The sequence below is a fragment of the Nocardia sp. NPDC057668 genome, from assembly GCF_042799795.1.
Taxonomy (GTDB): domain Bacteria; phylum Actinomycetota; class Actinomycetes; order Mycobacteriales; family Mycobacteriaceae; genus Nocardia.
In genome coordinates this window covers 115,343-346,028 of the sequence record NZ_JBHVIC010000009.1, presented here as the reverse complement: position 1 = coordinate 346,028, position 230,686 = coordinate 115,343, and the positions used below count along the sequence as shown (strand labels likewise).

Here is a 230,686-nt window from a genome sequence, read left to right as displayed (position 1 = left end):
AGCGTGGATCCGGTGACCCGCGAGGCGTATTCGCGCGAGGAGATCAGCGCCGGGTTCTGGTTCGGCGACGACAAGGTCCCCGAGCCCACCTTCTACTCCTACACCGCGCCCGAACCGGCCGGGCTGACCGACTTCCCGCTGTCCCCGGCCGCGGCCCGCTGGGTGCCCTCGGGCTCGGCGCACGCGGCCTACTACGCCTACGACGCGGCCCGGGCGAGCGACGATCCGGCCGGGGCGGCCCTCGAGTTCCTGCGCTCGGCCTATGCCGCGGGCTCGAAACTCGCGGGCTGGGACGCGCCCGCCCTGGCCTGCCCGGGCGGCATCACCGACCCGGTGCTGCAGGAGGTCTGGCGCGGCTGGCCGGAATAACACCCGGCGACGGCGGGAGTTCGCCGCCGCTCCCGTGAAAAGCGGTGTGGCTCAGCGTGACAGCCCGGCGTTGGTCAGGCCAGGAACTCGACCAGCGCGCCCGCGAAGCCCGGGTCGATTGTGGCGGCGAAGTGATCACCCGGCAGCACGACCAGGGTCGCGTCCGGGATGGCCGCGGCCAGGCGCTCGGGTTCGGCGGCGAGCGGGTCGGCGTCGCCGGCCAGCACCAGTGTCGGCACGGCGATGTCGGCGACGGTCTTGATCGGAGCCTCGTTCAGGCCGGCGACCAGCGCGGCGATGGCTTCGCGGTCCGCGCCCAGGGCATCGGCCAGCATGCGGAACATCTTGGCGCGCGGGACGGCATCGGAGCCGTCCCCGGCCATGGCCGCCACGATCTCGTCGGGGTCGATGGCCCGCCAGTCGATGCCGCCGCAGTCGACGACGCCGGAACCGATGCCGCCGATCGCGAGTCGGCGCACCCGGTCATCGGCCTGGGTCACCAGCAGCGAGATGATGCCGCCCATCGAATAGCCGACCAGCGCGACCTCGTTCAGATCCAGTTCGTCGAACAGCGCGCGCATGTCGTCGGCCATCGCCTGCCACGAGTAACGCGCCGGGTCGTGCGGCTTCTCCGAGCGTCCGTGCCCGCGGGCGTCGAGTGAGATCACGCGATGTCCCGCGGCCTGCAGGGCCGCGACCACGCCGACGCTCATCCAATTCGCATTGGTGTCGGCGACCACGCCGTGCTGCAGCACGACGGTCGAGCCCTCGCCCTCCCACACGCGGTAGTTGAGCTGCAAGCCGTCCCAGGTCGTGAACTTCGCCATCGGGCCGATGTTAGCGGCGGTTCGCGGTACCGGGAAGGGCGCGGCGCGGTTTTGGCGGGCCGCGCGGGCGCCCCCGCGAACTACATGCGCGCCATCACCGCGCGCGGCAGTAGCGGGATGACCGAAGCCAGTACGCGCCACGGCCATTCGGGCACCGAGGTGCGCACCGACTCCCGTTCGATGGCCGTGACCATGGAGTTCACCCCTTTGTCCAGGGGTGCGAGGAGCTTGGTGTCGCCGGCCTTGTCGGCCATGTCGGTGGCGATGTAGCCCGGCTGCAGGGTGGTCACCTTCAGGGGCGTGCCGCGCAGTTCGATGGCCAGGCCCTCGCCCAGCGCGGTGAGCGCGGCTTTGCTCGCCGAGTACGCGGCCTTCTTGCCCGGCAGTCCGCGCACGGCGCTCACCGAGGAGATGAGCACCAGGTGCCCGGCGTTCTGCTCGCGGAACACGCTCATGGCGGCCTCGGCCTGAGCCAGGGCGCTCACGAAGTTGGTGGTCGCGGTGGCCAGATTGGCGTCCGCGCGGCCGGTGCCGATGCGCGCGCCCTTGCCGATGCCGGCGTTGACGATGACCCGGTCCAGGCCACCGAGTTCCTCCCGCAGTTCGGCGAAGACCTTGGGAATCGCGGCGTGATCGTCCACGTCCAGCGCCCGCACGGCCACCGTGATGCCGGGGTTGGCGGCCAGGAGTTCGGCGCGCAGTTCCTCGAGATTCTCGATCCGCCGGGCGCACAGCGCCAGATCGCGCCCGCGCCGGGCGAATTCGCGGGCCATGCCCGCACCCAGCCCGGAGCTCGCGCCGGTAATGAGAATCTTGCGCCTCGTCATGACCGCCACCCTAACCGTCGTTACCCGAAGGAACCGGTGGACGGCGGGTTGGGGTCCAGCCGCCAGACCCCGCAGCTGTCGGTGCGGAAGGCCACATCGCTGGGTTTGATCACGATGCGCAGGTTGCGCACGCGGGTGAAATCGCTGGCGATGATGTAGTAGTTCGGATCGTTGTAATCGGTCTCGGTCTGCACTTTCCACAGCCGTTTCCAGAAGCAGGCGACCGCCGGGTCGGGGGTGCCCTCGGTGATATAGGTACCGGGCTGGATGTCGACGTTCACCAGGTACAGGCCGTCGGCCGGGATCTCGGTGGCCGGTTGCGCCGCCGCTGTTCCGGACATGGTCATCGTCAGCGCGGAAGCCACGGCCCCCGCGGTCATGAGCACACGTGCACGCACGGTGTTTCCTCCCTCGAAAACTCACTGCACCGCACGTCGCGCCGGTGCGGGTGCGGTCTGGGCGATCCCCGAATCTCCCGGGTGGGGTTTATCAGAGATTACGGTCGGTTTTGGGTGATTTCGGGGAATTCATTGTGTTAACGAGACTTTCGTCGGGAGCTATGGCGCAATAGCTTTTTGAAGCAAAAACGTTTCACCTAGTGGCGTGTTCGGCATATCCATTCCGATGGTTCGGTTCGTGTCTGAATTGGGTAGGAATCACCGATGCTCTTTGTGGCCTCGGCAACGATATTCAGGGCATGAGAAGACTCCGACCCCTCGCGGACAGCGCTCCTACCAGCACCTCTGCCCCCTGTGCCCCCCGCTGCGCCGGGCTGTGCACCGATTCCGGCCTCTCGGCCATTCTGACCGCCGACAAGGCGCTGCTGCACTGGCGCGCCATGCGTCGACTGGGTGATACCGGTCTGGCCGAGCACGCGGTTCAGGAAACCCTGCTGCGCGCGTGGAAAGCGTGCGCCAGCTACAACCCCGACCGCGGCAGCGTGCGCACCTGGCTGCTCACCATCGAGCGCAATATTCTGACCGATATCGCCCGGGTGCGCGCCGCCCGGCCGGGCGACACCCACTGGGACGAACTCGGTGACGTCGTGGAGGGCCGCAGCGCCGGGCCCGACTTCGCCGACGGTCTCGCCGACGGCATGCTCGTCGCCGAACTGCTGGCCCATTTGCCCGACGCCCAGCGGGACGCGGTGGTGCAGGTGATCCTGCGAGATCGGGCCTACCAGGACGTGGCCGCCGATTTCGGCGTGCCGGTCGGCACCGTGAAGACCCGCGTGCACTACGCCCTGCGCTCGCTGCGCCGACTTCCGCTCAGCGCGTGATGCGCATCGGGTGAGGAGAACACCATGAAACGGGTGGGCCCGATCATGACCCTGGCCGCCGCCGTCGCCCTCGGCGCCGGGCTGCTGATCACGAATACCGTCACCGGGCGTGCACCGGAGAGCACGATGGCTGCCCCGAGTTCGACCACCATCGCCGGGGTGACCGCGTCACCGGATGCCCCGAGTTCGGTGGTTGCCTCGAGTACGGCGGTCTTTCCCGCGCAGGCCGATTACATCGCGGTGATCGCCACCCCGCGTACGCCCATCACCCTGTCCGTGACCGTGTCCGGCGACAAGTCCGTCGCCTACGCCTGTGACGGGGTGAGCGTGGAGACCTGGCTGCGCGGCACCGCCGATAAGGGGCGGACCAGCTTGGCGGGCAAGGAAACTCGTGTCGAGGCGGAGCTGATCGGTGCGACACTGCGTGGCACGCTGACCCTGGGCGGCCGCGACTACGACTTCACCGCCGCGCCCGTGAAACCCCCGGCCGGACTGTACATCTCCCGCACCGACGCGGGTCGCGACAGCTGGATCCGCGCGGCCGACGGCACCGTGACCGGCGTGCGCCGCACACCCGACGGTTCGACCGTCCCCGCTCCCGAACTGCCCGCCACCGCCCGAAAGGTGCAGGGTAGTGACACCGACTTCTGATCCGGCGCAGTCTGTTTCGTCTCCCGTGCGAAGTACTCCGCGCGGCGCGTTGATCATCCTTCTGATCGTGCTCGTCGGCGCGGCCACGGCGCTGCTGCTCGGGGTGTACGGCACCGTGCACGAACCGCGCGGCTACGCGGTGAGCCTGGCCGGATTCTCCAGCCCCGGCGCGGTGAAATCCTGGCTCGCGACCGCCGTGGTGTTGCTCGCGGCCGGTCAGGACATCAGCGCCCTGGCCATCTACGGCCTGCTGCCGAGGGTGCGCCCGGGAAACTGGGCCGCGCGCTGGCACGTGTGGTCGGGCCGGCTCGCGGTGCTGATCAGCCTGCCCGTCGCGGTGCACTGCCTGTACGCGTTCGGATTCGCCGACTACAGCGACCGGGTGCTGGTGCACTCGCTCCTGGGGTGCGCGGTCTACGGCGTGTTCGTGGCGAAAATGCTGCTTCTCTCGCGGAAAGGCTTGCCCGGCTGGATGATTCCTGTGGCGGGCGGTCTGCTGTTCACCGGCTTCGTCGGGCTCTGGTTCACCTCCGCCGTCTGGTTCTTCCGGTACCGGGGCTTCGCGCTCTGATCACCGGCGTACCGGCCCCCGACTCCGGGCGCACTTCGTCCTCGAAGTGAACCCCCGGCCCCGCTGTCCCGTCGAACAAGTGTGGCGACCCAGCCCGGTCCGCCCCGAACCAGGAGTTCCCCATGACCGAACACATCCCCGCGTCCGGCCTTCGCATGGACCGCCGCACCGCCCTGGCCGCCACCGGCGCGGCCGCCACGGCCCTGACCGTGGCCGCCTGCTCGGGCTACGGCGATCCCGGCACCGCGGCCCCCGACACCGAGGCGGAAAAGGGCAGGCCCCCCACCGAGCTGGCCCGCACCGCCGACGTCCCCGTGGGCAGCGCCCTGATAGCCGGCGACACGGTGATAACCCAGCCCACCGCGGGCACGTTCCAGGGTTTCTCCTCCACCTGCACGCACCTGGGCTGCAAGGTAACCGAGGTCAAGTCCGCCACGATCCGCTGCGCCTGCCACAACAGCACGTTCAACCTCGACGGGAGCGTGGCGAGCGGCCCGGCTCCCCGGCCGTTGGACACCCGTGCGATCCGGGTGGACGGAGATCGTATTGTCAGCGGCTGAATCGGCCGGAAGCCCGCGATAGAACAGTGAATCATGCTGCTGGACAACATGTCCGGCAGCATTGATCGCGTGGGGCAGCCCGGTCGGTCACCGTCGTCAGGGTTGTTCAGACCGGGGATGTCGCCGGCGTGATCTCCAGGCAGCGTCGCAGCTGCCCGTCTGGTGTGTCCGAAGCGCTTGTGGTCTCGATGACGAGATCAGAGGGTTTGGCGACCCCGAAGAAATCTCGCAACACGGTGACAGCGGACTCCGCGGCATTGACGTACTCGTCGTAGGCGGAGCCGAAGGAGACGCTGCTGGTCCGGTCGTGATCGTGAAACTCGTACCAACCACGTCGGATCAACCAGGCGTGCTGGTTGGCATCGAGGTGGTATTCCGCGGGCACGCTGCGGTTTCCGGCGATCGCGCATTCGAGCGCGTGGTTTCGAACAGCAAAGCTCGCGTACCGGTGTCCGTGGGCCGCCAGGTCGATCCGCTCGCCCTTACCGAGTCGGGTCAGTGCCCGCGCCAGGCCCGCTACGAAGTCCGACCATCGGTCCGCCACGGTCACGGGTTCGTCGTCGCCGATTGGAACGAGTGAGTTGAGGATCGCGCTGTAGCAATCGCAGGTGCACTCGTAGCAGCCGCAGCCGCATTCCTCGGTGCTGTAGAAGTCGCAGCCGCAGTTCTTCCAGCAGGCGCAGCAGTGGCACTCACCGCAGCGCTGCGGATCGCAGTCTTCGTGGTCGCACTCTTCTGCTTCGCAGTCGTGTTCTTCGGCGCAGTCGCACTCGTCTTCGTCGAAGTCGCCGCAGTCGTACAGCTCGTTGCAGTAGTCGAGGCCCTGTGCCTCACAATGACAATGGCACTCGCAAGCCACCTCTGGTCCGTGCTCCCGCTCGCCGACGTCGACGTTCTCGGATCGAGGTTCGCTCGCCTGCTTGATCAGCCCGATGTGGTGCGATGTCAGCGTGATCAGCAGACGCGGCCGCACCCAGACAGCGGACCGACCTCGCCCGGGCGCCAGCCGGATCGCCGTCTCGAACCATTCTTCGAACCGTTTGTACGCCGCGGCGAAGATGTCGGTGCCGATCTCGTCGCCCTCCGCGGAGTTGAACGTATAGCGCAGTTCGTCGTCACCGATCCGGTTCCACCCGGCGGCAATGAGCGCCCCGACCTCATCCTCGGCCCACGTCCACCGGTAGTACTGCTGGCGCACCGCGTCGAACGCGGCCCCGAATGTAGTGTCCCTCAGAGGATCCGCCCTCTCCGAAGAGCCCTCATTCGGTACGGACGTGTGCCCCATCGATTCCCATCCTGTTCCAGGCAGTCGCCTCCCGCGCTGCCGGATACATCGAATCACCCGTCACCGACAGGCTCGGCGTATGGTGCGGCTCGGTCGGCGCGTTTGGCTCCCAGCCGATACCGGCCGCAGGAGTGTTATTCGACCGTCATGGGGGCGCGTATCGTCGAATGGTCGAACGCTGTCCGGAACCTTGAATCTCTGGCGCGAATCGGATTCAGGGCGTTGAAGGAGGATCTGTGCCCTGGTTGCCAATTCTCACGGCGCGAGCCAATGCCGCGTATTCCAGTGGGTTCTATTCCGACGCCGACTTCGATTACACCGTTCGCATACTTCTCGGGAGGTGCGCGTACGGGGCGGCGGACGCCGGGGAAGTCATGGCCACCATCGCTTCGGTAGCAGACAAGGACCACGATCACTGGTTCCACGCCTGGAACGATCTCAGCGTTCGATTGCGCGAAATCGCCGATTCCGCGGCAGCCGCCGGTCACGCGGAAAGCGCCGCGCAGACGTATCTGCGCGCGGCGACCTACTCGGCGGTGGCGGTCGACGCGGCCAGCGCACTGGGTTCGGATGAGTTGCTGCTGAACACTTTTCGCGCCCATCGTGCCGACTGGGAACGCTTCGTCGATACCGTCGCCCGGCCCGTCGAGCGTGTTGCCATTCCCTACGAGGGCACGACGATGCCGGGGTATTTCTTCCGTGCGCGTTCGGACGCGGCGCAGTGCCCGACCTTCGTGATGGTGAACGGGAGCGACGGCGCGATCAGCGGTCTGTGGGCCTCGGGTGCGGCGGCCGCGCTCGACCGCGGCTACCACGTGCTCGTCTTCGACGGCCCCGGCCAGCAGTCGATGCTGTTCGAGCGCGGAATCGGGTTCCGCCCGGACTGGGACGCGGTGCTCACTCCCATTGTCGATTTCCTCCTCGAACGTCCCCACGTGGACGGCGACCGCCTGGCGCTTTACGGAGTGAGCCAGGGCGGCTACTGGATCGCGCAGGCGTTGACGAAGGAACATCGCTTCGCCGCCGCGATCGCCGATCCGGGCGTGGTGGACGTGGCCTCGTCCTGGCGCGGCAACATCCCCGGCAGCCTGCTCGAGACCTTCGAGGCCGGCAAGAAGCGCCGGTTCGACCGCTACATGTCGTGGGGTATGAAGGCGTCCGGCCAAACGAACAGAACCTGGACGTTCCGCGCTCGCCCCTACCAACAGTCGAGCTACTTCGACACGCTGACCGAGGTACATCGCTACACGCTCGCCGCAACCGACGCAGCCCACATCACGACCCCGCTGTTCATCACCGACCCCGAGCGCGAACAGTTCTGGCCCGGCCAATCCGAACGCCTCGCCACGATCACCGCCGGCCACTCCCACCTGTGCAAGTTCACCGCCGCCGAGGGCGCGAGTTTCCACTGCCAGCCGATGGCCCTCCGCCTGACCCACCAGCGAATGTTCGACTGGCTGGACGACCGATTGTCTACGCGGTGAGTAGTGCAATTCCCGCGATCAATTGACGTACCTTGCTGCACCGCAACGATTTCTGCGGAGTTCAGCCGGTCAGATGATGCGCATCTTCCACCCTTCGCGACGTGCTTCCTGCTCTTCGGCAGCGCGACAGCGACCACGATGCGAGTGCGGCCGGGCCGAGGCCGGCAAGAACTCCGTTCGGCGCGATGTCGACATCGTGACACCGGCTCCGACGTCTCAGGTGAGGATGGGTCGGTCGGGCGCATCCGTGGACGCGAAGGAGCCGTGATGAAGTACGTCATCTTGATTCACTCCAACCCGCAGCCGTGGGGGCATCCCACCGGCGACTACCTGCCCGAGTACCGGGAGATGTCACAGGAGCAACGGGACCGGGTCAACTCCGACTTCGAGAAGCTGTTGGGGGAGATGCAGGAGAAGGGCGAGCTGGTGACGGGGGAGGCGCTCGGTGCGCCCGAATCGGCGCGGCTGTACCGGTGGGGCGACGGCAAGCCGCTGGCGACCGACGGGCCGTACTCCGAATCCAAGGAGCATCTGGCGGGGTTGTTCCTGATCGACGTCGAGAACCACGCCCGCGCGGAGGAGATCGCCGCGCAGTTCGCGGGTCCCGGCGAGACCGTCGAATTGCGGCCCGCGATGTGGCCGGGCGGCGACGACCAGTGAGCGAGGGGGTGGTGCGGGACGTGTGGCGGCGCGAGTCGCCGCATGTCCTGGCCGCCCTGCTGCGCAGGCACGGCGACCTCGGGCACTGCGAGGACGCGGCCCAGGAAGCCGCCGAGGCGGCGACGGTGCAGTGGGATCGCGACGGGGTTCCCACGGACCCGCGAGGCTGGCTGATCACCGTGGCATCGCGGCGGCTCATCGACCGGGTGCGAGCCGATCGCTCGCGAGCGGGACGGGAGGAGGCCGTGGCCGCCGCCCAGCCGCGGGACGCGCACACCGCGCCCGCCGCGGACCGGGCGCCAATCGGCGACAGCGATGACACGCTGCGCATGCTCGTGCTGTGCTGTCACCCGAGTCTCAGCCGCCCGTCGCAGGTGGCCCTGACCCTGCACGCCGTATGCGGTTTGGGCACCGCCGAAATCGCCGCCGCCTACCTGGTTCCCACACGCACCATGACCCAGCGACTCACCCGGGCCCGCTCGACCCTGCGATCGGCGGGCGCGGTATTCGAGCTGCCGAGCCGCGCGGACCTGCCCGCGCGCATCGCGGCCGTTCTCGACGTGTGCCATCTCCTGTTCACCGAGGGCCACACGCGGTCGACCGGTAGCGCGCTGGTGGACTGGAGCCTGACCGCGGAGGCGATGCGGCTCACCCGCCAATTGCACTGCGCGATACCCGATCACGACGAGATCGCGGGCGCCCTGGCCCTCATGCTCCTCACCGACGCCCGCACCGCGACCCGGACCGAGGCCGGCGAACTCGTGCCGCTCGCCGACCAGGATCGATCCCGATGGGACCGCGACCTGATCGCGGAAGGCGTCGCCATCCTGGAGCGTGTACTGCCGCGCGGCCACATCGGCCGGTTCCAGTTGCAGGCGGCGATCGCCGCGGTCCACGCCGAGTCGCCGACCTGGCAGGACACGGACTGGCCGCAGATCAGCATCCTCTACGCGATGCTGGATCGAGTCGCCCCCGGCCCGTTCGTGACGCTCAATCGCGCTGTCGCGGTGGGCATGGAGCGCGGTCCCGCCCACGGTCTGGCCCTGCTCGCCCCCTTGCTCGACAACCCGTCGATGCGCCGCCACCACCGCACCCACGCGGTCCGCGCCCACCTCCTGGAGATGCTGGGCGACCGCGCCGCCGCGATCGAAAGCTACCGCAGGGCAGCACAACTCGCGACGAGCGTACCGGAGCAGCGGTATCTCAACGATCGTGCCCGCCGCCTCGCCGACGGGGAGCCCGGCGGGTGATGAATGCGCACACCGACCGGCACGGGCCGCCCGGATTCGGGATCGCGCATGGCACGGAACAGTTCCGGGGTCCCGGAAGACTCGTCCCGAGAGCCGTGATCACGGTGATAGCGTGGCCGGCTGGAAACGGGGGTACGTGGTGAAGAACATCGTCGGAACGCTGCGCAGGTACTGGTTCTTCTACGCGGTCTGGGCGGCCCTAGCGTGCGGTCTGGTGTTCTGGGGCGTCGCCGGCCTGCTCGATTCGACGGTGACCTGCCACAACTGGAACATCTTCGTACTCGACTTCTCCGAGTACGACATGTCACCGGACCAGCCGAGCGCGATATGCAATCCCGGCACGAAGAACGGTGGCGGGCTGGCGAAGACGAAGATGGGCAATGACGTCTTCGACGGGATCAAGCTCGGCGCCGGAGCGTTCATGCTCTACATCGGCGGCAGCAGCCTGAACAGCCTGGCCCGCAAACGCGCGGAGGCGTCGCCCGATTGATCACAGCCGGACCGGAATCGACCTCGGCTCGCACATGACTGTCGGAGCGCTCGGGTTCAAGGTCAACTGGACGCCGACCGTGCGGGGGGACCGGACGATCGTCGCCACCTTCAACAAGGGGCTGGACGAGCCTGTCGTCGACTTCGTTCGCGTCATCGTGCGCTGAGCCTCCCCGATCACCGGGCCTGTGGAGCGCCCGTGTCGGAGAGGATCTGTTCGCGGAGGATGTCGGCGTGGCCGGTGTGCTGGGCCAGCTCGCGCAGGACCTGGAGGTAGACCCAGTGCAGGGTTCGGGGGCCGGAGCGGTGACCGGTGACCACCTTGTCGAGGGGGAGACCGGCCACCGTCGCCCGGGCCGTCGCGCAGGCCGCGCGGTGGGCGGCCGTGACGGTGGCGATCGTGTCTTCGGGAGTCAGGTGGAAGGACTCGTCGGGGGATTGGACCAGGCCGAGGGACTTGCGCGAATTGCCGGCCACGCACTCCTCGAACCACACGCGTTGCATCCAGGTCACGTGTTTCAGGAGACCGAGAAGCGTTGTCGCGGAAGGGACCAGGTGGGCTCGAGCCTGTTCCTCGGTGACGCCGTCGAGGGACTGTTCTATCGAAGTGCGGTAGTCCTCGATGAACGCCTCGAACTGTGTGCGGTCGTCATCCAGTGGCACATCGAACGAGCCCATCTGTCTCCAATCATCGTGCGGCGTAAGGCCGCAGGTTGCGGCGGCGAGTCAGCGGAGTTCCTCGACCAGGCCGATGATCACCCCGGCCGGACCGTACACGTACGCGTAGCGGTACAGATCCTCGTACTGCGCCACCTTGCCGACGAGTTCGGCCCCGTGCGGGCGCAGGCGCACCAGCAGATCATCCACATCGTCCACCGAGAACGTCAGGCGCGGAATGCCCGGCGTATTCACCGGAGACGGCGGAAAGCCGGGGCGATTCGCGGGCGTGCGAAACGTCGAGAGTTCCACGCGCGCTTGGCCATCCGGCGTGCGCACGACCGCGATATCCGCGCTGACCCCGTCCAAGCCGAGCAATTCGTCGGCCCACGGCCCGCCGACCGTCGCCTCGCCTTCGAGCTCCAGACCCAATTCGAGGAAGAACGCGACAGCAGCCGCGAGATCGTCGACGATGAACCCGGCGTGATCCAGGCGGCGGACAGTCATGACGCACTCCTTGCGATCGTGGTGGCGTAATCGGGCAGTTCTACACCGTTGATCGCGCGCTCGATCAACTCCATGTCGAATTCCGGTACCGCATCGGGATCGGCATCCAGCGCGGGAGCTTGCAGGCTCTGCACGTGCAGCCGCCCGATCTCCTGATTGGCCTCGACCCACGAGCGCATGCGCCGCTCGTACGCGGGGAACGCGACAGCGGGATCCCAGTCATTCGCGGCCAGCTCCCCGGCGAGCAGATACGCGCCGACCAGCGCGAGTCCGGTGCCCTGCCCGGACATCGGCGACGCGCTGTACGCCGCATCCCCGAGCAGCACCACGCGACCGGTCGACCAGCTGTCCATCACCACCTGGGCGACCTGATCGAGATAGAAATCGGGAGTGCTCTCCAGATGCGCGAGAATGCGCGGAGTCAGCCAGCCCATATCGGCCATGCGCTCGCGCAGCAGCTGCTTCTGCGCCGCGACATCGCGGAAATCGACATCGAGCTCGGCCGCGGGAAACGAGAACATGGCCATCGCCTGCGTCGCATCCGGCACCGGCCGCAACCCGGCCGTGCGCCCGGCATCGTGGAAGTCCAGCAGCCAGCGACCCAGCTCGAATTCATTGGGCACGCTGAAGAAGGCCAGCACGAGCCCGAGGTGGTGAATGTATTTCTCGCGCGGGCCGAAGACCATGGCGCGCAATGCCGAATGCAGCCCATCGGCTCCGACGACCAGATCGAAACGCCGCCGATCACCGCTCTCGAAGGCAACATCCACGCCATCGGAATCCTGAGTGAGTTCAGCGATCCGATCCCCGAAGATGTACTCGACCCCATCGCGAGTGTCGTCGTACAGCACCCGCGACAGATCCCCGCGCAGAATCTCGATCTCGGAGATATAGCCGTCCCCGCCATCGTCCTCGGCGCTGAAGGTCTCGAGCACCTTCCCATCCGCATCCACCGTGTACGCGCCCGCGGTCTCGGTGCGCGCGGCCCGCACAGCCGCATCCAAACCCATGAGCGCGATGACATCCTTGGTCACCCCGCGCGCATCCACCGCCTGCCCGCCGGGCCGCAACTCGGGCGCCCGTTCCACCACGGTCACCTCCGCTCCCCACCGCAGCAGCCAGTGGGCCAGCGCGGGCCCAGCGATACTCGCTCCCGCCACCAGCACTTTGGTCCCGCTCATACCGCGCCTCCGCTCACATCCGGGTCATCGCCCGAATCGACTGCTCCACGCGCCGATGCCGGCGCGTCCAGAGATGACGACGAGTGTCGGACCCGAAACTAATCGGTATTCGCTCAGCGGATATTCGTGCCCGTTTCGAGCGGCGGAACCGATCTACGCGGCTTGGGGGCGGGGGAGCAGCAGCGCGCGGCCGCGTGACAGCACGCGCGACAGATCCTGGTAGTCGGACAGATCCACATAGCGCGGGCGGACCCGCCGCAGGCGTGAGCGTTCGGGTTGCTCGCACATCAGGACGAGATTCCCATTCGTGGTCACCACGAGTTCGCAGCCGGGACCGCAGCCGCGCAATAGACCACGGCAGCCGCCGATGCCCCAGCCGATCACGGTGATGGAAGGCCGTGTGCCCGCGCTTGCGGAGCGGGAATGCAGAGTCGGGCGAATGCCCGCGGCTGCGAGTTCGGCTATGAACGCGTGGATCTCGGACCTGGGGTGTGAGCGCGAGTCGAAGTCTTGTGGCATGGCTTGCCTTTCGGCCTGTCCCCACTGACAGGGGTTTCTGAACTGAGATTTGCCCCACTGGAGGGGGCTGAAACGCTTGGGGTGCAGGTTGTCCGAATTGGTGATCGGGGTGTGGGGTGGGGTTTGGAGGGATCGGAGCGTTGGGAGATTGGCTGGGTTTGCGAACGACTGGATATCGAGAACCAGCGGGGTGCGGTGGGGAGGGTCGGGCTGCGGTTCCAGCCTCCTCGGGGAGAGCAGCCTGGACAACGAGAACCAGCGGGGACCGGTCGGGGGTGGGGCTGCGGTCCCAGCCTCCTTGGGGAGAGCAGCCTGGATAACGAGAACCAGCGGGGTGCGGTGGGGCGATCGGCTGCGGTTCCGGCCCTCCCGGGGCAAAGCAGCCTGGATAACGGAATACCAGCGGGGACCGGTTCGGAGCCTCGACGGCAGTACCAGCACTACCGGGCCGAAAAACGGAATCGACCACCCGTGGGGGTACGAGCAAGCCTCGAATCGACTACCGCTCACCACAATCACCCTCTAAGGCAGTACCAGCATTCAGCGATGACGGATCTTTGTCTGTAGATCTCGAGAAGGTTCCCACGGCCATCCAGCCATGCTGGAAGGGCGAACGCGTTCCCAGCTGGGGAGCCGAAGTCGGGTACGGCAGGCGAGGTAACCAGCACTGCCGCGTTGTACTTGCTTGTTCTCCCGGACCCCGCTGGAAGGCGAAGGGTGCGTGTGGGTTCGGGGCTACGTCGGCCACTGGAGTGAACACCGATGCCGCTCTCAGCTCTTGGGGTTTGGGTTTCGGCTGTAGGGCGGCGCTCTAGCAGAGTCGCCGAGCCGGGATCCTTGGGATCCCCGAGGGACCTCGCACACGCGGGTGATGACTGAAATTCACGCGTGGTCTGCGAGCGGGGTCGATATGCGGTGGTGGAATCCACCCGGTCTTGCCCGGATGCTCCGAATCATCGGGCATGACGATCGTTTTCCAGCCGTTCGGGCCGGTATTGATCTGTGCGTGGCAGGCATCGCACGCGAAGGTCAGGTTCTCGATGTCGGTTTCGCCGCCATCAGCCCACTCTGTGATGTGGTGGACTGCGGAGCGGGTGGCGGGTGCGTCGCATCCGGGGCGGGTGCAGCCGCGTTCGACCGCGGTGAGGGCGAGGCGCTGTTCTACCGAGGCGAGGCGTTGACCACGGGAGAGGTGCAGTGGGCGGCCGTTGGCGTCCACGATCACCAGGTACGGGGTGGACCGCGCGGCCAGTTTGATCGCTTCGGTGATCGAGAGCGTGCCACCGGTGTTCGTGGTAGCGAGCCCGGTGCGCTGCTCGAGATCGGTCAACCGCATGGTGACCACGGTCGAGACCGGCAGCCCCCGGTGATACCCGAGTTTGGTCGGTCCCATATCGGGGTGCAGGAACCGCAGCAACGCATCATGATTGCGTTGCGCTTCACTGCGGTGATCACGCTTGGCAGCAGCCCGCAGCACCGCACGCGCAGCGACGGTGGCAGCATCCAAGTCGCCGTCGTCGGCGTCGATTTCGGTGTCGATCCCGAGTTCGGCTGTGGTGTGCGGGCTCTCCGGGTCGTCGGGGTTGCACATGCCGGGGCGCGCGAACTTGGCGAACATGGGCAGGAACACCGCACCCAACTCCGGAGTGAGCAGACCGGTGATCGGGAACATGCCGTCAGCGCGTTGGCGCCCGATGGAAATCCCACGCATCCGCTGACGGTCCTTGTCCGCGGTCAACACCCCGTCCGGGTCGGCATAGGCCAACACCCGGACACCGAGGGCGGTCACACCTTTGGGGTCATCGGTGCGCGCGAAATCAGTCAAGGTCCGTTCGGCGAGTTCCTTGAGTTCCGTTTCCACACTGGCGGGGATCCGATCGAGGACCTTCACGATCGCTTGCACGTGCTCGGCGGAGATCGCTCCCGCGCGCTGCGCGGCAGCGATGTGGGGAAACACGGGCGGCCGCTGGAAACTGCCTTCGGACACCGTGGAGAGCCGGTCCGCGTTGCGCACTCTGGCCGCTGCGTCGAAATGCGAGATCCGCAGCGTTTGCTGCAGGAACACGATCGGACTCTTGATCCCGGCCCGCGCGGGCAATCCCCGCGCCGCGCATTCGAGAGCGAAACGCTGCTTCACCGCTTCGAGCTTGCGGTAATCCGCTTCCAGCTTCTGCATCATCGCGATGACCTCGTCATCGGACGACGAAAACAAGGGTGATTCGAGCAGACCCTCCACTGCGACGCCATGTCCTTCAACATGGTGCGCGATGGTGGATTCCCCTCCCGAATTCATACCCCTATTCTACTCCTCGATAGCCATCCGCAATAGCCCAATTCTATTGTGATACAACCGTATTCAGAATTATTGACAGTTCAGAACGACGCGAAATCCGGACCCACGATTCATGGCATTCGCTCGTCGCCCGCGCCCACTCGTTAACTCGCACGTGCCCGGCCTCCAGTCGTTCTCCGTCCGCCGTGGCAGCGGGCGCGCCGGCCACCCCCCAATCCTGGTCAATAGCCCAATTCCGCGGCTGCAACGCGACGCGCCGGGGGTCGGATCTTGGCGATTGCCGAATCGGTTTCTGTGCTGCGGATCTCTCGAGGAAATCACGGGGAACTGCGGAAAAGGGCTAACTACTACGCTTGCTAGTAGGTGACTGGCGTTGCCAAAGTGAATGGCTGGGTTTGGTGTTACTAGTGGGAAGGGAGGGGCGCTCCCGCCCGGGAGTGCCGTCCGTTATGAAGCCGAGCATGGTCAAGGCCGGTCTCTACACCGCCGTCACGGCCGCGGCATTCTCGACGGTGGCAGGGCTCGCGCCCGCCGTCGCCCAGGGTTCACCCGTTACGCCCGAGCTGCCGCAGCGGCTGGCTGGGAAGACCGTTTTTCTGGATCCCGGTCATCAGGGCCCCAACCACAATCAGGACGTCGCCCGTCAGGTCGACGACGGTCGCGGTGGCACAAAGGAGTGCCAAACCAGCGGCATGACCACCGTGAACGGCATTCCGGAGCACACCGTGAACTGGAATGTCGCGCAACTGGTGCGTACTTCACTCGAGGGTCTCGGCGCGCGTGTCGTGCTGAGCCGTCCCGACGACACGGGCTGGGGCGGGTGCGTGGACGACCGCGCCAAGGCCGCCAACCAGTCCGGCGCGGATGTGGCGATCAGCATCCACGCCGACAGCGCGCCCGCCACCGCTCGCGGCTTCCACCTCATCGTGCCGCAGCTTCCGGTGCCGGACGCCAAGGTCACCCAGGTCCAGTCGGGTGCGGGTCTGGCCGCCAGCCGGGCCATGCGTGACGCCTACGTGCAGGCCGGGTTCCCGGTCGCGGCCTACAACGGCGCGGACCAGGGGCTGCAGACGCGTGCCGATATCGCCGGTCCGGCGCTGACCACCGTGCCGGATGTCTTCCTGGAGATGGGCAATGGCGCCAATCTCGAGGACGCGGCGCTGCTCGAGTCCCCGGAAGGTCAGCTGCGGCACGCGGTCACCATCACCACCGGTGTGGTGTCGTACCTGCTGAACATGCCGGTTCCGGCGACGGCAACCGATCAGGTCGTGGGTGATTCGGCCGCACCGCCCGCGCAGCCCGCGCTGCGGGTGCCGCCGGAACTCCCGAACATCCCGGGCCTGTCCGAGCTGCTCGGAATGGTGCCCGGGGCGCAGCCGAATGCGGACGAGCGCAAGGTGGACCCGCAGGCCCCGGGGCAGGCGGACAAGCCGGGCGCGCAGGCCGACAAGCCCGCGGCTCCGGCGGACAAGCCCGCCGAACAGCCCGCCGCCCCGGCTCCGGCCGACAAGGCGGCTCCGGCCGAACAGCCGGCCGCGCCCGCTCCGAGCCAGGAGTCGGGAACGGTTGACCCGCAGTCGGTTCCGGCCCCCGGGGCGGATTCGAAGGCCGGTCAGGGCGCCACCCCCGAGGCGTCGGTGGCGCCGCAGGCGGCGGTTCCGGGTCCGGTCGCTCCGGCGGCTCCGCAGGCGGCTCCGGCGGAACCCGCCGCACCGCAGGCGGCTCCGGCCGAACCGGCTCCCGCGCCGCAGATCGAGAAGGTGCTGCCGGTTCCGGACAAGCAGGTCCCCGCGGTGCGTCCCATCGCGGCCCCGCTGAAGGCGAACCCGCCCGCGCCGGTGCATCCCGACGCGATCAAGCCGGGTATCGCGGCTCCGGCCGCGGTGAACCCGCTCATCCCGAACGTGGCGGCTCCCGGGGCGGCGATCCCGAACGCCGCGGCTCCGGGTGCGGCGGTTCCGGGTGCGGCAAGCCCTGGCGCGCAGAGCAATCCGGGTGCCAAGACGCCCGGTGAGAAGTCCACCGACGTGCTGGATATCGAGTCGATGGGCTCGCTCATGCAGACCGCGGTGAAGCTGCTCGGCCCGCTCGCCAAGATGATCATGGGTCAGGACGGCGTCGCGTCCGATCTCATCAACGTGGCCTACAGCCTGGTCTCGGTGCTGAGCTCGTCGCTGCTGTCCGCGCCCGCCAAGTAACACAGTCGGTCGCTGGTACGACCTGCCCCCGCCTCGAAACCATCGAGGCGGGGGCGTTTTTCATGCGTCCGTGTCTCCGGCGCGCTGCCGCCTGAGCCTGCACAGGTGCGCGCGCAACGCACACCCCTGCCGCTCACATTCGGCCCCGTGGGCTTCCAGGAGCCGTTCGATATCGCGATCGGAGAAGGCGGCGTACGGCGACGGTTCTCCGTGCCCACCCGCGCTCTTGTCCCGGGTCGGGTACTCACCCGAGCCAACGTGGAAATACGGATTGGTCATCACTCGCCCTCCATCGGAAAGTCCTCGGCCCGAACCCATCCCGCCGCGCGGGCGATGTCGAGCAACTGCTGCCTGGCACTGCACGAACAGGCCGAGACACCTTCGCCCGCAACACAGTTGCGATGAGCCCACATCGCGATCCGGAACCCGTTGAGCGTCTGCAACCCCGTGGATTCGACCATCCGACAGTGCTTGACGCGCGAATAGGTGGCGGTCATCCGCGTCCCCGATCACGCCGCGAACGGTGGTGGGCCCGGTGCGCACCTCGACGGCGGCTGCGGTGTCCCCGGGCGACCATGGGTCCCCCGGTGGTGCGGAGGTCGAGGTATCCGCCTTGCGCGGAGGCGAATCGTAGAGCGGTGGCATCACCGCCCGGCCGGCGATCGAGCAGGTCGCCGGTGAACCCCCACACCGTGACGGCGGCGCACAATGTGATGAGGGCTATGAGCATCCAGATATCCCAAGACATTTCGGTTCCCCTGGTAGTCGGATCTTGGTGTGACGCCCACTCGGCACTGCGCGCCGGTGCCGAATGGTGCTGTCTGTCAGAGCAAGCCAACTATCTCGCGGAAACAGTATTTCTGCGCATTACTGCGCAATTAGACTGGTTGTGTCCACGCTGAACACTTGCCATCGTGGACTTGTCCACGGTGGGCACCCCGATCGTGGACAATCCAAATAGATAGCGAGGCTTACAAAATGGTGGGTTTGGCTGCTTCTCGCATTGCATTTGGTACGTACATCCGGGGTATTCGGACTGATTGCCGCAAGAGTCCGCTCGCGGCGGCAGTGCACATCGAGACATCTCGGCAAACGATCATGCGATTGGAGAACGGTCTTCCCACGAAGCTCAGCACCGCTGATCTCGAGCGCCTTCTAGCGTTCTACAACGTGGAACCCGAGTCTCGTGACGAGGCGCTGAGGCTTTGGCGTGACGTCAGGCTCGAGCAGAAAGATGCCCAACGCCAAGGCAATTCCGGAGGGTTCTGGCAGCCCTATACCGACCAGCTGCTCGCCAACTTCCCGCGCTATCTTCGGCTCGAGCGGGCGGCCGGTTGGGTAACCACGCACCAACTCGTTCTCGTGCACGGTCTGCTCCAGACACGCGACTATCGGCGTTCGGTTGTTCGAATCAACAGCGCGCCGGAGTTGTCCGAGGTCGATGTAGAACGTCGTGTCGAACTGGCGATTCACCGTCAAGCGAAGCTGGCCGACAACGAGTTTCGGCTGAACTTTCTGATGTCGGAAGCGGTCTTGCGGCACCAGCCGGGCAGTCCCGCAGTCATGGCTGCGCAATTGAGGCACCTGGCCGAGTTGGGGTGTCGTGACAACATCAGCATCCGTGTGATTCCGTTCGCTGCGGGTCCTCACCGTGGCTTGACCGACCAGTCGTTCACCCTGCTCGAGTTCCCCCGGCAAAGCAGCAAGGTGATGGAGCCGCCGGTGGTCTACATCGAAGGAAAGGTGGGCGCGCTCTATCACGCCCGGAACGACGTTGTGCAGGACTATCGCACCGCGATCTCGGCGCTCGAAGATGTAGCGTTGGGCGAAAGCGCCACGGCAGAGTTCATTCTGCGGATAGCGAAGGAGTACGAGGCGTGATCGAACCGCCAGTCAACAAGTGGTACAAGTCAACTCGCTCCGAAACCGGTCAGGCTTGTGTCGAGGTCTACCACAGCGCGGGTGCCGTCGGCGTGCGTGATTCGAAGAGCCCCGGTGGTCCCGAGTTGTGGTTCGCGCCCGAAGCTTGGGATGCCTTCCTCGGCAGCGACTTCTGGATGCACTGAGTCGCCACAGCCTTCGCGCCGCCCCATCTCGTTCATTCGAGGTGGGGCGGTTGCCGTTTGCCAGGGGTCCGAGCATCCCGGCCGGTATGGATAGCCTGCATTTTGCCCCGGGCAAACGTTTCGCGACCGGAACGTCCGGTTGCCATTCGGACACTTACGGCGCTGGCGGGCGCGGGTGCGGACATTCGCGGGTGCACGTGCGGACAACCCCGTGTCCGGTGGTTGGCAAGCATCCGGCTCAGGGGGTTGCATGAATGCCGGGTCGGGTCACGACGGCTGACGACGGAGCCCCCGCGTGCACGACCTCGTCGATCGAGGTGATGTGATGGCGTTCGGTGTGGGCTTGAGTATCGGCACGGTCAATACGGTCTGCGTGACGGCCGCCGACAGGGCGGGCAGGAAGACACCCGGCCGCCGGGCCGCGCCGCCCACGACCTGGCGCACCACTCTCACTTTCGACAGTTCCGGAACCGCCCGGGTCGGCCGTATTCCACGACACGGGCGGGTCATCACCGAGTTCGCCGATCTATCCCAGCGCGGACCGGTCGCGCGGGTCGGTCACCGGGCGCTCTCGGCCGCGGATCTTGTTGCCACCGTGGTCGGCAGCGTGCTCGAGGAGGTGCTGGGGAAGGCGCCGGCGGGGCAGGACGGCAGGCCCGACACGGGCATCACCGTCACTCACCCGGCCGGGTACTCCGAGAACCTGGTGGCCGACCTGCGGTCCGCACTGGACAGTTTCGGGCTCGAACACGTCGCGCTCATGGCCGAGCCGATCGCGGCGGCCACCTGGCTGGGCGCCCAGCGCGGCCCGCTCATGCCGGGCCTGGCGCTCGTCTACGACCTGGGCGGCTCGGGGCTGGACGTGACCCTGGTCCGGGTCGGCGCGGGCGCGCCCGCCAATCCGATCGTCGGATTGCCGCTGCACTCGGCCGATTTCGGCGGCCGGGCCTTCGGCGGGCTGGTGGCCGAGCGGCTGCGGCACGGCAAGGACGCGCCGGTGATCTCGCGCGTGCGGGGCGACGACGACACCGGCGCGCTGCGCGCCGAGCACATCGAGCAGTCCCTGCGCCTGGTCTACAAGTGCCTGCGCATCGCCGATGTCACCATGGCCGATGTCGACAGGGTGCTGGTGGTCGGCGGCGCGGCCCGCCCGCACGAGGTTGCCGAGGTGCTCTCCACCCGGCTGGCCCGCCCGATCGTGGTGGCTCCCGACCCGGAGCGAACGATCGCCGACGGCGCTGCCATAGCTGCCCGCCAAGCGGTCCTGGCCCAGGATTCGGGCGCGCACGGACACGGTCCGATCACCGGTTTCTTCCGGCGGATCACCCGGGTCGCCGCACTCTGAAACATCTCATTTCCACGGGCCGACCGGCTGGTTACCGGCCGGTTTGCCCGTAATGAGCCCGCTCATGGGACAAACTCGTGCAAGCATCTTGCTAGCACGTGTTGACGCTACTCCGGTTTGGTGTAACCATTAGAAACAGATAAACGCCAACCGGAGAGGTGACGATGATGTCCCCGACTACGACTCACGTCGACGACCCCGTAGTTGCCGAGGCTATCGAATACGCGGCGAAACTTCTGCTGCTGTCCGAGGGCTCGGTCAACAAGAGCTTCGACCCGTACGAGGACATCGACTGGGAAAACCCGGACTTCGACGTCGACGCCAAGCCCGAGCGCTGGGTGCTGCCGGCTTCCGCGGACCCGATCGGCCGCCACCCGTGGTACCTCGCCCTGAGCGAGGAAGACAAGATCGCGGTCGGCAAGTACCGGCAGGCCAACGTCGCCAAGGTCGGCCTGCAGTTCGAGTCGATCCTGATCAGCGGCATGATCAACCACACCTTCGGCCTCGCCAACGGTGACCCGGAGTTCCGGTACTGCAGCCACGAGATGTCCGAAGAGATCAACCACACCCTGATGTTCCAGGAGATGGTGAATCGCATCGGCATCGACGTGCCCGGCATGGGCCCGCTGGTGCGCCAGTTCCGCCAGGTGGCCGTGCCCGTCGCCGTGATGTTCCCGAACCTGTTCTTCATGGCCGTGCTCGCCGGCGAGGAGCCGATCGACCACATCCAGAAGCAGATCCTGCGCTCCGGCGAGGACGTGCACCCGATCATGCGCGGCGTCATGGCGATTCACGTCGCCGAGGAAGCCCGCCACATCTCCTTCGCGCACGAGTTCCTCAAGAAGCACGTGCCCGAGCAGAACCTGCCGAGCCGCTTCGTGCTCTCCATCGCCATGCCGATCGTCATGTTCATCCTGGGCCGGTCCATCGTGACCCCGCCCAAGGCGTTCTTCGACGAGTTCGACGTGCCGGACAAGGTGCGCAAGGAGCTGTTCTACGACTCGAAGGACTCCAAGCAGGCCTTCAGCGACTACTTCATCGACGTCCGCGCGCTCGCGCACGAGATCGGCCTGATGAACCCCGTCGCCAAGCGCGTGTGGAAGCTCTTCGGAATCGCCGGCTCGGCCTCCCGTTACCGCTCGGAGCCCATCCGCTCCGGCAAGGCCGCCTGAGTAGACAAGGGACCGTACAGTGCCGTACGTCGTCACCCAATCCTGTTGCAGCGACGCCTCCTGCGTCTACGCCTGCCCGGTCAACTGCATCCATCCCACGCCCGATGAGCCGGATTTCCGGACGGCGGAGATGCTGTACGTGGACCCCAAGGCGTGCGTGGACTGCGGGGCGTGCGCGACCGCGTGCCCGGTGGACGCGATCGTCTCCTCGAAGAAGCTGACCGATGAGCAGCTGCCCTTCATCGAGATCAATCGCGACTTCTATCGCGAGGAACGCCCGCGGCCCCTGCTGGCGCGGCCGATTCCGGCGGCGGAGGTCAAGCCCGGCCGGGAACCGCTGCGGGTGGCGATCGTCGGCTCGGGGCCCTCGGCCATGTACGCGGCCGATGAGCTGTTGACCCAGACCGGAGTTCAGGTCACGGTCATCGACAAGCTCAGCACCCCTTATGGTTTGGCGCGCTTCGGTGTCGCGCCGGACCACACCAAGACTCGCAAGGTCGCCGAGCTGTTCGATGTCATCTCGGCACAGCCCGGTTTCGGTTCGTACCTGAACCTGACTGTCGGCGAGCATGTTTCGCACTCCGATCTGATCGCGCACCATCACGCGGTGCTCTACGCGGTGGGCGCGTCCAGCGATCGCAAGCTCGGCGTGCCCGGCGAGGGGCTGCCCGGCAGCGTCTCGGCCACCGAGTTCGTCGCCTGGTACAACGGGCATCCCGATCAGGCCGGCCGCTACTTCGAGCTGTCGCAGCAGCGCGCCGTGATCGTCGGCAACGGCAATGTCGCCCTGGACGTGGCGCGACTGCTGACCACCGATCCGGAGCTGCTGGCCGACACCGATGTCGCCCCGCGGGCGCTGGCGGCGTTGCGGCGTAGCAAGATCGAAGAGGTGGTCGTGCTCGGCCGCCGCGGCCCGGCCGAATCGGCGTTCACCGTGCCGGAATTCGTCGGACTGCTCGGCGCGGACGTGGACATCGTGGTCGAGGGCGAGATCCCGGAGATCACCCCGGACATGCCGCAGAAGGTCGAACAGAAGCTGAAACTGCTGCGCGGACTGGCCGATCGGCCGGTGGGCGGGCGCAAGCGCATCGTGTTCCGGTACCTGTCCGCGCCCACGGCCATCACCGGCGTCGACCGGGTGACCGGGGTCGAGGTGGCGCGCAACGAGCTCGTGGCGGACGCCGACGGCGTGCTGCGGGCGCAGGCCATCGGCGAGGTCGAGACGCTCGAGACCGGGCTGGTGCTCACCTCGGTCGGGTACCGCGGCGTTCCGCTGCCGGGGCTGCCGTTCGACGAGCGCGGCGGGATCATTCCGAACCTGGACGGGCGGGTGCTCGAGGCCGCGGGTGGATCCGTGGTTCCGGGGGCCTACGTGACCGGCTGGATCAAGCGCGGGCCGAACGGGTTCATCGGTACCAACAAGTCCTGTGCGCAGCAGACCGTGCGGCAGCTGGTGGATGACTTCAACGCGGGCCGGCTGGGGCAGCCGCTCGGTGGGACGCGGGAATTCGACCGACTGGTCGGTGCGCGTCAGCCGCACGTGGTGCGGGGCGGCGCGGTGAATCGGCCGGCGCGACTGCGGTTGCCGCTGCTGGTGCGGAACCGCTAGGGGATAGTTCGGAACGCTCTGTTGAATCGGGCGTTTAGTAAATAACAAACCGACCGCCCCTCGTGAATTGTTCACGAGGGGCGGTCGGTTTTCTTTTGTGTACGGATTGTGTTGTGCGAGTTGTAATGCTGTGTTGGTTCTCGGCGACATCTTCGTAGGTATGCGCGAAACACTGTCGAATCGCGGTCGGACAACCTGCGAGCGTGGGGATCCGGCAGACAGCAACCGCCCAGTGATCGGGTTCTCACCGGCGCAAACTGACACTGCGGTTTTGTTTTTCGGGCTCTTGTTGCCTACCGGTTGGTATGAATTCTAGGTTCGCTGAGGTGTAACCACGCGGGGGTGTTTCCGCAACTGCGCTGTCGTCCAGTCTGATTCGATCTTGGTCTGTTACCGATCTGACCAGTAGATTCGCCAACTTCGCTACTGGACGCGAAATCTTTTCTCCGGATTCGATATTCACATCCGGTATGCGCCAGCTAACCTGAACGCGCTGTTTGGAAAACGACCGCGACCACATGGTTGGTACGCCTGTGGGGCCGTGGTCACGGTGCGTTGACGGGATGGCGATGACTGTTGGCTTTGGTATGAGCATCGGCACAGTGAACTCCGTATGGGCGACCGCGACCGGTGATCGCAGCCGGCCGGCCGTACGCGTACGGCGCACGGCCGTCACTTTCGATAGCGCGGGCGGGCCGCGTATCGGCGGGATTCCGCAATTCGCGCCGGTGGTAACCGATTTCGCCGATCTCACCTCGGATCCGGATCCGGTGGTGGTGGGCGGGCGCATCTGGTCGCCCGCGGATCTGGTGGCCGCGGTGGTCAACGGGCTGATCGAAACCAATGCTCCCGAAGCCCCGGCGGTCAGCACCTACCCCGCCTCCTACACCGAGAAGCACGTGACGCGTTTGCGGCGGGCGCTGGACTGGTCCGGCGCCGCCGACGTGCAGCTCATGCCCGAGCCGGTCGCGGCCGTGGAGTGGCTCGACCACGAGTTCGGCACCGCCGGAGCGGGTTTGACGCTCGTCTACGACCTGGGCGGCAACTGCCTCGACGTCGCGGTGGTGCGCACCGAGGCCGAGTTCGGCGAGCGCGGGGTGCTCGGGCGGTCCGAGCGCTCCTACGACTACGGCGGGCGGCCGCTGGGCGCGCTGATCGCCCGGTACGCGCGCAGCATCGCGCCCGGTGCGGCACAGCCGGTTTCGGCCGTGGTGCCCGCCACCGACACCACGAGATTGCGCAGCTGGCATATTCGCAACTCGCTAAAACTGGTGCGCGCCACCGTGCACCGAGCCGGACTCGCCATCGATGACATCGACCGCATCCTCATCATCGGCGGCGCGGCGCGGCCCGCCGAGGTCGCCACGGTGCTGGCCGACCTCGGCCGGCCCGTGTTCATGTCACCCGATCCCGCCCACACCGTGGCGGTCGGCGCGGCCCTGGCCGCCTTCCGCAGTGCCGACACGGGCTCGGCCATCGGCCGCTACGCCCCGCGCGCCGCCGTATTCTCCGGCGCGGCAGTCGCTTCCGCGCTCGCCATGTCCGCGGCCACCGTCCTGGGCGGCCCCGTGGCGAGCCCGCCCGGACTGCAGGCCGCGCCCGGCGGGGTCACCACCCCCGGTATTCCGCTGAGCCTGGGCGATGTCCTGGTCTACGACGACGTGACCGTCCCCGGCGGCAGCCCGCACGCCATCTCGCCGGCCGCCGCGGTCCGCAACTACGGCCGCCCCGTGGCCGCCACCGTCACCCCGAACTGGTTCGCCGGACGCCCCATCGTGGAGGTCGACCGCACCAGCCCCGGGACGCGCTGCGAAACGCGCACGGCGGAGGCCCTGGCCACCTACGCGAATCCCGCGGAGTTCGTGAATCCGGTTCCGTTCGCCGCCGGCAGCATGAAGCTGCCCATCTCGATCGGGACGATGCCGAACATCAGTCTTCCGGGGCTCCCGAATGTTCCCGGCCAGCCCGGCAATCCCCAGCCCGGGCACCCGCAGCCTGGGAATCCCCAGGGCCCCGGCGACATCAGCGCGCCCGGACCGGTCACCGAGCCGGGGACGGTGCCCGGCACGACGCCGGGTGCGCCCTCGAACCCGGGCACGACACCCGGCGCTCCGTCCGACCCCGGCACGACGCCGGGTGCTCCGTCGAACCCGGGTACGACCCCGGGGGCTCCGTCGGATCCGGGAACCGTTCCGGCCCCGGGGCATCCGGCCGATCCCGGTCCGGTGACCGGGGAACCCGCTTCGGGCGGGGGTACGGGGGGCGGCGCGGGTGCGGGCGGCGGGACCGGTGGCGGTACGACCGGCGGTGAAACCGGGGGCGGAGGCGGCACTTCCGGTGGCGGCGGCGGTGCCAGTGGTGGCGGCGGTGCCGGAGACGGCGGCGCGGGTGGTGGGGCCGGTGACGGTGGCTCCGGAGCGGGTGCCGGTGGAGGCACGAACCCGGGCGGCGGCGCGGGCGGAGGAGACGCGGGCGCCGGTGGCGGTGCCGGCGGTGGCGCGAATTCCGGCGGTGGCGCGAACTCGGGCGGCGGTGCGAATTCCGGTGGCGGCGCGAACTCGGGCGGTGGCGCGGGCGGCGGTGGCGCGAGTTCTGGTGGTGGTGGCGCGAGTTCGGGCGGCGGAGCCAACTCGGGTGGCGGAGCCGGTGGCGGCACCACTTCCGGTGGTGGCGGAACCGGCGGCGGCGGAGCATCTTCCGGCGGCGGCGCAGGCGGCGGTACCAAGCCCGGCGGCTCCGGTGCGGGAGGCGGCGCGAGTTCAGGCGGCGGTGCCACCTCGGGTGGTGGCGCGAGTTCTGGCGGTGGCGCGAGCGGTGGCGGCTCCCGAGGCGGCGGCGGGACCTCCGCAGGCGGCGGTGGCGGCATGGGCGGCGGTGGCGGCGCGTCGACGGGCGGCGGCAGCCGAGGCGGCGGCATGGGCGGTGGCGGCATGGGTGGTGGCGGCATGGGTGGCGGAGGAATGGGTGGCGGAGGCGGTGCGTCCGGCGGTGGTGCGGGCGGCGGAGGCCACAAGTAATGACCACCCCGCTCCCCAGCATCCCGCGCTGCTCCGGCAGGCGCGCAACGCAATACGGCGGCAGCCCGGGCGCGACACAGGTGCTGGCGGCATGGGCGGGGACAGCGGCGCGTCCGCGCGCGGCGGTAGCCCAGGCGGCGGCGCGTCCGGCGGAGGCTACAAGTCATGACAACTCGCTTCCTGGCGGCCCGCGCTGCTCTAGCCAGCGCGCAAGGCAATTCGGCGGTAGCCGAGGCGATCACTCCGGTGTGGGGGCGGTTCGCCAGCCTCGGCGTTGCGGTCGGGGGTATCGGGGCGTGCGCGGTCCGTGGGGGACACGTGTTGTGAGCACGTCGCCTTCCAACACGCCACGTCACCCTGCCTCGCGCACAATGCGCCGCAGCGCCAATACCCTTCCATCAGCATCGTTCGCGGCCGGGCCGCGTTCGGCCGCAGCACCTTCCGGCGACACCACGAACTTGCCGAGCAGCCCCCGCCGGTCAGTCTTTCGTCCCGTCACGTGCGTGATCTCCGGTACCCGGGAGCGGGCGGTGGATGACTCGATCGGGGCGTGGCGTTCGGTGTCGGTCGCGGGTGTTTCCACCGCCGCCGGCTGCTCGACTTCGGTGACAGGGATGCGCGGCCGTGCCTTCTCGCCGCGGCGTGTGCCCGTGAAAACCACCGAACTTCCCACCGGCGAAAAGGGATTCCACCGACTATGACTTTGGCAGCGAACCGTCCCGAGTGGCAATCCGATTGGCCGCGACCGCAGCTGCGCGTCGTGCCGGGACGGTCGGCGCTGTCGGTGAGTCGGCCTCGGCCGTCCGGCGGGGGATTCGTTTCGGGTGATGGCGGGGAGGCGCGGGGCCGGGAGCCTGCGGGGTTCGTGCGCGCCGGTCGATCGGATTCCGCATCACCGGCTGGTGCGGCCGCCTCGGCGGAGTCTGTGACGCGGGTGTCGTATGCGCCCTCGCCCGTGCGCTTGTGTCCTCCGGTCGATCTCACGGAGCCGGGTGCAGGCGCGGGGCAGGTCGGTGCCGTCGCCGGGGCCATGGTCGCGCCCATGAACCGCGAAGCCAAACCTGTTGTATATGACAACGTTTCGAGCCCTGGCGGAACCGCTCGTACTGCCGAGGGAGACCTCGGCCGGCGGTACCGGGATCAGCTGGTCGACCGGCTCGCCGTACGCGGGGAGAGCGGCGACGACGGCGCGGCCACCGAGTTGAACCAGTTCTTTTTGTGGCATCGGAGCGCGCAGGCCGCGCCGGAGGCGCCGTGGGAGGCGCGCGGGGGCGGGCTGCGGCCCGCACGCGGTGCGGAACCGCGCGGGGTGGGGTCCGCCGTGCCGACCGAGCTTCCGAAACCGTTGGTGGTCTTGCGATTCGACCGCCGCACCGGACCCGCGGGAGCCGTGGCGATCGAGTAGCTCTCGCCACCCAGGAACGGCGACGTGCTGGGCGGTGATCCCGGAAGCTTCCCGCCCGCCGCGTCGTCGATGAAGCGACCGGCCCACCCTCGCGCCCAATGTGCCCAGCGCGCGGGTGGGCCCGGTTGCATTCTGCCCCAGCGTGATTCGTGGTTCGACTATCGGCGGTAGCACGGGAACCGGGCGCCACGGCCGACCGGCCGATCAGCGGGCGGTGAAGCCGCCGTCGACCGCCAGGGCTGCTCCGGTGATGAAGGAAGCCTCGTCGCTGAGCAGGAAGGTGCAGAAAGCGGCGATCTCCTCCGGGCGGGAGATGCGGCCCAGGGGGTGCAGGGCGGCGATGGCTGCCTCGCCCTCGGGGGTGGCGCCCATGGAGTTCCGGAAGGCGGGCGTGTCCACCGCACCGGAGACGATCGCGTTCACGCGCAGGCCGTGCTCGGCGTTCTCCAGCGCGACCGCCCGGGTCAGGCCGACGACCCCGTGCTTGGCCGCCACATACGGTGCGACCGAAGCCATTCCGACCACACCAAGGTTGGAGGCGTTGTTGAGGATCGCGCCGCCACCCGAGGCCAGCAGCGCCGGAACCTGATGCCGCAGCCCGTAGTACACGGCGGTCAGGTTCAACTCCAGGTCCGCGCGCCAGCCACTCTCCTCGATGTCCTGCACCGGGCCGAAGGCGTTGACCGCGCCCGCGTTGTTGAAAGCCCCGTCCAGCCGCCCGAATTCGCTCACGGCCGCCGCGGTCAGCCGCTCGACGTCGGCCTCGACCGTCACGTCGGTGGGCACGAACAGCGCGCGCCCGCCCCGCTCGCGGATCTCCCCGCCAAGCCGTTCCCCGGCCTCCTTGCCCCGCGCCCCGAGCACGACCGCGCCGCCTTCGGCGGCGATCCGCCGCGCGACGGCCTCACCGATTCCGGAGGTCGCGCCGGTGATCAGAACAACCTTGCCCTCGAAACGTGCGTTCATGCTCGTGTTCCCCTTGCGTGAGAGATTTACTTGACGTGTCATATTCAACGTCGGGCGCGAGGGTTGCGCTGGCGGGAATCGGACGCCGAGGTTGACGTGTCATGTAAATCGTGCGGACGCCCGCGAAGTGCCTGGTCCCACTGTTACAGAGGACAAATCGGGTTGAGTGGGTGATGATGCGTCGGTTGATATTGGCTAGTTATTCACAGGGGTTTTCTGTTGAAGAAGTTCTCGGGTAGGGCACTTTTCGTTGTCGCGGCGGCGGGAATCGCGGCTGGCACCGTGGTCGGTACAGGTAGCGCCAACGCGCAATGGGGTTTGTACGGGGCCATCGCGTTCAGCGCTTCGGACTGGAGTTACGGATCCATCGTCGACGCCTACAGCCGGGAGGACGCCGACGCTCAGGCGTTGGAGTTGTGTTCCCTCGGCGGGATCACCGACTGCAAGCTGCTGGTGGATTGGGTGGACGGTTGCGGCGCACTCGTTTTCACCAAGGGTGCGGTGGGGACGGGCGCCGGATTGAACAGTTCTCTCGCGTTGTTCGCCGCGAATACCAGCCTGGCGCAATACCGTCCGCAGGCGATGCTGGCGAATACCGGGTCCGCGGAACAGTCGGGCACGAAGGTGGTCGAGGTGGCCTGCACCACCAACGCGGCCTGAGAGCGGCGTCGAACCGGCAACTCCCGGAGGGTAACTCGTCCGAATCGAGCCTTTTCGGGGTCGAGCACTGCCATCCCGTCGAAATGCGGACGGCTGGAATCGATCTCGAAATCTCACTCAAGCCGATCGTTGACGCGCCCGAAGTCGACGGCTCGGTCGCGGTCGGCCAGTAGTGCGGTGAACGACGCGTACTCGCCGGGAGGTACGCAGATTTGGCGTCGCGGCCACCAGCCTCGGCCGGGCGGTCTGTCATTCGGAATCACGACGGCGCGGTCGAGATTGCGCCCGATCCACGCCCGGAGGTCGGGCGAGTCGATGCTGGGCATGGTGGCCACGGCATGCTCCCAGTCCAGACCCGCCACCGCGGCGGAGACGATCACGACCGAATTGGTGGTATGCCAGCTGTCGCACATGGTTTCGTCCCGTCCGGGTGGTGAACCACTGGGGAAACGGTCCGAAGTGCCTGGATCAGGTTCGGCAGCAGCGAGGTGTGCCACCGACGGTAGTCGCCCGGTGGCGCCCGGTCGATGGGACCGCTTGCCCGCACGTTCGGTAAGACCCGGCGGGGTGCGGTGGCGCGTCGCCGGGATCGCGGCAACTCGCGGACTTGTCCAACACCGCGGCTAATTTCGAGCTGCGAGCGGGGAACGCCCGGCGTCGCCGGTTCGGCGGGCCGGCCGCGGCGCGAGCGGCGGCGGGTCGTGCGCGGGCCCCGAGTGCTTGCCCGGCGCGACGGGCCGAAACGCGAGCGGCCGGCTGCGGCTATCCCGAAGCGTCGCTGAACCCGCACCCCCCGAACTGTCGGCGGGCCCTGTCCGCACGGTGCGTCAACCCCGGTGGCACATAACGGTCGAACACGTGAGTTCACGGGCGCGGCGCGTAGCTGGATGCGGAGGGACTAGCGTGGCAGAGCGGAGGATTTCGTGCATCGCCGGTCGGGCGGTGTCGTCGCCGTGCGAGTCCATCGGTCCCAGGACCAGACGGGAGCGTCGTCGTGACGCTGTGCCAGAAAACTCCGAACTTCGCGCCGTCCCGAGGATGTGGGATGTGACGGCCCCGGACGAGCCGGCCGGTCAGCGCCGCGAGCACGAGGCAGTTCAGGCGGGCGATCTGACCGATGACGACGCCGGCGTGAACTCCTTCCTCACGCTCGGCGACGACATGGTACGCAATCTCATGGATGTGCTGCAGCGGCTCGACCGGCTGCGCGGTGTGCTCGACGATGCGAAATCGACACTGCTGCAAATCGATTCGGCCACCATCGATGTGCGGGATCTGGTCGCTCGGCTCGAAACGGACCTGCGCAGCGCCAACGCGAGCATGCTGGCGATCACCAGCGATTGGCTGATGGCGTCGCCGGTCCGCAGCGGCCCGCTCACTCTCCGATCGGCGCCGTTCTGGCACCAGCCGTGACAGTGGGCACCGTGTAGGGAGCGTGCCCGGTGGCACGCGGGGCGCGCAACGACTCCGGCCCCTCCGAGCTTCGGGTTCGGTCGGGCCGGATCAGAAGGACCCGGTGCTGGTAGGCGGGTTGGCGGTGCGGGGGTCATCGCAGCCCTCGTAGGTGGGCGCGGGCGGTGGGGTGCCGTCGGGGGAGGGGAGCACGGTGACGGTCACCGACTTGGTGGCCTTGCCCTGGACGACTTTCAGTACGTGAGTGCCGGGGGTTTGGGGGCTCCAGCTCGAATACCGGCCGACCGACGGTACGCCGGTGCTGAAGGACCCGGTGCCCTCGACCGCGATCACCGACCTGGCTCGGAAGCAGGTGTCGTTGTCGGTGAAGACGATCCAGCCTTCCTTCGGTCCGTAATTCGGCTCGTACACCACCGCGTACCACTCTCCGACCACGAAGTTTCCGGCGGAGTTCGGCTGCGGGTCGATCATGAGCGCGGCGGACGCCTGGGGCGCTGCCACGGCGACCGCCGCGCTGGCGGCCGCCAGCGCCGAAGTGCCCCACGCAATCCGATGGCCGCGGCGGGTCCGGGTACTCATATGTCGCTCCTGTTCGTCGACCCGGGAAATCGGGTCGAGGAACGGTAGCGTCCGCATAGAGTGAAACGCATCGATTTCAAGAAGCTGCCGTGCCCGCAGTTTTCGGGGCATGACCAGGCAACATGGCGGAACCCGAGCGTCCCGGGACCGCCGGCTATCGAGGCGCGAGAACGTCCGGCAGCTGCGCCAGAGTGTCTATGACGATGCCGTAGGAGGTTTGAGGCAGTTCCGAATGCAGGTAGCCCCAGGGGCCGCGGCGGATCAGCGTCGGAACCATTCCGGCGGCGGCCGCCGGCAGCACGTCGTTGTCGACCCGGTCGCCGACGTAGCAGATCTCGCGGAACTTCACCCCGGCCACCTCGGCGACCTTGGCGAAGAACTCCGGATCCGGCTTCTCCAGCTCCCACTCGGCCGAGGTGTAGATCCCGTCGACGGGCAACTCCATCTTCTCCAGCGCCGACTTCGCCTGCGGCGGCTGATTTCCCGCGATGATCACCTGCAACCCCCGGCTCCGCAGCTCGCCGAGCGCGGGCACCACGTCCGGGTACAGGTCGTCCGCGTCGAAGTTGTTGCGCAGGCTGTCCGGCTCCGCGAGCGCCCACGCCTCCTGCTCGGCGTCGAGATCGATACCGGGCCGCAGCAATTCGAACGCGTCGGTCAGCGGCCGCCCGGTCGCCGCCATCCCGCCGATGGCCCCCATCAAAGCGAATCTGGGCACCCCGAGCCGATCCGCCCACCGACTCCAGATCCGGGTCTCGTCGATCAGCGTCTCACCCACGTCGAACACCACAGCTTTGATCACCGCCCCACCCTATCCGCCACCTGTCGCGCGCCGATCAGGGATCACGCCACCCGCTGTCGGCCCGGGCGGTTCACCCGATCGACCCACGCCGCGCCGTCTGCGCGAGCCCACGAGTCGGAGCCGACCGGCCCACGGCGATCCGGCGGGCGGTCGGGCCGAGTGGGCGCGCGGGTTCGGCGCCGAATCAGGCCGAGCGGGTGAGGGTGGCGTGCGCCGCCGCGTGATAGCGGTCCCAGACCAGCTCCGGCAGCGCCGAGTGCGCGCCGATCACGGACGCGTGAGTGACGTCCGGGGCCGCGTCCAGGAGGCGGTCGGTCAGCAGGCCGGGGGCCAGGAACCAGGGGGCCACCAGGACCTCGGACGCGCCTCGGGCGCGGAGGGCGGCCACCGCCTCGGTCACCGTGGGTTCGGTTGTGGCGAAGCAGATCTCGGTATCCCAGCCGGTGAGCGCGCCGAGGCGACGAGCCACCTCGGCGGTGCGGGCGTTGGCCGCGGCCGAGGACGAGCCGACCGCCGCCACCGCGATGCCGATGCGGGAAGCCGGCCGGTCGTGGCGGGGGAGAGCACTGGCGATCGACGCGGGATGGGCCGCGTCCGTGCCGAATTCGTGGGACAGCCCGTATTCGGTGGCGGTTGCGCCGGAGTGCCGGTACCCGCGGGGCGTCGCGCGGTGGATGGCGCTCGCCGAATCGTGCCGGCCGGTGATCCGCTCGAGCACGCGGTCGCGCAGGGCGGCGATCAGGCGCTGAGCCGGGCCGAGCACCTCCGCCTGCGTGAGGGCCAACCGGGGATGCCGGGTACCGGCCCGGTCCAGCAGTTCCGGGAGATCCACGCGCGCGTGGAAGGCGCTGCCCAGCAGCAGCGGGACCACGATCGCGTGGGAATGACCCGCGGCGGCGATGTCGTCCACGACCTCGTCGACCGACGGCGTGCTCAGATCGAGAAAGGCCAGGCGCACATCGAGATCCGGGCGAGCGGCGGCCACGCGTTCCACCACCGCGCGCATCGTCGCGGCCGAACGGGGGTCGCGGCTGCCGTGCGCGACCGCGATCAGCGCCGGGCGGGAGCCGCCGATCGGAAGCACCGAGCGGGGCGGGCAGCCGACCGTCCCGGCATTCACGCCGATCGCGAAAGCGTTGCGGCGCAGGGCGACCGGCAGCGAGGCGGTCGACAACGCTCCGCTGCCGGGGGAACTCATGTCAGAGTCCGACTTCCGTGCCGACCTCGACCGCGGTCAGGGCGTCGCCGACCAGGCCCGCGGCCAGGGTGTTGCCGCCCGCCGGATCGATCAGCAGGAAGCTGCCGGTGTAGCGGTTGACGCTGTAGTCGTCGGCCGCGATCGGCTCGGCCACGCGGACCGAGATCCGGCCGATGTCGTTGAGCGCCAGCGACTCCGGGTTCGGATCCGCCGCCAGGTTCTGCTCGTCGAAACGCTCGATGAGCGCGCCGACGATCGCCTGCGTGGTGCGTGCGCCGTGCTTGAGCAGCAGGCGGGCGCCCGGGCGCAGCGGCTTGTCGCCCAGCCAGCACACCGTCGCGTCGAAGGAATCGACCGGTTCGGGGGCGTCGGCGGCGGCCACGATGGTGTCACCGCGCGAGACGTCCACGTAATTGGCCAGGATCAGCGTGACGCTGCGTCCGGGCTGCGCGGAAGCCAATTCCCCATTGGGGGTGTCGATCCGCTCGACGGTGGTGCGGGTGCCCGAGGGCAGCACGATGACCTCGTCGCCCGTGCGCACGGTGCCCGCCGCCACCTGACCGGCATAGCCGCGGTAGTCCGGGTACTCGGCGGTGCGCGGGCGGATCACGTACTGCACGGGGAAACGCAGGCCGACCTCGTGCCGGGTGCTGTCCGCGTCCACCGGCACCGACTCCAGGTGCTCGATGAGCGAGGGCCCGTCGTAGTACGGGGTGTTCGCCGAGCGCGAGGCGACATTGTCGCCGTGCAGCGCGGACACCGGAATCTCCACCACATCCTCGGCGTCCCAGCCGAGTTTGGCCGTCAGCTCCGAGAATTCGGCGACGATCTGCTTGTACACGCCGGCCGGATCATCGACCAGGTCGATCTTGTTCACCGCGAGGACCAGCTTCGGCACACCCAGCAGCGCCATCACCGCGGCGTGGCGGCGGGTCTGCTCGATGACGCCCTTGCGAGCGTCGACCAGCAGGATGACCAGCTGCGCGGTGGACGCGCCGGACACCGTGTTCCGGGTGTACTGCACGTGCCCCGGGGTGTCGGCGAGCACGAAAGACCGTGCGGGCGTGGCGAAGTAGCGGTACGCCACGTCGATGGTGATGCCCTGCTCACGCTCGGCGCGCAGACCGTCGACCAGCAGCGACAGGTCCGGGGTCGACAGACCCTTGTCGACCGAGGCGCGGGTGACCGCGTCGATCTGGTCCGCGAGAACGGATTTCGTGTCGTAGAGCAGGCGTCCGACCAGGGTGGACTTCCCGTCGTCGACCGATCCGGCAGTCGCCAGTCGCAATAGGTCGGACATCAGAAGTAACCCTCTCGCTTGCGGTCTTCCATGGCGGCCTCGGAGACACGATCGTCTCCACGGGTCGCGCCACGCTCGGTGAGCCGGGAGGCCGCCACCTCGGCGAGAATCGCCTCGTTGTCGGCCGCGTCGGAAATGATTGCGCCGGTGGTGGATCCGTCGCCGACGGTGCGGTAGCGCACCGACTTGACCGACAGCTCCTCACCCTCGGCCGGACCGCCCCACACGCCGGGGGTCATCCACATGCCGTCGCGCTGGTACACCGGGCGCTCGTGGGCGTAGTAGATCGAGGCCAGCTCGATGTCCTCGCGGGCGATGTAGCGCCAGATGTCCAGCTCGGTCCAGTTGGAGATCGGGAACACGCGCACGTGCTCGCCCGGCGCGTGCCGGCCGTTGTACAGGTTCCACAGTTCGGGCCGCTGCCGCTTGGGATCCCAGCGACCGAACGCGTCACGCAGGGAGAAGATCCGCTCCTTGGCGCGCGAGCGCTCCTCGTCGCGGCGGCCGCCACCGAACACCGCGTCGAAGCGGTGCTCGTTGATGGCGTCCAGCAGCGGCACGGTCTGCAGCGGATTGCGGATGCCGTCCGGGCGCTCGGTGAGCCGCCCGTCGGCCAGGTAGTCCTCCACGGACGCGACATGCAGTCGCAGGCCGTACTTCTCGACCACGTGGTCGCGGAACGCCAGCACCTCGGGCAGGTTGTGCCCGGTGTCGACGTGTAGCAGCGCGAACGGCAGCGGCGCGGGCCAGAAGGCCTTGAGCGCCAGGTGCAGCAGGACGGTCGAGTCCTTGCCACCGGAGAACAGGATCACCGGTCGCTCGAACTCACCCGCCACCTCGCGGAAGATATGGATCGATTCGCTCTCGAGCGCGGCGAGAGTATCGAATTCGGTCACGGTAGAAGTCATGAGGCGTGCAACCCGCATTCGGTCTTGGCGAGGCCGGCCCAGCGGCCGCTTCGCGGATCGGATCCCGGTTCCGGCTTCCGTGTGCACGGGGCGCAACCGATGGACGGATATCCCTCCTCCACAAGGGGATTGACGAGGATGCCGTTGGCTTCGATGTACTCGGCCATCTCTTCGTCGGACCAGGCGGCGATCGGGTTGATCTTCACCAGCCCGAAGCCCTCGTCATAGGAGATCAGTGGCGCGTTGGCGCGCGTCGGGGCCTCCACACGGCGGATGCCGGTGACCCAGGCGTTGTAGGGCGCCAGCGAACGAGTCAGCGGCACCACCTTGCGCAGCCGGCAGCATTCGGCGGCGTCACGGGCGAACAGATCCTTGCCCAGCAGCTGATCCTGTTCGGCCACGGTCTGTTCGGGTTCGACGTTCACCACGTTCACCCCGTAGACCATCTCGACCGCGTCGCGGGTGCCGATGGTCTCGGCGAAGTGGTAACCGGTCTCCAGGAACAGCACGTCCACACCCGGATGCACCTGCGCGGCAAGCTGAACCAGCACCGCGTCCTGCATGTTGGAGGCCACGATGTAGTTGGATCCGAAGTTCTCCTCGGTCCACTGCAGCAGCTGCTCGGCGGTCGCGTTCGGCCCGAGATCGGCCGCGCCCTTCTCCGCCAGTGCGCGCAGGTCGGTTTCGGCGAGTTTGGTCGTCGTCATTGCTGTCTCCTCCAACTACCGCAGATCCGCTTCGTCGGCGCGGACCGCCCACACCGCGAAACGCTCACCCTCGTCCCGGTTCTTGACGAAGTTGCGCGTCACACGCTCGATGTAGTCACCGAGCTCGACGCTGGTCACCTTGTGCTGGCGCAGCTTTCGGCCGAAGCCGGAATCGAGCCCGAGACTGCCTCCGAGGTGAACCTGGAAGCCCTCGATCTGATTCCCCTCGCCGTCGTCGACGAGCATGCCCTTGAAGCCGATATCGGCGATCTGCGAGCGGCCGCAGGAGTTGGGGCAGCCGTTGATGTTCACGGTGATGGGCACGTCGATGCTGGCGTTGATGTCGGCCATGCGCTGCTCCAGCTCGGGAGCCAGCACCTGGGACCGCTTGCGCGTCTCGGTGAAGGACAGCTTGCAGAACTCGATACCGCTGCACGCCAGCAGGTTCCGGCGCCACTGCGACGGACGCCCGTGCAGGCCCAGCGGCTTCAGCTCGTCGATGAGCCAGTCGACCTTGTCGTCCGGCACGTCCAGCACGATGAGCTTCTGGTACGGGGTGAACCGGATGCGGTCCGAGCCGATCGATTCCACGATGTCGGCGACCTTGCTCAGGATGGTGCCCGAGACGCGGCCGGCGATGGGGGAGAAGCCGATGGCGTTCAAGCCGTTACGCAGCTTCTGCACGCCGATGTGGTCGATGGGGCGATCCGGCTTGGCGGGCGCGGGACCGTCGATCAGCTTGCGCTTCAGGTACTCGGTCTCGAGAACCTCGCGGAACTTCTCGACGCCCCAGTCCTTGACCAGGAACTTGATGCGCGCCTTGGTGCGCAGGCGGCGGTACCCGTAGTCGCGGTACAGCGAGACCACGGCCTCCCACACATCCGGCACCTCGGCCAGCGGCACCCATGCGCCGAGTCGCTGGGCGAGCATCGGATTGGTGGACAGGCCGCCGCCGACCCAGAGATCCAGGCCCGGACCGTGTTCCGGATGCTCGACGCCGACGAAGGCGACGTCGTTGATCTCGTGCACCACGTCCTGCTGACCGGAGATGGCGGTCTTGAACTTGCGCGGCAGGTTGGAGTACTCCTTCTTGCCGATGTAGCGCTTGACGATCTCGTCGATGGCCGGGGTCGGGTCCAGGATCTCGCCGAAGGACTCACCCGCGAGCGGGGAGCCCAGCACCACGCGCGGGCAGTCGCCGCACGCCTCGGTGGTCTGCAGGCCGACCTCTTCCAGGCGTCGCCAGATCTCCGGCACGTCCTCGATGCGGATCCAGTGGTACTGCACGTTCTCGCGGTCCGAGAGGTCGGCGGTGTCGCGGCCGAACTCGGTGGAGATCTGCCCGAGGGTGCGCAGCTGGCGCACGTTCAGCGCGCCGGCGTCGCAGCGCACGCGCATCATGAAGTACTCGGCCTCGAGCAGGTCGATGTTCTCGTCACCGGTGAAGGTGCCGTCGTAGCCCTGCTCGCGCTGGGTGTACAGACCCCACCAGCGCATGCGGCCGCGCAGGTCGCTCTTGTCGATCGAGGCGAAACCCTGCTTCGAGTAGATGTTCTCGATGCGCGCGCGCACGTTGAGCGGGTTGTCGTCCTTCTTGGACTGCTCGTTCGCGTTGAGCGGCTCGCGGTAGCCCAGGGCCCACTGGCCTTCGGACTTGCGGCGCACCGGCTTTCCCGTGCGTTCACGCGGCGCGACGGGAGCGTCACCGGCCGCGGCGCGGGGACGGTCCGGGCGAACACGACGTTCGGCGGCGGGCCGCTCGGGTCGTGGCGGGCGCGCGGGAGTGACGGAATCGGAACTGTCGGCGTCGGTGCTCGACGTCATAGGGGTCGCTCCTGAAGATCTTGCGGGCAGGCGAGAGGGGCTGACTCACGCCTCCGATATCAGCGAACCGGGGAGTTCGACGCTGTAAACCTGGCGTCGGATCCGGGGAGAGGGGAGCTGATCTACCGGAGGCTTCCGGCCAGACAGCTCGCGCTGCAGACACGCTTGAAGTCGACATGGCGACGTGCCACGAGTCGTACCCCAAGTCCGGTCATGGAGCTTATTGTGCCATGTCAGATGGGTTGTTCCGACCGACGGCCGATATTTTCCGGACTTTCGAGGGAAATCCCCTGGATAGCGGACCCCATTTGTGACAGGTGTCATAGATCGACGCTGAAACGATCTTGGACAGTTGACCTTAACCCTACTCGAGGTTCCACGATGGACACATGACCACGTCAGAACTCGATACCGCGGCCGAACTCGAAGCCATCCACGCCGTCGTCGCGGTGGTCGATGCCGCACAGCGCGCGGAGGACACCGACGCCTTCCTGAACCTGTTCCATCCCGATGCCATCTGGACCACCGGCGCGGGCAAATTCCTGAACGGGCGCGAGGAGATCTCCACGTTCACGCGCGCGGTGCTGCCGGGCTCGACCAAGGCCGGCTACGCGACCTACGAGGTGTTCTTCGTGCGCTTCATCCGGCCCGACGTGGCGGCGGTCAAGGTGCGCCAGCGGTACTTCAACCTCGACGGCGAGGTCGAGGCCGAGGGCACCCCGCTCTACGGGATGACCAAAGAAGACGGGCGCTGGCTACTCACCTTCTGCCAGAACACCCCGATCGCCGACCACTGACCGGGTCTGCGAGGCCGTCGCGGCGAAGGTCGCGACGGCCGTGGACAGTTCGCCCAGCCAGTGTGGCCGGTGCACGAAACCGGTTGGCAGGTACTCGGATTCGACTTCGACGCGCAGGCCCCGGTCGTGGGCCCAGCAGGCCAGGCCGAGCAGCGGCAGGGCGATCACGCCCTCCGGGTCCGTAGACCACGGTTCCTGCTCGAAGAACGTCCTGTGCAGGCGCAGCGCGTTGGCCAGTGACCACGTGAAACCGTCCTGATCCCCGCTCGCGAGGCGGGCGAAGACCTCGATGCTCGGGCGCAGCAGCAGATCCACCGGGCGCTGTGCGCCGACCCGGCTCGTCGCCTCGAGGGCGAAGGCGCGGTCGGCGACATATTCCGGGCCGTGCACCCTGGCGGTCTGGAGCAGTTCGGCCCAGTCGTACTGGAAGTCGTCGAAGTCGGTCCCGCCTGTGGCGCGCAGCCGCTCGACCGGGTACGCGGTCAACTCGCGCAGAACCTGCTCGTCGCGGGCGATCAGCGCCCACCAGAACGCGGCCCGCCAGCCCGGCACCCGGTCGAATCTGTCGAAGCCCGCGGTGATGCCCTGCTCCCGGAAACGCGAGGTCAGTGTGGTCATCGTGAGCCGGGCGAGATCCAGCGTCGGCAGCTGCGCCGCGGCCGGATCCCACACCAGCGCCCGCGCGAACATCACCCCGCAGAAGGTGCGCGGGAAATTCGGCCCGTCCGGCCGGACCTTCGGCATCGGGATCTCGTAGACGATCGGCGCCACCGATCCCGCGTCCACCACCGCGATGGCGTCGCCGTCGATCGCGTGCCTGGGCACCGCCTCGAAGCCCGTCGCGTCCGAGTCATCCCGCATTCGATCCCCCTGTAGCCCAGCCCATCCGGAGCATGACCCGCGTACTGTACGACCGCCCCGCCACCCGCCGCGACTCGTGCAACCGTGCCAGCGCCGCTCCGATCCCCGCGCCCGCCGCGTTCATCAGCACGTCGTCCACCGACGAGTACCGGCCCAGATCCAGTGCATACTGGGCGATTTCCAGCCCGAGCGACAGCGCGGCCCCCGTCGCGAACATCCGCCCCACCCCCGAGAACCACGGAAACCGCAGCGGCAACAGCAATCCCAGCGGAACGAAGACCGCGAGGTTGGCGCTGACCTGCACGAAGCTGTTGAACGATCCCTCCGAGACGGTCTGCGCCAGGTCCACCAACGGCACCCAGTTCACGCCCCGCTCACCCCCGTCCAGCGGGGTGAGAATCATCCACACCCACGGCAGGGTCCCCACCACGATCCCCACCTCGGCCCACCCCCACCGCCGCGCCCGCTCGCGCGCCACTCCCCGCCGCGTGCGCCACTGAAAAACTCCCCACCCGATCCCGCCCGCCACCGGCGCCAGAATGGCCCACCCGATCAGGACCCCGCCCCATAATTCCCACACGCGCTGCACCCGGCCGACGCTATTGCCTACCGGCCCGCGGTTTCCACCACGGAACGGGGGAGATCCCGTGGAGAGATTGTGTGGCTGTGAACCGTGGCCGCCGCGCCGCCATTACGAACGCGGCGCTGCGGCGCTCTCGTCGGCTCGTCTCGCGGCCGTTCGGCGCCGCGTGCTTGGTGCTCCGGTTGCGCCGTATACAAATTCGATTCGCGGGGGAAGGAGGTGCACGACCACCTTGTCTCCAGGCCGTGCGCTGTGCTTAGTGATAGCCGGCCACACCAAGGCGTAAACGAAGGTCAGGACCGCGATCAGGAATACCAGGAGTGCCCACGCCGAGACGCCGGACAGGACTGTCCACACGATGAACCCGTTCCGCAGCCGGTCCGGGACCGGTGCCGAGTCGAATCAACATCGAGTGGAACGAGCAAGCTCGCGAGCCGGTCGTTCCGGAGCAGTGCGTTGCGGCACCCCACCGACCGGGCTGACTGGGCGTCCAGTTGAAGGTGCTTGGTGACCACTCCTCAGCAAGAAGCCAGGCGTTGGCCAGTGTCGTGGCCGACCTGGCTTCCGGACAGGGCTTCCAACCGGTGGTCTGTCGGCTGTCGGTCCGCGTGCGGTGTGATGTGGGCCTCCGGTCACACTGGTGGGGTGACGTCTTCCGTGAGTTCGAGCAGCGTGGCGGGGCCGGCCGTGGGGGAGCGGGCCGAGCCGGTGCTCGGGGACTTCGGGGGCGGGGCGTTCGGGATCTACATCCATGTGCCGTTCTGTGCCACGCGGTGCGGGTACTGCGACTTCAACACCTATACGGCGGGGGAGTTGGGGACCTCGGCCTCGCCGGAGTCGTGGTTCGAGGCGTTGCGGGGGGAATTGGCCGTTGCCGCAGCGCGATTCGACGCGCTGCCGAGTGATACGCCGGAAGTCGAGACCATCTTCGTCGGCGGGGGGACGCCGTCGCTGCTGGGCGGGGACGGGCTCGCGAACGTGCTCACCGCCGTGCGGGCCAACTTCACCCTGGCCGCCGACGCCGAGGTGACCACCGAATCGAACCCGGAATCCACCTCGCCGGAATTCTTCGAGCGGCTGCTGGCGGGTGGATTCACGCGGATCTCGCTCGGCATGCAGTCCGCGGCCGCGCACGTGCTGAAGGTGCTCGACCGCACCCACACCCCGGGCCGCGCCGTGGCCGCCGCGCGGGAAGCTCGCGCCGCCGGGTTCGAGCACGTGAACCTGGACCTCATCTACGGCACGCCGGGCGAGCGCGACAGCGACCTCGACGCCAGCCTCGACGCCGTCCTGGCCGCCGGCGTCGACCACGTCTCGGCCTATTCGCTCATCGTCGAGGACGGCACCGCGCTGGCCCGCCGAGTCCGCCGCGGCGAACTCCCCGCGCCCGACGACGACATCCTCGCCGCCCGCTACGAACGCATCGACTCCCGCCTCGAAGCCGCGGGCCTGGGCTGGTACGAGGTCTCCAACTGGGCCGCCAACGACCGCGCCCGCTGCCGCCACAACCTCGGCTACTGGGACGGCGGCGACTGGCTCGGCGCGGGCCCGGGCGCGCACAGTCACGTCGGCGGCGTGCGCTGGTGGAACGTCAAACACCCTGCGCGCTACGCGGATCGGGTCGCCACCGGCGGCCTGCCCGCCGCGGGCTGGGAGGCGCTGACCGGCGAAGAGCAATACACCGAACGCGTGATGCTCACCGCCCGCCTGCGCACCGGGCTGCCGCTGGCGGACCTGGACGACGACGGCCGCCGCGCGGCCCAGCGCGTCATCGCCGACGGCCTGGCCGTCACCATCAACGACAACCTGGTCCTCACCGACCGCGGCCGCCTCCTCGCCGACGCCGTGGTCCGCACCCTCCTGACCTGATAGGTCCGCTGCACTCCCTTCGTCCGATCCACGGCGGCGCAAGCTCGCGGGCACGGTCATCCACGACCGCGCACCGAGTGCGGGCAGACCGGCCGCTGCTCCCGCCGCGGTGTGTGGCGCGGGCCCGCCCACGCGCCTCGATACGGTGCGTTCTGGCATCGCCCCCGTGTGCCGCGTCGGCTGTGCGGTATTCGGCCACAGCGGCGTGGGCGCGGGTCTACGCTGACGCCATCGCCATGTTCGACGAGGACTTAGTTCCTTTCCAGGTCGAGATCCCGCCGGCGCAGCTGCGGGATCTGCGGCGGCGACTCGAGGAAACCCGCTGGCCCGCACAGGTTCCCGGGGTCGGGTGGGCGCGCGGGGCGCCGGTGGAGTACCTGCGGGAGTTGGCCGGGTACTGGGCCGGCCGGTTCGACTGGCGGGCCTGGGAGCGGCGGATCAACGCGTACACCCAGTACGTCACCGTCGTGGACGGTGCCCGAATTCACTTCCTGCACATACACTCTCGGCACCCCGGCGCGATTCCGCTGCTGCTGTTGCACGGCTGGCCCGGCACGGTCCTGGAATTCCTCGAGGTCATCGAACCGCTCAGCGATCCACCGGACGGCGAACCGGCCTTCGACCTCGTCATCCCCTCGCACCCGAACTTCGGCTTCTCCGGTCCCGCACCCGACGCGGGCTGGGACAGCCACCGCATCGCCTGCGCCTACGCCGAACTCATGCGCCGCCTGGGCTATCCGCGATACGCCGTGCACGGCGGCGACTTCGGCGCTTTCATCGCACCCGACCTCGGCCGCGTGGACGCCGCCCGCGTGATCGGGGTTCACGTGAACGCCGCCACCCTGGGCTTCATCCCGCACGGCCCGGTCCCCGGCGACATCGTCCCCGCCCTCACCCCCGCGGAACGAAAACGCCTGGCGCACTTGGCCGAATTCCTCTCCGACGGCAGCGGCTACTTCCAGATCCAAGGCACCAGACCACACACCCTCGGCTTCGCCCTCGCCGATTCCCCGGCGGGCCAACTGGCCTGGATGGTCGAGAAGTTCCACGCCTGGACCGGCGGCCCCGGCCCCCTCGAGGTCCGCGTCGACCGCGACCACATGCTCGCCACCGTGGCCACCTACTGGTTCACCAACACCGGCGGCTCCTCGGCTCAGCTCTACTACGAATCCCTGCACTCACCCCACCTGCCGACCCGCTCCACGACCCCCACCGCGGTCGCCAACTTCGCCGGCGACCTGGCGATCCGCCGCTACGCCGAACAGCTCAACACCATCGCCCGCTGGACCGATTACGAGGTGGGCGGCCACTTTCCGGCCATGCAGACCCCCGGCCTACTCGTCACCGACCTGCGCGAGTTCTTCGGCGAGCTGAGCTAGCCGACACCGAGCCGGGCCGGCCGACACCGGACCGGGCTCGCCGGAGCTGCCGGAGCGCGAGCCGCCGGGAGCCCGAGCTAGCGCACAGCCATCCACCCTGACCGGCGGCAGGAGTGAAATCCCGGAGATCGGGCACACTGGCACCATGGCGCTCGAATCGAACATGGACCCGATCGGCACTCCCGCACCGGATTTCGAACTGTCGGCGGTGGACGGCACCAAATACTCGCTGGCCGCCTTCGATGATCATCCGGCGCTGCTCGTGCTGTTCCTGTCGAATCACTGCCCGTACGTGCGGCGTATCGAATACGCGCTCGGCGCGCTCACCGCGGAGTTCCGGGCGCGGGGGCTGGTGACCGTCGGCATCTGTTCGAACGACACCGAGAACTATCCGGACGACGACGCCGCGCATCTGCGCGAGCAGGTGCTGCGGGCCGGATTCGACTTCCCGTACCTGGTGGACGAATCGCAGGAGGTGGCAAAGGCTTTCCGTGCCGCCTGCACGCCGGACCTGTTCCTGTACGACGCGGACCGCAAGCTCGCCTACCGCGGCCGGTTCGACGCGGCCACCCCCGGCAACACCGAGCCCGCCGACGGCGTGGAACTGCGCGCGGCGGTCGAGCTCGTGCTCGCGGGCCAGGCGGTCCCCGAGCCGCACACCCCGAGCCTGGGCTGCGGCATCAAGTGGAAGCCGGGCTCGGGTCCCGAAGCCACCGGCTGGCTGAATCGTTAGGGCAGCCGCCACCGCTGACACCCGGCCGCTGACACCGCGGCCACTGCCACTCGGCCGTCGACACTTCGGCCACCGGCCGGGCTCGCAGCCGCTCATGTCCGGCCCCGGCAAACCGCGTGGACGCGCTCACACGCTCACGCCGTCACCCGGGCCGGGGATCGGCTGCGGGCATCCGGTCGCACGCGCTCGCTGCCGCCCGTACACGGCCCACACCGGGCCTACAGGCAATGTGCCAACGGGCAACTAAACTGAACTGGATTGATCCGGGACGCTCGTGCGTACGGGCAAACCGAACGCGAGCGAGGAGGTGGGCCTTATGTCGACCACGGAACAGCGGCGGCTCGAGGTCCTGCGGGCCATAGTCGCGGACTACATCTCGACCAAGGAACCCATCGGTTCCAAAACCCTGGTCGAACGCCACAATCTCGGTGTCTCCAGCGCGACCGTGCGCAACGACATGGCGGTGCTCGAGGCCGAGGGCTACATCACCCAGCCGCACACCAGCTCCGGGCGCATCCCCACCGACAAGGGCTACCGGCAGTTCGTCGACCACATCTCCGAGGTCAAGCCGCTCTCGAACGCCGAACGCCGGGCCATCATGGAATTCCTGGAGAGTGGCGTCGACCTCGACGACGTGCTGCGCCGGGGCGTGCGCCTGCTGGCCCAGCTCACCCGCCAGGTCGCCATGGTGCAGTACCCGACCGTGTCCGCCTCGACCGTGCGGCACATCGAGGTCGTCGCCTTGAACCCCGCGCGCCTGCTGCTGGTCGTGATCACCGACTCCGGGCGGGTCGATCAGCGCCTGGTCGATCTCGGCAACGTCATCGGCGACGACGACCTGGCCGCCCTGCGCGGCATGCTCGGCAAGGCCATGGAGGGCAAACGCCTCGCGTCGGCCTCGGCCTCGGTGGCCGAATTGCCCGAACACTCCCCGGCTCGCCTGCGCGATGTCCTGATTCGCGTCTCCACCGTCATGGTCGAGACCCTCGTCGAACATCCCGAGGAGCGACTCGTGCTCGGCGGTACCGCGAATCTCACCCGCAATGCGGGAGACTTCGCCGGGAATGGATTCCCGGGTTCGCTGCGTTCGGTTCTGGAGGCCCTCGAAGAGCAGGTGATCGTGCTGAAGCTGCTGGCCGCGTCGCAGCAGCCGGGTACCGTGACCGTGCAGATCGGGGAGGAAACCAAGGTCGAACAGATGCGTGGGACGGCGGTGGTGTCCACCGGCTACGGCATGCCCGGTACCGTTCTGGGAGGTATGGGGGTACTGGGCCCGACGCGCATGGACTACCCGGGGACTATCGCCTCGGTGGCGGCCGTCGCCCGATACATCGGTGAGGTGCTCGCCGAACGGTGAGCTAGCGGATCCCAACGGTGAGCTAGCGGAGACGAAACAGGACTAGAGAGCGCAAGTGGCACGGGACTATTACGCACTGCTCGGCGTCGCACGGAACGCGACCGACCAGGAGATCAAGCGCGCCTACCGCAAGCTGGCACGCGAACTGCATCCCGATATCAATCCGGATCCGGAGGCGCAGGAGAAGTTCCGCGAGGTGTCGACCGCCTACGAGGTGCTGACCGACTCCGAGAAGCGGCGCATCGTCGATCTCGGCGGTGACCCGCTCGACTCCGGCGGCGGCATGGGCGGCGGCTTCTCCGGCGCGGGCTTCGGCGGTCTCGGCGATGTCTTCGAAGCCTTCTTCGGCGGCATGAACCAGGGCGGCAACCCGCGCAAGCCGCGCGGTCGCGTGCAGCCCGGTGCGGATTCGCTGCTGCGCACCCGGCTCTCGCTACAGGAGTGCGCGGTCGGGGTCACCAAGCACCTGACCGTGGACACCGCCATCACCTGCGACCTGTGCCACGGCGCGGGCACCAACGGCAACTCCGCGCCCGTGCGCTGTGAGACCTGCGGCGGCGCCGGCGAGGTGCAGACCGTGCAGCGCTCGTTCCTCGGCCAGGTCATGACCTCGCGGCCGTGCCCCACCTGCCGCGGCGCGGGCGAGACCATCCCGGACCCCTGCCGCAAGTGCGGTGGCGACGGCCGCGTGCGTTCGCGCCGCGAGATCGCCGCCCCGATCCCGGCCGGCGTGGCCAGCGGCATGCGCGTGCGCCTGGCTGCGCAGGGCGAGGTCGGCCCCGGCGGCGGTCCCGCCGGCGACCTCTACATCGAGATCGTGGAACAGCCGCACGACACCTTCGTGCGCGACGGCGACGATCTGCACTGCACCATCCGCGTGCCGATCGTGGACGCGGCGCTGGGCACCACGGTCGTGGTCGACACCATCCTGGACGGCCCGGTAGAGCTGACCATCCCCGCGGGCACCCAGCCCGGCGAGGTGTCGGTGCTGCGCGGGCACGGCATGCCCAAGCTGCGGGCCAACTCGCGCGGCGACCTGATCTCGCACCTGGACATCGTGATCCCGACCAAGCTGGACGCCAAGCAGACCGACCTGCTGCGCAAGTACAAGGGCCTGCGACCCAACGAGCGCACCGAGGTGCTCTCCACGCAGTCCGAGCACAACAGCGGCCTGTTCGCCCGCCTGCGCGCGTCCTTCAGCGGACGCTGATCCCTTGGCCGCCACCGTCTTCTACCTCGACGAGGTGCCGGAGCCCGGCGCGACCGCCGTCCTGGACGGTCCGGAAGGTCGTCACGCGGCGACCGTCCGGCGCATCCGGGTGGGTGAGCCCATCACCCTCTCGGACGGGCACGGCGTCCTCGCCGACTCCGAAGTGGTTGCGGCACAGAAGGACCGGCTCGAGCTGAAGGTCCTCGACCGCCGGGTCGCGGCCCCCGCGACCCCGCAGGTCACGGTCGTGCAGGCGCTGCCCAAGTCCGATCGCTCCGAACTCGCGATCGAGCTCATGACCGAGGCAGGCGCGGACGCGATCGTGCCGTGGCAGGCCGCGCGCTGCGTCTCCAACTGGGAGAACAAGGCGCACAAGGCCGTCGAGAAATGGCGCACCGCCGCCAAACAGGCCGCCCGCCAGTCCCGCCGCGCCTACATCCCCGACGTGGCCGAACTGCACTCGACGCGGCAACTCGTGGAACTGGTGCGCTCGGCCGTCGAACGCGGAGCGGTCGTGGCCGCCCTGCACGAGTCCGGTGCGGGCCGCTTCACCGAACTGCCGTTCGAGGGCGCGGCCGAGGTCGTGCTCATCGTCGGGCCCGAAGGCGGCCTGGACGACTCCGAGATCGCGCAGTTGTCCGAGGCGGGCGCGCGGGCCGTGCTGCTCGGGCCCACGGTGCTGCGGACCTCCACGGCCGCCGCGGTGGCCCTGGGCGCGCTCGGCGCACTCACCCCGCGCTGGTAGCCGCCGCCGGAAACGGCCCGTCGCGGCGATCGCGATCGGCCCGGATCGGAAATCATACTTTCGATGGGGTTTGGGATTTCGCCCTCGGGGAACTACCCGGAAACGGATAACGCCCAGGCCGCAGCGTTGCGGCGGTTGTGCCGCACCCTACGGGTAGCCCCTTATTCACTGGGCGCTGTCGGTTCACGGCGGTAAACTTCCATCAACGAAGTGAGGCTCGAGACCGGGAAGCAGGCTATAGCCACTTTTGAGTACACCAGGCAAAATCGGCGACCAGAACACCCCCGTGTCCAGCGGCGGCGCCGGCGACAACGCATCCGAGCCGGCGAGCCGGACAGTTCGCTCCAGCATTGAATTGGCACCCGAGTCGGTATTCGGTTTCCTGGGTTCGGCCGATGAGAACCTGCGTGAACTCGAACGACTCCTCGACGCCGACATCCATGTGCGCGGCAACACCGTCACCCTCACCGGCCAGCCCGCCGACGTGGCCCTGGCCGAGCGGGTCATCGCGCAGTTGGTGGCGCTCACCGCGCGCAATCGCGGGGTCACCCCGGAAGCCGTGCGGCACACCCACTCCATGCTCACCGAGGGTTCGTCGGACTCGCCGGCGGAGGTGCTGAGCCTGGACATCCTGTCCCGGCGCGGCAAGACCATCCGCCCGAAGACGTTGAACCAGAAGCGCTACGTCGACGCCATCGACGCGAACACCATCGTGTTCGGCGTCGGCCCGGCCGGTACCGGCAAGACGTACCTGGCGATGGCCAAGGCCGTGCAGGCGTTGCAGACCAAGCAGGTCACCCGCATCATCCTGACCCGCCCTGCGGTCGAAGCCGGTGAGCGACTGGGCTTTCTGCCCGGCACGCTCAACGAGAAGATCGATCCGTATCTGCGCCCGCTCTACGACGCGCTGCACGACATGATGGATCCCGAGGCCATTCCCAAGCTGATGGCCGCGGGCGTGATCGAGGTCGCGCCGCTGGCGTACATGCGCGGTCGCAGCCTCAACGACGCGTTCATCATCCTGGACGAGGCGCAGAACACCACCGCCGAGCAGATGAAGATGTTCCTGACCCGGCTCGGGTTCGGATCCAAGATGGTGGTGACCGGCGACGTCAGCCAGGTCGATCTGCCGACCGGCGCGCGCTCGGGTCTGCGGGCCGCGGTGGAGATCCTCACCGATGTCGACGACATCCACGTCGCCACGCTGACCAGCAGCGATGTGGTGCGTCACCGGCTGGTCGCGGAGATCGTCGACGCCTACGACCGGTACGAGAACGACAACCGCCCGCAGGTCGCCCACTACCCGGGCAACCGTGCGCAGCGGCGTGCCGCGAGCCGGGAGGGGCGACACTGAGCTCGGCCGATAGGCTGAGCGGGTGAGTATCGAGATCGCCAACGAATCGGGTATCGAGGTATCCGAAGAAGAACTGATCAGTGTCGCGCGCTTCGCGATCGGTCAGATGGACGTGCACTCGGCAGCCGAGCTGTCGATGGTGCTGGTCGATCTCGACACCATGGCGGACCTGCACATGCGCTGGATGGATCTACCCGGTCCGACCGACGTCATGTCCTTCCCCATGGACGAGCTGGAGCCGGGCGGGCGGCCCGATGCCGCCGAGCCCGGCCCTTCCATGCTCGGCGACATCGTGCTCTGCCCCGAGTTCGCCGCGCAGCAGGCCGAGAAGGCCGGGCACTCCATGGATCACGAACTCGCGCTGCTGACCGTGCACGGCGTGCTCCACCTCCTCGGCTACGACCACGCCGAGCCGGAGGAGGAGAAGGAGATGTTCGCCCTGCAGGGCTCACTCCTCGAGGGCTGGTACGAGAGCGTGCGCGAGGCGCGGATTCGCGAGGAACTCGCCGAGCGGGATCGGCGACTGCTGGGCAAGACCGGGTTCACCGATTCCGGTGATCCGCTGGATCCCGCGTGAATTCTCTCGTTCTACTGCTGCTGGCCGTAGTGCTCGTACCGGCCGGCGGTGTGTTCGCGGCGCTGGATTCGGCGCTGAATACCATTTCCCCGGCGCGCGTGGACGATCTGGTGCGCGCCGATCGCTCCGGCGCGGTCCGGCTGACACGCATCATCGCCGACCGCCCGCGCTATGTGAATCTCATGGTGCTGCTGCGCGTGCTGTGCGAGATCAGCGCCACGGTGCTGCTCGCGGCGGTGCTCATGGACTGGCTGCCCGAGGTGACCGCGCTCGTGGTGACCGCGGCCGTCATGGTGCTGGTCGACTACCTGGTGATCGGGGTCGGGCCGCGCACCCTCGGCCGCCAGCACGCCTATTCGCTGGCGCTGGGCGCTTCGCTGCCGTTGCAGGCCATCGGCACGCTGCTGGGACCGATCGGCCGACTGCTGATTCTGCTCGGCAACGCCATCACCCCCGGTAAGGGATTTCGCAACGGGCCCTTCGCTTCCGAGATCGAGCTGCGCGAAGTGGTCGATCTCGCCGGTGAGCGCGGTGTGGTGGACGACGAAGAGCGCCGGATGATCCAGTCGGTGTTCGAACTCGGCGAGACCCCCGCCCGCGCGGTCATGGTGCCGCGCACCGAGATGGTGTGGATCGAGTCGGATAAGACCGCCGCGCAAGCGATGTCGCTCGCCGTGCGGTCGGGGCACTCGCGAATTCCGGTGGTGGGGGAGAACGTCGACGACATTCTCGGCGTCGTCTACCTCAAAGACCTGGTGCTGTACGCGGATCGGGCCAAGAAGGTGAAGGTCGCGGAGGTCATGCGGCCCGCGGTCTTCATGCCGGATTCCAAGCCGCTGGACGCCCTGCTCGACGAGATGCAGCGCCGCCGCAACCATATGGCGGTGCTGGTGGACGAATACGGCGGCATCGCCGGGCTGGTCACGATCGAGGACGTGCTCGAGGAGATCGTCGGGGAGATCGCCGACGAGTACGACACCGACGAGACCGCGCCGGTGGAGGAGATCGGGCCCGGCAAATACCGTGTCTCGGCGCGACTTCCGGTCGAGGACCTGGGCGACCTGTTCGGCATGGAGATCGAGGACGAGGACGTCGACACCGTCGGCGGCCTGCTCGGTCACGCGCTGGGCAGGGTGCCGCTGCCCGGTTCCAAGGCCGTCATGTACGGATTGCAGTTGCGCGGCGAGGGCGGGGCCGACGCGCGCGGGCGGGTGCGGGTGCACACCGTGGTGGTGCGCCGCGCCGCCGAGCCCGGCGAGAAGTCGCCGGAGTCCGCGGGCGAGAAATCGCCGAACCCGACCGGCGACAAGAGCGCCAAAGCCAAGACCGAAGCGGCCGAACGCAACTCGGACGGTGCGCACGAGGACGGAGTAACCCGATGACGGAACTCGATGCCGAGGACGGCAAACTGCTGACCCTGGCCCGCGGCGCGATGGGACGCACCGGCGGCAGCGGCGGCGCGGCCGTTCGCGATACCGATGGCCGCACCTACGCGGCCGGTGAGGTAGCGCTCGAGAACCTGCGCCTGACCGCTTTGCAGGCCGCGGTGGCGGCCGCGATCTCCAGTGGCGCGGAGGGATTCGAGACGGCCGTGGTGGTGGCGGGGCGGTTCTCCGACGCCGGCGTCGCCGCGCTGCGCGAGGTCTCGCCCGCCACGCGGGTGGTGTTCACCGATGCCAAGGGCGCGGTGTACGAGATCATCGAATCCCCGGTCGAGGGCGACCCGGCCACCCGGCCCGGCATTCCGGCGGGCTTCGATCTGGAAACCGAGTCGGAGGTGTTCGAGTGAGTAGCGACAAGAAGGGCGAATTCCGTTCGGGCTTCGTCTGTTTCGTAGGGCGGCCCAACACCGGCAAGTCCACGCTCACCAATGCCCTGGTGGGGCAGAAGATCGCGATCACGTCCTCGCGGCCGCAGACCACCCGGCACACCATCCGCGGCATCGTGCATCGCGAGCACACGCAGCTGATCCTGGTGGACACCCCAGGGCTGCACCGGCCGCGCACGCTGCTGGGCCAGCGGCTCAACGACCTGGTGCGCGACACCTATTCCGAGGTCGACGTCATCGCCATCTGCATTCCGGCGGACGAGAAGATCGGGCCCGGTGATCGCTGGATCGTCGAGCAGATCAAGACCATGGCGCCCAAGACCACCGTCATCGGCGTGGTCACCAAGATCGACAAGGTGAGCCGGGACGCCATCGCGCATCAGCTCATGGCGGTGTCCGAGCTGCTCGGGCCCGAGGCCGAGATCGTGCCGGTGTCCGCGGTCAAGGGTGAGCAGGTCGAGATCCTGGTCGACGTTATCGCCTCGAAAATGCCCGAGGGACCGGCTTTCTACCCGGACGGCGAGCTGACCGACGAGCCGGAGGAAACCCTCATGGCCGAGCTCATCCGCGAGGCCGCGCTCGAGGGGCTGGACAACGAGCTCCCGCATTCGCTCGCGGTGGTGATCGAGGACATCCTCGACCGCGAGGAGAACGAGGACACCGAGGCCGACGGCAAGCGCACGCACGAGGGCATGCTCGACGTACACGCCCTGCTCTACGTGGAACGCCCCAGCCAGAAGGCGATCATCATCGGCAAGGGCGGGGCCCGCCTCAAAGAGGTCGGCACCAACGCCCGCAAGCAGATCGAACACATCCTCGGCACCCGGATCTACCTCCACCTGCACGTGAAGGTGGCCAAGGATTGGCAGCGCGACCCGAAACAGCTGGGGCGCCTGGGGTTCTGACGCGGGGCGTCTCGCACGTTGTGCGGCGTCGCCGGGGCGGATCGAAAAGGCGGCCAGGCCTATAGCCCGCGCCCAGATCGCACGCGGGCGCGGAGTCCAGTTGGTGCGGGCCGGTCGCGGGTGGGTGTGGTCGGCTGTCAGGCAGCCGGGGCGCTCCACCAGTCGGCGGGGCGGTGTTCGTACCACTTCAGTTCCGACTCCAGTTGGGCGGCAACCGAAACCAAGAGGGGTTCGGAGTTGGCGGGGCCCATCAGCTGGGCGCCGACCGGGAGGCCGGAGGCGGTGAAGCCCGCGGGGACGTTGACCGCGGGCCAGCCCAGGACGTTCCAGGGCCAGGTGTAGGGGCAGCAGGCGGTGATCAGTTCGTCGGTCGCCCAGTTCCCGATGTTGTCGATCTCGTGTACGCCCGGGGGCGGGGTGGCGGTCGTGGGGGCCAGGACCACGTCGTAGTCGTCGAAGAACCGGCCGATTCGCATGCGCAGCAGGGTTTCCGCGTGGCGGGCGGCGAACAGGGCCGGGCCCAGGATCCGTCCGGTGCGCGCGTTCGCGACGGTGCGCGGGTCCACGGTCGCGCCGGGGAGCGCGTCCAGGGCCTTGCGGATGCCGACCATCGAGCGGGGCAGGAAGGTCGCGCCCATCATGACGCCGTAGTGCAGGTCCGCCACGGTGACCTCGTGGCCGAGGCGGCGCAGGGTGTTCGCGGTCGCGTGTACGCGCGCCTCCACCTCGCGGTCGAGGCGGGTTCTGGTGGCGGTGAACGGGATTCGCAGGGACAGCGCGATGCGCAGGCGGCCGGGATCGCGGCCGACGGCGTCCGAGACGCGCAGGGCGGGCGGGGTGTGCAGATCGCCGGCGTGCGGGCCGGCGGCGGCGTCGAGCAGCAGGGCCGCGTCGGCGACCGTGCGAGCGAGGGGGCCGTGCACGGTGAGGCCCTCGAACGCCTCGGGCAGCGGCCAGGTCGAGATGCGGCCGCGCTGGGGTTTGATGCCGACGAGGTTGTTCCAGGACGCCGGGATGCGAACCGAGCCCGCGCCGTCGGAACCCAGTGCGGCGGGCACCAATCCGGCCGCCACGGCCGCGGCCGAGCCGCCCGACGAGCCGCCGGGAGTGCGCTCGGAGCCCCACGGATTACGGGTGTGGCCGAAGGCGTCGCCGCTGGTGAACGGCAGCTGGCCGAGCTCGCAGGTATTGGTCTTGCCGAGGATCACCGCACCCGAGATACGCAGTCGCCGAACCACTTCCGCGTCCGCGGTCTTGTCCGGGAAGTTGCCGCCGCAGCCGAACGCGGTGGGACTGCCGACGATGTCGGTGTCGTCCTTGATGGCCAGCGGCACGCCCAGCAGCGGTGCGCGCTCGCCCGCTGCCAGCTTGCGGTCCGCGTCGGCGGCCTCGGCCAGCGCCGCCTCGCGCCGCACCACGCGGAAGGCGTTCATCCCGCCCTGGCTCGCCTCGATGCGATCGAGTGCGGCGCCGGTCGCCGCGACCGAGCTGACCTTGCCCTGCGCCAGCGCCGCGGCCAGCTCCGCCAGCCCCAGTTCACCAATCGACGCCATCGTCATGTGAGTCCCGTCTCCCAGCCGTAAGCAGGAAACGTAGCGCGATTCTGGTCACACGTCCAATGTCACTTTCGGTCAAGATCGCCGCGTGATCGGGGTTGTCGCACGCGGGGCGCTCGGACCGGTCGGCGCTTCGGGACTCCGCCTGCGCGGAGGCGGATCGGCCGGGCTGTCCCGCGGCTGATCGCCGGGCGGGCCGGGATCTTGTGCGGGCACGCCGGTGACCGGGGCGGGCGTGGTCGGTCTCGCGTGCGAGACTGTTGCGGTGCAGCTGTACAGAGACAACGCGGTGGTGCTTCGCCAGCACAAGCTGGGCGAGGCAGACCGCATTGTCACGCTGCTGACGCACAAGCACGGGCTGGTGCGCGCGGTCGCCAAGGGGGTGCGGCGGACCCGGTCCAAGTTCGGGGCGCGGCTCGAACCGTTCGCCTACATCGACGTGCAGTTGCATCCCGGCCGGAATCTGGACGTGGTCACCCAGGTGCACACGGTGGAGGCCTTCGCCTCGGACATCGTCGCCGACTACGGCCGCTACACCACCGCCTGTGCCGTGCTCGAGACCGCCGAGCGGCTCGCCGGTGAGGAACGCGCCCCCGCCCCGCGCCTGCACACCCTGACCGCGGGCGCCCTGCGCGCCATCGCCCTGGGCCGCCGCCCGCACGAGTTGATCCTGGACGCCTTTCTGTTGCGCGCCATGGGTTTCGCGGGCTGGGCCCCCGCCCTGGACGAGTGCGCCCGTTGCGCCACCCCCGGCCCGCATCGCGCCTTCCATGTCGCCGCCGGCGGCGCGGTATGCGTGCACTGCCGTCCGCCCGGCGCGGCCACCCCCATCCTCGGGGTCCTGGAACACATGGTCGCCCTCAACGTCGGCGACTGGTCCGGCGTCCACGCGGTACCCGAGAACATGCGCCGCCAGGCCAGCGGCCTGATAGCCGCCCACCTCCAATGGCACCTGGAACGCCAGCTCCGGACCCTCCCCCTGATCGAACGGACCCGCCCCCACGAGCCCGCGGAGTCCGCCTCCGTCAGCTGACCACACCGCTGGAGCGGTGTCGCCCACACGGACTTTCGAGCCCGCCTCTCGCGTTGTCATGCTGTCGACGGCCCGCGGCTACTCGGCCGGCTCGGCTGCGCGCCGGCCGTTGATGAATGCCCCGCGTCGCACCGACCCTGCCGGTGCCGCTGGGGAATCGGAGCTTGCATTCGCCACGTGCGCGCGATCGAGGCCGAAGCCCGCCCGTGGCCGGCGGGTGTATCTCCCGCCGGTGCGTCCGTTGTCGGTGTGCCCGGATACATTGCGGGCGAAGGAAGTCGGGCTCGTGGGCTAGGGGAGACAGTGGCAACATCTCAGGTTGAGGCCGATATCAGCGCGGTGCCGGAACTGCTGGCCGCGCCGCCGTGGGTGGGGGGTAAGCGGATTCGGCCGACCGTGGTCGACGTGGTGGCGGTGGAGATGCCCGCGGGGCTCGAGTGGATACCCGGCGAGCGTGAGCTGTGGGCCGGGCTCGCGGCAAAATACGACCACGCCGATGACACGACGTGGCGACGGGTGATCGACGACGAGCTGGGTAGCCCCGGCTTCACGCTGGTCGAGCTGTTGGCCGACGCGCCCGAACACCTCGCTCGACCGCACCTGCGGCATCTCGACGCCGTGCCCGGGGATCAGCGATACGGCAGCGGCGGTTACTACAGCCATTTCTACTCGAACGGGACGTACTTCCAGCGCACTGGAACCGATCTGCATCGGAAGCTGCTCGCGCGCTTCGGTTCCGACGTGCTGGCCTGGGTGATCGAGTCGACCACGTTTCAAACCTGGACGTGGGCCACGAGCTGGGCGCCGATCACCGGTACGGGGGTCGCGGCCCGGATGGTCGAGACCTTCGACACCTACGAGGCTCATTACGCGCGGACGTGGTTCCTGCGTCACCCGGACTCGACCGCTCGGGCGCTGATCCCGGCCGCGGTCGGCAAGGGCGTCAAGGCGCGCCGCCAGGCCGAGACGATCCTGTGGCTGCTCGACGGCCAGGGGCATCGCGACCTAGTGCTGGCCGCCGCGGCCCCCTATGGCACCGCGGTCGTCGAGGTGATCGCGTCCACCCTGGATCGAGATCCGTTGCAGCGGCTGCCCACTCGGATCCCCAAGGCGCCGGCCTGGCTGAACGTCGGTGGGCTGCCTCGAATCCGCCTGCGCGACAGGGCTGAATTGCTGCCCGCGCCAGCGGTCGAGCATCTCATCAGCATGCTCATGATGTGCGCCCCCGACGACGACTACGCCGGGGTGCGGATGGTCGCCGAGGCGCTGGACCCCGCCACCCTGGGCGATTTCGCCTGGGCGCTGTACCGCGCGTGGGTGGTCGCGAAGTATCCGGCCAAACGCAATATGTGGCCGCTGCGAGCGCTGGGCCTGATCGGGAACGACGAGACCGCGGTGCGGCTGCGCACCATCGCCCAGGGCGATCGCGCGATCAATCGGGCGGACGCGGCGCTCGACACGCTCGTGCTGATGGGAACTCGCAACGCGCACATGCACATTCAGCTCGTGGCCGAGAACTCCTCCTGGCCGCAGGTGAGTGGGCGCGCGGCGACGCGGATTCGTGGGCTGGCGACCGAGCTGGGTCTCACGGTGGACGAGTTCGCTGACCGGCTCGTGCCGGATCTGGGACTCGACCGGCAGGGCACGTTCACCGTGGACTACGGCACGCGGCGGTTCACCGTCGGGTTGGACGACGAGCTGGATCCGGTCGTGCGCGAGGCGGACGGTTCCCAGCGCTCGAGCCTGCCCAAGCCGGGCAAGACCGACGGTCCCGCCGCCCCGGCCGCCTACGCCGCCTTCGGTGCCTTCAAGAAAGCCCTGAAGGCCGCCGTCGCCGACCAGTCGACCCGGCTGGAAACCGCCATGGTGCTGGGCCGGCGCTGGACCGTCGCCAACCAGCGCACGCTGTTCATCGATCACCCCCTGCTGCGCCAGCTCGCCCGGCGTCTGGTCTGGACGACCTTCGACGCCGAGGGCGCGCCCGGCACCGCGTTCCGCATCGACGCCGACGGCACCCTGGCCGACATCGAGGACAACCCGATCGAACTCGCCGACGACCTCTCGGTCGGCCTCGCGCACCCCCTCCACCTGTACGAATCGATCAAGGACTGGGCCGAGGTGTTCGCCGACTACAGCCTCGTGCAGCCCTTCCCGCAAATCGAACGCCCGAGCTTCGCCCCCGACTCGCCTGGGTTCGCCGCCGGGCTGGATCCCTACTACGGCGCGGTGGTTCCCACCGGAAAACTGCTGGGCCTCAACCGTTTCGGCTGGGCCAAGGGCTACGGCGAGAACGGCTCGACAACCCGCTTCATCCGCACCCTCCCCGGCGGCGCGACCCAGGTGTTCCTCTACATCTCCCCGGGCATCGACGGCCGCAACCCCATGGGCGTCGCCGAACAGACCATCGACTCCCTCCGCCTCCCCGAGAACCTCGACCTGACCGACCTGAACCTGGTGATCGCCTCCGAGCTCCTCCGCGAACTCGACACCCTGCGCTGACGGATCGCCGCGCGAACCCGCGGTGACCGGTGGTCTCGAGCTCACCGGCCCGCGAGCGCGCGCGGAGCGGCCGACGCCGGTCGCCGGAACGTTCGCGCGACGTGCGGGTGCGATGCGGATTCGCGCCGCCGAGCACGCGGGGGACGGGCAGGAGTTGTGGTTCTGCCGTCGGGGTCTTCGCAGCCGCGCCCGGCTACCCGGCCGTTGGCGGCTTGCGCGGTGCGGCGGCCGGCCGGGACTCGCGGACATCGCGAATGTGGGGAAGTTGGGCAGAGGTCGGGGGAATGTCGTGGGCGGCGTCGCGCCCGCGGGCGCGTCGGGCAGGATGGTGGGCGTGATCGGTACTCGCAAACCCTCCACCGTCCTGCGCGACGTGCGTCCGCCGTCGCCGCACCCCTCCGGGGCGACCCCGCCCGCCATCCCGGCGGAATTCGTGCCCAAGCACGTGGCGCTGGTCATGGACGGCAACGGCCGGTGGGCGCAGGAGCAGGGGCTGCCGCGCACCGCGGGGCACGAGCGCGGCGAGGCGGTGCTCATGGACACCGTCGAGGGGTGCATCGAGATCGGCGTCAAGTGGCTCTCGGCCTACGCCTTCTCGACCGAGAACTGGCGGCGCAGCCCGGACGAGGTCAAGTTCCTCATGGGCTTCAACCGCGACGTCATCCGCCGCCGCCGCGACGAGATGCACGAGATGGGGGTGCGGGTCCGCTGGGCGGGACGCCGACCGCGCCTGTGGCGCAGCGTGATCAAGGAACTCGAGGTCGCCGAGGAACTCACCAAGGACAACACGGTGATGACCCTGACCATGTGCGTGAACTACGGCGGTCGTGCCGAGATCGCGGACGCCGCAAGGGAAATCGCGCGCCGGGTGAAGTCGGGCGAGATCGACCCGGAGAAGGTGAACGAGGACACCATCGCCAGATTCCTCGACGAACCCGATATGCCGGACGTGGATCTGTTCCTGCGCCCCTCGGGCGAATTCCGCACCTCGAACTTCCTGATGTGGCAGTCCGCCTACGCCGAATTCGTCTTCCAGGAAACGCTTTTCCCGGACTTCGACCGCCGCAACCTGTGGGCGGCCTGCCTCGAATACGCCAAGCGGGACCGTCGCTTCGGTGGCGTCAGGTGAGCGGGGACGTCTCCGCCGCCGACGAGTTGCAGGCTCGCGCCGGCGCCTGCCTGGCGAAGTACGAGGTGGATGTCCGCGTCGAGGACGGCGGTCTCGGCTTCGAGTTCGACGGCGCGCTGTGCTCGCTGCGCGGGGTGAATCTGGCCCCCGGCCTGGACGTGCTCACCCTGACCTGCGTCCTGGCCTGGGATCGCCAGCTCAAGCCGCAACTGCACAAGCGCGTCGCCGAACGCAACGCCGCGCTGCAGTTCGGTTCGATCACCCTGGTCACGCACGACAAGCAGGCCGACATCATCCTGCGCTACACCTTCCCGGCCGCGGGCCTGGAAGACGACGCCTTCGCCACCATGCTGCTGCTGGTGCTGTCCGGCGCGGGCCGGGCACGGCAGGGCCTGCTGGCCTAGCCCGAGAACTCGAAGACCCAACGGCCGCACCGTCACTCGTGCACGGTGCGGCCGTTCACATGCGATGCCGCCGCCCGGGTGCCCGGCCGGTGTCTCGGCGTTCGGGTGGACGGGAACCGCGGCATATGCCGGCGAGTTCGATCGGCCGGTTCGGGCGCGATGCCGCCGCTCGCGTATCCGGCCCGGTGCCTCGGCATTCGGGTGCACGGGCACCCACCGCCGATTTTGGTCGACCGGTTCAGGACCAACGACCTCGTGCCCGTCCGGCGGACTCGGATGCGCCGGGCGGCATGTCCACCGTCCTAGCGCACCCCGGCCGGCTCAGTTCGGCGACACCTCGGGCAGCGCCAGCGGCTTGTAGGCCGGGAGCAGCTGCTCCACCCCGCGCGCGAAGGTCTCCGGATCGGTGTCGCCCAGGATCAGCGACTGCAGGATGAACCCGGGTAGCAGCCCGACGAAGGCCCGGGCGATGGCCTCGGTGTCCGCGTCCGGCGCGAGCCAGCCGACCTCGCGCATGCGGTTGGCGTAGTCGACCCAGAGCCGGCGCATGCCGCCGATGTTGGTGCGCACGTAGTCGGCGATGTTCGGGTCGGTGAGCGCCAGCGACCACGCCTGCGGGATGAGCCGGACCGGCCCACCCGGCCCGCTGAGCCGCACGATGGTCTCGGCGACCGTGCGCAGGAGCTGCGGGGGAGTGGGCAGCGGATCGCTGTAGACCGCCTCGCTGAGCGCGGCCCGCAGATCGACCGTGGCCTCGGTGGTCAGGGCCGCGATGATGTCGTCCTTGGACTTGAAGTACCGGTAGACAGCTCCCGCGGACAGGCCGGATTCGGCGAATACGTCCTGCATGGTGGTGGTGTGAAGGCCCTTGCGGGCGAAGCACGTTTGCGCGGCGTCCAGGATCTGCTGCCTGCGTCGTTCCAGGTGTTCTTCGCTGACTCGGGGCATACGTCAAAAGTAAAACGAATATCCGTTCTTGACAAGCTGACAGCTCGATGTCAGGGTTGTCCCATCAAAAAGAACGAACCTTCGCTTTCTTGGGATGGACTTGATGAACACCACACGCAAGGCCGTAGCCATCGGCCTGGCCGCAGCGCTGATCCAAGCTGTCATGCTCATCGCGTTCGCTTGGCCGGCCACCAATATCGCCCCGCGTGATCTGCCCCTCGCGGTCGCCGGGCCGCAGGCCGCCGTGGTCGAGCAGAAGCTCACCGAGCAGGACGCCGAGGCCTTCGACATCCGCACCGTCGCAGACGAATCCGCCGCCCGGACCGCCATCGAGAGCCGAGAGGTCTACGGCGCCATCGTGACCGGCGGGGGAGCGCCCCGGGTCATGGTCGCCTCCGCCGCGAGCCCGGCGGTGGCACAACAGCTTTCGGGCATCGCACAGGTGCTCTCGGGGCAGCCCGCGGCCGCGGTGCAGGACGTGGTCCCCGCCGATTCCGATGATCCCCGGGGCGCGGGCTTCGGTTCCATGGTGCTGCCGCTGGTCATGTCGGGCATCGCCGCCGGGGTGCTGCTGACCCTGCTGGTCTCCTCGATCGCCCTGCGCGGCGTGGGCCTGGCGACCTTCGCGGTGGCCGGCGGCCTGTTGAGCATGGCGATCGCGCAGGGCTGGCTCTCGATTCTGCCGGGCTCCTACCTCGCGCTGGCGGCCATCGCCGGACTGGTCTCCTTCGCCGTCGCGGGCACCGTCACCGGACTCGCGGCGGCCCTGGGCCGGGCGGGCATCGGCGTGGCCGCGCTGACCATGCTGCTGATCGGAAACCCGTTCTCCGCGGCCACCTCCGCCCCCGAACTGCTCCCGCAGCCCTGGGGTGCCGTCGGCCAGCTGCTGCCGCCCGGTGCGGCCGCCAGCCTGCTGCGCTCGGTCGCCTACTTCGACGGCGCGGGCGCCGCGGCCCCGCTGCTCACCCTGCTCGCCTGGGCCGCCGCCGCGGTGATCCTGCTCGGCGTCGGCATCTACCGGACCCCGCGCACCGCGACGGTCCCGGCCGCACAGCCGGAACTGGCCCCCGCGGTCTGACGCCGCACCCGCGATGACCCCTGCCCGGCCCGATCGGGTTCCGGCAGCCCGGGGGCTGGAACGCGTGACCCCCGCCCGAATGTCGGGCGGGGGTCCGCTGCGTTGTCTCCGGCCCGAGGGCGGGGGCGCGTCCCTTCGAAGGTCGGGTGCGCCGCCGAGCGTTCCGTTTCCGCTTCGCCGCTAAGCGGATTGACTCGCCGAGCAGGCCGGGCAGGTCCCGAAGATCTCCATGGTGTGGCTGATGCCGGTGAACCCGTGCTCGGCCGCGATCGAATCGGCCCAGGCCTCCACCGTCGGCCCCTCGACCTCGACCGTGGACCCGCAGTGCCGGCACACCAGGTGATGGTGGTGCCCGGTCGAGCACTGCCGGTACACCGATTCGCCGGAGTCCGTGCGCAGCATGTCGACCATGCCGGCGTCGGCGAGCGACTGCAGCGTGCGGTAGACGGTGGTCAGGCCGATGCCCTCACCGCGCCGGCGCAACTCGTCGTGCAGTTCCTGCGCGGAGCGGAATTCGTCGATGTCGGCGAGCAGGGCCGCGATGGCGCTGCGCTGGCGGGTGCTGCGAACACCGACTGTCTTCTCGGTCGTTCCCACGGTTCACCCTTCCTCGGCGTGCGCGACGGCATCGATGACGATATGCGCCAGATGCTCGTCCACCAGTTCGTAGATCACTTCGCGCCCGGTGCGCTCCCCGCGAACCACGCCCGCGGACTTGAGAATCCGCAGGTGCTGGCTGATCAGCGGTTGTGTCACACCGAGGGTATCGACCAGCTCGTGCACGCAGCGCGGCGATTCGCGCAGTTGCAGCACGATGGCGATGCGCACCGGCGCGGCCAGCGCCCGCAGCAGTTCCCCGGCCGAGTCGAGGATATTGCGCGAGGGCACCGCCGGCGGCACGGGGGATCGATAGGGGTACGGGTCGTGCGGAATCGCGGTCGGCGCTTCCGTCTCGACGCGGGCGCGCCGTAGCGGCGCCCCACTCTCCGTTGTCATCGAACCAACTCCTTATTGGAAATCGATGCCATTTTTGTATGCACGGGTGCGCATGTCAAATGGGCGCGCGGTACGGGGTCGTGACGAGTCCGGTTCGAACAGGGGACAGCGGGTGCAAACTCCCTTGCCCGCGACAGATAGTCTTGAACGAATCCCTGGCAATCTTCCGGACCGGATGGAGAAATCTCGAGTGGCACCCAAGTCGAAGGTGGATACTGTCGCCAACCTCGCCAAGCGACGGGGTCTGGTGTACCCGGCCGGTGAGATCTACGGCGGCACACGCTCGGCGTGGGATTACGGCCCGCTCGGCGTCGAGCTCAAGGAGAACATCAAGCGGCAGTGGTGGCGGTCCATGGTGACCAGCCGCGAGGATGTCGTCGGCTTGGACTCCTCGATCATTCTCCCGCGTCAGGTGTGGGTGGCCTCGGGCCACGTCGCGGTGTTCAACGATCCGCTGGTGGAATGCCTGAACTGCCACAAGCGGCACCGGCAGGACCACCTGCAGGAGGCGTACGCCGCCAAGCACAAGATCGAGGACCCGGACACGGTCACGATGGATCTCATCGGCTGTCCCGACTGCGGCACCGTCGGCAAGTGGACCGAGCCGCGTGACTTCAACATGATGCTCAAGACCTACCTGGGCCCGGTCGAGTCCGAAGACGGCATGCACTACCTGCGCCCGGAGACCGCGCAGGGCATCTTCGTGAACTACAAGAACGTCGAGACCACCGCGCGCAAGAAGCCGCCGTTCGGCATCGCCCAGATCGGCAAGAGCTTCCGCAACGAGATCACCCCCGGCAACTTCATCTTCCGCACCCGCGAGTTCGAGCAGATGGAGATGGAATTCTTCGTCAAGCCGGGTGAAGACGAGCGGTGGCACCAGTACTGGATCGACACCCGCATGGCCTGGTACACGGACCTGGGCATCGATCCGGAGAACCTGCGGATCTACGAGCACCCGAAGGAGAAGCTCTCGCACTACTCCACCCGCACGGTGGACATCGAGTACCGCTTCCGCTTCCAGGGCAGCGAGTGGGGTGAGCTCGAGGGCGTCGCGAACCGCACCGACTTCGACCTCAAGACGCATTCGGAGCATTCGGGCCAGGATCTGAGCTTCTTCGATCAGACCGCGAACGAGCGCTACATCCCGTACGTGATCGAGCCGGCGGCCGGTCTGACTCGTTCGCTCATGGCCTTCCTGGTCGACGCGTACAGCGAGGACGAGGCCCCCAACGCCAAGGGTGAGCTGGAGAAGCGCATCGTGCTGCGCCTGGATCGCCGCCTGGCCCCGATCAAGGCCGCGGTGCTGCCGCTCTCGCGCAACGCCGATCTCTCGCCCAAGGCGAAGGATCTGGCCGCGCAGCTGCGCAAGAACTGGAACGTCGAGTTCGACGACGCCGGCGCCATCGGCCGGCGCTACCGCCGTCAGGACGAGATCGGCACCCCGTTCTGCATCACCGTCGACTTCGACACCCTCGAGGATCAGGCGGTCACCGTGCGGGAACGCGACTCCATGGCGCAGGAGCGCATCGCGCTCGATCAGGTGGAGAGCTACCTGGCTACTCGCCTGCTCGGCGCCTGATTTTCAGCTCTCGGAAAAGACCGGTCGATACCTGACCGGTCTTTTCTTTTTTCGCATTGCCCATGAAATTCGGGTCACCTCCGATCAATTCGGGTACTTCACTACTCGGGTTAACAGTTCGGCATCGGCGGACTATGGATAGGTATGGGGCAACGGCGCCTGCCGCTGTGCTTCTTATCCGTCGAGGTGAGTCATGAGCGAGCGTGTTATCGGGCCCCGCTCGGGGCTGCAATGGGTGTCATTGGGGGACACCGCTTCATCCTGCCCGGCCGCGCGATCCACCATCGCGGCATTCCGATCATGGGCAGATTCCTATTTGACCCGTCCCAGCGATGATCTGGGCCGTGACGGGCCGGTATGCCCGTATGTGAAACCGGCGATGCGCCGCGATCTGCTCTGGTTCGCGCAGGTTCCCGCCGCGGAACCGCACATGATGTGGGTGCGCGCAATTATCGAGGACGCACTTGCGATTTATCCCGGATTGCCCACGGGGAACGGCAGCTCGACTTCGGTGCTTCGTGCGTTGATCACCGTCTTTCCGAACCTGTCCGACTATTCGCTGATCGATGACATCCATGCCGAATTCAAGACCAAATTCGTTGCGCAGGGAGTGATGTTCGGGCAGTTCTACCCGGGCTGTGATCAACCGGGCCTGTGGAACAAAGACTTTCGGCCATTGGACGCGCCCATGCCGATGCTCGTCGTGCGCAGCATGATGACCACCGACTTCCCATTTCTGCTCGGCAGAGCCGAATGGATGGACGCCTATGTGCGCAAGTTCGCGCCCATGTTGCCCGCGCACGTGCGCGCGGTCATGGTGGGGCGCTTGACCGCTCGCCCGGACGCGTGGGTGCCCGCGTACGCGGAGCAGCGAGACGATTCGTGTTCGACCGGTAGTCGATGAGGCGGCGTCATGACGCGCGAACTCTCGGCCGAGCAGACCACCGCCACCGTATTCCCGCCCTCCCCGGCGCAATTGGGCCTGTGGTACGCCCAGCGGCTGGATCCCGGCGTTCCGCTGTCGGAGGCGCAGTACATCGAGATGCGCGGGCCGCTGCGGGTTCCGGCGCTGCGCCGGGCAGCACAGCGGGCGGGGACCGAGTTCGGTTCGGGGGTGCTGCGACTGGTCGAGATCGAGGATCAGCCGCACCAGGTGATCGATACGAGCCTCGTGCCCACCGTGGGGTTTCTCGACCTGGCGGATGAGCCGGATCCCGTTGCGGCGGCGCTGGAGTGGATGCGGGCCGACGTGGTCGCGCCCATCGACATGGTCGGGAATCGGGTCGGGCTGTCCACCGTGCTCCGGGTCGGAACGGATCATCACCTCTGGTACACGCGCGGGCATCACATCCTGATCGACGGCTTCGGGTCGGTGACCCTGCTGTACCGGGTCGCGGAGCTGTACAACGCCGAGGTGCGCGGGGAATCCGCGCCGGAGACGACGGCCGCCTCGCTGGTCGCGGTGCACGAGGCCGAGATGGCCTATCGGGAGTCGAGCCGGTACGGCAGCGACGCCGAGTATTGGCGCGGGGTCACCGCGGGGATGCCCGAGCGGTGCAGCCTGGTGTCCGCGACCGCCCCGGCCCGCGCGCTCGCACGGGAGGCGCGGGCGGAGTTGAGCGCGGCGACCGCCGACGGCCTGGCGGCCGCGGCGAAAACCTTCGACACGAGTCCGGCGACCCTGGTCATGGCGGCCGTGGCGCTGTACTACGCCCGCCTCACCGCCACCGAGGACGTGGTGCTGAGCCTGCCGGTGTCCGGGCGTACGACGGCGCTGCTGCGCCGCTCCGGCGGGATGATCTCCAACGTGGTGCCGCTGCGGGTGCGGGTACCGCGCGACGGGTGCCTCGGGGAGGTGGTCGACGCGGTCCGGGTGGCGGCGTCGGGGGCGCTGCGGCACCAGCGGTTCCGGCACGAGGAGATGCGGTTCGAGGACGGGGTTCCGGAGTTCGGGCGGGGGATCGTCGGGCCGGTCATCAACATCATGCTGTTTCCGGAAGGGATCGACTTCGCGGGTGTGCGGTCGGCGCTGCACGTGGTGACGTCCGGGCCGATCGAGGATCTGTTTGTCAACTTCTATCAGCACGGTGCGGACGCGCCGATCCACGTGGATTTCGCGGCCAATCCCCGGCTGTACGACCAGGATTCGCTGGCGCGGCATCATCGGCGGCTGCTCGTGCTGCTGGAATCGGTGCTCGCGGCGCGGGCGGAGACACCGGTCGCGGAGCTGGAGTACTGGATCGGGGACGAGCGGGCGCTGCTCGCGGGGGTGGATGGGGTGGCCCCGCCCGCGCCCCGGTTGCTGCCGGCGATTCTGCGGGATGGGTTGCGGCGGGCGGGTTCCGAGCATGCCGCGGTGATCGGGAGCGGGCAGCGGCTCACCTACGGTGAGTTGGACGGGCATTCGAATCGGCTGGCGCGCCGACTCCTGGCGGCGGGGCTGGGGCCGGAATCGGCTGTGCTGCTGGCGCTACCGCGCTCGATCGAGGCCATGGTCGCGCTGTGGGCGGTGGCCAAGACCGGGGCCGCGTTCGTGCCGTTGGGGACCGGGTCGCCGAGTGAGCGGGTGGAGCGGATCGCGCAGGAATGCGGCGCGTCGATCGGCTTGACCCTGGCGGGGGCCGCGGACCTGCCCGATTCGGTGCGCTGGCTGGCATTGGACAAGCTGCTATCGGAACCGGACTTCGCCCTTCGCGACGATGCGCTCGAGCCCGGCGAACGGCGGGGTGTGCCGCGCCTGGCGAATCCCGCGTACATCGTGTTCACCTCCGGGTCCACCGGTGCGCCCAAGGGCGTGGTGGTCACGCACGCCGGACTTGCGGCCCTGGCCGCGGCAGTGGTGGATTCGTATCGGGTCACGGCGGATTCGCGGGTGCTGCAGTGCCTCAATCCGAGTTTCGACGCCTCGGTGCTGGAGTGGCTGATGGCCTTCGCGTCCGGGACGACGCTGGTGGTGGCCGAGACCGACCCGGTCATCGGTGATGAACTCGCCGCGCTGGTACGGGATTTCGGGATCACGCAGCTGTGTTCTACCCCGGCCGTGCTCGCCACCCTCGAGCCCGGCGCGCTGGACGGGGTGCGCGCGGTGTCCTCCGGCGGGGAGCCGACTCCGCCGGATATCGTGGCGCGCTTCGGCATCGGGCGCGATCTGCTCAATTCCTACGGCCCGAGCGAAACCACGGTCGCCGTCACCTACACGCGGGGCCTGACGCCGGGGGAGCGGGCGGGGATCGGCGCACCGATTCCCGGTGCGGGGCTGCGGGTGCTGGACCGCTGGCTGCGGCCGGTTCCCCTCGGTGTGGCCGGTGAGCTGTACGTGATCGGCCCCGGGGTCGCGCGCGGCTACGTGGGCAGGCCCGCGCTGACGGCCGAACGTTTCGTGGCCGGACCCGGCGGCACGCGCATGTACCGCACGGGTGATCTCGTGCGGTGGAGCGGACCGGGCGTGCTCGAGTACGTCGGGCGCGGCGACTTCCAGGTCAAACTGCGCGGCATGCGCGTGGAACTCGGCGAGATCGACGCGGCCCTGAATACCCATGCCGCCGTGGAGATCGCGATCACCGTGGCACGCGCCGCCTCCGGCGGCGGAACCGTGCTGGCGGCCTACGTGGTTCCGCACGCGGGGTCCATCGTCACCGAGCCGGACCTACTCGATCACGCGGCCCACCGGCTCCCGCCCTTCATGGTCCCCGCCACGATCACCGTTCTGGGCGCGCTCCCGCTCACCGCCAACGGCAAGATCGACCGCCGCGCGCTACCCGAACCCGTTCCCGCCGCGCCACTTTCGCAACGCGGCCCGGCCGACGACACCGAACGCACCCTCTGCGCCCTCTTTGCCGGAGTCCTCGCCACCCCGGCGGTCGGCCCCGACACCTCCTTCTTCGCCCTCGGCGGCGACTCGATCATGGCCATCACCCTTGTCACCCGCGCCCGCGCCGCCGGTCTCGTCTTCTCCGCCCGCGAGGTCTTCGAACACCGCACTCCCGCAGCGCTTTCGGCGGTCCTCACCCACCTGCGGGACCGTCCCGCCCACCTGTCCGAACTCCCCGGCGGCGGGACCGGCCGCTTCCCGTTGACTCCGGTGGCCGCCTGGCTCGTCACCCGCCCCCACCACGATCGCTTCGCCCAATCGATGGTCCTGCGCGCTCCCCGCGGCCTGACCCTCGATTCCCTGGCCACCACCCTCGAATCCCTGCTGGCCCACCACGATCTGCTGCGAGCTCGGCTGGTCGAAACCCCCGCCGGGTACGAACTCGAGGTCCCCCCGGCCCGGGACGTCTCTATCGCCGACCGGCTGGTGCGAATCGTTTGGCAGGAAGCCGATCTCACCGTCTGGTTGCACTCCGATGCGCCGCACGACAGGAGCACGGGTGCGCCGGTCGTACCGGCGACCACGTCCACCGATGCGGCTCACCCCGAATCTCACGGCCACTCCGGCACCGCTCACCATCCGGACGGGGAGCACCAGAATGGCAGCGGCAGCCCGGACTCCGATTCCGCCGCATGCTCAGCAGGGTCCGGCGACGCGCGGGATGTCGAATTCCACTCCGGCCAGCCGACTTCCGGTGTGCGGGAGGTGGCGGTAGCCGATCGGTCTGCCGGTTCGGTGACGGACGAGCTGGCGGCGACCGTTGCGCGGCTCGATCCTTCGGCCGGTCGGATGGTTGCCTTCACCTGGTTGGATTCCGGTCCGGCGAAGTCCGGGCGGCTGTTGATAGCGGTGCATCACCTCGCCTGTGACGCGGTGTCGTGGCGAATCCTGCTGCCGGATCTCATGCAGGCTTGGGCGCAGGTCTCCGTGGGGACGTCGCCGCGGCTGGATCCGGTCGGGACTTCCGTCCGGACCTGGTCGCACGGGCTGGCGACGCTGGCGAATCCGGGCGACGTGGACCGACCCGAATCACCGGCCGCCGGGGACTCGAACAACGGTCCGGGGCCGGGGGACGCCGGCGCAGATCTCGAGGGCACGGCTCGGCGGAACGGAGGAGCCGCGCGGGGATCTGCCGAAAATGCTTGGCCGATCGACGAGTTGAACTATTGGAAGGGCGTTCTGGCGCCGGACGCGATGGTGGGGGAGCGGCGGATCGACCCCGTCGCCGATACCCACGGGGCCGCGCTGCGGTTCACGGTCGAGGTACCCGGGGATGCGGCCGCGCTGCTGGTGAGGCGAATTGCCGCCGCCTACCGGTGCGGGGTCGAGGACGCACTGCTGGCCGCTCTGGCGGTCGCCTTCGCGCGATGGCGGGCGGCGCACGGGGAAGCCGGCGCCGCGCAGGTCGTCGTGGTGGAGCGGCACGGGCGTGACGAGGGCGTCCTGGCAGGGGCCGATCTGTCTCGCACCGTGGGGTGGTTCACCGCCCCGGTGCCGGTGCGACTGGGACCTGTCGGCCCGGAACCTGATTCGGTGGCTGCGGCACTGAAGGCGGTCAAGGAGCAACTGCGGGAGATTCCACGCGGCGGGCTGGGATTCGGGTTGTTGCGATATTCGAACGCGGACACCGCGGCGGAGCTCGGCGCGTTGGATGAGCCGCAGGTGGCGTTCAACTACCTCGGGCAGATTCCGGAGGGAGACGCCGGCGGGGACTGGCTGCCGGTGGGAATGGCCGATCGGCTCGGCGGGCACGCCGACGCGGACATGCCCTTGGCCGCGGTGCTCTCGGTGGACGCCGCCGTGCTGGAATCCGACCGTGGGCAGCGGATTCGGGCGATCTGGCAGCTCGCGCCGAGCGCCGTCCACGCCGGCGCAGTCCGGAACCTGGCGGCGACGTGGGTCGCGGCGGTCACCGAGATCGCCCAGCTGGTCGGCGCGCCGGGTAGCGGCGGCCGCACGCCCTCCGACCTGGGTCTGCTCACCGCGTCGCAGCCCGACATCGATTCGTGGGAGCGCACATTCGGCCGGCTCGATGACGCGCTGCCGCTGACCCCGCTCCAGCGCGGCCTGTTCTTCCAGGCGCAACTGGCCGAGGGCGGCAGTGACGGCTACTCGGTGCAGGCCGTGATCGATGTCGAAGCGGATCTGGATCCCGGCAGGCTGCGCGCGGCGGCCGAAGCGCTGGTCCGACGGCACGACGTACTGCGGGCGGCCTTCGTGCAGAACGGCGATCACGCCGTCCAGGTGATCGTCACCGATGTCCGGGTGCCGTGCGAGTACCGGGTGGCGATCGGCGCGGCCGACGCCGAACTGGACGCGATGGCCGCGGCGGAGCTGCGCACGCCCTTCGCCGTCGACCGCCCGCCGCTGATCCGGTTCCTGTGTCTCGCATTGGGGGAGCGCCGGTTCCGCATCGTCATCACCAACCACCACCTGATCCTCGACGGCTGGTCCATGCCGCTGCTGTTCGCCGAGCTGGTGGCGCTGTACGAAACCCGTGGCGACGACAACGGATTCGCTTCGCCCGTCCCCTTCCGCCGCTACCTGGAATGGCAGGCCGGCCGCGATTCCGTCCGTGCCCGTGCCGCATGGTCCCGAGCCCTCGCGGAGTTGGACGGTCCGACCCTGGTCGCCCCGAACGCTCCCCGCGCCGAGACGGCCACGGCCCCGCGCGCGCACCTGGTCCCCCTGTCCCCGGCAGCCGCCGAACGATTGCGTGCAACGGCCGCCGACGCCGAGGTCACGTTGAACACCATGGTCCAGGTCGCCTGGGCGCTGCTGCTCGCCGAACGCACCGGCGCGACCGACATCGTGTTCGGCGCCACGGTGTCCGGCCGCCCGCCCGAACTCCCCGGCGGGGATCGCATGATCGGAATGCTGGTCAATACCGTTCCGGTCCGCATCACCCTCGACCCCGCCGAATCCCTTGCCGCGCTGCTTACCCGGGTACAAGGGGAACAGGCTGCGCTGGCCGAACATCAATTCCTCGGTCTCGACGACATCCACGCCGCCGGGGCCTCCGGCCCGCTCTTCGACACCGCAACCGTCTTCGAGTCCTATCCGCTGGACGCCGCGGCCCTCACCGCGGCCACCGAACGGGCGCACCTGTCGGTCACCGGCATCCGGGCGCACGACGGCACCCACTACCCCCTGTCCCTGGCGACCTACGCCAACCCCGTCCTGCGGCTGGAACTGACACGCTCGCCGCGCTATTTCACCGCGGAGCAGGCGGATTCGATCGCCACCGAGCTGGCGCGACTGCTGGACGCGCTGACCGGCGACCCGGCGACGCCGGTCCGGGCGCTCGGGGACACACACGGCCGCACCTCACCGGCGATCCGGCCCGGCGCACCGGCCAAGCGACCCGCGCTGCTCCCCGACCTGCTGGACACGAACATGATTCGTGAGTCCCTAGCGGTCATCGGTTCGGCGAGTTCCACCCGGTTGCTGCGAACGCTCGGCATCGAATCCGAACTGCTCCCTCGGACCGAACCATCCGAATCAACTATGGCAACAGCAGGTTTCGCAGGGGGCGCGGAACTGACGTACGAACAGTTGGACACGGCCTCGAATCGGCTGGCGCGGGCGTTGATCGCGGCCGGCGCCGGTCCGGAACGATCGGTGCTGGTCGCCCTGCCACGAACCGTCGAGTCGATGATCGCGTTCTGGGCGGTGGCCAAGACCGGCGCGGCCTTCGTCTCCCTCGATACCGCTCAGCCGGCCGCTCGCACCGCCGCCATCGCCGCCGAATGCGCTGCGGTGCTGGGCATTACCGCCGGGGATTCGGCGGCGGAACTGCCGGACGCGGTGTCGTGGATGGTCGTCGACGACGAGCCCACGGTCGACCGGATCGCCGGGCATTCGGCCGCCCCGATCACCGATGCCACCCGCCGCCGCCCGCTCCGTCCGGACCACGCCGCGTACATGGTCTTCACCTCGGGCTCCACCGGTACCCCGAAAGGCGTGGTGGTCACGCACGCCGGACTAGCGAGCATGGTCGCGGCAACGGTGGACCACTGCCGCGTGGATCGGGACGCGCGCGTCCTGCACTGCCTCAACCCGGCCTTCGACGCGGCAATCCTGGTGTGGCTCAGCACGTTCGCGGCGGGCGGCACGCTCATTCTTTCCGCCCCGGAAACCAATGCCGGTGCGGAACTGGCCGACACCATCGACGCGAACGCGGTGTCGCACCTGATCTGTACACCCACGGTCCTGGCCACCATGGAATCGGACGCGCTGCCCACGGTCCGCGCGATCATCCTGGGCGGCGAACCCTGCCCCGCGACGCTGATCGAGCGAATGTCGCCGGGGCGCGTCCTGGTCAACTCCTACGGACCCGCCGAAACCACCATCGCTGCCGCGTACGGCGATCCGATGACCGCCGGCACGGCGGGGATCATCGATGCGCCCGTCCCCGGCGCGACCCTGCTGCTCCTGGACTCCTGGCTCCGCCCGGTCCCCGACGGCGTGGTGGGCGAGCTCTACATCCGCGGCCCCGGTGTGGCCCGCGCATATGCGGGCCGCCCCGTGCTGTCCTCCGCCCGGTTCGTTGCCGACCCCTATGCCGCAGGCGCGCGTATGTACCGAACCGGTGATCTGATGCGCTGTACCGCACTCGGTTTCGAGTACGCCGGTCGTGCGGACTTCCAGGTCAAGATTCGCGGCATCAGGGTGGAACCCGGCGAAGTGGACGCCGTTCTGTGCACCCACCCGGGCGTGGACGCAACCGTCACGGTCGCCCGCCGAAATCGCACGGGCGCACAGTCCCTGCACACCTACGTGACACTGGCCCGGCAGCCGAGCCTCGGCACCCACTCGGGGTTCGGTGATCCGCAAAACACGGCGCAGGGATCGATCGATACGGAAGACGCGTTCATCGCGCACGACGGTGAACCGGACCGGACCGGCTCGCGCACAACCGATCTCGCCGACCGGCGCACGGCGACCGAACTGCTGGAGTGGGCGGGCACGCGACTGCCGCGCTATCTGGTCCCGTCGACCATCCAGATCCTCGCCGAGCTGCCCCGGACCCGCACGGGCAAAGTAGATCTGCGGTCGCTGCCGGAACCGACGGTGGCGACGGCGGACTACGTCGAGCCGACCGGCCGGGAGTCGGTGATCGCGGAGACCTTCGCCGACGTTCTGGGGCTGGAGCGCGTCGGCGCGCAGGACGACTTCTTCGCGCTCGGCGGCGATTCACTGATCGCCACAAGGGTTTCCGCGCGACTGTCCGCGGCGCTGGGCGTCCCGGTACCGGTTCGGTTGTTGTTCGAAGCGCCGCTGGTCGCCGATCTGGCCCGCCGCACCGGCGCGGCCGGTGACGGTGCGGCGGAGCCCGAGCTGGTGCGCGCACCGCGCCCGAATCCGGTGCCGCTCTCGCCCGCCCAGCAGCGCATGTGGTTCATCAACCGGTACGACCCGGCGTCCTCGGCCTACAACGTGCCCGTGGCCCTGCGCCTTTCGGGCGACCTGGACCTGCCCGCGCTCCGCGCCGCACTGCTCGATGTGATCGACCGGCACGAGAGCCTGCGCACGCTGTACCCGGACGTGGATGGCGTGGGCAGCCAGCGTGTGGTCCCGGCCGCGGCGGTTCCGCTGGATCTCGAAGTCGCGCCGGTCTCCACCACGGAGCTGGTCAGCGTCGTGACGGACACTGTCACAGCGGGTTTCGATGTGACCGCGGCGGTGCCGCTGCGCCTGCGGCTGTTCCGAGTGGAAACCCGCGCGTCAACGCCGCACGATCCCACTTCGGGGAACTCCTCGCCCGCCGGATCCGCTGCGTCCGATTCCGCTCCCGAATCGCCCGCGCCCGCTAACGCACCGCCTGTGACCACGCCCGAACACCCGGCCGCCGGTGCGGAATACGTCGTCGTCCTCGTCGCCCATCACATAGCGACCGACGGGTTCTCCATGGCCGCCCTGACCCGGGATGTCGCCGCGGCCTATGCCGCGCGGGCCGCCGGGCATCTCCCGGCCTGGGAGCCGCTCCCGGTGCAGTACGCGGACTACACCCTGTGGCAGCTGGCTCGTCTGGGCAGCGCGGACGACGCCGGTTCACTGCTGTCCCGGCAACTCGACTATTGGTCGAACACCCTCGCGGGCCTGCCCGACCACCTGGAAATACCCACGGACAGAACACGTCCGGCGCGAGCGTCCTACCGCGCCGCCGAGTGCACCGCCCGGCTCGACGCCGACCTCACGGCCGCGATAGAGAGCCGGGCTCGCGCACAGCGCGCGACCCCGTTCATGGTCGTGCACGCGGCCCTCGCGGCCCTGCTGTCGCGCCTGAGCACGAGCGCCGACATCGCGATCGGCACCCCGGTGGCGGGTCGCGGCCGGCCCGAACTCGACGACCTGGTGGGCATGTTCGTGAACACCCTGGTGCTGCGCACGGAGATTCGCCCGGACGAACCCTTCGCCGATCTCCTGGACCGGACCCGCGACGCCGACCTGGCCGCCTTCGACAACGCCGACGTCCCCTTCGAGCGACTGGTGGATCTGTTGTCCCCGGCTCGCTCCGCCGCCCGCCACCCGCTGATCCAGATCATGCTGATCTACCAGAACCTGCACCTCCCGGCCCTGCACCTCCCGAACCTCACCGTCGCCCCGCTCGAATTCCCGCAAACCACCACCAGATTCGACCTGAGCCTGACGGTGACCACCGATCCCGGCGGCACGACCCTGCGCTGCTGCTACGCCACCGACCTCTTCGACGAGTCCACCGTCGCGACGCTTCTCGAGCGCCTGACCCTCGTGCTGACGGCGGCGACCACGTCCCCGGCCGCGGAATCGGCGATCGGCGACATGGACATCCGCACTCCCGCCGAACACGCTGCGGCCCGTCGCGCACCGGTCCCGGCGGCGGCTGCACGCACCCTCGCGGAACTGATTCACGACGCCGTCACCGCCAATCCCGACGGTATCGCCGTCGTCTGCGACGACCGCGAACTGACGTACCGCGAGCTGGACGCCCGCGCCGAACTCCTCGCGCGCCGACTGGTCGATGCGGGCGCGGGTCCGGAAACCCTGATAGCGGTGGGCATTCCCCGGTCGATCGAATCGGTGCTGGCGGTCTGGGCGATCACCCGCACCGGCGCGGCGTTCGTCCCCATCGATCCGGCCTATCCGCCCGAACGCATAGCCAGGATCATCGATGTCTCCGATGTGCGCCTCGGGGTCACCGTCGCCGACCAGCGCGACCGGCTGGGCGGGCAGGTGACGTGGCTGTCGGTGAACGGCGAAGCCGGACCGTCGCGGGCGGACTCGGTGGGCGAGCGGAGGTCACGTGATGCTGCGGGACCCGTTCTCGGCGAAGCGCTTTCCAGTCGGGGCGCCTACGACAACTCGTGCTCGCCGGTGCACGGGGCAACCGAACGGATCGACGTCGGTGGAGCCCATCCGCGGGACCGCGGACCGGCGGACCAGCTGTCCCCGAGCACGGGTGCATCGGTGGCTGACACCGGCACGGGCGGGACCGTCCGAGATCTCGGCACCGCAGCGGGCGCGCCTGCGAGAAGCAATGCCGCGCGCCCGGAGAATCCGGCCTACGTCATATTCACCTCCGGCTCGACCGGTGTACCCAAAGGCGTCGTGGTCACGCACGCCGGACTGGCGAATCTCGCTGCCGCCCAGCACGATCGCGACCACATCACCGGTGACGCGCGCGTGCTGCACGTGGCCTCGCCCAGTTTCGACGCCTCGATCCAGGAGATGGTGATGGCCTTGAGCGCGGCCTGCCCGCTCGTCATCGCGCCGCCCGCGGTGTTCGCCGGGCCCGATCTGGGCCGGCTGCTCGCCCGCGAACGCGTCACCCACATCGCGCTCACGCCCTCGGCGCTGGCCACGGTCGACCCGGCTGGGATCGATTCGCTACAGGTGATCATCAACGGCGGCGAGCCCTGCCCGCCCGAACTGGTCGCCGTCTGGGCCGCGCCGGATCGACTGCACTTCAACGACTACGGCCCGACCGAGACCACCGTCTGGGCGACCGGCAGCGCTCCGCTTCGGCCCGGTGACCCGATCACCATCGGCAGCCCGATCGTCGGCGCCGGCGCACTCGTGCTGGACCGGCGGTTGCACCCGGTGCCGGACGGGGTGATCGGGGAGCTGTACCTCTCCGGAATCGCTCTGGCCCGAGGCTATTACGGTCGCGCCGACCTGACGGCCGCGCGCTTCGTCGCCCACCCCTACCTCTCCGGCGTGCGCATGTATCGCACCGGTGATCTGGTGCGCAGCCGGGCCGGCGATCTGGAGTACCTGGGCCGCACCGACACCCAGGTCAAGTTGCGCGGTCTGCGCATCGAGCTCGGTGAGGTCGAAGCCGCGCTGGCGGCGAATCCCGCTGTCGTGCAGGCCGTCGCCGATGTCCGTCCGGAAGGCGGCGGCGGTCTTGTCGGTTACGTGGTGATCGCTCCCGGGGCCGATGTCTCGGCTCGGCAACTGAAGAAGGAGGTGGCGCACAGACTTCCGTCGTACATGGTGCCAACGGCCGTCATGGTGCTCGAGGAATTGCCGCGCACCGCCAATGGCAAGCTCGACCGGGCGGCACTGCCCGCCCCGCAGCTGTTCCCCGGTGCTCATGAGGCGCCCGCCGGTCCCGTGGAAGAGGCGGTAGCCGCGGTATTCGCCGAGGTTCTCGGCGTCGACCGGGTGTGGCGCGCGGACGATTTCTTCGCGCTCGGCGGCAATTCCCTCATCGCGACCCGGGTGGTCGCCCGCCTGGGCGCGGCACTGGGGACGGCCGTCCCGGTCCGGGCCCTGTTCGACGCGCCGACGGTGGCCGAGCTGGCCGCGCTCATCGTCACCGGCGGCGCGCTCGACCGTCCCCGGCCCGGCCCGCGGCCCCGCCCGGATCGCATCCCGCTGTCCGCCGCACAGCAGCGCATGTGGTTCCTCAACCGCTACGATCCGAGCTCGCCGGTCTACAACATCCCCGGCGCGTTCGATGTGACCGGGCGACTGGATATTCCGGCCCTGCGCGCCGCCATCGACGATGTGACGGCCCGCCACGATACGCTGCGCACGATCTACCCCGAGGATTCCGAGGGCGTGCCGTACCAGCTGATCCTGCCCGCCACCCCCGGCGGCACCCCGCTGCTCGAAATCCACACCGGGACAACCGAGATCGACAGCGCGCTGACTGCGCAACTGGCGCGCGGCTTCGATATCACGACCGAGCCGCCCCTGCGCGTGTGCGTCCTGCACCTGGGCCGGGAGCACGCGATCCTGGCGCTGGCCGTGCACCACATCGCCGCCGACGGCTGGTCGATGGCGCCGCTCGCGCGAGATGTGCTGGGCGCGTATCTGTCCCGGACGAGGGGCGAACCGCCGGCCTGGTCCCCGCTCCCGCTGGACTACGCCGACTACGCCCTCTGGCAGCGGGAAATCCTCGGCTCCGACGCGGATCCGAGCAGCCTCGCGCATCGGCAACTCGATTTCTGGCGCACCCGGCTGGCCGAGTTGCCCGCGGTCCACCGCATACCCACCGACCGCCCGCGTCCCGAACTGCCCTCCGGAATCGGCGATCGCATCGAGTTCGCCATCCCCGCAACCGTTCACGACCGGCTGCAACTGCTCTCGCGGGAACACGGCGCGAGTCCGTTCATGGTCGTGCACGCCGCGCTGTCGCTGCTGCTGGCCCGGCTGTCCGGAGCCGCGGACATCGCCCTCGGCACGGTCGTCGCGGGTCGCGGCGACGGTGAACTCGACGACCTGGTCGGCATGTTCGTCAATACCGTGGTGCTGCGCACCCGGATAGACCCGAACGCAGACTTCGCCACCGTGCTCGATGCCGTGCGCCGCGACGATCTGGCCGTCTACGGCAACCTGGACCTGCCCTTCGAGCGCCTGGTGGAAGCGCTCGCGCCCGTGCGCACCACCGCGCAGCACCCGCTGTTCCAGGTCCTGCTGGCCTTCCAGAACATCCAGACCACCGCGATAGCGTTGCCCGGCTTGGATATTCGCGCGCTCGATGCCCCCGCGCCGGGTTCGAAGTTCGACCTCGAATGGATGCTGGCCGAAAAGTTCGGTCCCACCGGCGATCCGGCGGGCCTGACCGGATCTCTCACCTTCGCGACCGATCTGTTCGACCGGGAGACCGCGCAGGCGCTGGCGGACGCGTTCACGAACCTGTTCGCCACGGTCACCGCGAATCCCGACCGCGCCGTCGGAGACCTGGAAATCCCCGGCGCGGCACTTCCCGCCCTGACCACCGCACCCCGCACACCCGACCGCGCCACCCCGGCGGCCGATCACCGCCGGGCGTACCGTGCTCCCCGGACCCCGGTCGAAAGTGCCTTCACCACCGCTTTCGCCACCGTCCTCGACGCCGAACGGGTGGGCGTCGACGACAACTTCTTCGAGATCGGCGGTAACTCCATGGCCGCGGTCCGCCTTCTGACGCTGATTCGCGCGGAGACCGGCCACACCGTTCCGCTGCACTGGATGTTCCTGGACCCGACCCCCGCGGCCCTCGCGCGCCGACTGGCCGAGGACTCCGTGCACCCGGAAGTCGAAGCGTCCCTGCATGTCCTGCTCCCCATGCGCACGGGCGGTTCCGCGGCCGCCCTGTTCTGCGTCCATCCTGCGGTCGGATTGGCCTGGTGCTACGGCGGATTGGTGCGGTACATCGGCCGGGAGCGCCCCGTGTACGGCATCCAGTCGCCGGGCGTGGCCGAACACGGCGTCGTGGAGCCGACCATCGTCGATCAGGCGGCCCGCTACGTGCGCGAGATCCGCCGCGTACAACCGCACGGTCCGTACCACCTGCTCGGCTACTCCGCGGGCGGCCCGCTCGCGCACGCCATGGCAGTCGAACTGCGCCGCGCCGGCGAACAGGTGCCCTCGCTGATCATGATGGACGCGCGGGCGGACACCGGGAGCACCGACGGGCGCGCGGCGCCGCCGCTCGGGATCCTGCTCGAGGAGTTCGCCGGCCTGGACATCCCGCCCGAGTTCGCGGATCTCGACGCCGCGCACGCCGCCGAACTGCTGGCGAACGCCGGAATCTCCTTCACGACAGCGGAGATCGAACGCCTGCACGGCGACCTGCGCGCCCTGCTGCACCGGCTGTCCACCCACCGCCCCGAGGTGTTCGACGGCGACCTGCTGTTCTTCACCGCCGCGGGCAATCCGGACCCGGTTCCGAACGTCGCCACCTGGCGGCCGTACGTCGCGGGCGAAATAGCCGAGCACACGGTCGAATTCGGCCACAATCAACTGATCACCGCGGAAGCCTTCGCTCGACTCGGCCCGATCATCGACTCCCACCTCAGCCGCTAGCCGCGAGGCGCTGACGCGAGCGGGGTGGGTCGGCGATATACCGAACGAGCCGGGACCTGTCGCAGTCCATCCGTTACCGCGACCGGTTCCGGGACACCGGGACTTCGCAGCTTCGGGGAGGACCGAATCCCCTCGCCCGCCGGCTAGTAGTTACCGGCGATTGTGAAGGTGGCCTGGTTGTTGGCCGGGTTGGCATCGCCGCTGTCGGCGGCTTCGCATCCATCGGACCCTGTTAGTGCCGCCGCAAGCTGAATCGAACGGCTGTACACCGGCACCGACAGCAGGACGGCGATCCGAACCGGTGCCGCCGCCCGCGCGGCAGAGCGCTGATCGGCCCGCTCCGCCGCAGCCCGGCAGCGGCCCGCGCAGCCGCCCGGAACCGGCTGGTATCTTTCGGGCCCGGCCGCGAAATCGGGGGAGGTCTGGCCCTCCCGCGCGAATTCGTGTGAGATACAGGGAGCCCCCGGACGAATCCTGCTGGGACACAGCCCGGCCGGCGAACAATGGGCGAAGCTGCCCGGCTACGGAAGGTTCGAACGGTGTCGGAGAACGGTAAGCGTCGACTCATCGGCGCGGCTGCGGTAGGGCTGGGTGCGCTCGGCGTGGGAGAACTGGTGGCCGCCGCGCGGGGTGGATCGATGCTCGACGGGGTCGGGCGGCTGCTCGCCGATACCGCGCCGATCGCCGTCGTCGAGGAACTGGTCGCCAAGTCCGGCAAGCACGACAAGGAAGCCACCCGGTACGGGGTGGCGGCCAACGTGGTGACCGCCGCCGTCGGCATCGCCGCACTGCCCGAACGCTTCCGCACCCCCGCCATCGCCGCGGTGGGCGCGGGGACCGCCGCCGTCGCGCTGCGCAGCACCGATCGCTCGGTCGCGGGCGCGCTCGGCGGGCTCACCGCCGCCGCGGTCCTGCGCGCCGGATTGCGCCGCCCGCCCGCCGGGTTCGGCGCCGGGCTGCTCTGGGCGACGGCCGGCGCCGGGTTGTTCGCCGCCGCCGAAACCCTCGTGCGCCGCACCGATCAGCGCCATCGCGATCGCGTCGCCGCGATCGGGCCGATGGGGTCGGGCACCCCGGTTCCCGACGACGGGCTGAGCAACGAACCCGGCCTGTCCCCGCTCATCACCAAGGCGGGCCGGTTCTACGTCGCCGACGTGAACTCGCGCGCACCCCGCATCGATCCGGCACAGTGGCGGCTGTCGATCACCGGCAAGGTCGCGCATCCGCTGCGGCTCTCGCTCGCCGATCTCGCCGATCAGGCCGTCGAATTCGACGCCGTCATGGTGTGCGTCCACAACGTGCCCGGTCAGGGCCGCGCGGGCAATGCCCGCTGGTTCGGCGTCCCGCTCGCCACGCTCTTCGACCACGCGGTCCCCGATTCGGGCGCGACCCGCCTGATCACCCGCGCCGTCGACGGCTACACGATCTCCCTGCCGCTGGACGAGCTGCGCAGCGGCGAACTGCCCGGCTACCTGGTCATCGGCATGAACGGCGAACCCCTGCCGCCCGAGCACGGCTTCCCGGCCCGCGTCTTCGTGCCCGGCCTCTACGGCCAGTACACCGGCGCGAAGTACCTCGCCGAACTGGAGTTCTCCGACGATTCGCACGTCGACTACTGGTGGAAGCGCGGCTGGACCAGGGAGACCCTGCGCGTCACCCCGCAGGCCCGCATCGACGTCACCGCCACCGCCGAACCCGGCTCGGGCAAGACGACCCTGGCGGGCGTGGCCTGGGCCCCGCCCCAGGGCGTCTCCCTGGTCGAGATCCGGGTCGGTGAAACAGATTGGCTCCCCGTCGAACTCGGCGCGGAGATCGCACCCGCCGCCTGGCGCCGCTGGCGCACAGTGCTGGACCTGCCCCCGGGCACCCACGCGATCTCGGCCCGCGTCACCGGCCGCTCGGGCCAGATCCAGAGCGGTGAGCCTGCGGCCCCGTTCCCGGTGGGCCCCAGCGGCTTTCACACGGTGACCGTGACGGTCTGACCGAAGTCGTCGCGGCGCGGGATGGACGCCAGGGCGTCGCAGGCCGAACGCCTCCGGCCCCGTTCCCGGTGGGCCCCTGCGGTTTCCACACGGTGACCGTGACGGTCTGACCGAAGTCGTTGCGGCGCGGGATGGACGTCAGGGCGTCGCAGGCCGGACACCTCCGGCCCCCGGTAGCCGTGGCGGTGGACTCGGGAACGCTCCGTCTGACCGGCCGTTCGCAGGAACGGGTGACAGGTGTCATGGGCGAAGCGTGACGGTCGTGAGCGGCATCCGTGGCGGGTGTGGCCCAGGGTGGAGGGATGAGCGGTGACGGGCGGTGGTTCGCGAGGGCGGCGCGGTGGTTCGTGCCCGGCCGCCGGTTGCGCGCTGGGGTAGCGTCCCGCGATGTGCGGGACAGTGTGGCGACGCGGCGGCGGGTGGGATTGATCTTCGCCGCGGTGTGGGCGGTGTATCTGGTGGATCCGCTGCGGCGGGCGTGGAGTCTGGACGACCCGCTCGAGCGGGCGTACAGCCTGGGCGTGGTCGTGGCCTTCGGGGTGTGTTTCGTGGGGGCCTACTGGTATCTGCTGCGCGGTTCGGGCGGGCGGGACGTGTGGATCGATCCGCATCCGCGCACGGTCGTCGTGCCGCTGGCACTGCTGTGCGCGCTGATGGCGGCGGCCGCGCCGACCCTGCACTCGGAGGTGCTCGGGCTCGCGATCTTCGTCGGCACGTTCATCGCCTTCGCCCTGCCGGTGCCCCGTGCGCTGGTGGCGCTGGCCGTCCTGATCCTGGCCACCACGGTGGTGCCCCAGCTGCTGGCGGGAGAGCCGCCGGCCTACGCGACGATGTCCTCCATCGCCATGTCGGCGTTCGCGGTGGGCGGCATCCGCGAGGTCATCCGCCGCAACCAGCAGTTGAGCCTGGCCCGGAAACAGTTGACGGAGTTGGCGATCGCCGAGGAGCGCCTGCGGGTGGGCCGGGACGTGCACGACATCCTCGGCCACTCGCTGACCGTCATCACCGTGAAAACCGAACTGGCGCAGCGACTGCTGGACGTCGATCCGGAGCGGGCGCGCACCGAGCTGGCCGATGTCGAACGGCTCGCGCGCGAAGCCCTGTCGGGGGTGCGCAGCACGGTCGGCGGGCTGCGCGAGATCTCTCTGGAGGGTGAACTGGCCAACGCGCGAACCGCCTTGAGCGCGGCCGAGATCGAGGCGTCGCTCCCGGACTCCGACGAGCTGCCCGTCCGGCACAGCGTGGTCTTCGGCTGGGTGCTGCGGGAGGCCGTGACCAACGTCGTGCGGCACAGCGGCGCGCGGCACTGCACGGTGCGCGTTACCGGCACCACCATCGAAATCAGCGATGACGGTGTGGGTTCCGGCGGCGAACCGCACTTCGGCTCCGGCCTGAGCGGCCTGCGCGAACGGGTGCGCGCGACCGGAGGCACCCTCACCGTCTCGAACCGTCCCGAAGGCGGATTGCGGGTGCTGGCCAGCTTTCCGGCGGGTCTGACGAAGGAACTGGAATGATCAAACTCTTGCTCGCCGACGATCAGGCGCTGGTGCGCGGGGCGCTCGCCGCCCTGCTCGGCCTCGAGCCGGATCTGGAGGTGGTGGCCGAGGTCGCGCGCGGCGACGAGGTCCTGGCCGCGGTGGAACGCACCGCACCCGACGTCGCCCTGCTGGACGTGGAAATGCCCGGCCTGGACGGCATCTCGGCCGCCGCCCGGCTGCACGCCGCCCACCCCGAGGTCCGCATCCTCATGGTCACCACGTTCGGCCGCCCCGGCTACCTGCGCCGCGCGATGGACGCGGGCGCGAGCGGCTTCGTCGTGAAGGACACTCCCGCCCGCGAACTCGCCGACGCGGTCCGCCGCGTCCACATGGGCCTGCGCGTGGTGGACCCCGCCCTGGCCACCGAAACCCTCACCGCCGGAACATCACCCCTGACCCCGCGTGAACGCGAGGTCCTCGCCGCCGCGGTGGACGGCGCGACGGCCGGGGTGATCGCCAAACAGCTGCACCTGTCCGAGGGCACGGTCCGCAACCACCTGTCCGCCGCGATCGGCAAGACCGGCACCACCACCCGCGCCGAAGCGATCCGCGCCGCCGAACGCCTCGGCTGGCTGTGACGATCTGATCGGCCGCGCCGGGCGAGGGCGCGAACAGCCGCGATGGTCCGGGCGTGCGAGCGGTCACGCCGCGGGCGGGTGGCTCCGCACCACCGCCCATATTCCGCTGCCCGGAGTCGCCGACGGCCGATGCGTGCCGGTCAGAACCGCCCGCCGCGGCTGATGCGGCGGGAGCCGTTCGACCCGCCGAAGGAACCGGGGCCGTAACCGCCGCCGCCTCCACCGCTACTGCGACCCCCGCCGCTGCGATAACCGGTGCCCATCCCGCGCAGCATCCCGTCGATGAGGATCCCGCTCAGCACCGCGCCGGTCTGGGAGTTCGAGCTCGGCTGGCGGGCCTGCCAGTCGCGCACCGCGGCCTGGGCGGTGTGCAGGGCGCTCGCGCCGAGCTCGGCCGCGCGTTGGGCCGCCTGCAGCGCCTGGGCCGGCTCGGTGGCCGAAAGCCGCTGTGCCTGTTCCAGATTGCGCTGTGCCTCGGCCAGCCGGGTGCGCGGTTCGGCATCCACGCCACCGCGCCGGGTGCCGATGAAATCCGAGGCCGCGTTGATCTGACTGCGGGCCGCGGTGAGCGTCTGCTCGAGGCGGCGCCCGAGTTCCTCGGCCGCGAGCCTGCGATCGGTGGCGGCGGCGATCGCCCTGTCCAGTGCGGTATCCGCCGTCACCGCCGCGCGGAACGCGCCCAGCGGATTGCTCGCACCGTCCCGGACCGCCTGTTCCAGAGCGGCATTCGCGGCGCCCACCGCACCGGTCAGTTCGACGCCGCCGTGCTGGGTCAGCCCGGCCGCCGCGGCCAGATCGCGCCGCAATTCCTCGATGATGCCGGGCAGTCCGCCGCGCGCCTGTTCGATATCGGTGGCCGCGGTATCGACCGCGTCCAGCAGCGCCCGCGCGGTGTCGAGCGCGGATTCGGCACCGCGAATCGCCGCCACCGCCGCACCCTGTTCGCCGACCGGCCGGGCCACCGCCGCGCGCCCGTCGGCAATACCGCGCTCCGCGAATGCGATTCGCTCGCGCGCCATACTCACATTGTCGTGAATGGGCGCGAGCACCGAAGCCGGATGCGCCGCCGTCAATTCGCGCAGCGTCGCCTCGGAATTCGGTGTGCGCGTTGTCAGATCCACCACCGAGCGGGTCAGCGTATCCAGTCGTTCGCCGGCATTGATGAGCAGATTTCGCATGGCGTCGAATTCGGTGACCTTGGCGTCGAGTTCGCGATTGGCCCGCCCGCATCCGCCGATGATGTCGACCAGCATGGTGCGCTGCTGATCGGGCGTTTCCGGAATATCGTCGTCCAGCAGCTGGCGAATGGAGAACGCTTTGGCCAGCGCCTGTTGCGCGGCGGTCAGGGCCGCGGTGAACGGCGCGGTGGCCGTCGCCCCGAATTCATCGGTGGCCAGACGCAATTCCTCGGCACTCGTGCGCAAGGCGTCATCGGTGTCGACCAATACTTCCTTCGACCGCGCATCCAGCGTGTCGAGAGGCAACGCGCCGAGTGCCCGCGTGTCGGCCGGATCAATTTTTCGAGCGCCTTCCAACTCGGCTTTCCCGCGGCGCGCCTTACGCCGGCGACCGAAGAACCACAGTGCCAGTACGACCAGTACGACGATCAGCACCAGCAGCAGAATCGTGCGCGGGCTCACGCCGCCGGAGGAGTTCATGGCCTCGGACAACCCGTTCGCCGCGGCCACCCCCGCCCCGGCCCAGTCCCCGGCGCGCAACTTCGGCTCGACCTTGTCGATGAGCAGTTCGTCGAGATCCTTGTCGGTGACCGACGTGGGCGCCTGGCCGGTGAACGCGTACGCCCGATCGTCGACCGCCACCGAAAGCAGCACGTCCCGATCCCCGAACCCCGAGGCCCGCGCGGTGCGCTCACCCCATTCGGGGGCGTCGAGCCCGTCGAAGTCGTGCACGTACACGACCCACAGCCGCTCGTGGTCCTTCGTGTACAGCTCGTCGATCGCGGCCTGGAGTTCGGCGGTCTGCCCGCCGCGCAGCGCACCCGCCTTGTCGGTGACGTAGCCGGGCAGTCGCTCGGGCGGTTCGGCCGCGGCCGGAGCCGCACCGCCGCCCAGCACGGCCAGGCTCAGCAGGAATCCGGAGGCGAGCAGGGACAGCTGCTTCGATAGCCGCATGCCACGAATCTATCCGGCGGACGCGGGCCACGGAGATTCTTCCGTCCACCCGTGTCGGCTGCGATGACTACGATCGGTGGAGTGATCACGATCGATTCCCCCTACACGGGTCATGTCACCCCCGGTTCCAACCCGCAACAGCGGTCGGTGCCCGGTGCGCGCATCGTGAAGATGTCGGTCGGCGCCATGGACAACAACGTCTATCTGGTGCAGTGCGCGAACACCGGCGCCACGCTGCTCATCGATGCCGCGAACGAGGCCGAGCGCATTCTGGAGTTGCTCGACCAGGAGGCACCCGCAGGCGTGGCGCTGCTGGTCACCACGCACCAGCATCCGGACCACTGGTGGGCCCTGGCCGATGTGCACGCCAAATCCGGGATGCCCACCGCCGCTCACGAACTCGACGCCGCGGCGCTACCCGTCGCGCCCGAACGCCTACTCGCCGACGACGATCGAGTCACGATCGGCGACCTCGAACTGCGCGCCATCCACCTGAGCGGGCACACGCCCGGCTCGGTGGCGCTGGCGCTGACCGACGGTGACGGCCGCACCCACCTGTTCACCGGAGATTCGCTGTTCCCGGGCGGAGTCGGCAAGACCGGCTCGCCCGCGGAGTTCACCGCACTGCTCGGCGATGTGGAGTCGAAGCTGTTCGGCCGCTACCCGGACGACACCGTCGTGTATCCCGGGCACGGTGACGACACCACCCTCGGCGCGGAGCGAGACAGCTTGCCCGAGTGGCGGCGACGAGGTTGGTAAAGCTCCGGAATCGCATTCCCGAGCCCACTCCCATGGCGACTCAGCAGGAGGCGGACAAGTCCCGCGGCGGCCGTGCCGGGGGGATTCTGCGCTGGGCGCGGCGCATCGCGGTCGGGGCGCTGGTGATGGGTGCGCTGGTGATCGGCGGGACCGCCTTCCGGGTGTGGCAGGTGGCGCGGATCAGTGATCACACCCCGGCGGACGCCATCGTGGTGCTGGGCGCGGCCCAGTACGACGGGGTGCCCTCGACCGTGTTCGAGGCGCGCCTGGACCAGGCGTACAAGCTGTACTCCAAGGGTGTGGCCCCGCTCATCGTCACCGTGGGCGGCAAGCAGGTCGGTGATCAGTACACCGAGGCGGCCTCGGGCAAGAACTATCTGAAATCGCGTGGCGTACCGGCGGATCGGATCCTGGCGGTGGAGACGGGCTCGGACACGCTGCAGAGCGTGGAGGCGGTGTCCACCGCGCTGCTGGCGCGCGACAAGTCCTCGGTGGTGCTGGTGAGCGATCCGTGGCATTCGCTGCGCACGCGCACCATGGCACGCGATGCCGGGCTGACCGCCTGGACCGCGCCGACCCGCACCGGTCCCGCCGTGTACACACGAGAATCGCAGGCGCACGGCATAACTCGGGAGACCTTCGCTTTGCTGTGGTATCAGCTCTCGCACTATTCGGCCGACTTCACCTACACGGCGGATCAGTGATGAACGCGCGCATCGACTACGACCACATCTACACCGACGCCGATCGCGAGCGCCTGGTCCCCGAACGCGATCGCACCGCGGGCCTGAGCTGGTCGCCGACCCCGGCGCGGCGCAGCGAATTCGCCCGGGACAGAGCCCGGGTGCTGCATTCGGCGGCGCTGCGCCGGCTGGCGGACAAGACCCAGGTCATGGGCCCGCGCGACGGTGACACCCCGCGCACCCGGCTCACCCATTCGCTGGAGGTCGCCCAGATCGGGCGCAGCATCGCCGACGGCCTGGGCTGTGACCCGGATCTGGTGGATCTGGCCGGGCTCGCGCACGACATCGGGCATCCGCCGTACGGGCACAACGGCGAGAAGGCGCTGGACCAATTCGCGGACGCGCACGGCGGTTTCGAGGGCAACGCGCAGAACCTCCGCATCCTCACCCGGTTGGAACCCAAGGTGTTCGACGCCCGGGGACAGAGCTACGGGCTCAACCCGACCCGGGCCGCGCTCGACGCGGTCATCAAATATCCCTGGGGCAGAACGGGTCCCGGCACCAAGTTCGGGGCCTACGAGGTCGACATGGACAGGCTGAACTGGGTGCGCGAGGGTGCGCCCGGCCGGCGGCAGTGCCTGGAGTCGCAGGTCATGGACTGGGCTGACGACGTGGCCTACTCCGTGCACGACGTGGAGGACGGCGTCATCGTCGGTCGCATCGATCTGCGGTCGCTGGCCGACCCGATCGAACAGGCCGCACTGGCCGAACTCGGTGCGCGCCAGAACAAGTCGCTCGGGACCGAGGAACTGATCGCCGCCGCCCAGCGCCTGTCCGAACTGCCGGTGGTGATCGCGGCCGCCACGTACGACGGCTCGCTCATCGCCTCGGTGGGATTGAAGCGCATGACCAGCGATCTGGTGGGGCGCTTCGCCACCGCGGCGGTGGAGGCCACGCGGGCGGCCTGGGGCGGTCGCCAATTGTGCCGGTACACAGCGGATCTGGAGGTGCCGCGGATCGTGGCGGCCGAGGTCGCGGTGCTCAAGACCATGGCGCTGCGCTACGTGTTGTCCGATCCGATCCATCAGGTGCGCCAGGCGGGGCAGCGGGAGCGGATCCTGATGGTCGCGCATCACCTGCTCGACGGCGCGCCGCGGGGGCTGGACCGGTTACTGCTGCCGTGGTGGGAGGCTGCCAAGGACGACACCGCGCGGGTGCGGGTGGTGGTCGATCAGATCGCGTCGTACACCGAGAGCCGGCTCGAGCGGCTCGCGGCCGTGATTCCGTGAGAGTGACTGGTTCCGGCCGAATCCCGCCGAATGCCCGCCGTCGTCCCGGTCTGCTCGTGGCCGGGACCGCACCGGCGCCTGTGAGATTCCTTCCGCGAGCGCGCCGGTAGACCGCTCAGTCGTGCATGGCCAGGTAGTGCGCGATGCTCGTCTCCGGCGGCCCGTCCGCCACGACGCGCCCCGCGTCGAACACCAGCACCCGATCGAAATCGGTGAGCAGGTCCAGGTCGTGGGAGATCACCACCACCTGCTGCGGGAGCTCGCGCAGCAGCGCCGTCACCCGGCGCTTGTTGCGCAGGTCCAGCAGCGTCGTGGGCTCGTCGAAGATGACGTAGCGAGGCCGGACCGCCAGGACGGCCGCGATCGCCAGCAGCTGCTTCTGCCCGCCGCTGAGCAGATGCGCGGGGTGGTCCCGGAATTCGGTGAGCCCGTATTCGGCGAGCACCTCGGTAACCCGTTCGGCGATATCGGCTTTGGCGAGCCCGTGGTGTTTGAGCCCGAACGCGAGATCCTCGGCGACGGTCGGCATGACGATCTGCACGTCCGGGTCCTGGAACACGAAGCCCACGAGCTTGCGAACGGCCCTGCCCTGCTTGCGGGTATCGAGGCCGTCCACCCGGACCCTGCCCGCTGTGGGGACCTGGAGGCCGTTGAGCAGCCGCGCGAAGGTGGACTTGCCCGACCCGTTGGAGCCGACGACGGCGATGCGGTCCTCGGTCAGGGTGAGATCGAGGCCGGCGAGCACCTCGCGCTCGCCGAAACGGTGGGCGACCCCCTCGAGTTCGATCACGCGCGGGCCGGGATCAAGGGATACGCCTTGCGCACCGCGATGGCGGCCAGCGAGCCGATGACGGTCTTCACGACGTCGCCGGGCAGGAAGGCGACCGAGGTGGTGATGGCCTTGGACAGCGGCAGGTCCGCGGCCACGGCCATCCACGGCACGCCGATGGCGTAGAGCACGACCGCGCCGCCGAGGAAGTTGATCGCCAGTGCGATGGGCAGGTTGTAGTGCTTCCACAGGCGTTCGGTGAGCAGACCGATCACCAGCGCGCCGATGGGGTAGGCGATGATGAATCCGCCGGTCGGTCCCATGACGACCGAGAGCCCGCCGCGACCGCCCGGCAACACCGGCAGGCCCGCGAACACCAGCACATCGAAGAGCAGGATCGCCAGCGCGCCACGCTTCGCGCCGAGGATCGAGCCGGCCAGAATCACACCCAGCGTCTGCGAGGTGAACGGCGCGAACGCGCCCGGCAACTGGATGAGCGGGAAGAACCCGAGTACCACCATGATTGCCGCGAACAGCGCTATCTGCGCCAAATCCCTACTACGCACCCGGGGAATCTTAGGGGTGCTAACGGGTGAACGGGGTGGCCACGTCTGGTCGATGGGATTCCAGCGAACTCCGGGCATCGAGGATCGGACTGATTCCGGCCCGGGGTCGCGGCCGGGATCAGTCCAGGCCGCGGGCGTCCAGGGCCTCACCGACCTGGTCGGCCATGCGCAGGGTGCGGATCAGCAGGGGGATCAGAAATACCGTGCTGCGCTCGATCCCGCGCGCCCGCTGGGCCGAGCGCACCAGCTCGGCCTGTTCGCGGATGACCGGGATGAAGCGGATCGTCATGGCCACGAGCAGGCCCACGCGTTCGGGCCGCACGCCGAGCGGGCGCAGCGGGCCGAGCAGGCGTTCGATGGTCTCGATGATCGCCGAGGTGCGGGTGGTCAGGGTCACGAGATTCGCGAGCAGGATCAGCGTCAGCAGGCGCAGGCCGACCAGGGCCGCGCTGTGCCCGTCGACGAACAGCCACTGCGCGAGCATGATCAGCGCGAGCACCGGCGCCGTACTCAGCGCCTGGCGCGCGGTGCTCGCCCACGGGATCCGCGCGAGGGCGTAGAGCCCCAGCGTCACCGCCAGCGCCAGGCTCAGCCACGGTATCGACCGCACGAAGAACAGCCCGGTGCCTGCGACCGCCAGGACCAGCAGTTTCGCCCCGGCGGGGACGGCGTGCACCGGGGTCCGGGCGTCGTGGAACAGGCTGAGCACCGCTAGATCCTGGCATGCGGGGGAGAAGGCTTTCGGTCCGGTGTCCAGCCCGTGCGTCCGGGTCGAGCGTGTCGGGCGGTCGGGTCTAGACTCGCTGCCGTGGCCGGCCGACTTCCAGACCGCGATATCGCGGCGATTCGTGAACGTGTTCGGATCGAGGATGTCGTAGGTGAGTACGTCGCCCTGAAGCGGGCGGGTGCGGACTCGATGAAGGGCCTGTGCCCCTTCCACGACGAGAAGTCCCCGTCCTTCCACGTGCGGCCCAATCACGGCCATTTCCACTGCTTCGGCTGCGGTGAGGGCGGTGACGTCTTCGCCTTCCTGCAGAAGATCGAGCACGTCGGCTTCATCGAGGCCGTCGAGCAGATGGCCGACCGGCTCAACTACAAGATCAACTACGAGGGCGGCGGCACCTCGGTCCAGCGGGATCGCGGCACGCGCTCGCGCCTGGTCGCGGCCAACGCCGCCGCGCACGAGTTCTACATCGCGCAGCTCGGGACCCCCGAGGCCGAGACCGCCCGCGCGTACCTCACCGAGCGGAACTTCGACCACAACGCCGCGCACCAGTTCGGCTGCGGCTACGCCCCGAGCGGGTGGGACACGCTCACGAAACACCTGATGCGCAAGGGTTTCGAGTTCAAGGAGCTGGAAGCGGCGGGGTTGTCGCGGCAGGGCCAGCGCGGCCCGATGGACCGCTTCCACCGGCGGCTGCTGTGGCCCATCCGCAATCTCGGCGGTGACGTGATCGGCTTCGGCGCGCGGCGGCTGTACGACGACGACACCATGACGGCCAAGTACATCAACACCCCGGAAACGGTGCTGTACAAGAAGTCCCAGGTGCTGTTCGGGCTCGATCTGGCCAAGCGCGAGATCGCCAAGGGGCACCAGGCCGTGGTGGTCGAGGGCTACACCGATGTGATGGCCATGCACCTGTCCGGGGTGAAAACCGCTGTGGCGTCCTGCGGTACGGCCTTCGGTGACGAACACCTCGCGCTGCTGCGGCGGCTGCTCATGGACGACAACTTCTGGCGCGGCGAGATCATCTACACCTTCGACGGCGACGACGCCGGGCAGGCCGCGGCGCTCAAGGCGTTCAGCGGTGATCAGAAACTGGCCGGGCAGACCTACATCGCCGTGGCCCCCGACGGGCTCGATCCGTGCGAGCTGCGCCAGCGCTCCGGCGACGGGTCGGTGCGCGATCTGGTCGCGCGCCGAGTCCCGCTGTACGAGTTCGTGATCCGCGGCCTGCTCGCCGAACACAACCTCGACACCCCCGAGGGACAGGTCGACGCGCTGCGGCGGGGCGTGCCCGTGGTCGCGCAGATCAAGGACAACGCCCTGCGCAAGGCGTACGCGACCAAACTCGCGGGCTGGGTGGGCTGGGACGACATCCAGATGGTGGTGCGCCGGGTGGGCGACGAGGCCCGCAAGAACGCGCGCGGTGCGGCGAGCGGGGCCACCCCGCGCCGGGGCGTTCCGGAACGGGAAGCCGCACAGCCGGTTTCCGCGCCCGCCGCGGAGCGGCCGTCGCCCCGTGATCCGGCGCTCATGGTGCAGCGGCAGGCGCTGATCGCGGCCCTGCAGTACCCCGCGTTCGCCGGACCGGTGTTCGACTCCCTCGAGTCCGACGTCTTCACCCACCCCGCGTTCAAGGCCGTGCACGCCGCCATCGTCGAGGCGGGCGGCACGGCGGCCGGGCTGGGCGGTGCGGAATGGGTCGCGGCGGTCGCGGACAACACCGACGACCTCACCATGCGCGCCATGGTCTCGGAATTGGCCGGGGAACAGCTACCCGTGAAATCCGAGGCCGACATCCCGCGCCTGGTCACCGGCGTGCTGGCGCGGGTGCAGGAGTCCTGGGTGGGCCGCCAGATCGCGGAGCTGAAGTCCAAGCTGCAGCGCATCTCCTCCACCGAGCAGTCCGAGGCGTACTTCGCGCTGTTCGGTGATCTGGTGGCGCTGGAGCAGTACCGCAAGAGCCTGATGACGCAGGCCATGGGCAACTCCGAGGACTTCGCCGGGCGCTGAGGACTTCGCCGGGCGCTGTGCCCGGACACATCTCGCGCCCGGCACGTTCGCAAATGTGCCGGGCGCGAGGTGTTTTCGAGCTATCGACGCAGCTGGTCGTGCGGCACCATGATGGTGGTCCGCTCGTCCAGCGGAACCATGGGCTCCAGCTTGGGCCGCGTGCTCAACTTGTCCGACAACCGCTGCCGGCTCACCTGAACCAGCTTCCGTGTGACCGGACTCTCACTAATTGCGCGGGTGGTTTTACTGATCTGCTCATACCGGGCTCGCCCGGCCTTCGCGCCCAGCACATACCCGGCCGCGACGCCGATGATCAACCGCAGCATGTCGAGAAGCTCCTCCCGTAGGCCAGTCAGCGCCCCCCATCCTGCCTGACACCCCACCCCCCTGTCGATCCGCCCCCCACCGACATGTCCCCAGGTAGAGAGCCGATTTGGGAACTGAACAACCCATGCGCTAAAGTTTTCTCCGGTCGCCCGAGAGGGTGACCGGGACACAATCCCCTATAGCTCAATTGGCAGAGCAGCCGACTGTTAATCGGCAGGTTTCTGGTTCGAGTCCAGATGGGGGAGCCTGAAAACGCCCCTGACCGGGTCTTCCGGTCAGGGGCGTTTTGTTTGTGGAAATGGTGTGGCGCAGCCGATCCCGGGGCCTGGAATCGGGGCCGGAGTTCATGCCGGTGCGGTTCGGCATTCGATGGTCGCCGGGGGAGGGCGCTTATGCGCGGCTGGGCGCCTATCTCCCGCTGGGGGAACGCCCTTCGTGTGTTGCCGGGAGGGTGTTCCGGTCCGGGAACTCAGCAGGGCTTGGGCGGGCAGCCGTTCGTCGAGGAGCCGGACGCCGAGCCGGAAACGAGGCCGAGCAGCGAATCGAACAGACCGCCGGTAATGAATTCCACCATTGTTTTCTCCGATCGAAATGTGCAGATCAGTGCTGTTCACCAACCATTTGCGAGATCGAAGCTACTGGCCGGCCGGTGTCGTGGGCAACAAATTTCTCGGCGGCGGGTCCTATTTTATGATTAAGCGTCGATGGCCTCTTCTGCCTGGGGTTTTGTCCTTAATATCCGGGTTTTTGGCGGATTCGTACCGGGTGGGCTGTTTTATTCGGTCTACGGTTGTGGTCGGCCGTGAGTTCGCTGGGCTCGTTCTCGGGTCCGATGAAACCTATGGTGCTCGGTTGGTGAATCGGCGACGCGCTATCAATTCGTGATTATTCGGCGATCTGTTCGATATTTGTCTCGCGAGTGTTCGTTCCCGCCAGGACTTCCGACGGTGACAAATGGATTCATCGGGTCGATTCCAGGCCGGTCCCGCTGTGACCACGGGGCCGGCGACCGCACGAAGCAATTTGTCCGCAGCGCACTTCGGCCGCAGTCAGTCGATCGTCCGAGGCTGCCGAAAGTGTTGAGTGACAAAGAGTTGATCGTGGTCTACCCGCGCCGCGCGCGCCGCTCACGTGACCGGTCTCCCGTCGCACGACCGAGCCTTCGGAAGACATTCGCGCCGTGTCCAATCCGCCGAGACCCGCGCGGGTCGCATACATTGCACCCGGTCGAATCCAATCCCGGCGCGGCACTGACACCCGCGCCGGGCAGTAGAGAGCGGAGGCGCGATGCGCACGGCGAACACGACGCGGGCGGTCCGGCTGGCGGCCGCCGCCACCGCGGCCGCCCTGATGTTCCCGGCCGGGCCCGCGGCCGCCGAACCGGTGGAACCCGGGTTCTACGCTCCGGCAGCGGATCTGGTGGCCGGCGAGCACGGGACGGTGATTCAGGCGCGGTCGATCACCGGCGATCCGGCCGTCGCGGGCGCGCGGAACCACCTCGTGCTCTACCGCTCGGTGAACATGCAGGGTCAGCCGGTGGCGGTGTCCGGGACCGTTGCCGTGCCCGAGGGCACACCCCCGCCCGGCGGCTGGCCGTTGATCTCCTGGGCGCACGGCACCACGGGCGTCGCGGACGTGTGCGCGCCCTCGCGCGACACCGGCCCCGACTTTCCCGCGCACGCCTACACGGCGCTGGTCCGTGACACCCAGGCTCGATTGATCGCCGCGGGCTACGCGGTCGCGCAAACCGACTACCAGGGCCTGGGCACCGCGGGCGAACACGGCTATCTCATCGGCGACACCGAAATGCGCGCCGTCGCCGACATGGCCCTCGCCGCGCGCGCGGTGGCGCCCGAGATCGGGACCCGGTGGGCGAGCGTCGGTCACTCCCAGGGCGGTCAGGCGGCCATCTACACCGCCGCCCGCGCCCAGGGGTGGGCGCCGGGGCTGGAGTTGCTCGGCGCGGTCGCCGAGGCGCCGGCCTCACACCAGGGCCTCATCGCCCTCGCGGGCCCGCTCGCCGGGACCACCGGGGCGTCGCCGCTGCCCCAGGTGTCGAATGCCTTCCTGCCTTTGATGATCCGTGGCGCGCAGACCGTCGCCGAGGTGGATCCGGCGCGTTTCCTGGCGCCCGAGGGCCTGGAACTGTTGCCCCAGGCCGACACCCGCTGCATCGACGGACTGCGCGAACCGGACTCGTGGGCGGGCAGGCCGCTGTCCGCGCTGTTCCGTGCCGGCGCGGACACCACCGCCCTGGGCGCGGTCCTGAACGACAACGACGCGAGCAACCTGACCTACACGGTGCCGGTCCTGGTGGTCCAGGGCACCGGCGACACCGTGGTTCCGCCCGCGGGCACCGATGCCATGGTCGCCCAGCAGCGTCTGACCGGTCAGCCCGTCGAATACCGTGACTATCCCGGCGTCGACCATCGGGGCATCCTCGCCGCCGCCAACGACGACGTCGTGGCCTGGCTCGATTCCCGATTCTCCCGCTGAACCTCGCGCCCGGCCTCAGCCGCAGAGCGCGGTCGAGGGTTCGGGTACGTCCAGTGCGGCACGGCCGGCGGCCGTGTCGACCCAGCGGCGGCCCCGGGCGCTGAGCTGCCACCGCGGTTCCGGCGCGGTGGCCTGCTCGATCAGGCCGGAACGCACGAGGGCGGCAAGCGTTTTCCGGGTGACCCGGGCGCTCGCGCCGGTCTCGGTCTCGAGATCTCGCATGCTCAATGGCGCCGCGCACACGTGCAGAGCCGCCATTACGCGTACCTCGTTGATGGTCGTCATCGTCGAATCCCTTCCCTCCCAGCGAGAAGCGTGACCCCGGGCCCGATGATGCGGTCATCGGGCTCGGTTACCGCTCTGCTATTGACCGGCCGGGCGTGGAAACGCCGTCCTGTACGGCGTGACACGCAGCGCGCGTGGCCCGGTGGCCGGGTCGCCCGACAGCACCTGCGGCGAACCGGGTGCGTGTCTCGACGATAAGAAATGGCGGCACCGCGGGTCACGCGTATGCGCAAACTGTCCAGAACTTCGCGCGCACGACAGCGCTTTTCGGACAGATTGCGGGGTGGGCGGCCGAATCCCGCACCGTGCGAAGTGCCCCGGTGAATACTGTTGGCCAATCGCCAGCTTCCGCTCGGAGAGGTTACGCATGCCTGAACACCGGTTGGTCGAGGCACGCCGGGAGGAACTGTCGTCTCGCGACGCGGACGAGGCCGTCGCGTTCGTCACCCAGATGTATTCGGACAACGCGCTGCGGTTCTGGGATGCCCCGCCGACCAGTCGCGTCCGCACCACCGCCACGGTGTGGGGCGAGGTCATCGCCACCGAGATCCGCAGTTCGATCGGCTACAGCTGCCATATCGCGCCCATCAACGATCACGTGTACTTCGAGCGGTCGCTGCGCGGGCGGGCGCGGTTGCGTGGCGGCGGCCACGACTTCCAGCAACACCGCCGGGATCTGGTGATGTTCCCGTTCGGGGTGCCCATCATCGCCGAGTGCGACAGCCACGACGTGAACCTGCTGCACGTGCCGTACTCGATGATCACGGATCTGGCCGCGCTCTCGGGCGTCGGGCCCGACGAGCTGCGGTTCACCTCGCTGGAGCCGAGAGACGCACGCAGCGAACGGTTCTGGGGGCGGCTGTTCGATCTCACGCATCACGAGCTGACCGCCCAGGATTCCCCGGTGCTGACCGAGCTGGTGGTGCAGAACCTCACCCGCACCCTGGCCGCGGCGGCGCTGGCGGTGTTCCCCAACACCACCATGGATCAGCACCTGCAACCCGGTCCCGGCGCGGTGCAGCCCACGGCGGTGCAGCGCGCGGTGGATTACATTCACGCCCATCCGGCCCGCCCGCTTACCGTCGCCGAGCTCGCGACCCACGCGGGCACCGGTGTCCGCGCGCTGCAGAACGCCTTTCGCGCCAGCCACGACATGACGCCGCTGGAGTATCTGCGCCGGGTCCGGCTGAACCGCGCCCGCGAGGATCTGGCCGCCGCCGAACCCAGCGACGGGTTCAGCGTCGCGATCGTGGCCGCGCGATGGGGTTTCTCGCATCCGGGGCGGTTCGCCCAGCTCTACAGGGAGGCGTTCGGGCATTCGCCCAAGCACGACCTGCGGCGGTGAGGGGTAGTTCGCACGCCGGTGTCCGAGAGCGGCGTCGGCCGATCGGCGGGCTTGTGGTCCGACCCCGAACCCATCCGGCTACGATCGCGACGATCGATCGATAGGGGTGGGATGAGCACGAATGCTGTACCGCTGCGGGCTGTTTGGGCTGCGCTGTCGGTGATCGGGCTGGCCGCGGCGGTGGCCGGGTGCGGTGCGGACGAGCCGCCGGCGGGCACGCCGGTGACGCTGACGGCCCACACGGCCGATGAGAGCCGGCCGTCCCCCGACGTATTGCAAGCTGCCCGAACGGTTATCGAGAAGCGAGCCGAGGACGCGGGCCTGAACGGCACGACCGTCGAGGTCGGCACGGACGGCCTGACCGTCACCGTACCCGGCGACGACGGCACGCGGGCCCGCGCGATCGGCCGCACCGGCCGCCTCCACCTCCGCCCCGTACTGTCGACCGCACCCAGCAACCAGTTCGGCACGGTGCCCGGAAAAGCGCAGCGCCAGAGCACGGATCCCGCCGTGCAGGCGCAGACCCTGGCGAACCTGGAATGCACCGACACCGATCCGCTCGTGGACGGCGACGACCCGGCCCTGCCGATGATCACGTGCGACACCGACCGGAAAACGGTCTACCTCTTGGGCCCGGCGTTCATCGAGAACGGAATCGCCGACGCCCAACCGCAATTGGACCAGCGGTCGTCCCGGCACACGGTCCTGATCACCTTCGACGCGACAGCCGGTGCGAAATACATGGCGTACACGGCCGCCAACCTCTACACGATGGTCGCCTTCACCGTCGACGGCACGGTCCTGTCGGCTCCCCAGATCCAAGCCGCGATGACCAGCCCGCTGACCCAGCTCTCCGGCTCCCAGCTCACCGAGGAGTCGACCACCGACCTGGCCCGCACGCTCCGGTTCGGTGCCCTGCCGCTGACGTTCACGGCGTCCTGAACCTGAAACCTGCCGATTGGCAGGTGGTTTCGGGCGTCGAGGCCGCTGGCCGGCTCGTTGTTCGCCGACGATCACAGCTCGAGGATCGTGCGGGCCGCCCAGTCCAGCGGTAGGTCGGGGTAGTCGCCGCAGAGTTCGAGGATGGCTGCGGACTCGCCGTCGGTATCGCGCAGGGTGCGGTAGTGGTCCCGGTCGATCATTTCGCGGAAGGTCTCCACCGAGCCGTACTTCAGGGCGCGGCGGCGGCGGAGTTCGGACCGGATCAGCAGGACCGACAACAAGACCAGCGTGACGAGCGAGGCCCATTCCCACCGGGTGGGACAGGTTCCCCTAACTGCGTTGTCGATCAGCAGCATCGCCAAGTTGATCAGCACGATCACGAAGAACGCGCGCTCCAGCCAAGATTCGTTCCTGACCAGCCAGTGTTCGGATTTCATCGGATCTCCCCCTCGGGTTGTCGAGATATGGACCAACCATAGGAAGATCACCGGCGGATCGACCGAACGCTTCTCCGAAAACCGCAGATCAAGGTTCGAATAGTGTTGTCCGGTCAGGACATTCGAGCCTGCTCGGACTGCGTCGAGGTGGCGTCCGTGAACCACTGTTTCGCGCTCGCCCGCGTGAGCAGAACGACCACGACGACACCGGCGATGGTGGCGAGCGGCCCCGGCGGGAGGATCACCTTGGCGAACACGGCCAGGCCGAGCAGCGCCTGGACCGTGGCAACGGAGATGGCGTACAGGCGAATTCGCTCGGCGCCGCGCACGAATCGCAGCGCGAGAGCGCCCAGCAGGATCGTGGGCAGATAGCCGAGCCCGTCGCGCATCGCCATCGAGATCTTCCCGGTCGCGAGCAACGTGACGACGAGCAGGACACCCAGTCCGGCGAACACCAGCGTGATGATTCGAGCGGCGCGCACCGGGGCCGGCATTCGGAGGACGGGCGCGGGGGCGGCGCCCGCGATTCCGGCTGTGGCGCTGCCCTCAGCGGTATGGGCGGCGGGATCTTCGGTGTGCTGGTCTGTCACTTCGCTAACTCTCCAACGCCGGCTATCGAGGCAAGCTGACGGGCGGCGACCTGTCGCGTCGCGAACGCGCCCCCCGGCTATCGAGGCAACCTAGCATTCATTTGCCTTCGGCGGCCAGCCGCGCCCGACATGGTCGATGGACCAGGGGATTTGGGGGAATTGGGGGTGCGGGCACGCCGAGGAACGGGACGTGCCCGGGATTTTCGTGAACTCGTGGCAACCTTTCGGGTGCTCCAGCGGGAGCGGAAACGACGGGTCGAGGAGGCCTTGTGGCGAAAATGGGCAGGCGGAAGCGGTCGCGGCTGTTGACACAGGGGATCTTGGTGCCGGACGGGGGTGCGCGTAAGCAAGGGGCGGACGGGGGTTCGGCGAACATCGTGGAGGTCGCGCCGGTCAAGGCCGCGCCCGCGCAGCACGCCAAGGCCGCCGCGCCCGCCGCGAAGGCCGACGCCGCCGCGAAGCCCGCCGCCGCGAAGCCGGAGGCCGCAGCGAAGAAGGTCGCGTCCGAGCCTGCCGCCGCGAAGCCGGCGGCCGGGGCGGGCGGCGAACCGGACCTCAAGGCGCTGTCCGACCGCATCAAGGCGCGGCGCAAGGAGATGGGCTGGACGCAGGCCGATCTGGCGCGCACCAGCGGGCTTTCGGCCAACGCCGTCAGCCAGCTCGAACGGTGCCTGAACGAGGACCCGGCCGCCGATGTGCTGGCCAAGCTCGATACCGGACTCGAATGGCCCTCGGACACCTCGGATTCCATTCTGCGGGGCACCGAGCTCGCTCGCGCGTAACGCGCTACCCGATCCAGCCCCTGGCACGCCTTGCGGTGTGCCAGGGGCTTACATGCGTTGCGGGGCCTTTCCCCTACAGCTTCGGCCGTCTTCCGCACACCGTCGACGACGTCGAATAAAACTGCTCAATTGATGAGCACTTTGCCCGGAATCATGGCTTTCATGAGCGAGATGACAAGCCCGGAGCCGATGCGATTCGAAGACGCCGCACAGTGGGAGGCGTGGCTGACCGAGCACCACGGCGACACCGGCGGCGTGTGGCTGCTGATCGCGAAGAAGGGCTCGGGGCTGCCGCTGCTGAGCATCGAGGACGCCGCCTACGCGGGACTCTGCTTCGGCTGGATCGACAGCCATCGGCGCGGCTACGACGAACACATTTTCCTGCAACGGTTTTCGCGGCGGCGGCGCAGGAGCCCGTGGTCGCGGATCAACGTGGGCCGGGTGGAGTCACTGATCGCGGCGGGACGGATGCGGGCGCCGGGACTGGCCGAGATGGCCGCGGCGCAGCAGGACGGGCGCTGGGCGCGGGCACTCGGCCGAGACGTGGCAGCTTCCTGACGGGGGCGGCAGGTTCCTGCCACGCGGGGATCTTCCCGGCTCGGGCCGGCGATGCCAGGCTCGTTCGCACTGGATGCGCGGCCGCCGAAGTCCAGGTAGATCCCTGCTCCAGAACGGTATTCCCATGGCCTTCACCATCGCCGACCTCTTCGAACACGCCGTCGACGCGGTGCCCGACCGGACCGCGGTCATCTGCGGCGACCGCCGGGTGACCTATCGCGAACTCGACGAGCGCGCCAACCGGTTCGCACACCACCTCGCGGCCCGGGGCATCGGACCGGGTGATCACGTCGGCATCTATTCGCGCAACTCCATCGAAGCCCTCGAAGTCATGCTGGCGACCTACAAACTGCGCGCGGTCTCGGTGTGCGTGAACTACCGCTATGTGGCGGACGAGGTGCGCTACATCATCGACAACGCGGATCTGACCGCGCTGGTACACGAACGGCGCTACGCGACAATCGTTTCGGAGGCCCGCGGCACCGCGTCACGCCTTACCGAGATCGCGGTCGTCGACGACGGAACGGATACGGAATACGAAGGCACGCCGTACGAATCGGCGCTGAGCGAGCATTCCCCGGTGCGAGACTTCGCCGCCCGTCGCTCCGACGACCTCTACATCCTCTACACCGGCGGCACCACCGGCATGCCCAAGGGCGTGCTGTGGCGGCACGAAGACGTGTGGCGTGCTCTCGGCGGCGGGATCAATTTCGTGACGGGCGAGTACGTTTCGGATGAATGGGAACTGGCGAACAGCGCCGCCGCGGCACCGGCGGGGATCGTCATGGCGCCGCTCTCGCCGCTCATTCACGGTGCGGCACAGTGGGCCGCGTTCATGACGTTGAACGCCGGCGGCACGCTGGTCTTCCTGCCGCGGTTCGATCCGGCCGAGGTGTGGCGCGCGGTGGCCCGCCACGGAGTCAACGTACTGACCGTGGTCGGCGACGCCATGGCCGGGCCGCTACTCGAGGCATACCGCGAGGGCGAGCACGACATCTCCACGCTCTGGGCACTGAGCAGCCACGCGGCCCTGTTCTCCCAGACGCTCAAACAGCGCTGGGTGGAACGGTTTCCGACCCTGTTCATCACCGACGTGGTCGGATCCTCCGAGAGCGGCGGCAACGGCCTGGCCGTGGTCACCGGCGACACCGATCACTCCCAGGGCCCCCGGGTGCGGTTCAACGCGCAGACGGTGCTGATCGGCGACGACGGCGACGTGCTCGAACGGGTGCCCGGCGCGGTCGGCAAGGTGGCGCGATCGGGGCATGTGCCGCTCGGCTATTACCGCGATCCGGCGAAGTCCGAGAGCATCTTCCGGGAGATCGACGGGGTTCGCTACGTGATACCCGGTGACTACGCGCGCTACGAGGACGACGGCACCGTCACCCTGCTCGGACGCGGATCCGAATGCATCAACACCGGTGGGGAGAAGGTGTTTCCGGAGGAGGTGGAGGGTGCGCTCACCGCGCACCCGGCGATCGCGGACGCCCTCGTCATCGGCATCGCCGACGACCGTTTCGGGCAGCGGGTGACCGCGCTGGTGCAGCCGCGCGCCGGAGCGGCCCTGGACCTCGCGGAGATCGACTCTCATGTGCGGTCGCATGTCGCCGGGTACAAGGCGCCGCGTGGCTATTGGGTGGTCGAGGCGGTCATGCGCCAGCCCAGTGGGAAGGCGAACTACGCCGCGGCGAAGCGGTACGCCGTCGAATACGCCGGCGCACTGCGAATTCCGGGCTGAGGCGCGCGGATCCGGGTGGCGGCTCGCGGTCGCCCGACTCGGATCGCATCGTGTCCGGCGCCGGCGGGGCGTCGCACGGCACCGCACACGGGAACGACTCGGCGCGGCAATCCCGGTCGGTGCAGCACTCCCAGAACGGTCGGTGCAGCAACCCCAGCCCGGTCAGTGCAGCAATCCCAGCTCCGCAGCGCGCACGCCGAGCTGGAACCGGCTGGGTGCGTTGAGCCGAATCATCAGATCCGCGACATAGCGCCGATAGGTGCGCAATGACACCGACATTCGCCGCGCCGCCGCCTCGTCCTTGAGCCCGGCGGCGAGGCATTCGAGCGTTGCCCGGGCGGTCGCGTCCGAAAGCTGCGCGCCGGCACGGTGATCGCGGAACACCGGCGCGGCCGACCAGGTACGCACCGCGAATTCGTGGATCGCGCCCAGCAGCATGGGCTCGGTGACCAGGAAGCCGCGCGGTGCGTCCGCCCCGCCTGCCCACAGCACCGCCACCCGGCGGTCGATGACAATGGTGTTGCAGAAGTCCGAGGTCGCGACCCGCACCTGCGATTCGAGCGGGTACGCCGTCGAATACAACTCGGGCTCGCGGGTTTCGGCGTACCCGGGCGACAGCAGCAGCCGTACCTGTTTGCCCGCGCCGTGTAGCGAACGCAGCAGACCGCCGCCCGTGGCGTAGCTGTCCCGCCGGCGAATCGGACTGGAGATAGCCAGGGTGGCCTCGCTGCGCACGTCGCCCAGCATCCGCTGCAACCGGCCCGCCCAGTCCCGATCGGGGTCGATGGGCGTGATGTCCGCCCGCGCGTCCCGGGATTCGGCCATCGCGAAAAGCGCGGTATCCAGGAGCTTTCGGGACTGGCCGAGCAGGGCGGCTATGTCCGTGCCCGATGCCGTCGAATCGCTCATACCGCCCCCTCGCGCCGAACCCCAAGCTACCCAGCGGGATTCACCCCGGCAAGACGCCGATATCGGGGTGAATCCCGCCGTGCGCTCAGCTCAGGCGGACCGGCAGCGCAGCCACGTCGTTCTGGGTGAGCACCGGCAGATTGCCGATCTCCTCCAGCGGCGCGGCCAGATTCAGCCCGGGGAAGCGGTCGAACAGCGCCGGGAGGCCGATGGCGGCTTCGAGCCGGGCCAGGGCCGCGCCGGGGCAGATGTGGGGGCCGTAGCCGAAGGAGATGTTGCGCGCCGCGGTGGGCCGGGTGATGTCGAAGTCGTCGGCGTCATCGCCGTGGATCTGCGGGTCGCGGCCCACCGCGCGGTAGGAGATGACCACGCCCTCACCCTTGTCGATCACGGTGTCGCCGACGGTGATGTCCTCGGTGGCGAAGCGCATGAGCAGGTGCGTGACGGGGCCGTCGTACCGCAGCGTCTCCTCGATGGCCTGCTTCCATTCGGTGTCACCGCTACGCAGCAGGGCGAGCTGCTCGGGGCGCGAGAGCAGCGCCCGGGTCGCGTTCACGATCAGGCTCACGGTGGTCTCGTGGCCCGCCGCCACCAGGGCCTTCAGGTTGCCTACGACCTCCTCTTCGGTGAGCGGTTCGCCGCCCTCGTCGGCCAGGATCAGCGCGCTGGTGAGGTCGTCGCCGGGCTCCGCGGTCTTGCGGCGCACCATCTCGGTGAAATACACGTCGAGCTCGTCGATCACCCGCAGCCGCTCGTCCTGTGGGGTGAGCATGGAGAAGAACGCCTTGTACCAGGCCAGCAGCATGGCCTGATCCGCGCGCGGCACACCCATGAGCTCGCTGACCACCTGCATCGGCAGCGGGTAGGCGAAAACCTGCTTGAGGTCGACCACCGCGCCGTCGCGGCCCGCCTCGTCGAGATCGTCCAGCAGCTCCTTGGTGAGCCGTTCGATGGTGGGCCGCAACGCTTCCAGCCGGCGGGGGGTCAGCGCCTGGGTGGTCTTGATGCGCAGGCGGCGGTGCTCGGCCCCGTCGGCGGTGAACATGGAGGTGCCCGCGTCGATCATGCCGATCAGCGGCCACTGCCTGGTCACCACGCCCGAGGTCCACAGGCCCCAGGCGTTGATGTCCTTGATCAGGCGGGGGTCGGTGAGCAGTTGGCGGGCGATCGTGTGATCGGTGACGGTCCAGGCGGGCACGCCGAGCAGTTCGATGCGGCTGATGGCGCCGGCGGCGCGCAGGCGGGCGGTCTCGCCATCGAGGTCGCTCACCATGAAGTCGATGGGCATGGCATGGGGGCATGAAGTCACTGGAAACCTCCGACGGCGCGAACTGGGCTGAAAACAACTGGTAGGGACGTCATTCCGCGCAAGAAGGGTGACGGCCTGCGCTCCAATTGCGAGGCCGGCACCGCCAGGTCGATATCGGGTAGCCGATCCAGCAGCACCTCGATACCGGTCCGGGCGATCACCTCGGCGATCTCCTGCGCGGCGAAGGGGCAGCGGTATTCACCGTGACTGAACGCGAAATGCGCGCTGTTGCCGCTGTGTACGGCGGAGTCGGTCACGTTCTGGCGCACGTGCGGATCGGCGTTGGCCGCGGCCAGACCCAGCAGCAGCAGGTCGCCGGCGCGAATCGTTCTGTCGCCCAGACGGGTATCGCGGGCGGCCCAGCGACCGGCCAGGATCTGGGTGGGAGTGTCCTCCCACAGCACCTCGTTCATGGCCTGTCCGACACTGCGCCGCCCGCCGCCCAGCGCGGCCGCGAAGCGATCGTCGGTGAGCATGAGCCGCACCGAGTTTCCGATCCAGTCGGAGGTGGGCAGCTGCCCGGCGGCGACCACCGCCATCAGGTCGAGCACGTATTCGGTGTCGGTGAACTGATCGTGGTGCGCGAGCATGCGCGAGACCAGGTCGTTGCCGCGCGCGGCCTTGCGCTCCATCAGCAACTGCTGCATCTCGCCCATGAACGCGGCGTAGGCGGACTGCGCGTCCGCGCCGCCGTCGGCCAGCGCCTTCATGACCCGGGCCAGGTGCGGGCCGCGCTCGTCGGGCAGGCCGAGCAGCCACGACAGCGCCAGCACCGGCAGCGGGACGGCGAAGTCCGCCACCAGGTCGGCGTGCCCGCGCCCGCAGAACTCGTCGATCAGGCGATCGGCCAATTCCTCACAGTGCCTGCGCAGTTCGAACGGGTCGACCGATTCCAGCGCGGGCTCCACCATCGCCACGTGCCTGCGGTGCTCGGCCCCGGCGGTGCTGTAGATGGAGGGCATGGGCGGCCCGATCATGGGCAGCAGCGGCCAGTCTTCGGGGATGTTGACCCACTGGTTCCACAGGCTCGCGTCACGCGGGAACAGCTCGGGGCTGTTGGTGACCTGGTGGATCTCGCGGTAGCCGATGACCAGCCACGCCGGGATGCCGCCGGCCAATTCCACGGCCGCCACCGAACCGTGGTCGCGCCGCATGTCGTTGTAGAGCGCGCGGGGATCGGTGTGAAAGCGCGGTCCGCTCAACGGCACGACCCCGGCGGCCGAAGTGATCGGGCAGCCCGAGGCTGTCATGACGGGGTCTCCGAGCTGTAGAGGTATTCGACCAGGCTGATCAGCACGCGCTTGGACGAATCACGCTGACGGGCGTCGCAATCGACGAGCGGGACGCGGGGGTCCAGATCCAGGGCGTCGCGCACGTCCTGCTGCGTGTGCGGTGTCCCACCGAAGTTGTTGCAGGCCACCACGAACGGCGTGCCCTGATGTTCGAGGCGATCGATGGCGTACCAGGAGTCCGAGATTCGATGCGGGTCCACCAGCACGATCGCGCCGAGCGCGCCGGTGAACAGGCGGTCCCACAGAAACCAGAACCGCTCCTGGCCCGGCGCGCCGAACAGGTACAGCACGTGCTCGTCGTCGATCGTGATCCGCCCGAAGTCGAAAGCCACGGTGGTGGTGGACTTGTCGGGCGCGCCGGTGGGATCGTCGATGCCGTGGCCCACCTGGGTCATGGTGGCCTCGGTGTCGAGCGGGCGGATCTCGCTGACCGAACGCACCATGGTGGTCTTGCCGACGCCGAATCCGCCGACGATGACGATTTTCAAACCCTGACTGGCGGATTCGTGCAGTGGCGCGTCGGCCCGGGCCGGGCGGGGATCAGAGATTGCGGAGTCCAACGAGTACCTTCTCGAGGGTGGTGGAGTCCGGCAGCGAATGCCATTGCGCGGCAGGGCTGTGCCGCGGATGCCGGACAGTGATCTTGCCCGCGAGCAGTAGGTCCGAGAGCAGAATCGTGGTGATGCCGACCGGCAGTCGCAGCTCCGCGGCGATCTCCACGACCGCGGCCGGGGTGCGGCAGATCTGCAGGATCGCGGCGTGCTCGGACTGCATGCCCGGCGCCGGATCACATTCGCTGACAACGAGGGTGACGAGATCGAAGGCGTCCGAGTCCGGCCGGCTCCGTCCGCCGGTGAGCGTGTAGAGCCGGTCCGGATCCTCCTGTGGCCTGGTCACGACACGCTCGCGCCCCGGACCCGCGGTGCGGCGGCCAAGTGCTCGCCGAGCTGCTCGACCAACTCCTTCATGTTGTGGCCGACGAGCCCGGCATCGGCGTCCTCGGCGGCGACCACCGCGATATGGGCGCCCACCCCGGCTTCGACGATGAACAGGATGCCGCCGTAGAACTCGGTCATGGACTGGCGCACCCCACCGCGCCCGTCCCCGAATTCGACCGACGCGCCGTGCGAGAGGCTCTGCATGCCCGCGGCGATCGCGGCCAGCTGATCGGCGCTGTCGTTGCCCAGCTCGGAGGTGTGGCAGATCTTCAGTCCGTCACCGGATAGCAGCAGGGCGTGCCTGGTGCGCGGGGTACGGACGAGCAGCTGCTCCAGCAGCCAGCCCAGCTGCGTTGCCGAGAGGGTCATCGATCGGTCTCCAAGGGTGGGTTTGCGTCACCGGCGTTCTCACGCCCGGCCACCGCGCGCTGGAAGGCGCCCAGCGCGGCCGGTGAGGGGGTTCGGGACGAGAGGGGGAACGCCGGTGCAGCGGGTGCGGACAGTCCCTGCGGATGAGCCGCGGCCAGCGCACTGCCCCGCTGCCGCTTGGGCAGCCGGGCGGTCGTGGAAGCCGGTGAGCTCGGCGGGGTTTCGGTGCCGGCCGAGTCACGTCCGGGCAGCGGGGTGGTGCTGCCGGAGAAACCGGCGGGGGGATTCGAGGGCGGGGTATTCGGTGCGGTGGTGGAATTCGGCAACGGGGACTGCCAATAGTCCTGGGCCGGTGCGCGATCGGCCGCCGGACCGGGCTGTGGTCGCGGCGGTTCGAGGGCGGCGGGGGGAGTGCCGGGGAGTTCGGGAGCCGAACTCGGCAGGGCCGCGGGGGAACCCAGCAGCCCCGTGGTGTTGTCCGAGAGTGTCCGCGCGGCCGCGGTATTGGCAGCGGGCTCGGCGGTCAGGGCGGCGGGCAGGGTGAAGAAGTCGTGCGAGGCGCCGGCGGGCAGGGCCTCCGGCTCGGCGGTCGCCGGCAGGGCGGTGCGCCGGGGCAGGGCGATGGGCAGGCCCGGGGAGGTGACGGTGCCGCCCGCGAGCACGGGAATCGCGGCCGCGACGGGCTCCGCCGCACCGGTCGCGGCGGGCCGGGGGCGCTCCAGCCGGGTGGTCAGTTCACGGGGGACGACCACGACCACCGCGGTGCCGCCGATGGCGGAGGGGCGGAAGGACACCGTGAGATCGTGCTTGCGGGCCAGGTGACCGACCACGGCGAGGCCGAGCCGGGTGCCCGAGAGCGAGGACAGATCCGAGTGCGCGCCGCGAGCCGACGGGTTCGCGCCGTCGCCGCCGACCGCGAGTTCGGCTCGGCGCAAAGCGGATTCGCTCATGACCAGGCCGCTGTCCTCGATGGTGATGACCACTCCCGCGGGCACTTCGGCCGCGTAGACGTGCACCTCGGTGGTGGGCGGGGAGAAATTGCAGGCGTTGTCCAGGAGTTCGGCCAGCACGTGCATGACGCCCTCGGCCGCGTGCCCGGCGACGGCGATCTCGGCGACCGCGCGCAGGCGCACCCGCTGGTAGCCCGCGACGCGGCCCATCGCGCCGCGCAGAATCGACTCCATGGCAATGGGTTTGGCCCAGCGCCGGCCCGAGCGCGCGCCGCTGAGCACCGCGATGCTGTCGGCCAGGCGACCGGCCTGTGCGGTGCGGTGATCGAGTTCGAGCAGGTCCTCGAGGACGCGGGGGTCCGCGTGCCGGTGCTCCATCTCGCGCAGTTCGGCGAGCATGCTGGTGCTCATGGCCTGCATGCGACCGGCGGCGCCCGCGAACGCCGCCATGGCCGCGGAGCGCCGGTTCTCGCTGTCCTTGACCTCGCGCCTGCGCGCGGTCACGGCTTCCTCCAGCGCCTGAGCGTGGTTGTGCACCTCGGTGATTCGCGCGTTCGCGGAGGCCACGTAGGAGGCCAGGCGGGCCTGGGTCTCGGCGTTGGCCGCGGCTTCGCCCGCACGTGCCCGCTGCATCTGCGATCGGAAGTGGACCGCGGTCGTGACCGCGGCGCACAGCAGCACCCCGGCGATCGACCCGCCCACGATGAGGGCGACGCGTGATTCTTCGGGTGCGGACAGGACCGCCGCGACCACTCCGGCTGCGGCAATCGCCGCGCACGCCAACAGCGTTCCGACCAGCAGGCCGATGCCTTGAACGGCATTCGCCCGGCCGCCCGGCGGATTCGATGACTCCGACAAGCTTTGCACTTCCGCACTCACGTTCACCGAGGCGAACGCCCCGGCGGGACCGAGTTCGGTGCCGGGGCACACGAAATGCGCCTACCGGCAACCGGATTCGGATCTCGCGGAGGAGCATAGGCGTCTGAGAAGGTTGGCGCTACCCGAGGGCGAACGCCCCGGCAAACCGCGGTCCCACTGAGTGAAGAGCAGTTGGGGCGAGATGAAAACTACTGGGCGGTAGGGGTTCACGCCGTGCGTTCGCCACCTCGTCGGAAGGCTCGGAGGGGGGTGGGCGTCGGACCCGGCTGTGGATACACCGCCGCCCTCGGACCGGGTCGGCGGCCCGCCGGCGGTCGGGCCGTGCGTTGCTGTCGGTCGTCGGCTCCGGCGAGACGGACGCACGCGGGCACCGGGGCGAGCCGCCGGTCGGCATCGTTGGCCGGCGAGGATCGCACAGCTCTCCTCGTCGGGGTCGCGATCCCGCGCCATCGGCTCCGGCGGAACGGCGGTACCCGGCGAATTCGTGCCGGAGCGGCGCGGCTCCACGATCGCCGGGGTGCGGTTGCTTCCTGTCTTCAGCGGTGCGTCGGACGCGGCCGTGTGGGTCGCCGGGTGTTGTCCCGGATGTGGTCGAGAGTGCTGGTTCGACGGACACCGCCCAAGCCGCCGAGTCGCGCGCCGTCTCGCAGGTGGTGATCGAGGGGTGGCCGGGGGCGAGTCCGCCTCGGCGTGTGCGTGGCTCGGCGTGTCGCGAGGTGTACGAGCTGGTCCCGGGGACGGGCGAGGGATGCTGGAGGTTTGCACGACATCCGACGCGGAGGTGGCGATGGGCTATCGAGCAGGGTTGATCGGGGCATTGGTGGCGGGCGTGTGCCTGGGTGCGGCGGGAGAGGCGGGGGCCGCGCCCGAGCCGCCGCAGGTGGAGGTGCCGCCGCGGACCTCCATTTCGGTGCGGTCGGTGGTGCCCGGGGTGCAGTGGGGGACCGCGAACGAACGGGAGTCGCGGGGCGGGCTGTCGATCGTGAAGCTCTACATGGCCGATTACGCGCTGCGGCACGGGGACGGGTCGGAGGAGGATAAAAGGCTGGGGGAGCGAATGATTCGCTACTCCGACGACGGGGCGGCGGATGCCATGGCAGCCAAGTACCCGCAGGCGATCGACGCGGTGGCGGCCGAGTATCAGCTCTCGGCGACGCAGGGCTCGGGCGGCTGGGCGGTCTCCTCGACGAGCACCGCCGACGTCTCGGACTTCCTGGCGGCCAAAATGCGCTCCGATCCGGAGAGCCCGGTGCTGACCTGGATGTCCGAGGCGAGCCCGGTCGCGGCCGACGGCACCGTGCAGGACTGGGGCACCTCGCGCCTGCCGCAGGTGCAGGGCAGTAAATGGGGCTGGGCGGATGTGGGCGTGCCCGAGGTCGCCTCCGCCTCGTACGGGCCGGGTTTCACGGTCTCCGCGCACACCTACGGCACGGCGGACGAGCAGACCGAGGATGTGCTCGGGGCGGTGACCGGGCTGGTCACGGACCTGTGGACGGCCAACTCCAGGCCGTGCCTCCTGCCGCAGATCGGCTGGTGCGGCCCGGCGTGAGAACCGCGCCGGGGAATCGGCGTGACCGCCGACACTCTTGTCCGCCAAACACTTGTAGTTTAACAATAGTTGCATGACGGCAACCATTGGCGAGCTGAGCAGGCGTCGCAAGACGATCATTCTGGTGACCTGCTGCCTGAGCCTGCTCATCTCGTCCATGGACGCCACGATCGTCAATGTCGCCATCCCGGCGATTCGGTCGGATCTCGGCGCGTCGATGTCGCGCCTGCAATGGATCGTCGACGTCTACACCCTCACCCTGGCCAGCCTGCTCATGCTCTCGGGCGCGCTCGCGGATCGCTTCGGGCGCAAGCGCGTCTTCCGGGTCGGGCTGCTGATCTTCGCGGCCGGCTCGCTGGCGTGCAGTCTCGCGCCCACCATCGAGGTGCTGATCGGCGCGCGGTTCCTGCAGGCCGTCGGCGGGTCCATGCTCAATCCGGTCGCGATGTCGATCATCACCACGGTCTTCACCGGCCGCGTGGAACGTGCTCGCGCCGTGGGGATCTGGGGTGCGGTCGTCGGCATCTCCACGGCCCTGGGCCCGCTCGTGGGCGGCGGGCTCATCGACTCCCTGGGCTGGCAATCGGTGTTCTGGATCAACCTGCCCATCGTGGCGGTGGCCTTCACACTCACCACGCTGTTCGTGCCCGAGTCCAAATCCACCCAGCCGCGCGGAATGGATTGGCTCGGACAGCTTCTGGTCATGACGGTGCTGTTCACCCTGGTGTTCGGCCTCATCGAGGACCGGCCCCGCATGTTGATCATCACCGCGGTGGCGCTGGGAGGCTTCCTCTGGCACGAGGCGCGGCACCGCACGCCCTTCATCGATCTGCGCTTCTTCCGTAGCGTGCCGTTCGCCTCGGCCACCGTGATCGCGGTGTGCGCGTTCGCCGCTCTGGGCGCGTTCCTGTTCGACATGTCGCTGTATCTGCAAGGCACACGCGGCTTCTCGGCGGCATACACCGGGGTGCTGTATCTGCCCATGGCGCTGGGCATGCTCGTGTTCTCGCCGCTGTCGGGCCGGCTGGTCGGGCAGCGCGGAACCCGGCCGTCGCTGCTGGCGGCGGGCACGCTCATGGCGCTGGCCGCGGCCGGGCTGACCCGGCTCACCCCCGAGACGGCGATCTGGCAGCTGGTAATCCTGTTCGCGCTCTTCGGTATCGGCTTCGGCATGGTCAATGCCCCCATCACCACCGCGGCCGTCAGCGGCATGCCCCTGGATCGGGCGGGCGCGGCCGCCGCGGTGGCCTCCACCAGCCGTCAGGTCGGCGTGAGTCTGGGCGTGGCCCTGTGCGGTGCGGTCAGCGGCGCGGGGCTGTGGTGGATCATCACCGCCCTCGCGGTCGCGATCCTCGGCTTGGGGGTCGCCGCGAATACCGAGTGGGCGTACCGTTCCCGGGATCGCGTCGCACCACTGCTCGAACAGAAGGTTTCCGCCCATGCCGGATGATCCCACCCCCGACGAGGTCTGGCAGCTGCTCACCCACGTGGTCATGGACACCCGGGACGGGTGGAAGCGGGCGGTCATCGAGCGAACGGGGTTGCCGTTCAGCAGGATTCGTGTCCTGCGCCGATTGCGGCCGGGGCCGCTGACGGTCAAGGCGCTGGCCAACGCCGCCACGATGGACGCCCCGGCCACCACGGTCGCGATCAACGATCTCGAGGAGCGCGGGCTGGTGGTGCGCGAGGTGGACGCGGGCAACCGCCGCCGCAAGCTGGTCTCGCTCACCGAGGCCGGGCGGCAGGTCGTCGCGGTCGCGGTGGCCACCCCCGACCCCGCGCCGCCCGAAGTTGCCGAACTGGGTCCGGACGAACTGCGCGTACTGCGCGATCTGCTGCGCAAGCTCGAGCATTGAGCCGATCCGGGGTCGCGACGGCCGTAGGGTGGGCCGGGTGCGATACCGACATCTCAAAGCTCTGACCGTGCTCTGCGGCGCGCTGCTGATCGGCGGCAGCGGTCAGGTCGCCGCCGCGCCGATCGCCGCCGCCCGGCCCGTGGCCGATCAGCTCGGGACGCGATGGCCCGGGGTTCCGGGGATCGAGCGCACGGTCGTGCTCGACCCCGGCCACAACGGCGGCGGCGGTGCGCATCCCGAGGTCATCAATGCCCAGGTGCCCGACGGGCGCGGCGGCAGCAAGGCCTGCAACACCACCGGAACCGGTGCGAACGACGGGTACACCGAACACGAATTCAACTGGGACGTCGCGGTCCGGGTGCGCGATCTGCTCACCGCGCGCGGCATCCGCGTGGTCATGTCCCGGGACAGCGACGACGGGGCCGGGCCCTGCGTCGACGAACGCGGCACCCTCGGCAATCGCGTGAACGCCGCCGCGGTGGTCTCCATTCACGCCGACGGCAACACCGGCGCGAACGCCCACGGCTTCCACGTCGCACACTCCTCGCCCCCGCTCAACGACGCCCAGGGCGAACCCTCCGCCCGCCTGGCCACCGTCCTGCGCGACGGTCTGCGCGGCGCGGGCTTCGTCCCCTCCACGTACGTGGGCTCCGACGGTCTCAACCCCCGCCCCGACCTGGCCGGCCTCAACTTCGCCGAACGCCCCGCCGCGCTGGTCGAATGCGGCAACATGCGCCACCCCGACGACGCCGCCCTGCTCGAATCCCCGGACGGCCGAGCCCGATTGGCCGCCGCTCTGTCGACGGCGATCCTGGCGTACCTGGGCTAGCCGGCGGCGACACGCCGCTGTTGGCGCGCCTGCCGCGCCGGAGTCCGACCGCCGGAACCCAGCGGGATCGCGGTGCGACTCGCGAGGTCAAGTGCGGTCGGGTTCGGTGTGGCGTGAGTACATTTGCCTCAACGTTGCCGAGCCCGGAGCTCCGGGCCAGTGGGTGCGGAGGCGCTGTGACCACGACCGATGCCGGGGCGCGCGGCAGGTTCGCCAACTGGCTGCTGGCCGACGTCAACGAGCCGCACGCGCAACTCCCCGGGCCGCTGGCCAAGCCCGCGCCCAAGGAGCAGCGGCATTCCTGGTGGAAGGTCATGTGCCTCACCGGCGTCGACTACTTCTCCACCCTCGGCTATCAGCCGGGCATCGCCGCGCTCGCCGCCGGGGTGCTCTCACCGCTGGCCACGCTGGTGCTGGTGGCGCTCACCCTGCTCGGCGCGCTGCCGGTGTACCGGCGGGTCGCGGGGGAGAGCCCGCACGGCGGCGGCTCCATCGCAATGCTCGCGAGCTTCCTGCCGAACTGGTGGGGCAAGCTGCTCGTGCTGGTGCTGCTGGGCTTCGCCGCCACCGACTTCACCATCACCATGACCCTCTCGGCGGCCGACGGCGCGGCCCACATCGTGGAGAACCCGCTCGTTCCGGACGCACTGCATGGGCACAATCTCGCCATCACCCTGGTCCTGCTGGCGCTGCTCGCCGCGGTCTTCCTCAGGGGCTTCTCCGAGGCGATCGGCATCGCCGTGGTGCTGGTCGGGGTGTTCCTGTCGCTGAACGTCGTGGTCGCGGTGACCGGGATCGTGCAGGTCCTCGAACACCGGCACCTGGTCACCGACTGGACGCACGCGCTCACCGCGCAGCACGGCAATCCCTTCCTGATGGTCGCGGTCGCGCTGCTGGTGTTTCCCAAACTGGCCCTGGGCCTTTCGGGGTTCGAGACCGGCGTGGCGGTCATGCCGCAGATCAAGGGCAGCGCGTCCGACACCGAGGAACATCCGCGCGGGCGCATCGTCGGCGCGCGCAAACTGCTCACCACCGCCGCGCTCATCATGAGCGGATTCCTCATCGTCACCAGCTTCATCACCACGATCCTGATCCCGGAGGCGGCTTTCGAGCCGGGCGGACCGGCCAACGGGCGCGCGCTGGCGTATCTGGCGCACGAACACCTCGGCACCGTCTTCGGCACGATCTACGACATCAGCACCATCGCCATCCTGTGGTTCGCGGGCGCTTCGGCCATGGCGGGCCTGCTCAACCTGGTGCCGCGCTATCTGCCGCGCTTCGGCATGGCCCCGGAGTGGGCGCGCCAGATCCGGCCCCTGACACTGGTTTTCGCGGCCATCGCCTTCCTGATCACCTGGTACTTCGACGCCGACGTGGACTCGCAGGGCGCGGCGTACGCGACCGGCGTGCTGGTGCTGATCACCTCGGCCGCGGTGGCGGTGACCCTGTCGGCGGCGCGAGCGGGCGAGCGGCACAAGGTCTTCGGGTTCGGCCTGGTGTCGGTGATCTTCGTGTACACCACCATCGACAACATCATCGAGAAGCCCGAGGGCGTCCATCTGGCCGTGCTCTTCGTGCTCGCGATCGTGCTGGTGTCCTTCGTCTCCCGCTTCCGGCGGGCGTTCGAACTGCGCGCCATCGAGGTCCGGTTCGACGACGCGGCCGGGCGGTTCATCGACGAGCTGGCCGCGCGGGGCGAAGTCCGCGTCGTCACCCACCAGATCGGTGAGCGCCTGCCGCGGGAATACGCCGAGAAGGAAGCCGACCAGCGCCGCGAGAGTCACCTGCCCGCGGACGAGCCGATCCTGTTCCTGGAGGTGACCGTCAAGGACCCCTCCGAGTTCAGCACCGATCTACTGGTGACCGCGGTCGAGGTGGAGCGGTACCGCATCCTCTCGGTCGAGGCCGCGGCCGTGCCCAACTCCATCGCCGCGATCCTGCTCGCCATCCGCGACCGCACCGGCCGCCCGCCGCACGTGTACTTCGAATGGTCCGAGGGCAGCCCGCTGGCTAATCTCGCCCGCTTCTGGTTCGTCGGCGAGGGCGAGGTCGCCCCGGTGACCCGCGAGGTGCTGCGCCGGGCGGTGCCGCGCCGTTCGCAGCGGCCGCACGTGCACGTCGACAGCTGATCCCCCGCGCAGATCACCCGGGCATTACGGGTTCGGCCGCAGACCGGGCAAGATCGTCATTCGGCACGTCACCCGGCGTGTCCGGCCGGTGATTCTCCGGTCGCCGAATCTAGATGTAACTAGCAGTCCCATATACGCGTAGAATTTTGCTACGCTCATGCAGCAATCACGTGGGACCCATCACAACGGACCCAGCACGACGCTGTGCCGACAGAACAACCAGGAGTATCGATGAAGCTACTTCCGAAGCGGGGCCGCCGACCGGTGACCGAACCCGGTGAGGTGGCGCTTCATGCCCGTAACGTGCGATTCGACTGGTCGAATACCAAGCCGGTCTGGATGACCAAGGAGCCCATCGCCTCGCACGTTCTCAATGCCCTGAGCATGCTGCTGCCCGAGGGCGAGCGCATGTTCCTGGTGACCTACGGCGAAGCCCTGGAACTGGTGCGCGACGAGAAGCTGCGCGAAGCCATGATCGGCTTCATCGGCCAGGAGTCCATGCACGCCGAGAGTCACAACGGCGCTCTCGAAGAGGTGCTGGCCACGCACGGTATCGACGTCGAACCCTATGTGCGCCAGGCGGAATACCTCTTCCGCAAGACCCTGGGCCCGCGCGAGGGCGGCACCGACGCCAAGCGGCAGCAGGTGCTGGTGGAACGGCTCGGCGTGATCGCCGCGCTCGAGCACTTCTTCGCCTTCCTCGGCGACTGGGTGCTCAACGCCGACCTCGAGCAGTTCGACGCCGACCCGCAGATGCTGGACCTGTTCCGCTGGCACGGTGCCGAAGAGGTCGAGCACCGGATGGTCGCGCACGACGTGGCCGAGTACTTCGGCGTCGGTTACGTCCGCCGCGGGGCGCTGATGCTGATCATCTTCCCGGTGTTCATCGCGCTGCTGCTGCGTGGCACGAAGTACCTCGTGCACCAGGATCCGGCGCTGCCCGATCACAGATATCCCATGCTGGTGGGGCGGATCTTCGCCTCGATGTGGCGTGGCGCGGTGCCGGGCATCCCGTCCCTGCTGATCAGCGCGCTGTCCACCTTCAAGCCGGGCTACACCCCCGAGCCGGTCGGTTCGAGCGCGCAGGCCATCGCCTACCTCGCCCAGTCCCCGGCGGCTCGGATCATGGCCTCGTGACCATGACTCGACCGGTCCCGTTCGATCCGCCGCGTGACCTGTACGGCAAGGCACGACCCGACCGCACCACCCGGGTGCTCGACGCGATCGCGGAAACGCGCCTGCGCTGGACCACCCTGGTGAACCGCAAGGAACCGCCCGCCGCGTTCGACGACCGGCGGCTGCCGCTGGTCCTGGTCGAGCGCCGGGTGGAGGCGCACGACAACGACGTGGTCAGCCTCATGCTCATCGCACCGGACGGCCGGGCGCTGCCGGCGTGGCGGCCGGGCGCGCATCTGGACGTGGAACTGCCCTCGGGCCGGATCCGCCAGTATTCGCTGTGCGGGGATCCGGCGGATCGGCACAGCTACCGAATCGCGGTGCGGCGCATACCCAACGGTGGCGGCGGCTCCATCGAGATCCACGACGCGCTGGCCGTCGGCTCCCAGGTGACCGTGCGGGGGCCGCGCAACGCCTTCCCGTTCGTGCTGCCCGGCTACGGATCCTCCGCCGCCCGAGTGCATTTCGTGGCGGGCGGCATCGGGATCACGCCCATCCTGCCCATGATCCGCATGGCGGAGTCGCTGGGCGTGCGGTGGACCATGGTGTACGCCGGGCGATCTCGCGACACCATCCCGTTCCTGTCCGAGCTCGAGGCCTTCGGCGAGCGGGTCACCATTCGCACCGACGACGAGCACGGTCTGCCCACCGGGGCGGATCTGCTGCCGGGCGTCGGCGGGGACACCTCGGTGTACTGCTGCGGGCCGGTCGTGATGACCCAGGCCATCGCGGACCGCGTGCGCGAGATGCCCGGCGTGGAAATGTATTCCGAGCGTTTCTCGCCGCCGCCGGTGGTCAACGGCACCGCCTTCCAGGTCGAGCTGGCCCGCACCGGCATCACCATCGAGGTGCCCGCGGACAAGTCGGTGCTGGAGGAAGTGCTCAAGATCCGCCCGGACAGCCCGTATTCCTGCCGCCAGGGGTTCTGCCGCACCTGCCGGGTGCGGGTGACCGAAGGCGAAGTCGACCATCGCGACACCGTGCTCACCGCCAAGGAGCGGGCCGCCGGCGACGCGCTCATCTGTGTATCCCGCTGCGCCGGGGAACGTCTGGTGCTGGATCTCTAGTCCGTTCCCCGAACCTTGCCCAGGAGAAGATCGATGACCGATCAACTGACCATCATCCCCGCGAGCGAGCGCCTCGTGCGCAGCGGCGAATTCGAGATCGCCGTCTACGAATACGGCGAGTCGTCCGCGGAAACCATTGTGCTGGTGCACGGCTGGCCCGATGACAATCACCTCTGGGATCGCGTGGTGCCGCTACTGGCCGACCGCTTCCACGTGGTCACCTACGACACCCGCGGGCACGGCCGCTCCACCCGCACCGATCGGACCGAGGACTACCGGCTCGAGCACTTCGCCGCCGACTTCTTCGCCGTCGCCGACGCGGTGAGCCCGGACCGGCCCGTGCACGTGCTCGCGCACGACTGGGGCTCGGTCGAGATGTGGGAGGCGGTGTGCGAGCCGAAGGCGGCCGAGCGCGTGCTGTCCTTCACCTCGGTGTCCGGTCCGAACCTCGATCACCTGGGCAAGTGGGTGCGCGGCGATCTGTCCCGGGGCAAGGTCTGGGGTCCGTTCACCCAGCTGCTGTCCTCGGCGTACACCGGACTGTTCATGACCCCCGGCCTGCCCAAGGTCGTGCTGCGCCCGCTCGGCACCGAGAAGATGTGGTCGCGCTTCGTCGGCCTCATGAACGACACCGCGCCCTCGAACATCAAGTTCGGGCCCGAGTTCCGGCGCGACTTCTTCGACGGCATGCGCATCTACCGCGCGAACATCCTGCCGCGGCTGAGCGATCCGCGTGAGCGCCGCACCGAGGTGCCGGTGCAGCTGATCATCGCGCGTCGCGACGTGGCGGTGCGGCCCGCGGGCTACGCCGACACCAAGGAATGGGCGCCGAACCTGTACCGCCGCGAGGTCGGCGGCGGGCACTGGCTGCCGTTCTCGCATCCGGAACTGCTGGCCACCGCCACCACCGAACTCATTGACTCGCTGCGCACCGGGGAGAGCACGCGCGCGCTGCGCCGGGCCGAAGTCGGCCGGGAGCTGGGGAGCTTCGAGGATCAGCTGCTGGTCATCACCGGCGGCGGCAGCGGCATCGGCCGCGAGACCGCGCTGGCGTTCGCGCGGCGCGGAGCCGAGGTGGTGCTCTCGGACATCAACCTGGACTCGGCCAAGGAAACCGCGGAACTCATTGCGCGCGAAGGCGGTACGGCGCACGCCTATCAGCTCGACGTGTCCTCGGAGGCCGCGGTGACCGAGCACGCCGCCACCGTGATCGCCGCGCACGGCGTGCCGGACATCCTGATCAACAACGCGGGCATCGGGCAGGCGGGCGACTTCTTCGACACTCCCGCCGCCGAATTCGATCGCGTGCTCAACATCAACCTGTACGGGGTCGTCAACGGCTGCCGGGCGTTCGGAAAGGCCATGGCCGACCGCGGTCTGGGCGGGCACATCGTGAACCTGTCCAGCATGGCGGCCTACACCCCGCAGCGCGGATTCTCCGCGTACTCCACCAGCAAGTCCGCGGTCTTCATGTTCTCGGACTGCCTGCGCGCGGAGCTGGCGGGCAAGAACATCGGCGTGCACACCATCTGCCCCGGCATCGTGCACACCAATATCGTTGCCACCACCCGCTTCTCCGGGGTCTCGGCCGCCGAGGAAGCCGCCAAGCAGGAGAAGTTCGACAGGCTCTACGCCGCGCGGAGCTACGGGCCGGAGAAGGTCGCCGAGCAGATCGTGAAGTCGGTGGAGAGCAATCGCGACGTGGTTCCGGTGACGCCGGAGGCGTGGCTGCAGTACCGGTTCAACCGGTTCGCGCCGGCGGTGGCGCGGTTCTTCGCCGCACGGGTGAAGCTGACCTAGAAGTTCACGCGCTGTTCCGCGCCCGCTGCGAAACGCAGCGGGCGCGGAGTCGTATAACCGGGGAGAGGCGGCGGGACGGCTTCGGAATCGGAGTTGTCCGGGCCCGTCGGTGTCGGTAGTTTTCGGCTACGTGGAGGCCGCCCGGCGTCCACGACGGCGGCGAGAGTGCGAGGGAACGAATGGAAGTCCTCTTCGGCCTGGTGTGCATCGGCCTGACGCTGGCGTTCGTGGTCGGGATCATCGTGGCCATCGCCCGCGCGTCCGGCCGCCGTCGCAACGAGCATCGTGACCAGCCCTGGCGGCGCGGCGGGTACTACGGGGCGTCCGGGTCCGGGGGCGCGTACCACCACGGGCACAGCGGCTGTGGCGGGGGAAGCCATCACGACCACGGTTCGTCCGGCTGCGGCGGGGGTTCGTCCTCCGACAGCGGGGGCAGCGGCTCCTGCGGGGGTGGCAGCAGCAGTTGCGGCGGTGGCAGCAGTTCGTGTGGAGGCGGCGGCAGCAGCTGCGGTGGGGGCAGCAGCAGTTAGTAGCGACGGGTGTCGGGCAGAGCCGAGGCGGAGTCCGCCTCGGCTCTTCGCTTTCTCGTTGCGCCGCTGCGGTTTCGGCATCCCGTCGCGTACTCGCCGGCCACGGTTTCGTAAAAGCGCGGCGACGAGAACCTAACGGTCGGGCGGCTTCTCGGAATATCGGTTGTCGGGGACCGTCGAGTGCCAGTAGCTTTCGGCTAGGGAGGATGAGCCGCGGTCGCTGACGGCGGCGAGAGTTCGGGGGAACGTATGGAAATCCTATTCGGCTTCGTCTGTATCGGCCTGGTGGTGGCGTTCGTGATCAGCATCATCGTGGCTTTCGTCCGTGCGGGCACGCAACGGCGCAACACCCAGCGGCGCAACAACCAATGGCGGCGCGCCGGGTCCTACGGGGGAGGCGGCGGCAGCAGCAGCGGATGCGGTGGCGGCAGTAGCTGCGGTGGCGGGAGCAGCTGCGGTGGCGGGAGCAGCGGTTGCGGTGGTGGCGGCGGTGGTGGCTGCGGCGGAGGCGGCGGCAGTTAGCCGCGAGCGCCATGGAACTCGTCTTCAGTCTGCTGTGCATCGCGTTGGTGCTGGTGGTCGCGGTCTGCGTCATCGCGATGCTCGACGAGCGCAGCACGCGGCGGCGGAATCGGCGCTGGGAGCGCGGTGCGTATGGCGCGGGCAGCGGCGGGCCGTCCGCCCACGCCGGCTGTACCACAGGTGATTTCAGTGATCACGGTGGTGACAGCGGCGGGGGCGGCTGCGGCGGGGGCGGAAACTAGTCGCGGAGCGCCTGTTCGATCTCCGCGACCCTGGCCTCGGGAATGCCCCACGGCCGGTCGACGCCCACGACGGTGTCCATGTTCCAGAGCACGCACTGCTCGCCGGGGCGCGCGACCATCGACCAGGCCACCACGGTCCGGCGCAATTGCTCCGCGACGGGTTCGGGATCGGCGTTCTTGCCGGTGCCGAACCCGTCGCCGTCCGGGAAATGGTGCAGGAACTGCCCGTAGGCGTCCCGGCAGAAGCGTTCGTACCGTTGCGTGCACAGGATCAGGCCGTGCCACGCCTCATCGACCGAATGCGAGGGCATGCCGATCACCTGCGAGTCGCGCAGGGCCGCCCCGCAGCACCGCAACCACTGTCGCAGACCGGTTTCCACCAGGTCGCGGGGCTGCCAGGGGCACGTCTTGAAGACCGCCTCGGAGAGTACGAGCGAATCGACGGCCCGGTTCATCTCGTCGAGGCCGGGCCGTCGAAAACGTTGCAGGAGCATGACTCACGGTACGTCGGCGGTCTTACCACCGCGAGTGGCGCGCAGGCTGGTCAGGGTGACGGTCGCCAGCACCACCACGATCACCACCAGCGAGGCCGCGGTCGGGATGGTCGGCACGCCCGCCCAGACGCCGTGCGCCCAGTGCAGCACCAGCTTCACGCCGATGAAGGCGAGGATGATCGCCAGGCCGTAGGCCAGGTGCACCAGTCGCGAGAGCGCGGCGTGCAGGACGAAATACAGTGCGCGCAAACCGAGTAGGGCGAAAGCGTTGGTGGCGAACACCAGGAACGGGTCACCGGTGACGCCGTACACCGCGGGCACCGAGTCGACGGCGAACACCAGGTCGGTGGCCATGACGGCCGCGACCACCAGCGCCAGCGGGGTCAGGGCGCGGCGACCGGCCTCCCGGACGGTCATGCGGGTGCCCCGGTAGTCGTCGGTGACCGGCATGAACCGGCGCAGCAGCCTGACCGACTTCATCTCCGAGATGTCCACGGCCTGTTCGTGTCCGCTCATGGCGTCGGAGAGCAGCTTGATCGCGGTGATCAGCAGGATGACGCCGAACAGCAGGAACGCCCAGTCCAGGGTGGCCAGGGCGGCCGCGCCCAGGGCGATGAAGATGCCGCGCAGCACCAGCGCGCCGGCGATGCCGTAGAGCAGAACGCGCTGGGCCAGGGCGGCCGGGACCGCGAAGGCGCTCAGCAGCAGCATGAACACGAAGAGGTTGTCGACCGAGAGCGATTTCTCGAGCAGATATCCGGTGAAGAACTCGACGCCGATCGTGGAACCGTTACTCGCCCACAGGTATACGCCGAAGGCGACCGGGAGGGCGATGTAGAAGACGGTCCAGCCGATGGCCTCGCGCATCGAGACTTCGTGCGGGCGGCGGGTCAGTGCGAAGTCGAGAACCAGCAGCGCCAGCACGACGCCGATGGTGCCCGCCCACAACCAGGGCGTGCCGATGGATTCGACGCCGGCGGAACTCGCCAGCAGGGATACGGAGGTACTCAAAACGGGGTCTCCTCAAGCGCGGTCAAGCGGCTTGAGGTCTCCTTCACCCGTATTTCAGGGCAACCACCCGGGGTTCGCGATGGCGCGATCCGTATTGACCGGAATGATTCGTGGGAAGTACTCCCCTCGCCGGACAGGATAGCCGAGCCTTAGCTCACCTGTCCAGTTCGAGGGGATTGCCCCGGTCGGCGCTCGCTATCGCGGAGTCAGCACCACCACGGCCAGCTGCCGTGTCGTCTTCTTCTGATATTCCGCGTACCGCCCCTGATTGACCTTGTCGACGATCGCGAAGCGACGCGCGTAGTCCGGGTCGTCCGGGTACGTGGCCGTCGCGACGACCGGGACCCGCTTGGTCCCGACCTGGATCTCGACCTCGGGCTCGGCCTTGACGTTCGCCAACCACCCCGGTGGCCGCGACGATCCGCCGTTGGAGGCGGTCACCAGGTACGAGTCCCCGTCCCGCCCGTAGGTGAGCGCCGAGGTCCGCTCCTGCCCGGTCTTCCTGCCGACGGTCCGCAGCAGCAGCGTCGGGTTCCCGAACAGCAGCCGGTGCCCCACCAGCCCCCGGCTGTTCTCGTACAACCACTGATGCCCCCGCAACACGTTCACGAACAGCGAAGCCACAGCAACCTCCATTCCCTCGATCCGCCTACGACACACCAGGTTCCCCCGCGGCCGAGTAGGCAACGCCACACTCGAAGCGGTACCATCCCATCGCCCGCAGCTTCCCGCCGCGGTCAGGGGCGGTAGCTCAGTCGGTTAGAGCCGTGGACTCATAATCCATTGGTCGTGGGTTCGAGCCCCACCCGCCCCACTCACTATTCGGCCAGGGTCGAGTCCAGGACCCACTGCCGGTACCCGGGATGTGCCTCGGACACCGGGACGGCCAGGACCTGGGGTACGTCGTAGGGGTGGTGTTCGTTCGCCGCCTCGATGATCGCGGGGACCAGGGAACGGCGGGTGTGCAGGAGGGCCAGGGCCTCCTCGGCCTCCTCGACCTCGCCTTCCCAGCGGTAGATCGACCGCACGCCCGGGATGATGTTCCCGCACGCGGCGAGTCGTTTCTCCACCAGCAGCCGGGTGAAGTCCGCGAGCTGGTCCTCGTCGGGGCCCGCGATCGATACGTCTACAAGCTCATCTGCTGCCATGGCGGCAAGTCTCCCTCGAGCCGGGCGGCCCCGGGTGCTGCTCGAGGACCCTCCGTCACAACGACCCGGTGTGTCCGGCAGTTTCGGGCGGTGCGCCGCGCGGGCGTGTTCCTGGGCCGATCCGTGCTGGTGATGGCCTAGTTTTCCAGCTATGGCGGTAGCGAAGAAGCGGTCGGCCGGGTCCGTCGATGCCGCCGTGTACCGACCGGGAGTCGAGCGCCGGAGGTTTCTGACCTATCTACTGGCGGCGCCGACGGTGACGATCGCGGGGCGGTTCGTCGCCGAGGGGGAGTGGGCGGGGGTGGCCGGGGCCGCGCCGGTGGCGGCGGCCGGTCGCGGCGAGATCATCGACCTGGGGGAGCTGGCGCGGTTGGGGACCATTGCCACCGCGCCGCTCATGGTGTTGACCGTCGGGACGGACGGGGGTGCGCGGTTTCTGCTGCCGCGGCTCGAGTGCGGGCAGGGGATCGCCACCGGGGTGGCGATCATGATCGCGGAAGAGCTCGATCTGGAGGTGGATCGGGTCGAGGTGCAGCTGGAGCGGGCTCGGGGGGAGTTGGTGGCCAATCAGTTGACCGGCGGGTCCACATCGACTCGGGCGCTTTACGATCCGGTTCGGGCTCTCGCCGCCACCGCGCGACGGCGGCTCGTGCAGGCCGCCGCGGACCGGTGGGGAGTCGCGGCGGACTCGGTGCGGACCGAATACGGTGAGGTTCGGGGGCCAGGGGGGCTGCGGTTGGGGTACGGCGAGCTGGCCGGGGCCGCCGCGGACCGGCGATACGTGGGGATCGTGGGTGCGCCGAAGCCGGAGGCCGAGCACACACGCATCGGAAAGCGGCATCGGCGCAACGACATTCACGACATCGTCACCGGCAGGGTGAAGTACACCATGGACATCGCGGTGGCGGGAGCGCGGCCGACCATGGTGCGCCGGCCGCCCACGGTCAACGGCGGGGTGGCCTCGTTCGACGAGCGGGCCGTGCGGGCCATGCCCGGCGTCATCGACGTCGCGGTGATCAGCACCGGGATCGCTGTCGTGGCGGAGACCTTCGGGCAGGCGTGGGCCGCGAAGGACGCCATGGCCGTCGAATGGACGGCCGGGTCCATCGATGAACGATCGGACGCGGACATCTTCGCCGAACTGCACGCCTCCACACCGGCTTTCGTCGCGCCGCCGGTGCGCAACGCCGCGCTCGGAATCGACTATCTGGAAGCGGAATTCGACTGGGCGTACGTGAACCACGCACCCATGGAGACGAACTGTGCCATCGCCGACGTGCGGGCGGACCGGGCCGAGATCTGGTGCGGGCTGAAGCTTCCCACCGTGGCGCGGGCCGCGATCGCGGCCGAACTCGGGTTGCCGGCGGACCGGGTCACGGTGCACGTCGTGCAGGCGGGTGGCTCCTTCGGGCGGCGGATGTATCACGACGCCGCGCTGGAGGCGTGCGAGATCTCGAAAGCCCTGGGCATGCCGGTCAAACTCATGTGGACCAGGTCCGATGACATGCGGCACGGGCGTGCGCGCCCGGCCATGCACCACAAACTGCGAGCCGTGCTGCACCGGGACAAGGTTGTCGGGTACGAGCAGCGGGTCGCGGCCGCCACCTGCGACGAACTGATCGGGTTCGACTCCTTCGTGCACGAGTCGATCGCGAAAGGACTTTATCCACCGGTCAATTGGCTCGCGTCACAGGCTCTGTTCCAGCTCGAAAACTCCATTCCGTACGACCTCGGACTGGTATCCGAGGTCATGAACGAGGTGTCGATCGACTACCCCACCGGCATGTGGCGGTCGGTGTACTCCGGTCCCGCCCGCGGCGTGGAAGAGATCTTCATGGACGAGATCGCCGACCGGATCGGGGAGGATCCCGTGCGGTACCGGCTGCGAGTTCTGAAGGACCGCTTGGACAAGCAGGTGGTCGAGCAGGTGGCGCGGGTGGGCCGGTGGACCGAACCGATGCCGTCCGGGCACGCGCGGGGACTCGGATTTCACGCCGAATACCGCTCTCGCACAGCCTGTCTGGTGGAAATGGATGCGAGCGACCCGGCCCGTCCCCGGGTGACCCGCGCCGTGATCGCCGTCGACGCCGGCACCTGCGTGAACCCGAGCGGCGTGGAGAACCAGCTGCTGGGCGGCCTCACCGACGCCATCTCCACGGTGCTGCACGCCGGTCTGCACATCGAGAAGGGACTTGCCCTGGAGGGCAGCTACTCCCAGTTCCACTTTGCCCGGCAGCGCGATTCGCCGCTCGAAGTCGAGTTCATCCACCTGCATTCCGGTGGCCCGCCCGGCGGGGTCGGCGAACTCGGCGTGCCCGCGGCCGTCGGCGCGGTCGCCAACGCCTACGCCCGAGCCACCGGAAAACCGGTGCGCGGCTTCCCGGTTCTTCGCGCAGTCGACTTCACCCCCTTCCCACGCTGAACCGGAGGCTCGCACATGCCCGAGTACACGTTCGTCGTGAACGGAGAATCCGTCACCGTCACCGCACCCGCGGACCTGGCCCTGCTCTGGGTGCTCCGCGACACGCTCGGCATCACCGGCCCGAAGTTCGGCTGCGGCATCCAGGTCTGCCACGCCTGCACCTCCCACCTGGACGGCAAAGCCATTCAGCCGTGCGTCACCCCCGTCCGCGAGGTCGCGGGCAAGACCGTCACCACCATCGAGGGCCTGGCCGACGGCGACACCCTGCACCCGGTCCAGCGGGCCTGGATCGAGCAGGACGTACCCCAGTGCGGCTACTGCCAGCCCGGCCAGATCATGGCCGTCGCGGCGCTGCTGGCCGGCGGCGAACCGCTCACCGACGAGGACATCGACCGGATCGAGAACGTCTGCCGGTGTGGGACGTACTTCCGCATCCGGACGGCGATCAAACGGGCCGCCGCACTGAGCTAGCGGCCGGGGGGTCGGCGTCGAGGGGCTGCGGGCGATGTCCGCCCCGCGGCCTGCCTCGGATCCGAACCACCCCCGATGCGGCCGAATCCTTTTCGCCGCGGATCCCTCTTATGAGTGCCCGGACATCGAGGCCCGGGCACGGACGAGAGGGATCTGATGACCGTCATTATTGTTGCCGGGGTGGTCGCGGCGGTTGCGGTGTGCAGCTGCGTCGTGGTGCTGCGGAAGCGGAGGGGGTCTCGTGGGTAGCGCGTGGCCGGCGGCGGAGATCGTTGTTGCCGCGCAGGGTGGGGACGAAGCCGCTGTCGCGGCCTTGGTTTCCGGTGCGCACCCGCATGTTCGGCGGTTCGCGTTCGCGTTGTGCGCCACGAGCCAGGACGCCGAGGACGCGGCGCAGGACGCCATGATCGTGCTGTTTCGCAAGATCGGGACCTTGCGGGCCACTGCCGCTCTGGCCTCCTGGATGTTTCGGATCGTGCGCAACGAATGCCTGCGACGTGTACGCGAGATAGCAAGCGGGAGTGAGCAGTTCGTCGACGTTCCGACCTCGTCGGCGGAGGACGACGTGCTGGTCCGGCTCGAGGTCGAGCGGGTGGCCGCGGCCATCTCGGCCCTGCCCGCCGATCAGCGGCGGGTGCTGATCATGCGGGACGTGCAGGGGCTGCCGGGAAGTTTCGTGGCCCGGGCCACGGGGCTGAGCACGGCGGCGATGAAATCGCGACTGCACCGGGCGCGGGCGGCGGTGCGGGCCGAGCTGAACGGTCAGGGGGCGGGTGAGTGAACGGGGCGAGCGCATCTGGCGCGCCGTCGTTCGCGAGCGCCTCCCTGACCGCGCACCTGGTTCGGGGAATCGTGGGATTCGGTTCGCTCATCGCGTCATTCGCGCTGATACCGGTTGCCGGCGCGGTCGCCCTGCTGCTGTTGCCGGTGGGTGTAGTGGCTCTCAAAGGCTGCCCGGCCTGCTGGGCTATCGGGCTGATGCAGACGATCTCCCGCGGCCGGTTGCAGCGATCCTGTTCGGACGGCGTCTGCCATCTGACCGTGCGGCCCGAGGCAGATTCGGGTACTCGGCGCACCGGGTAGGGGCTCCCCGGCGGCTCGGGGCGACATCGCGGCTGCGGAGCCGAGCCGTCGCGCCGGGGGTGTTTCCTGATCGGAGCTTCTCGGCGGCACCGGGCAGTGCCCCGGCTCAGGGCACCTCGCTGATCCGGATGTGATTGCCCGCCGGATCGCGGAACGCGCAGTCGCGGATCCCGTACGGCTGGTCCGTCGGCTCCTGGATCACCTCGGCGTCGGCCGCCACCAGGCGTTCGAACAGGGCGTCCACGTCCTTGGTGGCCAGGACCACGGTCGCGTAGGTGCCCTTGGCCATCATCTCCGCGATCGTACGGCGCTCGTCGTCGGTGATGCCGGGATCCGCGGCCGGGGGGTGCAGGACGATCGCTGTCGAGGGCTGGCCGGGCGGGCCGACGGTCAGCCAGCGCAGGTCGCCGTATTTCACGTCATTGCGGACTTCGAAGCCGAGGGCGTCGCGGTAGAAACCGAGGGACGCTTCGGGATCCGTGTGGGGCAGGAAGCTCGAATGAATCGTGATATCCATGGCAATCACCGTATGTCCGGGAGCTGGGGTTACTTGTTTCTGATCGGGCGAGTCACCTTTTTCGTGACACACGACGGCATTTCCGGGGCCGCCGGGGCGTGCTGATCGCGATAGGCGCTGGGCGGGACGCCGACCAGCTCGGTGAAACGGGTGCTGAAGGTGCCCAGCGACGAACAGCCCACGGCGAAGCAGACTTCCGTCACGCTCTGCTCGCCGCGGCGCAGCAGGGCCATGGCGCGCTCGATGCGGCGCGTCATCAGGTAGCTGTAGACCGATTCGCCGTAGGCGGCCTTGAACTCACGGCTCAGGTGACCGGCGGAGATGTGCGCGTCGCGCGCCAGGGCCTCGACGTTGAGCGGCTGCGCGTACTCGCGGTCGATCCGGTCGCGAACCCGCCGCAGGCGGGTCAGCTCGCGCAGGCGCTGCTCCTCGGAGGATGTGCCGGTCACCTGCGCGAGCTTACCGTTCGGGCCGCGTCCGGCCGGGTCAGCGTTTGCGCGCGGCCTTCTTGGCGGGCGCCCCGACGTAGGCCGCGAGGTGCTCACCGGTCAGCGTCGACCGGGCCGCGACCAGGTCGGCGGGCGTGCCCTCGAAGACGACCTTGCCGCCGTCGTGGCCCGCGCCCGGGCCGAGGTCGATGATCCAGTCCGCGTGCGCCATCACCGCCTGGTGATGCTCGATCACGATCACCGATTTGCCGGCGTCGACCAGGCGGTCCAGCAGGCCGAGCAGGTTCTCGACATCGGCCAGGTGCAGGCCGGTGGTCGGCTCGTCGAGCACGTAGACCCCGCCCTTGTCACCCATGTGCGTGGCCAGCTTCAGGCGCTGACGCTCACCGCCGGACAGCGTCGTGAGCGGCTGCCCGATGGTCAGATAGCCCAGGCCGACGTCGGCGAGCCGGTCGAGGATGGCGTGCGCCGCCGGGAGCTTGGCCGGCCCGTCGCCGAAGAACTCCAGCGCCTCGCTCACCGGCATGGCGAGCACCTCGCTGATGTCGCGGCCGCCGAGCTTGTAGTCCAGCACCTCCGCCATGAAGCGCCTACCCTCGCACACCTCGCACGGTGTCTCCACACCCGCCATGATCGCCAGATCGGAGTAGATCACCCCCGCGCCGTTGCAATTGGGGCACGCGCCTTCGGAATTGGAGCTGAACAGCGCGGGCTTGACGTCGTTGGCCTTGGCGAACGCCTTGCGAATCGGTTCCAGCAGGCCGGTGTACGTCGCCGGATTGCTGCGTCGCGAACCCTTGATCGCGGTCTGGTCGACCGACACCACGTTCTCGCCCGCCGGAATGGAACCGTGTACCAGCGAGCTCTTGCCCGAACCGGCGACACCGGTGATCACCACCAGCACGCCCAGCGGGATGTCGACGTCGACGTTCTGCAGATTGTTGGCGTTGGCCTTGCGGATCTCCAACGCGCCCTTGGGTTTACGCTCGGACTCCTTCACCGCCGCCCGGTCGTCGAAATGCCGCCCGGTGATCGTGTCACTGCTGCGCAGCCCGTCCACGGTGCCCTCGAAACACACCGTGCCGCCGCCCTTGCCCGCGCCGGGGCCCAGATCCACGACGTGGTCCGCGATGACGATCGTCTCCGGCTTGTGCTCGACGACGAGCACCGTGTTTCCCTTGTCCCGCAGGCGGATCAGCAGCTCGTTCATGCGCTGGATGTCATGCGGGTGCAGACCGACGGTGGGCTCGTCGAAGATGTAGGTGACATCGGTGAGCGCGGAGCCAAGATGCCGAATCATCTTGACGCGCTGGGCTTCACCGCCGGACAGCGTTCCCGAGGGCCGGTCCAGGGACAAATAGCCCAGGCCGATCTCCACGAACGAGTCCAGCGTCTTGGACAGCGCCTCCAGCAGCGGCGCGACGGACGGTTCCCGCAGCGCCCGAACCCATTCCGCCAGATCGCTGATCTGCATGGCGCAGGCGTCGGCGATGCTGATCTTCTTGATCTTCGACGAGCGCGCGCCCTCGGTGAGCCGGGTGCCGTGGCAGTCGGGGCACACGCTGAAGGCGACCGCGCGCTCCACGAACGCCCGGATGTGCGGCTGCAGCGCCTCTTTGTCCTTGGACAGGAACGACTTCTGAATCTTCGGGATCAGGCCCTCGTAGGTCAGATTGACCCCGTCGACCTTGACCTTTACCGGCTCCTTGTACAGGAAGTCGTTCATCTCGCGCTTGGTGAACTTGCGGATCGGCTTGTTCGGATCCACGAAGCCGGACTCGGCGTACACCCGCACGGTCCAGAAGCTGTCGGACTTCCAGCCGGGAATCGTGAACGCGCCCTCGGCAAGGGATTTGGTGTCGTCGTAGAGCTGGGTCAGATCGATGTCGGAGACCTTGCCGCGGCCCTCGCAGCGCGGGCACATGCCGCCGACGATGCTGAAGCTGCGGCGCTCACGCGTGGTGCGCCCGCCCTTCTCGATCGCGACCGCGCCCGCGCCGCTGATGGAGGCGACGTTGAACGAGAACGCCTGCGGGGAGCCGATATGCGGCTTGCCGAGGCGGCTGAACAGAATGCGCAGCATGGCGTTGGCGTCGGTGGCGGTGCCGACGGTGGAGCGCGGGTCCGCGCCCAGGCGCTGCTGGTCCACGATGATCGCGGTGGTGATGCCGTCCAGGACGTCGACCTCGGGACGGGCCAGGGTGGGCATGAAGCCCTGGACGAAGGTGCTGTAGGTCTCGTTGATAAGGCGCTGCGACTCCGCGGCGATGGTGCTGAACACCAGCGAGCTCTTACCCGAGCCGGACACGCCCGTGAACACTGTCAGGCGGCGCTTGGGGATCTCGATGCTGATGTCTTTCAGGTTGTTCACCCGCGCGCCGTGGACGCGAATCATGTCGTGGCTGTCGGCCAGGGGCAGCGCAGCCGTCTTCGTGGACCTGCTCATCGTCTCTCCATCCCTCTCGCGGGCCGCCTGCGCGGTCTCGTCGGAGTCGCCCGGCTCGATTCAACCACTCCGGAACCGGGCGCTTCGTCATCGACAACGGTAGGGGCGATGTACGGCGGATGCTTCTCGATTCCTGACCGGCTGAACGGGGCGGATCGGGAGAGACGATCGCGGGCTAGAGCACGGCCTGGGTCTGGGTGACCTTGGCGAGGAGCTTGCCCGCGTCGTCGTGGATCTCGGTCTCCACCACGATGAAACTGCGGCCCGCGTGCAGCGGCCGCGCGGAGGCCGTCGCATGGCCGGAGCGCAGGCCGCGCAGGAAATTGGTCTTGGATTCGACGGTGGTGGTGCCCTGCGCGCCCTCGGGCAGGTTCAAGAACGCGCACACCGCGGCGGTGGCATCGCCCAGGGACATGAGCGCGCCGCCGTGCAGTGCGCCGCCGAGCGTGCACAAGGAGGCGTCCCAGGCCAGGCGGGCGCGCACGAGTTTCGCGCCGTGTTCGAGGACCTCTATGCCCAGGCGCTCGCTGAAGGGCATGGTCGCGAAGAACTGGGCGCCGACGGGATCGATTTCACTCATGGCACCGAGCGTGCCGCACGCCGGGCCGCCGGTCGATTACTTCCGGGGTAATGGGCCGCGCTTCGGGCGCGGCCGCGCGGGGCCGGGGATAACACCGCAACGTCCGGTTCTGCGAGACTCGCCGGGTGCGGGTTGGTGTGCTGGGTCCGGTTCAGGTGTGGACCGATGAGGGATCGACGGTCGAGATCGGCGGGGCGCGGGTGCGCATGCTGCTGGCCAGGCTCGCGCTCGAAGCCGGGGGGACGGTGCCGGTGAGCGCGCTGATCGATGGACTGTGGGGGGAGGATCCGCCCGCCGAGGCGGCCGGTGCGCTACAGGCGCTGGTGTCGCGGTTGCGTAAGGCGCTGCGCGGGACGGGCGAGGTCGAGTTGGCGGCCGGCGGGTATCGGCTGCCCGGGGTGCGGGTCGACACGGTGGGGTTCGAGGAGCTGGTGCGGCGCGGGCGGGGGGAACTGGCGGCGGGCCGGGCCGCCGCGGCCACGGCCGCGCTGACCGAGGCCCTGGGACTGTGGCGCGGGCCCGCCCTGGGCGATGTGCTGGACGCGCCGTACGCGGGCGCGGTCGTGGCCCGGCTGGACGACCTGCGGGCCGCGGCGCTGGAGGATCGGTTCGACGCCGAACTCCGGCTGGGCCGCCACGGTGCGGTGCTGTCCGATCTGGATGCCGCCGGTGCTGCGCATCCGCTGCGGGAACGGCTGGCCGCGTTGCGGATTCGAGCGCTCGCCGCGGGCGGCAGGCAGTCCGACGCGCTCGCGGTCTACGAGGACATGCGGGAGCGGCTCGGCGAGGAACTCGGCATCGATCCGTCGGCCGAATTGCGGGACACCCACCTGGCGCTGTTGCGCGGGGAGCTCGAAACACCCTCCGCGCGAAAGGAACCCGCCGGAAGTGCGCTGCCGGCGCGGCTCACCAGTTTCGTCGGGCGGGAACAGGAGTTGGCCGCCGTGGCTGGGCAGCTCGCGGCGGCGCGGCTCGTCACGCTGGTCGGTCCGGGCGGCGCGGGCAAGACCAGGCTCGCCCTCGAGGCCATGTCGCGCCGGGCCGGGGAGCCGGTGTTCTTCGTGCCCCTGGCCGAGGTCGGCACGCCCGACCAGCTCGCCGACGCGGTCTCCGGTGCGCTGGCCGCCGCGGACGGGCCCACCGGCGCGGGCGCCACCCGGCTCACCGAGCTGCTGGATGTCGGTGCGGCCGTACTGGTTCTGGACAACTGCGAGCACGTGATCGCCGCCGCCGCCGAACTCGCCGCGCACCTGCTGGCCCGGCTGCCGCTGCTGCGCATCCTGGCCACCAGCCGGGAACCGCTCGCGATCGACGGCGAGACGCTGTGCCATGTGGGACCGCTCCGGGTTCCGGCCCGGGCGCTGGATCCCGAAGCCGCGCAGCGCAATCCGGCGGTCCGGCTGTTCCTGGACCGGGCGGCCGCCGTGCGTCCCGGCTTCACCCTGGACGACCAGAACCTGAACCCGGTGCTCGAGATCTGTCGCCAACTCGACGGCATCCCATTGGCATTGGAGCTGGCCGCCGCCAAGCTGCGCGCCATGGGCGTCGATCAGATCGCCCGCCGCCTGGACGACAGGTTCCGGCTGCTCACCTCCGGCAGCAGGACCGCTCTCCCGCGCCAGCGCACCCTGCTGGCCCTGGTGGAGTGGAGCTGGGACCTGCTCGAGGAGCCGGAGAAGCTCCTCGCCCGCAGGCTCTCCTACTTCCCGGCCGGGGCTACCTTGGAAGCCCTCGAAGCGATCTGCGCCGACGCGGACCTGCCCGCGGGTGACATCCTCTACGTCCTCGGCGCACTGGTCGAGAAATCCCTGGTCACCGTCTCCGGCGACGATCAGCCCCGCTACCGGATGCTGGAAACCATCCGCGCCTACGCCGCCGACCGCCGGGCAGAGGCGGCCGAGGATCTCGCCCCGCGCTTCACAACCCACTACCTCGCGCAGGCGGAGGCGGCCGAGCCCGGCCTGCGCACCCGCGAACAGCTCACCGCCATAGCCTTTTTCGACGCCGAACACCCGAATCTCGTTCTCGCCCTGCGAACCGCCCTCGCCGCGGCCGAATCGGAAGAGAATCGGCCGGATCGGACCGTGCGCGGAGGTCACCCAGGGCTTGCGAGCGAGTCGGCCGGTGAGATCGCCGGTGACGACTCGCATGCGGTGAGCCGGGGCAATCCGAGCGACACCTGTCACCGGCGCGACCCCGCGGTTCGGCCGGTGGTGTCGGATTCGCCGAACGGCCGGGATGGTGTGGTCGGCGCGGACCTACCCGGCGTTGCCGAATCGGGAAGTTGCCTGGCGGCCCGATTCACGCGGGCGCTGTTCTGGTACTGGGGGATTCGAGGGATGAGCAGCCGGTTCGAGGCCGCGGTGGGGGATGTGTTGCGGTTGGAGTTGCCGCCGGATGTGGCGGCGGCGTTCCGGGTCATCAGGCTGATGGCGGGCGCTCCCACCGGGGAGACGGAGGCCGTTCGAGAACTCATCGAGGACTGTGTGCGCACGGGGGCGCTCGAGTTTCATCCGGCGTTGCCGCTGTGGACCTCGCTGGTGGCGTCGGGGGCGGGGGAGGACGAGCTGGCCGAGCGGCAGCTCGCGCAGGCGGTGGGGCGGTCCGATCCGTGGGTGCGGGCCAGCGCGCATCTGGCGCGGGACCTCGCGCTGACCGGGCGCGGGGAGCCGATCGCCGGGGCAGCCGAGCGGCGAGAAGCGTTGCGGGCGTTCGAGATCACCGGGGAGCGCTGGGGGCTGGGGGTAGTGCTGCTCGGGATCGGGCGGGCACACGGGCTCGCCGGGGAACACGAGCGGGCCATCGCCGCGTTCGCCCGGGCCGTGGCGCTGGCCTCGGAAACGGGAATGGAAGACGACCTGTTCGTCAGCCGGGCCGAACTCACCCGCGCGCGGATGCGGGCCGGAGACCTCACCGGGGCCGCCGCCGACATCGAAGCGGCACAGCGCCAGTCGGAGGAACTCGGCTACGCGCGGCTGTGTGAGGTGCTCGGCTTCAGCCGCGCCGAAGCGTATCGCCGCACCGGCGAGGTGGAGCGGGCCGACGCCGAACTCGACCGGCTCGAACAGCGGATCGAGCGGCTGCCGCTCCCCGAAGTCATGGCTGTGAACCGCATTTCGATAGCCCGCCTGGCCAACCACCTCACCGCTCGCCGCCCGGAGCAGGCCCGGGAATTGCTTCCCGCCGTGATCGAAGGCGCGTTCCACGCCGGTGACGTCGCCGCGGTGACCCAGGCCCTGGCCCACGCCGCCGAGCTCCTGGCCGAACTCCTGTCGCACGAGTGGGAATTCACGGCGTCCGCGTCCGCCCTGGGCCTGAGCGAAGCAATCCGCGGCGAGTTCGACCACGGCGAACCCCAGCTGCGCACCCTCACCACCGAACTCACCTCTCGACTGGGCCCGGAACCGTTCCGCACCGCCTACGACCGCGGTGCGGCCACACCGCGCACCGTGGCAATCGACCAGCTGCGGGCGGCCCACGCCGAACCCTGAACCGAAGCGATCGCGCACCGGCGCGGCAAGGGGTCGCCGCGGCGCGTTCGCGGATGCGCCGCGGTGCGGGTCGCCTCTGCTCTGTACGCACGCGGATGCACACCTTCGACTTCGCAGGGCCGGGCGTCATGGCGGGCGTGTGGACCCTGCCGCCGTGCCGGTTTCGACGATCGCGACTCGGCCTGGCGAATCGCCCCCCATTTGGCGCCGTCATCGCCCACCGCCGCCGCCATCGACACGGGTGCGGGAGCGCGCTGCGTCGTACCGGGCGCGTTGGCGTCGTGAACCCCGGACCCTGATCGGGTCCGGGAAGCGCGGCGCGAGGGTCGTTCGGCGGTTCAGACGCGGGTGAAGAGGCGGCCGGCCAGGTCCAAGCCGGTGATCGCGCCGGTCGTATCGCGGCTGAAGAAGCCGCGCTGGCCCTTGAAGGAGCCCTCGGTGATGATGTATTCGTCGCCGTCGCCCGGCAGCAGGGCGAACGGGAAGGGCGGGTGATCCTGGGGGAGATCGGTTTCGGCGGCGGCGCGGATCTCCGGCTTGATCCGGCATTCCAGGGACAGGCCCGTGCCGTGGGTCAGGACCGTCATGGTCATGGCGTCTATGTCGTAGGTGCCCAGCAGTTCTCCCGCGCGGGACGCCTCGAAGGGCAGCGGCTCGGGGTCGCCGTCCACCAGGCCCAGGTAGTGCTCCAGCGCCCAGCGCACCACGGCCCGGTTGGACGGGATGCCGTCGGGACTGGCGTTCGACATCACGATGATCGCGAAATCGTGCTCGGGGACCAGCAGCAACTCGGCGAACTGGCCGAAGGCCGAGCCGCCGTGGCCGAAGGTGGCGACGCCGTCGATCTCCCGCATGAACCAGCACAGGCCGATCGCGTCGCCCAGGCTGCTGGCGCGCAAATCGACGGTGGGGCGGCGCATCTCGTGCAGCGCCGCGGCGGGCAGCACGACCTCTCCGGACTCGGCCCGGCCGTCCCCGAGCTGAAAACGCGCCCAGCGCAACTGTTCCGCCACCGACGAGACCAGACCGCCGCCGGGATTGTTGGCGCGGGTCCCGGTCCAGGTGCGCGTCACCGACAACGCGCCGTCCTCGTCCCGCTCGTGCCCGATCGCGAACCGGCGCGTCATGATGCTGTCGCGCTCATATCCGCTGTGCGCCAGGCCGACCGGATCCAGCACCAGGCGCGTGACGGCCTGTTCGAAGGTGAGCCCGGTGACCTTCTCGATGACCCGGCCCAGCAGATTGAAGCCGGCCTGACTGTAAGAGGCGCGGGCTCCCGGCACCGCGATCAGCGGGATCTCCGCCAGCCGCGCCACGAACTCCGCGAGCGCGTCGTCGCCCGCACCGGTGTCGTTGATCAGGTTCCAGTCCAGGCCGGAGGTGTGGTTCAGCAGCTGCCGCACGGTGATCGCGGCGGCGTGCGCGGGATCGCTCAGCGTGAATTCCGGAACGTACCGCAGGACCGGCGCGTCCAGGTCGATCCGGCCCTCCGCGACCAGCCGCATGACCGCGGTGGCCGTGCAGCTCTTACCGGCCGACCCGATGGTGAACAGCGTGTCCCGGTCCACCGGCAGCGGATTCTCGATGCTGGTCACGCCGTACTCGGCGAAGATCTCCCGGCCGTCGGCCCACACGCCCACGGTCATGCCCGGAATCCCGAACTCCGCGGCAGTGGCCTCGAGCTGCTTCGACAGCGCGCTATCCGAGATCGCTTCGTTCGAGATCGCCCTGTTCGACATGTTCGACATCGCCCTACCTCTTCCGTGTCCGATATCCGTGCGGCTCGGTGTCGGCCGCTCATCCGGTGTGAGAACACAGTGGCCCGGCGCGCTGACAGCCCGCCGACAGATCGCTGACAACCGCCGTCAGGGTCGACGCCTCCCCTCGACGGCCGGTAACACGGCCCCGACCGGCGGCTCTCAGGCGACGCTAAGTGTCGCGCCAGCAAATGCTCAGTGAACTGCGGCAGGGTGGGTTACCTCGTTGCTACCGCTTGAAAACATGACTTCTACCGAGGAGATAGACCGCGTGCGTGCAAAGAAGATCTGGGGCGGCGCGGTTGTAGCGTTGACCGCAACCGTTCTGCTACCGATCGCCGCGGGTACCGCCACCGCCGCTCCGGCCGTGCCGACCGCGGGCGTCTCCGCGAACGGTTCCAAGATCGTCTCGACCGAGCACGTCGATGACCGCACCCTGCGACTACAGGTCTACTCGGCCTCGATGGACAGAAACATCGAGATCGACGTGCAGCGCGCGGCGGACACCTCCGAGCCACGCCCGGTGCTGTACCTGCTCAACGGCGCGGGCGGCGGCGAGGATTCGGCGACCTGGCAGCAGCAGACCGACGCGCTGAACTTCCTGCGGGACAAGAACGTCGAAGTGGTGCAACCGGTCGGCGGCGCGTTCAGCTACTACACGGACTGGCGCGCGAGCGATCCCACGCTCGGGGTGAACAAGTGGAAGACGTTCCTCACCCGGGAATTGCCGCCGCTCATCGACGGCGCCCTGAACACCAACGGGCGCAACGCCATCGCGGGATTGTCCATGGCGGGCACCTCGGTGCTGCAGTTGCCCATCGCCGCGCCCGGACTGTACAAATCCGTTGCCGCGTACAGCGGTTGCGCGCAGATCAGCGATCCGGTCGGCTACAACTTCGTCAATCTCGTCGTTGCCGCCGGCGGCGGCAACACGATGAACATGTACGGCCCCAAGGACGATCCCATGTGGGCCGAGAACGACCCGTACGTGCACGCCGATCAGCTGCGCGGACTCGACCTGTACATCTCGAGCGGCACCGGCCTGCCGGGCCCGTGGGACACCCTCGACGGTCCGCACACCCTGCCCGGGGTCGGCGGACTGGTGAATCAGACGACGCTCGGCGGCGCGCTCGAGGCGGCCACCAACTACTGCACACACAATATGCAGGTCAAGCTCGGGCAGCTGGGCATTCCCGCCACCTTCGACTTCCCGCCCTACGGCACCCACTCCTGGGGGTACTGGCAGGACGAGCTGAAGAAGTCGTGGCCCGTGCTGGCCTCGGGACTGGGCCTGCCCGCCTGAGGAACCCGAGCCGCCCGGCGGCGGCCGCGGCCGGTGGGGAACCGGCTGCGGCCGCGTTCCATGGCTAGCGGGTCAACTCGAAGCTCGGGTAGCCGTTGTCCCGCTCGGTGTCGCAGAATCGGCGGTAGTTGCCGAATCCGCCGATGTAGGGCATGAACACGCGCTTCTTGCCCTCCACGTTCGCGCCCATGTACCAGGAGTTCGCGCGCACGAACAGCGTGCCCTCGGCGACCTCCATGAGGTGATCGGTCCAGGTCGATGCGGCCTCCGCGCGCGCCTCGACCTGCCGGATGCCTTGCGCCCCACAGTGTTCGATCAGCGCGAGGACCCAATCGAGCTGCTGTTCGGAATGCAGCACCATGTTGGCCATCACCGACGGGGTCCCGACGCTGTTGATGCTGAACATGTTCGGGAAGCCGTGGATGCCGAAGCCCAGGTAGGTGACCGGGCCGTCGGCCCAGGTGTCGGCCAGTTTCGTGCCCCGGGCGCCGGTGATGTCGATGCGCAGCAGCGCACCGGTCATGGCGTCGAAACCGGTGGCGTAGACCAGGGTATCGATCTCCACGAACTCGTCCGCGGTGCGAATACCGGTCGGGGTGATCTCCTCGATCGGTTCGCGGCGCAGGTTCACCAGCCGCACGTTCGGCCGGTTGAACATCTCGTAGTAGCCGGAGTCGGTGCAGATGCGCTTGGTGCCGATCGGGTGATCGGTGGGAATCAGATCGTCCGCGACGGACTGATCGTCGATCTTCGCGCGAATCTTGGCCACCGCGAACTCGCGCACCAGCTCATTGGCCGCCAGGTCGCTGTTCTGGTCCGGGAAAACCTTGTTGAACAGGACGCCGCCGCCGTTCCAGCGCTCCTCCATGGCCTGCTCGCGCTCGGCGGCCGAGAGTTCCAGCGCCTTGGTGGTCAGGCTCGGATGCGGTGTCGCGGCCGGGGCGTAGTACGACTTCTCGCGCCGGGCGGGGTAGGTGGCGCGGATCTGCTCCTGCTCCTGCATGGTCCAGGGCCGATTCGGAATGGGCACACTGAAATTCGGGGAGCGCTGCAGCACCGTGAGCGCCTCGGCCTCGCGGGCGATGATGGGCGAGACCTGGATGCCCGAGGAGCCGGTGCCGATGACCGCCACCCGTTTGCCGGCGAAGGACACGCCCTCCTCCGGCCAGCGCGCGGTGAAGAGCTCTTCCCCCGCAAAGGTTTCCACGCCCGGGATGTTCGGCTTGATGGGCGCGGACAGGCAGCCGGTGGCGAAAACCACGAAGCGGGAACGGAATCGTGATCCGTCGGCGGTCCCCACGGTCCAGATTCCGGACTCGTCGTCGAAATGCGCGGCGGTCACGGTCTGTTCGAAGCGGTAGTGCTTGCGCAGGTCGAAACGTTCGGCCACGTGGTTGATGTAGGCCAGGATCTCCGGCTGCGCGGCGAAGCGCTCGGTCCAGGTCCAGCTCTGCTGCAGTTCGGAGTCGAAGGAGTAGGAGTAGTCCACGCTCTCGACATCGCAGCGGGCGCCGGGGTAGCGATTCCAGAACCAGGTGCCGCCGACGTCGACGCCGGTCTCCAGGCCCAGCACGTTCAGGCCGGCTCGTGCTGCCCGGTGGACGCCGTAGAGCCCGGCGAAACCGGCCCCGATGATGATCACATCGTGGTGATCGGCCTGCGCTGCGCTGGCATGCATGCGTGCCCTCTCGACTTCAGCTAGAACTATTTCGATTAGGCATATCGTCATCGCTGGGCGGGACGGTCGCGAGCACGCGTCCCACTGAACAGGAGAGCGCGCGGCTCCGGGGCCGCGGCGCACGCCCTGCCGCGCGGGCGCGCGGCGGTTATTCTCGCGGTATGTGGCGGAAGACGGCGGTCTGGTGGATGACCGCGCTCTCCGCCGTCGCGCTGACCGCGTGCACGGGCCCGGCGGAGCCGGAGTCCACGGTCGCGACCACCGAAACCTCGGGCGCACCCGATACCGATCCGGTGACGGGGATGACGCCCTGCGGCGATATCGGTTCGGCCGCAACGCCTCCCGACTGTGTGCTGCGCGCTCGCGACGGGACCGGACTGGTTTTCGAAGTGCGCCACGCCGCGAACGGGTCGAGCAGTCTGACCACGATCATCGTGCGCGACAGCGACGGCGAGCAGGTGCAGACCATCACCGAGAAGGGCTGGCGGGCAGCGGCCGGCGCGCGACTGCGCGACCTGGACGCCGACGGGCGCGACGAGCTGATCATTCCGCTGTTCCTGGCCACCGCGAACGCCTCCTACGCCATCTATCACGCCGGAAACGGGTCGCTCGAATACCGGCGGGCGGGGCAGCTCGGCGGAATCGGCATCGACACCTCCGATTCCGGCTACACCGTCGCCTCCGCTCGCGCCGGATACGCCGCCTGGGACGTGCAGTTCTGGACCTTCGTGCAGGACCGGCTGCATCCGGTGGTCACCGCGCAGGTACGACCCATCGAGGGCAGCGACGGCAAGGTGGCCGGAACCACGTGCGCGGTAGTCGACTCCGGCGGGCTGGACGATCTCGGGCTGAGCGCGAGCGCGGCCACCGCGCAGTTCTGCGCCGAGCCCACCGTGGTTCGGGTCATGCGGAACTGATCCCGGGGAATCGGTACCCCTACGTAGTCGCACCCGGAAATCTCGGTGGAAATCCGGATACCGCGCGGCGGGCCGGGAGCGCAGGATGAAAGCAGGTCAGCGACCCGGCTTCCCATATCGCCGGCGCAGCCACTCGGCATAGTCGAACGACACCGCCTCGCCATCGTCGTCGAGGCACAGCGCAGCGTCGCGCACTCGTCGGACGACGCGGCCGATCGGCGGCACCGGCGCGGGGAGCAGGGACTGTCCCAGCGCGGTCCGCCGCGCGGCGGCCAGCTCGGTCAGCGACTGCACGATCGGGCCGCCGATATCGCGGACCCGGCCGGACAGCCCCGCCTCGACCGCAGCGGCCAGGCGGGCCGCCACGGCCGTCACGTCGACGGGCTGGAACAGCAGCGCGCCGCGCGGAGCCAGGCGGAACTTCGCCGCCCCGGCCAGAATTTCGTCGATGAGCTCGTGAAACTGGGTGGCGCGCAACAGCGTCCAGGGCACGGGAGCGTGGGTGACCACCTCCTCCTGCGCGGTCTTGGTGCGGTAGTAGCCGAACGGCACCCGTTCGCAGCCCACGATGGAGATCTCCACGTGGTGCCCCACCCGGGCGCGCTCTTCCGCGGCGAGCAGCGTCCGCACGCCGTCCACCAGCACCCGTTCGCTGCGCAGACCCCGATGGCTTGCCGCGTCCACCACGGCCGAAACCCCCTCCAGGGCCTCGTCCAACCCCGCGCCGGTCACCAGATCCACCGGGTGATGCACAGTCCCCGCCACCGGAACCCGCGGTGCGGACCGGGTCAGCACCCGGACCGCGTGCCCCCTGGCCGCCAGATCCCGCACCACCGCCGACCCGAGCGTCCCCGTCCCGCCGACCACCGCCACCTGCATGTCGTTCCCCTCTCCGAGCTGCTCCCCAGGACGCTAGGTTCGTTTCACCTGCCCCTCAACATGATTGATCACTCCCTGTCCGATTCCCCACATTCCCCCGCACCCGCGCGCGGCGCTGGTTGGATGCGGCCGGTGCGTCCCGAGCCGGGATCGTGAGCCTCCACGCCGCAGCTCGGGACTGCGAGCCGGGGTTGCGGAACTCGAGCCCCGAGCCTGCGGCGCGGGCCGCTCAGATGCGGGCGCCCTTCACGCGATTGCATGCGCGGCACAGGATTTGGAGGTTCTGGGCGCTGGTCGCGCCGCCGCGGCTGAGCGGGATGATGTGGTCGAACTCCAGGTAGTGGCTGTCGCCGCATTCGACGCATTTGCCGCCGTCGCGCTGCCAGACCTGGGCCTTGACCTCCTGCGGGATGGTGCGGGTGTCGAGCCGGCCGGGGGTCAGGGCCAGGCGTTTCGCCACGCGCAGCGCGCCCTCCAGGGTGGCGGCCACGTGGTGCGGGTCGGCGACCTCGAAGACCGCGCCGCCGCGCGCGGAGGTGGCGGCCACGACCACCGTGCCGGCCTCGGCCGTCACCGAAACCACTCGGGACCACAGCATTTCGGTTCCGGTGTCGGCGCCGGTGAACCGCAACTTCTTGTTGCTGCACAGCAACCGGCCCTCGGTGTGCTTCGGGCCCCGGGCGAGCTGGCGGATATGGATCGCGGGGACGTTCAGATGCAGCTGTTCGGCCGGGTCCAGATGCAGGCCGTTCGCGCTGAGGGTGGGCAGTTCGCCGTCGCGCAGGCGGGTGAGCGTGCGCACGCGCTGCATGCGGCGGCGCAGATCCTCGATCAGCGGGCCGTGCAACGCCAGCGTGGCCACCGTGTCGTCGAAATCGTCCATCTCGGCCTGATCGACGCGGCCGTCGGCGAACGCGAAGGCCACCAGGCGTTCCACGTGATCGTGGGCCTGGGGGCGCAGCAGCGTCAGGGCCTGCGCGCGATCGATGCGCTGGTAGCGCAGGGCCGTCCACAGCGCGTCCCAATCGTCGCCGTGTGGGCCCACGGTGCGCAGGGCCCGTTCGGCGCGGCCGCGCCAGCCGGACAGGTACTGCTCGATCTCGGTCGCGCACTCCCGGCAGGGCGCGGGCGCGCCGAAGAAGCGGCGGCGGCGCGGACGGCCGCAGCGCGCGCAGTGCTTGGCGTCGGCGGGCGGGCGCGGGCGGGTGGCATCGGTCCACTCCGAGCCGTTCCACCAGCGCAGGTGGGCGGGGGTGTCCGGGTGCGGATGCCAGTCGGCGCGTTCGGGATTCGGCGGGCGCACCGGCGGGACGAGTGGTGTCTCGCGTTCGAGGGAGAAGCCGCGCCGGGGGACCGTGGGCAGGGGGGTCGGCTGCCGCACGGCCGTCGCCGATCCGATTCCGGGGCGCTGGGCGCTGCCCGCTGATTGCGCCGCGGCGGCGGTCGAGGTCGCGCTCGCGGGCTGGGCGCCGAAGGGCTGGGCCGCGTCGGCTCGCCGGGCGTCGGTTGTCCCGGTAAACCCGCCCGGCTGCGTCGCCGCGGATCGCTGTGCGGAGCCCGCTCGCGTCGCCAGGCCGCCGTTCGCCGGGCCGGGGGTGACCGGTCCCGGTGTCGCCGGATCATCCACTCGCACACCGAATTCGGCGACCAGACCGGCCAAGCCGACCGACCAGCCCTGTCCGACGGCGCGGAACCGCCACGCGCCCTCGCGGCGGTAGAACTCGCCGAACATCATGGCGCGCACGGACTCCGCGTCGTTGATCTCGAACCACGCGGCCGGGCGGTTGTGGTCGAAGACGGTGAGAATCAGTCCGGGGATATCGCCGAACGAGGCGCCGTCCACCGAGCCGGTGAGCACGATCCGATCCACCTCGGATTCCGTGCGGGGCAGCGAGACCGACAGTCGTGCGGTGCCCGGCGCGGGCTCCTGATCCAGGGTGACCGCCTGCGACAGGTGTCTCGGCGCGTTGAAGAAGACGAAATCGCGATCCGAGCGCACCTGCCCGTCCTCGGCGAGCAGTAAGGCGTGCGCATCCACCTCATGATCGGATTGCCACGAAAGGACAACCGTCAGAAGCGATGTCGGAACCGGCGCATGGCCACCCTTGGTCAGTTTCATCGACCACGAACTATGCCATGCGACTACGACAGGAAATCCGCCCGGGAAAACGCCCGGTCGGGAACCTGATCCCTTTTCGCCCCAACCTGCGGCACAGTGGAGATATGACCGATCCCAAGGGGTCCGCTCGCAAGCCCCAGCCCCCGCGGCCCAGATCCGGCACTCCCCGCGTTCCCAACCCCGCCGACATCCTTGCCGCTGCCCAAGCCGCGGTCGAGGCGGCCCAGGCCGCCGCGGGCCAGGCCCTGGACTCGGCCCAGGTCACGGCCACCTCGGCCTTCGACACCGCCGTCCGCCTGCCCCCGGCCTCGATCCAGCTGGCCGCCCAGCTCCCCGACCTCATCGAGAATCTCACCGTCGCGGTCAACCGCCTGAACTCCACGATCGACCGCCTGGACCGCACCCTGGCCCTGGCCGAACCGGCGTTCGTGGCGTACGACAAGCTCCTGATCCGCCTGGAGTCACTGACCGCGCTGGGTGAACAGGCACTGACCCGCCTCGACAAGCTCCCCGGGGTCTCCCTCCTGACCCGCCTCACCGGTCGCGACAACACCCCGCCGCCCCCATCCGAACCACCCCCGCGCGCCCGCCGCACGTAGGCCGCCACACGGCGATGATCCACGTCGCCGCCCCGGCGGGACCGGTACCGCTGATCGGCCGAGACCGCACGGGTGGGCGCAACACCGCCCATGAGAAAAGGCAGCGGGGCAACGGCCTTGAACGAGGGGGCTTCACTGTGGGCGCGGCACAGGCTGCGAGAGCGCACCCGCGGGTGGTCCGCCGTGGGTGCGCGACCGAGATCCGTGCCGCCCGGTTGGGCCGATCGGTGATGCCATGGTGGTAGATCCGGCCGGACAGAACGCGCAGGCCCGCCGGAAATTCGCGGCGCTGCTCGTCGTTCGCGGAGACCGGGCGCCGTTCTGGCGATCCTGGACGTGCCGGGTGCTTCGGCGGCCGATCAGGCCGAGGGGAGGGGCGCGGCCGGGGGGACGCCGAGGTGGGGGAGGGCGCGCAGGGCCGCGGCTGCCTTCCAGAGCATTTCCTGGTATTCGGCCTCGGGGTCGGAGTCCAGGACCACCGCGCCGCCCGCACCCACGCGCCAGCGGCCGTCGTGGCGGACCGCGGTGCGGATCACGATGTTCAGATCGGCGGTGCCGCCGAGGCCGAGGAAGCCGATGGTGCCGGAGTAGATCCCGCGCGCCTCGGTCTCCAGGGCGTCGATGATCTCCATGGTGCGGAGTTTGGGAGCGCCGGTCATGGAGCCGCCGGGGAAGCAGGCGCGCAGGCAGTCGACGACGTCGACGTCGGGGCGCAGGCGGCCGCGCACGGTCGAGACCAGTTGGTGCAGCGTCGTATACGTTTCGACGGCCATGAGATGCGGGACGTGGACCGAGCCGACCTCGCAGACGCGGCCCAGATCGTTGCGGAGCAGATCCACGATCATGAGATTCTCGGCGCGGGTCTTGGGATCGCGGGCCAGATCGGCGGCCCGCCGGGCGTCCTGCGCGGCGGTCTCCCCGCGCGGCGCGGTGCCCTTGATGGGCTTGCTCTCCACGGTCCGCGTCCGGTCGATCTTGAGGAACCGTTCCGGCGACGAACAGGCCACTTCCAGCTCGCCGAAACGCAGGAAGGCCGCGTAGGGCGCGGGATTGCAGCGGCGCAGGGTGCGATAGACGCTCAGGCCGTCGCTGTTCGCGGGCAGGTACGCGCTGTCGGTGATGCAGATTTCGTACGACTCGCCCGCCAGCAACTGCCGTCTGGACTCCCGCACATCGGCCAGATAGCGGTCCCGGCCGCGCGTCAGCAGCGGGGCGACCGTGGCCTCGTCGGCGCGCAGCTCCAATTCCGGAGGGTTCTCCCACGTCCGCAGGGTTGCGACGGCGGCGCGCGTGGCCGATAGCCACTCCTGCGCGGCGGCAACGTCATTCGGATCGGACAGGGCCAGCAGATACGTGCGGCCCGCCTCGTGATCGACCACGATGAGCCGATCGGCGAAGAGCCACTGCGCATCCGGGGTGTCCGCTCGATACGCCGCCGCCGCACCGCAGTCGGCCTTCATCTCGTAGCCCAGGTAGCCGACGTAGCCGCCGACGAAATCGAATGGCACCGCCGGGAATTGGATCTGCCGTCGCTTCAGCTCGCCGGATAGGTAATCCAGCACGCCGCCCGGCACCGTCCGCAGCCCCGCCGCCGACTCGATCTCGACGTGGCCCGCGCCGACCCGGTAGCGCACCAGCTCGGCCAGCGGGCCCGAACCGTCGCCCAGGAAGGAGAACCGGTCCAGCCCCGGCTCGACGTGCTCGCTGTCCAGCCAGAACGCGCCGGGCGAATCGCGATACAGCTCCTCGAACACCGCCTCGGCGTCCACGGCCCGCTCTATCACGTCCTGCAGCACGCGGTAGACGATCGGCTCGCCGTCGCCGTGCGGGGATGAAACGCGCTGCTGCGGAACGGAATTCACCTCGGCGGGCCGCCGCGTTAGCCGGCTCGACCGCTGGTGCTCGCGGGTCAGCTCCGCGAAATTGCGCAGCAGGGCCGCGCCGAACTCGCTGGCGACGGATTCGGGATGGAACTGCACGCCCCACTGCGGGCGGGTGCGATGCCGGACGCCCATGACGACCCCGTCCGCGGCGGTCGCGGTCACCTCCAGCGCGTCCGGCAGCGGCCGGGCCGCGCACAGCGAGTGATACCGGACCGCCGTGAAATCCTGTGGCACACCGGCGAACAGGCCCAGTCCGTCATGGGTGATGCGATCGGGATAACCGTGCCGGGCGCGGGGAGCGGGCACCACCGCGCCGCCGGCCGCGAGCACCAGGCCCTGGTGGCCCAGGCACACCCCGAGCAACGGCAGTTCCGACTTCGCGACGAGCGCGGCCGAGATGCCGAAATCGCGCGGAACATCGGGCCGTCCGGGGCCGGGGGAGATGACAACGTTGTCGAAGGAGTCCAGATTCAGCGCGGCGATGTCCCGCACCTCGTCGTTGCGCACGACCACGGGTTCGACCCCGTTCACCTCACTGATCAGCTGATACAGGTTGTAGGTGAACGAGTCGTAGTTGTCGATCAGCAGCGTGCGCATTTGATCGGTCACCTTACGCCACGCCCGCCCGCGCACCCGGCTCCGACCTGCGCGAACGAGTCGGCCGCCACTAGTGCTGGCGGGTGCCTTCAGTTTCTATGGACAGCTGCGGCACAATGTGGGACATGTCTGAAGTGCAGCCGGTCGACGTGGATCGCGACCTCGTGGATTTCGAGGTCGTCGGTAAGTGGATGGATGAGCAGGGCCTCACAGGTGGCGAATTCGAGGATGTGACCCCGCTCGGCGGCGGCACCCAGAACATCATGCTGCGCTTCACCCGCGGCGGGCGCGACTACGTGCTGCGGCGCGGGCCCAAGCATCTGCGGTCCGCCAGCAACACCGTGATCCGCCGGGAATCGCGCATTCTCGGCGCACTCGACGGCACCGGCACCCGCGCGCCCAAGGTGATCGCCGCGCAGGACGACGAGGCGCTCATCGGCGCCGCTTTCTACCTCATGGAACCGATCACCGGCTTCAACCCGCAGAACGAACTGCCCCCGCTGCACGCCGGCGATGCCGAGATCCGACGGCAGATGGGACTGTCCGCGGTCGAGGCCATCGCGCGGCTCGGCTCGCTCGATCACGAAGCGCTCGGGCTCGCCGATTACGGTAAGCCCGAAGGCTTCCTGGAACGGCAGGTGCCGCGCTGGCTCAAGGAACTCGAGTCCTACAGCGTCAACGAGGGCTACCCCGGGCCGGAGATTCCGGGCCTGGAACTCGTCGGGGAGTGGCTGGACCGCAACCGGCCCACGCACTGGCGGCCCGGCATCCTGCACGGCGACTGCCACCTCGCGAACATGATGTTCTCCTTCGACGGCCCGCAGGTCGCGGCGATGGTCGACTGGGAGATGTCCACCATCGGCGACCCGCTGCTCGATCTGGGCTGGCAGATCGCCACCCGCCCCGAGCCCGGCACCACCGGCGCGGCGCTCATCGGCAGCCTCGGAGCGGCCGGCGGACTGCCCACCGCGCAGGAAATGATCGCGCACTACGGCGAATTCTCCGATCGCGACCTGAGTCATGTCACCTGGTACACCGTGCTGGCCTGCTTCAAGCTCGGCATCGTGCTCGAGGGAACGCACGCGCGGGCGTGTGCGGGCAAGGCGTCCAAGCAGGTCGGCGACTTCCTGCACGCCATCACCCTCGAGCTGTTCGGCAAGGCGCATCAGCTGATGGAGTGAGGGTGAGCCGCCCGTGGTCACGGCCGCGGGCGGTGTCACGATCTTGGCGCGACTTGGCTGAATATTGGTGGACGATCAAATAGTGCCAGATTAGATTGATGGCATGCCGATCGTTCCCGATGCCAAAGACTGGACCTGGGTCCTCGAACGCATTTGCGCCGAATGCGGTTTCGACCCCGAGGCCATCGCCTTCGCGGCCGTGCCGGCGCTGGTGCGCACCAGCGCCGAGCGGCTCGCGATCGCCCTCGAGCGCCTGGACGCGACCGCGCGGCCCGATGATGCGACCTGGTCCGCCCTCGAATACGCCGCGCACGTACGCGATGTGTGCCGGATCTTCGAACACCGCCTCGACATCACCCGGACGGGTTCGGCCCGGCCCGGGCCGGACATCGGCGGCTACGACCCGGCGGTGACCGTGGACGCGGGGATCCCCATGTTCGCCAACTGGGATCAGGACGCCACGGCGCTGGCGGAGAACTACGGGGCGCAGCGGCCGGGCACGGTGGCGGGCGAACTGCGGACCGCCGCCGAAACCGCCTCTCGCGCTTACGGATCCGTCGCCGTCGGTGAGCTGGACCGGGTGGCCCGGCGCAGCAACGGGTCGCAGTTCACCGTCGAGACGCTCGCGCGGTACTTCGCGCACGATCTGGTGCATCACGTGTACGACGTGGAAAAGGTTGGCGCCGAACCGGTTCGGTGAGGCTAGGCCGCCGGTTCCTGCTGGGTGGTGCAGTGGATGCCGCCACCACCCGCGGCGATGCCGTCGATATTGACCTGCACGATCTGCCGGTCCGGATAGAGCCGGGCCAGGGTGGCGCGGGCGGCCTCGTCGGCCTCGGCATCACCGAACTCCGGGGCGATGACCGCACCGTTGCACACGTAGTAGTTGATGTAGCCCGCCGCGAAATCGTCATTGGCGAATTCCTCGCGAACATCGACGGGGGCCTCGAGCACCTCGACCTGGAGCGTGTTGCCGTGCACGTCGGTCGCCGCGCGCAGGATGTCGAGATGCTTGCGGGTCACCGCGTAGTCGAAGGAATCCGGGTCGTTGTCCAGGCCGGCGACCACCACGCCCGGACGGACGAAACGGGCATAGAAATCGGTGTGCCCGTCGGTGATGTCGCGGCCCGCGATACCGGGTAGCCAGATCACCTTCTCGATGCCGAGCAGCCGATACAGCTCCTCCTCGACATCGGCCTTCTTCCAGCCCGGATTGCGATTGCTGTTCAGTACACAGCTTTCGGTGATGATGGCCGTGCCCTCACCGTCGACCTCCAGGCCGCCGCCCTCCAGCACCAGGTCGGTGTGCAGGAGTTCCACCCCGGCGCGTGCGGCGACGATCGAGGCGACCTCGGCGTCGTTGTCGTAATCCTGCTTCTCGCCCCAGCCGTTGAAGTTGAAGTCGACCGCGGCGCGGCCGGCTCCGACGACGAAGACCGGGCCGGTGTCGCGCATCCAGAGATCGTCGATCGCGGCTTCGATCAGCTCGACATCCGGGCCGGCCAGATCACGGGCCACGGCCATGTCGCTCGGCCGGACCAGCATCGACACCGGTTCGAAGCGGGCGATGGCCCGGGCGATCGCGCCCAGCGCGCGCTGGGTCTCGGGCACCAGCTCCGCGCCCCAGATGCCCGCGCTCGCACCGAAGGCCATCCAGGTGCGCCGGTGCGGATCGCCCTCCTCGGGCATCAGCCAGGCGCGGTCGTCGTCCCGGTCGCCCGGCTGCCCGCTCGGCGTTCCCGCCGAGTCGTCGGTGCCGCACGCCGCCAGCAGCGCACCGCCCAGAACAACCGTGCAGGCCTGCATGAACCGACGTCGTCGCATAGCGAAGCTCCTTGTTTCGCGGGCTCCCCGAATATAGCCAGAAAACCCTTGGCAACCACGAACATAATCTTGACTGAAAATTCAGTCAAGAGCTGTGGTGGTCGTTACCCTCCATGGCTGGTGCGCGGCCAAGTAACGGAGCGGCCGGCTAGTTCGGCGATGCGCACACGGCACGGTGGCCAGGGGCGTCGCAGGTTCGGTTCCGGCGGGCGGCTGCGGACCAGCTCGGCTCGGCTGGTGCGCCGGTCTGATGCCGGGCAGTGTGCCCGCGTGTGCGGGCGTGGAAACGACTGTGCCCCGCCGGAACTCGGCGGGGCACAGGGGGCTCGGGGCGGGTGTGCCGCCGTCAGGTGCAGCGCAGCAGTGCCGTGCGGAGGTTGCGGCCGCGAACATCGTCCAGGACCGCCATACCCAGGCGATTCATGGTGTAGCCGAAGCCGAGACCCGTTGCGGGGTCGGCGAATCCGAAGGAGCCGCCGTAGCCGGTGGTGCCGTAGGCGCGCTTGTCGGTACCGAACCGGAAGCTGCCGCGCGACTTCCGGAAGCCCAGGTGGTAGCGGCTCGGGGTGAGCAGCACGAGGTCCTCGGCGGGCACGTCGTCGGCGGTATCGGCGGCGGCCAGGCGGTTCAGCAGCTCGCGGTCGATGGGGAGTTCGCCGGTGTCGCCCGCGGCCGCGCCGTAGACGCGGGCCAGCGCGCGGGCGGTGCCCACGCCGCCGGCGCCCGGGCTCTCCACGGACAGGTACTCGCGGCGCGAGGCTCGCGCGGGCGCCCCGACCTGCGGGCTGTTCAGGGCGCGGAAGGACAGGCCGCGCTTGGCGTAGAGCTGAATGCCGATGCGCACCGGCAGATCTCGCTCGAAGCGCAGGATGTCCAGACCCTCGGTCGCGGACAGCGCGGCCACCCGGTCGAGCGAGATCTCTTCCGGCATCCCGATGTAGAACTCCAGGCCAAGCGGCTTCGCGAAATCCTCGGCAAGCACGCGGCCCAGGGTGCGCCCGGCCGGATCCACCCGGCGCAGCAACTCGCCCTGGTACAGACCGGCGGTGATCGGGTGGTAGCCGTGCCGGGTTCCGGGCCGCCACAGGGGTTTCTGCTCGGCGAGGGTCACCGCGAGCGCGTCCATGTCGGCCATGTCGCTCAGGCGCACCGGCTTGTCGAGCGCGGCCAGCCCGGCCTGATGATCCAGCAGCTGCCGGACGGTGATCGACTCCTTGCCGTGCGCGGCGAACTCCGGCCAGTACTTCGCCACCGGCGCTTCGTAGTCCAGCAGGCCGCGCGAGACCGCCGAGGCGATCACGAACGCCGTCACACCCTTGGTGGAGGACCAAACCGGGGTCATGGTGTCGCGCGCCCACGCCTTGGTGCGCTTGCGATCCCGATACCCCGCCCAGAGGTCGACCACCGGCCGATCCCCGGCGTAGACGGCCACGGCCGCACCGATCTCACCGTGCTGCTCGAAATTGCGCCGGAACGCATCGGCAACCGGCCCGAACCCGCTGTCCACCTCGCCGTGGACGGTGACCTGCTCACTCATGGTGAGACCGATCGTAGCGGTGCCCGTGATGCGAGGTTCGTCCGTCGGATCCGGCGCCTCGGTTCCGAGAGTGATCGGCCGCCGGCCTCGACGGCTGTTCAGCGGGTGGCGGTGGCCGGCAGGTCGAGTTCGTGGCGGGTCAGGAAATCGAGAATGGTGGTGTGCCAGGCGTCTGGGTGCTCGAGCATGAGGACGTGGCCGGCGGGGATCTCCGTGTACTCCGCGCCGGGGATCCGGGCGGCCAGATCGCGGGAGTTGGCGGGGTCGACGAGTAGGTCCTCGGTGGCGGCGATGACCAGGGTGGGGACGGACAGGGCGGGGAGGTCGGCGGTGACGTCGGCGGCGGCGACCAGGGCAGCCTGGGCCACGACGCCGCCGGGGATGTCGGTCGTGGCCTGGTCGATCATGTCGGTGATCTGTTGCGGGTCAAGCGCATTGGTGAACTCGGCGCTGAAGCCCGCCAGCAGGATCACGCGTGCGAAGGAGCCGGCGTCGCCCGCGGCGATCGTGCGCTGCCAGAGTTCGGCCGTCGCGCGGGCCCGGTGGTCGGCTCTGGCGAAGCCCGCGGCGAGGATCAACGCCCGTACCCGCTCGGGATACCGGGTCGCCGCGCGGATCGCGACCGCCGACCCCAGGGAGTAGCCGATGAGGGTGAAGTCGTCCGCGCCCGAGTCGACGGCGGCGTCGACGAGCGCGTCGGCCAGGGCGTCGAGATCCAGGGGCGTGTCGTCGGCCGGATAGTCCGAGCCGATCACGGTGTGACGCTCGCGCAGCAGGGGGATCAGCGAGCCGAAGTTGGCGTCTATGCCGCCGCCCGCCCCGTGGGCGAGCACGATCGCGGGGCCGGATCCGGATACGACGGTGGAGAGCGAAATGTTCGTCATGGCACGGACGTTAGGCATTGACATGGATGTGAAGGTCAACCCCGAACGCGGGAGGTCACAGTGCTGATCGGCGAACTCGCGCGCCGGACCGGCGTCCCCGCCCGGCTGCTGCGCTACTACGAGGAACAGGCGCTGCTCACCGCCCACCGCGACCCGAACGGCTACCGCACCTACGCGCCCGACGCCCCCGCCCGCGTAGCCCGCATCCGCGAACTCCTCGACGCGGGCCTGCCCACCCGCGACATCCGCGCCCTGCTGCCCTGCGTGACCGAGACCGGCTTCGAGCACTGCGACCACTCGCGAAAAGTCCTGCACGACGGCCTCACCCGCCTCGACACCCGGATAGCCGACCTGACCCACCGCCGCAACCTCCTCGCCGGGCACCGCGATCAAGCGGCCGCCGCCTCCGAGTAAACCGCCGCCGACGGCTCCGCCACGTCGCACATCGACCATGCCCACGCCCGCCCGGGCACCGCGGCACCCCGCCGTCACCTTGATGGCGGCCTCGGCCTGCTCCCGCGACTGCACGTTCACCAGCCGCATGTGCACCTCTCGCCGGATTCTGAGCGCTTGATAATTGCTGGGCAACGGGTTTCGAGGGTCTAACACGGGGTGTGGGAGCGGGGAGCGGCTGTATCAGCCGGTAGCGTTGGTTCGTGCCTGAACTATCCCGGATCGCCGGTTCGTTGCTGCGAACCAAGCCCGTCGAACAGCTCGCCTCCGACGGTGAGCACACCGCGTTGCGGCGGAGTATGGGGCTGGTGCCGCTGATCTCGCTGTCGGTGGGCGCGACGCTGGGGACCGGGATCTTCGTGGTGCTGGGGGAGGCCGCGCCGCTGGCGGGGCCGGCGGTGGTCATCTCGTTCGCGATCGCGGCGCTGGCCGCGCTGTTCTCGGCGCTGTCCTACGCGGAACTGGCGGGGGCGGTGCCGGTTTCGGGGTCCGCGTACTCGTACACCTACGCCACACTCGGGGAGATCATCGCGTGGGTGTGCGGCTGGTGCCTGCTGCTCGAATACGGGGTGTCGGTGGCGGCGGTGGCCGTCGGGTGGGGCGCGTACCTGAACGAATTCCTGGGATCGACCATCGGATGGCGCATTCCGGACGCGCTGTCCTCCGCGCCGAGCGAAGGCGGGATCATCAACCTGCCCGCGGCCGTGGTCGTGCTGATCGCGATGCTGGTGCTGCTGGACGGGATTCGAGAGAGCGCGCGGGTCACGACCGTCACCACGCTGATCAAGGTCGCGGTGCTCGTGTTCTTCGTGGTCGTCGCGGTGACCGCCTTCGACTCCGGCAACCTGCACCCCTTCGCCCCGGCCGGGGTCGCCGGCATCGGCGCGGCCGCCTCCATGGTGTTCTTCTCCTTCATCGGCTTCGACGCCGCCTCCACCGCCGGTGAGGAGGCCAAGAATCCGCAGCGTGACCTGCCGCGGGCGATCATCATCTCGCTCGGCATCGTGACTCTCATGTACGTGCTTGTCGCGCTGACCGCCGTCGCCGCGGTCGGGGTCGACGAGGTGAGCGGCTCTGGCGCATCGCTCGCCACCGTCCTGGAATCCGTGACGGGGAAGGGCTGGCCCGCAACCATTCTCGCCGCCGGCGCGGTGATCGCCATCGCGTCGGTGGTGCTCACCGTGCTGTACGGGCAGACCCGCATCCTGGTCGCCATGTCCCGCGACGGGCTCATGCCGCGGGTGTTCTCCCGCGTCGGAGTCAAACGGGTGCCGACCGTCAACACGCTCATCGTCGGCGGGGTGGTCGCGGTGCTGTCCGCGCTCGTGCCGCTCGGCGAGCTCGTGAACGCCACCAACATCGGCACCCTCGTCTCGTTCGGGCTGGTGAACATCGGCGTGCTGGTGCTGCGCCGCACCAAACCCGAACTGCCGCGCACCTTCCGGACGCTGGTGCCGCTGGTGCCCGCGCTCGGCGTGGTGATGTGCGTGTGGCTGCTCGCGCATCTGCCGGGCGTGACCTGGCTGGCGTTCCTGCTCTGGTCCTCGGTCGGGCTGCTCGTCTACTTCGGCTACGGCCGCCGCCGATCGCTGCTGAACAGGACCCAGCCGTCGGGCGGCGGCGATGACTCGTAGGCTCGACGGTGTGCGAGCGCTGGAGCAGATTCGAAATTGGCCGGTTCGGCACGCCGCGGCGGGCGTCGCGGTGCGCGGTAAGGGCGGGGTCGACGCCGAGGGGGAGACCGACCGCGTCTTCCGGCTCGCGTCGGTGACCAAACCCCTTGTCGCGTACGCGGTTCTGGTCGCGGTGGAGGAGGGCGCGGTCGAACTCGACCAGCCCGCCGGTCCGCCCGGATCCACCGTGCGGCATCTGCTCGCCCACACCTCGGGGCTGGCGTTCGACACCGACGAGGTGCTGGCCGAGCCGGGGGCCCGGCGCATCTATTCGAGCGCCGGATTCGAGGTGCTCGCCGATTTCGTCGCCGAGCAAACCGGAATCGCTTTCGGCCGCTATGTGCACGAGGCGGTTTTCGAGCCGCTGGGAATGACATCGTCCGTGCTCGACGGCCCGGCGGGGCATGCCGCGCGCTCGTCGGTCACCGATCTCCTGCGATTCGCCGGTGAATTGCTGGACCCGGTTGTTCTCAGTCGAGAATTGCTCACCGAGGCCAGCACAGTGCAGTTCCCGGACCGCAATGGAATACTGCCCGGCTACGGGTCGCAGCGTCCCAACGATTGGGGGCTGGGGTTCGAAATTCGCGACGACAAGCTGCCGCATTGGACCGGCGGGTCCAACTCGCCGGAGACCTTCGGGCACTTCGGGCAAACCGGCACGTTTCTGTGGGTCGACCCGGAAGTCGGCATAGCGTGTCTCGCGCTGGCGGACGAAAATTTCGGTGACTGGGCGCGCGCGGCGTGGCCGACCCTCAGCGACGCCGTGATCGCGGAGTTTGCGTAGAACGCCGACACGGCCGATAAGTAACACACGCAACACCGGACACTCCAGTAAGCTCGGGCATCGCTGGCTCGATGGGTCGTTGGGGAAGACGTCCCCGTCGGAGCCGGAGGTGTTAGTGGTGCGCGGATCGAATCAGTTCGCCGACGCGACGTCTGGTGTCGTCTACATCCACTCGTCGCCGGCCGCGCTGTGCCCGCACATCGAATGGGCACTGACCTCGACCCTCAAGGCGCCCGCGAAACTGCGCTGGACAGCGCAGCCCGCGGCGCCGGGAAATTTGCGCGCGACCACCGATTGGTACGGCCCGGTCGGTACCGGCGGACGGTTAGCCAGCGCATTGCGAGACTGGACCGTACTGTCCTTCGAAGTCACCGAGGACGCCAGCGAAGGCGTGGACGGCGAACGGTTCAGTTTTGTTCCCGGCCTCGGCCTCTGGAGCGGAGCGACCAGTGCGAATGGCGATGTCATGGTCGGAGAAATGCGCCTGCGCGCCATTGTCGAGCAGGCTCGCGACAATGGCCGGGGCTCGGCGAACGACATAGCCGCCGAGATCGATCGCGCCCTCGGCACGGCCTGGGACGACGCCCTCGAACCGTTCCGCTGGGCCGAAGAGGGGGCCGAGGTCACCTGGCTGCGTCGCGACGTGGGCTGATTCGCCGGTCGCCCGGCCCCGGGAGCTCCGCACCGATACCGTCGAACGTGCGTGTCGTGCACCGGAATCGCCCGGCGCGCGTCGAGAATCCGCTGGCGGGTATTCGGCAGATCGAGACAGGAGCTCACATGCGCACGGTCATCGGTTCATCGGCCATGGTGGTACTCGGCGCCGCGGCGCTGCTCGCGGCCGCGGGCTGTAGCGACGACTCGAAGTCCGAGTCCGCACCCGCCACCTCCGCCGCACAGCCTGCCCAGGACTCTCGGCCCGCCGCCCCCCTCGACCCGAAACTCCCGGTGGTGGACTGCGGCACCGGCCCGCTGGGCCTGGCGGTCGTCGCCTACACCCAGAAGGGCACGGAGTTCTGCGGCACGGCGCTGGCCGTCACCACGTCCTACACCGATGCCCGCAAGACCCAGGAGTCCGGAGACATCCCCGTCACCATCGAGAACGTGCGCTGGATCTGCGGTGAGCGCCAAGGGGATCCGAATCCCTTCCAGGAGTGCTCGAGCCAGAACGAGTCGGCGGACCGGATTCGACTCCAATCCTGAACGGGAGGCGGGGGCTCACCGCCCGGCGCGGCGCACCGCGACGAGACTGACGACCGCGAGCGCCACCAGGGTCACCCCGAAGATCGCAGGCGCGACCATGTAGTTGTCGATCGACACCGCGGCGGTGTTGGTATCGACAACCAGGCTCTGGGTGACCAGGAAGACCGTGAGCAGGGCGCCGCCCACCGCCCAGCCCAGCACGATCGCGCCGAAGATCCTGCGCGGCATCAGGAACGCGGCTGCGATCGGCACGACGGCGGCGAACAACGCGGCGGTGGTGAACTGCCAGGAATAGCCCGGGCTCAACGCCGCCCGCTCGTCGATCGGCGAATGCGCCAGCAGCAGCGCCGCCGAGCCCACCCCGCCCAGGATCGCGCCGGCGATTCCGAATCCGTCGCGCGGCGACCGGAACTCGATCTCTCGCCGCCATCCGGCCAACAGCGCGACCACCCCGGCGACGCCGCCCGCGACGATCAACGCCTGCCCGCCGACCAGCAGCTTGTATCCGGTCGCGACCTCGAGGTCCGAGCCGCTGCTCGCCATCCACCCGGGCAACGCGGCGAAGGCGATCACGCCCCACAATGCGGCCAGCCCGAATCCGATCAGCAGCGCCGAGCACACTTCCCGCCCGATTCGCCGGCCGAAAAGGACCTTCTGATCGCAGGCGAGCGCCCCCGTCACCACGGCCCCGAATCCGAGCGCGCGGACGTAGAAGTCGCCGTGGTTCAGCACGAGCCCGATGCCGTAGGGGTGCCCGTAACTTATGCCTTGATAGCTATAAATCGCGAAGGTCTCACCCCCGCTCCACAGCGCCAGTACCCCACCGAGCAGAACCGCGATCCCCGACACCCAATTGCAGATTCGGACAAACCTCTCCCGATTGGGAGTAGTTGGCACCGGCACGGCCGACTCGGCTGTGGCCGGGGCATTTCCGCTTGGCGCGCCGGGAGGCCCGGGCATCGGTGTGCGGGCGGCGGAGTCGCTGCGGTCGGGTGGGTAGGGGAGGGTCTCGTCGTGTTCGGCGGTTGGGAGCGGGGTGGGGTCCGGCGTGGGTCGTGGGCCGGATTGTTCGGTGGATGCGGGGGATCCGGGGGTGGTGGGGCGGCGGATCCGGGTCGGGTGGGTGGCCTGGTCCAGGACCGCGCGGGCTGCGGTCGCAAGGTCGGTACAGGTGGGGTAGCGGTTGCGGGGGTCTTTCGCGAGGGCCGTGGCTATCACGTTGTTCAGGGCCGGGGGGAGGTCGGGGCGCAGGTCGGTGGGGCGCGGGGGTGGAGTGTGCATGTGGGCGGCGATCACGGGGGCCGGATCGCGGTGGGGGAAGGGCTTTCGGCCGGTGAGGATCTCGTAGAAGGTGCAGCCGAGGGAGTAGATGTCGGCGCGGTGGTCGGCCGGATCGCCGTTGAAGCGTTCGGGGGCCGTGTAGGCCAGGGTCGCCACCAGGTGGGTGACGGTGAGGGAGTCGTCGAACGCGCGGGCTATCCCGAAATCCGAGAGCACCGCGCGATCGGCGTCGTCATCGCTGCGATCGATGAGGATGTTCGCCGGTTTCACATCGCGGTGCAGGATGCCGTGCCGGTGCGCGTAGTCCAGGGCGCGGGCCGCGTCGGTGAGCAGGTGCACCGCGACCTCGGCCGGCACGTGCCCGCGCGCGGCGGCCATGAGATCGGCGGCGTCCCCGCCGTTGACGAACTTCATGCAGATCCACGGGTTCTCGTCGTCTGGGCCGCTGCGGTCGTAGATGGGCACGATGTGCGGATGCTCCAGCCGCGCCACCAGCGCGGCCTCGCGATCGAACCGCGCGCGCACGCCCGCGTCCCGGGCCGCGTCGTCGTTGAGGATCTTGAGCGCGATACGACGTTCGAGGCGCGGATGCCCGGCGAGATACACCCGGCCCATGCCGCCCACGCCCAGTTCGCGTTCGATCGTGTACCCGGCGAAGACCGCCCCCGGATCCAGCCGCATAGCGCCGCCTCCGCCGAAATTCCCTGTGCCAGCGAGAAAACCCTACGCCCCCGACGCGTGCGGGGCAGGGGATCGGCTCGAGGCCGCCGCCGCACCGGCAGGCTCGGCGGACGGGCGGCGACCCCGAGGACGCGAACGACAGCGATGGCCGCTTCGTCCCGGTTCCACGCGGGGCATCGGGATCGAGCGGCCGTGACCGCGTGTCGTAACCCGCGCGAACGACAGTGGGCGGCCTCCGAGGAGACCGCCCACCGTCGTGCCGTAAGTGCTTACAGCGGAATGTTCTTCAGGTGGCTCGGCCGGGACGGCGCGGCGGCCAGGGCCGCGGCGATGACCGACCGGGTCTTGGCCGGATCGATGATCTCGTCGACCACGCCGATGGCCACGGCCCGTTCCACACCGCCCGCGATCTGCTCGTGCTCGACGGTGAGACGCTCGATCAGCGCCTCACGCTCGGCCTCGGGCGCGGCGGCGATGGCCTTCTTGTGCAGAATGCCGACCGCGGCCTTGGCGCCCATGACCGCGACCTCGGAGCCCGGCCAGGCATACACCGCGGTCGCGCCCAGCGAGCGGGCGTTCATGGCGATGTAGGCGCCGCCGTAGATCTTGCGGGTCACCAGGGTAACGCGCGGGACGCGGGCCTCGGCGAACGCGTGCAGCAGCTTCGCGCCGCGGCGCACCACGCCCTCCCACTCCATGCCGACACCGGGCAGGTACCCCGGGACGTCGGTCAGAACCACCAGCGGAATGCCGAACGAGTTGCACAGGCGCACGAAACGCGCGGCCTTCTCGGCACTCTCGGAGTTGAGGCAGCCGCCCATGCGAATGGGGTTGTTGGCCAGCACGCCGACGGTCCGCCCGCCGAGGCGGCCGAGGCCGGTGACGATGCTGCGGGCGTAACCGCCCTGCATCTCCTCGAAAGTGCTTTCGCCGTCCACGTTGTCGAGCAGCTCGTGCACGATCGGCTTGACGTCGTAGGCGCGCTTGGCCGACTCGGGCAGCATGGCCTTGAGGTCGACGTCGCCGTGCGCGGCGGCGGTCAGATCGAATTCGCCCTGCTCGGCGAACATCGAGACCAGGCGACGGCCTCGATGCATGGCATCGGCCTCGTCGTCGGCCACGATGTGGCAGACGCCGGACTTCTTGCCGTGGGTGACCGGCCCGCCCAGGGTCGCCATATCCACGTTCTCGCCGGTGACCGAGCGAACCACGTCGGGACCGGTGACGAAGATACGGCCTTCGGGGGCCATGATCACGATGTCGGTGAGTGCCGGACCGTACGCGGCGCCGCCGGCGGCGAAGCCGAGCACCACGGAGATCTGCGGGACGAGACCGGACGCGCGGACCATGGCCTCGAAGACCAATCCGACGGCGTGCAGGGCCTCGACACCCTCGGCGAGCCGGGCGCCGCCCGAATGCCAGATGCCGACAACAGGAGTCTTGGAGTCGATCGCGGTATCGATCGCGTCGACGATGTGCTTGCAGCCCTCCACGCCCATCGCGCCACCCATGACGGTGGCGTCGGAGCAGTAGGCGATGGTGCGCACGCCATCGACTTCGCCGATCGCGGCGAGCACACCCGACTTGTCACGGGGATGCAGCGGAAGAACGGTGCCGGGATCGAAGAATCGCTGCAACCGGCCCAGCGGGTCGCGGGGATCGGTCGCGGTATCAGCATGAGCGGGGGCCATTATGGTCATCGCAAACTCTCCTCTTGGTAAGGAAGTGCGGTCGCTGAGAGCGGCTGCGAAATGTCGAAGTCCCGGCGGGAAGTTTCTCGTGGGGAGCCCAGTGGGTGCGGGTTCCCCATCAGAAGTCCCCGCCGGGACCACTTGTCTTACGAACCGGCGCTGATCCGAGTCGTGTTACCGACTCGGAGATGCGTCAGTACCGGCCGAAGGCGAGCGCGACATTGTGCCCACCGAAACCGAAAGAGTTGTTGATCGCGTACTCGATGTCCTGACGACGAGCTTCGCCGTGCACGACATCCAGGTCGATCTCCGGATCCTGGTTCTCGAGGTTCAGCGTCGGGGGGACGATGCCGTCCCGAACACTGAGCACCGTGAGCACCGACTCGAGAGCGCCGACGGCGCCGATCGAGTGGCCCAGGGCGGACTTGGGCGCGTAGACCGAGGCGTGCGAAACGCCTGCCTTGTGAATCGCGTTCTTCTCCGCGAGGTCACCGATGGGGGTGGCCGTCGCATGAGCGTTGACGTGGGTGATGTCCTTGGGGGACAGACCCGCCGTCTGGATGGCCCGGGTCATCGCGCGACCCGCGCCGGTGCCCTCCGGATCCGGCGCCACCAGGTGGTAGCCGTCCGAAGTGATACCCGCGCCCATCAATCGGGCGTGGATGGTGGCACCACGTGCCTTGGCGTGCTCCTCGGTCTCGAGGACCATGAGCGCGCCCGCCTCGCCGAAGACGAAGCCGTCGCGATCCTTGTCGAAGGGACGCGAGGCGCCCTTCGGATCGTCGTTGCGGGTGCTCATCGCACGCATCATCGAGAATGCCGCGATCGGCACCGCGTCGATGAAACCTTCGACGCCACCGGTGACGACCATGTCGGCGTCACCCATGGCGATCATCCGCCACGCGTTGGCGATGGCCTCCGAACCCGACGAGCACGCGGAGACGGGAGTGATCACTCCTGCCCGGGCCTTGAGTTCGAGACCGACGACAGCCGACGGACCGTTCGGCATGACCATCTGAACAGCCAGCGGCGAGATCTTGCGATAGCCGCCGTTCTTCAGCTTGTCGACCGAGTCGATGAGGGCGTCGCCGCCGCCGAGACCGGTTCCGATGGCGACACCCAGTCGCAGCGGGTCGATCTCCGGCGTGCCGGCGTTCTTCCACACCTCACGACCGAGGATCATCGCCAGCTGCTCGACATAGGCGAGCCGCCGGCATTCGACCCGGCTCAGCAGGGTGTCCGGCCGAACCTTCAAGTGACCACCGATACGGACCGGGAGGTCGTACTCGGTGATGAAGTCATCCTCGAGAACGTCGATGCCGCTCTCGCCGTTGAGGAGGCCCTTCCACGTCGCATCGACGTCACCGGCGATCGACGTGGTCGCCGCCATGCTGGTTACGACGATGTTGGGGAAGTTCCCGTTCAAGGTGGAAGGAGTGGTCACAGTTCGGTCCTACTCGCTTCCGAACTTGGCCTTGAGCTCGCTGGCCGCATCGGCGTTCTCGGCCTCGAGCTTCTGGATGTACGACACGGCGTCGCCGACGGTCTTCAGGCTGGCGAGATCCTCGTCGGGGATCTTCACGCCGTACTTGTCCTCGGTCTGAACGGCGATCTCGACCATCGAAAGGGAGTCGATGTCCAGGTCGTCGACGAAGGACTTCTCGATCGTGACCTCGGAGGGCTCGATACCGGTCACCTCTTCGATGATCTTGCCAAGCTCTTCGACGATCTGTTCCTGGGTCAAAGCGGCCACTGTGGTGGCTCCCTTCATATTCCTGATAGTTGGTCGGATTGTTTTTTGTTGCTGCGGTCGTATTCGCGTCGTCGCCGTTGACGATGCGGACCGCGAGTCAAGCTAGTCGGTAGCTGTGAGCTCGACCAGCGCGGGGATGTCCGCGGGGGTCTTGAGCGCCAGATTCGGGGTGCCCTTGAGCTCCCGTTTGGCGATACCGACCAGGGTTCCCGCCGGCGGCAGCTCTGCCACCGCGGAAACGCCCGCCGCACGGACGGTTTCGGTGCACAGGTCCCACCGCACGGGGCGGGTGACCTGGGCAGCGAGCTTGTCGATCGCGTCCTGGCCCGAGGCGACCGGCTTGCCGTCGAAGTTCGACAGCAGCGTTCGCACCGGCTCGCCGGGAACGATCTTGGCAATGGCCGCGGCCACGGCGTCCTGGGCAGGAGCCATGAATGCGGTGTGGAAGGCGCCGGCGACCGGCAGAGCCCGGACCCGCGCCTTCTCCGGCGCACTGTCCGCGAGCTCGGCGAGCGCGTCCAGCCTACCGGCGGCCACGATCTGGCCGACCGCGTTGCGGTTGGCCGGGATCAGGCCGAGTTCTTCGAGCCGGGCGAGCACGGCGGCTTCGTCACCACCGAGCACCGCGGACATTCCGGTCGGCTCGAGTGCGCAAGCCTTGGCCATCTCCGCGCCGCGGAGGGCGGCCAGTGCCACCGCGTCATCGGCGGAGATGACTCCGGCGACGGCAGCGGCGGCGAGTTCGCCGACCGAGTGTCCGGCGACGATGGTATCGCCGGGCAGCGAATCCTGGGGGATTTCCGCGAAAGCCAACAGGGCAGCCGCCACAACCAGGGGCTGAGTCACCGCGGTGTCGGTGATCTCCTCCGCGGTTGCGGTCGTGCCCAAGCGAAGCAGGTCCAGTCCCGAGGCCTTCGACCACAGTGCGATTCGATCAACCGCACCGGGCAGTTCGAGCCATGGGGTGAGCATGCCTGGTGTCTGAGAGCCCTGTCCGGGCGCGAACAACGCGATCACGCCTCTAAGAAAACACTGTGAGGCGGGTCTCCAGAGATGTCGGCGCGAATGAAGGTTTGCGAGCAGTTTTGTGGGGAGTCCACAAACGGCCACGTGGCTCGGCCGGATCGTCCGATTCCCGAATCGCGTTACACCCCATCCGCCGGGTCTGTGACGGGCGCTACATCTGAGGCTGAAGTGGGCGATTCGTTACGGGTTCGTGTCAGCCTGCCTATCGTGGAGGCGATTCGTAACACGTAGGCGTCGCGCGGATTCATCGGATCCCGGCCCGTGATGTCGGCGATGCGCTTCAACCGATAGCGGACGGTGTTTGGATGAACGAACAGTTGCCGCGCACAAGTTTCGACGGCTCCGCCGCAGTCCAGATAGGCGTCCAAGGTGTTGGCCAGGTCGCTGGCGGCGGCCAACGGTAACACAAGATTCTCGTTGAGGGCGTTCACAGCCGCCCGATCCCCGAGCAGGGCCCGTTCGGGCAGGAGTTCGGAGGCGTGCACCGGGCGCGGCGCGCCCCGCCAGCCCACCACGGCCTCCATGCCCGCCATGGCTTCGACCGAGCTGATGTGGGCCGCGGACAGCGTGCGGGTGGTCGGGCCGATGACCACGGGGCCGTCGGAGAAGACCTCGGCGAGCAGGTCGGCCAGGAACGGCGAGGGATAGAGGGGATCGCCCAGATGGCCGCTCACGACCATCACCAGCCGGGCGCCCTGCACCACGGCCAGGGCCGCGCGATTGTGCCGGGCGGCGATGGCGTGCACCGCGCCCATGCTGTTGACCTGATCGCTGGGCGGGGTGCCCACCAGCACGGTGGCCGGGGCGGTCGCGTCCCAATTCAAAGTCGCTGCGCGCGAGAGCATTTCGGGGCCGGTATCGCCGCGTACGACGGCGTCCACGACCAGCGCCTCCAGCCGGGTGTCCCACGCGCCGCGCGATTCGGCGGCGCTGGCGTACACCGAGGCGGCCGCGAATCCGAGCTCACGCCCGTATCGCAGCACGGCCTCGGTGAGCGCCACCAGCTGGCGGTCGTTGCGGGCGAGGGCGGGCAGCCACTGTTCGAAGAACTCCATGGCCACCCGCACCATGTCGACGGTCTGGCGCAGCGTCAGGCGCCGCGCCAGATCGTCCGGGATCACCTGGAAGGCGTCCAGGCTGAACCTGATGTCGCTCTCGGGATCCTGCAGCCACTCCAGGAAGTTCACCACCGCCGTCTGCACCAGCATCTGGACCCCGGCCCGTTGGGCGGCATCGAGATTGGCGAAGAACGGCAACCGATCCTGCATCGACGACACGGCCTCGGTGGAGAGCCGGCCCGAGAACTGCTTCACCCGTTTGAGCAGGGTGTCCGGCAGTGGATCCCGGGTTTGCCGATTCGGGGAGAGCGCGCCGGTCGGGAGGTAGACCTCGTGTTCGGAGGAGCCTTCGTTGATCCGGCGCGGCCTCGGCGGTTTACGTTCCACGGTGTTTATCGTGCGTTATGCGTCTCCGCCTTCGGTACCGGGTGCCGCCTTCGGCGCGGCGTTGACATCGTCGATGCGGTAGCGCGCGGCGGCCTCGACCAGCTTGGCCTGGTCGATCTTGCCCGATTTGGCCAATCCGGACAGGGCCGCCATCACGATCGATGCCGCGTCCACATTGAAGACCCGGCGTGCCGCGGGCCGCGTGTCGGAGAACCCGAAACCGTCGGTACCGAGGGAGATGAACTCGCCCGGAACCCACTGGCGGATCTGATCGGGCACCGCGCGCATCCAGTCCGAGGCGGCCACGAAGGGACCTTCGGCCTGCGAAAGCGCCTGTGTCACATAGGGCTGACCCGGATCGGTGTCCGGATGACGCAGTCGCGCGATCTCCTTGGCCAGGGCTTCCTTGCGAAGTTCGCCCCAGGAGGTCACCGACCAGACATCGGCCTGCACACCCCACTCGTCGGCCAGCATCTGCTGTGCGCGCAGGCCGTCGGGCATGGTCACGCCCGCCACCAGAATCTGCGCGCGCAACGCGCCCTCGCCGCCGCGCTTGTAGAGATAGATGCCCTTGAGCAGCCCCTCCACATCCAGGTGCTCCGGCTCGGCCGGCTGGGACTGCGGCTCGTTGTAGAGGGTGATGTAGTAGAAGATGTCCTCGCCGCCGAACTCGTGATGCTCCGAGCGCGCCTCGGGATCGGTGCCCGGCAGGGCTTCCTGGTAACCGGTGATGCCGACGCCGCCGCCGTACATCCGGCGCAGGCCGTCCCGCACGATGTGGGCGAGCTCGAAGGCGAACGCCGGATCGTAGGGCACGCAGGCCGGATTGGTGGAGGCGAGCAGCAGCGAATGACCGTCGTTGTGCTGCAGGCCCTCACCGGTCAGCGTGGTTCGCCCGGCGGTTGCCCCGAGGACGAATCCGCGCGCCATCTGATCCGCTGCCGCCCAGAGACCGTCGCCGGTGCGCTGGAAGCCGAACATCGAATAGAAGATGTAGAGCGGGATCATCGGCTCGCCGTGGGTGGCGTAGGAGGTGCCCACCGCGGTGAACGACGCGGTCGATCCGGCCTCGTTGATGCCCTCGTGCAGGATCTGGCCGACCGAGGACTCTTTGTAGGCAAGCATCAAATCGGCGTCGACCGATGTGTACAACTGGCCGTTGCGGTTGTAGATCTTCAATGACGGGAACCACGAGTCCATACCGAAGGTGCGGGCCTCGTCGGGGATGATCGGCACGATGCGCTTGCCGATCTCCTTGTCGCGCAACAGTTCCTTCATCAGGCGAACGAAGGCCATCGTGGTGGCCACGCTCTGCTTGCCCGAGCCCTTGCGGACGGTGCGGTACGCCTCGTCGCCGGGGAGTTGCAGCGGCTTTGCCGCGGTGCGCCTCTCGGGCAGGAAACCGCCCAGGTTCGCGCGCCGGCCCATCATGTACTGGATCTCCGGGGCGTCCATGCCGGGGTGGTAGTACGGGGGCAGGTACGGGTTCTTCTCGAGCTGCTCGTCGGTGATGGGGATGCGCTGCACGTCCCGGAAGGCCTTGAGGTCGTCCAGGGTCATCTTCTTCATCTGGTGCGTGGCGTTGCGGGCTTCGAAGTGCTTGCCCAGGCCGTAGCCCTTGATGGTCTTGGCGATGATGACGGTCGGCTGTCCCTTGTGCGCCATGGCCGCCGCGTAGGCCGCGTAGACCTTGCGGTAGTCGTGGCCGCCGCGCTTGAGGTTCCAGATGTCGCCGTCCGAGAGGCCCTTGACCAGTTCCTTGGTGCGCGGGTCGCGGCCGAAGAAGTGCTCGCGCACGTACGCGCCGTCGTTGGCCTTGTACGTCTGGAAGTCGCCGTCGGGGGTGGTGTTCATCAGGTTCACCAGCGCGCCGTCGCGGTCGGCCTGCAGCAGGGCGTCCCATTCGCGGCCCCAGACGACCTTGATGACGTTCCAGCCGGCGCCGCGGAAGAACGCCTCGAGTTCCTGCACGATCTTGCCGTTGCCGCGGACGGGGCCGTCCAGGCGCTGCAGGTTGGCGTTGATGACGAAGGTGAGGTTGTCCAGGCCCTCGTTGGCGGCGACCTGAATGAGCCCGCGCGATTCGGGCTCGTCCATCTCGCCGTCGCCCAGGAACGCCCACACGTGCTGATCGGAGGTGTCCTTGAGGCCGCGATCGTGCAGGTAGTGGTTGAAGCGCGCCTGGTAGATGGCGTTCATCGGGCCCAAACCCATGGAGACCGTGGGGAATTCCCAGAAGTCCGGCATGAGGCGCGGGTGCGGGTAGGACGACAGGCCCGCGCCGGGACCGCCGTGCGAGTACTCCTGGCGGAAGCCGTCGAGCTGATCCTCGCTCAGGCGGCCTTCGAGGAAGGCGCGCGCGTACACGCCGGGGGAGGCGTGGCCCTGGATGAAGATCTGGTCGCCGCCGCCCGCGTGGTCCTTGCCGCGGAAGAAGTGGTTGAAGCCCACCTCGTACAGCGCCGAGGAGGAGGCGTAGGTCGAAATGTGGCCGCCCACACCGATTCCCGGTCGCTGTGCGCGGTGCACCATGACCGCCGCGTTCCAGCGGATGTAGGCGCGGAAGCGGCGTTCTACCTCTTCGTCACCCGGAAACCAGGGTTCGTTCTCGGTGGGGATGGTGTTGACGTAGTCGGTGGAGGTGAGCGCCGGAATGGCGACGTGGCGTTCGCCGGCGCGCTCGAGCAGGCGCAGCATGAGGTAACGGGCGCGGCCGGGGCCTTCTCGCTTCAGCATTTCGTCGAAGGAGTCGAGCCATTCGCTGGTCTCTTCGGGATCGATGTCCGGAAGGTATGACGCCACCCCCTCGCGGATCACTCGGACCCGGCCCCCCGCCGGGGCTTTTCGTGCCGGGCCGTTTGTGGGACTCGACGAAGAAATCGGGTGCATCAGGTCGGTCAAGACGATTGCTCCTCGTACACAGGGATGAGACATCTGATAAGGCGTCATTACCCCGGGTTGTCGCTGGTGGGCGGCATACCCGTAACGATTGGTCCAGGGCGCACCTCACATCCTTGTGCATGGTGCGTCCCAGGTCATCATGTCAGTCGAGAATCGCGTACGGTTTCCAGGGAACCGGCCGAGGCAGGAACGGGGAGGACGATGAAGTTGCTGAACCCGCGGAGGTTCGGATTGGCCTGTGCCACAGCCACGGTCGGTCTGGGGCTGGTTTTGGCCGGTTGCGCCAATGAAATCGAGGGTACGCCGACGGTGAACGAGGCCGACGCGACCGCGTATCGGGCCGAGGCGGCGACGTCGTCGGCGGCCGCGAGCTCGTCGAAGAAGGCGGCGGCCGAGGCGAAGGCGACGGCCGACAACTGCACTCCGTTCCGCACCACGACCGGCACGGCTGTGGATCGCTACAACGATTTCGTCGACGCGCACGACGCCAACGCGGGGGACCAGACCGCGAAGCGTGACACCGCCGCCACCGCGCTGGAGGACGCCGCGCGGACCGTCGAGGCTCAGGTGAGTGCCTCGGGCGCTGACCTGCCCGCCGAGCTGGCGCAGAAGTTCACCGACTACGTGGCCGCCGCGCGCGGACTCGCCGCGGAAGTGAGCAAAATGTCCAGTACGGCGCTCGTGGGACCGCTCAACGACGCAAGTCGCAAGGTCAACGATGCTTTGAACGCCGTCCGGAGCGCCTGCCCGGCCCGGTGAGGCCGTGTCGTCCGGAGTCTCACATACGACATTTAGGGTGCGAATTCGGTCGATCAGCTTGCGCTGCGGCCCATAACCATGTTCGCTTGCATCTACCTATTGTCTGGAGTTGAGGAGGACGCCACCGTGGTCGCCGCGGCGGACGCGCAGAACTACGCTCAGAAGCTTGGCATTTCACACGGAATGGTGATTCAGGAACTGGGCTGGGACGACGATACCGACGACGACCTGCGGGCCGCCGTTGAAGAGGCCATCGGGTCGGAACTGCTCGACGAAGACACCGATGAGGTCGTCGACGCCGTGCTCTTGTGGTGGCGGGATGGTGACGGCGACCTGGTCGACGAGCTCCTCAATGTCATCACGCCGCTGGCCGATGACGGCATCGTCTGGGTCCTGACCCCCAAGACCGGGCATCCCGGCCATGTCGATCCGGCGGAGATCGCCGAATCGGCCCAGCCGGCCGGCCTGACCCAGACCTCGTCGATCAGCCTCGGTGATTGGTCCGGCAGCCGCCTGGTGCAGCCCAAGACGCCCTCGAAGCAGCGCTGAGCCGCTTCGCTAAGGTTTTCCGGTAGACGGCGCGCCACCTCGTGTGGCGCGCCGTCTACGACTGCCCTGACAGGATGGAGGTTCCCGCATGCCGCTCGAAGTCGGCACGCTCGCACCGGACTTCACGTTGAAGGACCAGAACAACCAGGAAGTCTCCCTGTCCGACTACCGCGGCAAGAAGAACGTCCTGGTGGTCTTCTACCCCCTCGCCTTCACCGGCATCTGCCAGGGTGAGCTGTGCAAGGTTCGCGATGAGCTCCCCAAGTTCCAGAACGACAACGCCGAGATCCTGGCGATCTCGGTGGGCCCCCCGCCGACCCACAAGATCTGGGCCGCGGAACAGGGCTACACGTTCCCCCTCCTATCCGACTTCTGGCCGCACGGCGCGGTGGCGACCGCCTTCGGCGTCTTCAACGAGAAGTCCGGCTACCCGAACCGCGGGACGTTCGTGATCGACAAGGACGGCGTGGTCCGTTTCTCGGAGATGAACGGCCCCGGCGAGGCCCGTGACCAGCAGGCTTGGGAGAAAGCCCTCGCCGCGCTAGATTCATAACCCGTCGCCCGGTTTTCGGGCGGCACGGATCTTGGCTCACGCCAGGCGCTCCGGGCGTATAGCTCAGTGGTAGAGCACTGGTTTTACACACCAGCGGTCCGCGGTTCGAAACCGCGTGCGCCCACCCTTGAAGGCCCCCGCCATGCCTGGGTTTTCGTGTATCACGTTCGATCTTGGGGCTAGTCCGTGTTGGCATCCGTGTAGCACGCGGTATTAGCCGAGTACTTGCCGCACGAGGTCCCATTGGCTGGCGCCCAATTTGGCGTAGCGCTGGGTCGTTCGAATCGATGCATGGCCGAGAAGTTCCTGTACCTGTTGCAGGGGCACCCGGGCTCGTACGAGGCGGCCGGCGTAGGTATGCCGGAGATCGTGCGGCCGAACCTTGCCGAGTCGCCGTCGGTCCTCGCCTTCGCCGACCCAGGCGACGCGGACCGCGGCGGCGAAGCGCTTCTTGAAGTTGTCCTGATCGAATGGGCGATGCTACGCACGTGTCGCCGGTCCGCGGCGTATTGGAGCGAAGGCGGCTCACCGAGACCATCCTTCTTGACCGCAGCAGCGAGCACCGCGGTCTTTGGGTGACCTCTGAGCCTTAACTGTCCGCATACCGGTGCCGATAGACAACGACTACCAGTTTCAAGAGGAAGGCGGAGTGGTTCGAAGGCGGCGTCTTCCAGACATCGGCGCTCGGTAGTTGGCCCAGGTCGGGGCAGCTGTAGCCCTAAATGCGTCGAGATCAAGTGCGTTGATCATCGACGCGATCTTCAATGTCCAGCCGCCGACAGCGGCGTCGAACTGGAAGTCCGACGCCCACAACACTTTCGAGGCGGCTTCAACGGGTGGAACCGAGAGACCCTCGGTCCCGCTTGCCTGGGCGATTCTGCCGGCCCCGCAGGCTCTCCTCGCTCCAGAGACGGCGGACCGTCGCGTGTACGGTGCACGCACTCTCGTCGCATGGCGGGACAGCCAATGCGCGGGGCCAGCCCTTGACCGCGTACGAGCCCCAGCTACGCGTGCAAACCGGAACATAGATCAGTCGGATGCCGTAGACAGGCGAATTGCGCAAAGTCGTCGCCACTCCGACCTTGGCGGGGTCAGCTCGTCGGCACGGCGTCGCTCCCGCGCGGTCTCTTAAGCGCAATGCCGCCAAGATCAGAAGCACCTGTTCTCCTCCCTTGCCAGGCCAAACGGGACTCTAATAACAGGTCACCTCATTCATAGGGGTGCCCCTTGCAGGCTTGATCGACTTGCTCTAACGAGCCAGTGGATCTAGCGTTGCCGACGCGATGGCGAGAGGTCGACGTTCACACGTGTCGTTCATGGTATCGGGCGTGGTGTTTACGCGTTGAGTTGATATCAATTGCCTTCAAAACAGTTCCAATCCAAGGTGCGTCTGGCAAGATTCAGAGAGTGTCGGATGACCCGAGAATTTCTCGTCTTCAGTCTCCAGAGCGTCCAGTGTCGCGTCATCGAACGGATGACGCTCGCTCTCTGCTAATCTATTGTTCAGTTGGTGTTGCTGTTACCGCAGCGTTCTCTGCGGTAGTTTTGGCGGTGTTTGTTAGATTGATTGATGGTCAAGGCTCATGGGTGAAGATTCATGAGCATGACTTGAATCAAGGTGAGTGGTTCGAGGCTACGAGAGTAACCGTGGCTCTCGTAGCATTGACGGTAGCCGGTGCTGCGGCGTATCTCGCGTATCGACGTCAGCGCACCGCAGATGAAAATCAGCGAACTGCCGCTCAAACCCAACTGATTACAGCTAATGCCTATCAGCTGAGCGTCGAGCAATACAGCGAAGGACTGCAGCGGGAGCTCCGAAAACGATTCACCGATGCTGTCCTCCAGCTTTCTCATTCGATGGCTACAGTGCGAATAGCCGGTGCCTTCTCGCTCGCGGCATTAGTGGATGAATGGACCGCGCAGGGAAATAGAGTGGATGCTCAAGTATGCATCGAAGTACTCTGTGGATATCTTCGACTGCCCTACAGTCCTGTGCATGGAAATTCTGATAGCGTGAAGCGCACCGTGACATCGCCGCGATTGAACCCGGACGGTACAGTAGGAGCCGGAGACGTTACTGAGCACTACGAATTCCGGCAGAACGATAGGATATCGCGACTCACTATACTGCGAATGATCGCAGAGCATCTAAGGAATGTCGGAGATTCGGGAGAATCGTGGAGTTGCTATGGTTTCGACTTTCGGTCTGCAACTCTTGAGGATGTGAATTTTGAAGACTGTACATTTGGTGCAGTGAGCTTCGCTGGAACGCGTTTTGTAGGCGATGCGAACTTCCAAGGGGTGAAGTTCAAGGAGGCTGTCTCATTCGCTGGTGCTCATTTCGAGAGTAATTGCTCTTTTGATGGTGCACAGTTCGACAATGAGTGCGAATTCACGAACGCACGCTTCTTTGGCACTTGGGCACGATTTGTATCATGCAATTTTGGTGGCGAATTCTCCTTCGAGGAGACTTTTGCCAGCATGGTGGTTTTTTCTGCCTGTACCTTTAAGGTCGATGCAAGTTTCGAATTTTCCCAGTTCACTCGCAGTGTCTTATTTTCTGTCGACACTGTTTTTCACGGGATGGCTAACTTCATTGGATGCAAGTTTGGAAAATTTAGTGTGGGTGGAAGATCTGCGGTTCGCGATAAGTTATTCCGGACATCGAAAACGGAATCGAAGTTTATCGACGGCGGCCCCGTGAAATTCATGTCAGAGTGCTACTTCTTAGGTGCTATTTTCGAAGATGAAGCAGTTTTTCAAGGAACTGTATTCGAAGGAAAAGTGCACTTCGAAAGAATGGGATACGCCGGCAGGCGAAGTCTCGGAACTAGCTCGGTGGAATTTCGAGGTGGTGCTAATTTCTCGAACGCTACTTTTAATCAAGGGGCGATATTTACCGGTGTCAATTTTGGGGACAAGCCGGTAGTGCTAAGAAATATTAATTCACCTCTGCCGTTAGCTTTCGATTGGAGTGAAGCCCCTGATTTAAAGCCGGACGCCGTCGTTCTTTGACTTGTAGCTGACGACTTATTGATGCGGCGTTCGATCTTGGGGCTAGTCCGTGTTGGCATCCGTGTAGCACGCGGTATTAGCCGAGTACTTGCCGCACGAGGTCCCATTGGCTGGCGCCCAATTTGGCGTAGCGCTGGGTCGTTCGAATCGATGCATGGCCGAGAAGTTCCTGTACCTGTTGCAGTTGCTTTTACGGTGGACGTGGTAAGCGGCCTTATGGCCTATTTCAAGTTCAAAGAACGTAGCTTCTACTTGCAGCAAACCGCTGACGATATCGAGCATGAAATCGAGGCGCTGGAAATTGAGGTCGGTCGCTATAAGTACCTTGGTGATCCATATGAGGCGCTCAAAGAGTTCGCCTCCGAAGTGCATCGACTAAAGGCAGAGCAAAGAAAGAGGGCGCAGAATCTTGAGCAACCGGCTGATCTCGCTAATCCATCTGAATAGTTCGCTATGGGATGTCGGGAGCATTGTTTGACCTGGAATTCTATGGGCATCTGTGGGATTAACTCTGGGTGTTTCTGGGAAATGGTCGGTCGTGAGCAGGATTCTTGCATTCCGGGACACTGTTTTGGGCACGGGGCGTTATAGTCCCTAGGTCGCAGGTTCGATGCTGACAGGAGAGGGGGCGCCTGCTCCTTGGCTACCATTTCGATGACAGGTGTGCGGCAGGGGTCGGTCGGGATGTAGCAAATCATGTTGCAGGCAGGTGTCCGGACGTGGTTTGGCAAGTCCGGTCTTGTCCTAATGTAGCAACCACGAAATCCGCTGGCCTGCGGAAAATAGTCGAACATGAAGCGCAGGTCGAAGCACGCAAGTGGTCAGCTATGGCCGAATCGGTTTCACACACCAGCGGTCCGCTGTTCGAAACCGCGTGCGCCCAACGGTGGATGAGGCAGGTGCCCGACGGGTGCATGTCTTTTCGTTTGACGCGAGTCGGCGCTTTTCCAGCCTCAGACCGAACCACTCGGATAGTATTCGAACAGGGTTTCGAAGGTTGGTGTTGGTCCGTTCCGGGGGGTGGGCGCGTGGTCATTCAGGCTTATCGATTCGCGCTCGACCCACTGCCGAATCAGGAGCGAGAGCTTCGGTCGCACTGTGGGGCGCAGCGGTTCGCCTACAACTGGGGGCTGAAGCGGATTCGGGCGAATCTGGGCCAGCGAGAAGCGGAAGTCTCCTACGGGCTGTCAGGGGGTGAACTGACGCCGGTTGTGGCGTGGTCGGCCTACGGCTTGCGCAGGGACTGGAATCGAGCGAAAGACGTTGTGGCGCCGTGGTGGGCGGAGAATTCCAAGGAAGCCTATGCTTCCGGCCTGGCGAATCTGGCAGCGGCATTGAAGAATTGGTCGGATTCGCGGACGGGTGTGCGGGCGGGACCCGCGATGCGATTTCCGCGTTACAAGCGGAAGTCCGGTGCGATGTCCGTCCGGTTCACCACCGGTGCACTGGGACTGGCGGATGACCGGAGGCACGTCCGGCTGCCGCGTATCGGCACCGTTCGCACCTGCGAGTCGACCCGCAAGCTGGCTCGACACCTGGATCGCGGTACCGGGCGCGTTCGATCGGCCACGGTGTCGCTGCGAGCCGGCACATGGTTCGTGTCGTTCTCTGTCGAGATCACCCGCGCCGACCCGCGGCCGTTGCGAGTGAACGAGGTTGTCGGCGTAGATCTGGGCGTGCGTTCGATGGCCGTCTTGTCCAACGGCGAGGTTGTAGCCAACCCACGCCTTCTCGAACGCTCGTCGCGTCGAGTCCGTGTTCTGCAGCGCCGCGCTGCCCGTCGCCGAGGCTGCGACAAGCGGGATAGGTCATCGCCTTCGAAGCGTTGGCTCCGAACTCGGGCGCTGCTCGTACGCGCTCACTCACGAGTTGCCGACCTCCGCCGCGATGGCCTGCACAAGCTCACCACCGCACTGGTACGTCGCTACGGCACGATAGTCATCGAGGATCTTCACATCGCGGGGATGCTGGCCAATCGGCGTCTTGCCCGCGTCATTTCGGATGTGGGCTGGGGTGAGTTCCGGCGGCAGCTGGAATACAAGGCCGAGTGGGCCGGTGTGCGGCTGCTGGTGGCCGACCGCTGGTATCCGAGCTCGAAACGTTGTTCACAGTGCGGCGTAGTGAAAACCAAACTGCGCCTGAACGACAGAACGTTCGAGTGCGATTCCTGCGGAGTGACGCTGGACCGCGATCTCAATGCCGCCCGCAATTTGGCGGCGTTGGCGACGACGTCCTCGGCGAGTTGCGCCGGGACGAAAAACTCGCTCGATGGAAACTCCGGTAAGCCCCGCGGTTCGCGGGCGACGGGTACTGCCACGAGAAGACCCGCCCCTGCCGGTGTGGGCCAACGCAAGCGGAGCAATCCGCCGGCTCGGGATGCTCGACCATCCTGAACGGTTCGAAACCCTCTGCGCCGCACAGCGTGCGGCCCCGACACTCCGGGCCGGCCCGTCGAAACGGCCCGGCCCGAAGTGTGCTGCGGAAAGCGGGGAACTACGCCGTCCGGGCGCACATCCCGTTCAGGACCACCACCGCCTGGCCGACCATCGAGTTGTCGCGGCTCTGGAGGGCGTCGGCGTAGGCGTCGATCGCGGCGTCCACGTCGCCGGTCGCCTCGATCGCGCGGAGGCGGGTCGCGGCGTCGTCGAGCTCGTAGGGGCGGGGGCCGAGGGAGCTGTAGCTGTTGATGACGTCGGCCGCCGCCAGGCAGGCGGGGTCCATCGCGGAGGCGGTGCCGGTGGGGGCCACCAGGATCGCGGACGCGGCGCCTACGGTCAGGAGGGTGGCGGAGAAAATCTTGCGCATTCGTTCACTCCAAGCGGTTGTGTTCGGTTTGCGGGATCGAGTCTGCCCGATGTGCTCGTGAACACGATCAGGCCCCTTGGAAGATCTCCGCGCGACTGTGAGTGTTACGCGGGGGCAGCGGAGTTCGGTTGTTCGGTGGAACAATCGAGGGGTGTCGTCGATTCGAGCTATTCAAGAACTGGCGGACGTGAAAGACCCCGCGTGGCCCGAGCTTCGGGAACTGGTGAGGTGGGCTACCGTCCCCGTGACCGTGCTGCCGCCGGACCCGGAACGGGCTCGCGACACCTTGATTCGCTTGCAGGTCACCGCACGTTCGACCCTCGGCGCGCTCGCGCTCAACACCGGAGGCATCCTGGTCGACTACGGCTGGTTGCGCATACTCGGCGGCGGCAGCGCGGAACTGCCCGACCTGGCCACCTCCAACGGCGTGCGCAGGCCCGGTGAGCTGCCGACCGACGCGCTGATCGTCGCCGTGGACGTGCTCGGCGGCCGTTTCGCGGTCAACGGCGGCGAATTGCCCGGCGAGCCAGGGGAAGTCTGCTATTTCGGTCCCGACACCCTGGCGTGGAATCCCATCGGGTTCGGCCATTCGGCGTTCGTGCACTGGGCACTCGGTGGCGGAACGGCGGAGTTCTACGAGGATCTGCGCTGGCCGGACTGGCACTACGAAATCCGCACACTCACCCTGGGACAGGGGATTTCGGTCTACCCGCCGCTCTGGACGGTCGAGGGCAGGACCGATATCGGCGCCGCCAGCAGATGCGCGGCGCCCATGTCGGAGGTCATCGCCCTGCTGGTCGCCACCGCCAAGACCCTGCACTGAGGCACGCGAGACTCGAAAACCCGGGCCGCGCCCGGGTTTTCGAGGATGACGTCAGCGGGTGACGATGGTGGCCGAACCGTGGCCGAACAGGCCCTGGTTGACCGCGATGCCCGCCTTGGCGTTCTCGACCTGCCGGCCGTCCGCCTGACCGCGCAGCTGCCAGGTGAGCTCGCAGATCTGGGCGATGGCCTGGGCCGGGATGGCCTCACCGAAGCAGGCCAGGCCGCCGCTGGGGTTCACCGGGATGCGGCCGCCCAAAGTGGTTGCCCCACTGCGCAGCAGCTGCTCCGCACCGCCCTCTTCGCAGAGCGCGATGTCCTCGTACCAGTCCAGCTCGAGCGCGGTGGACAGGTCGTAAACCTCTGCGAGCGAGAGATCTTCGGGTCCGAGCCCGGCTTCCTCGTACGCGGCGTGCGCGAGGGAGGACCGGAAGGTGCGGGACGGCGGCTCGACCGCCACGGCCGAGTCGGTCGCGAAGTCGGGCAGATCCAGCACCGTCTTCGGGAAGGTCGGGGTGACCGTGGACAGCGCCTTGATCCGCACCGGATCCGCGATGCCGTGCCGGCGGGCGTAGTCCATGGAGGTCAGGACCAGGGCCGCGCCGCCGTCGCTGGTGGCGCAGATGTCGAGCAGGCGCAGCGGGTCCGAGACGATGGCCGAGGCCGCGATCTCCTCCGTCGACACCTCTTTGCGGTAGCGCGCGTTGGGGTTGTTCAACCCGTGCTTGGCGTTCTTCACCTTCACCGCGGCGAAGTCGTCCAGGGTCGCGCCGTGCAGCGCCATGCGGCGGCGGGCGTAGAGCGCGAAGTAGATGGGGTTGGTCGCGCCGAGCAGGTGGAAGCGCAGCCAGTCCGGGTCGTCGCGGCGTTCGCCGCCGACCGGCTGGAAGAAGCCCTTGGGGGTGGTGTCCGCGCCGACGACCAGCGCGACCTCGGTCAGTCCGGCCAGGATCTGGGCGCGGGCGTTGGCGATGGCCTGCGCGCCGGAGGCGCACGCGGCGTAGCTGCTCGAGATCTGCGCACCCGACCAGCCCAGCGCCTGGGCGAACGTCGCGCCCGAGACGAATCCGGGGTAGCCGTTGCGGATGGTGTCCGCGCCCGCGATGTAGCCCACGTCCTGATGGCTCACCCCGGCATCGGCGAGCGCCGCGCGCGCGGCGACCAGGCCGTATTCGACGAAGTTGCGGCCCCATTTGCCCCACGGATGCATACCCGCGCCGAGGACCGCGATGTCGCGATTCGTGTCAGTCATTGACCGGCCTCCACATCCACACCGTGCGCTCCGCTTCCTCGTCCTCGTACAGCGTGCCGATGGTGAGTTCCACCGGCATGCCGACGGCCAGGTCGTCGACCGTGAAACTGCGGTCGACCTGGCCGAGGATCACCATCTTCTCGACCTCGAGCTCCACCGCCGCGACGACGTAGGGCACGAACGGGTCGGGCGAGACGTAGGGCGCGGGCGGCTTGTACCGGGCGTCGGCGTACGACCAGATGCGGCCGCGCGTGGAAAACAGGTACTCGGCGAGCTCGGTGCCGTCGTGCGGACCGGAGCACTGCGGGTTACGGCAGGCCAGGGTGTTCTTCGGGAAGTACGGTGTGCCGCACTCGTTGCACCGGGTTCCCTGCAGACGCACCTGACCGTCATCCGCAGTGAACCAGTCGGCCACGGCGGGGCGTTGTTCTTTCTGCACAAGCCGACGGTATAGGAACACGTTCTATTTTGGGAGGGGGAATCTGTTCCGCGCCCGCGTACGCGCGGGTACGGTGAAGGCGGCCAGAGGATACGACGCGTCCTCGCCCGGACCTGGAGTACCACAACGCGATGGGCACCAAAGCTATTGATCCGCAATCGATCCGCAACGTCACCGTCGTCGGTGACCCGGACGAGACAGGCCGGGTGGTTCACCACCTGCTGCGCCGCTCCGGCAAACCCCGGACCAGCACGGAACCTGTTATTCACTGGGCGCCGGGGCGGGCCGAGCACACCATCCGGGTAGCCGAGCTCTCGAGCCGCGCGCCGCTCGCGGAACTGGAACGCGAGATCCGGGTGGCCGACGGGCTGGTCTTCGTCGTACACGCCGGTCGCTGCCGCGGACCTCGTCTGGAGACCCTGCTGCGCGTCGCCGACGATCATCAGGTGGCCCGGCTCTGCCTGATCACCGGCCTGGACGATCCCGGCGCCGACTTCGACCGCTGCGTGCGCACGATCGCCGAGACCCGGGGCGCGACCCCGCTCCCGTTGCAGATTCCGATCGGCTCGGGCGCGGCGTTCGGCGGCGTCATCGATCTCGTGCAGATCCTGGCCCTGCAACCCCTGGCCGCCGAGCTCTACGGCCCGCACTGGCACCTGGCCGAGAACCGCTACCGCGCACTGGTGGACACGGTCCTGGACCACCCCGTCCCCGGCCCGCATCCCGGTGAACTCCCGCTGAACCAGTTCCACCACCGGGTCCGCCGCCGCACCCGGATCGGCGATCTCGTGCCGATCCTGTGCAGCGCCGCCCCCAAGAGCAACGACACCGCCCCGCTCCTGGACGCGATGGTCCGGTACCTGCCTTCCCCGCTGGACGTGTGCCAACCCGAACACGCGCTGGATTACTGACCGGGTGGCCCCCCACCGTGCCGGTCGCCGAGCGCAAGCCTGTCTGCGCGAGAAAGTACGCCACCTGCGAAAGGTGAAGCGCGGGTTCAACGCTGGTGCGCGGGCGGGATCGGGTCCGGCAGCGCGCAGCGGGCCAGTTCGTGTTCGGGGACGCGGTCTATGCGGTAGGCGGCGTAGTCGAAGGCGTGGGTGAGGTTGCGCAGGAAGCGGTCCCGGGTCAGTGGGGCCCGGGTGGAAGCCAGGAGGTCCCGGGTCTTGGGGCAGGTCAGGGCCGTGTGGATGCGGGTCACCCAGTCCTCGCCGATGTAGGGCGGCAGGGCGGGATAGCGGTCGGCCGCGCCGGAATCGGCTATGACCCAGTCGGTGTCGAGGTTCTTGTCGTGGCCGATGCGGGCGTCGGGGAATCGGAAGCTGTGTGCGGCCAGGGGATAGGCCAGGCCCATGGGGTCCAGGACGCGAACGTGCAGCGGGGTGTTCATGCTGATCATGCCGAGGTTGATGAAGTAGACCGTGTGGGGCGCTGGCGGATCGGCCGCGGGTGGGATGACCTGCCAGGTCCAGTCGGGGGTGTTGACGAGCAGGCCGCCGCCGGGGGTGTTCGCGATGTCGCGGAGCATGGCGCGGATCCGTGGGTAGCCCAGGTAGTCCTCGGCTCGGATCGGGTGCGCGCGGCCGGTGGTCCGGATGTAGTAGCCGCGTTCGTCCGCGATGCCGGCGGCGGTGATCCGGTTGGGGGTGTCGATCGCGGTGACTCCGGTGGCGAGCGAAGCCCAGCCGATCGTCCCGATCAGTGTGGCCCGGAGGGCGATTGTCGCGAATCGTGTTCTTCCGAGCCGTGTTCGTCGATCTCCGTCGCCGATTGAATCAGCTTGGGCGACAGAGACTGTCGCGGGCAGCACCGCGACCGGTAGCAGCGCACAGAACAGCGCGGGCAGCAGCATGCGACCGTGCATGAAGTCGCCGCCGACACGAATCTCGTAGCCGGTCAGCAGGATCGAGCCGGCCACCATGACGCTCACCACGGCCCCGGGACCGCGCAGCCGCCGCCGCGCGCCACGCAGGAGCTCGGCCGGTCGCACACCGGCCGGAGCGGATTCCACCCGGCCCTTTCCGTCACCGGTCCGGGCCGAGTACACCAGGATCAACCCCGCCGCGCCCAAGAGCAGCAGCGGAACCCAGAGCCGGTACGGTCCCGTGAAGTCCCACAGATACAGCAGCCCCTGCCGCCACTTCGCCCCGCTCGCATCCTTGGCGACCGCCGTATTCGGGTACGGCAGCGCGTAATAGCCCATCCGCCACACCTGGTGCGCCACCGGCGCCAGCCCGGCCGCCGCGACGATCAGTGACCGGAAAGCCCACGGCCGCAACGCTGTTCCCGGTGTTGCCGCGCCGCAGATCACGAGCAGGCTCGCCGCGCCGATCACGGTGAGTTCCGGCCGGATCAACGGTGCGAGGCCCGCGACGAACGCGAGGGCGAGCACCCCGGCGGCGCCTGGCCGCGCCGCCCGGCACCAGCGCGTCAGCCCCCACCACAGCACCGCCAGCCAGCAGATGACCAAGCTCGATTCCAGCCCGGAGGTGGCGTAATCGCGGGCAGGCGGCACCGCGATGTAGACGAGAATCCCCGCGGGGAAGAGCAATCGGGATCGACCCCACAGGCGTGCGGTGCCCAGCATGGCGAACACGACCGCCGCCGCCGACAGCGTCAGCGCCACGCCCAGTGCCACGTATTCCATTCGCGCACCGGTCAATTCGGTGCAGAACGCGAGCAGATACGTCCACGCGGTGCTGGTGTTCACCTCGACCCGCTCACCCGCGTTGAAGACCGGCCCGTGGCCTGCCAGTAGATTTCGCACGGTCCGCAGGACGGTCAGCCCGTCGTCGGCGATCCAGCGCCGCTCCCACCCGCCCAGCACGAAAAGCGCTGCGGTGAGGCATGTTCCACCGAGGAGGACGAGATGTGACAGCCGGGCGCGCGACCGGTCCCGCTCGGGCGCGGAATTCGATGCCGGCGCGCGTTCGAGGGTCAGCGTCACCGGACGAGCCCTGCCCCGCCGACCGGGGGCAGGTTCCCTCGATGGTGCGCCACACCCGCGGACCGGATAGCGCCGGGCAGCCGGAAGCGGCAGCTCATGAGATCCCCCTCGTCATTCGTATGCGATGCTAATGAGATCCCGCGCCCGCGACCACCCGCTGATATCAGGGGCTGTCGCGCCGCGCCCGTGTCCCGGAGAGACCGGCCGCGAAGCCGCCCGCCCCGCGCGGTCCAGCCGCCCGCCCCGCGATCGGCGGCCGCGTACTCCGCCCGCGGCTGCCGCCTGCTCCGGCACCGGACGTGCGGGCGGTGTCGATCGCGGGTTCGCCGTCGAGACCGGGCACCGAGGCAGGTGCGCTACCCCGCACCCGTCGACCGACCGCCGTTGCCGAATACGCGGCCGGGGCACCGCAGTCGCCGTCCGCTCGCCGTCCGCACATCCCGCCGACCGGCCCACCCTCGATCGCCCGCGGTTAGCGAAGCGTGTCTCCCCGCTTTGCCGCGCAACCCCGATTACCGTCCTCCCAATGCGTCGAGTCCTGCTCGTCCTGTCCGCCGCGATGATGTTCGCGGGCGTCGTGCACACCCCCGCGGCCGCCGATCCGGGTGGCTGGCAGCGGGCGCTCGACGACATCGTCGCCAGCGGCGCGGCCGGGGTGCAGGCGCACGTCGAGACGCCGTCTGGACCGTGGGACGGCACGGCCGGGGTGGTGCGCCTCGGCGGCGGCGAGCCGATTCCGGCGGGTGCCCGGTTCCGGATCGGGAGCATCACCAAGACCTTCACCGCGACCGCGCTGCTGCAACTCGTCGGCGAGGGCCGCATCGGTCTCGACGACGGGGTTGCCGGGTGGCTGCCCGAGTACGGCTTCGACCCCCGGATCACGGTGCGGACGGTCCTGGCTCAGACCAGCGGGCTGCCCGACTACCTCAACGGCGGGTCGGGTTACGCCCCGCTGGTGGGTGATTCGCTCGGCGATATTCGCCGCACCTGGCAGCCGTCGGAGTTCGTGCACTGGGCCACCGACAAGCCGCTGGAGTTCGCGCCCGGCAGCGCCTGGGCGTACTCGAACACCAATTACATCGTCGCGGGCATGCTGATCGAGAAGGCGTCGTGGCTGCCCTATCACGTCAACATCTACACCCGGATCACGCTGCCGCTGCTCATGTTGAGCACCGGGGTGCCGCAGACCTTCGACCGGGTGCTCGGCCCGCACGCGCACGGCTACTACGACTACGGCGGCGGCCTGCTCGACGTCACCGACCAGAACCCCTCGTACGTGTGGGCGGCGGGCGGAATCGTCTCCTCCACCAGGGATCTGAGCACCTTCTTCGCCGGCCTGCTGGGCGGAAGGCTGCTGGCGCCGCATCTGCTGGCCGAGATGCGCGCGTTCCGGCACGTGAACGACACCTATGACTACGGGCTCGGGCTGTACGAGTTCCGGCTCGGCGACGGCTGCGTGGGGCAGGGCCACACCGGCTACGTGAACGGGTTCGGCTCGCGCGCCCTGCGCAGTCCGGACGGTCGCTACAGCATCTCGCTGTCGATCACCGATGCCGCCGGTGACTTCTCCGGGCCGGTGCGCAGGCTCGTCGAATCGGTCATGTGCCGGAGCTGAGCGCGGATCAGCAGGCCTTGCCCGCGGTCTCCGAACTCAATTCCGCCAGCAGCGCCTGAATCGCGGGACTCGAGTCCGCGCTACATCGCCATGCCGCGTACACCTCGCGCTTGGGCGGGCGCCGCAGCAGCCGCGGCACCAGTTCCTCGCCCATCGGTGGCCGGGCCAGCCGCGGAATCAGCGCGATGACCTGTCCGGAGGCGACCAGCGACAGCTGCGTGGCGAAATCGTCGATGAGGTGCCGGACGTCGGGATCCTCGCGGGCCTCGGCGAACAGCCGCCGGAACCACTGGTGGCACACCGATCCCGGCGGGCTGGTGACCCAGGCGTGCCCGGCGAGGTCGGCGCAGGTGAGCGGTCGATCGAGCCGGGCGAGCGGATGTGTGCGCGCCATGACGACGTCGCCGAGGTCGGTGTACACCAGCCGCTGGGTGAGTGAGGACGGCAGCGCCGCGGACAGTCCGTCCGCGTCGTGCACGAGCGCCAGATCCGCGGTGCCCGCGTCCACGCTGTGCAGCGCGCGGTCGGGATCCTGCTCGGTGATCCGCACCTGGACATCCGGATAGCGCGCGGACAGCCGCGCGATGGTCGGCGCGAGCAGCCCGCGAATGGCGGTGGAGAACGCCACCACGCGCAGGGTCCCGGTGGGCTCGCCCTGGGAAACCAGCTGGGCCGCGGCCACGCAGCGCTCCAGCGCCTGGAAGACCTCCGGCGCGGAATCGACGATGACCTGACCGGCCGGTGTCAGCACGACCTTGCGCCCCGCGGGCGCGAGCACCGCGACCCCGAGTTGACGCTCGAGCCGCTTGATCTGCTGGGAAACCGCCGAGGCGGTGAATCCGAGTTCCTCGGCGGCCTGCGCCAATGTCCCCAGGTCAGCCACCGATCGCAGCGCTCGCAATGCTCCGACGTCAATCATGAAGGCAGACTACGGGATTCCAGTAAGAAAGCATTGCTGGACCGAAATCGCCGGGCCGGGGCAAGATTCCAGCCATGATCGCGGACCACCATCGAGCCGAACAGCCCTCGGCGCCGATCACACGATGGTGACCCCGATCCAGCCCGCTGGCGCGCTCGGCGCGTGCGGCCACGACGATCTCGTGCGCCGCATTCACTGATCCGACCGCCACGGTGGTGTCCATCGATGTACCCACCTGAACCCTCTCAGCGCTCGTCCCCGCCTCGACCGCGGTAACCGCAGCACCGCGTCGAGTCCGGGCCGACCGCTCGATGAATGCTGTCCGCCAGGTGCCGGGACCCGCTCTCCCACCTGACACCATGTAACAGAGAGAGTCCTGATCAGTGGTTATCGCCCCATGGGTTGACTTCTTGACGCGCTGGAACGAGGGCGCGGTGACTCCCGGCGAGCTCACCGACTGGCAGACCGACGCGCTGCGGAACGTGCTGGGCCACGTCGCGGACAAGTCGCCCTTCTACCGCCGCCGCCTGGCCGGCGCGGACCTCGACATCGGGGAGCTGGGCGACCTGGCGCGCATCCCCTACACGACCAAGGATGATCTGCGGGAGGCCCTGCAGGACATGCTGTGCGGGTCCATCGCCGATGCCGCGTTCTACTTCGAGACCACCGGCACCACCGGCAGGCCCACCCCCTGCCCGCGCGCCGAGATCGACTTCCACCTCAACTGGCTGCCCCTGGCCCATGCCTTGGAAAAGGTTGTGCACCAGCACTTTCCCGAGGGCGGCGAGCGTCCGGTGCTGGCCGTGATCGCCCCCAACGACGTGCATTCGGCCTGCCTGAGCCTGTCCTACGCCGCCAGGCACGTGGGCATCACCAAGCTGGATCTGTTCCCGGTCTCACCCACGCTCGGCTTCGCCCGCTTCTTCGAGGTGCTGGTCGAACTGGGCGTGAACATGCTCTACTGCTCGCCCGGACTGCTCATGGCGCTGGCGGAGATGAGTTCGGCCTACGGGGTGGAGGTGCCGGAGGATCTGGCCGTCAAGGTGCTGCTCACCACCGGTGAGATGTGCACGGACAACATGCGCGAACTGCTGGCGCAGACCTGGCAGGCCGCGGCCTACAACTTCAACTACGGGTCGCAGGAGGCCGGTGCGCCGGCCGCCACCCGGCCCGACGGCTCGGTGGTGATCATCGAACCGACCTATCTGCTCGAGGTCCTCGACCTGGACACCGAGCTCACCCTGGGCTTCGAGGGATACGGCGAACTCTGCCTGACCTCGCTGGTGCCCGGTCTCAAACCGCTCATCCGCTACCGGACGGGCGATCTGGTCCGCATCACCCCGGACGGCGCCGGGCACCGCACCCTGCAGGTGCTCGGGCGGGTCAAGGACATGACCGAACTCGGGGGCGTCAAACGCAGCGCCGCCGAGATCGACACCGCGATCCTGGCCGATCCCGAGCTCATCTACGGCTACGACCTGGACGTGTTCGCCCAGGACGGGCAGGACCGGCTGCGCGTGCGGCTCAAGGCCAAAGAGGGCGCGGACCACGAGCGTCTCAAGGCGCTGGTGGCCGAGCGCCTGACCGCCGCCTTCGGGATCGGCGTGGAGGTCGGGATCCATCCGCTGCTGGATCTCAAGAGCACCACCGGGGGCTGGGTGAGCTGGAAAACCGCCCGTATCAAGGATCTTCGCGATCCGTCGGCCGCGGACATCGAGTCGCGATCCGCCGACAATCTGGCCCGCGCCGTCGAGAGGGCGATCTGAGATGACCCAGCACATCCTGACCGGAGCCACCGGATTCGTCGGCAGCCACCTGCTCGCCGATCTGCTGGCCGGCGACCCGGCGGACACCGTGCACGCGCTGGCGCGCGGCAATGCCGAGGGCTCGGCGGCCGAACGGATCGACGCCGCGCTCGCGGCGGCAGGCGCGAGCCCCGCCGCTTCCGAGCCCCGCCTCACCGTGGTGGAATCCGAGCTGACCGCCCCGCTGTGCGGAGTCGATCCGGCCACCGTCGCGCGCGGCGACGGACCGCTCGTGTTCTGGCACCTGGCCGCGTCACTGCAGTGGCGAAAAGGCCAGCGCGAGCAGATATTCCGGACCAATGTCGAGGGCACGAAGCAGGCACTGGAGCTGGCGGCGAGCCTGGGCGCGGACCTGTTCGTGTACGTCTCGACCGCGTACACCTGCGGCGCGCTGCACGGCGACATCGCCGAGGAGCTGCACCGGCCTCCGGCCTTCAGCAACGTGTACGAGGAGAGCAAGTGCGCGGCCGAACACGTGGTCGCCGGCGCCGAGGGCGGCCCGCGCACGCTGATCCTGCGGCCGTCGGTCATCGTGGGCTCCTCGGTCGACTTCCGGCCCAGCGGCAGCTATTCGGGCCTGTACGGCTATCTCAGTGAATTGCGCAAATTCAAGGAAATGCTCGGCGACTCCGAGGAATCGGTGCGCTACACCGCCGATCGCGCCGCCCGCATCTCGTTCATTCCGGTGGACCACGTCGTCACCGACGCCCGCGCGGTCGTGAATGCCGAACTGGCGCAACCGAGCCGGGATATCTACCACCTCACCGGCCGGTCGGAGTCGGCCGTTGGTGACATGACGGATTATCTGCTCAAGCTGCTCGCGCTCCAGGACCGGCTCTGCATCACGAGCGAGGAGATCCCGGATCCGACCATGCTGGAGAAATTCTTCGCCAAACGCATCGAATTCTTCGCCGACTACATGCGCCGGGAGAAGCGGTTCGTCCGCACCGCCGCACCCGATCGCGCTGTGCACATTCACGAGATCACGAAATACATCGACGCGGAGAACCGGCTCTGAGAACGCGTGGCCGGTAATCCATTTCGTCGGAACGTGAGGTAGTCGTGAACGTCGCAGATCATCTCGTCGCCGGGCTCGTGACAGCGGGCGTCGAGGTCGTTTTCACCGTGCCGGGCGAACAGCACGACCCCATCTTCCGGGCGCTGGCCGCCACCGACATCCGGATCGTGCAGTGCAGGCACGAGCAGGCGGCGGCGTTCATGGCCTACGGGTACGCCAGGTCGAGCACCAAAATTGGTGTCTACCTGGTGATATCGGGTCCGGGCGTCTTGAACTCGATGTCCGGGCTCGCCACCGCGTACGCGGGGAACATCCGGGTGCTGTGCCTGGCCGCGCAGGTCCCGGTGCCGTTCCTGGACCGGGGTCTCGGTGTGCCGCACGAGATTCCGGATCAGCTGGGCACGCTGGCCTCGATAACCGGCTGGGCCGCGCGCATCGACCGGCCCGAGCGGGTCACGGCCGTGGTCGAGGAGGCGTTCCACCGGCTCGGTCACGGGCGGCCCCGGCCGGTCGCGATCGAGATACCCACCGACGTCATGGGCGCGGAGGTCGAGACCACCGAACCCTGGTCCGTCACCACGGTATCCCCGGCCCCGGACCACGACGCGCTCGACGCCGCGCGCGCCGTGCTGGCGGCCGCCCGCGCCCCGATGCTCTACCTGGGCAGCGGTGCGCGCGGCGCGGCCGCCGAGATCCGCGCGCTGGCCGAGTCGCTCGGGATTCCGGTGGCCACCGAGATCGGCGGCCGGGGCATCGTCAGCGACGACCACGAACTGTCGGTCTCGCTGCCCACCGCCCACCGGCTGTGGTCGCGGGTGGATGTGGTGCTGGCCGTGGGCACTCGCCTGCGCCGGCCGTACGCCGAATGGGGCGTGGCGGGTCTGCGCATCATCCGGGTGGACGTGGACGAGCGGGAGATCCACCGCGTCGCGCCGCCGGAGGTGGCGCTGGTGGGTGATGCCGCGAGCATCGTGCGCGCGCTGGCGGACGGGCTGCCGCCCGCGGGTCCGGGGCGACCGCGCACCGACTGGACCGCCGCGGTCGCCGTCGCCAAAAGTGAAGTCGAGCAGGAGATCTCGACCCTGGTGCCGCAGGTCGACTACCTCGATGCCATGCGCGCGGCGCTACCGGACGACGGCTACTTCGTGGACGAGCTCACCCAGGTCGGCTACACCGCCCGGGTGGCCTTCCCGGTGCGCAGGCCCTCGACCTACATCTCCTCCACCTACCTCGGCGCCCTGGGCTTCGGCTACGCCAGCGCGCTCGGGGTCAAGATCGCCCACCCGGAGCGGCCGGTGCTGTCCATCTCCGGGGACGGCGGATTCCTCTACACCGCAATGGAATTGGCGACCGCCGTGCAGCACGGCATCGGCGTGGTCGCCGTGGTCTTCAACGACAGCTCCTACGCCAACGTCGAACGCTCCCAGCGCAACTACATGAAGCGCGCGCTGGGCACCGACCTGCTCAACCCGGACTTCGTCGCACTGGCCGAATCCTTCGGCGCGTACGGCGTGCTCGCCAACGATCCGCCGGACCTGCGCACCGAGATCGAGAAGGGCTTCACCCGCACCCGGATCCCGACGGTGATCGAGGTGCCCGTGGGCGACCTGCCGAATCCGTGGCCGTTCATCCGGCTGCCGAAAGTCCGGTGACGGCCCCCTCGCCGCTCGGCGCCCGCACCGGCGCCCACTACCTCCCAGGAGACGAACCGTGTCCATAGATCCCAAGAACCCCCTGGCCTTTCGTGCGGCCCTGGCACACACCCGCACCCAGGAGATCGCCTACATCGCGCGCATCTGCCAGACGCACCCCGACGCACTGGATCTGAGCTTCGGGCAGTCGGATCTGCCCACCCCCGAGGTGGTGTGCCGCGCGGCCGAGCGCGCGATCGCCGAGGGCAAGACCACCTACGCCTACCGGCGGGGCGTGGAGCCGCTGCGTCAGGCGATTCTGGACTACCACCGTCAGACCCACAAGGTCGACCTCGATCCCGAGCGGCTCTCGGCCACGTCCTCGGGCATGACGAGCATCATGGTCTCGCTGCAGTGCCTGGTCGAACCCGGCGACAACGTCATCGTCGTGGCCCCGGTGTGGCCGAACGTGGTCATCGCCATCGAGGCCATGGGCGCGACAGTGCGCTTCGTTCAGCTGGATTCGGACGACGACGTCTGGTCCCTGGACCTGGACAAGGTGGCCGCGGCCTGCGACGACCGCACCCGCGCGATCTTCGTGACCTCCCCGAGCAACCCCACCGGCTGGATCATGAGCGGCCCGCAGCAGCGCGAACTCCTGGACCTGGCACGGCAACTGGGCACCTGGGTGATCGCGGACGAGGTCTACGGCCGCATCGTCTACGACGGCTCCGAATCCACCCCGTCCTTCCTGCAGGTCGCCGCCGACGACGATCCGCTGTTCGTGGTGCAGAGCTTCTCCAAGACCTGGTCCATGACGGGCTGGCGGCTGGGCTGGCTGATTCACCCCGCTGCCCTGGCGATTCAGGTCGGCAACCTCAGCGCCATCAACAGCACCGGGTCGGCCACCTTCGTCCAGCACGCCGGGGTCGCGGCCATTCGCGAGGGCGACGCCTTCCTGGCGCAGTTGCGCGAGCACTCCTCGGTCGGGCGGCGCATCGTGACCGCCGCGTTCGCGGGTGAGGATCGCATTGTGGCGCCGGAGGTTCCGGCGTCGTTCTTCTCGTTCTTCCGCATCGCCGGGGTGACCGACTCGCTGGCCTACGCCGAGGAACTGATCACGCGCGCCGGGGTCGGCATCGCGCCCGGCTCGGCGTTCGGGCCCGGCAACGACGGCTGGTTCCGGCTCTGCTTCGCCCAGGATCCGAAGCGGCTCGAGACCGCGCTGGACCGGCTGCTGTCCGCGATCTGATGGTCCGGCGGACTTACCTTTTCGATCGGTGCTGGAGGTTCCGGTGAGCAAGAGCACGCGCGGTGGCGCGTTCGACAAACCCCTGCCCGACGGGGTCGGGCGGGACACGCTCGGGGTGCGCGGCGGGCTCATGCGCTCGGGGTTCGAGGAGACCTCCGAGGCGCTGTTCCTGACCTCGAGCTTCGTCTTCCCGGACGCGGCCTCCGCCGAGGCCGCGCTGGCCGGGGAACTGGATCATTTCGTCTACTCGCGCTTCCGCAATCCGACCGTGGCGATGTTCGAGGAGCGGATTCGGCTGCTCGAGGGCGCGGAGGCGTGCTTCGCCACGGCCAGCGGCATGAGCGCGGTGTTCACCGCGCTCGGCGCGCTGCTGCGCGCGGGCGATCGCCTGGTGGCCGCGCGCGGGCTGTTCGGCTCGTGCTACGTGGTGTGCAACGAGATCCTGCCGCGCTGGGGCGTGGAGACGGTCTTCGTCGACGGTGAGGATCTCGCGCAGTGGGCGGAAGCACTGAGCGAGCCGGCCACCGCGGTGTTCTTCGAAACCCCCGCCAATCCCATGCAGTCGCTGGTCGACGTGGCGCGGGTGTGCGAGCTGGCGCACGCGGCCGGTGCGACGGTGGTGCTCGACAACGTGCTGGCCTCCCCGGTGCTGCAGCGCAGTTTCGATCTCGGCGCGGACGTGGTGGTGTATTCGGGCACCAAGCACATCGACGGGCAGGGCCGGGTGCTGGGCGGGGTGATCCTGGGCTCGAAGGAGTACATCGAGGGGCCGGTGAACACGCTCATGCGCAACACCGGACCGTCGCTGAGCCCGTTCAACGCCTGGGTGATGCTCAAGGGTCTGGAGACCATGTCGCTGCGCGTGAACCATTCCAGCGCTTCGGCATTGCGCATCGCGGAGTTCCTGGAGCGGCATCCGGCCGTGGCCCGGGTGCACTATCCGTATCTGCCCTCGCATCCGCAGTACGAGCTGGCGCGGGCGCAGATGAGCGCGGGCGGCACCGTGGTCACCTTCGAGCTCGCCGCGCCCGAGGCCGAGATCGCCAAGAAGCGGGCCTTCGCGGTGCTGGACGCGCTGCGGGTCATCGACATCTCGAACAACCTCGGCGACGCGAAAACCCTCGTCACGCATCCGGCGACGACCACACACCGTTCCATGGGCCCCGAGGGCCGCGCCGCGGCGGGCATCACCGACGGAGTGGTGCGGATCTCGGTCGGCCTGGAGAACGTCGAGGACCTGATCGCGGATCTGGAATCCGCCCTGAACTGTTGCGGCGCATGATGTTTCGCCGCACATGAACCAACGACCCCGGCGCGCCGCGCTTTCCGGCGGCCGCCACATCTCTACCAAGGAGTGAAACGAATGTCTTCCACAACTGACCCGGGATCCCTGGCCTCGATCACGAACGAGGAGATCATGGACAGTCACCTCGGCGGCAAGCTGACCGTCGAGCTGTCCACCGCGGTCGAGACCCAGCGCGATCTGTCCATCGCCTACTCCCCGGGTGTCGCGCAGGTCAGCCGGGCCATCGCGAAGGACCGGACGCTGTCCAAGACGCACACCTGGGCCGAGCGGCTGGTCGTGGTGGCCAGTGACGGCACCTCGGTACTGGGCCTGGGCGATATCGGCGCCCTGGCCTCGCTGCCGGTGATGGAGGGCAAGGCCGCGCTGTTCAAGAAGTTCGCGGGCCTGAATTCGATTCCGCTGGTGTTCGATACCACCGACGTGGACGAGATCGTCGAGACGCTGGTCCGGCTGCGCCCGAGCTACGGCGCCATCAACCTGGAGGACATCTCGGCGCCGCGCTGCTTCGAGATCGAACAGCGGCTCATCGAGGCGCTGGACTGCCCGGTCATGCACGACGACCAGCACGGCACCGCCATCGTGACGCTGGCCGCGCTCAACGGCGCGGCCAAGGTGCAGGGCCGCGACATCGCCGGGCTCAAGGTCGTGGTGTCCGGCGCGGGCGCGGCGGGTGTGGCGTGCAGCGACATCCTGCTGGCCTCGGGGGTGCGCGACATCATCGTGCTGGACTCCAAGGGCATCGTGAGCCGGGACCGCGCCGACCTGAACGAGGTCAAGGCCGACCTGGCCGCGCGCACCAACCCGCGCGACATCACCGGCGGCGCGGCCGAGGCCCTGGCCGGCGCGGACGTCTTCCTGGGTCTGTCGGCCGGTCTGATCGCCGAGGATCTCATCGCCACCATGGCTCCCGAGTGCATCGTGTTCGCCATGTCCAACCCGGATCCGGAGATCCACCCCGACGTCGCGGCCAAGTACGCGGCCATCGTGGCCACCGGGCGCAGCGATTTCCCGAATCAGATCAACAACGTGCTGGCCTTCCCCGGCGTGTTCAAGGGTGCGCTGGACGCGGGCGCGCGCCGGATCACCGAGGGCATGAAGATCGCGGCGGCCGACGCGATCCTGTCGGTCGTCGCGGACGAACTCGCGGTGGACAAGATCGTGCCCAGCCCGCTCGATCCGCGGGTGGCCCCGGCGGTCGCCGCGGCGGTGGCGGCCGCGGCCCGGGCCGAGGGCGCGGTCTGATCCGCCGCCGCACACCGTAATTCACGCGATACATCAGCGCCCGGTTCGTAACGGCCGGTCGCTGGTTTATCGGTGTATTTCCCTTTCTGAAACATGTTCTGAATATTGTTGGCGCGCAGTCCCTCTCGGATTGTGAGCGATCACAAAGCGGTGCTCGCGTTGCCGGATGACTCGCACAGGGGATGTTGCGAGTTCCGTTGCAGGGGTTTGAAACGTCGGTTAGCATGATCGCGGAACAAACGAGTTATGTTGTGGCAGAACTAAATTCGCAGGACTACGGCTGTTCATTCGCCGGAGTTCGTTTCGATTATCGCTGCGCAATTCAATAGATATGGGCCGGAGTTCGTTTCGAACTTCCGGTGATTTCCCATCGGCTGTGGGTGAAGGGCGGCCGATTAATTCGATATCCGTACGCGGATATTCGGATCGGTCTGCGCACGCACGACCGCGCTGCCCCGTTTCAGGCTCGAAAGCAATACGCCAGGAGGAACCACGTGGCTCTCACGATCAGATCGCTGCACCCGCTCTTCGTTGCCGAGGTGACCGGGGTGGACCTCGCCTTACCGCTGCCGGACGAGGTGTTCGCCGAGATACACGCGGCCTTCGATCGTTACGCGATCCTGGTCTTCCCCGGCCAGCCGCTGACCGACGAACAGCAGCTGGAGTTCAGCCGGCGCTTCGGGCCGCTGGAAACGGCCCCGAACTACGCCGGCAAGGCCCTGCGACTGCGCAACGAGTTCACCGACATCTCCAACCTCGACTACGAGGGCAAGATCCTGGATCCCAAGGACCGGCTGAACGGCTACAACTCGGGAAATCAGCTGTGGCACACCGATAGTTCGTTCAAGGTCCGGCGTGCCAAGTGCTCGCTGCTGTCCGCCCGGGAGCTGCCGCCCACCGGCGGCGAGACCCAGTACGCGGACATGCGCTCGGCCTACGACGCCTTGGCGCCGGACCGCCGGGCCGAACTCGCCGACCTGGTCGCCATGCACAGCATCGCCACCTCGCGCAGCAAGATCGGGTTCGACGGCTTCAACGACGACATCACCACGGCGCTGCCGCCGGTGCCCCAGCGCCTGGTCGATCACTACCCGGACTCCGGGCGCACCAGCCTCTACCTCGCCCACCACGCCTCGCACCTGCTGGGCATGCCGATCGAACAGGGCCGGGCGCTGCTCGAGGAACTCATCGAGTTCGCGACCCAGGAACGGTTCGTCTACACCCAGAACTGGCAGGTCGGCGATCTGGTGGTGTGGGACAACCGCGCCACCATGCATCGCGGCCGCCCCTACGATCTGACCCATCGCCGCGTGCTGCACCGCACCACCGTCTCCGATGTGCTGACCGCGTTCGAGGAGCGGGCCACGCCCGCGCAGCGAGCCGCGGTCGAAGCCGAAGCTCCCGAGCACGCCGCCAGGCAGGAGTCGGCCCGTGCGAGCAACTGATTCTTCCTCCGACTGTCCGGATTACCGTTCCGCCCCAGCGACTTTCACCCCCGCCGGGGATCTGGTGATGCCCGCGGCCGCGCGCCCGGTCATCATCGGCTGCGGTCACATGGGCCTGGCCATCGCCCGCGGCCTGCTCGGCGCCGCGCCCGATCGCCCCGTGGTCGCGGTCGAGACCAGCCCCGAGCGCCGCGCGGTGCTGGCGCAGTACCCCGGCCTCGAGGTCACCGCCGAATTGTCCATCGCCCCCGGCGATTTCCTGGTCCTCGCGGTGCCGCCGCAGGTGTTCGGCGAGTTCGCCGCCGCCCGGCGCCACCTGTTCGCCCCGGACACCCCCGTGCTCTCGGTGATGGCGGGTCTCAACGCCGCCACCATCGCCGCGGCCCTGGGCACCTCCCAGGTTGTGCGCTCGATCCCGAACACCCCCTCCGAGGTCTTCCAGGGCATGTCGGTCTACTACGCGGACGACGCGGTCTCCGCGGACACCGTCGCGCAGGCCGATCTGCTGCTGCGCGCCATCGGCAAGGCGCTGCGTGTGCAGGACGAGGAGTTGATCGACGACGCCACCGCGCTGTGCGGCGGCGGCCCGGCCTTCGTCAGCTACATCGTCGACGCCTTCTGTCAGTTCGCCGCCGCCCGCGGGTTCACCGAGGCCGCCGGACGCGAGATGGCCGTGCAGGTCTTCGGCGGCACCGCGACCCTGATCGGGGAGAGCGACAAGCCCCCGATGCAGCTGTGCCGCGAGGTCATGACCCCGAACGGCACCACCGAACGCGGCATCGCCGCCTTCGAGGCCGCGGAGCTGAAGAACTCCGTGCTGGCGGCGCTGGCCGCCTCCGCACAGCGCTCCCGGGAGTTGGCCGCCGCCATGAGCGGAGCGGTCGATGCTTGAGAACCGTAGTGACGGCGCGGATTCCGCCACCGTCGTGGAGGTCCCGCCGACGGGTTACGAGGCCGTCTTCGACGGCGGCCACCGCTTCCGCCTGCTCGACCGGCCCGGGACGTTCCGGCTCAGCCGGGCCGGGCTGGCGCTGGGCAACCATCTGCGCGCCAACCTGCGCCCGGCGGAGATCGGCGGTCGCATCCTCGAGGTCGGCACCGGCAGCGGGGCCATCGCGCTGCTGCTGCGCGACATGGGCGCGACCTCGATCGCCGCCACCGATATCTGCGCCGCCGCCGTGGAGTCCGCGCGGCAGCACGAGGTGGCGAATTTCGGCGACTCGATCATCGACTTCGAACACTGTGATCTGTTCCCGCGCAACGACTCCGGGGAGAACGAGCGCTTCGATCTGATCGTCTTCAACCCGCCGGGCTGGCGGACGCCGCCGGGGCTGGCCGAATCCGGGCTCGCCGAGCTGGACGGCACCTTGAACCTGGACGCCATGTTCTACGGCGACAGCGTGGTGCTGCGCTTCCTGCAGCAGCTGCCGGACCATCTGACCGAGAACGGCCGGGCCGTCATCGGTTTGAACTCGCTCATCGGCATCGCCGACATCGCGGACCGGGCGGCCTCGGCGCATCGCGCCCGCACCGGCTCGGCCATCCACTCGCGCGTGCTCGAGAGCTGCGAATTCCCCCTCATGTTCTACACCGAGGAATGGGCGCGGGTGCGCGAGTTCCTGCTCACCGAGTTCGAGCGCGGCCGCAGGGAATACGCGGCCACCTATGTGACCAAGGGCGACACCATCCACTGGTTCTACGAGATCACCGAGGTCACCGTGGAACCGCTGGCCCTGTCCACCGCCGCGCCGCGGCACGAACCCCCCGTCGGGTAGGGCGGATGACGAATCCGGCGGTCCGGCCGACCTACGACGTGGTGGTCATCGGCCTGGGCATCATGGGCGCTTCGGCGCTGCACCATCTGAGCAGGCGCGGGGTGCGGGTGCTGGGTGTGGAAGCGCACGGCCCGCTGCACGCCCTGGGCTCCTCGCACGGTCAGTCGCGCATATTCCGGCGCGCGTACTGGGAAGGCGAGCAGTACGTTCCGCTGCTGGAGCGCTCCTACGCGGGCTGGCTCGAACTCGACGCCGCCGCACACGACACCATCGCGGTCCGGACCGGCGGGTTGTTCGTCGGCTCGCCCGAATCCGCACTGGTGCAGGGTTCGCGGGCCACGGCGGTACGCAGCGGCATCGACCACGAATACCTGCACGCGGCCGCGATCACCGAGCGCTTCCCGGCTTTTCACGTGCGCCCCGACGCGGTGGGGGTGTACGAGCCGGACGCGCTCATGCTCTTCGCCGATCACGCCCGGCTCACCTATCTCTCCCGGGCCGCGGCCGCCGGCGCGCATCTGGCGTACGGGCAGACCGTGCGCTCGGTGCGCACGGGTTCCGGTGGCGCGCTCACGATCTCGGGCGACGACTGGGAGGTGAGCTGCGGTGCGGTGGTGCTCTCGGTCGGCGCCTGGATCGGCCGGTTCCTGCCCGGGGAGATCGCGCCGCTGGTCACCCCGATGCGGATTCCGGTGTACGAGTTCGACGTCGAGGAAGCGCGCGAACGCGACCACTGCACCGGCCGGTTCCCCGCGTTCCTGTACGAGGACGACGCCGGGGCGCTGGTCTACGGGCTGCCCAAGTGGCGGGTGGACGAGGGCGGACTCAAACTCGGCTTCCACAACCGGCAGCTGTCGCCGCTGGACATCGAGAGCGACCGCCGCCCGCCCGCCGAACGTGAACGACTCGAGCTGTGGCGCACCATCAATCCGGTGCTGCCGGGGGTGCGCAGCACCGGCCGCGGCATCTCGTGCGTCTACACCATGTCGCGTGACGAGAGCTTCCTGATCGGGCGTTCACGCGAGGTCGAGGGGGTCGTGTACGCGAGCGCCTGTTCCGGGCACGGCTTCAAGTTCGCGCCGGGCATCGGGGAGGTGCTGGCCGAGCTCGCCCTGGACGGCCGGTCCGCGGTGGACGTCTCGGACTTCCGTCCCGAGCGGATGGCCACCACCGATGTGGCCTGACCCCCGCCCGCGCGCGGAAAACACTGGGAGCGAGGACTTTTCATGAGTGACAGGAACGTGGCGGAACGATCCGCCGAACCGGCCGGCGAGCCGGGGGCCGACACCGCGGACACGATGCCCGGTCTGCCCCCGGGCTATCGTCCGTGGCCCGCGCTCTGGGCCCTGGTCACCGGCATCTTCATGATCCTGGTGGACTCCACCATCGTCTCGGTGGCCTCGGACGCCATCTGGGTGGACCTGGAGACCGACCTGAACTCGGTGGTCTGGGTGACCAGCGGCTACCTGCTGGCCTACCTGGTGCCGCTGCTGCTGTCCGGGCGGCTCGGGGACATGTTCGGGCCCAAGCGGGTGTACCTGGCCGGACTGGTGATCTTCACGGCGGCCTCGGCGCTGTGCGGACTCGCCGAGACCGCGCCGCAGCTCATCGCGGCCCGCGTGGTGCAGGGACTGGGCGCGGCCCTGATGACCCCGCAGACCCTGGCCGTGGTCACCCGCACCTTCCCCGCGCACAAGCGCGGCGCGGCCATGGCCCTGTGGGGTTCGGTGGCCGGGTTCGCGATTCTGGTGGGGCCCCTGGCCGGTGGGCTGCTGGTGGACCGCTTCGGCTGGCAGTGGGTGTTCTTCGTCAACGTCCCGGTCGGGCTGGCGGCGCTGGTCGCGGCCGCGCTGCTGGTGCCGAACCTGCCCCGGAACCGGCACCGGATCGACTACGCGGGCATCGCGCTCAGCGGTGTGGGCTTGTTCCTGCTCGTCTTCGGATTGCAGCAGGGGCAGCACTACGACTGGGGGCACGTCGGGAACCTCGGCCCGCTGCCGATCTCGGTGTGGGGCTTGATCATCGCGGGCCTGGCCACCCTCGGCGCGTTCGCGTGGTGGCAGTCCCGGGCCGCGGATCCGCTCATGACGCTCACCCTGTTCCGGGACCGCAATTTCGCGGTGAGCAGCATCGCGGTGGCGGGGATGGCCTTCGCCATCACCGGGATGGCCATTCCGCTGATGCTGTTCGCGCAGAAGTCCCTGGGGCTCAGTCCCACCCGGTCGGCGCTCATGCTCATTCCGCTGGCGGTGGCCTCGGCGGCGCTGGCGCTGCCCGCGGGCAAGCTGACCGATACCGTGCACCCGCGCTACCTCACCGGTTTCGGCTTCGCGGTGTTCGCCGCGGCGCTGTTCTGGCTCGGCTACGCCGCGTACCAGGGGGCCTCGGTGCCGGCGCTGCTCACCCCGATCACCCTGGTCGGGGTCGGCAACGCCTTCATCTGGGGGCCGCTGACCGCGATCGCCTACCGCAACCTCGCCCCCGAACTCGCCGGCGGCGCGTCCGGGGTCTACAACGCCACCCGGCAATTGGGCGGCGTGCTGGGCAGCGCCATGGTCGGGGTGCTCATGCAGCACGAGGTCGACGCCAAACTCGCGCCGCTGCTGGCGCGCATGCCCGGCGGGGCCGACGCGAACGCCGCGCACACCATCGGGCCGCTGCCGCAGGCGCTGCGGGATCCGTTCGCCGAGGCGATGGGGGCCAGCCTGTATCTGCCGGCCGCCACCCTGGTGCTGTGCTGTGTGCTGGCGCAGTTCCTGGTTACGCCGAATCCGGTCCGGCCGGAGTGAGAGCCGGTGTGGCCGTGCGCTGTTCGGCGGGCCGGGTGGCCCCGGGGGCGGCGATCACGTCGGTGACGATGCGCCGGTACGCCTCGGCGTACTCGCGGCCGAGCAGCGGGCCGTTGCCGCGCATGCGCTCGCGCACCCACGCGATATCGGCGCGCGGATCCGCGGAGGTGCGAAATTGACTGCGGTGCTCCAGGATCGCGGTCAGTTTGCGTTCGGCGGTGCGGTCCACGTCGATCCACAGATCGGCGTGTTCGTGCCCGGGCACCCACACCTCGCCGACCCGGTGCGCGGGCAGCCCCTGCGCCAGCAGTTCGGGGAAGGCGCGCGGATTGCGGGCGAACGGGTAGACCGCGTTGAGCGCGGCCTCGCCGACGGCCAGGTGGTCCGGATGCGATGCGCCGATGGGGAACTGGAACGAGCGCAGCGGCTGATGGGTCAGCACCAGGTCGGGCCGGGCGCGGCGGATCTCGCGGGTCAGCGCCAGCCGCAGCGCGGCGTCATCGGCCAGGGCTCCGTCGGGGAACCCGAGGAAGGTCAGGTCGGTGACCCCGAGCACCCGGGCGGCGGCGCGCTGCTCGGCGTACCGGGTCGCGGTCAGGCGCGCGGCGGGCTCGTCCGGGTCCTCGCCGCCCTGTGCGCCGTCGCTCACCACCACGTAGCCCACCCACGCGCCCTCGTCCACCAGCCGGGCGACGGTGGCCCCGAAGCTGAACTCGGCGTCGTCGGGATGCGCGGTGATCACCAGCACCCGGTCGAAGGTGCGGGGGAGTGGAACGGGGGCCGCGACTGCGCCGGAAGTGTGGTCCATGGCCGAAACATACACCGGCCCAATTGATTTCGTTCGACAGATCACGCGCTGAAAGGGATATCACGTGACCGAGCAACTCTTCGCCGAGCGCGGCGCCGACCGCCTCGCGATCCAGCTGTACGAGCGGGCCGACGCCGCGACCGCCGTGCTGATAGTGCCCGCGATGGGCGTGCCCGCCCGGTACTACGACCGCTTCGCGACGGCGCTGCACGAGGCCGGTCGCGAAGTCGCGGTCCTGGATCTGCGCGGGGCCGGTGCGAGCACCCCGGCCGTATCACGCTCCAGCCGTGCCGATTACGCCGATCTGGCCGACGACGTGGGCGCGGTGCTGGACCTGCTGGCCGAACGCCGGGCCGGACGCCGCACCGTCCTGCTGGGTCATTCGCTCGGCGGGCAGGCCTGCGTCATGCACCTCGCGCGGTCGGGCCGCACCGATGTCGCCGCGCTGGTGCTGATCGCCGCCGGGATGCCGTACTGGCGCGCGTACGGTCCCACGGCCTGGCAGGCGCAGCTGTTGCGGACGGCGGTGACCTCGGTGACGGCGGTGCTGGGCTTCTGGCCCGGCTGGGGCTTCGGCGGACCGCAGACCGCCGGGGTGATGGGGGACTGGGCGCACACGAGCAGCACCGGCGAGTTCCCGCCCCGGCTGGGCGTCACCGAACGCCTGCCCGAACTCACCCTGCCCACGCTGGTGGTGACCGTCGACGGCGACGAGCACACCCCGCCCGCGGTGGTCGAGAAGCTGACGGAACTGCTCGTGTCGGCCCCGGTCGACCGTGAGCACATCACCGCGGAATTCGCCGGAACGAAGCTGGACCACTTCCGCTGGGTGAAGGCGGCGGCGCCGGTGGCCAAGGTCGTCCTGGAATGGGAGGCCGCGCACTGAGCTGACATCGAGCGCGCGGCGCCGGACGCCGCGCGCCGCACCGGCCGGGTCGGCCCGAACTCGCCCGCGACGACCGTCGCGCAGGCGCTGTCCGTGCTGCTCGAAAATTGAAAAGCCCTGTGCTGCAACGTATTGCGGCACGAAGATCCAGTCGCTACCTTGTGGTGCGCCCGCCAGTGCACGACGCGACCCGATGTCCGGGACCGCGCGGGGCGGAGCGCATCGGGGTATCGGCCGGCTCCCTCCGGGGAGAGAGGATGTGGACAATGAAGTACGTCATTCCCGCCAAGCGGGGGTCGAATCGCGTGCCGAACAAGAACTTCCGGCCCTTCGCGGACGGCAAATCGCTGCTGGACATTCTCGTCACCAAGCTCATCCGGATCGCGGACGATCCCGCCGACGTTTACCTGTCCTCGGAGGACGAGACCACCCGCGAGGTCGCCGCGAAGTACGGCGCCTCGTTCCTGCCGCGCGAGGCGCACCTGACCGAGAACTCCTACCCGTTCCAGTCGGTGGTCAATCAGGTCTGCGCCCAGCTGCCGGGTGACGACGACGTGATGTGGTGCCACGCCACCGATCCGCTGTTCGACGACCATGCCGCGGTGGTGAAGTCCTGGGAGTCCCGCGATCCCGAGTCGGCGGACTCGATCGTGGTGGTCTACCCGATGAAGGACTACCTGCTCGATTCGAACTTCAATCCCATGGGTTTCGGGTTCGGGCCGTGGCATCGGCCCTCGCAGCAGCTGCCGGTCTTCTACATGCTCGGGTTCACCTGCTCGATCATGACCCGTTCGGTGGCCACGAACATCGGCCTGGTCGGCGCGAAGCCGATGTGGCACCCGGCCACCAACCTGACCATCGACATCGACACCCAGGACGAGTTCGACTTCGCCGCCAAACTGTACGAACTGGCGATCGCGCCACCGGCGGGCCGCGGTGCCGAGTCGTAGCCGCCACCTGGGGGCGGACCCGGTGCTGCTGGCCGAATCGGTCGCCGAACTGGTTCGCATCCCCAGTGTCAACACGCTGCAGGCCGGACCGCGCGCCCACGAGCACGGTCCGATCGGCGAGGGCGCGCTGGCCCGGTGGCTGGCCGCGCGGACGCGCGAATGCGGTTCGGACACGGTGGTTCTGGACGAGGTGCGTCCCGGCCGGCCCAACGTGTACGCCCGCTTCCCGGGCCGCACCGACCGGCTGGTGGTGGTGGACGTGCACACCGACACCGTCACCGTCGAGCACATGACCGACCCGCCGTTCGACGGCCGCGTCGCCGACGGCCGGGTGTGGGGGCGCGGCGCACTGGACAGCAAGGCCACCCTCGGCGTGCTGCTCGCCCTGCTCGACGGCTGGCGCCGGGACGGGCTGCGGCCCGAGCCGACCCTGCTGCTGGCGGGCACCGTCAGCGAGGAGGTCGGCGGCCTGCTCGGCGCGACCCGATTCCGGGAATGGGTGCGGGAGAACGATATTCGGATCGACCAGCTGCTGGTGGCCGAGCCGACCGAGTTCCGTCCGATCCACGGGCTCAAGGGCCTGGTGCTGCTCGAGGTCACCGCCCGCGGGGTCGCCGCGCATTCGTCCCGGCCCGACCTCGGCGTCAACGCCATCGAGGCCATGGCGCCGGTGATCGCCGCCTGCGTCGCGGAGAACGCACGGCTGCAGGGGCTCGCGGCCGCGACCGAGGTCGGCACCGGCACGGTGTCGGTCACCCGGATCTCCGGCGGCGAGGGCACCAACGTGATTCCCGACCGGTGCGCCGTCGCGGTGGGCCGCCGCATCGTGCCCGGGGAGGAGCCCGGCGAGGTCGTCGCACAGCTGTCGGCGCTGATCCGGGCCGCGTGCCCGATCCCGTGCGAGATCACCTCGCTGCTGCCGCAGACCCCGGACGGGCAGCCCGGAACACCCGCGTTCTATCAGCGCCCGGACAGTGAACTCGTGCGGTTCCTGGCCGAAACCTGCGGTACGACACCGGCCGTCGCGCCGTTCGGCACCAATGCCCTGCGCTACGCCGGGCTCGCGCGGGAACTGGTCGTCTTCGGCCCGGGATCCATCGAACTCGCGCATCAGGCCACCGAGTACGTCGAGATCGCCGATCTGGCGCGCCTGGCCACCGTGCTCAGCGCCTGGCTCGATCCGGCCTGAACACCCGCAACACCGGAAGGAATTCGTGATGACCACCGCCACGGCCGCGTCCACGATCGACGACATCCGCGATCCCGTCGCGCGTTTCACGCGGGGCTGGATGCTCGCGACATCGACCGACGCCTACGGGATGGACCTGGGCTTCGCCTCGGGCAGCCGGTTCTGGGTGGTCGGGCGCGCCGGGGTGCTCGGCGACTGCCCGGTGGAGATCGCGGCCGCGGCAATCGCTTTCGAGCCGATCGAGAAGGTACGCGCGGCCTGGGAAACGGTGCCCGCGGGATTGACCCACCGAGACGTCGCCCTGCACTACCGCGATCGCATCGCCGCCTGGGGTGATCGGGTCTTCGCGGACCACCCGCCCGCGGAGCTGATCGAGCTCGAGGCCACCGCCCGCCGGATCGCCGGCGCGGCCCCCGCCGCGCTCGGTGTGCTGTTCGCGGGCTGGCGGCAGCTGTCCGCACCCGAATCACCCGGTGCGCGTGCGGCAGTGGCGCTGCACGTGCTGCGGGAGATGCGCGGCGCCGCCCATATCGCGGCCATCACCGCGTGCGGCCTCACCCCGCTGGACGCGATCCTGGCCGCACCGCATCCGCCGCCGCGCACCGGCCCGGCCTACGCCGAGCGGATGGGCTGGCGGGGGCCGTTCCGGGATCCCGCCGAAGTCCGTATGCAACGGCTGGCGGCCGAAGAGCTCACCGGCACGATCCTCGAGCCCTACTTCTCGATCCTGACCCCGGGGGAGCTCGCGCGGTTCGGCGCGGGCGTGACCACCCTGTGCGAGACGTCGATTCGCGTCGGCGATTCCTGACAATCCCGGAAGACTCGGTCGATCGCAATGAATCTCACGGTATCGGCGCCGGCCGCCGATCGGCGGGCCGCCGCGAGCCCCCGCCCCCGGCTGCTCGTCGCGCCCATCTCCATCACCCCCACCAAGCCGCTGCTGCCCACCCACGTCAAGGGCATGCTGTGGGTCGACCTGCTGTGCAAGGCTTCCCGGGAAGTCGCGGAGGTCACCTGCATCTGGAACTCGCGCACCCCGAACCTGGCGGGCCAGACCGTGCAGTTCTGGGCCTACCTGGACCGCGAATACGGCGGGCACGACTATGCCGCCCTCGATGATCTCGACATCGGCCGGCTGTACGTCGAATTCCACGGCGTCGAAACGCGTTTCGACCCCACCGCGCTGCGCGACTACACCGAGCGCGTGGAGCGCACGGGCTGGGTGCATCCCGCCTCGGCCCGCATGCTCGATCTGTGGAGCGCGCAATTGCGCACGCTCGGCGTCGCCGACCCCGGCCTGCACGCCGATCGCCCGCACCCGTGCACCGCGCAGGACGTGGTGGACCGGCTGCGCGCGGACAAACTGTGCCTGGATCAGCGCGCGGTGGGCGGCCCGGTCTACCTGGACGGCACCCGCTGGGGCGTGCCGCTGCGCCCGGTGATCGGAGCGGACGGGCACGCCAACTACCTGCTCACCGCCCTGCGCGACATCCTGCCGGTGGTCGCGGACCACGATCACGTGCTGCTGGTGCACGACGAGGAGATCGCCCAGGATTTCGTCCTGGTCGAGAAGATCCTGGCGCACTACGGCGTCCGGACCTCGCGCCTGGCCCTGGGCCGCGTGCCGCTGGGCGGCGTGGTGCAATCCAGCCGGGCGGGCGGCTGGGACGGCGCGAGTTTGGGTGAGATATCCCGGACCGCGCTGGCACAGTTCACGATCGAGGAATACCGGCTGGGCATGCGCGTGTACTACGGCGCCATGCTCGGCCGCGCCGCCGGTGAGTCCTTCGACCAGCGACTGCTCTACCGCGCCATGGTCCGCGCCCGCAAACTGCTCTCCGCGCCCGAGCGCCCCGCGCGCGCCGGGGACGCGGGAACCTTTGTGCGGCGCCATCTCACGCGGTCGGCCTGGGTCGACCCCTACCGTCTCTCCGCCGCGGTCATCAGCCGCCCCGTGCCCCGGGACGTGCTCACCGAACTCTTCCTGTGAAGAGCCAGTTTTTCGAAGAAGAAGGTCGCCCATGACATCCACCGACATCGAACAACGCGTCGACTCGATCCGCCGCCTGGCCGTCGCGAGCCGGGAGACGATCACCGCCGCCCTGGCCGAACCCGAACGGGTGCAGGCGCAGTTCCTGGACCGGCTGATCCGCCGCAACGAGGGCACCGACTTCGGGCGCGAACACGGATTCGCGGACATCACCGACGTCGCGGACTACCGGCGCGCGGTGCCCATCCGGGTGCACGAGGACTTCGCGCCCTGGATCGAATCGGTGATCGGCGGCGCGCACAACGTGCTCGACGCCGAGGATCCCTTCGCGTTCTTCTCCAGCAGCGGCACCACCGGGACCGAGAAGCGTGTCCCGGCGACCATGACGTACATGCGGGAGGGCCTGATGCCCTTCTATTTCGCGGGCCTGTCCACCATTCTCGGGCAGAACGCGGACATGCTGGCCGGTGACAACGCCGTGCTGAACCTCTGGCAGGACCCGTTCTCGAACATCCGGCGCACCTCGGGCGGACAGCCCCACATCGGGCCCAGCCAGGTCGATTTCAGCGCACTCGGCGAGGAGGCCGCGGTCGGGCTGGGAAATCGCGCCGCCTGGAGTCAGCTGCCCGAGAGCTTCCGGGACGCGGACGCGCTGCGGCGCATGTACCTGCGCCTGCGCATCGCCGCGCAGTACGACGTGCGCTGCGTCATCGCCATGAATCCCGGTATCGCGCACGCGCTTCCGGAACAGCTGCGCCGCTGGTGGCCCGCCATCGTGAAGGACCTGTACGACGGCACCCTGGACGGGGTCCCGTTCACCGATCCCGATCCCGAGACCGCCCGCCGCATCGAAGCGCACGCGCGCTGGTTCGGGACCGTTCGCCCGATCGACCTGTGGCCACGCTTGGGCGGGGTCGTCACCTGGACCACCTACGTGGCCGGGCTCTACCTCCCGGCCGTGGCCCGCGAGTACGGGCCCGGAGTCAAGATCATGACCGCCCCGGTCGGGTCCTGCGAGGGTCCGCTGGTGGTCCCGCTGGACCGGCATCCCGACGCCGGGCCGCTCGCGGTGCCGTGGTGTTTCTACGAATTCATCCCGGTGGAACAGGAGATCGAGCCGGACAGCCCCACCCTGCTGGCACACGAACTCGAGGCGGACCGCACCTACCACGTCGTGCTCACCCGCGCCGGTGGCATCTACCGGTGCGCCACCCGCGATCTCGTGTACGTCGCCGGGCACATCGGGCGCACGCCCCGGGTCGCCTACGCCGGGCGGCACGGCACGCTCACCGTCTCCGGGACGCCGCTGCGCGAGGATCAGGCGCTGCGCGCCCTGCGCGCGACCGCACACGAGAGCGGCCTCGAGGTGCGTAATCTGGTGTGGAAACTCGATGCGCGGCAGGGCGTTCCGCATCACCACGCCGCCGTCGCGTTCACCGCGGCCGAATCACCGTCCGCTGTAACGGCTTTCGAGGAGCTCGCCGATCGCCGCCTGTGCGCGGACGTCGCGGCGTACGCGATCGCCCGCGAGCGCGGCGACCTCGGCCCGCTGCGGGTGAGCCAGGTGAGTCTGACGTCCTTCTTCGACGTCTGGTTCGACCAGGTCCGCGCCGCGCCCACACCCTCGCGCGTCAAGGACCGGGTCTTCGACGACCGATCGCCGGTCTGGAACGAGGTCGCACCGTGAGCACCCCGGCGCCCCTGGACGACGACATCCCCTGTCGCGGCCAATACAGCGAACTGGCCCGGCGCACCCGCCTGGACTGGTGGCGGCGCACCGCCGGCGCCGGGCTCGACGCGCTGCGCGAACCCGGCATCGACGCGCGATCGCTGCGCGGCAACATCGAGAACTACGTTGCGACGGTGGAGATCCCGGTGGGACTGGCCGGGCCGCTGCTGTTCACCGGCGAACACGCCCGCGGCGGCATCCTGGCCCCGCTGGCCACCACCGAAGGCGCGCTGGTCGCCTCGGTGACCCGCGGCGCCAAGGCGATGACCCGCTCCGGCGGGGTCACCACCCGCGTGCTGTCCCAGCGCATGGTCCGCGCGCCCGCCTTCGAATTCGCCTCGCTGGACGACGCCGCCGCCTTCGCCGCCTGGATAGGTGCGTTCGACCGCCGGGCCCGGCTGGCCGCGCAGGTGCGGGCCGTGTCGCGCTATTCGACGCTGCTGGACGTCGATCCCATCCAGCTGGGCCGCGTCGTGCACGTGCGATTCGTGTTCGAGACCGGCGACGCCGCGGGCCAGAACATGACCACGGTGTCGACCTGGCGCGCCTGCCAATGGATTCGGGACGAACTCGCCGCCACCGGCCGGCCGGCTCCCGTCTGGTTCACCGTCGAGGGCAACATGAGCGGGGACAAGAAGCTCACCGCCCTGAACCGTTTCGGCGGGCGCGGGTCGCACGTGCAGGCCGAATGCCTGATCGATCACGAGACCCTGCGCCGCGTCCTCAAGACCGACGCCCGGTCCATCGCCTCGGTCTGGCGCAAGGCGCAATTGGCCGCCCAGTTCAGCGGCGCCGCGGCCGCCGACATCGACGCCACCAACGTCATCGCCGCGATGTTCGTGGCCACCGGCCAGGACGTGGCGTGCGTCCACGAGTCGGGCGCCGCGCTGTTCTCGGCGGAGGAGACCGCCGACGGACTGCTGGCCGGGCTCATCCTGCCCAACCTCATCGTCGGAACCGTCGGCGGCGGAACCACACTGGCGCAGCAGCACGACTTCCTGGCCGCCATGGGCTGCACCGGCGAACACGGCGCCCGGCGGCTCGCCGAGATCGTCTGCGGGTACGCGCTGGCCCTGGACCTGTCCACCGCGGCGGCCATCGTGGCCGGGCAGTTCGCCGACGCGCACGCCCGCCTGGGCCGCAGCACCCGGGTGGACTGGCTCACCGCCGAGGCCATCGACGCCACCCTCGTGGCCTCGATGATGGCCGACGCCCTGGCCCGGCCCGAACTCACGGTCTCCGAGGTCACCGCGCTCGACCACGGCGGCGTGGACAGCCTGCTGACCGAGGCCGTCGGCGGCGGCGAACGGCGCAAGTTCGTCGGCCTGCTGCCGCTGTCGGTGTCGTACGCGCTCTCGGATCAGGACACCAAGACCGCCGAACTCATCGCCAAGGTGAAACCGGTCGACGAGGAGGTGATCATCGAGCTCGGCAAACTGGCCTCGTTCGCCGGGGGAGAGGTCGCCGAACAACACGCGCGCTGGCGCGAGCACACCGGTTTCCGCGACACCCACACCCGCGAACTCGCGCTCTACCGACACGCCGACGGCGCGCTGCGCGCGGTCATGCCCGAGCTGTACGGACTGCTCGAGGATCCGGCCCGCGAGGCGTACGTGCTGCTGCTCGAGCGGCTCGGCTCGGACGTGATCCTGCGCGACACCGTCGACGCGCCCGCGGACTGGCAGCCCGAACACCTGGCCGCGGCCCTGGACGGCATCGCGGGTGTGCACGCCCAATGGCTCGGGCGCGAAGCCGAATTGGCGGCCACCGGCCGGCTCGGCGCGGTCCGGACCCCGGAGCAGGCCGCGGACACCGTGCCGCTGTGGCGCGCCCTGGTGGCGCACAACGCCGCCGAATTCCCCCGCTGGATAGGCGAAGCGGACCGCGCGCGGCTGGCGCACATCGTGGAGACCAGTCCGGTGTGGTGGACGGCGGTGGCCGCCGCCCCGCGGACGCTGGTGCACGGCGACTTCAACCTGCGCAACATCGCGCTGCGGGCCGGGGATCATCGCCTGGTGGCCTACGACTGGGAGCTGGCCACCATCCACCTGCCCCAGCGCGACCTCGCCGACTTCCTGGCCTTCGCGCTGCCGCCCGACGTGGGCCCGGACCGCGTCGCCGCACTCGTCGAGCACCACCGCGCGGCCATCGAACACCACACCGGCGCACCGCTGGACCCGGCCGCGTGGCGGCGCGGATACCGCTGGGCGCTCTGGGATTTCGCGATCTACCGGCTCCAGCTGCTGTTGCTGGCGCACGCCCACCAGGAACTGCCGTTCCTGGAAAGGGTCACCGCGACGACCCTGCGCCTGCTCGCTCTCGAAATGGAAACCGTATGACCTCGAACAGTCCCACGATCGCCCTCGTCGGCATCGACGGCTCCGGGAAGTCCACCGCCATCGCCGCGCTGGCCGAGCGTTTCGGCGGGCAAGGCGCGGTGGTGTCCAGCCTGCGCAATCACGACGTCGCCGACGCGCCCCTGCACGACCTCTCGCGGGCGCTGGAGCGACTGGGCCGCGCCGCCGACGAATCCGGCAGTCCCAGTTTGAAATTGACCGCGCTCTATCTCCAGATGTGCATGTACGGGCCGACCGCGGCGTTCGTGACCCAGGCGCACACGCCCGCGGTGCTGTTCTCGGATCGGCACCCGGTGATCGACGCGAGCGTCTACCTGCCGATGTTCCACGGCATGATCACCCGCGTGGGCGCGGCCGCCGACACCCGCGGCTGGCTCGACACCCTGGACCCGCCCGCGCGCGAGCTCGTCGTGCGCTGGATCCACGCCCAGGCCCGGCACTCGGGGCGCCGGCCCGAACCCGAGGCGCTGGTGCGCGAGCTCGTCGGCCTCGCCGCCGCCCCGCCGCCGGTGAGCCGGCTGCAGACCATCCTGCGCGCCCCCCTGCCGCGGGCGGTGGTGTGGCTCGACCTGCCCGTCGAGGCGGCCGTGCGGCGCATCTGCGACCGCGCCAAACCCCGCGAGGCGCACGAGACCGAGCAGCGGCTGGGCGCGGTGCGACTGGCCTACGAACGACTGTGCGCGGATCCCGAACCGGGCCTGGTCGTGCATCGGCTCGAGGTCGGCGACCTGACCCCGGACGAGGTCGTCGCCGCGATCGTGTCCCTGCTGGCGAAGGCGGGTGTCGATGCTCCCGCAGGACGCGCTGCGGCGTGAGGCCGAACAGCGCCTGACCGCGCTGGCCACCCTGGCCGCCGCGGCCGAGTCCGGCGGTGAGCCCGTCGATCCGGCCGCGGGCGAATGTGTGGTCGCGGTGGTGGCCGCGTTCGACCCGGCGGACTTCGTGCGCGCCTGCCGCGATTTCGCGCACGCGCTCGCGCGTCCGGCCGCGGCCGCGTGGTGCGCGAACTTCACCCGGACCGTCTTCCTGGCGGGCGAGCCCGCCAACCTGGCGGTGCGGCACCCGGCCGATCAGGTCGCGGCGGGCGGTGCCATCGCCTGGTACGGGCCGTGCCCGGCCGCGGCGACAGCGGGTGTCGGCCGGCTGCTGCGGCCCTTTCGCGGGCCGGCCCGCCTGGCCGCCGGGCTCGAACTGCCGATCGAACCGCGACCGGTTCCCGATGCCGCGCCCACGGGGGCGTACACGCTGATCGTGGACGTCTCCGACCTGGCCGTGGAGGAATTCATGATCCACGTGAACCATAGTGTGGCGGAATCCACTTTCACCGGTGCGCTGCCACCCGGTGCGGCCCTGACCCTGCGGACCGTCGCGAACGCGGAATTCGATGCGGGCCAATCGGAATACCGCAGAATCGCCGTCGATCGCGCGGACCCCGGACGGCTGCGCTGCTACGCCGCGCTGACCCGAAGCGGGTGAATATCGACCTCACAGGGGGGTAGCGGGGCCTTGTGATAGTGCGGACCTGGTTAGCATCGATCAGTCGTACTGATCGAGGAAACCCCTGAGGACGTGTGTTGACTACCGACCATCTTGACCGCTGGAACGCCCACGAAGCTTCCGCGGAGGCGATGATTCCGATCATTGGACGGCTGTACCGGGACAAGGGCGTCACCATCCTGCTGCACAGCCGATCGCTGGTGAACAAATCGGTGATCAGCATTCTGCGGACGCACCGCTTCGCGCGCCAGATCGAGGGCGAAGAGCTCTCGATCGAGGAGACCCTGCCCTTCCTCGAGGTGCTCACCACCCTCGACCTGGGCCCGAGCAAGATCGACCTGGGCCGGCTGGTGATGGCCTACCGCGCCGACGACCGCGGGCTCACCGTCCCCGAGTTCACCGCCGACGTGCTGGCCGACATCACCGGCGGCAACAAGGCCGAGGCCCAGGGCCCGCGCGATGTGGTGCTGTACGGCTTCGGCCGGATCGGGCGCCTGGTCACCCGGCTGCTCATCGAGAAGAGCGGTTCGGGCAACGGCCTGAACCTGCGCGCGGTCGTGGTCCGCAAGGGCGGCAAGGACGATCTGGCCAAGCGCGCCTCGCTGCTGCGCCGCGACTCGGTGCACGGGCAGTTCAACGGCACCATCAAGGTCGACGCCGACAACGACACGATCATCGCCAACGGCAATGTCATCAAGTTCATCTACAGCGACGATCCGACCACGATCGACTACACCGCGTACGGGATCAACGACGCGATCCTGATCGACAACACCGGCAAGTGGCGCGACCGCGCGGGCCTGGGCCAGCACCTGCGCCCGGGCATCGCCAAGGTGCTGCTCACCGCGCCCGGCAAGGGCGACGTGCCCAACATCGTGCACGGGGTCAACCACCGGACGCTGGATCAGTCCGAGCAGATCGTGTCCTGCGCGTCCTGCACCACCAACGCCATCGTGCCGCCGCTCAAGGCGATGGACGACGAGTACGGCATCGTGCGCGGGCACGTGGAGACGGTGCACTCGTTCACCAACGACCAGAACCTGCTGGACAACTACCACCCGGCCGACCGCCGCGGCCGGTCCGCGCCGTTCAACCTGGTGCTGACCGAGACCGGCGCGGCCTCCGCGGTGGCCAAGGCCATGCCGGACTTCAAGGCCAAGATCACCGGCAACTCGATTCGCGTTCCCACGCCGGACGTCTCGGTCGCGATCCTCAACCTGCAGCTGCGGCGCGAGGTGAGCAAGGCCGAGGTGCTGGACTACCTGCGCGGGGTCTCCCTGGCCGGTCCGCTGAGCCGCAACCTCGACTACACCGCCGCCACCGACGTCGTCTCCAGCGACTTCATCGGCTCGCGCGCGGCGTCGATCGTGGACGCCAACGCGACCATCGTCGACGGTGACACCGCCATCCTCTACCTCTGGTACGACAACGAATTCGGCTACTCCTGCCAGGTGGTGCGCACTGTGCAGTACATCTCGGGCATCGAGTACCCGACGTACCCGCACCTGCCGGCGGACGATCGCGAGGCCGCCCCGGCGGGCGCGCGGTAGCTCGTCACCCTCTCGCACACAGCGTCCGGCCGTCGCGATTCTCGCGGCGGCCGAACGCTTTTCACCACCGGTTCAGTGCGGCTGCCCCGCCGGGAGCGGCGCCCGGCAGGCCGCCAGGATCACCGCCCGGGCGGCCCGGCCCTCGGGGGTCGGGAACAGGGCGTAGTTGTGCGGCAGGCCCGGGGCCTCGTGATAGTCGATCGGGATGCCCGCGGCCTCGGCGCGGTCGGCGAGCGTCCGGGCGTCGGTGAGGAACAGTTCCCGGGTGCCGCTGAACACCGTCAGCGGGGCCAGCCCCGTCATCGGCCCGAACAGCGGGCTCACCCGCGGATCCCGCACGCTGAGCCCGTCCGCGTAGAGCCTGCCGATCTCGGCCAGGCCCGCGGCCCGATGGAACGGATCGACCGCCTCGAGCCCGGGCAGATCGGGATGCGACATCGAGCCGTCGAGCCAGGGGGAGATCAGGATCAGGCCTGCCGGGCGCGGGCCGTCCTCGGCGGCCAGCGTCTGGGCCGCGGCCAGTCCCAGTCCCGCGCCCGCGGAATTGCCGACCACGAAAGTCCTTCCCGCGCCGCGCTCTTCGACGGTGCGGGCCAGCAGCGCGGTGGTGATCGCGACCATGTCGGCCGCGCCGATGTGCGGACCAGCGGATAGATCGGCACGATCACCTCGGCGTTCGACTCCAGGCCGAGCCGGGCGGCGAATTTCCAGTGCGCGCCCACGATTTCGCGAATGAAACCACCGCCGTGCAGGAAGAAGACGGCGTCGCGCACCGGTCCGGGCGGGGTGATGCGGAAGACCGGCCAGCCCTCGAATTCCTCCCGGGTGACCCGGGCTCGTCTGCGCAGCGCGGCGGGCGGGCGCACCTCGCCGGTCCGGCGGTCGCGCTTGTCCAGGGCCGCGTGCAGCCGGGCCGGATCGCCGAACATCTCGCGGTCGCCCAGTGCCGCGACCAAGGCGGTGACCACGCGGTTCTGCCAACTCGGCCGCGCGGTGCGCTCGTCGGTACTCATGCTCGCTCATCTCCCTGTCGTCGTGATGTGCGCCGGTCACCGGCGCACATCGAGCCTGACGGACAGGGCGCGGCCGCGCTTTCGGAAACCTGCGGTGCCGCTGGGTCGATCGACGACAGGGGATGAGCTCGCCGATAGTGCTCGGCTTCAGGGAGTTTCGTCGGCCTCGTCGGTTATCCAGTCACGCAGCCAGGCGGTGGCGGTGGAACCGCTCTCGTCGACCACGTAGCGGGGATAGGACTGGTGCACGCCCGATTCCAGGAAATCCTGTACCTGGCGCATCCATTGCTCACCGGCGGGATTCTCGGCCGGAGCGGACAGAATGGCGTTGCCGCCGGGGAGCAGCGCCTCACCGAGAATGCTGTTGAAGGTGAGGGCGTAATTGGGGAACTGCAGCGGATCGGGCGCCGAGAGCTGGGTCATGAACCCGGCGAAGCGGCCGGCCAGATCATCGTTGGGCACCGAGCAGTACAGATCGCCCTCGGCGCAGAAGGTGCGCACCTTGGGGGTGAGCCAGCCGAAACCTCCGACTCTGGCTCCGCCCGCGCCCGCGCCCGGCACCGGGGGCCCGACCAGGACATCGGTGGGGGAGCGGCGCGGATCGGAGAGCAGGCCGACCGCCACCACCTTCTCGGGCGGGATGACGCTGAGCCCGGTGCCGATCTCGGCGGCCAGGTCACCGGCCGCGTCGGCCCCCTGGCTGTAGCCGATCAACGCGAATTTGGTTGTGGCGCAGCGCGCGGCCATTCTGACGATCATGGCCCGGGCGTTGGTGACGGCCTCGAGTTTGGAGCGGCCGTACACCTCGCCCTCCCACGGCAGGGCGGTGGCCGCGTAGTTCACGTAGTCGGTGCGGACCGTGCCCGGCAGTCCGCGGGTGACCCCGGCCAGCATGCCCTGGCCGGGGTCGTCTCTGGAGGTTTCCCAGGTGCCGGGCACGGCCACCACGTTGACGTTGGGGCAGTCGGCGGGACTCGCGTACGCCGGTGTAGCACCGGCCGCGCCGAGTATGCCGGCGGCGGTCGCCAGGACCGTCGCGATGGCGCCGGATGCCGCTTTGAAGGATCGCGTAGTTCGAAAGGACAAGGTTCACACCCCTTGTTTTGTTTCAGAACGTTCGGACGACTTCTCCACACTCACATTGGTGCCGATATGCGTGCCCCCGCGCGATGACACCGAGCGAGCCGACTCGGTGCGGGGCGACGCGATGGGCCGAAGATATCAAAGGAACCGGATGGTCTGTCGTTGGTTGGCGGAGAAACGCCGTAAACGCCGCTACCAGCGCCTTCTGCTACGGCGAGCCTCGCGAAAAGAGCCCCCGGGTGAGTCGCTCAGGCCGCGCCCGCGGTCCGCTGGTCGGCGCCCGGCGCGGACAGGCTCGCCGCGTGCAGGATCTGATGGATGAGGGGCACGATCAGGGTCATGTCGATGGCGCTCCAGCCCAGCGACATTCGGTTGTGTACGAAGCCGATGGACACGCCCGACCGGGGATCGGCCCAGCCGGTCGAGCCGAACGCGCCCATGTGGCCGTATCCGCGCGGGGCGCGCAGCGCCGGCAGGCTGTGATAGCCCAGGTGCCAGAACGGCACCACCAGGGCGCGGTCCAGCTGATAGGTGCGCACCCGTTCCAGCGCCCGCACCGTGTGCGCGGTCAGGTACGGCTTGCCCGCCGCGGTGCCGCCCGAGGCCAGCGCGCCGTACATGGTGGCCAGCCCGGTCGCGGTGCAGACCGCGTTGCCCGCGGGCAGCGCGGTCTCCAGGATGCGCGGGTGCTCGCCGCGGAAGATGCTCTCCAGCCCGGGAACGTAGATCGAGGCGATCGGCGCGCGCACGATATTCGGGAGCCTTAAGGCCAGCGCGGACGCTGGCCCCGGAATGGTGCGATCGGCAAGGGTTTTCATCGAGCCCACCAGATCCGCGGGCCGGGTGCGCGCGCCGGCGGGCGGGCGGCCCAGGTGGATGCCGTCGGTGCCGAGCGGTTCGGCGACCTCGGTGCGGAACAGCTCGGTCATGTCCCGGCCGGTGATCGCCCGGGCCAGCCCCGCCATCAGCCAGCCGATGGTGAGGGCGTGATAGATCGGCTTGCCGCGCAGGTGATCGGGCGCGGCCGCGGCCAGCCGCTCCTCCATGAGGCGATGGTCCAGCACCTCCTCGACGGTGGTCGCGGGCAGCGCGGACAGTCCGGCGCGGTGGCTCAGCAGCTGTTCGACGGTGATGTCCGCCTTGCCGTTGGCGGCGAATTCGGGCCAGTACTCGGCCACCGGCGCGGCGTAGTCGAGCAGGCCGCGGTCCGCGAGGCGGGCCAGGACGGTGGCCGCGACGCCCTTGGAGGCGGAGTAGATCATGGCTCCGGTGTCGGCGGTCCAGGGCGTGCCGTGCGCGTCGGCGGCGCCCGCCCAGATGTTCACGACCGGGACCCCGTGCTGGTGCACCGCGAGTGCGCCGCCATTTCCGCTGCGCCCGGCGAAGATTCGCGCGAAGGTCCGCAGCGGGGCGTCGAATCGGGGATCGGCGGCGCCGCCCACGCCGATCGGCAGACCGGCGGCGGCTGACTGTGGTGCGTTCATCGACCAACGATAGCGGCGGCGCGGGCCCGGAAACAAGAGCTGTCTCAGACACAATGAATTCGCTACTCCGACACAATGTGCCAACGTTCGCGATTCGTTGTGAAATCGTGCGCATCGAACAAGCGCACCCGCAAGATCGGATGTAGTATCTTTCGCTATCGAAAGGGGTTGTTGTGCAACTGTTTTGCGACTCCCTTTCGGCAATGCGACCGTAGGGGGTGTGCCGGGGGCAGGGTACTCGAGGATTTCTTCGAATATGTCGTAGCGCAGGGGGAACAACGTCGGCACGATGTGGAGTCGGCCGCCCCGCGAGGCGCTGCATCCAGATCGTTCACGCGATGTACGCCATCGCTGTCGCCGTCAGCGCGGACGCCGCGACAATCCCGATTCCGCAGCATGGAATGCCGCTCGCACGAAGGAATCTCCAGTGTTCGACGTAATCCCCGATCACCCGGCCCGGCTGTCCACCACCCCGACCGACCTCTCGCTGCTGCTGCGCCCACCGCCCCCGGGATCGCCCACCGACCTGGTTCGTCCCAAAATCAACAACGGCATGCTGCTGTGGGCCGACCTGCCCTCGGTGCTGGTGCTGGGCAGTTCCGGCGGCTCGGGCGCGACCACCACCGCGCTCGGCATCGCCACCGCCGCCTCCTACAACTACCGCGAGCATTCGCCGGTCGTCGTGGACGCCACCGCCACCGGCGGCGATCTGGCCCCGCGCGGCTGCGACGCCATCGATCCGGCCGGCACCGTGCAGAGCTGGCTGAACATGAGCCATCGCAGTCTCGCCTCGGCCGTGCTGGACAGCTGCGGCGAGAACACCTCCAGCGTCGGCATCCTGCCGCGCGGTCCCGAGGCGCTGCCGCGCCGCGAGAGCTACGCCTCGGTGCACCGCAGCCTCTGCGACGCGGGCTGCCTGCCGGTCTACGACGCCGGCGCCCCGGTCACCAATCGCATGATCTCGCCGCTGCTCTCGGATTCCCGCATCGCCCTGGTGATCACCCTGGCCGCCCGCCCCGACGCGGTGAACCGGCTGCGCCCGGCGCTGGTCTGGCTCGACGACAACTACGGCGAATACCATCTCGCCGAAGCCATCATCGTGGTCACCCGCCAGCACCCCACCGACGGGCCCGGCGTCGCGAAACACATCCGCACCTACCTCGGCAAGTTCGTCCGGTCGGTCGCGGAGATCCCGTACGACGCGCACCTCGCCTCCGGGGGCGCCATCACCTGGTCCAAACTCGCGCCGCCCACGCGCCTCGCGTACCGGCAGATCGTCAATCTGCTCCGATAGCGCACTGCGGCAGCGAGTTTCGCGGTCCATCACGACTGGTAGCGGGTGCTGCCGTCCACCGGCCGGGTCGTGCTGACCAGCTTGGCGTAGCAGTGATCGGCGTCGATGCTCTGCTGCGCGCACCAGCCGATCGCGCCGCCGGACGTCGCGAAGGACACCCCGGCCACGGTGACCCAGTAGTCGGCCTCGCCGAAGGTCGTCCATGAGCCGGATTCCAGCAGCCGCGCGCCGGGATAGCGCCCGCGCAGCTCGCGATGCTCCCGCAGGATGTCGGCATGGCCCCACGTCGTGCCCTCGGCGCTCATGCCGTTCTGTTTCGAACTCAGTTGCGGCACCCAGCGTTCGGCGAGATCGCGGCGGACCACCTCGTCGTCGGCGGCGACCGTGGCGCGGAGTTCGGCCAGTCCGGTGGCTTCGCCGTCCACGGGAGCGGGCGCGGTGGTGGCCGGGCCCGGCATGGCGTTCACGGACTCCCCGGTGGTGATTCCGGCCGCCGCGCCGTCCGGCTCGCCGCGCAGTTCCACGACGACGGCGACCGCGAGGGCGGCGATGACGGCCAGCGCCGCGGCCACCGCGATGCGCCACTTGGCCGCGGGCTCGCGGGCAGGTGGATGCGGATCTCGAACCGGTTGGTGCGGATCGGGAGCAGGTGAGCGCGGATCGAGAACCGGTGGGCGCGAGTCGTGTGCGCGTGGGTGTGGGTCGTGAGCACGCGGGTGCGGGTCGTGTGCCGGTGAGCGGGAGCCCCGGCCCGGTGTGCGGGGGTCTCGTCCGTGTGCGCGTGGGTCGAAGGCCTGTGCCCCGCCCGTCCCGGCCACCGTGCTCGGTTGCCCGCCTCGAACCGCGCTGCCGCGCGGCGTTTTTCCCGGCGACCGCGGCTGCACCCGGGGCAGGACCACGGTCTCCTGCGCCGCCTCGACCGCGGGGTCGAGCGCTTCGGTCAGCGCCGAGATCCACTCCTCGGGCACCGGCCGCATCCCCGGCGCGGCGGACAGCGCGGCCCGGGTCAGTCGGACGATCGCGGCGGGCGTGTACGGCGGCAGCCGGGCGGGATCGCGGGTCGAGGGATCCCCCGAGAGCAACCGCAGCGCCAGCAGGCCGAGCTTGTAGGCGTCGGAATACGGCGTGGCCGATTCCTCGCCCGAACCGAGCGAGCGCACATCCCAGCCCGGCGTCTCGGTCTGCGGGCTCACCGACAGCGCGCCCGAGCGCGCGGTGTCACACCCGGTGAGATACACGCGCCGCGCGGGCCGCAGCGCGAACAGCAGATTCCGCGGCGCCAGATCACCGACCGAAACACGATGCCGATGCAGCAGTTTCAGCGTTTCGGCGACCTCGGTCAGCAGCTCGTACCGGTGCCGGTCGGTGAGCGCGATACCGCGCGCGGCCACCAGCCCGTCGGCGTCGAGCAGATACTGGAAGCGGGCGGCGACCGGCGGTGCGTCGCCGCCCCCGGCGTCGAGGAAGAACACCCGGGGTGCCAGCGGCATCAGGAATCCCGCGATCGCGCCCGAACCGTCCTGCTCGACCACCCCGCACGGCCACGCCGCCCGCGCGAACAACTCGGCCCGCTCCCCGCGCGCCAGCGTGCCGGGAAACGCGGCCAGCTCCGCCAGCGCTGCGCGATCCAGCTCACCCGGCAGCCGCGGCTCGTATTCCAGGAAAGCCGTCGAATTCACCGGGCTCGCCGCCGCGTTCGGGGCGGCGTACACCACGCCCCGCTCCCCGTAGCTCAGCCGGTACAGCGTCCCCAGCGCCGACCGTTTCCACCGCTGCAGTGCCATGAACGCCTAGCCTTGTCTTCCCCGGAGCGGCCACCCCGGACGGCGGATTCGAATGGCTTCGCGTCCGCGCACCGAGCCGGAGGAAAATGCTGTGGCCCTCGTGATCGCAATGAGCATAGCGTTTTCGGGGCCGGAAGAAATGGGGAAGCCCCGAGGGCTAGCCTGCCTCGGGGCTTCGATGTCCACCCATTTGCAACGCGCCGACACGGTGGAGAACGGTCTGAGTTTGAGGACGTAGCGCTCTGCGATTGAGCTACGGCCCATTGGTGGCTGAGCCGGCGGGAGTTGAACCCGCAACCTCTACGTTGACAAACCGTTCGTTCGATTCGGCGTTCGGTGGAAAATGCTGAAGCTCGAGCGATAATCTGAGTTTCAAGGCACGGCGCCTCTGCCGTTGGGCTACCCCGCCGGGTGGATGGCAGGGGGAGGATTCGAACCTCCACTGGACCGTTGTGGTGCCTGTGACACAGAGCTTCTGTTTCAGCTTGCGCTCTTGCGCGGCACCGACATTAGCCGGTGCCGCGGGCGCTGCCAACCGAATTTCAGGCGAACAGGTAGCCGAAGATCTCCGCGCCCGGGTGCTGCTGGGCGATCTCGGCGTTGTTGGCCTCCTCGCGCGCGAATTTCACCGCGTGCTGCAGCTTTTCGACCCGCTCGGTCAGTTCGTTGACCCGTTTGGCGGGCAGCGCGCCGGAGAACTTGATGGTGCGCCAGTAGCCGACCACCACGTCCTCGTGATAGACCTCGACCTGCGCCGGATGCTTTTCCGTCGCTTCGGCTTTCACGTGGTTGCGCGGAATCTTCTTGGTGCGCACGGTCTGTACCGGTTCGGTGGCGTAGCAGTCGGCGGAGGCGTCGTAGTCCCAGGACTCGGCGGCGTCGAGCACCGGCAGCTTGCGCACGAACGTGTGCAGGTCGATCAGCTGCTTCTCCAGGAAGAGCAGGTAGGTGACCGGGGCATCGCGCACCAGCGTGCGGCCGTCGACCACCACGTCGGCGGTGGCCGCGCAGTTGGCCCAATCCTTGGTCGCCACCACGTCGAACAGCTTGGTCAGAATCTGCGCCGTGGTCTCGAGCACCGCGTCCGCCTTGACCTGCACCCGGGTCGATTCGGGCGGCAACTGCTCGCCTTCTTCGTCCTTGGGGCGGTAGGTCCGCGAGATACCGGTCAGCAGCGGATTCTTCGCCAGCTGGTGGTGCGCCTCGGTGAGCTCGGAAAAGGTTCGGGACTTGATCCCTTTCTCCACGGCGACAATCTGATTCAAACGTGTCATGCCCGCACTGTAACGAGCACCGGCCCCGCCCGACCAGTGGTTTACCGCCGGATCGAGCTGGGGCACAGGGTGTTCGGCGAGCGCCGCGCGGAATCAGCGGGTGAGCGCTTCCTCCAGCACCGGCCACGACCGGTGCAGCGCGTCCTCCCAGTACTTCCAGGAATGCGTTCCGGTGGGCCGGAATTCGACTGTCGCGGGAATGGCCAGGGCGGCGAGCTTGTCGGCCAGGCGCACCGTGCACTGATTGGTCGCCGCCTCGATGGCGCCGCCCAGAATGATCTGGTTCGCCAGCGTGAACGCCTGACCGCCGACCATGTCGAGGGTGTCCGCGGGTCCGGGCAGCCCGGTCGAGGACGAGATGTAGAGCGTCTTGCCGCGCAGGCGTTCGGCATTGACGAGCGCGTCGTTGGCCAGCCACGCGGGGTCGTTGTCCTCGCCCCACATGTTGCGGGCGTCGGCGTCACCGCGCTCGAGCACGAGTTCGACGTATTCGCGGCCCAGTTGGTCCGAGGTCGAGGCGCACCCGCTGTAGGAGGCGACGGCGCGATAGACCTCGGGGGCGGCGATGGCGAGATTCAGGGCCGAGGACGCCGACATCGACACCCCGGCAATGGCGTTCGCGCCCGAAGCGCCCAGGGCGGCGTCCAGCACCGGGGGCAGCTCGCTGGTCAGGAAGGTCGTCCATTTGTGGCGGCCGAGCGCGGGATCGTCACGCTGCCAGTCGGTGTAGTAGGAGAACGAACCGTCCACGGGGGTGACCACATTGACGTTCTTGTTCGCGAAGAACTGCACGACATCGGTCTGGCGGTACCAGGTCGCCATGCCCGTGCCGCCGCCCGCGCCGTTGAGCAGATACAGCGTGGGGCGCGGCTCGCTGTTGTCGAAGGGGAGCAGCACCTGCAGCGTGATGGTCCGGCCCATGCTGGGGGAGAACACGTGCATGACCTGCTGGCGCGGTCCGGCTTTGTCGATCCGCACGACTTCGGCCGCGGTGGGATCCGCGGCGGCGACGGCGGGAACGGCCGCCGGAACCGCGAAAGCCAGTGCGGCGGTGAGGCAGGAACTGGCCAGCAGTGCCCACATTCGGTGTTTCATGAACAAAGCGCTCTCTTCGTCGAACTCGCTCGAAAGACCGTGCCGGCCGGCGTCCCGCGGGGGACACCGGCCGCCGGTGGCGATCAGCTACCGATGTACTTCTTGATCACATCGGCGATGACATCGCTGAAGGAGCCGGTCGAGCTGAGCTGCCCGTCCGAGGAACCCAGGCCGTTGTTGCCCAGGCTGCCGACCACGCCCTCGCCCGCGTTGGGCGCGCGAGTCGTGAAGCAGGCGGTCAGATCCGGCATCTCGTTGCTCACGCCGACCGTGCCGGCCACGCCCACGCCACCGCTGGTGATCTGCTGGCCCTTGGGCAGGTTGCCGGGCACCGAGTAGGTGATGTTCATGGTCAGCGGGTTGCCGGAGTTGACGAACCAGCCGGTGTTGGTGACCTTCCAGCCGCCCGCGTTGGGGCTGGCGGTGACCTCTTCGGTGCGCTGTCCGCCGACCACGTGGTACGCGGTGATGGTGGTCTTGATCGGCGAGCCGAAGCCCGACGGCGGGAAGTCCGTGATGGTGTTGACGTACGGATTGCCGATGCTCGTCGTGCCGATGATGATCGTGTAGGTCACCGTCGTTCCGACACCGATGGTTTCGGCGCTGGCGATCTTCTCGTAGATGTGCTTGATACCGACCGTGCTGATGTCCTGCTTGGTCTGGTAGCTGCGCACCTCGCAGCCCTCGGCGGCCGCGGCGGTGCCCGCGCTGACACCGACGGTCAAGCCCGCAGAAACCATGGCGGCCGACGCTGCGAGTGCGGCGATCCGATGAGTTCGGAACATTCTTTCTCCTCTTCGTCCCGCAGCGGTCACGGGACACCACAAAGCTGCCGAGTTCTGCGGAAACTCGGGGGTGATTCGGGCCACCCGGGGACCTAGTAAACAGGTGAAACTGGGCGTGCGTCCAGGTTTTCGAAAAATTGCTTGCGAGAATTCGGCAGTGCATTGCGGCAGCGTCGACAGTGCACTGCGACAGCGTTATTCGGCAATGCTCGAATGGCAATTCCGGAGAAATCCGGCAGGTGAATGCAGGGCTGCGCAAAGCCCTGTGCGAAGGGTCTGACTATAACACGTTTCAGTCGCAGTCCAACCAACTCGCCAACGGGGGGACGAGGTGGCCGGAGAACCCGCGGGCACACGGCGTACCGCCCGATGCCGTCCCGGTCCGGGTTCGCCGGCAGCTGTGGGCCGGGAAACGCCGTGTGCTGGACGAGGACCGTGCCCCCGGTTGTACTCGCCCGTCGATTCGAATCGAACGATCGGCAGCGGACCCTGACCGGGCATGCCGCCCGGTCAGGTTGGTGGTTCGGCTACCCCGCCTGCGAGGCGCGGGCCAGATCGACGGTGGCCGAACGGAGTTCGGCGAGGGTATCGATGGGGGACAGGTAGCCGACGCGGGTGACCGCGATGCCGCGCGGGGTGGTGACGCGCAGGTCCAGGCCGTAGCGGTCGGCCACCTCGCAGACCGCGGCGGTGGCGTCCGGGTAGCCGCCGCGGGCGCGGGCCATGTCCAGGAGGGCATCGGCGTGATCGTCGTTCAGATGCGTGATGGCGCGGCCCGCGCCGGGGGCGACCGGGTCGGGGGCGGCGGCGCGATAGTCCGCGGCCGTGGCCGAGTCCATGCGGCCGTAGCCGCCCACCCAGCGCACGCGCTCCACGCGCAGGACCCAGACCGTGAAATCGCTGAAGTCGATGTAGTACTTGGCCGCCGGGACCGCGGCCAGGTGGGCCGCGCGGGCCGCCTCGGCTTCCGCGTCCTCGGGGCGCTCGACGAATCCGGCGAGGGTGACCCGCGCCGCGGCGAGGGGATCCGAGGGGAGCTCCGGGGTGACGATCGACAGGCTCGCGCGCGGGTCGCTTGCGAGATTTCGTCCGTGTTCGGCCAGCCGCGACACGCACAGCACCGGCTGTCCGTCCAGCAATCCGTAGGTCACGAAGGACGCCCACGGCGCACCGTCGGCGGACAGCGACGCCAGGGTCGCGGCATTGGTGACCTCGGCGATGGTGCGAGCTTCTTCGGCGGCCGAGGGGCGTGCGGTATTCGCTATCGGGGCCAGTGGCTGCGGGGTCGAAGGCGCGTCACCGGGGTCGCCGTGGTCGAGAGGCATGGCTCACAGGCTACGCGGACGACGGGCGGACAAGGGACCGTCTCCGCGCCCGCGCGGGCGACCCGGTAGAAAAGACGCAGGCGTCATGGAGTTCCACCGATGCCGCCGCCGCATTCGGTTGCGGGCGGTCACGCAACTACATCAGTCGAATGGAGAGAGTCTATGGCGGCCTCGACAGCGCGCGCCCAGATCGGTGTCACCGGTCTCGCGGTCATGGGTAGCAACATCGCCCGCAACTTCGCACGGCACGGGTACACCGTCGCGCTGCACAACCGCAGTGTCGCCAAGACCGACGCGCTGCTCGCCGAGCACAGCGCCGACGGCGATTTCGTGCGCACCGAGACCATCGAGGAGTTCGTTGCCGCGCTGGAGAAGCCGCGCCGCGTCCTGATCATGGTGAAGGCCGGCGACGCCACCGACGCCGTCATCGAGGAACTGGCCGACGCCATGGAGCCCGGCGACATCATCATCGACGGTGGCAACGCGCTCTACACCGACACCATCCGGCGCGAGGCGGCCATGGCCGCGCGCGGGCTGAACTTCGTCGGCGCGGGCATCTCCGGCGGCGAGGAGGGCGCGCTCAACGGCCCGGCCATCATGCCCGGCGGTCCCAAGGAGTCCTACGAATCGCTGGGCCCGCTGCTGGAGTCCATCGCCGCGCAGGTCGACGGCACCCCGTGCTGCACCCACATCGGCCCCGACGGGTCCGGGCACTTCGTCAAGATGGTGCACAACGGCATCGAGTACGCCGACATGCAGCTCATCGGCGAGGCGTACAACCTGTTCCGGGACGCGCTGGGCCTGGACGCCAAGCAGATCGCGGACGTGTTCACCGAGTGGAACAAGGGCGACCTCGAGAGCTACCTGGTGGAGATCACCGCCGAGGTGCTGAACCAGGTCGACGCCAAGACCGGCAAGGCCCTGGTCGACGTGATCGTCGACGCCGCCGAGCAGAAGGGCACCGGTCGCTGGACCGTCAAGTCCGCGCTGGATCTGGGCGTTCCGGTGACCGGTATCGCCGAGGCCGTGTTCGCGCGCGCCCTGTCCGGCTCGCGCGCCCAGCGCAAGGCCGCGGTCGGCTTGGCCTCGGGCCACCTGGCAGACAAGCCCACGGACGTCGCCGAATTCACCGAGGCGATCCGCCAGGCGCTGTACGCCTCCAAGATCGTCGCCTACGCCCAGGGCTTCGACCAGATCGCCGCCGGCTCCGCCGAATACGACTGGAACCTGAATCCCGGTGACCTGGCCACCATCTGGCGCGGCGGCTGCATCATCCGCGCCCGGTTCCTGAACCGCATCAAGGACGCGTACGAGCAGAACCCGGAGCTGCCGTCCCTGATCCTGGCCCCGTACTTCCGCGAGGCCATCGAGACCGCGATCGACTCCTGGCGCCGGGTGGTCTCCACCGCGACCCTGCTCGGAATTCCGGTGCCCGCCTTCGCCTCCTCGCTCTCGTACTACGACGCCCTGCGCGCCGAGCGCCTGCCCGCCGCCCTGACCCAGGGTCAGCGCGACTTCTTCGGCGCCCACACCTACGAGCGCATCGACGCCGACGGCAAGTACCACACCCTCTGGAGCGGTGACCGCTCCGAGATCACCGCCTAGCAAACAGGTTTCACCCCGGAGGGCGGTGCCCGCGCGACAGCCGCGCGGGCACCGCCCTCCGGCGTTCGCGCCGCCGTTTCGCCCACCCGCCGCGGACGGGGGCTCACTCGTGGGCGTCCTGCTCCGCCGGCTCGAGCACGCTCGGGATGGGGCCGCATCTCCTATTCGACTGTTCCGGCGACAACTCGCCGGTCCGGTGCGCGGCGCGACCAGGCTTCGGCGCTCACCGCGGACCGCGATCGGGACGCCGCGTGGGTAGTCGGCGTCGGCAGGCGCGGTACGCGCACAACGGGTTCGGCGGTGCCAACCCACGGCGCGGCGCTTTCAGGGGGAGGGAGGTGGCGGCGGCTCGACCTGGGCGGTGATCGAGGCCAGGGCCGTGCGGATCGCGGCGCACAGGCGCGTGTCCTCGCGTGGGCGGCCGTGGGTGGCCGGTGCGACGTCGTAGCCCAGGAGGCGTTCGTCCGAGGCCAGCGCGGGGGACAGGAGGGGGACCGCGGCGTGGGCTGGGGCGCCGATCGCGGTGACCAGGCGCAGGGCCGTGCGGGATTCGCGATCGGTGTAGCCCGAGGAGAAGGGTTCCAGCGCGCGCAGGGCTTCGGGGAGGGCGGGGGCGGGATCGCCGGTCAGGTGAAACCAGGCGTATGCGGCGTTGATGCGTTCCCAGCGGTTGTCCGAGGTCAGGCGTGGACGTAGCGCCGGGGCGAAATCGCCCGCGAAGGTTCCCAATTCGGCGAGCCTGCCGTAGTCGACGGCGCGGCCGGAGCGCAGGGCGGCGCCGAGGATCTCGCGGGCCAGGGTGGGATCCGAGGTCAGTCGCCAGTGCGCCCACGCGGCCTGTTGCACACCGAGCCACCGGTATTCGCGAGCCGGAGCGTCGCCGGTGTAGTGGTTGGGCGGCCGGTCGAGGCCGCGGGCGATGCGCTCCAGCGCGGGGGCGGCGGCCCGGGGACCGTGCGGGCCCAGCGCGCCGAGCGCGGCGACGGCCTCGCGGGCGCGGGTGGTGCGCAGCTCTCCGACCAACCGCATGGCCCGCCCGATCGAGGGTTCGGGGGAGCGCTGCCACGAGGCGAGGGCGGCCGGCAGGCTGTCGTGGGTGAAGGTGCGGGTCATGGTCACCCGCATCGCCCAGTGCAGGGGGTCCGGCAACTCCGCCAGCGGCGCGAGGATCGCGTCGGCGGACAGATGCGCGAATCGCTCTGCGCGCCAACCGGTTGTCAGCCAGTCGCGCACCGCGTCGGCCGCGCCGGGGTGGCCGATGCCGCCCAGGGTCCGCAGTGCGGCGGGGAAGGTGCGCTCGCGCTCGAGCGCGGTCACCAGCAGTGGGATGACAGGTGTGAAATCCGGGGCGGGCTCGGAGCCGGCCAGCGCGAGCAGCGCACCGCTCTCGGTGCCGCCTTCGCCCCGGGTGCGGACCAGGTTGCGCGCGAGCCCGGTCAGCAGCGCCGGATCCGCTGTGCGCCAGCCCATCAGGACGCCCGCGGCCAGGTCGGAACCGACCCACTGCCCGTTCGGCTCGTCGGAGCGCAGGGCCGCCACCGCGTTCTCGACGCGCGCGGCCAGCCCCATCGCGCGCCGGTTGGCGGCCCGCTCGTCCGCGGCGGCTCGGCGCTCGTCCTCCCACCTCATCTCGCGCACGCTACCGCCGGTGACCGCGTGGCCGGCTCGAATCGCGCTCGGCGCGTTGGCCGTCGCTCCCGGCATCGAGGCTGCTCTCGGCTCGGCCGCGCGACCGCGGCCGCGGGCGAGTCCGTCAGGGTGTCGCCGCCATCGCCTCGCGGACCGAGGACTCCTGCGGCCCCAGCAGTTTCGGGTCGGGCTCGACGATGATCGAATACATCGCCTTCACGGCCGCGAGCTGGTCGCGGAGCCAGCACTTGCGGTAGACCCCGTTGTGGATCTGGGTGTCGTCGCCGACCGCGACGGTGTCGATGCCGACCGCGCGGCACAGCGCGATGGTGCGCGGGACGCTGAAATCCTGGGTCACCGCGATGGCCGAGCGGACCCCGAAGATCCGGTGCGCGCGGGCGCAGCTGTCGTAGGTGCTGAACCCGGCGTAGTCCAGAGCGATCTTGTTCGCCGGGACCCCGCGGTCCAGCAGGTACTGCCGCATGTTGTCGGGCTCGTTGTACGAGTTGTGGCCGTTGTCCCCGGTCAGCAAGAGCGCCTTGACCTTCCCCGACTCGAGCAGCCGCTGCCCCAGATCGAGCCGAGCCGCCAGATACGGCGAGGGCTTGCGCGTGCTGTACATCTCGGCACCGAAGACGATGGCTACGTCGGCGGCGGGCGCGGTCGCGGCGGAGTACTGGAAATCCCTCGTGGTGAAGCGGATCCACAGCACCGAACTCAGCAGCACCACCAGCACTACCAGGGTGGCGGCGATCAGGAACCTGGCGATGCGGCGCGGCCGGAGCCGGGTTCGCACCCGGGCGCGGGTGCCGCGCAGCGTGTCACGGAGCCTCATGGCCCGAGTGTGCCCGATCTTGCTCGGGAAACGCTTGGCGCTCGCTTATGACGTCGCGGCGATCGCCCGCCGGCTCACGCTCGCGGCTGCGACACCGGCTGGACACCGATCATCGGCAGAATCGTGCGCCGCGCGAAGTCGCGGGCGGCCTGCTCGTCATCGAGCGGAATGAGCCCGTCCGGGGTCAGCACCAGCGACTGTCCCAGCCGCGCCAGCACTTCCGCGACCAGGTCGGCGTCGAAGTCCGGCACGCTGCCCGAGGCCTGCAACCCGCGCAGCTTGTCGGCCAGGTACGACCGCCCCACCGCGAGCACCGCGCCGCCGTCGGTGGTCAGCCTGGGCAGGATCGCGTCGGGCTCGGTGCGCAGGAGCCGTTGCAGCAGTTGATTGTTCGCCAGGTTGGTGATGAAGGCGACGAAGATCTCCACCATCTGCTCGTCGACCGGCACGCCGTTGTCGGCGACCTCGAGCACCCGCTTGTCGATCGAGGCGACGAACTGCTGCGCCTCGCGCACCCCGACCGCCTCGACCAGTTCGTTCTTGGATTCGAAGCGCCGATACAGCGTGGCCGGGCTGATGCCCGCGCGCCGCGCGATCTCACCCATGCTGGTGCGCTTGATGCCGAAATCCAGGAAGGCCGAGAGCGCGCTCTCGAGTAACTGTTCACCTTCGGTGCGCGGCTTCTCCAGAATGCGTTGCAGGATGGCGGGCACGGACGGCATCGAGTCTCCAGTCGATCGGTTGGCATCCGCGACATTGCGGTGACGGCGGCGTCATTATCGCATCGGGTCGCGGCCGCACCGGTCCCCGCGCGAACCTACTGCCCGGTTAACGGGCGCGGCCCGCGGTCACCGGACATTGAGCGCCGCCATTTCCCGCTCGATGACATTGGCGGCGAAATCGATGCCGTTCGACCGCAATTCGTGGACGCGGCGCTGCAGCGCCTCGATGCCCCCCGGCTGTGCCGCTATGTCGGCCACGCTGATCAGCCGTCGGTGCATACTGTTCTGCTCGTACGACACCGTATGAAACCTCCTGCTAGCCCCATGCGCGATCCCGGCGAGGGCGGCGGAGCCCCGGGCCGCCGGGAACGCTTCGACGAATGCTAGCAGCGCGTTATATGGTCGCTTGTTCAGTGTGGGAGTTCTCACACGCCCCCTCGAGTCACACCTCTTGACCGCCCCGGTGCAGGCTCATGTTGTGCAGGTACACAGCGGCATTGAGCTTGATGCGCTGCAATTCGGCCTCGCCCAGTTCGCGCCGCACCTTGCCCGGCACGCCCGCCACCAGCGACCCCGGCGGAATCTGCGCGCCCTCGGGAATCAGGGCGTTGGCCGCGATCAGGCTGCCCGCGCCGATCACCGCGCCGTTGAGCACGGTCGCGCCCATGCCGACCAGCACGTCGTCGCCGACGGTGCAGCCGTGCAGGATGGCGTTGTGGCCCACCGAAACCCCCGCGCCCACGGTCAGCGGGAAGCCGGGATCGGCGTGCAGTACACAGCCGTCCTGAATATTGGTGCCCGCGCCGACGGTGATGTCCTCCAGGTCCCCGCGCAGCACCGCCGAGTACCAGACGCTGACCTCCGCGGCCAGCTCCACCCGCCCGATCACGGTGGCGTTCGGCGCGACCCAGGCGGTCTCGTCGATCTTCGGCTCGTGCTCGCCCAACTTGATCCTCATGATCGAGAACCTAACAAAGGCCGCACGGGGCGGCGCCGGGCGCAGCCGCACGCGACAGTGCCGGGCGCAGCCGCACGCGACAGTGCCGGGCGAGCCGGGCCCTCACGCGGACGCCGGACTCTCGGCGCGGCGGAACAGCGCCCGGTGGGTGGCGGGCGCGGTGCCGAGCAGCCGGTGGAAGTGGTGCCGCAGATTGACCGCGGTACCGAGCCCGGAGTCGGCGGCGACGCGTTCCATGGTCTCGTCCGTGGATTCGAGCAGCAGGCGCGCGCGATCCACGCGCTGATGCAGCAGCCACTGCTGCGGACTGGAACCCGTGCGCTCGCGAAAACGCCGGGTGAACGTGCGCCGGGACATGAGCGCGGTGCGCGCCCAGGTGTCGAGATCCACCGGGGTGTCGAGATGGGTTCGGGCCCAGACCATCGCGTGCTCGATGGGATCGTCGTCGACCGCGTCCGGGACCGCGACGGGAATGTACTGGGCCTGGGAGCCGCTGCGGTGCGGCGCGAGCACCAGCGCGCGGGCCAGTTCGGTGGCCGCCCGGCTGCCGTGATCGCCGCGCACGATGTGCAGGCAGCAGTCCAGGGCGGCGGCCACGCCCGCCGAGGTGACGACGTCGCCGTGATCGGACCACAGGGTGTCGGCCCGCACCCGGACCGCGGGGAACGCGCGGGCCAGTTCGGTCGCGGCGGACCAGTGCGTGGTGACCTCGCGGCCGTCGGCCAGGCCGCTGGCGGCCACCGCCCACGAGCCCAGGCAGAGCCCCACGATCCGGGCCCCGCGCTCGTGCGCGGCGTGCAGCGCGTCGCGCACCGGATCGGAAAGCGGTTGCCGGCGAATCCAACTCGGGATCACGACGGTGTCCGCGTGCTCGATCGCGTTCAGCCCGTGGTGGGCGATGATGTCGAATCCGGCCGGGGTGGACAGGATTCCGGGTTGCTCGGCGCACACCCGGACCTCGTACGGCGACTGCTCCGCCGCGCTCATCCCCGCTCGCCCGAAGACCAGGCTGGGCACCGAGAGATGGAAGGGACTGATCTGATCGAACGCCAGGACGGCCACCGAACGCATGCCCCGATCTTAGCTGGCCCGATATTATCGATACGCGGCTCACGGGCCACTGTTGCGGACCGATCGCGGGGAGCAGGCTGGTGCACATGACGAACACGATCGCCCCCGCCACCCTCGAGATCCTGCACATCGGCGGACCCACGGTGCGCCTGCGCTACGGCAACCTGACCTGGCTGACCGATCCGACGTTCGACGCGCCCGGCAGCTACCCCGGGCCGCTGACCCTGCACAAGCTCACCGGGCCGGCGGTATCCGCGGCCGAGGTCGGGCCGGTGGACGCGGTGCTGCTCTCGCACGATCAGCACGCCGACAACCTCGACACCTCCGGCCGGGAATTCCTCGGCACCGTGGATCGCGTGCTCTCCACTCCCGACGCGGCCGGCCGGCTGGAAAACGTTCAGGGGCTCCGCAATTGGGAGTCGGTGCGGATCGGCGAGGTCACCGTGACCGGGGTGCCCGCGCTGCACGGGCCCGAGGGTGCGGAGGCACTGTCCGGGGTGGTCACCGGGTTCGTGCTGAGCGCGGACGGGCAGCCGACGGTCTACGTGTCCGGGGACAACGCCTCGGTGGACCTCGTCGCCGAGATCGCCGCGCGCGTCGGGCGCATCGATCTGGCCATCCTCAATGTGGGCGCGGCCAACGTGGATCGGTTCGGCGACAGCGACGTGACCCTCAACGGGCGGTCCGCGGTGCGGGCCGCGCGGGCGCTGCCCGGCGCGGTCATCGTGCCCGTGCACGGTGAGGGCTGGGCGCACTTCTCCGAGACCCTGGACTACCTGGGCCGAAATTTCGAGTACGCGGGACTGGCCGACCGGCTGCGGGTTCCGGTGCCCGGGGTCGCGCTGACCGTAACCGCCGGATAACTCGAACGCCGATGCGTGGCCGGCATCCCGGCCGCCCGGCGGGCGCCAGGCGGTGGTGACCGATGCCGTCTACTTCATGGTTAGTGGTGAACAGAAGCGAATTGCCGGGGTTTCGAGCCGCCCCGAGCCCGCGCCGATCGGCGCGCCGCACAATCAGATTGCTGATCGATTGCCTACCCGCGAGTTCGGCCGTGGCGATGGTGGCGGAGACCGGCGGGGTGGGCCACGATGGCGGTATGAGGATTGGGGTTCCACGGGAGGTCAAACAGCAGGAGGATCGGATCGCCTTGACCCCGGCCGGCGCCGGGGAATTGGTGAGTTCCGGGCACGAGGTCGTCGTCGAGGCCGGTGCGGGTACGGGGTCGGGATTCGCGGACGCGGACTACCTCGTCGCCGGAGCCCGCGTCCTCGAGGGGCCCGATGCGGTCTGGGACGCGGCCGAACTCGTCCTGAAGGTCAAAGAGCCCATCGCGCAGGAGTATTCACGCATGCGATCCGGGCAGGTGCTGTTCACCTACCTGCACCTGGCCGCCTCCCGCGAATGCACCGAGGCGATTCTGCGGTCCGGGATCACCGCCATCGCCTACGAGACGGTGCGCGGGCCGGACGGGTCGCTGCCGCTGCTCGCGCCCATGAGCGAGGTGGCCGGGAAGCTGGGCACGCAGGTGGGCGCGTACCACCTGATGTCGCCGCACGGCGGGGAAGGCGTGCTGCTGGGCGGGGTGCCCGGGGCGCGGCCCGCCGACGTGGTGGTGCTCGGCGGCGGGGTGGCCGGGAGCAACGCGGCGGCGGTGGCGGTCGGCATGGGAGCGCGAGTCACCGTGCTGGACACCAATATCGCGCGCCTGCGCGAACTCGACGCGCGCTTCGGCGGGCGGGTCAGCACCATCGGGTCGAACGCCGCCGAGGTCGAGAAGGCGGTACTGGCCGCGGATCTCGTCATCGGCTCGGTGCTGGTGCCCGGCGCCCGTGCGCCGAAACTGGTGCCGGACACCATGGTCGCGGGTATGCGGCCGGGCTCGGTGCTGGTCGACATCGCGATCGATCAGGGCGGGTGCTTCCAGAGTTCGCGTCCGACCACGCACGCCGAACCCACCTTCCGGGTGGCGGATTCGGTGTTCTACTGCGTCGCGAACATGCCGGGCGCGGTGCCGCACACGTCCACGGTGGCGCTGACCAACGTGACGCTGCCCTATGCGCGGGCGATCGCTGATCGCGGGTGGCGCGGGGCGTGCGACGCCGATCCCGGTCTGGCACAGGGGCTCACCGCCGACGCGGGGCAGCTGTTCTCCCCGGAGGTGGCGGCCGCGCACGGCCTGCACACCGTGGCGGGCGCGGCTTCCTGAACGGCCGAGCGGTCGTGGGCGATACACCGCCCACGACCGCTCCCTGTCAGCGACGCCGGTCGGCGCGGCCGATCGCCGCGCGGTACCGCCCGCGCGCCGCGTCGTCCACGCCCGATCTCACTCCGCCGCGGATTCGCCCAGGGGCCAGTCGGGTTCGCCGTCGAGCGGCAAGTTGTGCAGCTTGTCGGGGTTGCGGACCACGTCGATATTGGTGATGCGGCCGTTGTCGATGGTGAAGGCGAAGACGCCGGTGTTCTTGCCGTCGAAGATGACCAGTCCGGGACGGCCGTTGACCAGAACCGAACGGCCCCACGCCCCGCCGACTTCCGTCGCGCTCCGCAGGAAGGACAGGAAGGTTTCCGCCACGCGGTCCGCGCCGTGCATCGGATCGAGGAAGGCCAGCACCTTGCCGCCGCCGTCGGCGGTGAAGGTGACATTGGAATCCAGCACGCCCAGCAGGGCGCTGAGATCGCCGGAGCGCCAGGCCACCGCGAAGGCGGACACCACCTTCTCCTGCTCCTCCGGGCTGGCCGGGAACCGCGGCGTGCCGGACTCGACGTGCTTACGGGCGCGAGAAGCCAACTGCCGCACCGCCGCCGGGGTGCGGCCCACCACCTCGGCCACTTCCGGGCCGGTCATGCCGAACACGTCCTGGAGCACGAACGCGGTGCGCTCGGCCGGCGACAGCGACTCGAGGACCACCAGCAGCGCGGTGGTGACCCGCTCGTCCTGCGAGATGCGGTCGGCCGGATCGTCCCAGCTGGTGACTTCGGGTTCGGGCAGCCATTCCCCGACGTACTGTTCGCGCCGGGCGCGCGCGGACCCCAGATGATCGAGGGCGAGCCGCCCGGTGACGGTGGTCAGCCAGGCGCGCAGGTTCTCGATCTCCGCGCCCTCCGGGCTGGTCTCGTAGTACCGCTGCAGGCGCAGCCACGCGTCCTGGACGACGTCGTCGGCGTCGCTCAGGCTGCCCAGCGTGCTGTACGCGACGCGCCGCAGATATGCCCGATGCTCCTCGAACTGCCTGGCCAGCTCGCCCGCGTCCGGCGCACCCCGTCGTTCGTCGCCACTCATCACCGCTCACCCTTCGCTCTCACCCGCCGCCCCGGCGAGCCTCTACCGAATCGACGAAACAGCTCGGACCACTGTGACATTCCGTGCGAGATGTCCGGGTGGGGGCATGTGCTCCGGTATCGCACCGGCCGCGATTCCGAGGGCGTCACGTACGGCCAGGCGTCGGGCGACCGTCTCGACGTCGCTGATCCGCGACCGGGCGCGCCGATTCGGGTCAGTGGCGTGCGAGGGCGACAGCGGCCGCCACCGCGACGGCGGCGACCTGGACCGCCTCGGACAGACGGACGGCCCGGCGCAGGTCGGGCACGCGCGGCGCGGGCCCGTCCCCGAGGGTCGGCCGCATCTCGATCCCGTGCCGGT

General features: G+C 69.1%; 198 protein-coding genes, 3 tRNA genes and 1 pseudogene (2 of these 202 cut by a window edge). 114 read left to right on the top strand and 88 right to left on the bottom strand.

Annotation, left to right across the window (positions count from 1 at the left end):
- Positions 1-369: the 3' end of a DUF5996 family protein gene (locus ACFVBH_RS39555; RefSeq protein ID WP_354985981.1), read on the top strand. Its footprint begins 627 nt before the window's first position; 369 of the gene's 996 nt are visible here — the last part of the coding sequence; the start codon falls outside the window, past its left edge; it ends in the stop codon at positions 367-369.
- Positions 370-443: 74 nt separating this feature from the next.
- Here the strand turns inward: ACFVBH_RS39555 and ACFVBH_RS39550 are convergent, their stop codons facing one another.
- The 3 genes from ACFVBH_RS39550 to ACFVBH_RS39540 all read right to left on the bottom strand — a co-directional run bounded on the left by ACFVBH_RS39550 (position 444) and on the right by ACFVBH_RS39540 (position 2,421).
- Entirely contained in the window at positions 444-1,196 is a 753-nt protein-coding gene (locus tag ACFVBH_RS39550) for an alpha/beta hydrolase (protein WP_354985982.1), read from the bottom strand.
- A gap of 80 nt (positions 1,197-1,276) precedes the next feature.
- Complete coding sequence (locus tag ACFVBH_RS39545; RefSeq protein ID WP_379011632.1) at positions 1,277-2,023, bottom strand: SDR family oxidoreductase; 747 nt, start codon at positions 2,021-2,023, stop codon at positions 1,277-1,279.
- A gap of 20 nt (positions 2,024-2,043) precedes the next feature.
- Positions 2,044-2,421 (bottom strand): hypothetical protein, encoded by a 378-nt coding sequence (locus ACFVBH_RS39540; RefSeq protein ID WP_354985984.1) that lies wholly within the window; start codon positions 2,419-2,421, stop codon positions 2,044-2,046.
- A gap of 299 nt (positions 2,422-2,720) precedes the next feature.
- Between ACFVBH_RS39540 and ACFVBH_RS39535 the strand changes: the two genes are divergently transcribed.
- The 4 genes from ACFVBH_RS39535 (at position 2,721) to ACFVBH_RS39520 (ending at position 5,084) form a co-directional block, all read left to right on the top strand.
- Positions 2,721-3,302, top strand: coding sequence for a sigma-70 family RNA polymerase sigma factor (locus ACFVBH_RS39535; RefSeq protein ID WP_354985985.1), 582 nt, complete (start codon positions 2,721-2,723; stop codon positions 3,300-3,302).
- 24 nt (positions 3,303-3,326) lie between these two features.
- On the top strand, positions 3,327-3,953 hold the full coding sequence (locus ACFVBH_RS39530) for a hypothetical protein (RefSeq protein ID WP_379011620.1): 627 nt from the start codon (positions 3,327-3,329) through the stop codon (positions 3,951-3,953).
- A complete protein-coding gene (locus tag ACFVBH_RS39525) occupies positions 3,937-4,524 on the top strand; it encodes a DUF6529 family protein (RefSeq protein WP_379011613.1) in 588 nt (195 codons plus the stop codon). The genes ACFVBH_RS39530 and ACFVBH_RS39525 overlap by 17 nt, the downstream gene beginning before the upstream one ends.
- A 122-nt stretch (positions 4,525-4,646) precedes the next feature.
- Positions 4,647-5,084 (top strand): ubiquinol-cytochrome c reductase iron-sulfur subunit, encoded by a 438-nt coding sequence (locus ACFVBH_RS39520; RefSeq protein WP_379011608.1) that lies wholly within the window; start codon positions 4,647-4,649, stop codon positions 5,082-5,084.
- Between the two features lie 106 nt (positions 5,085-5,190).
- Here the strand turns inward: ACFVBH_RS39520 and ACFVBH_RS39515 are convergent, their stop codons facing one another.
- Complete coding sequence (locus ACFVBH_RS39515; protein ID WP_379011604.1) at positions 5,191-6,282, bottom strand: hypothetical protein; 1,092 nt, start codon at positions 6,280-6,282, stop codon at positions 5,191-5,193.
- Between the two features lie 323 nt (positions 6,283-6,605).
- Between ACFVBH_RS39515 and ACFVBH_RS39510 the strand changes: the two genes are divergently transcribed.
- The 5 genes from ACFVBH_RS39510 (at position 6,606) to ACFVBH_RS39490 (ending at position 10,419) form a co-directional block, all read left to right on the top strand.
- Entirely contained in the window at positions 6,606-7,853 is a 1,248-nt protein-coding gene (locus tag ACFVBH_RS39510) for an alpha/beta hydrolase family protein (protein WP_379011599.1), read from the top strand.
- 267 nt (positions 7,854-8,120) lie between these two features.
- Positions 8,121-8,513: a YciI family protein gene (locus ACFVBH_RS39505; RefSeq protein ID WP_354985991.1), complete on the top strand. Its 393-nt coding sequence runs from the start codon at positions 8,121-8,123 to the stop codon at positions 8,511-8,513.
- A complete protein-coding gene (locus ACFVBH_RS39500) occupies positions 8,510-9,763 on the top strand; it encodes an RNA polymerase sigma factor (protein ID WP_379011592.1) in 1,254 nt (417 codons plus the stop codon). Before ACFVBH_RS39505 ends, ACFVBH_RS39500 begins: the two co-directional genes overlap by 4 nt.
- 112 nt (positions 9,764-9,875) lie before the next feature.
- Positions 9,876-10,253: a hypothetical protein gene (locus tag ACFVBH_RS39495; protein WP_379011586.1), complete on the top strand. Its 378-nt coding sequence runs from the start codon at positions 9,876-9,878 to the stop codon at positions 10,251-10,253.
- A 34-nt stretch (positions 10,254-10,287) separates the two neighbouring features.
- The gene (locus ACFVBH_RS39490; RefSeq protein ID WP_379011580.1) at positions 10,288-10,419 is read left to right on the top strand and encodes a hypothetical protein; all 132 of its coding nucleotides are present in this window, start codon (positions 10,288-10,290) and stop codon (positions 10,417-10,419) included.
- 10 nt (positions 10,420-10,429) lie between these two features.
- Here ACFVBH_RS39490 and ACFVBH_RS39485 read toward each other — a convergent pair whose 3' ends face one another.
- The 5 genes from ACFVBH_RS39485 to ACFVBH_RS39465 all read right to left on the bottom strand — a co-directional run bounded on the left by ACFVBH_RS39485 (position 10,430) and on the right by ACFVBH_RS39465 (position 15,409).
- The gene (locus tag ACFVBH_RS39485) at positions 10,430-10,930 is read right to left on the bottom strand and encodes a DinB family protein (RefSeq protein WP_379011575.1); all 501 of its coding nucleotides are present in this window, start codon (positions 10,928-10,930) and stop codon (positions 10,430-10,432) included.
- Between the two features lie 48 nt (positions 10,931-10,978).
- The gene (locus tag ACFVBH_RS39480) at positions 10,979-11,416 is read right to left on the bottom strand and encodes a VOC family protein (RefSeq protein WP_354985996.1); all 438 of its coding nucleotides are present in this window, start codon (positions 11,414-11,416) and stop codon (positions 10,979-10,981) included.
- On the bottom strand, positions 11,413-12,597 hold the full coding sequence (locus ACFVBH_RS39475; protein ID WP_379011562.1) for an FAD-dependent monooxygenase: 1,185 nt from the start codon (positions 12,595-12,597) through the stop codon (positions 11,413-11,415). Before ACFVBH_RS39475 ends, ACFVBH_RS39480 begins: the two co-directional genes overlap by 4 nt.
- 153 nt (positions 12,598-12,750) lie before the next feature.
- Complete coding sequence (locus ACFVBH_RS39470; protein WP_354985998.1) at positions 12,751-13,116, bottom strand: hypothetical protein; 366 nt, start codon at positions 13,114-13,116, stop codon at positions 12,751-12,753.
- A gap of 811 nt (positions 13,117-13,927) precedes the next feature.
- On the bottom strand, positions 13,928-15,409 hold the full coding sequence (locus ACFVBH_RS39465) for a DUF222 domain-containing protein (protein WP_379011554.1): 1,482 nt from the start codon (positions 15,407-15,409) through the stop codon (positions 13,928-13,930).
- A gap of 461 nt (positions 15,410-15,870) precedes the next feature.
- Here ACFVBH_RS39465 and ACFVBH_RS39460 point away from each other — a divergent pair, with 461 nt between their 5' ends.
- A complete protein-coding gene (locus ACFVBH_RS39460; protein WP_379011548.1) occupies positions 15,871-17,607 on the top strand; it encodes an N-acetylmuramoyl-L-alanine amidase in 1,737 nt (578 codons plus the stop codon).
- Positions 17,608-17,885: 278 nt separating this feature from the next.
- Here ACFVBH_RS39460 and ACFVBH_RS39455 read toward each other — a convergent pair whose 3' ends face one another.
- Positions 17,886-18,104: a hypothetical protein gene (locus ACFVBH_RS39455; protein ID WP_354986000.1), complete on the bottom strand. Its 219-nt coding sequence runs from the start codon at positions 18,102-18,104 to the stop codon at positions 17,886-17,888.
- Between the two features lie 481 nt (positions 18,105-18,585).
- On the opposite strand from ACFVBH_RS39455, the gene ACFVBH_RS39450 reads away from it, so the two are divergent.
- From ACFVBH_RS39450 to ACFVBH_RS39425, 6 genes are all read left to right on the top strand, one after another.
- Positions 18,586-19,488 carry a helix-turn-helix domain-containing protein gene (locus ACFVBH_RS39450; RefSeq protein WP_379011540.1) on the top strand — a complete coding sequence of 301 codons (903 nt, stop codon included), beginning with the start codon at positions 18,586-18,588 and terminating at the stop codon, positions 19,486-19,488.
- Positions 19,485-19,673 (top strand): DUF397 domain-containing protein, encoded by a 189-nt coding sequence (locus ACFVBH_RS39445; protein WP_379011533.1) that lies wholly within the window; start codon positions 19,485-19,487, stop codon positions 19,671-19,673. Before ACFVBH_RS39450 ends, ACFVBH_RS39445 begins: the two co-directional genes overlap by 4 nt.
- Positions 19,674-19,998: 325 nt before the next feature.
- Positions 19,999-21,018: an Hsp70 family protein gene (locus tag ACFVBH_RS39440; protein ID WP_379011529.1), complete on the top strand. Its 1,020-nt coding sequence runs from the start codon at positions 19,999-20,001 to the stop codon at positions 21,016-21,018.
- A gap of 164 nt (positions 21,019-21,182) precedes the next feature.
- The gene (locus ACFVBH_RS39435; protein ID WP_379011524.1) at positions 21,183-22,190 is read left to right on the top strand and encodes a diiron oxygenase; all 1,008 of its coding nucleotides are present in this window, start codon (positions 21,183-21,185) and stop codon (positions 22,188-22,190) included.
- A 19-nt stretch (positions 22,191-22,209) separates the two neighbouring features.
- Positions 22,210-23,799, top strand: coding sequence for an FAD-dependent oxidoreductase (locus tag ACFVBH_RS39430; RefSeq protein ID WP_379011521.1), 1,590 nt, complete (start codon positions 22,210-22,212; stop codon positions 23,797-23,799).
- A gap of 602 nt (positions 23,800-24,401) precedes the next feature.
- Positions 24,402-26,816: a hypothetical protein gene (locus ACFVBH_RS39425; RefSeq protein WP_379011515.1), complete on the top strand. Its 2,415-nt coding sequence runs from the start codon at positions 24,402-24,404 to the stop codon at positions 26,814-26,816.
- A 352-nt stretch (positions 26,817-27,168) separates the two neighbouring features.
- Here ACFVBH_RS39425 and ACFVBH_RS39420 read toward each other — a convergent pair whose 3' ends face one another.
- Positions 27,169-27,477 carry a hypothetical protein gene (locus tag ACFVBH_RS39420; protein WP_379011510.1) on the bottom strand — a complete coding sequence of 103 codons (309 nt, stop codon included), beginning with the start codon at positions 27,475-27,477 and terminating at the stop codon, positions 27,169-27,171.
- Positions 27,478-27,858: 381 nt separating this feature from the next.
- On the opposite strand from ACFVBH_RS39420, the gene ACFVBH_RS39415 reads away from it, so the two are divergent.
- Positions 27,859-28,221 carry a hypothetical protein gene (locus ACFVBH_RS39415; RefSeq protein ID WP_379011503.1) on the top strand — a complete coding sequence of 121 codons (363 nt, stop codon included), beginning with the start codon at positions 27,859-27,861 and terminating at the stop codon, positions 28,219-28,221.
- A gap of 204 nt (positions 28,222-28,425) precedes the next feature.
- Here ACFVBH_RS39415 and ACFVBH_RS39410 read toward each other — a convergent pair whose 3' ends face one another.
- Complete coding sequence (locus ACFVBH_RS39410; protein ID WP_379011496.1) at positions 28,426-29,187, bottom strand: SDR family NAD(P)-dependent oxidoreductase; 762 nt, start codon at positions 29,185-29,187, stop codon at positions 28,426-28,428.
- A gap of 282 nt (positions 29,188-29,469) precedes the next feature.
- On the opposite strand from ACFVBH_RS39410, the gene ACFVBH_RS39405 reads away from it, so the two are divergent.
- Positions 29,470-29,847: a DUF4189 domain-containing protein gene (locus tag ACFVBH_RS39405; protein ID WP_379011491.1), complete on the top strand. Its 378-nt coding sequence runs from the start codon at positions 29,470-29,472 to the stop codon at positions 29,845-29,847.
- 113 nt (positions 29,848-29,960) lie between these two features.
- On the opposite strand, the gene ACFVBH_RS39400 is transcribed toward ACFVBH_RS39405, so the two are convergent.
- Complete coding sequence (locus ACFVBH_RS39400; protein ID WP_379011488.1) at positions 29,961-30,227, bottom strand: hypothetical protein; 267 nt, start codon at positions 30,225-30,227, stop codon at positions 29,961-29,963.
- A gap of 523 nt (positions 30,228-30,750) precedes the next feature.
- Here ACFVBH_RS39400 and ACFVBH_RS39395 point away from each other — a divergent pair.
- The gene (locus tag ACFVBH_RS39395) at positions 30,751-31,260 is read left to right on the top strand and encodes a hypothetical protein (RefSeq protein ID WP_379011485.1); all 510 of its coding nucleotides are present in this window, start codon (positions 30,751-30,753) and stop codon (positions 31,258-31,260) included.
- 90 nt (positions 31,261-31,350) lie between these two features.
- On the opposite strand, the gene ACFVBH_RS39390 is transcribed toward ACFVBH_RS39395, so the two are convergent.
- The 7 genes from ACFVBH_RS39390 to ACFVBH_RS39360 all read right to left on the bottom strand — a co-directional run bounded on the left by ACFVBH_RS39390 (position 31,351) and on the right by ACFVBH_RS39360 (position 38,578).
- A complete protein-coding gene (locus ACFVBH_RS39390; RefSeq protein ID WP_379011479.1) occupies positions 31,351-31,839 on the bottom strand; it encodes a hypothetical protein in 489 nt (162 codons plus the stop codon).
- Positions 31,840-31,993: 154 nt separating this feature from the next.
- Positions 31,994-32,641, bottom strand: a complete 648-nt coding sequence (locus tag ACFVBH_RS39385; RefSeq protein WP_379011472.1) for an HAD family hydrolase — start codon at positions 32,639-32,641, stop codon at positions 31,994-31,996.
- A gap of 184 nt (positions 32,642-32,825) precedes the next feature.
- Positions 32,826-33,839, bottom strand: a complete 1,014-nt coding sequence (locus tag ACFVBH_RS39380; protein WP_379011469.1) for a sirohydrochlorin chelatase — start codon at positions 33,837-33,839, stop codon at positions 32,826-32,828.
- A 1-nt stretch (position 33,840) separates the two neighbouring features.
- Positions 33,841-35,139, bottom strand: coding sequence for a sulfate adenylyltransferase subunit 1 (locus ACFVBH_RS39375; protein ID WP_379011464.1), 1,299 nt, complete (start codon positions 35,137-35,139; stop codon positions 33,841-33,843).
- Positions 35,139-36,065, bottom strand: coding sequence for a sulfate adenylyltransferase subunit CysD (gene cysD, locus ACFVBH_RS39370; RefSeq protein WP_354986017.1), 927 nt, complete (start codon positions 36,063-36,065; stop codon positions 35,139-35,141). Before cysD ends, ACFVBH_RS39375 begins: the two co-directional genes overlap by 1 nt.
- Positions 36,044-36,754, bottom strand: a complete 711-nt coding sequence (locus ACFVBH_RS39365; protein ID WP_379011455.1) for a phosphoadenylyl-sulfate reductase — start codon at positions 36,752-36,754, stop codon at positions 36,044-36,046. Before ACFVBH_RS39365 ends, cysD begins: the two co-directional genes overlap by 22 nt.
- A 15-nt stretch (positions 36,755-36,769) precedes the next feature.
- On the bottom strand, positions 36,770-38,578 hold the full coding sequence (locus ACFVBH_RS39360) for a nitrite/sulfite reductase (RefSeq protein WP_354986019.1): 1,809 nt from the start codon (positions 38,576-38,578) through the stop codon (positions 36,770-36,772).
- A gap of 389 nt (positions 38,579-38,967) precedes the next feature.
- Between ACFVBH_RS39360 and ACFVBH_RS39355 the strand changes: the two genes are divergently transcribed.
- On the top strand, positions 38,968-39,375 hold the full coding sequence (locus ACFVBH_RS39355) for an SgcJ/EcaC family oxidoreductase (protein ID WP_379011448.1): 408 nt from the start codon (positions 38,968-38,970) through the stop codon (positions 39,373-39,375).
- On the opposite strand, the gene ACFVBH_RS39350 is transcribed toward ACFVBH_RS39355, so the two are convergent.
- Positions 39,334-40,236 carry an immunity 49 family protein gene (locus ACFVBH_RS39350; RefSeq protein WP_379011445.1) on the bottom strand — a complete coding sequence of 301 codons (903 nt, stop codon included), beginning with the start codon at positions 40,234-40,236 and terminating at the stop codon, positions 39,334-39,336. The two genes, ACFVBH_RS39355 and ACFVBH_RS39350, sit on opposite strands and share 42 nt — an antisense overlap.
- Positions 40,226-40,825: a VanZ family protein gene (locus ACFVBH_RS39345; RefSeq protein WP_379011439.1), complete on the bottom strand. Its 600-nt coding sequence runs from the start codon at positions 40,823-40,825 to the stop codon at positions 40,226-40,228. The genes ACFVBH_RS39350 and ACFVBH_RS39345 overlap by 11 nt, the downstream gene beginning before the upstream one ends.
- Before the next feature lie 702 nt (positions 40,826-41,527).
- Between ACFVBH_RS39345 and hemW the strand changes: the two genes are divergently transcribed.
- The 11 genes from hemW (at position 41,528) to era (ending at position 52,776) form a co-directional block, all read left to right on the top strand.
- Complete coding sequence (hemW, locus tag ACFVBH_RS39340; protein WP_379012134.1) at positions 41,528-42,688, top strand: radical SAM family heme chaperone HemW; 1,161 nt, start codon at positions 41,528-41,530, stop codon at positions 42,686-42,688.
- Between the two features lie 182 nt (positions 42,689-42,870).
- The gene (locus ACFVBH_RS39335; RefSeq protein WP_379011435.1) at positions 42,871-44,067 is read left to right on the top strand and encodes an epoxide hydrolase family protein; all 1,197 of its coding nucleotides are present in this window, start codon (positions 42,871-42,873) and stop codon (positions 44,065-44,067) included.
- A 145-nt stretch (positions 44,068-44,212) separates the two neighbouring features.
- Positions 44,213-44,800, top strand: a complete 588-nt coding sequence (locus ACFVBH_RS39330) for a thioredoxin family protein (protein WP_354986024.1) — start codon at positions 44,213-44,215, stop codon at positions 44,798-44,800.
- Positions 44,801-45,116: 316 nt separating this feature from the next.
- Positions 45,117-46,157, top strand: coding sequence for a heat-inducible transcriptional repressor HrcA (hrcA, locus tag ACFVBH_RS39325; protein ID WP_354986025.1), 1,041 nt, complete (start codon positions 45,117-45,119; stop codon positions 46,155-46,157).
- Positions 46,158-46,212: 55 nt separating this feature from the next.
- Positions 46,213-47,367: a molecular chaperone DnaJ gene (dnaJ, locus tag ACFVBH_RS39320; protein WP_354986026.1), complete on the top strand. Its 1,155-nt coding sequence runs from the start codon at positions 46,213-46,215 to the stop codon at positions 47,365-47,367.
- Between the two features lie 4 nt (positions 47,368-47,371).
- Positions 47,372-48,112, top strand: a complete 741-nt coding sequence (locus tag ACFVBH_RS39315; protein ID WP_379011422.1) for a 16S rRNA (uracil(1498)-N(3))-methyltransferase — start codon at positions 47,372-47,374, stop codon at positions 48,110-48,112.
- Positions 48,113-48,398: 286 nt separating this feature from the next.
- The gene (locus tag ACFVBH_RS39310; RefSeq protein ID WP_354986028.1) at positions 48,399-49,466 is read left to right on the top strand and encodes a PhoH family protein; all 1,068 of its coding nucleotides are present in this window, start codon (positions 48,399-48,401) and stop codon (positions 49,464-49,466) included.
- A 22-nt stretch (positions 49,467-49,488) separates the two neighbouring features.
- Entirely contained in the window at positions 49,489-50,043 is a 555-nt protein-coding gene (gene ybeY / locus ACFVBH_RS39305) for an rRNA maturation RNase YbeY (protein WP_354986029.1), read from the top strand.
- The gene (locus tag ACFVBH_RS39300; RefSeq protein ID WP_379011413.1) at positions 50,040-51,425 is read left to right on the top strand and encodes a hemolysin family protein; all 1,386 of its coding nucleotides are present in this window, start codon (positions 50,040-50,042) and stop codon (positions 51,423-51,425) included. Before ybeY ends, ACFVBH_RS39300 begins: the two co-directional genes overlap by 4 nt.
- The gene (locus tag ACFVBH_RS39295) at positions 51,422-51,832 is read left to right on the top strand and encodes a cytidine deaminase (RefSeq protein ID WP_354986031.1); all 411 of its coding nucleotides are present in this window, start codon (positions 51,422-51,424) and stop codon (positions 51,830-51,832) included. The genes ACFVBH_RS39300 and ACFVBH_RS39295 overlap by 4 nt, the downstream gene beginning before the upstream one ends.
- Complete coding sequence (gene era / locus ACFVBH_RS39290) at positions 51,829-52,776, top strand: GTPase Era (protein WP_379011405.1); 948 nt, start codon at positions 51,829-51,831, stop codon at positions 52,774-52,776. The genes ACFVBH_RS39295 and era overlap by 4 nt, the downstream gene beginning before the upstream one ends.
- 137 nt (positions 52,777-52,913) lie before the next feature.
- Here the strand turns inward: era and ACFVBH_RS39285 are convergent, their stop codons facing one another.
- Positions 52,914-54,335 (bottom strand): amidase, encoded by a 1,422-nt coding sequence (locus ACFVBH_RS39285; RefSeq protein WP_379011397.1) that lies wholly within the window; start codon positions 54,333-54,335, stop codon positions 52,914-52,916.
- A 262-nt stretch (positions 54,336-54,597) separates the two neighbouring features.
- On the opposite strand from ACFVBH_RS39285, the gene recO reads away from it, so the two are divergent.
- The 4 genes from recO to ACFVBH_RS39265 all read left to right on the top strand — a co-directional run bounded on the left by recO (position 54,598) and on the right by ACFVBH_RS39265 (position 59,397).
- Positions 54,598-55,365 (top strand): DNA repair protein RecO, encoded by a 768-nt coding sequence (gene recO, locus ACFVBH_RS39280; RefSeq protein WP_354986034.1) that lies wholly within the window; start codon positions 54,598-54,600, stop codon positions 55,363-55,365.
- Between the two features lie 303 nt (positions 55,366-55,668).
- Entirely contained in the window at positions 55,669-57,864 is a 2,196-nt protein-coding gene (locus tag ACFVBH_RS39275) for a DUF4132 domain-containing protein (RefSeq protein ID WP_379011385.1), read from the top strand.
- Positions 57,865-58,189: 325 nt separating this feature from the next.
- Positions 58,190-58,993 (top strand): isoprenyl transferase, encoded by an 804-nt coding sequence (locus tag ACFVBH_RS39270; RefSeq protein ID WP_354986049.1) that lies wholly within the window; start codon positions 58,190-58,192, stop codon positions 58,991-58,993.
- Positions 58,990-59,397, top strand: a complete 408-nt coding sequence (locus tag ACFVBH_RS39265; RefSeq protein WP_379011380.1) for a hypothetical protein — start codon at positions 58,990-58,992, stop codon at positions 59,395-59,397. The genes ACFVBH_RS39270 and ACFVBH_RS39265 overlap by 4 nt, the downstream gene beginning before the upstream one ends.
- Before the next feature lie 321 nt (positions 59,398-59,718).
- On the opposite strand, the gene ACFVBH_RS39260 is transcribed toward ACFVBH_RS39265, so the two are convergent.
- Complete coding sequence (locus ACFVBH_RS39260; RefSeq protein ID WP_379011376.1) at positions 59,719-60,345, bottom strand: TetR/AcrR family transcriptional regulator; 627 nt, start codon at positions 60,343-60,345, stop codon at positions 59,719-59,721.
- A 103-nt stretch (positions 60,346-60,448) separates the two neighbouring features.
- On the opposite strand from ACFVBH_RS39260, the gene ACFVBH_RS39255 reads away from it, so the two are divergent.
- Positions 60,449-61,423, top strand: a complete 975-nt coding sequence (locus tag ACFVBH_RS39255) for a hypothetical protein (RefSeq protein WP_379011370.1) — start codon at positions 60,449-60,451, stop codon at positions 61,421-61,423.
- A 180-nt stretch (positions 61,424-61,603) separates the two neighbouring features.
- Here ACFVBH_RS39255 and ACFVBH_RS39250 read toward each other — a convergent pair whose 3' ends face one another.
- Together ACFVBH_RS39250 and ACFVBH_RS39245 are read right to left on the bottom strand one after the other, a co-directional pair.
- Positions 61,604-62,020 (bottom strand): Fur family transcriptional regulator, encoded by a 417-nt coding sequence (locus ACFVBH_RS39250; protein WP_379011366.1) that lies wholly within the window; start codon positions 62,018-62,020, stop codon positions 61,604-61,606.
- A 3-nt stretch (positions 62,021-62,023) separates the two neighbouring features.
- Entirely contained in the window at positions 62,024-62,419 is a 396-nt protein-coding gene (locus ACFVBH_RS39245; RefSeq protein WP_379011358.1) for an ArsR/SmtB family transcription factor, read from the bottom strand.
- Between the two features lie 190 nt (positions 62,420-62,609).
- Between ACFVBH_RS39245 and ACFVBH_RS39240 the strand changes: the two genes are divergently transcribed.
- The 6 genes from ACFVBH_RS39240 to ACFVBH_RS39215 all read left to right on the top strand — a co-directional run bounded on the left by ACFVBH_RS39240 (position 62,610) and on the right by ACFVBH_RS39215 (position 83,250).
- On the top strand, positions 62,610-64,001 hold the full coding sequence (locus ACFVBH_RS39240) for a glycine--tRNA ligase (RefSeq protein ID WP_354986040.1): 1,392 nt from the start codon (positions 62,610-62,612) through the stop codon (positions 63,999-64,001).
- A 193-nt stretch (positions 64,002-64,194) separates the two neighbouring features.
- On the top strand, positions 64,195-64,905 hold the full coding sequence (locus tag ACFVBH_RS39235) for a DUF6875 domain-containing protein (protein ID WP_354986041.1): 711 nt from the start codon (positions 64,195-64,197) through the stop codon (positions 64,903-64,905).
- A 9-nt stretch (positions 64,906-64,914) separates the two neighbouring features.
- Positions 64,915-79,152 carry an amino acid adenylation domain-containing protein gene (locus ACFVBH_RS39230; protein WP_379011341.1) on the top strand — a complete coding sequence of 4,746 codons (14,238 nt, stop codon included), beginning with the start codon at positions 64,915-64,917 and terminating at the stop codon, positions 79,150-79,152.
- Between the two features lie 539 nt (positions 79,153-79,691).
- Positions 79,692-81,134, top strand: a complete 1,443-nt coding sequence (locus tag ACFVBH_RS39225) for a molybdopterin-dependent oxidoreductase (protein WP_379011334.1) — start codon at positions 79,692-79,694, stop codon at positions 81,132-81,134.
- A 389-nt stretch (positions 81,135-81,523) separates the two neighbouring features.
- Positions 81,524-82,648 carry a sensor histidine kinase gene (locus ACFVBH_RS39220; protein WP_379011329.1) on the top strand — a complete coding sequence of 375 codons (1,125 nt, stop codon included), beginning with the start codon at positions 81,524-81,526 and terminating at the stop codon, positions 82,646-82,648.
- Positions 82,645-83,250: a response regulator transcription factor gene (locus tag ACFVBH_RS39215; RefSeq protein WP_354987008.1), complete on the top strand. Its 606-nt coding sequence runs from the start codon at positions 82,645-82,647 to the stop codon at positions 83,248-83,250. The genes ACFVBH_RS39220 and ACFVBH_RS39215 overlap by 4 nt, the downstream gene beginning before the upstream one ends.
- 140 nt (positions 83,251-83,390) lie before the next feature.
- Here the strand turns inward: ACFVBH_RS39215 and ACFVBH_RS39210 are convergent, their stop codons facing one another.
- Positions 83,391-85,382 carry a TPM domain-containing protein gene (locus ACFVBH_RS39210; RefSeq protein WP_379011313.1) on the bottom strand — a complete coding sequence of 664 codons (1,992 nt, stop codon included), beginning with the start codon at positions 85,380-85,382 and terminating at the stop codon, positions 83,391-83,393.
- Between the two features lie 63 nt (positions 85,383-85,445).
- On the opposite strand from ACFVBH_RS39210, the gene ACFVBH_RS39205 reads away from it, so the two are divergent.
- The 3 genes from ACFVBH_RS39205 to ACFVBH_RS39195 are packed head-to-tail and all read left to right on the top strand — an operon-like array spanning position 85,446 to position 88,113.
- Entirely contained in the window at positions 85,446-86,141 is a 696-nt protein-coding gene (locus ACFVBH_RS39205; protein WP_379011308.1) for an MBL fold metallo-hydrolase, read from the top strand.
- A gap of 32 nt (positions 86,142-86,173) precedes the next feature.
- Positions 86,174-86,845 carry a YdcF family protein gene (locus ACFVBH_RS39200; RefSeq protein WP_354987005.1) on the top strand — a complete coding sequence of 224 codons (672 nt, stop codon included), beginning with the start codon at positions 86,174-86,176 and terminating at the stop codon, positions 86,843-86,845.
- Positions 86,845-88,113, top strand: coding sequence for a deoxyguanosinetriphosphate triphosphohydrolase (locus tag ACFVBH_RS39195; RefSeq protein WP_354987004.1), 1,269 nt, complete (start codon positions 86,845-86,847; stop codon positions 88,111-88,113). Before ACFVBH_RS39200 ends, ACFVBH_RS39195 begins: the two co-directional genes overlap by 1 nt.
- A 115-nt stretch (positions 88,114-88,228) precedes the next feature.
- On the opposite strand, the gene ACFVBH_RS39190 is transcribed toward ACFVBH_RS39195, so the two are convergent.
- The 3 genes from ACFVBH_RS39190 to ACFVBH_RS39180 all read right to left on the bottom strand — a co-directional run bounded on the left by ACFVBH_RS39190 (position 88,229) and on the right by ACFVBH_RS39180 (position 90,157).
- Positions 88,229-88,903, bottom strand: coding sequence for an energy-coupling factor ABC transporter ATP-binding protein (locus tag ACFVBH_RS39190; RefSeq protein ID WP_379011306.1), 675 nt, complete (start codon positions 88,901-88,903; stop codon positions 88,229-88,231).
- Positions 88,900-89,448: a biotin transporter BioY gene (locus ACFVBH_RS39185; protein WP_354987002.1), complete on the bottom strand. Its 549-nt coding sequence runs from the start codon at positions 89,446-89,448 to the stop codon at positions 88,900-88,902. The genes ACFVBH_RS39190 and ACFVBH_RS39185 overlap by 4 nt, the downstream gene beginning before the upstream one ends.
- A gap of 118 nt (positions 89,449-89,566) precedes the next feature.
- On the bottom strand, positions 89,567-90,157 hold the full coding sequence (locus tag ACFVBH_RS39180; protein ID WP_379011302.1) for an energy-coupling factor transporter transmembrane component T family protein: 591 nt from the start codon (positions 90,155-90,157) through the stop codon (positions 89,567-89,569).
- A 99-nt stretch (positions 90,158-90,256) separates the two neighbouring features.
- On the opposite strand from ACFVBH_RS39180, the gene dnaG reads away from it, so the two are divergent.
- Positions 90,257-92,185 (top strand): DNA primase, encoded by a 1,929-nt coding sequence (gene dnaG / locus ACFVBH_RS39175; RefSeq protein ID WP_379011300.1) that lies wholly within the window; start codon positions 90,257-90,259, stop codon positions 92,183-92,185.
- A gap of 80 nt (positions 92,186-92,265) precedes the next feature.
- Here the strand turns inward: dnaG and ACFVBH_RS39170 are convergent, their stop codons facing one another.
- Positions 92,266-92,511 carry a hypothetical protein gene (locus ACFVBH_RS39170; protein ID WP_354986999.1) on the bottom strand — a complete coding sequence of 82 codons (246 nt, stop codon included), beginning with the start codon at positions 92,509-92,511 and terminating at the stop codon, positions 92,266-92,268.
- 173 nt (positions 92,512-92,684) lie between these two features.
- Between ACFVBH_RS39170 and ACFVBH_RS39165 the strand changes: the two genes are divergently transcribed.
- A tRNA-Asn gene (locus ACFVBH_RS39165) sits at positions 92,685-92,757 on the top strand.
- A 1,042-nt stretch (positions 92,758-93,799) separates the two neighbouring features.
- Positions 93,800-95,008, top strand: a complete 1,209-nt coding sequence (locus ACFVBH_RS39160; protein ID WP_379011297.1) for an alpha/beta hydrolase family protein — start codon at positions 93,800-93,802, stop codon at positions 95,006-95,008.
- Between the two features lie 15 nt (positions 95,009-95,023).
- On the opposite strand, the gene ACFVBH_RS39155 is transcribed toward ACFVBH_RS39160, so the two are convergent.
- Positions 95,024-95,293, bottom strand: coding sequence for a hypothetical protein (locus ACFVBH_RS39155; protein ID WP_379011293.1), 270 nt, complete (start codon positions 95,291-95,293; stop codon positions 95,024-95,026).
- A 367-nt stretch (positions 95,294-95,660) separates the two neighbouring features.
- On the opposite strand from ACFVBH_RS39155, the gene ACFVBH_RS39150 reads away from it, so the two are divergent.
- Together ACFVBH_RS39150 and ACFVBH_RS39145 are read left to right on the top strand one after the other, a co-directional pair.
- Complete coding sequence (locus tag ACFVBH_RS39150; protein WP_379011290.1) at positions 95,661-96,638, top strand: helix-turn-helix domain-containing protein; 978 nt, start codon at positions 95,661-95,663, stop codon at positions 96,636-96,638.
- 111 nt (positions 96,639-96,749) lie between these two features.
- Positions 96,750-97,580 (top strand): hypothetical protein, encoded by an 831-nt coding sequence (locus ACFVBH_RS39145; RefSeq protein WP_379011286.1) that lies wholly within the window; start codon positions 96,750-96,752, stop codon positions 97,578-97,580.
- Positions 97,581-97,651: 71 nt separating this feature from the next.
- Here ACFVBH_RS39145 and ACFVBH_RS39140 read toward each other — a convergent pair whose 3' ends face one another.
- Both ACFVBH_RS39140 and ACFVBH_RS39135 read right to left on the bottom strand, forming a co-directional pair.
- The gene (locus ACFVBH_RS39140; RefSeq protein WP_379011284.1) at positions 97,652-98,017 is read right to left on the bottom strand and encodes a hypothetical protein; all 366 of its coding nucleotides are present in this window, start codon (positions 98,015-98,017) and stop codon (positions 97,652-97,654) included.
- A gap of 113 nt (positions 98,018-98,130) precedes the next feature.
- Positions 98,131-98,607 (bottom strand): hypothetical protein, encoded by a 477-nt coding sequence (locus tag ACFVBH_RS39135; protein ID WP_379011281.1) that lies wholly within the window; start codon positions 98,605-98,607, stop codon positions 98,131-98,133.
- 323 nt (positions 98,608-98,930) lie between these two features.
- Between ACFVBH_RS39135 and ACFVBH_RS39130 the strand changes: the two genes are divergently transcribed.
- From ACFVBH_RS39130 to ACFVBH_RS39120, 3 genes are all read left to right on the top strand, one after another.
- The gene (locus ACFVBH_RS39130) at positions 98,931-99,389 is read left to right on the top strand and encodes a helix-turn-helix domain-containing protein (protein ID WP_379011277.1); all 459 of its coding nucleotides are present in this window, start codon (positions 98,931-98,933) and stop codon (positions 99,387-99,389) included.
- 162 nt (positions 99,390-99,551) lie between these two features.
- Complete coding sequence (locus tag ACFVBH_RS39125; protein WP_379011273.1) at positions 99,552-99,947, top strand: YdeI family protein; 396 nt, start codon at positions 99,552-99,554, stop codon at positions 99,945-99,947.
- Positions 99,948-100,071: 124 nt separating this feature from the next.
- Positions 100,072-101,685: an acyl-CoA synthetase gene (locus tag ACFVBH_RS39120; RefSeq protein WP_379011270.1), complete on the top strand. Its 1,614-nt coding sequence runs from the start codon at positions 100,072-100,074 to the stop codon at positions 101,683-101,685.
- A gap of 162 nt (positions 101,686-101,847) precedes the next feature.
- Here ACFVBH_RS39120 and ACFVBH_RS39115 read toward each other — a convergent pair whose 3' ends face one another.
- The 7 genes from ACFVBH_RS39115 to ACFVBH_RS39085 form a co-directional block, all read right to left on the bottom strand.
- The gene (locus ACFVBH_RS39115; RefSeq protein ID WP_379011267.1) at positions 101,848-102,594 is read right to left on the bottom strand and encodes a hypothetical protein; all 747 of its coding nucleotides are present in this window, start codon (positions 102,592-102,594) and stop codon (positions 101,848-101,850) included.
- A gap of 85 nt (positions 102,595-102,679) precedes the next feature.
- Positions 102,680-103,903, bottom strand: a complete 1,224-nt coding sequence (locus tag ACFVBH_RS39110; RefSeq protein WP_379011266.1) for a cytochrome P450 — start codon at positions 103,901-103,903, stop codon at positions 102,680-102,682.
- Complete coding sequence (locus tag ACFVBH_RS39105; RefSeq protein ID WP_354986971.1) at positions 103,900-105,153, bottom strand: cytochrome P450; 1,254 nt, start codon at positions 105,151-105,153, stop codon at positions 103,900-103,902. Before ACFVBH_RS39105 ends, ACFVBH_RS39110 begins: the two co-directional genes overlap by 4 nt.
- On the bottom strand, positions 105,150-105,755 hold the full coding sequence (locus tag ACFVBH_RS39100) for an ATP/GTP-binding protein (RefSeq protein WP_379011258.1): 606 nt from the start codon (positions 105,753-105,755) through the stop codon (positions 105,150-105,152). Before ACFVBH_RS39100 ends, ACFVBH_RS39105 begins: the two co-directional genes overlap by 4 nt.
- Positions 105,736-106,092, bottom strand: a complete 357-nt coding sequence (locus ACFVBH_RS39095; protein ID WP_354986970.1) for a DUF742 domain-containing protein — start codon at positions 106,090-106,092, stop codon at positions 105,736-105,738. Before ACFVBH_RS39095 ends, ACFVBH_RS39100 begins: the two co-directional genes overlap by 20 nt.
- Positions 106,089-106,502 carry a roadblock/LC7 domain-containing protein gene (locus ACFVBH_RS39090; RefSeq protein ID WP_354986969.1) on the bottom strand — a complete coding sequence of 138 codons (414 nt, stop codon included), beginning with the start codon at positions 106,500-106,502 and terminating at the stop codon, positions 106,089-106,091. Before ACFVBH_RS39090 ends, ACFVBH_RS39095 begins: the two co-directional genes overlap by 4 nt.
- The gene (locus ACFVBH_RS39085) at positions 106,499-108,310 is read right to left on the bottom strand and encodes an ATP-binding protein (protein ID WP_379011253.1); all 1,812 of its coding nucleotides are present in this window, start codon (positions 108,308-108,310) and stop codon (positions 106,499-106,501) included. The genes ACFVBH_RS39090 and ACFVBH_RS39085 overlap by 4 nt, the downstream gene beginning before the upstream one ends.
- Before the next feature lie 808 nt (positions 108,311-109,118).
- Here ACFVBH_RS39085 and ACFVBH_RS39080 point away from each other — a divergent pair.
- From ACFVBH_RS39080 to ACFVBH_RS39035, 10 genes are all read left to right on the top strand, one after another.
- Positions 109,119-109,880 carry a hypothetical protein gene (locus ACFVBH_RS39080; protein WP_379011250.1) on the top strand — a complete coding sequence of 254 codons (762 nt, stop codon included), beginning with the start codon at positions 109,119-109,121 and terminating at the stop codon, positions 109,878-109,880.
- Between the two features lie 73 nt (positions 109,881-109,953).
- Positions 109,954-111,330, top strand: a complete 1,377-nt coding sequence (locus ACFVBH_RS39075; protein ID WP_379011247.1) for an MFS transporter — start codon at positions 109,954-109,956, stop codon at positions 111,328-111,330.
- On the top strand, positions 111,320-111,736 hold the full coding sequence (locus ACFVBH_RS39070) for a MarR family transcriptional regulator (RefSeq protein ID WP_354986965.1): 417 nt from the start codon (positions 111,320-111,322) through the stop codon (positions 111,734-111,736). The genes ACFVBH_RS39075 and ACFVBH_RS39070 overlap by 11 nt, the downstream gene beginning before the upstream one ends.
- Positions 111,737-111,773: 37 nt before the next feature.
- Complete coding sequence (locus ACFVBH_RS39065; RefSeq protein WP_379011245.1) at positions 111,774-112,565, top strand: N-acetylmuramoyl-L-alanine amidase; 792 nt, start codon at positions 111,774-111,776, stop codon at positions 112,563-112,565.
- A 314-nt stretch (positions 112,566-112,879) separates the two neighbouring features.
- Positions 112,880-114,694 (top strand): amino acid transporter, encoded by a 1,815-nt coding sequence (locus ACFVBH_RS39060; protein WP_379012127.1) that lies wholly within the window; start codon positions 112,880-112,882, stop codon positions 114,692-114,694.
- Positions 114,695-114,925: 231 nt separating this feature from the next.
- Entirely contained in the window at positions 114,926-115,831 is a 906-nt protein-coding gene (locus tag ACFVBH_RS39055; RefSeq protein WP_354986963.1) for a metal-dependent hydrolase, read from the top strand.
- 2 nt (positions 115,832-115,833) lie between these two features.
- Positions 115,834-116,937 (top strand): PDR/VanB family oxidoreductase, encoded by a 1,104-nt coding sequence (locus ACFVBH_RS39050; protein WP_354987011.1) that lies wholly within the window; start codon positions 115,834-115,836, stop codon positions 116,935-116,937.
- A gap of 33 nt (positions 116,938-116,970) precedes the next feature.
- Complete coding sequence (locus ACFVBH_RS39045; RefSeq protein WP_379011237.1) at positions 116,971-118,737, top strand: SDR family oxidoreductase; 1,767 nt, start codon at positions 116,971-116,973, stop codon at positions 118,735-118,737.
- A 179-nt stretch (positions 118,738-118,916) separates the two neighbouring features.
- Positions 118,917-119,267 (top strand): hypothetical protein, encoded by a 351-nt coding sequence (locus tag ACFVBH_RS39040; protein WP_379011234.1) that lies wholly within the window; start codon positions 118,917-118,919, stop codon positions 119,265-119,267.
- Between the two features lie 533 nt (positions 119,268-119,800).
- Positions 119,801-120,031 carry a hypothetical protein gene (locus ACFVBH_RS39035; protein WP_379011230.1) on the top strand — a complete coding sequence of 77 codons (231 nt, stop codon included), beginning with the start codon at positions 119,801-119,803 and terminating at the stop codon, positions 120,029-120,031.
- Here the strand turns inward: ACFVBH_RS39035 and ACFVBH_RS39030 are convergent.
- The 3 genes from ACFVBH_RS39030 to ACFVBH_RS39020 all read right to left on the bottom strand — a co-directional run bounded on the left by ACFVBH_RS39030 (position 120,028) and on the right by ACFVBH_RS39020 (position 122,160).
- A complete protein-coding gene (locus tag ACFVBH_RS39030) occupies positions 120,028-120,525 on the bottom strand; it encodes a hypothetical protein (RefSeq protein ID WP_379011226.1) in 498 nt (165 codons plus the stop codon). The two genes, ACFVBH_RS39035 and ACFVBH_RS39030, sit on opposite strands and share 4 nt — an antisense overlap.
- Before the next feature lie 3 nt (positions 120,526-120,528).
- Complete coding sequence (locus ACFVBH_RS39025; RefSeq protein WP_379011224.1) at positions 120,529-121,536, bottom strand: TerC/Alx family metal homeostasis membrane protein; 1,008 nt, start codon at positions 121,534-121,536, stop codon at positions 120,529-120,531.
- A 195-nt stretch (positions 121,537-121,731) separates the two neighbouring features.
- On the bottom strand, positions 121,732-122,160 hold the full coding sequence (locus tag ACFVBH_RS39020; protein WP_379011219.1) for a nitroreductase family deazaflavin-dependent oxidoreductase: 429 nt from the start codon (positions 122,158-122,160) through the stop codon (positions 121,732-121,734).
- 116 nt (positions 122,161-122,276) lie between these two features.
- Between ACFVBH_RS39020 and ACFVBH_RS39015 the strand changes: the two genes are divergently transcribed.
- A tRNA-Ile gene (locus ACFVBH_RS39015) sits at positions 122,277-122,350 on the top strand.
- A 4-nt stretch (positions 122,351-122,354) separates the two neighbouring features.
- Here the strand turns inward: ACFVBH_RS39015 and cutA are convergent.
- A complete protein-coding gene (gene cutA / locus ACFVBH_RS39010) occupies positions 122,355-122,684 on the bottom strand; it encodes a divalent-cation tolerance protein CutA (RefSeq protein ID WP_379011216.1) in 330 nt (109 codons plus the stop codon).
- Between the two features lie 151 nt (positions 122,685-122,835).
- On the opposite strand from cutA, the gene ACFVBH_RS39005 reads away from it, so the two are divergent.
- The 3 genes from ACFVBH_RS39005 (at position 122,836) to ACFVBH_RS38995 (ending at position 126,358) form a co-directional block, all read left to right on the top strand.
- Complete coding sequence (locus tag ACFVBH_RS39005; protein ID WP_379011213.1) at positions 122,836-125,106, top strand: molybdopterin cofactor-binding domain-containing protein; 2,271 nt, start codon at positions 122,836-122,838, stop codon at positions 125,104-125,106.
- 15 nt (positions 125,107-125,121) lie between these two features.
- On the top strand, positions 125,122-125,577 hold the full coding sequence (locus ACFVBH_RS39000; RefSeq protein ID WP_379011210.1) for a (2Fe-2S)-binding protein: 456 nt from the start codon (positions 125,122-125,124) through the stop codon (positions 125,575-125,577).
- Positions 125,578-125,818: 241 nt separating this feature from the next.
- Complete coding sequence (locus ACFVBH_RS38995; protein ID WP_379011209.1) at positions 125,819-126,358, top strand: RNA polymerase sigma factor; 540 nt, start codon at positions 125,819-125,821, stop codon at positions 126,356-126,358.
- Positions 126,359-126,766: 408 nt separating this feature from the next.
- Here the strand turns inward: ACFVBH_RS38995 and ACFVBH_RS38990 are convergent, their stop codons facing one another.
- The 4 genes from ACFVBH_RS38990 to ACFVBH_RS38975 all read right to left on the bottom strand — a co-directional run bounded on the left by ACFVBH_RS38990 (position 126,767) and on the right by ACFVBH_RS38975 (position 130,652).
- On the bottom strand, positions 126,767-127,177 hold the full coding sequence (locus tag ACFVBH_RS38990) for a VOC family protein (protein WP_354986943.1): 411 nt from the start codon (positions 127,175-127,177) through the stop codon (positions 126,767-126,769).
- A 29-nt stretch (positions 127,178-127,206) separates the two neighbouring features.
- Positions 127,207-127,626, bottom strand: coding sequence for a helix-turn-helix transcriptional regulator (locus ACFVBH_RS38985; RefSeq protein WP_354986942.1), 420 nt, complete (start codon positions 127,624-127,626; stop codon positions 127,207-127,209).
- A 37-nt stretch (positions 127,627-127,663) separates the two neighbouring features.
- Entirely contained in the window at positions 127,664-130,072 is a 2,409-nt protein-coding gene (locus tag ACFVBH_RS38980; protein WP_354986941.1) for an excinuclease ABC subunit UvrA, read from the bottom strand.
- A 175-nt stretch (positions 130,073-130,247) separates the two neighbouring features.
- A complete protein-coding gene (locus ACFVBH_RS38975) occupies positions 130,248-130,652 on the bottom strand; it encodes a PaaI family thioesterase (protein ID WP_354986940.1) in 405 nt (134 codons plus the stop codon).
- A gap of 125 nt (positions 130,653-130,777) precedes the next feature.
- Between ACFVBH_RS38975 and ACFVBH_RS38970 the strand changes: the two genes are divergently transcribed.
- Positions 130,778-134,143 (top strand): BTAD domain-containing putative transcriptional regulator, encoded by a 3,366-nt coding sequence (locus tag ACFVBH_RS38970; RefSeq protein ID WP_379011196.1) that lies wholly within the window; start codon positions 130,778-130,780, stop codon positions 134,141-134,143.
- 338 nt (positions 134,144-134,481) lie between these two features.
- Here the strand turns inward: ACFVBH_RS38970 and ACFVBH_RS38965 are convergent, their stop codons facing one another.
- Positions 134,482-135,891 (bottom strand): serine hydrolase domain-containing protein, encoded by a 1,410-nt coding sequence (locus ACFVBH_RS38965; protein WP_379011193.1) that lies wholly within the window; start codon positions 135,889-135,891, stop codon positions 134,482-134,484.
- 253 nt (positions 135,892-136,144) lie between these two features.
- On the opposite strand from ACFVBH_RS38965, the gene ACFVBH_RS38960 reads away from it, so the two are divergent.
- Positions 136,145-137,203 carry an alpha/beta hydrolase gene (locus ACFVBH_RS38960; protein WP_379011191.1) on the top strand — a complete coding sequence of 353 codons (1,059 nt, stop codon included), beginning with the start codon at positions 136,145-136,147 and terminating at the stop codon, positions 137,201-137,203.
- A 64-nt stretch (positions 137,204-137,267) separates the two neighbouring features.
- Here ACFVBH_RS38960 and ACFVBH_RS38955 read toward each other — a convergent pair whose 3' ends face one another.
- Positions 137,268-138,881, bottom strand: a complete 1,614-nt coding sequence (locus ACFVBH_RS38955) for a flavin-containing monooxygenase (protein ID WP_379011189.1) — start codon at positions 138,879-138,881, stop codon at positions 137,268-137,270.
- A 161-nt stretch (positions 138,882-139,042) separates the two neighbouring features.
- Here ACFVBH_RS38955 and ACFVBH_RS38950 point away from each other — a divergent pair, with 161 nt between their 5' ends.
- Positions 139,043-139,798 (top strand): hypothetical protein, encoded by a 756-nt coding sequence (locus ACFVBH_RS38950; RefSeq protein ID WP_379011185.1) that lies wholly within the window; start codon positions 139,043-139,045, stop codon positions 139,796-139,798.
- A 96-nt stretch (positions 139,799-139,894) separates the two neighbouring features.
- On the opposite strand, the gene ACFVBH_RS38945 is transcribed toward ACFVBH_RS38950, so the two are convergent.
- Together ACFVBH_RS38945 and ACFVBH_RS38940 are read right to left on the bottom strand one after the other, a co-directional pair.
- Positions 139,895-140,677: an SDR family oxidoreductase gene (locus ACFVBH_RS38945; protein ID WP_379011181.1), complete on the bottom strand. Its 783-nt coding sequence runs from the start codon at positions 140,675-140,677 to the stop codon at positions 139,895-139,897.
- A gap of 229 nt (positions 140,678-140,906) precedes the next feature.
- Positions 140,907-142,796, bottom strand: a complete 1,890-nt coding sequence (locus ACFVBH_RS38940; protein WP_379011178.1) for a TerD family protein — start codon at positions 142,794-142,796, stop codon at positions 140,907-140,909.
- A 104-nt stretch (positions 142,797-142,900) separates the two neighbouring features.
- Here ACFVBH_RS38940 and ACFVBH_RS38935 point away from each other — a divergent pair, with 104 nt between their 5' ends.
- Positions 142,901-143,395 (top strand): hypothetical protein, encoded by a 495-nt coding sequence (locus ACFVBH_RS38935; RefSeq protein ID WP_354989773.1) that lies wholly within the window; start codon positions 142,901-142,903, stop codon positions 143,393-143,395.
- A gap of 359 nt (positions 143,396-143,754) precedes the next feature.
- On the opposite strand, the gene pabB is transcribed toward ACFVBH_RS38935, so the two are convergent.
- Positions 143,755-145,875, bottom strand: a complete 2,121-nt coding sequence (gene pabB, locus ACFVBH_RS38930; RefSeq protein ID WP_379011173.1) for an aminodeoxychorismate synthase — start codon at positions 145,873-145,875, stop codon at positions 143,755-143,757.
- 125 nt (positions 145,876-146,000) lie between these two features.
- On the opposite strand from pabB, the gene ACFVBH_RS38925 reads away from it, so the two are divergent.
- Positions 146,001-147,056: a phosphotransferase family protein gene (locus ACFVBH_RS38925; RefSeq protein ID WP_354989771.1), complete on the top strand. Its 1,056-nt coding sequence runs from the start codon at positions 146,001-146,003 to the stop codon at positions 147,054-147,056.
- 103 nt (positions 147,057-147,159) lie between these two features.
- On the top strand, positions 147,160-147,756 hold the full coding sequence (locus tag ACFVBH_RS38920; protein ID WP_379011169.1) for a DinB family protein: 597 nt from the start codon (positions 147,160-147,162) through the stop codon (positions 147,754-147,756).
- Between the two features lie 2 nt (positions 147,757-147,758).
- Here ACFVBH_RS38920 and ACFVBH_RS38915 read toward each other — a convergent pair whose 3' ends face one another.
- From ACFVBH_RS38915 to ACFVBH_RS38905, 3 genes are all read right to left on the bottom strand, one after another.
- Positions 147,759-148,880: an agmatine/peptidylarginine deiminase gene (locus tag ACFVBH_RS38915; RefSeq protein ID WP_379011166.1), complete on the bottom strand. Its 1,122-nt coding sequence runs from the start codon at positions 148,878-148,880 to the stop codon at positions 147,759-147,761.
- 346 nt (positions 148,881-149,226) lie between these two features.
- Positions 149,227-150,417 carry a serine hydrolase domain-containing protein gene (locus tag ACFVBH_RS38910; protein ID WP_379011163.1) on the bottom strand — a complete coding sequence of 397 codons (1,191 nt, stop codon included), beginning with the start codon at positions 150,415-150,417 and terminating at the stop codon, positions 149,227-149,229.
- 98 nt (positions 150,418-150,515) lie between these two features.
- The gene (locus ACFVBH_RS38905) at positions 150,516-151,301 is read right to left on the bottom strand and encodes an alpha/beta fold hydrolase (protein ID WP_379011161.1); all 786 of its coding nucleotides are present in this window, start codon (positions 151,299-151,301) and stop codon (positions 150,516-150,518) included.
- A 60-nt stretch (positions 151,302-151,361) separates the two neighbouring features.
- On the opposite strand from ACFVBH_RS38905, the gene ACFVBH_RS38900 reads away from it, so the two are divergent.
- From ACFVBH_RS38900 to ACFVBH_RS38880, 5 genes are all read left to right on the top strand, one after another.
- Positions 151,362-151,715, top strand: coding sequence for a MerR family transcriptional regulator (locus ACFVBH_RS38900; protein WP_379011158.1), 354 nt, complete (start codon positions 151,362-151,364; stop codon positions 151,713-151,715).
- A gap of 242 nt (positions 151,716-151,957) precedes the next feature.
- The gene (locus ACFVBH_RS38895; RefSeq protein WP_379011154.1) at positions 151,958-153,388 is read left to right on the top strand and encodes an amino acid permease; all 1,431 of its coding nucleotides are present in this window, start codon (positions 151,958-151,960) and stop codon (positions 153,386-153,388) included.
- A gap of 10 nt (positions 153,389-153,398) precedes the next feature.
- Complete coding sequence (locus tag ACFVBH_RS38890) at positions 153,399-154,211, top strand: serine hydrolase domain-containing protein (protein ID WP_354989764.1); 813 nt, start codon at positions 153,399-153,401, stop codon at positions 154,209-154,211.
- A gap of 118 nt (positions 154,212-154,329) precedes the next feature.
- Positions 154,330-154,863, top strand: coding sequence for a DUF3145 domain-containing protein (locus tag ACFVBH_RS38885; protein ID WP_354989783.1), 534 nt, complete (start codon positions 154,330-154,332; stop codon positions 154,861-154,863).
- 128 nt (positions 154,864-154,991) lie between these two features.
- Entirely contained in the window at positions 154,992-155,414 is a 423-nt protein-coding gene (locus tag ACFVBH_RS38880; protein ID WP_354989763.1) for a hypothetical protein, read from the top strand.
- A gap of 15 nt (positions 155,415-155,429) precedes the next feature.
- Here ACFVBH_RS38880 and ACFVBH_RS38875 read toward each other — a convergent pair whose 3' ends face one another.
- From ACFVBH_RS38875 to aceE, 7 genes are all read right to left on the bottom strand, one after another.
- Positions 155,430-157,376: a protein kinase gene (locus ACFVBH_RS38875; RefSeq protein WP_379011152.1), complete on the bottom strand. Its 1,947-nt coding sequence runs from the start codon at positions 157,374-157,376 to the stop codon at positions 155,430-155,432.
- Between the two features lie 269 nt (positions 157,377-157,645).
- A complete protein-coding gene (locus ACFVBH_RS38870) occupies positions 157,646-159,076 on the bottom strand; it encodes a carboxyl transferase domain-containing protein (RefSeq protein ID WP_354989761.1) in 1,431 nt (476 codons plus the stop codon).
- 184 nt (positions 159,077-159,260) lie between these two features.
- Complete coding sequence (locus ACFVBH_RS38865; protein WP_354989760.1) at positions 159,261-160,511, bottom strand: KasA/KasB family beta-ketoacyl-ACP synthase; 1,251 nt, start codon at positions 160,509-160,511, stop codon at positions 159,261-159,263.
- A gap of 9 nt (positions 160,512-160,520) precedes the next feature.
- On the bottom strand, positions 160,521-160,838 hold the full coding sequence (gene acpM, locus ACFVBH_RS38860; protein WP_354989759.1) for a meromycolate extension acyl carrier protein AcpM: 318 nt from the start codon (positions 160,836-160,838) through the stop codon (positions 160,521-160,523).
- A gap of 84 nt (positions 160,839-160,922) precedes the next feature.
- On the bottom strand, positions 160,923-161,837 hold the full coding sequence (locus tag ACFVBH_RS38855) for an ACP S-malonyltransferase (RefSeq protein WP_354989758.1): 915 nt from the start codon (positions 161,835-161,837) through the stop codon (positions 160,923-160,925).
- Between the two features lie 128 nt (positions 161,838-161,965).
- Positions 161,966-163,291: a PucR family transcriptional regulator gene (locus ACFVBH_RS38850; protein WP_379011141.1), complete on the bottom strand. Its 1,326-nt coding sequence runs from the start codon at positions 163,289-163,291 to the stop codon at positions 161,966-161,968.
- Positions 163,292-163,306: 15 nt separating this feature from the next.
- On the bottom strand, positions 163,307-166,180 hold the full coding sequence (gene aceE, locus ACFVBH_RS38845) for a pyruvate dehydrogenase (acetyl-transferring), homodimeric type (protein WP_354989781.1): 2,874 nt from the start codon (positions 166,178-166,180) through the stop codon (positions 163,307-163,309).
- 213 nt (positions 166,181-166,393) lie between these two features.
- Between aceE and ACFVBH_RS38840 the strand changes: the two genes are divergently transcribed.
- The 4 genes from ACFVBH_RS38840 to ACFVBH_RS38825 all read left to right on the top strand — a co-directional run bounded on the left by ACFVBH_RS38840 (position 166,394) and on the right by ACFVBH_RS38825 (position 168,177).
- Entirely contained in the window at positions 166,394-166,951 is a 558-nt protein-coding gene (locus ACFVBH_RS38840; protein WP_354989757.1) for a hypothetical protein, read from the top strand.
- Positions 166,952-167,077: 126 nt separating this feature from the next.
- On the top strand, positions 167,078-167,500 hold the full coding sequence (locus ACFVBH_RS38835) for a DUF3052 domain-containing protein (protein WP_354989756.1): 423 nt from the start codon (positions 167,078-167,080) through the stop codon (positions 167,498-167,500).
- An 88-nt stretch (positions 167,501-167,588) separates the two neighbouring features.
- Positions 167,589-168,053 (top strand): peroxiredoxin, encoded by a 465-nt coding sequence (locus ACFVBH_RS38830; protein ID WP_354991333.1) that lies wholly within the window; start codon positions 167,589-167,591, stop codon positions 168,051-168,053.
- 52 nt (positions 168,054-168,105) lie between these two features.
- Positions 168,106-168,177, top strand: a tRNA-Val gene (locus ACFVBH_RS38825).
- Positions 168,178-168,266: 89 nt separating this feature from the next.
- Here ACFVBH_RS38825 and ACFVBH_RS38820 read toward each other — a convergent pair.
- A pseudogene (locus ACFVBH_RS38820) lies at positions 168,267-168,467 on the bottom strand (tyrosine-type recombinase/integrase); the annotation flags it as partial.
- Between the two features lie 1,173 nt (positions 168,468-169,640).
- Between ACFVBH_RS38820 and ACFVBH_RS38815 the strand changes: the two are divergent.
- The 3 genes from ACFVBH_RS38815 to tnpB all read left to right on the top strand — a co-directional run bounded on the left by ACFVBH_RS38815 (position 169,641) and on the right by tnpB (position 173,461).
- Positions 169,641-171,068, top strand: coding sequence for a pentapeptide repeat-containing protein (locus ACFVBH_RS38815; RefSeq protein WP_379011133.1), 1,428 nt, complete (start codon positions 169,641-169,643; stop codon positions 171,066-171,068).
- 216 nt (positions 171,069-171,284) lie between these two features.
- Positions 171,285-171,515: a hypothetical protein gene (locus ACFVBH_RS38810; RefSeq protein WP_379011130.1), complete on the top strand. Its 231-nt coding sequence runs from the start codon at positions 171,285-171,287 to the stop codon at positions 171,513-171,515.
- Between the two features lie 581 nt (positions 171,516-172,096).
- Entirely contained in the window at positions 172,097-173,461 is a 1,365-nt protein-coding gene (gene tnpB, locus ACFVBH_RS38805; protein ID WP_379011125.1) for an IS607 family element RNA-guided endonuclease TnpB, read from the top strand.
- A 100-nt stretch (positions 173,462-173,561) separates the two neighbouring features.
- Here tnpB and ACFVBH_RS38800 read toward each other — a convergent pair whose 3' ends face one another.
- On the bottom strand, positions 173,562-173,873 hold the full coding sequence (locus tag ACFVBH_RS38800; RefSeq protein ID WP_354991330.1) for a hypothetical protein: 312 nt from the start codon (positions 173,871-173,873) through the stop codon (positions 173,562-173,564).
- A gap of 151 nt (positions 173,874-174,024) precedes the next feature.
- Here ACFVBH_RS38800 and ACFVBH_RS38795 point away from each other — a divergent pair, with 151 nt between their 5' ends.
- Positions 174,025-174,696 carry a DUF2625 family protein gene (locus ACFVBH_RS38795; RefSeq protein WP_354991329.1) on the top strand — a complete coding sequence of 224 codons (672 nt, stop codon included), beginning with the start codon at positions 174,025-174,027 and terminating at the stop codon, positions 174,694-174,696.
- Positions 174,697-174,747: 51 nt separating this feature from the next.
- Here the strand turns inward: ACFVBH_RS38795 and ACFVBH_RS38790 are convergent, their stop codons facing one another.
- Together ACFVBH_RS38790 and ACFVBH_RS38785 are read right to left on the bottom strand one after the other, a co-directional pair.
- The gene (locus ACFVBH_RS38790) at positions 174,748-175,947 is read right to left on the bottom strand and encodes a lipid-transfer protein (protein ID WP_379011120.1); all 1,200 of its coding nucleotides are present in this window, start codon (positions 175,945-175,947) and stop codon (positions 174,748-174,750) included.
- Complete coding sequence (locus ACFVBH_RS38785; RefSeq protein ID WP_379011118.1) at positions 175,940-176,386, bottom strand: Zn-ribbon domain-containing OB-fold protein; 447 nt, start codon at positions 176,384-176,386, stop codon at positions 175,940-175,942. The genes ACFVBH_RS38790 and ACFVBH_RS38785 overlap by 8 nt, the downstream gene beginning before the upstream one ends.
- Positions 176,387-176,517: 131 nt before the next feature.
- Between ACFVBH_RS38785 and ACFVBH_RS38780 the strand changes: the two genes are divergently transcribed.
- Positions 176,518-177,297 carry a GTP-binding protein gene (locus ACFVBH_RS38780; protein ID WP_379011116.1) on the top strand — a complete coding sequence of 260 codons (780 nt, stop codon included), beginning with the start codon at positions 176,518-176,520 and terminating at the stop codon, positions 177,295-177,297.
- 86 nt (positions 177,298-177,383) lie between these two features.
- Here the strand turns inward: ACFVBH_RS38780 and zomB are convergent, their stop codons facing one another.
- Complete coding sequence (zomB, locus tag ACFVBH_RS38775; protein ID WP_379011111.1) at positions 177,384-179,333, bottom strand: flagellar motor control protein ZomB; 1,950 nt, start codon at positions 179,331-179,333, stop codon at positions 177,384-177,386.
- A 526-nt stretch (positions 179,334-179,859) separates the two neighbouring features.
- Between zomB and ACFVBH_RS38770 the strand changes: the two genes are divergently transcribed.
- Positions 179,860-180,948, top strand: a complete 1,089-nt coding sequence (locus ACFVBH_RS38770) for a serine hydrolase domain-containing protein (protein ID WP_379011108.1) — start codon at positions 179,860-179,862, stop codon at positions 180,946-180,948.
- A gap of 7 nt (positions 180,949-180,955) precedes the next feature.
- On the opposite strand, the gene ACFVBH_RS38765 is transcribed toward ACFVBH_RS38770, so the two are convergent.
- The gene (locus ACFVBH_RS38765) at positions 180,956-181,867 is read right to left on the bottom strand and encodes a LysR family transcriptional regulator (protein ID WP_354991324.1); all 912 of its coding nucleotides are present in this window, start codon (positions 181,865-181,867) and stop codon (positions 180,956-180,958) included.
- Positions 181,860-182,090 carry a hypothetical protein gene (locus ACFVBH_RS38760; RefSeq protein WP_354991323.1) on the bottom strand — a complete coding sequence of 77 codons (231 nt, stop codon included), beginning with the start codon at positions 182,088-182,090 and terminating at the stop codon, positions 181,860-181,862. The genes ACFVBH_RS38765 and ACFVBH_RS38760 overlap by 8 nt, the downstream gene beginning before the upstream one ends.
- Positions 182,091-182,277: 187 nt before the next feature.
- Here ACFVBH_RS38760 and ACFVBH_RS38755 point away from each other — a divergent pair, with 187 nt between their 5' ends.
- The 11 genes from ACFVBH_RS38755 (at position 182,278) to ACFVBH_RS38705 (ending at position 196,130) form a co-directional block, all read left to right on the top strand.
- A complete protein-coding gene (locus ACFVBH_RS38755) occupies positions 182,278-183,633 on the top strand; it encodes a phenylacetate--CoA ligase family protein (RefSeq protein WP_379011101.1) in 1,356 nt (451 codons plus the stop codon).
- A gap of 1 nt (position 183,634) precedes the next feature.
- Positions 183,635-184,690, top strand: coding sequence for an SDR family oxidoreductase (locus ACFVBH_RS38750; RefSeq protein WP_379011096.1), 1,056 nt, complete (start codon positions 183,635-183,637; stop codon positions 184,688-184,690).
- Between the two features lie 44 nt (positions 184,691-184,734).
- Positions 184,735-186,342 (top strand): thiamine pyrophosphate-dependent enzyme, encoded by a 1,608-nt coding sequence (locus ACFVBH_RS38745; protein WP_379011092.1) that lies wholly within the window; start codon positions 184,735-184,737, stop codon positions 186,340-186,342.
- Positions 186,343-186,400: 58 nt separating this feature from the next.
- Positions 186,401-187,573, top strand: coding sequence for a pyridoxal phosphate-dependent aminotransferase (locus ACFVBH_RS38740; protein WP_379011087.1), 1,173 nt, complete (start codon positions 186,401-186,403; stop codon positions 187,571-187,573).
- 43 nt (positions 187,574-187,616) lie between these two features.
- Positions 187,617-188,855, top strand: a complete 1,239-nt coding sequence (locus ACFVBH_RS38735) for an O-succinylhomoserine sulfhydrylase (RefSeq protein ID WP_354990014.1) — start codon at positions 187,617-187,619, stop codon at positions 188,853-188,855.
- An 81-nt stretch (positions 188,856-188,936) separates the two neighbouring features.
- Positions 188,937-190,121 (top strand): NADP-dependent malic enzyme, encoded by a 1,185-nt coding sequence (locus ACFVBH_RS38730; protein ID WP_354990013.1) that lies wholly within the window; start codon positions 188,937-188,939, stop codon positions 190,119-190,121.
- A 494-nt stretch (positions 190,122-190,615) separates the two neighbouring features.
- On the top strand, positions 190,616-191,566 hold the full coding sequence (locus ACFVBH_RS38725) for a TauD/TfdA family dioxygenase (RefSeq protein WP_354990012.1): 951 nt from the start codon (positions 190,616-190,618) through the stop codon (positions 191,564-191,566).
- A gap of 67 nt (positions 191,567-191,633) precedes the next feature.
- Positions 191,634-192,458 carry a pyrroline-5-carboxylate reductase dimerization domain-containing protein gene (locus tag ACFVBH_RS38720; RefSeq protein WP_354990011.1) on the top strand — a complete coding sequence of 275 codons (825 nt, stop codon included), beginning with the start codon at positions 191,634-191,636 and terminating at the stop codon, positions 192,456-192,458.
- Positions 192,451-193,341 carry a class I SAM-dependent methyltransferase gene (locus ACFVBH_RS38715; protein ID WP_354990010.1) on the top strand — a complete coding sequence of 297 codons (891 nt, stop codon included), beginning with the start codon at positions 192,451-192,453 and terminating at the stop codon, positions 193,339-193,341. The genes ACFVBH_RS38720 and ACFVBH_RS38715 overlap by 8 nt, the downstream gene beginning before the upstream one ends.
- 5 nt (positions 193,342-193,346) lie before the next feature.
- The gene (gene solA, locus ACFVBH_RS38710) at positions 193,347-194,525 is read left to right on the top strand and encodes an N-methyl-L-tryptophan oxidase (protein WP_379011079.1); all 1,179 of its coding nucleotides are present in this window, start codon (positions 193,347-193,349) and stop codon (positions 194,523-194,525) included.
- A 42-nt stretch (positions 194,526-194,567) separates the two neighbouring features.
- A complete protein-coding gene (locus ACFVBH_RS38705; RefSeq protein WP_379011078.1) occupies positions 194,568-196,130 on the top strand; it encodes an MFS transporter in 1,563 nt (520 codons plus the stop codon).
- Here the strand turns inward: ACFVBH_RS38705 and ACFVBH_RS38700 are convergent.
- On the bottom strand, positions 196,102-196,938 hold the full coding sequence (locus ACFVBH_RS38700; protein ID WP_354990007.1) for a PIG-L deacetylase family protein: 837 nt from the start codon (positions 196,936-196,938) through the stop codon (positions 196,102-196,104). The two genes, ACFVBH_RS38705 and ACFVBH_RS38700, sit on opposite strands and share 29 nt — an antisense overlap.
- Positions 196,939-197,002: 64 nt before the next feature.
- On the opposite strand from ACFVBH_RS38700, the gene ACFVBH_RS38695 reads away from it, so the two are divergent.
- From ACFVBH_RS38695 to ACFVBH_RS38650, 10 genes are all read left to right on the top strand, one after another.
- Positions 197,003-197,824: an alpha/beta fold hydrolase gene (locus tag ACFVBH_RS38695; protein WP_354990006.1), complete on the top strand. Its 822-nt coding sequence runs from the start codon at positions 197,003-197,005 to the stop codon at positions 197,822-197,824.
- 266 nt (positions 197,825-198,090) lie between these two features.
- A complete protein-coding gene (locus ACFVBH_RS38690) occupies positions 198,091-198,774 on the top strand; it encodes a cytidylyltransferase domain-containing protein (protein ID WP_354990005.1) in 684 nt (227 codons plus the stop codon).
- The gene (locus tag ACFVBH_RS38685) at positions 198,761-199,963 is read left to right on the top strand and encodes a M20 family metallopeptidase (RefSeq protein WP_379011074.1); all 1,203 of its coding nucleotides are present in this window, start codon (positions 198,761-198,763) and stop codon (positions 199,961-199,963) included. Before ACFVBH_RS38690 ends, ACFVBH_RS38685 begins: the two co-directional genes overlap by 14 nt.
- Before the next feature lie 28 nt (positions 199,964-199,991).
- On the top strand, positions 199,992-200,771 hold the full coding sequence (locus ACFVBH_RS38680; RefSeq protein WP_379011072.1) for a hypothetical protein: 780 nt from the start codon (positions 199,992-199,994) through the stop codon (positions 200,769-200,771).
- A 27-nt stretch (positions 200,772-200,798) separates the two neighbouring features.
- The gene (locus ACFVBH_RS38675) at positions 200,799-201,953 is read left to right on the top strand and encodes a hypothetical protein (protein ID WP_379011071.1); all 1,155 of its coding nucleotides are present in this window, start codon (positions 200,799-200,801) and stop codon (positions 201,951-201,953) included.
- A gap of 31 nt (positions 201,954-201,984) precedes the next feature.
- Positions 201,985-203,640 carry a GH3 auxin-responsive promoter family protein gene (locus ACFVBH_RS38670; protein WP_354990001.1) on the top strand — a complete coding sequence of 552 codons (1,656 nt, stop codon included), beginning with the start codon at positions 201,985-201,987 and terminating at the stop codon, positions 203,638-203,640.
- On the top strand, positions 203,637-206,021 hold the full coding sequence (locus tag ACFVBH_RS38665) for a phosphotransferase (protein WP_379011069.1): 2,385 nt from the start codon (positions 203,637-203,639) through the stop codon (positions 206,019-206,021). Before ACFVBH_RS38670 ends, ACFVBH_RS38665 begins: the two co-directional genes overlap by 4 nt.
- Entirely contained in the window at positions 206,018-206,854 is an 837-nt protein-coding gene (locus tag ACFVBH_RS38660; RefSeq protein ID WP_379011067.1) for a dTMP kinase, read from the top strand. The genes ACFVBH_RS38665 and ACFVBH_RS38660 overlap by 4 nt, the downstream gene beginning before the upstream one ends.
- Positions 206,826-207,515 (top strand): DUF6182 family protein, encoded by a 690-nt coding sequence (locus ACFVBH_RS38655; RefSeq protein WP_379011065.1) that lies wholly within the window; start codon positions 206,826-206,828, stop codon positions 207,513-207,515. The genes ACFVBH_RS38660 and ACFVBH_RS38655 overlap by 29 nt, the downstream gene beginning before the upstream one ends.
- Positions 207,516-207,613: 98 nt before the next feature.
- Positions 207,614-209,086, top strand: coding sequence for a glyceraldehyde-3-phosphate dehydrogenase (locus ACFVBH_RS38650; protein WP_354989997.1), 1,473 nt, complete (start codon positions 207,614-207,616; stop codon positions 209,084-209,086).
- Between the two features lie 72 nt (positions 209,087-209,158).
- Here the strand turns inward: ACFVBH_RS38650 and ACFVBH_RS38645 are convergent, their stop codons facing one another.
- The 3 genes from ACFVBH_RS38645 to ACFVBH_RS38635 form a co-directional block, all read right to left on the bottom strand.
- A complete protein-coding gene (locus tag ACFVBH_RS38645) occupies positions 209,159-209,707 on the bottom strand; it encodes an alpha/beta hydrolase fold domain-containing protein (RefSeq protein ID WP_379011063.1) in 549 nt (182 codons plus the stop codon).
- 539 nt (positions 209,708-210,246) lie between these two features.
- Complete coding sequence (locus ACFVBH_RS38640; protein ID WP_354989995.1) at positions 210,247-211,185, bottom strand: cutinase family protein; 939 nt, start codon at positions 211,183-211,185, stop codon at positions 210,247-210,249.
- A gap of 245 nt (positions 211,186-211,430) precedes the next feature.
- Positions 211,431-212,666 carry a serine hydrolase domain-containing protein gene (locus tag ACFVBH_RS38635; protein ID WP_379011061.1) on the bottom strand — a complete coding sequence of 412 codons (1,236 nt, stop codon included), beginning with the start codon at positions 212,664-212,666 and terminating at the stop codon, positions 211,431-211,433.
- A gap of 427 nt (positions 212,667-213,093) precedes the next feature.
- On the opposite strand from ACFVBH_RS38635, the gene ACFVBH_RS38630 reads away from it, so the two are divergent.
- Positions 213,094-213,960 carry a hypothetical protein gene (locus ACFVBH_RS38630; RefSeq protein WP_354989993.1) on the top strand — a complete coding sequence of 289 codons (867 nt, stop codon included), beginning with the start codon at positions 213,094-213,096 and terminating at the stop codon, positions 213,958-213,960.
- Positions 213,961-213,989: 29 nt separating this feature from the next.
- On the opposite strand, the gene ACFVBH_RS38625 is transcribed toward ACFVBH_RS38630, so the two are convergent.
- The 5 genes from ACFVBH_RS38625 to ACFVBH_RS38605 all read right to left on the bottom strand — a co-directional run bounded on the left by ACFVBH_RS38625 (position 213,990) and on the right by ACFVBH_RS38605 (position 220,223).
- Positions 213,990-215,744 carry a hypothetical protein gene (locus ACFVBH_RS38625; protein ID WP_379011058.1) on the bottom strand — a complete coding sequence of 585 codons (1,755 nt, stop codon included), beginning with the start codon at positions 215,742-215,744 and terminating at the stop codon, positions 213,990-213,992.
- 542 nt (positions 215,745-216,286) lie between these two features.
- On the bottom strand, positions 216,287-217,018 hold the full coding sequence (locus ACFVBH_RS38620; RefSeq protein WP_379011056.1) for a hypothetical protein: 732 nt from the start codon (positions 217,016-217,018) through the stop codon (positions 216,287-216,289).
- A gap of 93 nt (positions 217,019-217,111) precedes the next feature.
- Entirely contained in the window at positions 217,112-218,113 is a 1,002-nt protein-coding gene (locus tag ACFVBH_RS38615) for an alpha/beta hydrolase (RefSeq protein WP_379011053.1), read from the bottom strand.
- Positions 218,114-218,196: 83 nt separating this feature from the next.
- Positions 218,197-218,898, bottom strand: a complete 702-nt coding sequence (locus ACFVBH_RS38610) for a hypothetical protein (protein WP_354991518.1) — start codon at positions 218,896-218,898, stop codon at positions 218,197-218,199.
- Between the two features lie 527 nt (positions 218,899-219,425).
- Positions 219,426-220,223, bottom strand: a complete 798-nt coding sequence (locus ACFVBH_RS38605) for a HugZ family protein (RefSeq protein WP_379011049.1) — start codon at positions 220,221-220,223, stop codon at positions 219,426-219,428.
- A 162-nt stretch (positions 220,224-220,385) separates the two neighbouring features.
- On the opposite strand from ACFVBH_RS38605, the gene gndA reads away from it, so the two are divergent.
- Positions 220,386-221,828: an NADP-dependent phosphogluconate dehydrogenase gene (gene gndA / locus ACFVBH_RS38600; RefSeq protein WP_354991520.1), complete on the top strand. Its 1,443-nt coding sequence runs from the start codon at positions 220,386-220,388 to the stop codon at positions 221,826-221,828.
- Positions 221,829-222,152: 324 nt separating this feature from the next.
- Here the strand turns inward: gndA and ACFVBH_RS38595 are convergent, their stop codons facing one another.
- The 6 genes from ACFVBH_RS38595 to ACFVBH_RS38570 form a co-directional block, all read right to left on the bottom strand.
- A complete protein-coding gene (locus ACFVBH_RS38595; RefSeq protein ID WP_379011045.1) occupies positions 222,153-223,457 on the bottom strand; it encodes a hypothetical protein in 1,305 nt (434 codons plus the stop codon).
- Between the two features lie 124 nt (positions 223,458-223,581).
- A complete protein-coding gene (locus tag ACFVBH_RS38590; protein ID WP_379011044.1) occupies positions 223,582-224,292 on the bottom strand; it encodes a vancomycin high temperature exclusion protein in 711 nt (236 codons plus the stop codon).
- Positions 224,293-224,366: 74 nt separating this feature from the next.
- Positions 224,367-225,014, bottom strand: coding sequence for a TetR/AcrR family transcriptional regulator (locus ACFVBH_RS38585; RefSeq protein WP_354991523.1), 648 nt, complete (start codon positions 225,012-225,014; stop codon positions 224,367-224,369).
- Between the two features lie 126 nt (positions 225,015-225,140).
- Positions 225,141-225,314, bottom strand: a complete 174-nt coding sequence (locus ACFVBH_RS38580) for a hypothetical protein (protein ID WP_354991524.1) — start codon at positions 225,312-225,314, stop codon at positions 225,141-225,143.
- A gap of 142 nt (positions 225,315-225,456) precedes the next feature.
- Positions 225,457-225,972 carry a gamma carbonic anhydrase family protein gene (locus ACFVBH_RS38575; protein WP_354991525.1) on the bottom strand — a complete coding sequence of 172 codons (516 nt, stop codon included), beginning with the start codon at positions 225,970-225,972 and terminating at the stop codon, positions 225,457-225,459.
- A gap of 102 nt (positions 225,973-226,074) precedes the next feature.
- On the bottom strand, positions 226,075-227,043 hold the full coding sequence (locus tag ACFVBH_RS38570; RefSeq protein WP_379011035.1) for a GlxA family transcriptional regulator: 969 nt from the start codon (positions 227,041-227,043) through the stop codon (positions 226,075-226,077).
- 86 nt (positions 227,044-227,129) lie between these two features.
- Between ACFVBH_RS38570 and ACFVBH_RS38565 the strand changes: the two genes are divergently transcribed.
- Positions 227,130-227,906, top strand: coding sequence for an MBL fold metallo-hydrolase (locus tag ACFVBH_RS38565; protein WP_379011032.1), 777 nt, complete (start codon positions 227,130-227,132; stop codon positions 227,904-227,906).
- 236 nt (positions 227,907-228,142) lie between these two features.
- Positions 228,143-229,252 carry an alanine dehydrogenase gene (ald, locus tag ACFVBH_RS38560; protein ID WP_379011031.1) on the top strand — a complete coding sequence of 370 codons (1,110 nt, stop codon included), beginning with the start codon at positions 228,143-228,145 and terminating at the stop codon, positions 229,250-229,252.
- A gap of 117 nt (positions 229,253-229,369) precedes the next feature.
- On the opposite strand, the gene sigJ is transcribed toward ald, so the two are convergent.
- Positions 229,370-230,326 (bottom strand): RNA polymerase sigma factor SigJ, encoded by a 957-nt coding sequence (gene sigJ / locus ACFVBH_RS38555; protein WP_354990610.1) that lies wholly within the window; start codon positions 230,324-230,326, stop codon positions 229,370-229,372.
- A gap of 214 nt (positions 230,327-230,540) precedes the next feature.
- On the bottom strand, positions 230,541-230,686 hold the final stretch of the coding sequence (locus ACFVBH_RS38550; protein ID WP_379012118.1) for a cobalamin biosynthesis protein. It continues 796 nt past the right edge of the window; only the last 146 of its 942 coding nucleotides appear in the window; the start codon falls outside the window, past its right edge; it ends in the stop codon at positions 230,541-230,543.

Excerpts from the sequence above, each read along its gene's own strand:
- ACFVBH_RS39550 (WP_354985982.1), bottom strand. The coding sequence starts at position 1,196 with ATGGCGAAGTTCACGACCTGGGACGGCTTGCAGCTCAACTACCGCGTG.
- ACFVBH_RS39545 (WP_379011632.1), bottom strand. The coding sequence starts at position 2,023 with ATGACGAGGCGCAAGATTCTCATTACCGGCGCGAGCTCCGGGCTGGGT.
- ACFVBH_RS39535 (WP_354985985.1), top strand. The coding sequence starts at position 2,721 with ATGAGAAGACTCCGACCCCTCGCGGACAGCGCTCCTACCAGCACCTCT.
- ACFVBH_RS39530 (WP_379011620.1), top strand. The coding sequence starts at position 3,327 with ATGAAACGGGTGGGCCCGATCATGACCCTGGCCGCCGCCGTCGCCCTC.
- ACFVBH_RS39520 (WP_379011608.1), top strand. The coding sequence starts at position 4,647 with ATGACCGAACACATCCCCGCGTCCGGCCTTCGCATGGACCGCCGCACC.
- ACFVBH_RS39505 (WP_354985991.1), top strand. The coding sequence starts at position 8,121 with ATGAAGTACGTCATCTTGATTCACTCCAACCCGCAGCCGTGGGGGCAT.
- ACFVBH_RS39490 (WP_379011580.1), top strand. The coding sequence starts at position 10,288 with ATGACTGTCGGAGCGCTCGGGTTCAAGGTCAACTGGACGCCGACCGTG.
- ACFVBH_RS39485 (WP_379011575.1), bottom strand. The coding sequence starts at position 10,930 with ATGGGCTCGTTCGATGTGCCACTGGATGACGACCGCACACAGTTCGAG.
- ACFVBH_RS39480 (WP_354985996.1), bottom strand. The coding sequence starts at position 11,416 with ATGACTGTCCGCCGCCTGGATCACGCCGGGTTCATCGTCGACGATCTC.
- ACFVBH_RS39475 (WP_379011562.1), bottom strand. The coding sequence starts at position 12,597 with ATGAGCGGGACCAAAGTGCTGGTGGCGGGAGCGAGTATCGCTGGGCCC.
- ACFVBH_RS39470 (WP_354985998.1), bottom strand. The coding sequence starts at position 13,116 with ATGCCACAAGACTTCGACTCGCGCTCACACCCCAGGTCCGAGATCCAC.
- ACFVBH_RS39465 (WP_379011554.1), bottom strand. The coding sequence starts at position 15,409 with ATGAATTCGGGAGGGGAATCCACCATCGCGCACCATGTTGAAGGACAT.
- ACFVBH_RS39460 (WP_379011548.1), top strand. The coding sequence starts at position 15,871 with ATGGTCAAGGCCGGTCTCTACACCGCCGTCACGGCCGCGGCATTCTCG.
- ACFVBH_RS39455 (WP_354986000.1), bottom strand. The coding sequence starts at position 18,104 with ATGACCGCCACCTATTCGCGCGTCAAGCACTGTCGGATGGTCGAATCC.
- ACFVBH_RS39450 (WP_379011540.1), top strand. The coding sequence starts at position 18,586 with ATGGTGGGTTTGGCTGCTTCTCGCATTGCATTTGGTACGTACATCCGG.
- ACFVBH_RS39440 (WP_379011529.1), top strand. The coding sequence starts at position 19,999 with ATGGCGTTCGGTGTGGGCTTGAGTATCGGCACGGTCAATACGGTCTGC.
- ACFVBH_RS39435 (WP_379011524.1), top strand. The coding sequence starts at position 21,183 with ATGATGTCCCCGACTACGACTCACGTCGACGACCCCGTAGTTGCCGAG.
- ACFVBH_RS39415 (WP_379011503.1), top strand. The coding sequence starts at position 27,859 with ATGAACCGCGAAGCCAAACCTGTTGTATATGACAACGTTTCGAGCCCT.
- ACFVBH_RS39410 (WP_379011496.1), bottom strand. The coding sequence starts at position 29,187 with ATGAACGCACGTTTCGAGGGCAAGGTTGTTCTGATCACCGGCGCGACC.
- ACFVBH_RS39390 (WP_379011479.1), bottom strand. The coding sequence starts at position 31,839 with ATGAGTACCCGGACCCGCCGCGGCCATCGGATTGCGTGGGGCACTTCG.
- ACFVBH_RS39380 (WP_379011469.1), bottom strand. The coding sequence starts at position 33,839 with ATGAGTTCCCCCGGCAGCGGAGCGTTGTCGACCGCCTCGCTGCCGGTC.
- ACFVBH_RS39375 (WP_379011464.1), bottom strand. The coding sequence starts at position 35,139 with ATGTCCGACCTATTGCGACTGGCGACTGCCGGATCGGTCGACGACGGG.
- cysD (WP_354986017.1), bottom strand. The coding sequence starts at position 36,065 with ATGCGGGTTGCACGCCTCATGACTTCTACCGTGACCGAATTCGATACT.
- ACFVBH_RS39365 (WP_379011455.1), bottom strand. The coding sequence starts at position 36,754 with ATGACGACGACCAAACTCGCCGAAACCGACCTGCGCGCACTGGCGGAG.
- ACFVBH_RS39360 (WP_354986019.1), bottom strand. The coding sequence starts at position 38,578 with ATGACGTCGAGCACCGACGCCGACAGTTCCGATTCCGTCACTCCCGCG.
- ACFVBH_RS39355 (WP_379011448.1), top strand. The coding sequence starts at position 38,968 with ATGACCACGTCAGAACTCGATACCGCGGCCGAACTCGAAGCCATCCAC.
- ACFVBH_RS39350 (WP_379011445.1), bottom strand. The coding sequence starts at position 40,236 with ATGCGGGATGACTCGGACGCGACGGGCTTCGAGGCGGTGCCCAGGCAC.
- ACFVBH_RS39330 (WP_354986024.1), top strand. The coding sequence starts at position 44,213 with ATGGCGCTCGAATCGAACATGGACCCGATCGGCACTCCCGCACCGGAT.
- hrcA (WP_354986025.1), top strand. The coding sequence starts at position 45,117 with ATGTCGACCACGGAACAGCGGCGGCTCGAGGTCCTGCGGGCCATAGTC.
- ACFVBH_RS39295 (WP_354986031.1), top strand. The coding sequence starts at position 51,422 with ATGACGGAACTCGATGCCGAGGACGGCAAACTGCTGACCCTGGCCCGC.
- ACFVBH_RS39285 (WP_379011397.1), bottom strand. The coding sequence starts at position 54,335 with ATGACGATGGCGTCGATTGGTGAACTGGGGCTGGCGGAGCTGGCCGCG.
- ACFVBH_RS39270 (WP_354986049.1), top strand. The coding sequence starts at position 58,190 with ATGGTGGGCGTGATCGGTACTCGCAAACCCTCCACCGTCCTGCGCGAC.
- ACFVBH_RS39260 (WP_379011376.1), bottom strand. The coding sequence starts at position 60,345 with ATGCCCCGAGTCAGCGAAGAACACCTGGAACGACGCAGGCAGCAGATC.
- ACFVBH_RS39255 (WP_379011370.1), top strand. The coding sequence starts at position 60,449 with ATGAACACCACACGCAAGGCCGTAGCCATCGGCCTGGCCGCAGCGCTG.
- ACFVBH_RS39245 (WP_379011358.1), bottom strand. The coding sequence starts at position 62,419 with ATGACAACGGAGAGTGGGGCGCCGCTACGGCGCGCCCGCGTCGAGACG.
- ACFVBH_RS39235 (WP_354986041.1), top strand. The coding sequence starts at position 64,195 with ATGAGCGAGCGTGTTATCGGGCCCCGCTCGGGGCTGCAATGGGTGTCA.
- ACFVBH_RS39230 (WP_379011341.1), top strand. The coding sequence starts at position 64,915 with ATGACGCGCGAACTCTCGGCCGAGCAGACCACCGCCACCGTATTCCCG.
- ACFVBH_RS39215 (WP_354987008.1), top strand. The coding sequence starts at position 82,645 with ATGATCAAACTCTTGCTCGCCGACGATCAGGCGCTGGTGCGCGGGGCG.
- ACFVBH_RS39210 (WP_379011313.1), bottom strand. The coding sequence starts at position 85,382 with ATGCGGCTATCGAAGCAGCTGTCCCTGCTCGCCTCCGGATTCCTGCTG.
- ACFVBH_RS39205 (WP_379011308.1), top strand. The coding sequence starts at position 85,446 with ATGACTACGATCGGTGGAGTGATCACGATCGATTCCCCCTACACGGGT.
- ACFVBH_RS39200 (WP_354987005.1), top strand. The coding sequence starts at position 86,174 with ATGGCGACTCAGCAGGAGGCGGACAAGTCCCGCGGCGGCCGTGCCGGG.
- ACFVBH_RS39195 (WP_354987004.1), top strand. The coding sequence starts at position 86,845 with ATGAACGCGCGCATCGACTACGACCACATCTACACCGACGCCGATCGC.
- ACFVBH_RS39170 (WP_354986999.1), bottom strand. The coding sequence starts at position 92,511 with ATGCTGCGGTTGATCATCGGCGTCGCGGCCGGGTATGTGCTGGGCGCG.
- ACFVBH_RS39160 (WP_379011297.1), top strand. The coding sequence starts at position 93,800 with ATGCGCACGGCGAACACGACGCGGGCGGTCCGGCTGGCGGCCGCCGCC.
- ACFVBH_RS39155 (WP_379011293.1), bottom strand. The coding sequence starts at position 95,293 with ATGACGACCATCAACGAGGTACGCGTAATGGCGGCTCTGCACGTGTGC.
- ACFVBH_RS39150 (WP_379011290.1), top strand. The coding sequence starts at position 95,661 with ATGCCTGAACACCGGTTGGTCGAGGCACGCCGGGAGGAACTGTCGTCT.
- ACFVBH_RS39145 (WP_379011286.1), top strand. The coding sequence starts at position 96,750 with ATGAGCACGAATGCTGTACCGCTGCGGGCTGTTTGGGCTGCGCTGTCG.
- ACFVBH_RS39140 (WP_379011284.1), bottom strand. The coding sequence starts at position 98,017 with ATGAAATCCGAACACTGGCTGGTCAGGAACGAATCTTGGCTGGAGCGC.
- ACFVBH_RS39125 (WP_379011273.1), top strand. The coding sequence starts at position 99,552 with ATGAGCGAGATGACAAGCCCGGAGCCGATGCGATTCGAAGACGCCGCA.
- ACFVBH_RS39120 (WP_379011270.1), top strand. The coding sequence starts at position 100,072 with ATGGCCTTCACCATCGCCGACCTCTTCGAACACGCCGTCGACGCGGTG.
- ACFVBH_RS39115 (WP_379011267.1), bottom strand. The coding sequence starts at position 102,594 with ATGAGCGATTCGACGGCATCGGGCACGGACATAGCCGCCCTGCTCGGC.
- ACFVBH_RS39105 (WP_354986971.1), bottom strand. The coding sequence starts at position 105,153 with ATGACAGCCTCGGGCTGCCCGATCACTTCGGCCGCCGGGGTCGTGCCG.
- ACFVBH_RS39090 (WP_354986969.1), bottom strand. The coding sequence starts at position 106,502 with ATGACCCTCTCGGCAACGCAGCTGGGCTGGCTGCTGGAGCAGCTGCTC.
- ACFVBH_RS39080 (WP_379011250.1), top strand. The coding sequence starts at position 109,119 with ATGGGCTATCGAGCAGGGTTGATCGGGGCATTGGTGGCGGGCGTGTGC.
- ACFVBH_RS39075 (WP_379011247.1), top strand. The coding sequence starts at position 109,954 with ATGACGGCAACCATTGGCGAGCTGAGCAGGCGTCGCAAGACGATCATT.
- ACFVBH_RS39070 (WP_354986965.1), top strand. The coding sequence starts at position 111,320 with ATGCCGGATGATCCCACCCCCGACGAGGTCTGGCAGCTGCTCACCCAC.
- ACFVBH_RS39060 (WP_379012127.1), top strand. The coding sequence starts at position 112,880 with ATGTGCCTCACCGGCGTCGACTACTTCTCCACCCTCGGCTATCAGCCG.
- ACFVBH_RS39055 (WP_354986963.1), top strand. The coding sequence starts at position 114,926 with ATGAAGCTACTTCCGAAGCGGGGCCGCCGACCGGTGACCGAACCCGGT.
- ACFVBH_RS39050 (WP_354987011.1), top strand. The coding sequence starts at position 115,834 with ATGACTCGACCGGTCCCGTTCGATCCGCCGCGTGACCTGTACGGCAAG.
- ACFVBH_RS39045 (WP_379011237.1), top strand. The coding sequence starts at position 116,971 with ATGACCGATCAACTGACCATCATCCCCGCGAGCGAGCGCCTCGTGCGC.
- ACFVBH_RS39040 (WP_379011234.1), top strand. The coding sequence starts at position 118,917 with ATGGAAGTCCTCTTCGGCCTGGTGTGCATCGGCCTGACGCTGGCGTTC.
- ACFVBH_RS39035 (WP_379011230.1), top strand. The coding sequence starts at position 119,801 with ATGGAACTCGTCTTCAGTCTGCTGTGCATCGCGTTGGTGCTGGTGGTC.
- ACFVBH_RS39030 (WP_379011226.1), bottom strand. The coding sequence starts at position 120,525 with ATGCTCCTGCAACGTTTTCGACGGCCCGGCCTCGACGAGATGAACCGG.
- cutA (WP_379011216.1), bottom strand. The coding sequence starts at position 122,684 with ATGGCAGCAGATGAGCTTGTAGACGTATCGATCGCGGGCCCCGACGAG.
- ACFVBH_RS39005 (WP_379011213.1), top strand. The coding sequence starts at position 122,836 with ATGGCGGTAGCGAAGAAGCGGTCGGCCGGGTCCGTCGATGCCGCCGTG.
- ACFVBH_RS39000 (WP_379011210.1), top strand. The coding sequence starts at position 125,122 with ATGCCCGAGTACACGTTCGTCGTGAACGGAGAATCCGTCACCGTCACC.
- ACFVBH_RS38990 (WP_354986943.1), bottom strand. The coding sequence starts at position 127,177 with ATGGATATCACGATTCATTCGAGCTTCCTGCCCCACACGGATCCCGAA.
- ACFVBH_RS38980 (WP_354986941.1), bottom strand. The coding sequence starts at position 130,072 with ATGAGCAGGTCCACGAAGACGGCTGCGCTGCCCCTGGCCGACAGCCAC.
- ACFVBH_RS38975 (WP_354986940.1), bottom strand. The coding sequence starts at position 130,652 with ATGAGTGAAATCGATCCCGTCGGCGCCCAGTTCTTCGCGACCATGCCC.
- ACFVBH_RS38965 (WP_379011193.1), bottom strand. The coding sequence starts at position 135,891 with ATGTCGAACATGTCGAACAGGGCGATCTCGAACGAAGCGATCTCGGAT.
- ACFVBH_RS38960 (WP_379011191.1), top strand. The coding sequence starts at position 136,145 with ATGACTTCTACCGAGGAGATAGACCGCGTGCGTGCAAAGAAGATCTGG.
- ACFVBH_RS38955 (WP_379011189.1), bottom strand. The coding sequence starts at position 138,881 with ATGCATGCCAGCGCAGCGCAGGCCGATCACCACGATGTGATCATCATC.
- ACFVBH_RS38950 (WP_379011185.1), top strand. The coding sequence starts at position 139,043 with ATGTGGCGGAAGACGGCGGTCTGGTGGATGACCGCGCTCTCCGCCGTC.
- ACFVBH_RS38945 (WP_379011181.1), bottom strand. The coding sequence starts at position 140,677 with ATGCAGGTGGCGGTGGTCGGCGGGACGGGGACGCTCGGGTCGGCGGTG.
- ACFVBH_RS38940 (WP_379011178.1), bottom strand. The coding sequence starts at position 142,796 with ATGAAACTGACCAAGGGTGGCCATGCGCCGGTTCCGACATCGCTTCTG.
- ACFVBH_RS38935 (WP_354989773.1), top strand. The coding sequence starts at position 142,901 with ATGACCGATCCCAAGGGGTCCGCTCGCAAGCCCCAGCCCCCGCGGCCC.
- pabB (WP_379011173.1), bottom strand. The coding sequence starts at position 145,875 with ATGCGCACGCTGCTGATCGACAACTACGACTCGTTCACCTACAACCTG.
- ACFVBH_RS38925 (WP_354989771.1), top strand. The coding sequence starts at position 146,001 with ATGTCTGAAGTGCAGCCGGTCGACGTGGATCGCGACCTCGTGGATTTC.
- ACFVBH_RS38920 (WP_379011169.1), top strand. The coding sequence starts at position 147,160 with ATGCCGATCGTTCCCGATGCCAAAGACTGGACCTGGGTCCTCGAACGC.
- ACFVBH_RS38915 (WP_379011166.1), bottom strand. The coding sequence starts at position 148,880 with ATGCGACGACGTCGGTTCATGCAGGCCTGCACGGTTGTTCTGGGCGGT.
- ACFVBH_RS38910 (WP_379011163.1), bottom strand. The coding sequence starts at position 150,417 with ATGAGTGAGCAGGTCACCGTCCACGGCGAGGTGGACAGCGGGTTCGGG.
- ACFVBH_RS38905 (WP_379011161.1), bottom strand. The coding sequence starts at position 151,301 with ATGACGAACATTTCGCTCTCCACCGTCGTATCCGGATCCGGCCCCGCG.
- ACFVBH_RS38880 (WP_354989763.1), top strand. The coding sequence starts at position 154,992 with ATGCGCACGGTCATCGGTTCATCGGCCATGGTGGTACTCGGCGCCGCG.
- ACFVBH_RS38875 (WP_379011152.1), bottom strand. The coding sequence starts at position 157,376 with ATGCGGCTGGATCCGGGGGCGGTCTTCGCCGGGTACACGATCGAACGC.
- ACFVBH_RS38870 (WP_354989761.1), bottom strand. The coding sequence starts at position 159,076 with ATGACCATAATGGCCCCCGCTCATGCTGATACCGCGACCGATCCCCGC.
- acpM (WP_354989759.1), bottom strand. The coding sequence starts at position 160,838 with ATGAAGGGAGCCACCACAGTGGCCGCTTTGACCCAGGAACAGATCGTC.
- aceE (WP_354989781.1), bottom strand. The coding sequence starts at position 166,180 with ATGCACCCGATTTCTTCGTCGAGTCCCACAAACGGCCCGGCACGAAAA.
- ACFVBH_RS38840 (WP_354989757.1), top strand. The coding sequence starts at position 166,394 with ATGAAGTTGCTGAACCCGCGGAGGTTCGGATTGGCCTGTGCCACAGCC.
- ACFVBH_RS38830 (WP_354991333.1), top strand. The coding sequence starts at position 167,589 with ATGCCGCTCGAAGTCGGCACGCTCGCACCGGACTTCACGTTGAAGGAC.
- ACFVBH_RS38810 (WP_379011130.1), top strand. The coding sequence starts at position 171,285 with ATGGCCTATTTCAAGTTCAAAGAACGTAGCTTCTACTTGCAGCAAACC.
- ACFVBH_RS38800 (WP_354991330.1), bottom strand. The coding sequence starts at position 173,873 with ATGCGCAAGATTTTCTCCGCCACCCTCCTGACCGTAGGCGCCGCGTCC.
- ACFVBH_RS38790 (WP_379011120.1), bottom strand. The coding sequence starts at position 175,947 with ATGACTGACACGAATCGCGACATCGCGGTCCTCGGCGCGGGTATGCAT.
- ACFVBH_RS38780 (WP_379011116.1), top strand. The coding sequence starts at position 176,518 with ATGGGCACCAAAGCTATTGATCCGCAATCGATCCGCAACGTCACCGTC.
- ACFVBH_RS38770 (WP_379011108.1), top strand. The coding sequence starts at position 179,860 with ATGCGTCGAGTCCTGCTCGTCCTGTCCGCCGCGATGATGTTCGCGGGC.
- ACFVBH_RS38765 (WP_354991324.1), bottom strand. The coding sequence starts at position 181,867 with ATGATTGACGTCGGAGCATTGCGAGCGCTGCGATCGGTGGCTGACCTG.
- ACFVBH_RS38760 (WP_354991323.1), bottom strand. The coding sequence starts at position 182,090 with ATGGACACCACCGTGGCGGTCGGATCAGTGAATGCGGCGCACGAGATC.
- ACFVBH_RS38750 (WP_379011096.1), top strand. The coding sequence starts at position 183,635 with ATGACCCAGCACATCCTGACCGGAGCCACCGGATTCGTCGGCAGCCAC.
- ACFVBH_RS38730 (WP_354990013.1), top strand. The coding sequence starts at position 188,937 with ATGTCTTCCACAACTGACCCGGGATCCCTGGCCTCGATCACGAACGAG.
- ACFVBH_RS38720 (WP_354990011.1), top strand. The coding sequence starts at position 191,634 with ATGCCCGCGGCCGCGCGCCCGGTCATCATCGGCTGCGGTCACATGGGC.
- ACFVBH_RS38715 (WP_354990010.1), top strand. The coding sequence starts at position 192,451 with ATGCTTGAGAACCGTAGTGACGGCGCGGATTCCGCCACCGTCGTGGAG.
- solA (WP_379011079.1), top strand. The coding sequence starts at position 193,347 with ATGACGAATCCGGCGGTCCGGCCGACCTACGACGTGGTGGTCATCGGC.
- ACFVBH_RS38705 (WP_379011078.1), top strand. The coding sequence starts at position 194,568 with ATGAGTGACAGGAACGTGGCGGAACGATCCGCCGAACCGGCCGGCGAG.
- ACFVBH_RS38700 (WP_354990007.1), bottom strand. The coding sequence starts at position 196,938 with ATGGACCACACTTCCGGCGCAGTCGCGGCCCCCGTTCCACTCCCCCGC.
- ACFVBH_RS38690 (WP_354990005.1), top strand. The coding sequence starts at position 198,091 with ATGAAGTACGTCATTCCCGCCAAGCGGGGGTCGAATCGCGTGCCGAAC.
- ACFVBH_RS38680 (WP_379011072.1), top strand. The coding sequence starts at position 199,992 with ATGACCACCGCCACGGCCGCGTCCACGATCGACGACATCCGCGATCCC.
- ACFVBH_RS38675 (WP_379011071.1), top strand. The coding sequence starts at position 200,799 with ATGAATCTCACGGTATCGGCGCCGGCCGCCGATCGGCGGGCCGCCGCG.
- ACFVBH_RS38670 (WP_354990001.1), top strand. The coding sequence starts at position 201,985 with ATGACATCCACCGACATCGAACAACGCGTCGACTCGATCCGCCGCCTG.
- ACFVBH_RS38660 (WP_379011067.1), top strand. The coding sequence starts at position 206,018 with ATGACCTCGAACAGTCCCACGATCGCCCTCGTCGGCATCGACGGCTCC.
- ACFVBH_RS38655 (WP_379011065.1), top strand. The coding sequence starts at position 206,826 with ATGCTCCCGCAGGACGCGCTGCGGCGTGAGGCCGAACAGCGCCTGACC.
- ACFVBH_RS38645 (WP_379011063.1), bottom strand. The coding sequence starts at position 209,707 with ATGGTCGCGATCACCACCGCGCTGCTGGCCCGCACCGTCGAAGAGCGC.
- ACFVBH_RS38635 (WP_379011061.1), bottom strand. The coding sequence starts at position 212,666 with ATGAACGCACCACAGTCAGCCGCCGCCGGTCTGCCGATCGGCGTGGGC.
- ACFVBH_RS38625 (WP_379011058.1), bottom strand. The coding sequence starts at position 215,744 with ATGGCACTGCAGCGGTGGAAACGGTCGGCGCTGGGGACGCTGTACCGG.
- ACFVBH_RS38620 (WP_379011056.1), bottom strand. The coding sequence starts at position 217,018 with ATGACACGTTTGAATCAGATTGTCGCCGTGGAGAAAGGGATCAAGTCC.
- ACFVBH_RS38615 (WP_379011053.1), bottom strand. The coding sequence starts at position 218,113 with ATGAAACACCGAATGTGGGCACTGCTGGCCAGTTCCTGCCTCACCGCC.
- ACFVBH_RS38610 (WP_354991518.1), bottom strand. The coding sequence starts at position 218,898 with ATGTTCCGAACTCATCGGATCGCCGCACTCGCAGCGTCGGCCGCCATG.
- ACFVBH_RS38605 (WP_379011049.1), bottom strand. The coding sequence starts at position 220,223 with ATGCCTCTCGACCACGGCGACCCCGGTGACGCGCCTTCGACCCCGCAG.
- gndA (WP_354991520.1), top strand. The coding sequence starts at position 220,386 with ATGGCGGCCTCGACAGCGCGCGCCCAGATCGGTGTCACCGGTCTCGCG.
- ACFVBH_RS38595 (WP_379011045.1), bottom strand. The coding sequence starts at position 223,457 with ATGAGGTGGGAGGACGAGCGCCGAGCCGCCGCGGACGAGCGGGCCGCC.
- ACFVBH_RS38590 (WP_379011044.1), bottom strand. The coding sequence starts at position 224,292 with ATGAGGCTCCGTGACACGCTGCGCGGCACCCGCGCCCGGGTGCGAACC.
- ACFVBH_RS38585 (WP_354991523.1), bottom strand. The coding sequence starts at position 225,014 with ATGCCGTCCGTGCCCGCCATCCTGCAACGCATTCTGGAGAAGCCGCGC.
- ACFVBH_RS38575 (WP_354991525.1), bottom strand. The coding sequence starts at position 225,972 with ATGAGGATCAAGTTGGGCGAGCACGAGCCGAAGATCGACGAGACCGCC.
- ACFVBH_RS38570 (WP_379011035.1), bottom strand. The coding sequence starts at position 227,043 with ATGCGTTCGGTGGCCGTCCTGGCGTTCGATCAGATCAGTCCCTTCCAT.
- ACFVBH_RS38565 (WP_379011032.1), top strand. The coding sequence starts at position 227,130 with ATGACGAACACGATCGCCCCCGCCACCCTCGAGATCCTGCACATCGGC.
- ald (WP_379011031.1), top strand. The coding sequence starts at position 228,143 with ATGAGGATTGGGGTTCCACGGGAGGTCAAACAGCAGGAGGATCGGATC.
- sigJ (WP_354990610.1), bottom strand. The coding sequence starts at position 230,326 with ATGAGTGGCGACGAACGACGGGGTGCGCCGGACGCGGGCGAGCTGGCC.